General features: G+C 71.8%; 218 protein-coding genes, 4 tRNA genes, 1 other RNA gene, 3 pseudogenes and 3 riboswitches (1 of these 229 only partly in view). Of the genes and pseudogenes, 140 read left to right on the plus strand and 86 right to left on the minus strand.

Translation table 11 applies throughout. From position 1 onward, the window contains the following. Both SA2016_RS01585 and SA2016_RS01590 read left to right on the plus strand, forming a co-directional pair. Positions 1-527: the 3' portion of a substrate-binding domain-containing protein gene (locus SA2016_RS01585; protein WP_066494602.1), read on the plus strand. 541 nt of this gene lie to the left of the window's left edge; 527 of the gene's 1068 nt are visible here — the last part of the coding sequence; the start codon falls outside the window, past its left edge; it ends in the stop codon at positions 525-527. Beyond that, the gene (locus SA2016_RS01590) at positions 464-1099 is read left to right on the plus strand and encodes a VWA domain-containing protein (protein WP_066494605.1); all 636 of its coding nucleotides are present in this window, start codon (positions 464-466) and stop codon (positions 1097-1099) included. Before SA2016_RS01585 ends, SA2016_RS01590 begins: the two co-directional genes overlap by 64 nt. A 6-nt stretch (positions 1100-1105) precedes the next feature. On the opposite strand, the gene SA2016_RS01595 is transcribed toward SA2016_RS01590, so the two are convergent. Next, entirely contained in the window at positions 1106-1315 is a 210-nt protein-coding gene (locus SA2016_RS01595) for a dodecin (protein ID WP_066494607.1), read from the minus strand. Positions 1316-1361: 46 nt separating this feature from the next. Between SA2016_RS01595 and SA2016_RS01600 the strand changes: the two genes are divergently transcribed. Further along, positions 1362-2195 carry a putative protein N(5)-glutamine methyltransferase gene (locus SA2016_RS01600; protein ID WP_066494609.1) on the plus strand — a complete coding sequence of 278 codons (834 nt, stop codon included), beginning with the start codon at positions 1362-1364 and terminating at the stop codon, positions 2193-2195. On the opposite strand, the gene SA2016_RS01605 is transcribed toward SA2016_RS01600, so the two are convergent. Then, positions 2185-2886: a FadR/GntR family transcriptional regulator gene (locus SA2016_RS01605; RefSeq protein WP_066494611.1), complete on the minus strand. Its 702-nt coding sequence runs from the start codon at positions 2884-2886 to the stop codon at positions 2185-2187. The genes SA2016_RS01600 and SA2016_RS01605 overlap by 11 nt on opposite strands. Before the next feature lie 135 nt (positions 2887-3021). Here SA2016_RS01605 and SA2016_RS01610 point away from each other — a divergent pair, with 135 nt between their 5' ends. The 3 genes from SA2016_RS01610 to SA2016_RS01620 are packed head-to-tail and all read left to right on the plus strand — an operon-like array spanning position 3022 to position 6213. Continuing rightward, positions 3022-4485 carry a four-carbon acid sugar kinase family protein gene (locus tag SA2016_RS01610; RefSeq protein WP_066494613.1) on the plus strand — a complete coding sequence of 488 codons (1464 nt, stop codon included), beginning with the start codon at positions 3022-3024 and terminating at the stop codon, positions 4483-4485. Between the two features lie 26 nt (positions 4486-4511). Further along, entirely contained in the window at positions 4512-5420 is a 909-nt protein-coding gene (locus SA2016_RS01615) for an NAD(P)-dependent oxidoreductase (RefSeq protein ID WP_066494614.1), read from the plus strand. Between the two features lie 34 nt (positions 5421-5454). Beyond that, a complete protein-coding gene (locus tag SA2016_RS01620; RefSeq protein ID WP_066494615.1) occupies positions 5455-6213 on the plus strand; it encodes an SDR family NAD(P)-dependent oxidoreductase in 759 nt (252 codons plus the stop codon). A 28-nt stretch (positions 6214-6241) separates the two neighbouring features. Here SA2016_RS01620 and SA2016_RS01625 read toward each other — a convergent pair whose 3' ends face one another. Both SA2016_RS01625 and SA2016_RS01630 read right to left on the minus strand, forming a co-directional pair. Then, complete coding sequence (locus SA2016_RS01625; protein WP_157089099.1) at positions 6242-7714, minus strand: HNH endonuclease signature motif containing protein; 1473 nt, start codon at positions 7712-7714, stop codon at positions 6242-6244. Between the two features lie 117 nt (positions 7715-7831). Further along, positions 7832-8839 (minus strand): D-2-hydroxyacid dehydrogenase family protein, encoded by a 1008-nt coding sequence (locus tag SA2016_RS01630; RefSeq protein ID WP_229710691.1) that lies wholly within the window; start codon positions 8837-8839, stop codon positions 7832-7834. 86 nt (positions 8840-8925) lie between these two features. Here SA2016_RS01630 and SA2016_RS01635 point away from each other — a divergent pair, with 86 nt between their 5' ends. Then, a complete protein-coding gene (locus SA2016_RS01635; protein WP_066494619.1) occupies positions 8926-9561 on the plus strand; it encodes a pentapeptide repeat-containing protein in 636 nt (211 codons plus the stop codon). A 74-nt stretch (positions 9562-9635) separates the two neighbouring features. Here the strand turns inward: SA2016_RS01635 and SA2016_RS01640 are convergent, their stop codons facing one another. Further along, on the minus strand, positions 9636-11315 hold the full coding sequence (locus tag SA2016_RS01640) for an MFS transporter (protein ID WP_229710690.1): 1680 nt from the start codon (positions 11313-11315) through the stop codon (positions 9636-9638). A gap of 335 nt (positions 11316-11650) precedes the next feature. On the opposite strand from SA2016_RS01640, the gene SA2016_RS01645 reads away from it, so the two are divergent. The 4 genes from SA2016_RS01645 to SA2016_RS01660 are packed head-to-tail and all read left to right on the plus strand — an operon-like array spanning position 11651 to position 14491. Next, entirely contained in the window at positions 11651-12004 is a 354-nt protein-coding gene (locus SA2016_RS01645) for an ArsR/SmtB family transcription factor (protein WP_066494620.1), read from the plus strand. Beyond that, positions 12001-12702 (plus strand): aquaporin, encoded by a 702-nt coding sequence (locus tag SA2016_RS01650; protein ID WP_066494621.1) that lies wholly within the window; start codon positions 12001-12003, stop codon positions 12700-12702. The genes SA2016_RS01645 and SA2016_RS01650 overlap by 4 nt, the downstream gene beginning before the upstream one ends. A gap of 53 nt (positions 12703-12755) precedes the next feature. Then, positions 12756-13118 carry an arsenate reductase ArsC gene (locus tag SA2016_RS01655; RefSeq protein ID WP_084249697.1) on the plus strand — a complete coding sequence of 121 codons (363 nt, stop codon included), beginning with the start codon at positions 12756-12758 and terminating at the stop codon, positions 13116-13118. Beyond that, the gene (locus SA2016_RS01660; RefSeq protein ID WP_066494624.1) at positions 13115-14491 is read left to right on the plus strand and encodes an FAD-dependent oxidoreductase; all 1377 of its coding nucleotides are present in this window, start codon (positions 13115-13117) and stop codon (positions 14489-14491) included. The genes SA2016_RS01655 and SA2016_RS01660 overlap by 4 nt, the downstream gene beginning before the upstream one ends. Positions 14492-14571: 80 nt before the next feature. On the opposite strand, the gene SA2016_RS01665 is transcribed toward SA2016_RS01660, so the two are convergent. The 6 genes from SA2016_RS01665 to SA2016_RS01690 form a co-directional block, all read right to left on the minus strand. Then, on the minus strand, positions 14572-14850 hold the full coding sequence (locus tag SA2016_RS01665) for an HPr family phosphocarrier protein (protein ID WP_066494625.1): 279 nt from the start codon (positions 14848-14850) through the stop codon (positions 14572-14574). A gap of 80 nt (positions 14851-14930) precedes the next feature. Then, entirely contained in the window at positions 14931-16643 is a 1713-nt protein-coding gene (gene ptsP, locus SA2016_RS01670) for a phosphoenolpyruvate--protein phosphotransferase (protein ID WP_066494627.1), read from the minus strand. A 25-nt stretch (positions 16644-16668) separates the two neighbouring features. Next, positions 16669-18699, minus strand: coding sequence for a PTS fructose transporter subunit IIABC (locus tag SA2016_RS01675; protein WP_066494631.1), 2031 nt, complete (start codon positions 18697-18699; stop codon positions 16669-16671). Positions 18700-18711: 12 nt separating this feature from the next. Further along, the gene (locus SA2016_RS01680; protein ID WP_066494632.1) at positions 18712-19674 is read right to left on the minus strand and encodes a 1-phosphofructokinase family hexose kinase; all 963 of its coding nucleotides are present in this window, start codon (positions 19672-19674) and stop codon (positions 18712-18714) included. Next, positions 19671-20462, minus strand: a complete 792-nt coding sequence (locus SA2016_RS01685) for a DeoR/GlpR family DNA-binding transcription regulator (protein ID WP_066501817.1) — start codon at positions 20460-20462, stop codon at positions 19671-19673. Before SA2016_RS01685 ends, SA2016_RS01680 begins: the two co-directional genes overlap by 4 nt. A 180-nt stretch (positions 20463-20642) precedes the next feature. After that, entirely contained in the window at positions 20643-20897 is a 255-nt protein-coding gene (locus SA2016_RS01690) for a DUF6458 family protein (RefSeq protein ID WP_066501820.1), read from the minus strand. 179 nt (positions 20898-21076) lie between these two features. Here SA2016_RS01690 and SA2016_RS01695 point away from each other — a divergent pair, with 179 nt between their 5' ends. Then, on the plus strand, positions 21077-21907 hold the full coding sequence (locus tag SA2016_RS01695) for a hypothetical protein (RefSeq protein WP_066501823.1): 831 nt from the start codon (positions 21077-21079) through the stop codon (positions 21905-21907). Between the two features lie 82 nt (positions 21908-21989). Here the strand turns inward: SA2016_RS01695 and SA2016_RS01700 are convergent, their stop codons facing one another. Both SA2016_RS01700 and SA2016_RS01705 read right to left on the minus strand, forming a co-directional pair. Beyond that, positions 21990-23291 carry a DUF445 domain-containing protein gene (locus tag SA2016_RS01700; RefSeq protein ID WP_141305569.1) on the minus strand — a complete coding sequence of 434 codons (1302 nt, stop codon included), beginning with the start codon at positions 23289-23291 and terminating at the stop codon, positions 21990-21992. A gap of 93 nt (positions 23292-23384) precedes the next feature. Next, entirely contained in the window at positions 23385-24794 is a 1410-nt protein-coding gene (locus tag SA2016_RS01705; RefSeq protein WP_066494633.1) for an MBL fold metallo-hydrolase, read from the minus strand. A 109-nt stretch (positions 24795-24903) separates the two neighbouring features. Between SA2016_RS01705 and SA2016_RS01710 the strand changes: the two genes are divergently transcribed. The 3 genes from SA2016_RS01710 to SA2016_RS01720 are packed head-to-tail and all read left to right on the plus strand — an operon-like array spanning position 24904 to position 26919. Beyond that, positions 24904-25776, plus strand: a complete 873-nt coding sequence (locus SA2016_RS01710) for a glycerophosphodiester phosphodiesterase (RefSeq protein WP_066494634.1) — start codon at positions 24904-24906, stop codon at positions 25774-25776. A 55-nt stretch (positions 25777-25831) separates the two neighbouring features. Continuing rightward, complete coding sequence (locus tag SA2016_RS01715) at positions 25832-26611, plus strand: AzlC family ABC transporter permease (RefSeq protein WP_066494636.1); 780 nt, start codon at positions 25832-25834, stop codon at positions 26609-26611. Then, positions 26608-26919 carry an AzlD domain-containing protein gene (locus SA2016_RS01720; protein ID WP_066494638.1) on the plus strand — a complete coding sequence of 104 codons (312 nt, stop codon included), beginning with the start codon at positions 26608-26610 and terminating at the stop codon, positions 26917-26919. The genes SA2016_RS01715 and SA2016_RS01720 overlap by 4 nt, the downstream gene beginning before the upstream one ends. A 160-nt stretch (positions 26920-27079) precedes the next feature. On the opposite strand, the gene SA2016_RS01725 is transcribed toward SA2016_RS01720, so the two are convergent. Together SA2016_RS01725 and SA2016_RS01730 are read right to left on the minus strand one after the other, a co-directional pair. Next, entirely contained in the window at positions 27080-27688 is a 609-nt protein-coding gene (locus SA2016_RS01725) for a DUF5684 domain-containing protein (RefSeq protein WP_066494639.1), read from the minus strand. 55 nt (positions 27689-27743) lie between these two features. After that, positions 27744-28370 (minus strand): TetR/AcrR family transcriptional regulator, encoded by a 627-nt coding sequence (locus SA2016_RS01730; protein ID WP_066494640.1) that lies wholly within the window; start codon positions 28368-28370, stop codon positions 27744-27746. A gap of 93 nt (positions 28371-28463) precedes the next feature. Here SA2016_RS01730 and SA2016_RS01735 point away from each other — a divergent pair, with 93 nt between their 5' ends. From SA2016_RS01735 to SA2016_RS01750, 4 genes are read left to right on the plus strand one after another with little or no spacing between them, the layout of a single operon-like run. After that, entirely contained in the window at positions 28464-28835 is a 372-nt protein-coding gene (locus tag SA2016_RS01735) for a thiamine-binding protein (RefSeq protein ID WP_066501827.1), read from the plus strand. A 57-nt stretch (positions 28836-28892) separates the two neighbouring features. After that, a complete protein-coding gene (locus SA2016_RS01740) occupies positions 28893-29555 on the plus strand; it encodes an O-methyltransferase (RefSeq protein WP_066494641.1) in 663 nt (220 codons plus the stop codon). Positions 29556-29559: 4 nt separating this feature from the next. Next, on the plus strand, positions 29560-30099 hold the full coding sequence (locus SA2016_RS01745) for a GNAT family N-acetyltransferase (protein WP_066494642.1): 540 nt from the start codon (positions 29560-29562) through the stop codon (positions 30097-30099). After that, positions 30099-30953, plus strand: a complete 855-nt coding sequence (locus SA2016_RS01750) for a spermidine synthase (protein ID WP_066494645.1) — start codon at positions 30099-30101, stop codon at positions 30951-30953. Before SA2016_RS01745 ends, SA2016_RS01750 begins: the two co-directional genes overlap by 1 nt. Positions 30954-31011: 58 nt before the next feature. Here the strand turns inward: SA2016_RS01750 and SA2016_RS01755 are convergent, their stop codons facing one another. Further along, positions 31012-31977, minus strand: a complete 966-nt coding sequence (locus SA2016_RS01755; RefSeq protein ID WP_084249232.1) for a LysR family transcriptional regulator — start codon at positions 31975-31977, stop codon at positions 31012-31014. Positions 31978-32157: 180 nt separating this feature from the next. Between SA2016_RS01755 and SA2016_RS01760 the strand changes: the two genes are divergently transcribed. Continuing rightward, the gene (locus tag SA2016_RS01760; protein ID WP_066494647.1) at positions 32158-33534 is read left to right on the plus strand and encodes an MFS transporter; all 1377 of its coding nucleotides are present in this window, start codon (positions 32158-32160) and stop codon (positions 33532-33534) included. Beyond that, positions 33531-34274, plus strand: a complete 744-nt coding sequence (locus SA2016_RS01765; RefSeq protein ID WP_066494649.1) for a 3-hydroxybutyrate dehydrogenase — start codon at positions 33531-33533, stop codon at positions 34272-34274. Before SA2016_RS01760 ends, SA2016_RS01765 begins: the two co-directional genes overlap by 4 nt. A gap of 114 nt (positions 34275-34388) precedes the next feature. Here the strand turns inward: SA2016_RS01765 and SA2016_RS01770 are convergent, their stop codons facing one another. Further along, positions 34389-35825: an amino acid permease gene (locus SA2016_RS01770; protein ID WP_066494650.1), complete on the minus strand. Its 1437-nt coding sequence runs from the start codon at positions 35823-35825 to the stop codon at positions 34389-34391. Between the two features lie 251 nt (positions 35826-36076). Here SA2016_RS01770 and SA2016_RS01775 point away from each other — a divergent pair, with 251 nt between their 5' ends. Beyond that, positions 36077-36868: an IclR family transcriptional regulator gene (locus SA2016_RS01775; protein ID WP_066494654.1), complete on the plus strand. Its 792-nt coding sequence runs from the start codon at positions 36077-36079 to the stop codon at positions 36866-36868. 42 nt (positions 36869-36910) lie between these two features. On the opposite strand, the gene SA2016_RS01780 is transcribed toward SA2016_RS01775, so the two are convergent. Continuing rightward, the gene (locus SA2016_RS01780; protein WP_066494656.1) at positions 36911-37921 is read right to left on the minus strand and encodes an NADP-dependent oxidoreductase; all 1011 of its coding nucleotides are present in this window, start codon (positions 37919-37921) and stop codon (positions 36911-36913) included. Between the two features lie 95 nt (positions 37922-38016). Here SA2016_RS01780 and SA2016_RS01785 point away from each other — a divergent pair, with 95 nt between their 5' ends. Together SA2016_RS01785 and SA2016_RS01790 are read left to right on the plus strand one after the other, a co-directional pair. Beyond that, the gene (locus SA2016_RS01785) at positions 38017-38604 is read left to right on the plus strand and encodes a TetR/AcrR family transcriptional regulator (protein WP_066494658.1); all 588 of its coding nucleotides are present in this window, start codon (positions 38017-38019) and stop codon (positions 38602-38604) included. A 111-nt stretch (positions 38605-38715) separates the two neighbouring features. Continuing rightward, positions 38716-40068: an LCP family protein gene (locus SA2016_RS01790; protein WP_066494660.1), complete on the plus strand. Its 1353-nt coding sequence runs from the start codon at positions 38716-38718 to the stop codon at positions 40066-40068. A 31-nt stretch (positions 40069-40099) separates the two neighbouring features. Here the strand turns inward: SA2016_RS01790 and SA2016_RS01795 are convergent, their stop codons facing one another. Beyond that, entirely contained in the window at positions 40100-40513 is a 414-nt protein-coding gene (locus tag SA2016_RS01795; protein WP_066494662.1) for a hypothetical protein, read from the minus strand. A 59-nt stretch (positions 40514-40572) separates the two neighbouring features. Between SA2016_RS01795 and SA2016_RS01800 the strand changes: the two genes are divergently transcribed. The 4 genes from SA2016_RS01800 to SA2016_RS01815 all read left to right on the plus strand — a co-directional run bounded on the left by SA2016_RS01800 (position 40573) and on the right by SA2016_RS01815 (position 44964). Next, entirely contained in the window at positions 40573-40986 is a 414-nt protein-coding gene (locus SA2016_RS01800; RefSeq protein ID WP_066494667.1) for a GNAT family acetyltransferase, read from the plus strand. A gap of 144 nt (positions 40987-41130) precedes the next feature. Beyond that, positions 41131-42906: a urocanate hydratase gene (hutU, locus tag SA2016_RS01805; RefSeq protein ID WP_066494669.1), complete on the plus strand. Its 1776-nt coding sequence runs from the start codon at positions 41131-41133 to the stop codon at positions 42904-42906. A gap of 14 nt (positions 42907-42920) precedes the next feature. Then, positions 42921-44522 (plus strand): histidine ammonia-lyase, encoded by a 1602-nt coding sequence (gene hutH / locus SA2016_RS01810; protein WP_066494671.1) that lies wholly within the window; start codon positions 42921-42923, stop codon positions 44520-44522. A 205-nt stretch (positions 44523-44727) separates the two neighbouring features. Next, positions 44728-44964, plus strand: a complete 237-nt coding sequence (locus SA2016_RS01815) for a hypothetical protein (RefSeq protein ID WP_066494673.1) — start codon at positions 44728-44730, stop codon at positions 44962-44964. Positions 44965-45060: 96 nt separating this feature from the next. Here SA2016_RS01815 and SA2016_RS01820 read toward each other — a convergent pair whose 3' ends face one another. Beyond that, positions 45061-45459: a MarR family transcriptional regulator gene (locus SA2016_RS01820; RefSeq protein WP_084249233.1), complete on the minus strand. Its 399-nt coding sequence runs from the start codon at positions 45457-45459 to the stop codon at positions 45061-45063. Positions 45460-45647: 188 nt separating this feature from the next. Between SA2016_RS01820 and SA2016_RS01825 the strand changes: the two genes are divergently transcribed. Next, complete coding sequence (locus SA2016_RS01825) at positions 45648-47414, plus strand: chloride channel protein (protein ID WP_084249234.1); 1767 nt, start codon at positions 45648-45650, stop codon at positions 47412-47414. A 33-nt stretch (positions 47415-47447) separates the two neighbouring features. Beyond that, positions 47448-48140 carry a DUF4396 domain-containing protein gene (locus SA2016_RS01830; protein WP_066494677.1) on the plus strand — a complete coding sequence of 231 codons (693 nt, stop codon included), beginning with the start codon at positions 47448-47450 and terminating at the stop codon, positions 48138-48140. Positions 48141-48156: 16 nt separating this feature from the next. On the opposite strand, the gene SA2016_RS01835 is transcribed toward SA2016_RS01830, so the two are convergent. The 3 genes from SA2016_RS01835 to hutG are packed head-to-tail and all read right to left on the minus strand — an operon-like array spanning position 48157 to position 51344. Then, positions 48157-49839, minus strand: coding sequence for an MFS transporter (locus tag SA2016_RS01835; RefSeq protein ID WP_066494681.1), 1683 nt, complete (start codon positions 49837-49839; stop codon positions 48157-48159). Beyond that, complete coding sequence (locus SA2016_RS01840; RefSeq protein WP_066494682.1) at positions 49836-50333, minus strand: MarR family winged helix-turn-helix transcriptional regulator; 498 nt, start codon at positions 50331-50333, stop codon at positions 49836-49838. Before SA2016_RS01840 ends, SA2016_RS01835 begins: the two co-directional genes overlap by 4 nt. A gap of 30 nt (positions 50334-50363) precedes the next feature. After that, positions 50364-51344: a formimidoylglutamase gene (hutG, locus tag SA2016_RS01845; RefSeq protein ID WP_066494684.1), complete on the minus strand. Its 981-nt coding sequence runs from the start codon at positions 51342-51344 to the stop codon at positions 50364-50366. 162 nt (positions 51345-51506) lie between these two features. Here hutG and SA2016_RS01850 point away from each other — a divergent pair. From SA2016_RS01850 to SA2016_RS01860, 3 genes and pseudogenes are all read left to right on the plus strand, one after another. Continuing rightward, a pseudogene (locus SA2016_RS01850) lies at positions 51507-53619 on the plus strand (elongation factor G-like protein EF-G2). Between the two features lie 40 nt (positions 53620-53659). After that, positions 53660-53983 carry a PadR family transcriptional regulator gene (locus SA2016_RS01855; protein WP_066494686.1) on the plus strand — a complete coding sequence of 108 codons (324 nt, stop codon included), beginning with the start codon at positions 53660-53662 and terminating at the stop codon, positions 53981-53983. Continuing rightward, on the plus strand, positions 53980-54768 hold the full coding sequence (locus tag SA2016_RS01860) for a permease prefix domain 1-containing protein (RefSeq protein ID WP_066494688.1): 789 nt from the start codon (positions 53980-53982) through the stop codon (positions 54766-54768). The genes SA2016_RS01855 and SA2016_RS01860 overlap by 4 nt, the downstream gene beginning before the upstream one ends. Here the strand turns inward: SA2016_RS01860 and SA2016_RS01865 are convergent. After that, entirely contained in the window at positions 54746-55312 is a 567-nt protein-coding gene (locus SA2016_RS01865; RefSeq protein WP_066494692.1) for an NADPH-dependent FMN reductase, read from the minus strand. The genes SA2016_RS01860 and SA2016_RS01865 overlap by 23 nt on opposite strands. Positions 55313-55422: 110 nt before the next feature. Continuing rightward, positions 55423-56856 (minus strand): NCS2 family permease, encoded by a 1434-nt coding sequence (locus SA2016_RS01870; RefSeq protein ID WP_066494694.1) that lies wholly within the window; start codon positions 56854-56856, stop codon positions 55423-55425. A 124-nt stretch (positions 56857-56980) separates the two neighbouring features. On the opposite strand from SA2016_RS01870, the gene SA2016_RS01875 reads away from it, so the two are divergent. Then, positions 56981-57628 carry a copper resistance CopC family protein gene (locus SA2016_RS01875; RefSeq protein WP_066494695.1) on the plus strand — a complete coding sequence of 216 codons (648 nt, stop codon included), beginning with the start codon at positions 56981-56983 and terminating at the stop codon, positions 57626-57628. A 10-nt stretch (positions 57629-57638) separates the two neighbouring features. On the opposite strand, the gene SA2016_RS01880 is transcribed toward SA2016_RS01875, so the two are convergent. Further along, complete coding sequence (locus tag SA2016_RS01880) at positions 57639-58268, minus strand: FAD-dependent monooxygenase family protein (RefSeq protein ID WP_229710701.1); 630 nt, start codon at positions 58266-58268, stop codon at positions 57639-57641. Between the two features lie 286 nt (positions 58269-58554). Between SA2016_RS01880 and SA2016_RS01885 the strand changes: the two genes are divergently transcribed. Further along, positions 58555-59595: a universal stress protein gene (locus SA2016_RS01885; RefSeq protein ID WP_066494697.1), complete on the plus strand. Its 1041-nt coding sequence runs from the start codon at positions 58555-58557 to the stop codon at positions 59593-59595. A 238-nt stretch (positions 59596-59833) separates the two neighbouring features. Here the strand turns inward: SA2016_RS01885 and SA2016_RS01890 are convergent, their stop codons facing one another. Further along, positions 59834-60208 (minus strand): metallopeptidase family protein, encoded by a 375-nt coding sequence (locus SA2016_RS01890; protein ID WP_066494698.1) that lies wholly within the window; start codon positions 60206-60208, stop codon positions 59834-59836. A gap of 63 nt (positions 60209-60271) precedes the next feature. Between SA2016_RS01890 and SA2016_RS01895 the strand changes: the two genes are divergently transcribed. The 5 genes from SA2016_RS01895 to SA2016_RS22705 all read left to right on the plus strand — a co-directional run bounded on the left by SA2016_RS01895 (position 60272) and on the right by SA2016_RS22705 (position 61205). Beyond that, positions 60272-60344: transfer RNA gene (locus tag SA2016_RS01895), tRNA-Glu, on the plus strand. An 82-nt stretch (positions 60345-60426) separates the two neighbouring features. Further along, positions 60427-60500, plus strand: a tRNA-Asp gene (locus SA2016_RS01900). Between the two features lie 50 nt (positions 60501-60550). Then, a tRNA-Phe gene (locus SA2016_RS01905) sits at positions 60551-60623 on the plus strand. A 133-nt stretch (positions 60624-60756) separates the two neighbouring features. Continuing rightward, the gene (locus SA2016_RS01910; protein ID WP_066494699.1) at positions 60757-61071 is read left to right on the plus strand and encodes an SRPBCC family protein; all 315 of its coding nucleotides are present in this window, start codon (positions 60757-60759) and stop codon (positions 61069-61071) included. Then, entirely contained in the window at positions 61032-61205 is a 174-nt protein-coding gene (locus SA2016_RS22705) for an SRPBCC family protein (protein WP_157089100.1), read from the plus strand. Before SA2016_RS01910 ends, SA2016_RS22705 begins: the two co-directional genes overlap by 40 nt. 18 nt (positions 61206-61223) lie before the next feature. Here SA2016_RS22705 and SA2016_RS01915 read toward each other — a convergent pair whose 3' ends face one another. Next, a complete protein-coding gene (locus SA2016_RS01915; protein ID WP_066494700.1) occupies positions 61224-62642 on the minus strand; it encodes an MFS transporter in 1419 nt (472 codons plus the stop codon). A 121-nt stretch (positions 62643-62763) separates the two neighbouring features. Between SA2016_RS01915 and SA2016_RS01920 the strand changes: the two genes are divergently transcribed. From SA2016_RS01920 to SA2016_RS01990, 15 genes are all read left to right on the plus strand, one after another. Continuing rightward, positions 62764-63312 (plus strand): TetR/AcrR family transcriptional regulator, encoded by a 549-nt coding sequence (locus SA2016_RS01920; RefSeq protein ID WP_066494701.1) that lies wholly within the window; start codon positions 62764-62766, stop codon positions 63310-63312. A gap of 80 nt (positions 63313-63392) precedes the next feature. Then, positions 63393-63827 carry an Asp23/Gls24 family envelope stress response protein gene (locus SA2016_RS01925; RefSeq protein WP_066494702.1) on the plus strand — a complete coding sequence of 145 codons (435 nt, stop codon included), beginning with the start codon at positions 63393-63395 and terminating at the stop codon, positions 63825-63827. Continuing rightward, on the plus strand, positions 63824-64015 hold the full coding sequence (locus SA2016_RS01930) for a hypothetical protein (RefSeq protein ID WP_066494703.1): 192 nt from the start codon (positions 63824-63826) through the stop codon (positions 64013-64015). The genes SA2016_RS01925 and SA2016_RS01930 overlap by 4 nt, the downstream gene beginning before the upstream one ends. Positions 64016-64101: 86 nt before the next feature. Then, the gene (locus SA2016_RS01935; protein WP_371326642.1) at positions 64102-64452 is read left to right on the plus strand and encodes a hypothetical protein; all 351 of its coding nucleotides are present in this window, start codon (positions 64102-64104) and stop codon (positions 64450-64452) included. After that, positions 64445-65074 (plus strand): DUF6286 domain-containing protein, encoded by a 630-nt coding sequence (locus tag SA2016_RS01940; protein ID WP_066494705.1) that lies wholly within the window; start codon positions 64445-64447, stop codon positions 65072-65074. Before SA2016_RS01935 ends, SA2016_RS01940 begins: the two co-directional genes overlap by 8 nt. Further along, a complete protein-coding gene (locus SA2016_RS01945) occupies positions 65071-65715 on the plus strand; it encodes a hypothetical protein (RefSeq protein ID WP_066494707.1) in 645 nt (214 codons plus the stop codon). Before SA2016_RS01940 ends, SA2016_RS01945 begins: the two co-directional genes overlap by 4 nt. Positions 65716-65837: 122 nt before the next feature. Then, positions 65838-66218 (plus strand): hypothetical protein, encoded by a 381-nt coding sequence (locus SA2016_RS01950; RefSeq protein ID WP_066494708.1) that lies wholly within the window; start codon positions 65838-65840, stop codon positions 66216-66218. A gap of 233 nt (positions 66219-66451) precedes the next feature. After that, positions 66452-67744, plus strand: a complete 1293-nt coding sequence (locus SA2016_RS01955) for an ABC transporter substrate-binding protein (protein WP_371326643.1) — start codon at positions 66452-66454, stop codon at positions 67742-67744. Between the two features lie 91 nt (positions 67745-67835). After that, positions 67836-68840, plus strand: coding sequence for a carbohydrate ABC transporter permease (locus SA2016_RS01960; RefSeq protein ID WP_066494709.1), 1005 nt, complete (start codon positions 67836-67838; stop codon positions 68838-68840). A gap of 1 nt (position 68841) precedes the next feature. Continuing rightward, a complete protein-coding gene (locus tag SA2016_RS01965; RefSeq protein ID WP_066494711.1) occupies positions 68842-69723 on the plus strand; it encodes a carbohydrate ABC transporter permease in 882 nt (293 codons plus the stop codon). Positions 69724-69740: 17 nt separating this feature from the next. Then, positions 69741-69995, plus strand: coding sequence for a hypothetical protein (locus SA2016_RS01970; protein ID WP_066494713.1), 255 nt, complete (start codon positions 69741-69743; stop codon positions 69993-69995). Between the two features lie 38 nt (positions 69996-70033). Beyond that, positions 70034-71056: a LacI family DNA-binding transcriptional regulator gene (locus tag SA2016_RS01975; RefSeq protein ID WP_066494714.1), complete on the plus strand. Its 1023-nt coding sequence runs from the start codon at positions 70034-70036 to the stop codon at positions 71054-71056. Positions 71057-71127: 71 nt separating this feature from the next. After that, positions 71128-72048 carry a hypothetical protein gene (locus SA2016_RS01980; RefSeq protein ID WP_141305736.1) on the plus strand — a complete coding sequence of 307 codons (921 nt, stop codon included), beginning with the start codon at positions 71128-71130 and terminating at the stop codon, positions 72046-72048. Between the two features lie 29 nt (positions 72049-72077). Further along, positions 72078-72524: a phage holin family protein gene (locus SA2016_RS01985; protein WP_066501839.1), complete on the plus strand. Its 447-nt coding sequence runs from the start codon at positions 72078-72080 to the stop codon at positions 72522-72524. Further along, positions 72521-73105: a DUF3618 domain-containing protein gene (locus SA2016_RS01990; protein ID WP_066494719.1), complete on the plus strand. Its 585-nt coding sequence runs from the start codon at positions 72521-72523 to the stop codon at positions 73103-73105. The genes SA2016_RS01985 and SA2016_RS01990 overlap by 4 nt, the downstream gene beginning before the upstream one ends. 28 nt (positions 73106-73133) lie before the next feature. Here the strand turns inward: SA2016_RS01990 and SA2016_RS01995 are convergent, their stop codons facing one another. The 3 genes from SA2016_RS01995 to nadE all read right to left on the minus strand — a co-directional run bounded on the left by SA2016_RS01995 (position 73134) and on the right by nadE (position 75744). Then, on the minus strand, positions 73134-73967 hold the full coding sequence (locus tag SA2016_RS01995) for a DUF8083 family protein (protein ID WP_066494723.1): 834 nt from the start codon (positions 73965-73967) through the stop codon (positions 73134-73136). A gap of 40 nt (positions 73968-74007) precedes the next feature. Then, complete coding sequence (locus tag SA2016_RS02000) at positions 74008-74820, minus strand: exodeoxyribonuclease III (RefSeq protein WP_066501840.1); 813 nt, start codon at positions 74818-74820, stop codon at positions 74008-74010. A gap of 78 nt (positions 74821-74898) precedes the next feature. Beyond that, positions 74899-75744: an NAD(+) synthase gene (gene nadE / locus SA2016_RS02005; RefSeq protein ID WP_066494726.1), complete on the minus strand. Its 846-nt coding sequence runs from the start codon at positions 75742-75744 to the stop codon at positions 74899-74901. An 18-nt stretch (positions 75745-75762) separates the two neighbouring features. Between nadE and dgoD the strand changes: the two genes are divergently transcribed. The 6 genes from dgoD (at position 75763) to SA2016_RS02035 (ending at position 81816) form a co-directional block, all read left to right on the plus strand. After that, entirely contained in the window at positions 75763-76908 is a 1146-nt protein-coding gene (gene dgoD / locus SA2016_RS02010; protein WP_066494728.1) for a galactonate dehydratase, read from the plus strand. A 26-nt stretch (positions 76909-76934) separates the two neighbouring features. Beyond that, positions 76935-77588, plus strand: coding sequence for a bifunctional 4-hydroxy-2-oxoglutarate aldolase/2-dehydro-3-deoxy-phosphogluconate aldolase (locus tag SA2016_RS02015; protein WP_066494730.1), 654 nt, complete (start codon positions 76935-76937; stop codon positions 77586-77588). Further along, positions 77585-78541 carry a sugar kinase gene (locus SA2016_RS02020; protein ID WP_066494731.1) on the plus strand — a complete coding sequence of 319 codons (957 nt, stop codon included), beginning with the start codon at positions 77585-77587 and terminating at the stop codon, positions 78539-78541. The genes SA2016_RS02015 and SA2016_RS02020 overlap by 4 nt, the downstream gene beginning before the upstream one ends. A gap of 76 nt (positions 78542-78617) precedes the next feature. Further along, positions 78618-79661, plus strand: coding sequence for a Gfo/Idh/MocA family protein (locus SA2016_RS02025; protein ID WP_066494733.1), 1044 nt, complete (start codon positions 78618-78620; stop codon positions 79659-79661). A 114-nt stretch (positions 79662-79775) separates the two neighbouring features. After that, positions 79776-80636 carry a sugar phosphate isomerase/epimerase family protein gene (locus SA2016_RS02030; protein ID WP_229710687.1) on the plus strand — a complete coding sequence of 287 codons (861 nt, stop codon included), beginning with the start codon at positions 79776-79778 and terminating at the stop codon, positions 80634-80636. 13 nt (positions 80637-80649) lie between these two features. Further along, positions 80650-81816, plus strand: coding sequence for a Gfo/Idh/MocA family protein (locus SA2016_RS02035; protein WP_066494735.1), 1167 nt, complete (start codon positions 80650-80652; stop codon positions 81814-81816). A 63-nt stretch (positions 81817-81879) separates the two neighbouring features. Here the strand turns inward: SA2016_RS02035 and SA2016_RS02040 are convergent, their stop codons facing one another. After that, positions 81880-82896 (minus strand): LacI family DNA-binding transcriptional regulator, encoded by a 1017-nt coding sequence (locus tag SA2016_RS02040; RefSeq protein WP_066494737.1) that lies wholly within the window; start codon positions 82894-82896, stop codon positions 81880-81882. A gap of 138 nt (positions 82897-83034) precedes the next feature. Here SA2016_RS02040 and SA2016_RS02045 point away from each other — a divergent pair, with 138 nt between their 5' ends. From SA2016_RS02045 to SA2016_RS22595, 13 genes and pseudogenes are all read left to right on the plus strand, one after another. After that, positions 83035-84384, plus strand: coding sequence for an ABC transporter substrate-binding protein (locus SA2016_RS02045; RefSeq protein ID WP_066494739.1), 1350 nt, complete (start codon positions 83035-83037; stop codon positions 84382-84384). 28 nt (positions 84385-84412) lie between these two features. After that, positions 84413-85432, plus strand: coding sequence for a carbohydrate ABC transporter permease (locus SA2016_RS02050; protein ID WP_066494741.1), 1020 nt, complete (start codon positions 84413-84415; stop codon positions 85430-85432). Further along, positions 85429-86352 carry a carbohydrate ABC transporter permease gene (locus SA2016_RS02055; RefSeq protein WP_066494742.1) on the plus strand — a complete coding sequence of 308 codons (924 nt, stop codon included), beginning with the start codon at positions 85429-85431 and terminating at the stop codon, positions 86350-86352. Before SA2016_RS02050 ends, SA2016_RS02055 begins: the two co-directional genes overlap by 4 nt. 2 nt (positions 86353-86354) lie before the next feature. Next, positions 86355-87194: a sugar phosphate isomerase/epimerase family protein gene (locus SA2016_RS02060; RefSeq protein WP_066494743.1), complete on the plus strand. Its 840-nt coding sequence runs from the start codon at positions 86355-86357 to the stop codon at positions 87192-87194. A gap of 36 nt (positions 87195-87230) precedes the next feature. Then, entirely contained in the window at positions 87231-88652 is a 1422-nt protein-coding gene (gene uxaC / locus SA2016_RS02065; protein WP_066494744.1) for a glucuronate isomerase, read from the plus strand. 26 nt (positions 88653-88678) lie between these two features. Continuing rightward, positions 88679-89998 (plus strand): mannitol dehydrogenase family protein, encoded by a 1320-nt coding sequence (locus SA2016_RS02070; protein WP_066494746.1) that lies wholly within the window; start codon positions 88679-88681, stop codon positions 89996-89998. A gap of 101 nt (positions 89999-90099) precedes the next feature. Further along, complete coding sequence (gene manD, locus SA2016_RS02075) at positions 90100-91329, plus strand: D-mannonate dehydratase ManD (protein ID WP_066494752.1); 1230 nt, start codon at positions 90100-90102, stop codon at positions 91327-91329. Further along, positions 91326-91838 (plus strand): gluconokinase, encoded by a 513-nt coding sequence (locus tag SA2016_RS02080; protein ID WP_229710686.1) that lies wholly within the window; start codon positions 91326-91328, stop codon positions 91836-91838. Before manD ends, SA2016_RS02080 begins: the two co-directional genes overlap by 4 nt. 106 nt (positions 91839-91944) lie before the next feature. Further along, positions 91945-92346, plus strand: a complete 402-nt coding sequence (locus SA2016_RS22710) for a sugar-binding domain-containing protein (RefSeq protein WP_503413210.1) — start codon at positions 91945-91947, stop codon at positions 92344-92346. Then, positions 92238-93788, plus strand: coding sequence for a beta-glucuronidase (gene uidA, locus SA2016_RS02085; RefSeq protein ID WP_503413211.1), 1551 nt, complete (start codon positions 92238-92240; stop codon positions 93786-93788). The genes SA2016_RS22710 and uidA overlap by 109 nt, the downstream gene beginning before the upstream one ends. A gap of 38 nt (positions 93789-93826) precedes the next feature. Beyond that, the gene (gene uidB, locus SA2016_RS02090) at positions 93827-95254 is read left to right on the plus strand and encodes a glucuronide transporter (protein WP_066494753.1); all 1428 of its coding nucleotides are present in this window, start codon (positions 93827-93829) and stop codon (positions 95252-95254) included. A gap of 186 nt (positions 95255-95440) precedes the next feature. Beyond that, positions 95441-96004 (plus strand): annotated as a pseudogene (locus tag SA2016_RS22590) (metallophosphoesterase); the annotation flags it as partial. Positions 96005-96093: 89 nt separating this feature from the next. Further along, the gene (locus SA2016_RS22595) at positions 96094-96414 is read left to right on the plus strand and encodes a hypothetical protein (RefSeq protein WP_371326644.1); all 321 of its coding nucleotides are present in this window, start codon (positions 96094-96096) and stop codon (positions 96412-96414) included. A gap of 10 nt (positions 96415-96424) precedes the next feature. On the opposite strand, the gene SA2016_RS02100 is transcribed toward SA2016_RS22595, so the two are convergent. After that, positions 96425-98029 (minus strand): stealth family protein, encoded by a 1605-nt coding sequence (locus tag SA2016_RS02100; RefSeq protein WP_174835443.1) that lies wholly within the window; start codon positions 98027-98029, stop codon positions 96425-96427. A 131-nt stretch (positions 98030-98160) separates the two neighbouring features. On the opposite strand from SA2016_RS02100, the gene lhgD reads away from it, so the two are divergent. From lhgD to SA2016_RS02115, 3 genes are all read left to right on the plus strand, one after another. Beyond that, positions 98161-99363, plus strand: coding sequence for an L-2-hydroxyglutarate dehydrogenase (lhgD, locus tag SA2016_RS02105; protein WP_066494759.1), 1203 nt, complete (start codon positions 98161-98163; stop codon positions 99361-99363). A 171-nt stretch (positions 99364-99534) separates the two neighbouring features. Then, entirely contained in the window at positions 99535-100113 is a 579-nt protein-coding gene (pyrE, locus tag SA2016_RS02110) for an orotate phosphoribosyltransferase (protein WP_066494760.1), read from the plus strand. 37 nt (positions 100114-100150) lie between these two features. Then, positions 100151-101152, plus strand: coding sequence for a thioesterase domain-containing protein (locus SA2016_RS02115; protein WP_229710684.1), 1002 nt, complete (start codon positions 100151-100153; stop codon positions 101150-101152). A 62-nt stretch (positions 101153-101214) separates the two neighbouring features. Here the strand turns inward: SA2016_RS02115 and SA2016_RS02120 are convergent, their stop codons facing one another. Then, positions 101215-101973: an SDR family NAD(P)-dependent oxidoreductase gene (locus SA2016_RS02120; RefSeq protein ID WP_066494763.1), complete on the minus strand. Its 759-nt coding sequence runs from the start codon at positions 101971-101973 to the stop codon at positions 101215-101217. Positions 101974-102089: 116 nt separating this feature from the next. Continuing rightward, positions 102090-102920, minus strand: a complete 831-nt coding sequence (locus tag SA2016_RS02125; RefSeq protein ID WP_066494768.1) for an HAD-IIA family hydrolase — start codon at positions 102918-102920, stop codon at positions 102090-102092. Between the two features lie 156 nt (positions 102921-103076). Here SA2016_RS02125 and SA2016_RS02130 point away from each other — a divergent pair, with 156 nt between their 5' ends. Genes SA2016_RS02130 through SA2016_RS02145 form a run of 4 tightly spaced genes read left to right on the plus strand, consistent with a single transcriptional unit; the run spans position 103077 to position 106243 of the window. Continuing rightward, on the plus strand, positions 103077-103484 hold the full coding sequence (locus SA2016_RS02130) for a TOBE domain-containing protein (protein WP_066494769.1): 408 nt from the start codon (positions 103077-103079) through the stop codon (positions 103482-103484). Beyond that, complete coding sequence (modA, locus tag SA2016_RS02135) at positions 103481-104266, plus strand: molybdate ABC transporter substrate-binding protein (protein ID WP_066494770.1); 786 nt, start codon at positions 103481-103483, stop codon at positions 104264-104266. Before SA2016_RS02130 ends, modA begins: the two co-directional genes overlap by 4 nt. Beyond that, the gene (locus SA2016_RS02140) at positions 104244-105122 is read left to right on the plus strand and encodes an ABC transporter permease (protein ID WP_084249235.1); all 879 of its coding nucleotides are present in this window, start codon (positions 104244-104246) and stop codon (positions 105120-105122) included. The genes modA and SA2016_RS02140 overlap by 23 nt, the downstream gene beginning before the upstream one ends. Continuing rightward, positions 105119-106243, plus strand: a complete 1125-nt coding sequence (locus tag SA2016_RS02145; protein ID WP_371326645.1) for a sulfate/molybdate ABC transporter ATP-binding protein — start codon at positions 105119-105121, stop codon at positions 106241-106243. Before SA2016_RS02140 ends, SA2016_RS02145 begins: the two co-directional genes overlap by 4 nt. A gap of 18 nt (positions 106244-106261) precedes the next feature. Here SA2016_RS02145 and SA2016_RS02150 read toward each other — a convergent pair whose 3' ends face one another. Beyond that, on the minus strand, positions 106262-106807 hold the full coding sequence (locus SA2016_RS02150; protein ID WP_084249701.1) for a COG4315 family predicted lipoprotein: 546 nt from the start codon (positions 106805-106807) through the stop codon (positions 106262-106264). Positions 106808-107144: 337 nt separating this feature from the next. On the opposite strand from SA2016_RS02150, the gene SA2016_RS02155 reads away from it, so the two are divergent. The 5 genes from SA2016_RS02155 (at position 107145) to mltG (ending at position 111017) form a co-directional block, all read left to right on the plus strand. Next, entirely contained in the window at positions 107145-107552 is a 408-nt protein-coding gene (locus tag SA2016_RS02155; protein WP_066494773.1) for a hypothetical protein, read from the plus strand. A gap of 133 nt (positions 107553-107685) precedes the next feature. Next, a complete protein-coding gene (locus SA2016_RS02160) occupies positions 107686-108444 on the plus strand; it encodes a hypothetical protein (protein ID WP_066494775.1) in 759 nt (252 codons plus the stop codon). Positions 108445-108475: 31 nt separating this feature from the next. Next, positions 108476-109213 carry a class F sortase gene (locus SA2016_RS02165; RefSeq protein ID WP_084249236.1) on the plus strand — a complete coding sequence of 246 codons (738 nt, stop codon included), beginning with the start codon at positions 108476-108478 and terminating at the stop codon, positions 109211-109213. Between the two features lie 31 nt (positions 109214-109244). Beyond that, complete coding sequence (locus SA2016_RS02170; protein WP_218030623.1) at positions 109245-109700, plus strand: cupredoxin domain-containing protein; 456 nt, start codon at positions 109245-109247, stop codon at positions 109698-109700. Between the two features lie 129 nt (positions 109701-109829). After that, positions 109830-111017 (plus strand): endolytic transglycosylase MltG, encoded by a 1188-nt coding sequence (mltG, locus tag SA2016_RS02175; protein ID WP_306505415.1) that lies wholly within the window; start codon positions 109830-109832, stop codon positions 111015-111017. A gap of 160 nt (positions 111018-111177) precedes the next feature. Here mltG and SA2016_RS02180 read toward each other — a convergent pair whose 3' ends face one another. Genes SA2016_RS02180 through SA2016_RS02195 form a run of 4 tightly spaced genes read right to left on the minus strand, consistent with a single transcriptional unit; the run spans position 111178 to position 115296 of the window. Continuing rightward, positions 111178-112536, minus strand: coding sequence for an MFS transporter (locus SA2016_RS02180; RefSeq protein WP_066494778.1), 1359 nt, complete (start codon positions 112534-112536; stop codon positions 111178-111180). 28 nt (positions 112537-112564) lie between these two features. Further along, the gene (locus SA2016_RS02185) at positions 112565-113500 is read right to left on the minus strand and encodes an amidohydrolase family protein (protein WP_066494779.1); all 936 of its coding nucleotides are present in this window, start codon (positions 113498-113500) and stop codon (positions 112565-112567) included. A gap of 36 nt (positions 113501-113536) precedes the next feature. Next, positions 113537-114220, minus strand: coding sequence for a 4-carboxy-4-hydroxy-2-oxoadipate aldolase/oxaloacetate decarboxylase (gene ligK, locus SA2016_RS02190; protein ID WP_066494780.1), 684 nt, complete (start codon positions 114218-114220; stop codon positions 113537-113539). A 50-nt stretch (positions 114221-114270) separates the two neighbouring features. After that, positions 114271-115296: an amidohydrolase family protein gene (locus tag SA2016_RS02195; RefSeq protein WP_066501864.1), complete on the minus strand. Its 1026-nt coding sequence runs from the start codon at positions 115294-115296 to the stop codon at positions 114271-114273. 69 nt (positions 115297-115365) lie between these two features. Between SA2016_RS02195 and SA2016_RS02200 the strand changes: the two genes are divergently transcribed. Further along, complete coding sequence (locus SA2016_RS02200; RefSeq protein WP_229710978.1) at positions 115366-116031, plus strand: TrmH family RNA methyltransferase; 666 nt, start codon at positions 115366-115368, stop codon at positions 116029-116031. A 9-nt stretch (positions 116032-116040) separates the two neighbouring features. Then, entirely contained in the window at positions 116041-116709 is a 669-nt protein-coding gene (locus SA2016_RS02205; protein WP_066494782.1) for a haloacid dehalogenase type II, read from the plus strand. A gap of 1 nt (position 116710) precedes the next feature. Here SA2016_RS02205 and SA2016_RS20625 read toward each other — a convergent pair whose 3' ends face one another. Together SA2016_RS20625 and SA2016_RS02210 are read right to left on the minus strand one after the other, a co-directional pair. Further along, positions 116711-116848: a DUF1905 domain-containing protein gene (locus SA2016_RS20625; protein ID WP_084249238.1), complete on the minus strand. Its 138-nt coding sequence runs from the start codon at positions 116846-116848 to the stop codon at positions 116711-116713. A gap of 101 nt (positions 116849-116949) precedes the next feature. Further along, positions 116950-118137, minus strand: a complete 1188-nt coding sequence (locus SA2016_RS02210; RefSeq protein ID WP_066494788.1) for a TerC family protein — start codon at positions 118135-118137, stop codon at positions 116950-116952. Positions 118138-118417: 280 nt separating this feature from the next. On the opposite strand from SA2016_RS02210, the gene SA2016_RS02215 reads away from it, so the two are divergent. Continuing rightward, complete coding sequence (locus SA2016_RS02215; RefSeq protein ID WP_084249239.1) at positions 118418-120415, plus strand: S53 family peptidase; 1998 nt, start codon at positions 118418-118420, stop codon at positions 120413-120415. A gap of 116 nt (positions 120416-120531) precedes the next feature. Beyond that, the gene (locus SA2016_RS02220) at positions 120532-121482 is read left to right on the plus strand and encodes a ribokinase (RefSeq protein ID WP_218918323.1); all 951 of its coding nucleotides are present in this window, start codon (positions 120532-120534) and stop codon (positions 121480-121482) included. Between the two features lie 20 nt (positions 121483-121502). Here the strand turns inward: SA2016_RS02220 and SA2016_RS02225 are convergent, their stop codons facing one another. After that, a complete protein-coding gene (locus SA2016_RS02225; protein ID WP_066494792.1) occupies positions 121503-123017 on the minus strand; it encodes an HNH endonuclease signature motif containing protein in 1515 nt (504 codons plus the stop codon). Between the two features lie 226 nt (positions 123018-123243). Here SA2016_RS02225 and fbaA point away from each other — a divergent pair, with 226 nt between their 5' ends. The 5 genes from fbaA (at position 123244) to glmS (ending at position 127643) form a co-directional block, all read left to right on the plus strand. Next, positions 123244-124266: a class II fructose-bisphosphate aldolase gene (gene fbaA / locus SA2016_RS02230; RefSeq protein WP_066494793.1), complete on the plus strand. Its 1023-nt coding sequence runs from the start codon at positions 123244-123246 to the stop codon at positions 124264-124266. Continuing rightward, positions 124266-124700: a DUF3151 domain-containing protein gene (locus tag SA2016_RS02235; RefSeq protein WP_066494796.1), complete on the plus strand. Its 435-nt coding sequence runs from the start codon at positions 124266-124268 to the stop codon at positions 124698-124700. The genes fbaA and SA2016_RS02235 overlap by 1 nt, the downstream gene beginning before the upstream one ends. 124 nt (positions 124701-124824) lie before the next feature. After that, complete coding sequence (locus tag SA2016_RS02240; protein WP_066494798.1) at positions 124825-125412, plus strand: CG0192-related protein; 588 nt, start codon at positions 124825-124827, stop codon at positions 125410-125412. 66 nt (positions 125413-125478) lie between these two features. Then, positions 125479-125739 (plus strand): hypothetical protein, encoded by a 261-nt coding sequence (locus SA2016_RS02245; protein WP_066494801.1) that lies wholly within the window; start codon positions 125479-125481, stop codon positions 125737-125739. Positions 125740-125822: 83 nt separating this feature from the next. Then, the gene (glmS, locus tag SA2016_RS02250) at positions 125823-127643 is read left to right on the plus strand and encodes a glutamine--fructose-6-phosphate transaminase (isomerizing) (RefSeq protein WP_066494802.1); all 1821 of its coding nucleotides are present in this window, start codon (positions 125823-125825) and stop codon (positions 127641-127643) included. Between the two features lie 21 nt (positions 127644-127664). On the opposite strand, the gene SA2016_RS02255 is transcribed toward glmS, so the two are convergent. The 3 genes from SA2016_RS02255 to SA2016_RS02265 form a co-directional block, all read right to left on the minus strand. Beyond that, entirely contained in the window at positions 127665-128924 is a 1260-nt protein-coding gene (locus SA2016_RS02255) for an NAD(P)/FAD-dependent oxidoreductase (protein WP_066494804.1), read from the minus strand. Between the two features lie 4 nt (positions 128925-128928). Next, positions 128929-131067, minus strand: a complete 2139-nt coding sequence (locus tag SA2016_RS02260; RefSeq protein ID WP_084249240.1) for an alpha-amylase family glycosyl hydrolase — start codon at positions 131065-131067, stop codon at positions 128929-128931. A 123-nt stretch (positions 131068-131190) separates the two neighbouring features. Continuing rightward, positions 131191-132222, minus strand: coding sequence for a LacI family DNA-binding transcriptional regulator (locus SA2016_RS02265; RefSeq protein ID WP_066494806.1), 1032 nt, complete (start codon positions 132220-132222; stop codon positions 131191-131193). Positions 132223-132535: 313 nt separating this feature from the next. On the opposite strand from SA2016_RS02265, the gene SA2016_RS02270 reads away from it, so the two are divergent. The 8 genes from SA2016_RS02270 to SA2016_RS02305 are packed head-to-tail and all read left to right on the plus strand — an operon-like array spanning position 132536 to position 140606. After that, the gene (locus tag SA2016_RS02270) at positions 132536-133852 is read left to right on the plus strand and encodes an extracellular solute-binding protein (protein WP_066494807.1); all 1317 of its coding nucleotides are present in this window, start codon (positions 132536-132538) and stop codon (positions 133850-133852) included. Positions 133853-133854: 2 nt separating this feature from the next. Next, entirely contained in the window at positions 133855-134757 is a 903-nt protein-coding gene (locus SA2016_RS02275; RefSeq protein ID WP_066494808.1) for a carbohydrate ABC transporter permease, read from the plus strand. Between the two features lies 1 nt (position 134758). Next, on the plus strand, positions 134759-135658 hold the full coding sequence (locus SA2016_RS02280; protein WP_084249241.1) for a carbohydrate ABC transporter permease: 900 nt from the start codon (positions 134759-134761) through the stop codon (positions 135656-135658). A gap of 11 nt (positions 135659-135669) precedes the next feature. Beyond that, the gene (locus SA2016_RS02285; protein ID WP_066494811.1) at positions 135670-136863 is read left to right on the plus strand and encodes a Gfo/Idh/MocA family protein; all 1194 of its coding nucleotides are present in this window, start codon (positions 135670-135672) and stop codon (positions 136861-136863) included. Positions 136864-136865: 2 nt separating this feature from the next. Beyond that, positions 136866-137882, plus strand: a complete 1017-nt coding sequence (locus tag SA2016_RS02290) for a sugar phosphate isomerase/epimerase family protein (RefSeq protein ID WP_066494814.1) — start codon at positions 136866-136868, stop codon at positions 137880-137882. Then, a complete protein-coding gene (locus SA2016_RS02295; protein WP_066494817.1) occupies positions 137879-138574 on the plus strand; it encodes a ThuA domain-containing protein in 696 nt (231 codons plus the stop codon). Before SA2016_RS02290 ends, SA2016_RS02295 begins: the two co-directional genes overlap by 4 nt. Then, a complete protein-coding gene (locus SA2016_RS02300; RefSeq protein WP_066494820.1) occupies positions 138559-139701 on the plus strand; it encodes a Gfo/Idh/MocA family protein in 1143 nt (380 codons plus the stop codon). The genes SA2016_RS02295 and SA2016_RS02300 overlap by 16 nt, the downstream gene beginning before the upstream one ends. Further along, positions 139698-140606: an aldose 1-epimerase family protein gene (locus tag SA2016_RS02305; RefSeq protein WP_066494832.1), complete on the plus strand. Its 909-nt coding sequence runs from the start codon at positions 139698-139700 to the stop codon at positions 140604-140606. The genes SA2016_RS02300 and SA2016_RS02305 overlap by 4 nt, the downstream gene beginning before the upstream one ends. Before the next feature lie 17 nt (positions 140607-140623). Here the strand turns inward: SA2016_RS02305 and SA2016_RS02310 are convergent, their stop codons facing one another. Next, positions 140624-141826 carry an ROK family protein gene (locus SA2016_RS02310; protein ID WP_066494838.1) on the minus strand — a complete coding sequence of 401 codons (1203 nt, stop codon included), beginning with the start codon at positions 141824-141826 and terminating at the stop codon, positions 140624-140626. Positions 141827-141933: 107 nt separating this feature from the next. On the opposite strand from SA2016_RS02310, the gene xylA reads away from it, so the two are divergent. The 4 genes from xylA to SA2016_RS02330 are packed head-to-tail and all read left to right on the plus strand — an operon-like array spanning position 141934 to position 146875. After that, positions 141934-143121, plus strand: a complete 1188-nt coding sequence (gene xylA / locus SA2016_RS02315) for a xylose isomerase (protein WP_066494841.1) — start codon at positions 141934-141936, stop codon at positions 143119-143121. A gap of 4 nt (positions 143122-143125) precedes the next feature. Continuing rightward, positions 143126-144583: a xylulokinase gene (locus SA2016_RS02320; protein WP_066494844.1), complete on the plus strand. Its 1458-nt coding sequence runs from the start codon at positions 143126-143128 to the stop codon at positions 144581-144583. After that, positions 144580-145581, plus strand: coding sequence for an SDR family oxidoreductase (locus SA2016_RS02325; protein WP_066494846.1), 1002 nt, complete (start codon positions 144580-144582; stop codon positions 145579-145581). Before SA2016_RS02320 ends, SA2016_RS02325 begins: the two co-directional genes overlap by 4 nt. Positions 145582-145606: 25 nt before the next feature. Continuing rightward, positions 145607-146875: an FAD-binding protein gene (locus SA2016_RS02330; RefSeq protein ID WP_066494848.1), complete on the plus strand. Its 1269-nt coding sequence runs from the start codon at positions 145607-145609 to the stop codon at positions 146873-146875. Between the two features lie 25 nt (positions 146876-146900). On the opposite strand, the gene SA2016_RS02335 is transcribed toward SA2016_RS02330, so the two are convergent. Beyond that, the gene (locus SA2016_RS02335) at positions 146901-147362 is read right to left on the minus strand and encodes a MarR family winged helix-turn-helix transcriptional regulator (RefSeq protein WP_371326646.1); all 462 of its coding nucleotides are present in this window, start codon (positions 147360-147362) and stop codon (positions 146901-146903) included. Positions 147363-147482: 120 nt separating this feature from the next. Between SA2016_RS02335 and SA2016_RS02340 the strand changes: the two genes are divergently transcribed. From SA2016_RS02340 to menE, 6 genes are all read left to right on the plus strand, one after another. Beyond that, positions 147483-148412: an SDR family NAD(P)-dependent oxidoreductase gene (locus SA2016_RS02340; RefSeq protein WP_066501870.1), complete on the plus strand. Its 930-nt coding sequence runs from the start codon at positions 147483-147485 to the stop codon at positions 148410-148412. Positions 148413-148414: 2 nt separating this feature from the next. Further along, positions 148415-149317: an amidohydrolase family protein gene (locus SA2016_RS02345; protein WP_066494854.1), complete on the plus strand. Its 903-nt coding sequence runs from the start codon at positions 148415-148417 to the stop codon at positions 149315-149317. A gap of 1 nt (position 149318) precedes the next feature. Further along, positions 149319-150500: an acyl-CoA dehydrogenase family protein gene (locus tag SA2016_RS02350; RefSeq protein WP_066494859.1), complete on the plus strand. Its 1182-nt coding sequence runs from the start codon at positions 149319-149321 to the stop codon at positions 150498-150500. Positions 150501-150511: 11 nt separating this feature from the next. Next, positions 150512-150997 carry a MaoC family dehydratase gene (locus SA2016_RS02355; protein ID WP_066494862.1) on the plus strand — a complete coding sequence of 162 codons (486 nt, stop codon included), beginning with the start codon at positions 150512-150514 and terminating at the stop codon, positions 150995-150997. A gap of 82 nt (positions 150998-151079) precedes the next feature. After that, positions 151080-152417, plus strand: a complete 1338-nt coding sequence (locus tag SA2016_RS02360; RefSeq protein ID WP_066494864.1) for an MFS transporter — start codon at positions 151080-151082, stop codon at positions 152415-152417. 31 nt (positions 152418-152448) lie between these two features. Then, positions 152449-154005, plus strand: a complete 1557-nt coding sequence (gene menE / locus SA2016_RS02365) for an o-succinylbenzoate--CoA ligase (RefSeq protein ID WP_066494867.1) — start codon at positions 152449-152451, stop codon at positions 154003-154005. Between the two features lie 28 nt (positions 154006-154033). Here the strand turns inward: menE and SA2016_RS02370 are convergent, their stop codons facing one another. Continuing rightward, positions 154034-154879 carry a DUF1206 domain-containing protein gene (locus SA2016_RS02370; RefSeq protein ID WP_229710920.1) on the minus strand — a complete coding sequence of 282 codons (846 nt, stop codon included), beginning with the start codon at positions 154877-154879 and terminating at the stop codon, positions 154034-154036. Positions 154880-155050: 171 nt separating this feature from the next. Between SA2016_RS02370 and SA2016_RS02375 the strand changes: the two genes are divergently transcribed. From SA2016_RS02375 to SA2016_RS02405, 7 genes are all read left to right on the plus strand, one after another. Beyond that, positions 155051-156337: an adenylosuccinate synthase gene (locus SA2016_RS02375; RefSeq protein WP_066494870.1), complete on the plus strand. Its 1287-nt coding sequence runs from the start codon at positions 155051-155053 to the stop codon at positions 156335-156337. Between the two features lie 215 nt (positions 156338-156552). Next, positions 156553-157110 carry an RNA polymerase sigma factor gene (locus SA2016_RS02380; RefSeq protein ID WP_066494872.1) on the plus strand — a complete coding sequence of 186 codons (558 nt, stop codon included), beginning with the start codon at positions 156553-156555 and terminating at the stop codon, positions 157108-157110. After that, positions 157107-157907 carry a hypothetical protein gene (locus tag SA2016_RS02385; protein ID WP_157089101.1) on the plus strand — a complete coding sequence of 267 codons (801 nt, stop codon included), beginning with the start codon at positions 157107-157109 and terminating at the stop codon, positions 157905-157907. Before SA2016_RS02380 ends, SA2016_RS02385 begins: the two co-directional genes overlap by 4 nt. Before the next feature lie 22 nt (positions 157908-157929). Further along, the gene (locus tag SA2016_RS02390) at positions 157930-158364 is read left to right on the plus strand and encodes a CoA-binding protein (protein WP_066494874.1); all 435 of its coding nucleotides are present in this window, start codon (positions 157930-157932) and stop codon (positions 158362-158364) included. Further along, positions 158364-158759 carry an MmcQ/YjbR family DNA-binding protein gene (locus SA2016_RS02395; protein ID WP_066501876.1) on the plus strand — a complete coding sequence of 132 codons (396 nt, stop codon included), beginning with the start codon at positions 158364-158366 and terminating at the stop codon, positions 158757-158759. The genes SA2016_RS02390 and SA2016_RS02395 overlap by 1 nt, the downstream gene beginning before the upstream one ends. Before the next feature lie 19 nt (positions 158760-158778). Further along, positions 158779-159399, plus strand: coding sequence for a tetratricopeptide repeat protein (locus SA2016_RS02400; protein ID WP_066501874.1), 621 nt, complete (start codon positions 158779-158781; stop codon positions 159397-159399). 21 nt (positions 159400-159420) lie between these two features. Then, positions 159421-159741 (plus strand): putative quinol monooxygenase, encoded by a 321-nt coding sequence (locus SA2016_RS02405; RefSeq protein WP_066494875.1) that lies wholly within the window; start codon positions 159421-159423, stop codon positions 159739-159741. Between the two features lie 124 nt (positions 159742-159865). Here the strand turns inward: SA2016_RS02405 and SA2016_RS02410 are convergent, their stop codons facing one another. The 4 genes from SA2016_RS02410 to sfnG form a co-directional block, all read right to left on the minus strand. Next, on the minus strand, positions 159866-161254 hold the full coding sequence (locus tag SA2016_RS02410; RefSeq protein WP_066494878.1) for an NAD-dependent succinate-semialdehyde dehydrogenase: 1389 nt from the start codon (positions 161252-161254) through the stop codon (positions 159866-159868). A gap of 261 nt (positions 161255-161515) precedes the next feature. Further along, positions 161516-162025, minus strand: coding sequence for a CoA-binding protein (locus SA2016_RS02415; protein WP_066494880.1), 510 nt, complete (start codon positions 162023-162025; stop codon positions 161516-161518). Continuing rightward, complete coding sequence (locus SA2016_RS02420) at positions 162022-163401, minus strand: O-acetylhomoserine aminocarboxypropyltransferase/cysteine synthase family protein (RefSeq protein ID WP_066494882.1); 1380 nt, start codon at positions 163399-163401, stop codon at positions 162022-162024. The genes SA2016_RS02415 and SA2016_RS02420 overlap by 4 nt, the downstream gene beginning before the upstream one ends. Further along, the gene (gene sfnG / locus SA2016_RS02425; RefSeq protein ID WP_066494883.1) at positions 163401-164624 is read right to left on the minus strand and encodes a dimethylsulfone monooxygenase SfnG; all 1224 of its coding nucleotides are present in this window, start codon (positions 164622-164624) and stop codon (positions 163401-163403) included. The genes SA2016_RS02420 and sfnG overlap by 1 nt, the downstream gene beginning before the upstream one ends. A gap of 56 nt (positions 164625-164680) precedes the next feature. Continuing rightward, a riboswitch (SAM riboswitch) is annotated at positions 164681-164789 on the minus strand. Between the two features lie 128 nt (positions 164790-164917). Between sfnG and SA2016_RS02430 the strand changes: the two genes are divergently transcribed. After that, positions 164918-166144, plus strand: coding sequence for an acyl-CoA dehydrogenase family protein (locus SA2016_RS02430; protein ID WP_066494885.1), 1227 nt, complete (start codon positions 164918-164920; stop codon positions 166142-166144). Between the two features lie 152 nt (positions 166145-166296). Here the strand turns inward: SA2016_RS02430 and SA2016_RS02435 are convergent, their stop codons facing one another. Beyond that, positions 166297-167286 (minus strand): ArsR/SmtB family transcription factor, encoded by a 990-nt coding sequence (locus SA2016_RS02435; RefSeq protein WP_066494888.1) that lies wholly within the window; start codon positions 167284-167286, stop codon positions 166297-166299. Between the two features lie 93 nt (positions 167287-167379). On the opposite strand from SA2016_RS02435, the gene SA2016_RS02440 reads away from it, so the two are divergent. Further along, the gene (locus tag SA2016_RS02440) at positions 167380-167877 is read left to right on the plus strand and encodes a hypothetical protein (protein ID WP_066494890.1); all 498 of its coding nucleotides are present in this window, start codon (positions 167380-167382) and stop codon (positions 167875-167877) included. Positions 167878-167949: 72 nt separating this feature from the next. Continuing rightward, positions 167950-168666: an NADPH-dependent FMN reductase gene (locus tag SA2016_RS02445; RefSeq protein WP_084249242.1), complete on the plus strand. Its 717-nt coding sequence runs from the start codon at positions 167950-167952 to the stop codon at positions 168664-168666. A 117-nt stretch (positions 168667-168783) separates the two neighbouring features. On the opposite strand, the gene acs is transcribed toward SA2016_RS02445, so the two are convergent. Further along, positions 168784-170739, minus strand: coding sequence for an acetate--CoA ligase (acs, locus tag SA2016_RS02450; RefSeq protein ID WP_066494892.1), 1956 nt, complete (start codon positions 170737-170739; stop codon positions 168784-168786). 7 nt (positions 170740-170746) lie between these two features. Next, positions 170747-170862, minus strand: a riboswitch (SAM riboswitch). 141 nt (positions 170863-171003) lie between these two features. Next, positions 171004-171115: riboswitch (SAM riboswitch) on the plus strand. A 39-nt stretch (positions 171116-171154) separates the two neighbouring features. Between acs and SA2016_RS02455 the strand changes: the two genes are divergently transcribed. The 3 genes from SA2016_RS02455 to SA2016_RS02465 all read left to right on the plus strand — a co-directional run bounded on the left by SA2016_RS02455 (position 171155) and on the right by SA2016_RS02465 (position 173098). Further along, entirely contained in the window at positions 171155-171637 is a 483-nt protein-coding gene (locus tag SA2016_RS02455; protein WP_066494895.1) for a flavin reductase family protein, read from the plus strand. Positions 171638-171759: 122 nt separating this feature from the next. Continuing rightward, positions 171760-172659 (plus strand): oxygenase MpaB family protein, encoded by a 900-nt coding sequence (locus SA2016_RS02460; RefSeq protein ID WP_066494896.1) that lies wholly within the window; start codon positions 171760-171762, stop codon positions 172657-172659. A 145-nt stretch (positions 172660-172804) separates the two neighbouring features. Continuing rightward, a complete protein-coding gene (locus SA2016_RS02465; RefSeq protein WP_066494899.1) occupies positions 172805-173098 on the plus strand; it encodes a DUF503 domain-containing protein in 294 nt (97 codons plus the stop codon). A 17-nt stretch (positions 173099-173115) separates the two neighbouring features. Here the strand turns inward: SA2016_RS02465 and SA2016_RS02470 are convergent, their stop codons facing one another. The 4 genes from SA2016_RS02470 to SA2016_RS02485 all read right to left on the minus strand — a co-directional run bounded on the left by SA2016_RS02470 (position 173116) and on the right by SA2016_RS02485 (position 174898). Beyond that, a complete protein-coding gene (locus SA2016_RS02470; RefSeq protein ID WP_066494901.1) occupies positions 173116-173577 on the minus strand; it encodes a hypothetical protein in 462 nt (153 codons plus the stop codon). 196 nt (positions 173578-173773) lie between these two features. Further along, positions 173774-174034 (minus strand): hypothetical protein, encoded by a 261-nt coding sequence (locus SA2016_RS02475; protein WP_066494905.1) that lies wholly within the window; start codon positions 174032-174034, stop codon positions 173774-173776. Then, complete coding sequence (locus tag SA2016_RS02480; protein WP_066494907.1) at positions 174034-174444, minus strand: VOC family protein; 411 nt, start codon at positions 174442-174444, stop codon at positions 174034-174036. The genes SA2016_RS02475 and SA2016_RS02480 overlap by 1 nt, the downstream gene beginning before the upstream one ends. A gap of 4 nt (positions 174445-174448) precedes the next feature. Further along, a complete protein-coding gene (locus SA2016_RS02485) occupies positions 174449-174898 on the minus strand; it encodes a helix-turn-helix transcriptional regulator (RefSeq protein ID WP_066494909.1) in 450 nt (149 codons plus the stop codon). Positions 174899-175013: 115 nt separating this feature from the next. Here SA2016_RS02485 and SA2016_RS02490 point away from each other — a divergent pair, with 115 nt between their 5' ends. Next, the gene (locus SA2016_RS02490; protein ID WP_066494911.1) at positions 175014-178163 is read left to right on the plus strand and encodes a pullulanase X25 domain-containing protein; all 3150 of its coding nucleotides are present in this window, start codon (positions 175014-175016) and stop codon (positions 178161-178163) included. A gap of 77 nt (positions 178164-178240) precedes the next feature. Continuing rightward, the gene (locus SA2016_RS02495) at positions 178241-179263 is read left to right on the plus strand and encodes a zinc-dependent alcohol dehydrogenase family protein (protein ID WP_066494913.1); all 1023 of its coding nucleotides are present in this window, start codon (positions 178241-178243) and stop codon (positions 179261-179263) included. Here the strand turns inward: SA2016_RS02495 and SA2016_RS02500 are convergent. Genes SA2016_RS02500 through purS form a run of 4 tightly spaced genes read right to left on the minus strand, consistent with a single transcriptional unit; the run spans position 179241 to position 185108 of the window. After that, on the minus strand, positions 179241-181676 hold the full coding sequence (locus SA2016_RS02500) for an HAD-IC family P-type ATPase (RefSeq protein ID WP_084249243.1): 2436 nt from the start codon (positions 181674-181676) through the stop codon (positions 179241-179243). The two genes, SA2016_RS02495 and SA2016_RS02500, sit on opposite strands and share 23 nt — an antisense overlap. A 24-nt stretch (positions 181677-181700) precedes the next feature. Then, entirely contained in the window at positions 181701-184031 is a 2331-nt protein-coding gene (gene purL / locus SA2016_RS02505; RefSeq protein WP_229710874.1) for a phosphoribosylformylglycinamidine synthase subunit PurL, read from the minus strand. Then, entirely contained in the window at positions 184028-184807 is a 780-nt protein-coding gene (gene purQ, locus SA2016_RS02510) for a phosphoribosylformylglycinamidine synthase subunit PurQ (protein WP_066494916.1), read from the minus strand. Before purQ ends, purL begins: the two co-directional genes overlap by 4 nt. A gap of 4 nt (positions 184808-184811) precedes the next feature. Further along, positions 184812-185108: a phosphoribosylformylglycinamidine synthase subunit PurS gene (gene purS, locus SA2016_RS02515; protein ID WP_066494918.1), complete on the minus strand. Its 297-nt coding sequence runs from the start codon at positions 185106-185108 to the stop codon at positions 184812-184814. 229 nt (positions 185109-185337) lie between these two features. Here purS and SA2016_RS02520 point away from each other — a divergent pair, with 229 nt between their 5' ends. After that, positions 185338-185754: a YchJ family protein gene (locus SA2016_RS02520; RefSeq protein WP_066494920.1), complete on the plus strand. Its 417-nt coding sequence runs from the start codon at positions 185338-185340 to the stop codon at positions 185752-185754. 484 nt (positions 185755-186238) lie between these two features. Next, the gene (locus SA2016_RS02525; protein ID WP_229710875.1) at positions 186239-189379 is read left to right on the plus strand and encodes a S8 family serine peptidase; all 3141 of its coding nucleotides are present in this window, start codon (positions 186239-186241) and stop codon (positions 189377-189379) included. 144 nt (positions 189380-189523) lie between these two features. Here SA2016_RS02525 and SA2016_RS02530 read toward each other — a convergent pair. From SA2016_RS02530 to SA2016_RS02540, 3 genes and pseudogenes are all read right to left on the minus strand, one after another. Continuing rightward, positions 189524-190548: pseudogene (locus tag SA2016_RS02530) on the minus strand (3-methyladenine DNA glycosylase). Between the two features lie 158 nt (positions 190549-190706). Beyond that, positions 190707-191237 carry a hypothetical protein gene (locus SA2016_RS02535; RefSeq protein ID WP_066494924.1) on the minus strand — a complete coding sequence of 177 codons (531 nt, stop codon included), beginning with the start codon at positions 191235-191237 and terminating at the stop codon, positions 190707-190709. A gap of 136 nt (positions 191238-191373) precedes the next feature. Further along, positions 191374-191835, minus strand: coding sequence for a MarR family winged helix-turn-helix transcriptional regulator (locus SA2016_RS02540; protein ID WP_066494926.1), 462 nt, complete (start codon positions 191833-191835; stop codon positions 191374-191376). Positions 191836-191913: 78 nt separating this feature from the next. On the opposite strand from SA2016_RS02540, the gene SA2016_RS02545 reads away from it, so the two are divergent. Both SA2016_RS02545 and SA2016_RS02550 read left to right on the plus strand, forming a co-directional pair. Then, the gene (locus tag SA2016_RS02545) at positions 191914-192138 is read left to right on the plus strand and encodes a hypothetical protein (protein ID WP_066494928.1); all 225 of its coding nucleotides are present in this window, start codon (positions 191914-191916) and stop codon (positions 192136-192138) included. A gap of 59 nt (positions 192139-192197) precedes the next feature. Further along, complete coding sequence (locus SA2016_RS02550) at positions 192198-192428, plus strand: hypothetical protein (protein WP_066494931.1); 231 nt, start codon at positions 192198-192200, stop codon at positions 192426-192428. 102 nt (positions 192429-192530) lie between these two features. Here the strand turns inward: SA2016_RS02550 and SA2016_RS02555 are convergent, their stop codons facing one another. The 6 genes from SA2016_RS02555 to ffs form a co-directional block, all read right to left on the minus strand. Next, positions 192531-193844, minus strand: a complete 1314-nt coding sequence (locus tag SA2016_RS02555) for an aspartate kinase (RefSeq protein WP_066494934.1) — start codon at positions 193842-193844, stop codon at positions 192531-192533. 142 nt (positions 193845-193986) lie between these two features. Then, positions 193987-194244 (minus strand): hypothetical protein, encoded by a 258-nt coding sequence (locus tag SA2016_RS02560; protein ID WP_066494937.1) that lies wholly within the window; start codon positions 194242-194244, stop codon positions 193987-193989. A 53-nt stretch (positions 194245-194297) separates the two neighbouring features. Then, positions 194298-195323, minus strand: coding sequence for an isopenicillin N synthase family dioxygenase (locus SA2016_RS02565; RefSeq protein WP_066494940.1), 1026 nt, complete (start codon positions 195321-195323; stop codon positions 194298-194300). Between the two features lie 76 nt (positions 195324-195399). Then, positions 195400-195999 carry a recombination mediator RecR gene (recR, locus tag SA2016_RS02570; protein WP_066494943.1) on the minus strand — a complete coding sequence of 200 codons (600 nt, stop codon included), beginning with the start codon at positions 195997-195999 and terminating at the stop codon, positions 195400-195402. 9 nt (positions 196000-196008) lie between these two features. Continuing rightward, positions 196009-198987: a DNA polymerase III subunit gamma and tau gene (locus SA2016_RS02575; RefSeq protein ID WP_084249244.1), complete on the minus strand. Its 2979-nt coding sequence runs from the start codon at positions 198985-198987 to the stop codon at positions 196009-196011. A gap of 53 nt (positions 198988-199040) precedes the next feature. After that, positions 199041-199137, minus strand: an RNA gene (ffs, locus tag SA2016_RS02580) — signal recognition particle sRNA small type. A 148-nt stretch (positions 199138-199285) separates the two neighbouring features. Here ffs and SA2016_RS02585 point away from each other — a divergent pair. The 4 genes from SA2016_RS02585 (at position 199286) to SA2016_RS02600 (ending at position 202193) form a co-directional block, all read left to right on the plus strand. Next, complete coding sequence (locus SA2016_RS02585; protein WP_141305493.1) at positions 199286-200071, plus strand: hypothetical protein; 786 nt, start codon at positions 199286-199288, stop codon at positions 200069-200071. 133 nt (positions 200072-200204) lie between these two features. Continuing rightward, positions 200205-200289, plus strand: a tRNA-Ser gene (locus tag SA2016_RS02590). A 208-nt stretch (positions 200290-200497) separates the two neighbouring features. After that, the gene (locus SA2016_RS02595; protein WP_157089102.1) at positions 200498-201667 is read left to right on the plus strand and encodes a M23 family metallopeptidase; all 1170 of its coding nucleotides are present in this window, start codon (positions 200498-200500) and stop codon (positions 201665-201667) included. 22 nt (positions 201668-201689) lie between these two features. Then, positions 201690-202193 (plus strand): glutathione peroxidase, encoded by a 504-nt coding sequence (locus tag SA2016_RS02600; RefSeq protein ID WP_066494949.1) that lies wholly within the window; start codon positions 201690-201692, stop codon positions 202191-202193. 42 nt (positions 202194-202235) lie between these two features. Here the strand turns inward: SA2016_RS02600 and SA2016_RS02605 are convergent, their stop codons facing one another. Next, positions 202236-203135 carry a Cof-type HAD-IIB family hydrolase gene (locus SA2016_RS02605; RefSeq protein ID WP_066494950.1) on the minus strand — a complete coding sequence of 300 codons (900 nt, stop codon included), beginning with the start codon at positions 203133-203135 and terminating at the stop codon, positions 202236-202238. 107 nt (positions 203136-203242) lie between these two features. On the opposite strand from SA2016_RS02605, the gene SA2016_RS02610 reads away from it, so the two are divergent. After that, entirely contained in the window at positions 203243-203542 is a 300-nt protein-coding gene (locus SA2016_RS02610) for a type II toxin-antitoxin system VapB family antitoxin (protein WP_066494952.1), read from the plus strand. 7 nt (positions 203543-203549) lie between these two features. Continuing rightward, positions 203550-204185 carry a LytR C-terminal domain-containing protein gene (locus SA2016_RS02615; protein WP_066494955.1) on the plus strand — a complete coding sequence of 212 codons (636 nt, stop codon included), beginning with the start codon at positions 203550-203552 and terminating at the stop codon, positions 204183-204185. Between the two features lie 59 nt (positions 204186-204244). On the opposite strand, the gene SA2016_RS02620 is transcribed toward SA2016_RS02615, so the two are convergent. From SA2016_RS02620 to SA2016_RS02665, 10 genes are all read right to left on the minus strand, one after another. Then, complete coding sequence (locus SA2016_RS02620) at positions 204245-204883, minus strand: TetR/AcrR family transcriptional regulator (RefSeq protein WP_066494959.1); 639 nt, start codon at positions 204881-204883, stop codon at positions 204245-204247. A gap of 79 nt (positions 204884-204962) precedes the next feature. Continuing rightward, complete coding sequence (locus tag SA2016_RS02625) at positions 204963-205967, minus strand: sugar phosphate isomerase/epimerase family protein (RefSeq protein WP_066494962.1); 1005 nt, start codon at positions 205965-205967, stop codon at positions 204963-204965. Positions 205968-205986: 19 nt separating this feature from the next. Beyond that, complete coding sequence (locus SA2016_RS02630; RefSeq protein WP_066494964.1) at positions 205987-207147, minus strand: Gfo/Idh/MocA family protein; 1161 nt, start codon at positions 207145-207147, stop codon at positions 205987-205989. Further along, complete coding sequence (locus SA2016_RS02635; protein ID WP_066494967.1) at positions 207144-208262, minus strand: Gfo/Idh/MocA family protein; 1119 nt, start codon at positions 208260-208262, stop codon at positions 207144-207146. Before SA2016_RS02635 ends, SA2016_RS02630 begins: the two co-directional genes overlap by 4 nt. Next, positions 208259-209026: a sugar phosphate isomerase/epimerase family protein gene (locus SA2016_RS02640; protein ID WP_066494970.1), complete on the minus strand. Its 768-nt coding sequence runs from the start codon at positions 209024-209026 to the stop codon at positions 208259-208261. The genes SA2016_RS02635 and SA2016_RS02640 overlap by 4 nt, the downstream gene beginning before the upstream one ends. Positions 209027-209079: 53 nt before the next feature. Next, positions 209080-209988, minus strand: a complete 909-nt coding sequence (locus tag SA2016_RS02645) for a carbohydrate ABC transporter permease (RefSeq protein WP_066494972.1) — start codon at positions 209986-209988, stop codon at positions 209080-209082. After that, positions 209985-210941, minus strand: coding sequence for a carbohydrate ABC transporter permease (locus SA2016_RS02650; RefSeq protein ID WP_141305701.1), 957 nt, complete (start codon positions 210939-210941; stop codon positions 209985-209987). Before SA2016_RS02650 ends, SA2016_RS02645 begins: the two co-directional genes overlap by 4 nt. 15 nt (positions 210942-210956) lie before the next feature. Continuing rightward, positions 210957-212264, minus strand: a complete 1308-nt coding sequence (locus tag SA2016_RS02655) for an ABC transporter substrate-binding protein (RefSeq protein ID WP_066494975.1) — start codon at positions 212262-212264, stop codon at positions 210957-210959. Between the two features lie 52 nt (positions 212265-212316). Further along, positions 212317-213117, minus strand: a complete 801-nt coding sequence (locus tag SA2016_RS02660) for a hypothetical protein (protein WP_066494977.1) — start codon at positions 213115-213117, stop codon at positions 212317-212319. Next, positions 213114-214190, minus strand: a complete 1077-nt coding sequence (locus SA2016_RS02665) for a Gfo/Idh/MocA family protein (protein WP_066494979.1) — start codon at positions 214188-214190, stop codon at positions 213114-213116. The genes SA2016_RS02660 and SA2016_RS02665 overlap by 4 nt, the downstream gene beginning before the upstream one ends. 149 nt (positions 214191-214339) lie before the next feature. Here SA2016_RS02665 and SA2016_RS02670 point away from each other — a divergent pair, with 149 nt between their 5' ends. Further along, positions 214340-215557: an ROK family transcriptional regulator gene (locus SA2016_RS02670; RefSeq protein WP_066494985.1), complete on the plus strand. Its 1218-nt coding sequence runs from the start codon at positions 214340-214342 to the stop codon at positions 215555-215557. Positions 215558-215641: 84 nt separating this feature from the next. After that, positions 215642-216778 carry an acyl-CoA dehydrogenase family protein gene (locus SA2016_RS02675; RefSeq protein WP_066494986.1) on the plus strand — a complete coding sequence of 379 codons (1137 nt, stop codon included), beginning with the start codon at positions 215642-215644 and terminating at the stop codon, positions 216776-216778. Between the two features lie 60 nt (positions 216779-216838). Here the strand turns inward: SA2016_RS02675 and SA2016_RS02680 are convergent, their stop codons facing one another. The 3 genes from SA2016_RS02680 to SA2016_RS02690 form a co-directional block, all read right to left on the minus strand. Then, the gene (locus SA2016_RS02680; protein ID WP_066494992.1) at positions 216839-217579 is read right to left on the minus strand and encodes a hypothetical protein; all 741 of its coding nucleotides are present in this window, start codon (positions 217577-217579) and stop codon (positions 216839-216841) included. Then, on the minus strand, positions 217576-218121 hold the full coding sequence (locus tag SA2016_RS02685) for an RNA polymerase sigma factor (protein WP_174835458.1): 546 nt from the start codon (positions 218119-218121) through the stop codon (positions 217576-217578). The genes SA2016_RS02680 and SA2016_RS02685 overlap by 4 nt, the downstream gene beginning before the upstream one ends. A 167-nt stretch (positions 218122-218288) precedes the next feature. Continuing rightward, positions 218289-218987, minus strand: a complete 699-nt coding sequence (locus tag SA2016_RS02690; RefSeq protein ID WP_066494995.1) for a hypothetical protein — start codon at positions 218985-218987, stop codon at positions 218289-218291. Positions 218988-219019 lie beyond the last annotated feature (32 nt).

Below are 219019 nucleotides of genomic sequence, written 5' to 3' on the forward strand. Positions count from 1 at the left end.
TCGCCGGCGCCGTCGCCGAGGGCGAGACCGGGGCGTCCGATCCCAAGGCGCTCGCGGGCTCGCTGGGCGCACTCGCGCAGAGCGCAGCGCAGAAGCCGTCGGCGACGCAGGCGGACTCGGCGCTCCTGGACAGCGCCGAGCGCTCGGACTCGATGGCCGTGGTGACCGAGAGCTCGTGGATCGACTACGCCTCGTCCCGGCCGGGCACGAAGCTCGCCGCGTCCACGCCGGCCAGCGGGTCGGCCCTCGCGGACTATCCGATCGCCGTCACGACGCCGGACCCGGCGCGCAGGGCCGGAGCCGCGGACGCCGCCAAGGCCCTCGCGGCGGCCCTGACGGACAGCGCCGGCCGCACGGCCCTCGCCGCCCGCGGGCTGCGGGGCCCGGGCAGCGCCATCCCGGACCAGGCCGCCGGGTTCGTCGGCGCCGTCAAGACTCTGGCCCCCTCACCCGGGCCACGAAGATGTGGGCCCTCCAGGCGGTGCCCTTCCGCTCGCTCGTGGTCATGGACGTCTCCGGCTCGATGAACATGGACGCGGGTGGGAAGACCCGCATGCAGCTCACCCAGGAGGCCGCGCTGAAGGGCGCTGCGATGTTCCCCGACACGGCGCAGCTGGGCATGTGGGCGTTCTCGGTGGGCCTCGGCGGCCCCGGGCAGGACTACCAGGAGCTCGACCCGATCCGCAGGATGGACGCCGTGACCGACGGCAAGACCCAGCGGGAGCGGATCCAGGGCGACATCGCCTCGCTGGGCGGCCTCGTGGGCGGCGGCACGGGCCTCTACGACACCGCGCTCGCGGCCTTCCGCACCGTGAAGGCGAACTATGATCCCCGCGCCGTGAACTCGGTGATCCTCTTCACCGACGGGGCCAACGAGAAGCCGAACTCGATGACCCTCGACCAGCTCCTCGCCGCCTTCGCCAGGGAGAGGGACCCGGCCAAGCCGGTCATCTTCGTGACGATCGGCATCACCGCCGACGCCGACGAGCCCGTGCTCAAGCAGATCGCCGCCGCCACCGGCGGATCCAGCTACGTGGCGAAGGACCCCGCTGACATCTCGAAGGTGTTCAGCGAGGCCCTCCTGGCCCGGACGCAGTAGGGCCGGTTAGCGCTCGAGGCGGAAGCCGATCTTGAGCGTGACCTGCCAGTCCTTGATCTCGCCCTCCTCGAGGTGGCCGCGCACCGACTGGACTTCGAACCAGTCCAGGTTCCGCACGGTCTGCGATGCCGCGGCGACGCCGTTGCGGATGGCCGCATCGATCCCGTCCGGGCTCGTGCCGACGATCTCCGAGATGCTGTAGGTGTTGCCTGCCATGGCTCCTCCTCGGCTGGGGTGGGATCAGTGCTGGCAGACTAACCCTGTGACCAGTGCTTGGCCAGAGTCGGCGGGGCCGCTCCTTGCGGACGTCGTGGAGCGGCTGCGCGCGGCCGGCTGCGTCTTCGCCGAGGAAGAAGCCGCCCTCCTCCTCGAGGCCGCCGAGGACCCGGGGCGGCTCGAGGAGCTCGTCGCCCTGCGCGCTGCGGGGGAGCCGCTCGAGCACCTCGTGGGCTGGGCCGAGTTCGGCGGGCTCCGGATCGCCGTCGGCCCCGGCGTCTTCGTCCCGCGGCGCCGCTCCGAGCTGCTCGTCCGGCTCGCCGTGGCGGCCCTGGCGCACGACGGCGGCGGCCCGCCCGCCGTCGTCGTCGACCTCTGCTGCGGGTCGGCGGCGCTCGGGGCAGCGGTCGCCGCGGCGTGCGGGGGGCGCGGCTGGGCGTCCGGGCGGCTCGAGCTGCACGCCGCGGACCTCGACCCGGCCGCGACGGCCTACGCGCGCCGCAATCTCGCCCCGTGGGGCGGGCGCGTGCACACGGGCGACCTCTTCGCGGCGCTCCCCGGCACGCTGCGCGGCCGCGTCGACGTCATCGTCGCGAACGCCCCGTACGTCCCGACGGACGCGATCGCCCTCATGCCCCCGGAGGCCCGGGACCATGAGCCGCGTGCCTCCCTCGACGGCGGGGCCGACGGCCTCGCCCTGCACCGCCGGATCGCCGCCGAGGCCGGCGAGTGGCTCGCGCCCGGGGGCTCCCTCGTGATCGAGGTGGGCCGGCGGCAGGTGGCGCCTGCGCTCGGCCTGCTGGCGAAGGCCCGCCTCGCCGCGCACGCGGAGGAGGACGGGGACCTGGACGCCACGGCGATCGTCGCCGTCAGCGGTTGAGGATGTAGGTCCTCAGGTCATCGAGGGTCTGCTGCATGTGCGCGTCCATGGCCGCGCGGGCGGCCTCGGGGTCGCGGCGGCGCAGCGCCTCGCCCACGGCCACGTGCATCGCGATGGCGTGCTCCTGGATCTCGGGCACGGCCGAGGTCTCGGAGCGCCGCTCGGCGAGGACCCGGCTGAGCGGCTCGAACAGGACCGCGACGAACGGGTTCCCGGAGGCGTGCAGGATCACGTCGTGGAACGCGAGGTCCGCCTCGACGAACCGCTCGAGGTCCTGGGCCCGGCGCGCCTCGCGCATCTGGTCCACGAGGGCGTCCAGCGCTGCGAGGTCCTGATCCGAGATCCGCTCGGCGGCGAGCCCGCACGCGCCCGCCTCGAGCATCCGGCGCAGCTCGATGAGCTGCACGGCGGCATCGGAGGCGTCCGTGCCCTCGCTCGTCGCGCGGAGGACGGCGTGCAGTGAGCTCCACCTCTCGAGCGGGTTGACGAACGTGCCACGCCCGCGCTCGATCCGCAGGATGTTCTGTGCCGTGAGCGTCCGGATGGCCTCGCGCACGGTCATCCGGCTCACGTCGTACCGCGAGCTCAGCTCGAGCTCGCCGGGCACCACGGAGCCGGGGGGCAGCTCGCCGGCCACGATCCGGTCCAGCAGCCCGTCGGCCACCTCGCCCGCGAGGGATTTGCGCGCCACGGGGTCCCTTTCTCGCGTCTGCGGATTCACGGGGCGCCTTGCGCCGCCGCGGAGTGTGTGCCACTCTAACACCCGACGTTAGATGTCAGACATCTGACAGACGGTCCCAGGCCCCCGCACAAGGAAGTGTTCGCCATGCTCCTCGAAGCCGATGCCCTCGCCGCCTACCCCGCCGAGCGGGAGATCGCCGCCAGCGAGGTCGCCGACGCCGTGGCCCGTTCGGGCCGCGTCCTCGTGGTCCTCGACGATGACCCGACGGGCACGCAGTCGGTGGCGGACCTGCCCGTGCTGACCCGCTGGGACGTCGAGGACTTCCGCTGGGCCTTCGCGGTGCGCGTCCGAGGCGCCCGCCCCGCGGCTGTCTACGTCCTCACCAACACGCGCAGCCTCGGTCCCGCCGAGGCTGCCGAGCGCAACCGCCAGGTCGTCGCGGCCGCGAGCGAGGCGGCCGGCGAGGCGGGCATCCCGCTCGCCTTCGTCAGCCGCAGCGACTCGACCCTCCGGGGGCACTTCCCGCTCGAGACGGACGTGCTCGCCGAGACCATCGCCGCCCAGGGCGGGGCTGCAGTGGACGGCGTCGTGATGGTCCCCGCGTTCCCCGACGCCGGGCGCGTCACGATCGGCGGCGAGCACTACGTCCGCAGCGGCGAGGGCGCGCTCACCCCCGTCAGCGACACCGAGTTCGCGCGGGACGCCACGTTCGGCTTCTCCACCTCCTACCTCCCCGCCTACGTCGAGGAGAAGACCGGCGGCCGCGTGGCCGCAGACGAGGTGATCGTGCTCGACCTGGGGACCATCCGCGCGGAGGCAGGGGCCATCGCCGACGCGATCGCCCGCGCCCAGCACGGGACCCCCATCGTCGCCGACATCACCGGCGAGAACGACCTGCGCGCCCTCGCCCTGGGCCTCGACGAGGCCGAGCGCCGGGGCGCCTCGCTCCTGTACCGCGTGGGCCCCCCGTTCGTGCGCGGACGGATCGGCCAGGAGGTCCGCGCGCCCCTGACCGCGCAGGACGTGTACGGGGACCTGGCATCGGGCGGCCGGCGAGAGGACCTCGCTGCGGGCGGCCTCATCGTGGTCGGCTCCCACGTGGGCCTCACGACCCGCCAGCTCGACCGGCTCACGGCGCAGCACTCCTCCGCGCGGACCGTCGAGCTCGACGTCAACGAGCTGCTCGCGCCCGGCAGGGCCGAAGGCCACCTCGAGGCGACCGTCGACGCCGTCGTCCGTGCCCTCGCCGACGGCGACGTCATCCTCCACACCTCCCGCGCGCTCGTGAAGGCCGACGACCCCGCGCGGAGCCTCGAGATCGCCCGCACGGTGAGTGCCGCCGTCGTCAGCGTGGTCAACCGCGTGCTCAGGGCGGCGCCCCCGCGGTTCGTCATCGCCAAGGGCGGCATCACCTCCTCCGACGTGGCCGCGCACGGTCTCGAGATCCGCCGCGCCATGGTGCGCGGACCCATGCTCCCGGGCATCGTCTCCCTGTGGGAGCCGGTCGACGGCCCGGCCCGCGGCATCCCGTACATCGTCTTCGCCGGCAACGTGGGCGACGACGAGTCCCTCGCCCAGGTCACCAAGACCCTCAGCGCCACCTTCTGACAGCTTCCGTCCACAGGAGAACACCCATGACTGACACGTCTGCGGCCACGACCGTCGCCGTCCTCGGCCTCGGCGCCATGGGCCTGCCCATGGCCACCCGTCTGGCCGCTGGCCTCACGGTCCACGGCTTCGACATCGCCCAGCCCCGCCTCGACCTCGCCGCCGCGGCCGGCATCCGCACCTTCGGCTCCGCCCGGGAAGCGGTCCAGGGCGCCGACGCGCTCCTGCTCGCCGTCCGCAACGGCGAGCAGCTCGACGCGGTCCTCTTCGGCGAGGACGGCGTCGCCGCCGCGCTGGCCCCGGGCGCCGTCGTGATCCTCACGAGCACGGTCGGGACCGACGCGATCCCCGGTACGGCCGCGCGCCTCGCCGAGCTCGGCGTCGGCCTCGTCGACGCCCCGCTCTCCGGCGGCCCGGTCCGCGCCGGCGAGGGCGACCTCCTCATCGTGGTGGGAGCCGCGCCGTCCGACCTCGAGAAGGCCCGGCCCGTCCTCGGGCTCCTCGCCTCCACCCTGACCGTGGTGGGCGACCGGCCCGGCGACGGCCAGGCTCTCAAGACCGTGAACCAGCTCCTGTGCGGCGTGCACATCGCCGCCGCGGCCGAGGCGCTCGCCCTCGCCGATGCACTCGGCCTCGACCCGGCGAAGACGCTCGAGGCCCTCGGCGCCGGCGCCGCGGGATCGTTCATGCTCTCCAACCGCGGCCCCCGCATGCTCGAGGCCTACACCGAGGAGGGCGCCGAGGTCCTCTCGCGCCTGGACATCTTCGTCAAGGACATGGGGATCGTCGGCAAGGCCGCCCGCTCCGTGGGCCTCCCGGCTCCCGTCGCCGCTGCCGCCGAGCAGCTCTACCTGCTCGGCGCGGCCCACGGCCTCGCGGCGGCGGACGACTCGGCCGTCATCAAGGTCGTCGCCCCCGCCCCGCGGACCGCCTGAGCAGCAGACTGAGCCGGGTCGGTAGGCTGGGCGCATGACGACGGCGCTCATCACCGGCGCGAGCAGCGGCCTCGGGGCCGAGTTCGCGCGACAGCTCGCAGCCCAGGGGCACGATCTCGTCCTCGTGGCGCGTGGCCAGGACCGCCTGGACGCCCTGGCGAAGGAGCTCGGCAGCCGTCACGGAGTCGCGACCGAGGTTCTGGCCGCTGACCTCACCGACCCCGTGGACCTCGGCACGGTGACCACGCGGCTCGCCGACCCGTCGAGGCCTATCGGGATCCTCGTCAACAACGCCGGCCTGGGGCTCCTCCACGACTTCCACCACACCCCGGTCGAGGAGGAGGTCCACCACCTCCGGCTCCACGTCGAGGCCGCGCTGAAGACCACCCGGGCCGTGCTCCCGGGCATGCTCGCGCGGGGGGAGGGCCGCATCGTCAACGTGGCGAGCGTCGCGGCCTTCCTGCCGAGGGGGACCTATTCGGCGGCCAAGGCGTGGCTGCTCGCCTTCAGCCGGTGGGCCAACGTGCACTATCGGCGCTCCGGGGTGCTCGTCACCGCGCTGTGCCCGGGGTTTGTGCGCACGGAGTTCCATGCCCGCATGGGCATGGAGACGCGGTGGATCCCCGGCTGGGCATGGCTCCGCGCCGAGCGGGTGGTCCGAGACGGGCTCCGCGACAACCTGGCCGGCCGCTCCGTGTCCGTCCCGTCGCTGCGGTACAAGGCCGTCCGCGCGGCCGCGGCCGTGCTGCCCGACCGCGTCCTCGGCGGCCCGGCGCGGCGCCCCAAGCGCTAGGCCGCGCCGGTCTGCCGGCGGCCGCGCGTCAGAAGGGGGGCGGTTCTTCCGGACGCTGTTCCGGCGGCGGTCTATGCCCAGGTTCGGGCGGTAGGGGTGGTCCGGACGGCTGGGACAGTTCGCCGGGCCGAACCGGAAGATCCGCGCTCCGTGGACCCAGGATGTGATCGCGGTCCGAGGGTTCCGAGGGATGGCCGAAGCCGAGGAGCGTCGTCCACACGAGGTCGCCGGATGCCCGGCGTCCGAGCGTGAACAGCGCGAGCGACTTGAGCGCGTGGTGCTTGGGGCACAGAAGAGCAAGGTTGTCGGCATCGGTGCTGCCCCCGTCCTGCCACTCGACCGTGTGGTCGATCTCCGCGCGGCGCGCGGCGCGCATGCATCCTGGGACGCGGCATGCTCCGTCCCTATAGCGGATGAAGCGTCTGAGGGAATCCGGCGGCCGGTACGCTGTCCTGCCGAGCTTCACGGGCACCCCTTCGCTGTCGGTCCAAAGGCGCTGCCACGTCGGCGCCGCGGCCGCCAGCCCTCGGGCGGTGTGCGCGTCGACGACGCCGTAGCCTTCGAGCTCGGCCGCATCATCCGAAGCGCCGAGGAGCACTGCGGCGGGGATATGGACCACGATCTCTGGCCGCAGGAGGTCCGCGAGGCCCTCCGGTGAGGGCACCGCCACGGGTGACGGGCCGGCGCCGTGCGTCGCAAGGGCTGGCCTTTCGGTCGTGCCACCCGCTTCGAGCAGGGCCCGGGCGAACGCGTCGGCGCGAAGCTGCGGCGTGGTGCGGTACTCGCCCTCGGCCTTGTGGGCGCTGTTCGCGATGACGTCGATCCGGTGGAAGGCGGCCATGCCGATCTCGGCCGGCAGGAGGGCGGTCAGCGTGCACATGCCGTCGTCCTCCGAGCGCAGCCAGACTCCGCGATCGGTCTCCGCATGGGTGCGGCGTCGAGTGATGGACTCGGGGTGCAGTCGCTCCCGCAGGGCCAGCACGTTGCGGCGAAGCTCGCTCGGCGTGCGCCGATGGCCCTTGCGGGTGCGAAGGCGCCCTAGCGCCTCGATGCCGAACAGCTCGGCCGCAGTCTGGGGCAGAGTCGACGCCTGCTCGACGATGATCCGGGCGTGCGCCTCCGTGAGGTCCCCGGAGAGGAGCGCCTCGTGCACCGCGGGATGACGGCCCACGAGGGCCTGGGAGAAGTTCACTGTACGCGCAGCAGCCGCCTCGGAGGTTCCTTGGAGGAGGGCAACCTCGGACACCGCAACAGCGTGGGCGATGTCCCCGTTGAGCCTGGCGGGCTGGCCGTCCCGGCCTTCGAGCGGCTCCTCGGAGATGAGCTGCGCACACCGGTCCACGAGGAACGCCCGCATCGCGGCGCTGTACGCGTCGAAGTCCGCGAACGCCTCGAGCGCTTCCGCCACTCCTCGAGCCGTGTCCAGTGCGGTGGGGTCCAGGGCCAGCAGGCCCCCGAGCACCGCCGGGCGACGCGAGGTGAACGAGAGTTCGTCCGGCACCGCCACTGAATATGCTGTGATCCCCACGCACGCCACCCCCTCCCGCTCTATTCTATCCGAAAATGTATTCGATAGATAGACTGCAGGAGAGAAGATGTATACGTCGAACGGATCTGCCTACTTGGGCGGAAGCTCCATGACCCGCACCGGCGACCCCGCGGCCCACGCCTCGATGTCCTCCACAGCATCACGGTAGAAGACCTCGTACTGCTCGCGCGTGACATAGCCGATGTGCGGGGTGAGGAAGGTCCGCGGCGCCGTCCGCAGCGGGTGATCGGCCGGCAGGGGCTCGACGTCGTACACGTCGAGGGCCGCGCCGCCGATCCGGCCCGCCTCGAGGGCCTCCACGAGCGCAGCCTCGTCCACGATCGGCCCGCGCGAGCTGTTCACGAGCAGGGCATCCGGCTTCATGAGTGCGAGCTCCGCGGCACCCACGAGACCCCGCGTCCGCTTCGACAGGACCAGATGGATCGAGAGGATGTCCGCCTCGGCGAAGAGCTCGTCCTTCCCGACCCGGCGCACGCCGACCTCCGCCGCGTGCTCGTCGGTGAGGTTCTGGCTCCACGCGATGACGTCCATCCCGAATGCGAGGCCCACGCGCGCCACCCGGCTGCCGAGGTTGCCCAGGCCCAGCAGGCCCAGCCGCGCACCTTCGAGGCCCCGGCCCACGGTGGTCTGCCAGCCGCCGTCGCCCGTCCAGCCCGATCCGCCCGAGCCGAGTTCGGCGTCGAGCCGGCGCACGGCCGCGTGGATGAGCGCCCACGTGTGCTCGGCGGCGGGGGAGGGGAGATAGCCGGTGCCGCAGACTGGGATGCCGCGGGCGGCCGTCGCCTTGAGGTCGATCGACGCGTTGCGCCGGCCCGTCGAGACGATGAACTTCACGTTCGGCAGCCGCTCGAGCCGCGCCGCCGTCAGGGGCGTGCGCTCGCGCATGGCCACGAGCACGTCGAAGGGGGCGAGCGCGGCGGCCACGGCGCCGTCGTCGTGCCCCAGGTGCTCGCGGAACACGGTGACCTCGGCGCCCGCGTCCTCGAGCCGGGCGAACCCGCCCATCTCCCGGGCCACGCCTTGGTAGTCGTCGAGGACCGCGATCTTCAGTCCCTGGATGCCTGTGAGGGAAGCCATGCGCCCAGCCTAGTTCCGTCCAGCCGGATTCAGGCGCGTGCGGAATGGCCCTGCCGGGTTCGCGGCGGCGCGGCTACCCTCGACGCATGGCAGACTCGATCCGCTCCCCCCGCCCCGCCCGGAATGCCGGCCCGCGCGCCCGGGACCAGGGCGCCCCACGCCTCGAACCGCTGCTCCTCGAGGGACTCGAGCCCGGTCTCGCGGGCGACCCGGAGGCCGGGCACCGCACGGAGGGGCTCGCCTTCGACGGCGCGGACTTCACGGGCCGCGAGCTCGGCGCCGCCACCTTCTCGGAGTGCGCCTTCCGTGACGTCACGGCGCACGACGCCGACCTCCGCTCGGTCTCCTTCCTCGACTGCCGCTTCGAGCGGCTCAACGCCCCCAGCCTGCCGGCACCGCGGAGCCGCTGGCGGGGCGTCGAGATCGAGGCCTCCAGGATCGGCTCCGCGGAGCTGTACGACGCCGAGCTGAACGGCGTCCTCGTGCGCGGCTGCAAGCTCGGCTACGTCAACCTGCGCGGCGCCCGGCTGCGCGACGTGAAGTTCGAGGACTGCGCGATCGAGGAGCTCGATCTCGGCCACGCGTCGGCGATGCGCGTGGCCTTCGAGGGCACCCAGATCGATGCGCTCGACGCCAGGGGGCATCCTTCGAGCATGTGGACATGCGAGGAGCCCGCCTCTCCCGGGTGTCCGGGATCGACGGGCTCCGCGGGGCGACCGTGAGCGGCCTCCAGGCCGCCGAGCTCGCGGAGCTCATGGCAGCGCGGCTCGGGATCGCCGTCGAGGGCTGAGGGCCCTCAGTTCTTGACGGAGGCGGGAGCCATCGGGACCTCGGGCACCGGGCCGGAGATCGGGCCCGACGCGACCGGCGCCTCGCCGGACACCTGGGCCTCGAGCGCGGTGGCCTCCAGGTCCACACCGGCCTCCTGCGCGGCCTCGACGGCAGCCGGGTGGTCGAGCGGGAGCTGCAGCGCCACGCCGTCGTCCGCCAGCGCGACGGGGACCTCGGGGAGCGGCATGTGCTCGAGGTCGATGTGCGGGTTCTCCTCCTGGTGCGCGACCACCTCGCGCGCCTCGGCCTCGGTGTCAACGCTCGGCAGCGAGCCGGGCAGCGGGCGCTGCGAGGACTCGCGCAGGAACCAGATGGCCACCGCGCCGACCACCGAGGTGGCCATGAGGTAGTACGCCGGCATCATGTCGTTGCCGGTGGACTGGATGAGGGCGTCGATGATGAACGGCGTGGTCCCGCCGAAGATGGCCACGGCGAAGTTGTACGCGATGCCCATGGCGCCGTAGCGGCTCGCCGTGGGGAACTGCGCGGGCAGGGCCGAGGCGAGGTTGGCCACGTAGAACGTCACGGGGAACGCGATCAGTGCGAGGCCGGCGAGGGTCGCCGGGATGGAGCCCACGCCGATGAGCAGGAACGCGGGGATCGAGAGCACGATCGTGCTCACGGCGCCGATCCAGAGCACCGGGCGGCGGCCGATCTTGTCGGAGAGCTTGCCGGTGAGCGGGATGCACAGGCTCATGACCACGAGCACGGGGATCGTCAGGATCGTGCCGTGGAGCTCGTCGTAGCCCTTGGACTCTGTCAGGTAGGTCGGCATGTACGAGGTGAGCGCGTAGCCCACCGTGTTCGCCGCGGCGACGAGGACCATGGCCACGATGATCTGGCGCCAGTAGCTGCGCACGATCTGCAGGGGGCCCTTGGTTGCGATCTCGTCATGCGTGGCGAGCTCGCGGGTCATGTTCTCCTGGGCGTCGAGGGCCGCCTGGAAGGCGGGGCTCTCCTCGATGCGGAGGCGGAACCAGATCGCGATGGCGCCGAGCGGGCCGGCGATGAGGAACGGGATGCGCCAGCCGTACGCGACCATGGCGTCCTGGCCCAGGCTGAGCTGGAGGACGGAGACGATCGCGGCGCCGAGGGCGAATCCGATGTAGGAGCCCATGTCGAGGAAGCTCGCGAGGAAGCCGCGGCGCTTGTCCGCCGCGTACTCGCTCACGAACGTGGTGGCGCCGGCGTACTCGCCGCCGGTCGAGAAGCCCTGGATGAGCTTGATGGCGACGAGGAGGATCGCCGCCCAGATGCCGATCTGCGCGTAGCCGGGCAGGAGGCCGAGGGCGAACGTCGCGGACGCCATGGTGATCAGGGTCATCGCGAGCACGCGCTGGCGCCCGATCTTGTCGCCGAGCCAGCCGAAGAACACGCCGCCGGCCGGACGGGCGATGAACGTCGCTGCGAACGTCCCGAGGAGGAAGAGGGTCTGGACCGTGCGGTCGGCCTCGGGCAGGAACACAGGTCCCATGGTGGTGATGAGGTATCCGAAGACGCCCACGTCGAACCATTCCATCGTGTTGCCCACGATGGTCCCGCCGATGGCCCTCTTGAGCATCGGCTGGTCGACGACGTTGACGTCGTCGACCCTGAGCTTTCGTTTGCGGAACACCACGCGCCGGGGGCGCTGTGGCTCGGTCATCTGACGCTGGTCTCGTGACATGGCATTCAAGTTTAGTCCAGGGCCTTTCGATCTGAGAGTGAAAGGTTGATTTCGGGAGTGTCCTGGCTCACGCGCGCGCGTGGGGCCGCCCACGGGAGCCGTCTCCGCGCCAGGGTGCCCCGGGCCTTCAGCAGCCGCATGATTCCGGGGTTCTCCGCGCGGACGACGCCGTCCTGCCGCCGCACGCCTCCACCGCGCCGCAGTGTGGTGAACGTCACTGGCAGATGGTTATTGAGTTGTGACCTTTGATGAGGTAGGGGCATGTGTGAACGGTGTCCTTGCGCTCGGATATGTAAACATGCAAATATCTCAATATGTCGATCGTGGATGCTGTGCCCACGCCTGCCGCCGCCTGCTGTTCGCCCGTCTCCGGCAAGCCGCTCTCCCGCGCCGAGGCCGAGAGGATTGCGCCGGTGCTCAAGGCCCTGGGCGATTCGGTGCGCCTCCGGCTCATGTCCCTCATCGCCGCGCACGAGGGAGGGGAGGCCTGCGTGTGCGACCTCAATGAGAGTTTCGACCTCTCCCAGCCCACCATCAGCCGGCATCTGAAGATCCTCTACGATGCGGGGCTGCTCGAGCGCGAGAAGCGCGGAGTCTGGGTGTACTACCGGGCTCGGAATGAGGCGCTGGGAAGCCTCGCCGCCCTGCTGGCGGGCACCGGGAAGTGAGCCTGCCCCTGCGCCGCGCCGTTGCGGAGTTCGTGGGCACGGCCTTCCTGGTCGTGGCCGTGGTGGGTTCCGGGATCATGGCCTCGCGCCTCTCTCCGGCAGACCCGGGCCTGGCCCTGCTGGAGAACAGCCTCGCCACCGGCGCGGCCCTGGTCGCGCTGATCGTCGCGCTCCAGCCCATCTCGGCCTCCTTCAACCCTGTGGTGACGCTCGTCGAACGGGCCCTGGGCGTCATCGGGACGATGACGGCAGTCTCCTTGGTCGCGGCTCAGATCCTCGGAGGGCTCCTCGGGACAGTGCTCGCGAACCTGATGTTCGGCCTGGATGCCGTCTCGGCCTCTGGCCATGAACGCAACGGCCCCGGACTGTGGCTGGGCGAGGTCATCGCAACCCTCGGGCTCCTGCTGGTCGTCTTCGGCACGGTCCGCTCCGGCCGCGCCGACCGGGTCGCCTTCGCGGTCGGCGGCTACATTGCGGGGGCCTACTGGTTCACGAGCTCGACCAGCTTCGCCAACCCCGCCGTCACGATTGCCCGGACCCTCACCGACACGTTCGCCGGGATCGCCCCCGCCTCCGCACCCGGATTCATCCTCGCCCAGCTCGCCGGTGGCGCCCTCGGGTTCCTGCTGGTCCGTCTCCTCTACCCGTCCATCGCCACCCGTGCCGCCGCGGCGGCCGATCGAGAGGTCCTCCTGTGAACGACAAGCCCTCTGTCCTGTTCGTCTGCGTCCACAACGCCGGCCGGTCCCAGATGGCCGCGGCCTACCTCAACCACCTCTCCGCGGGCCGGATCGAGGTCCGCTCCGCCGGCTCCGCGCCCGCCGACACGGTCAACCCCGCCGCCGTCGAGGCGATGCTCGAGGAGGGCATCGACATCCGGGCGGAAAAGCCGAAGGTCCTCACGACCGAGGCAGTGAAGGACTCCGACGTGGTCATCACCATGGGCTGCGGGGACACCTGCCCGATCTTCCCCGGCAAGCGCTACGAGGACTGGGAGCTCGAGGATCCCGCCGGCAAGGGCGTCGGCTCCGTCCGCCCCATCCGCGACGAGATCAGGTCCCGAGTCGAGGCCCTCATTGCCGAGCTGCTCCCGGCCGGAGGGGCGCAGCGATGACCGCGATCCCCACCGACCACCCCGTCGCCGTCATCGGGGCCGGGCCCGTCGGCCTGGCCGCCGCGGCACACCTTCTCGAACGCGGCCTCGAGCCGCTCGTCCTCGAGGCCGGCCCCGCCGTCGGATCGGCCATGCGCGAGTGGGGCCACGTGCGGGTCTTCTCCACCTGGCGCTACAACCTCGACCCCGCCTCGGTGCGCCTGCTCGAGCGGCACGGCTGGGAGGCGCCCCGGCCCACGGCGCTCCCCTACGGTGCCCAGATCGTCGAGGACTACCTCGAGCCCCTCGCCGCCACGCCTGAGCTCGCCGGCCGCATCCGCACCGGCCACCGCGTCCTCGCGGTCGCGCGGCAGGACCGGGACAAGGGGAGCAGCCTCGGCCGTGACCAGGCGCCCTTCCTCCTGCGCGTCCAGCGTCCGGACGGGACGGTGGCCGAGGTCCTTGCCCGGGCCGTCGTCGACGCCTCCGGCACGTGGGAGCACCGCGCGCCGCTCGGATCCTCCGGCCTCCCGGCGCTCGGCGAGGAGGAGGCGACCGCGGCGGGGCTCGTCACGGCGCCGTTGGCCGACGTCGCCGCGGGGGGCTTCGCCGGGCGCCGGACCCTCGTGGTGGGCGGCGGCCATTCGGCCGCCAACAGCGTCCTCGCGCTCGCCCAGCTCGCGCGGACGCACCCCGGGACGCAAGTCGTGTGGGCCATCCGCGCTGCGACCCCCGCCCATGCGTACGGCGGCGGGAACGCCGACGAGCTGCCCGCACGCGGCCAGCTCGGCACGCGACTGCAGAGCATGGTCGGCTCCGGGGCCGTCGAGCTCCTCACCGGCTTCCGCACAGCACGGCTCGAGGTCATCGACGGGCGCCTGCGGGTCCACGCCGCCGATGGGCGCGCCCTCGAGGTCGACCGGCTCATCCCCGCCACCGGGTTCCGCCCCGACCTCACGATCCTGTCCGAGATCCGCCTCGACCTCGACACGGCGGTCGACGCACCGCGGCGCCTGGGCCCGCTGATCGACCCGGACTTCCACTCGTGTGGCACGGTCGAGCCCCATGGCGCAGAGGTGCTCGCCCACCCTGAGAACGACTTCTACATCGTCGGCATGAAGTCCTATGGCAGGGCCCCCACGTTCCTCATGGCCACAGGCTACGAGCAGGTCCGCTCGATCGCCGCCGCGCTCGCGGGCGACGACGCGGCCGCCGCCGCGGTCGAGCTCGAGCTGCCGGCAACAGGGGTGTGCTCGGGCGTCGGATCTGACGGCACCGCCGACGAGGCCGCTCTCGCCGGATCATGCTGCGGCGCGCCGGCCCCTGCTCCGGTCTCGATCGGCTTCCCGACGGGCCTGCGGCACGGCCGGTCCGCTGAGGGCGCCAGGCTCTGAACAGACAGGAGCGCGGCCGGTCCCCGAAGGGATCCGGCCGCGCTCCTGCGCCCGTTCAGGCGGGCAGGGGCCTGGGGGGCCTACTCGGCGTCGTGGTCCGTCTCGAGGACCGTCACGAGCTTGGCGAGGGCCTCGTCCGCCCCCGGGCCCTCCGCACGCAGCACAACCTGCTGGCCGTACTCGGCGCCCAGGCTCATCAGGGAGAGGATGCTCGAGGCGTCCATGGCCTCGTCAGCAGGCTCCCCGACCTTCGCGATCGTGACGTCGAGGCCGGCCTCGCCTGCGGCCTCGGCGAAGATGGCCGCCGGGCGGGCGTGCAGGCCCACGCGCGAGCCGATCGTTGCGGTGCGTTCTGCCATGTGGTGCTCCTTGTTCTTGGGGGGAGTCGGGCTGGTGGAGGAAGCGTACAGTGTCGGCGCGGCGGCCCGGTACCGGGGGCCTACAGGCCCAGCTCGTCCAGGATCGGCAGGCTGCCGCGCACGGCGTCGCGGGCGGCCTCGGCGGTCGGGGCGGCGAGGGCCTGGGCGGCGAGCCGCTGGGCCTCCTCGACGGTGATGGTGGCCAGGACCCGGTTGACGGCGGTCAGGGCGCGCGGCGACATCGACAGGGTCGTGACGCCCAGGCCCACGAGCACCGCGGCGAGGGCGGGGTCGGCCGCGGCCTCGCCGCAGACGCCCACGGGCTTGGCGGTGCCGGTGGCCGCGGAAGCCGCCGCGGCGCCGTCGCACGTTGCCTTGATGAGGTGCAGCACGGCCGGCTGCCACGGGTCGTTGAGGTGGGCGAGCGGGCCGAGCATGCGGTCCGCGGCCATCGCGTACTGCGTGAGGTCGTTCGTGCCGAGCGAGGCGAAGTCGGCGTTCTGGAGGATGTGCGAGGACGTGAGGGCCGCGGAGGGGACCTCGACCATGACGCCGGCCGTCTTGAGCCCGGCTTCCTTCGCCAGCTGGGTGAAGTGGGCGGCCTCGTCCGTCGTGGCGATCATCGGGGCCATGACCCAGATCTCGGCCTCGTTCTCCTGCGCCGCCTGCGCGATCGCGGCGAGCTGGCGGGCGAGGACGCCCGGGCTGGTCCAGTCGGTGCGGTACCCGCGCACGCCGAGGGCCGGGTTGGGCTCGTCCGCGTTGGTCAGGAACGGCAGGGGCTTGTCGGCGCCGGCGTCGAGGGTGCGGATCACGACCTTCTTGCCGGCGAACTCCCTGAACACCGCCGTGTAGGCGGCCACCTGCTCCTCGTGGGTGGGCTCGGTGTCCCGGTCGAGGAAGCAGAATTCGGTGCGCAGCAGGCCCACGCCCTCGGCGCCGGCAGCGGCGGCCTTGGCCGCGTCCTTGCCGGTGGCCACGTTGGCGAGCAGCGGAACGGCGTGCCCGTCGGCGAGCCGATTGTTTCCGGCGAACCCGGCGGCCAGGGCGGCCGCCTGGGTGGTCCAAGCGGCCGCCGCGTCCCGCTCGTGCTCCCCGGGCTCGGTCTGGACCGTGCCCGCGGCGCCGTCGACGTAGACCTCGGAGCCGTCCGCGATCGCCTCGACCCCGGGCGCCGCCACGACGGCCGGCAGGCCGAGGGCCCTGGCCAGGATCGCGGTGTGGGACTGCGGGCCGCCGCCGCTCGTGATGAGGGCGGTGACCTTGGCGGGGTCGAGGGTCGCGGTGTCCGCGGGGGCGAGGTCCTCGGCGGCGAGGACGAAAGGCTCATCCGACTCCGGGATGCCCGGGGCCGGGAGCCCCCGCAGCTCGGCGACGATCCGGGCGCGCACGTCGAGGACGTCGGTGGCCCGCTCGGCCATGTAGCCGCCGAGGGACTTGAGCTTGTCCGCGACCGCGGCGCCGGACTCCCACACCGCCCGCTCGGCCGAGCGGGACCCGCCGTCCGCGGACGGGTCGAGCAGTTTCACGGCGCCCTTGACCAGCATCGGGTCCGCCGCCATGAGGGCGGTCGCCTCGAGGACGCCCTTCGCGTCCCCCGAGGCAGACGCTGCGCGGGCCTTCAGCGCCGCCTGGACCGCCTTGGACGCCGAGCGGATCCGCTCGCCCTCCGCGGCAGCGTCCAGCCCGCCGGAGACGGGCCCCGCCGCGGGCTCTGCGACCGGTGCGGGCATCTGCCGCACCCGCCCGATCACACGCCCCGGGGTGACGCCGACACCGTGAAACTGCTCCATCATCAAGACCTCGAACTCTCTCTCGCTAGGCGGCGACGGGCACGGGCTCCGCGGCCTCGGGCGCCTTCTTGCCAACGTATCGCTTGAGGGCGATGGTTGCCAGAGCGGTTACGACGACGCCCGCCGCGATCGAGACGACCCAGAGGAAGAAGTTGTCGATCGCGAAGAAGACGAAGATGCCGCCGTGCGGGGCCTTGGAGGAGACGTTGAAGGCCATCGACAGCGCTCCGGTGAGCGCGCCGCCGAGCATCGACGCCGGGATGACCCGCAGCGGGTCCGCCGCCGCGAACGGGATCGCGCCCTCGGAGATGAACGAGGCCCCCAGGAGCCACGCCGCCTTGCCGTTCTCGTGCTCGGTGGCGTTGAAGTTCTTGTGGTCGAGCACCGTGGCGAGGGCCATGGCGAGCGGCGGGACCATGCCCGCGGCCATGACGGCAGCCATGATGTGGTACGGCGCAGCGTTGGTCGCGCTCGCCGCGCTCAGGCCGGCGACGGCGAACGAGTACGCGACCTTGTTAACCGGGCCGCCGAGGTCGAAGCACATCATGAGGCCGAGGATGACGCCGAGGATCACGGCGGCGGCACCGCTCATGCCTGTGAGCCAGTCATTGAGGGCCTTCGTGACCACCGCGATGGGACCGCCGAGCACCACGAACATGAGGCCGGAGGCCACGATGGACGCGACGAGCGGGATGATCGCGACCGGCATGAGGCCGCGCAGCCAGCGGGGTGCTGGGAGGGACGCGAGCCAGTGCGCGGTGTAGCCGGCGAGGAGGCCGCCCACGATGCCGCCGAGGAACCCGGCGCCCATGAAGCCCGCCACGGCGCCCGCGGTGAAGCCCGGGGCGATGCCCGGCCGGTCCGCGAGGGCGTAGCCGATGTACCCGGCGAGGGCCGGGACGAGGAAGCCGATCGACAGGCCGCCGATCTTGAACAGCACAGCACCGAGGTAGGCGCCGAGGGGGCCCCAGGCCTGCGGTCCGAACTCGGTCGGGAGGCTGAACACGTTGTTCTTGAGGACGATCGTGTCCGCGTACTTCGTGATGTCGTAGCCGCCGAGGAGGAAGCCGAGCGCGATCAGGAGGCCGCCCGCGGCGACGAACGGGATCATGTAGCTCACACCCGTGAGCAGCGCTCGCTTGAGCTTCTTTCCGACGGACTCGCTCGTCTCGGAACCGGAGGCGGACGACGCCGCGCCGGCCGCTCCGCGGGCGATCCGCCGGCCGTTCGGGTCGGCGGCAACCGCCAGGGCCTCGTCGAGCATGACGCCCGGCTCATCGATGCCGCGCTTGACCGGCGACTGCACGTACGCCTTGCCCGCGAAGCGCTCCTTGCCACGCACATCGACGTCCACGGCGAAGACCACGGCGTCGGCGGCGTCGATGACGGACTGCGGGAGCGGTGTCGAGCCCGCCGAGCCCTGGGTCTCGACCTGGACGTCGATTCCCTTGTCCTTCCCAGCGGCGACGAGGGAGTCCGCGGCCATATAGGTATGCGCGATGCCGGTGGGGCAGGCGGTGACGGCGACAATGCGCCTCGTGGACGACGAGGGCGTCTGGCTCTCTCCGGGTGCGGCGCCCGCCGCTGTCGGCTCGCCTGCTGCGGTGAGTCCGAGGGCCTCGTTGACGAGCGCGACCACCTCTTCGCGCGAAGCCGCTGCCCGCAGGGACGCGGTGAAGTCCTTCTTGATGAGGCTCCGGGCGAGCTTCGCGAGGAGCTTGAGGTGCTCCTGGTCCGCGCCTTCCGGGGCGGCGATGAAGAACACGAGGTCGGCGTCGCCGTCCTTCGCGCCGAATCCGACCTTCTGCGACAGGCGGGCCATCGCCAGCGACGGCTCGGTCACAGCCGTGGAGCGGCAGTGGGGGATGGCGATGCCTCCGGGGACGCCGGTGGCGGTCTTCTGCTCGCGCGCCCAGGCGTCCGCGAACAGCCCGTCCACCTCTGTGGCGCGGCCGGCATCCGCAACGAGTCCGGCCAGGTGCCTGATCACGTCGGCGGGGGAAGAGCCCAGCGACGCATCGAGCACCACGAGCTCGGGGGCGATGAGTTCGGTCATGATGAGTCCTTCTCAGAGGGCCGTGACGGTCACGGCAGAGGGGGTGGTCTGGTTCGCTGCCGGGACGGTGGATCCCGGCAGGGACGCGGCGGCGGCCCCGTGGGCCACTGCCTGGCGCAGGCGGCCCTCGGCGTCCGCCCCAGTCGAGTCGGCCAGGAGGTACCCGGCCAGTGAGGAGTCGCCGGCACCGACGGTGCTGACGGCCCTGATGGGCAGGTGCGTGGCGTGCCACGCGCCGTCCCGTGTGACGAGCACGGCGCCCTTCGACCCGAGGGTCGCGAGCACCGCTCCGACCCCGGCGTCCACGAGCGCCCGTGCCGCCTTCGCGGCGAGCGCCGGGGAGGCCTCGAGTTCGGCCGGTGTGCCGGTGTCCTTCAGGCCCACGAGTCCGGCGAGCTCCGCGAGCTCGTCCGCGTTGGGCTTGAGCAGCTCTGGCCTGCCCGAGAGGGAGGCCGCGAGCGGCGCGCCGGAAGAATCGACAGCGATCTTCGGCGCGTTTCCGTCGGCGGCCGAGCGCAGGCGCTCGGCCGCCGTGGCATAGAAGTCCTCGGGAACCCCCGGGGGGAGCGATCCTGCGAGGACCACCCAGGAGGCCCCACGGGCGCGGTCGACGAGGAGGGCGAGCAGGGCCTCCTGGAGGGCCTGGGAGAGTTCGGGGCCGGGCTCGTTGACCTTGGTGGTGACGCCGTCGGGCTCCGTGAGGGCCACGTTCGAGCGCAGCGGCGCCCCGATGGGCAGCGCCGCGTACGGCACGCCCGTGGCGGCGAGGCCGGCGACGACGGGATCGGAGGCATCCCCCGGGAGGACGGCGAGCGTGTCGAGCCCGGAGGCGCGCAGCGCGCGGGCCACGTTCACGCCCTTGCCGCCGGATTCCTGCCGCACCGAGACGGCGCGCTGCACCTCGCCCCGCAGCAGGGGTGCGCCCAGCTCGACCGTGCGGTCCAGGCTCGGGTTCGCGGTGAGGGTCACGATCATTGCTTCCCTGCTTCCAGTACGTCGACTCCGGCGTCCGCGAGGGCGTCGGCGACGTCCCCCTCGGGTGCCCGATCGGTCACGATGGCGTCCAGCTGGTCGAGGCGCGCGAACTGCACGAGCGCCTCGACGCCGAACTTGGTGTGGTCCACGAGGGCCACGACGCGGCGCGCGCAGCGCACGAAGGCGGCCTTGACGGCGGCCTCCTCGACGTCCGGCGTGCTGAGCCCGAACTGGGCGTGCAGGCCGTTCGCCCCGACGAAGGCGAGGTCCGGGCGGAGGCGCTCGACGGCGTCGACCGTCGCCGGCCCCACCGCCGCCCGGGTGAGCGGGCGGATCCGGCCGCCGAGCAGCTGGACGTTGAGGTTCGCATCCGCCGCGAGCTTGTCCGCGATGGGCAGGGCGTTGGTCACGACGACGAGGGGAGCGCCGTCCAGGGGAGCGCCCATGAGGCGCTCCGCGAGCGCCTCCGTGGAGCTGCCCGCGTCCAGGAGGACGCTGCCGGCGCGGGAGGACTCGATGAGGTCCGCCGCGGCGTCCGCGATGGCCCGCTTCTCGAGGAGGTTCTGGATCTGCCGCTCAAGGAGGCTGGCCTCCGCGGTGGCGCTGCGCTCGGCCGGGACGGCGCCGCCGTGGACGCGACGGAGCACGCCGGCGGACTCCAGCGCCGCGAGGTCGCGGCGCACGGTCTCGGTGGTGACGGAGAAGCGCTCGGCGAGCTCGGTGACGCTCACCCGGCCGACCTCGGCGACACGGTCGGCGACGAGCCGCTGACGCTCTTCTGCGAACATCGACATGCCCGGCACCTCTCCTCTCTGAGCCCCTCGTCCAGCCTGTGGTCTCCATCACACGAATGTGGGATTGATTGACTGTATCTGCGTTTATGTTGGAAAGTCAAGGGGTTCCACATAAACGCAGACGGGCCCGGCGGAGCGCGCGCTCCGCCGGGCCCGTCCGGGTCCCTGGGCCGCCTAGATCTCGCGGCTGTCGCGCCGGGTGACGGCTTCGCCGGTCTCCGGGTCCACCAGCTGACGCGACTCGGTGACCCGCCGCCGCGGGCGCGAGCTGCCCATCATGACGAGCGAGACGACCAGCCCCAGGACGCCCACGCCGATGAGGATGTAGCCCACGAGTGTCTGGTCGATGAACGGGATGAGGCCCGGCGTCACCGCGAATGCGAGGATCGCGCCGATGGCGATGAGGAAGATTGACGCACCGATGCCCATGATGAGCTCCTTCCGCCGCTGCCGGTGCACTGGCAGCGCTCCAAGCCCGCGGGGCGCGGGTCGCCCCTGACTTTCCCCGCCGGCGTCCGTCTGAAACAGTGCGGGCCAGCCCGATCCGCTCGCTACGCCAAGCGCGAAGGGCGCGGGACATGTCCGGCGCCCGGGGCTAGCCTGTGCAGATGGCGAAGAAGAACATTGCCCTGCGGATCGCGCAGGACACGGCGCACCAGACGATGTTCGACGCCCGTGGCCAGGCGACCCCCCGCGTCCACCGGGCCCTCCTGGCGGCGGTGGACGTGCAGCGCCCGCTCGTGCTGGCCAACCTGCGCCGGCTGCACCGACAGTACCCCAACGATTCCCCCGCCCAGCTCGCCCGGCGCCTCGAGCGCCGTTATCTGGCGGCGGTGGGCGGGACCGGCGTCGCCGTGGGCGGCACCGCGGCGATTCCCGGTCTGGGGACCATGACGTCGCTGGGCCTCTCCGCCGCCGCCACGGTGGGCTTCCTCGAGGCGACCGCCCTCTACGCGGCCTCGATCGCGGAGCTCCACGGGGTGCACCTCGAGGACCCGGACCGAGCCCGGACCACCATCATGGCGCTCATGCTGGGGGAGGAGGGCACGGCCCTGCTCTCCGCGCTGGGCGGGCAGGCCCTGGGCCGTGGCGGACACCCGGCCAGCGCGTGGGGCGTGGCGCTGAACCGGTCCATGCCGTCGCAGGCCGTCAAGGTACTCCAGGGCACCGTGCAGCGGCGCTTCCTCACCTGGCTGCTCAAGCGGCAGGGCGGCGCGCTCGTGGGCCGGGCCCTTCCCTTCGGGGTCGGCGCGGTGGTCGGCGGGGCCGGCAACCTCCTCATGGGGCGCGCCGTGGTGCGTGCCGCCCAGGCGGCGTTCGGCCCGGTGCCGGACGTGCTGCCCGCCGAGACGCCCCAGGAGGCCGTCGAGCGTGAGATCGAGCAGCGCCGGGCGCGGCTGCTCGAAGGCCGCGCCGGGATCGAGCCGCTCGCAGACTGAACTGCGGGCCGGTCCGCCTCCCGGACGGCACCGGCCGCCCGACGGCGCAGCCCGCCCGAGGCGGCCACGCGCCGTCGTCCGTCTAGCCGCCGAACACGGCATGCGCCGCGGCGAAGATCAGCAGGCCTGCCAGGGCGCCCACCACGGTGCCGTTGATGCGGATGAACTGGAGGTCCTTGCCGACCTGGAGCTCGATCTTCTCCGAGGTCTCCTGCGCGTCCCAGCGGGCCACCGTGTCCTCGATGACGCCCGCGATGTCGTCGCGGTAGGTCGCCACCACGTAGGACGCCGCGTCCGCCACCCACGCGTTGACCTTCCCGGCCAGCTCCTCGTCCTCGACGAGCCGGGCGCCGAAGTCCCGCACCGCGGTGGTGAACCGCTGGTGCAGCTCGCTGCGCGGGTCCGAGACCGCCTCGAGCAGCACCCGCTTGAGCGTGGCCCAGGTGCGGCCGGCGAGGCTGCGGACCTGCGGGTCGCCGAGCACCTGCGCCTTGATGCCCTCCACCCGGGCGATCATGGCAGGCTCGTGCTGGAGGTCCTGGGCGAGGTCCCTCAGGTACGCGTCGATGGACCGGCGCACCTGATGGTCCGGGTCCGACTGCACGGCCGCCACGAACTTGGACAGCTCGATGTAGATCTTGTCGCCGACGAGGTCGTTGGCGAAGCTCGGCACCCAGGAGGGGGAGCGGTCCGAGACGACGCGGGTGACCGCCTCGTAGTTCGCCGCGACCCAGTCCGCCGCGCGGTCCACCAGCAGGTCCACGAGCTGGTGGTGGTGGCCCGCGGCGAGGACCTGGTCTGCCACCCGGCCGAGCGGCGGCCCCCACGGCGGGGCGAGCAGGTGGCGCCGCACCATGCCCTCGATCACGGCCTGCACGTCGTCGTCGTTGAGCACGGTGAACGCCCCACGCACGACGGCGGCGCCCTCCTTCGCGACCCGCTCGGCGCCCGCGGGGCTCGCCAGCCAGGTGCCTGCCTTCCGCGCGACGTCGACGCTGTCCAGCTTGGCGCGCACCACGGCGGAGGAGAGGAAGTTGTCCCGCACGAACCCGCTGAGGGACGCCCCGATCGCGTCCTTGCGCGTGGGGATGATGGCGGTATGGGGGATGGGCACCCCGAGCGGGTGCTTGAACAGCGCGGTGACGGCGAACCAGTCCGCGAGCGCCCCCACCATGCCGCCCTCGGCGGCCGCCCGCACGTACTGGAGCCACGCGTACCTGTCCTGGAGCGCGAACGAGACCGCGAAGATGACGGCCATCCCGATCAGGAGGGAGAGGGCGAGGGCCTTCATCCGGCCCAGGGCGGCGGCCCGCTCGAGGTCGGTCGGACCGGAGCCGGACTCCGCTCCCGGGCGGGGGCCTGGGGTGCGGTTCAGCGTCACCATGCCTCAACCCTACCGGCGGGGGCGGACAGCCGGATGCCCCGCCTGCGGGGGGACAGGCGGGGCATCCGGGTCTGGGGTGGGCCGGGGCGCGGCTCAGCGGGCGGCGGCGGCCTCCTGGGAGTCTGCGAAGGACTTCCAGCCGAGGTAGCTGCCCTCGAGCTCGACGACCTCGTACCCGGCGCGGCGCAGGGCGCTCGCGGCGACGGAGTTGCGGACGCCGCTCTGGCAGTAGCTCACGATCACGCCCTCCGAGGGGAGCTGGTCCGTGTGCCACAGGACGCGGCCGGCGCTGAGCTGCTCCGAGCCGGGGATGTGGCCCGCGGCGTGCTCGGTCTTGTTGCGCACATCGAGCACGAGTGCGGCGTCGAAGCCCTCGAGGTCCGCAGGCTCCAGCGTGCGGGGGGCCGTCATGGGAAGGCCCTCGAGGGTGGGCGTGAAGCCGGCCACGTTGTCGATCCCGACGCGCACGAGCGAGTCCCACATGCGGCCCGCGGCCTCCTCGTTCTGGGCGAGGAGCACGAGCGGGCGGGAATCGGTCTCGGGGTCGTAGGCCCATCCGCCGTAGGTGGCCATCTTGCCGCCGGCGGGGATGTTGAGGGCCCGGGCCACGGTGCCGCGGTGGACGTCGGCGTGGTGGCGGGTGTCCACGAACGTGATCCGGTCCGCGGCCAGGTCCTCGGCGATCGCCTCGGTGGAGAGCTCGGGGAGCGCGCCGCGTCCGCCCATGACGGCCGGGCCGAGGCGGTTCTGGCGCTTCATGCGCCCGAAGTAGGCGTGCGCGTCGGGCTGGCCGTCGAGGAGCTCGCGGACGAAGCCCTCCTCATCGTTGGCCGCGAGGTAGGGGGCCCACCAGGCGAACAGGCGCTCGTAGCCGACCGTGGTCGACGGGATCGCGCCCAGGGCCTTGCCGCAGGCGCTGCCGGATCCGTGGCCGGGGTGGACCTGGACGTGGTCCGGGAGGGTCAGGAACTTCTCCTTGAGGCTCGTGAAGAGCTGGCGCGCGCCCTCGAAGCGGGTGTTCACCCCGCCGGCGGCCTCGTCGAGCAGGTCGGGGCGGCCGAGGTCGCCCGAGAAGACGAAGTCGCCCGAGAGGAGGTAGCCGGGCTCGTCGCTGAAGGCGCCGTCCTTGATGAGGAACGAGAGGTGCTCGGGGGTGTGGCCCGGGGTGTGCACGGCAGTGACCGTGATGTTGCCCAGCTGGATGGTGCTGCCGTCGACCAGCCGCTCGGCCTCGAAGCCGTACTGCCAGTCCTCGCCGCCCTCACCGGAGACGTAGAGGTCCGCGCCGGTGGCAGCGGCGAGCTCCCGGGAGCCGGAGAGGTAGTCGGCGTGGATGTGGGTCTCGGTGACCGCGACGATCTTCATGCCGTTCGCGGCGGCGAGCTCGAGGTAGGGGGCGATGTCGCGCCGGGCGTCGACGACAATGGCCTCGCCCTTGGCCTGGCAGCCGATCATGTAGCTGGCCTGCGCCAGGTCCTGGTCGTAGATGCGCTCGAGCAGCATGGCTCTCCTTCCGTTGGGATACCCCTAGGGGTATTGCTTCTCCTCCAGAATAGTACCCCAGGGGGTATGACGCAATCTGGGCGTCGGATCGGTCCGATACCCTTGCGCCATGACCAGCCGCCCCCTTGTGTATGCCCATCGTGGTGCGAGCGCGCGCTTCGCCGAGCACACGCGCGCCGCCTACCTCCAGGCGCTCGCCGACGGCGCGGACGGCGTCGAATGCGATGTCCACCTGACCCGGGACCAGCACCTGGTCCTCCTGCACGATGCGAACCTGGACCGCACCTCCAGCGGCACGGGGCCCGTGGCGGAGCGGACCCTCGCCCAGCTCCGCGAGCTCGACTTCTCCTCCTGGAAGGGCGTCCGGGTCCCGGACGAGTTCGGGGCCCAGAGCCAGCAGCTCCTGACGCTGCCCGAGCTGCTGGACCTGCTGGTCGCCTCCGGGCGCGAGGTGGGCCTCGCGATCGAGCTCAAGCACCCCAGCCCCTACCGCCGTGCTCTCGAGGACCGCGTGCTCGAGCTGCTGCGCTCGCGCGGGTGGGAGCCGGAGGCCTCTCGGGTGGGGGGCGTCCAGGTCAGCTTCATGAGCTTCGACGCCGAGGCCATCGAGCACCTCCTCTCCTCGGTCCCCGCCCGCCACGTCTGCATGCTCGTCGATGACGTCTCGGTCGAGGAGCTGCGGCAGTCGGCCGCGCTGGGGGCCCTCACGGGCGGCGCGGTCGCCAACGTCCTCAAGGCGGCCCAGCTCGACGCCGAGGCGATCCTCGACGAGGGCCGCGTGGGCATCGCCGGCCCCGGCATCCGCTACATCCGGGACCACCCCAACCGCGTGCGGGCGTGGCTCGAGGCCGGCCTGACCTTCCGCGTCTGGACCGTGGACGCGCCCGAGGACGTGGAGCACTGCCTCGCCGTCGGCGTCCAGCAGATCACCACCAACCGCCCCGCCGAGGTGCTGGCCCAGCTGGGGGCGGCCCTTGGCTGAGGCGGATCCCCGCCCGGATCCTGAACCCGAACCCGAGCACGACGGCGCGGGGCCGGTGCCGCTGCGCCGCTCGCCGGCGGCGCGGATCGGCCTCTCGATCGCCGTCGCGACCGGCCTCTACGGCGTTTCCTTCGGCGCGCTCGGGGTCGCCTCGGGGCTCGACGTCCTCCAGACCGTGGCCCTGAGCCTGCTCATGTTCACCGGCGGCTCGCAGTTCGCCTTCATCGGGGTGCTGGCCGGAGGCGGCTCGGGCGCCGCCGCGACCGCTGCGGCGACCCTGCTCGGCGTGCGCAACGCGGTCTACGGCATGCAGCTCAACGCGATGTTCGCCCCTGCCGGCTGGCGCCGCTTCGTCGCTCCGCAGTTCACGATCGACGAGTCCACGGCCACGGCCGTGGGCCAGGAGTCGCCGACCGAGCAGCGTCGAGGATTCTGGGTGGCCGGCGTCGGGGTGTTCGTGCTCTGGAACATCTTCACGGCCGTGGGCGCCCTGGCGGGGAACGCCCTCGGCGACCCCAAGCAGTGGGGGCTCGACGGCGCCGCCGTGGCCGCGTTCCTGGGGCTCCTCTGGCCGCGGCTCAAGGGCCGCGAGCCCTGGGCGATCGCCGTGGTCTGCGCCCTCGCGACCGTGCTCGCGGTGCCGTTCGTGCCGCCCGGCGTCCCGATCCTCATCGCGGCGCTCGTCGCCGCCGTCCTCGGATGGGTCAGCCATGCGAGGGCCGCCTCGGGCCGGCCGTCCGCGGGTGCCGGGGTGGAGGGGCTGGGGCCGGACCTCGACCCCTATTCCCGCCGGGACCCCCGCGGGGACGGCGGCCAGGGCGGGGGCCGGGCATGAGCCTGTGGGCCTGGATCGTCCTCGCCTGCGCAGCCGCGTATGCGCTCAAGCTGCTCGGCTACCTGCTGCCGCGCCGATGGATGGACAACGAGCGGATGCTCCGCGTCGCGGGCACCGTCACCATCGGGCTGCTGGCGTCCCTGACCGCCGTCAACACGTTTGCGGGCGGCCAGTCCCTCGTGCTCGACGCCCGGCTCGGCTCCCTCGCGGCGGCCGCCGTCGCGCTCGTGCTGCGGGCCCCGTTCCTCGTGGTGGTGATCGCCGGCGCCGCCGCGGCCGCGCTCCTGCGCCTCCTCGGCTGGGGCTGACCGCCCAGCCCCTTCTGAAGGTCAGCTTCTGAAGGTCACGTTCTGAAGGTCACGTTCTGAAGGTCACGTTCTGAAGGTCACGTTCTAAAGGTCACGTTCTGAAGGTCACCTGAGGTGACTCCCAGAACATGACCTTCAGATGGAGAGGGGCCGTTTCGGTTCAGCGACGCGGCTCGTCCGAGCCGGGCTGCTGGCCATAGGGGCTCGGGCGCTCCTGGCCGTACTGCTGAGGCTGGCCGTAGGGCTGGGGCTGGCCGTAGGGCTGGGCCTGCTGGCCGTACTGCTGGGGCTGGCCGTAGGACTGGGGCTGGCCGTAGCCGCCCGGCGCCACGAGAGCGCCCTTGCCGAGGTACTGCGCCTGGCCGTAGCCGAGCATGGGCACGAAGACGATCGGCAGCAGCACCAGGCCCACCGTGTAGGCGGAGTCCTTGCCGAACGACTTGGACAGGTCGTTCATGACGAGGATGCCGAACACGGCCGCCGCGATCCACGTGATGAAGTTCAGGACCGGGATCACGCTCGAGGCGATGATGACCCAGAACCACCAGGCCGGACGACCCACGATCTGGGTGATCAGCACGTAGAAGTTGTAGAAGGGGACGTAGGCCTCCCACGCCGGACGGCCGGCCTTGGTGAAGATCCCCATATACAGGAGTCCAACGACGGCGAGGCCGATGACGGCACCGAAGAGCCCGCCGATGAGGCCTGCGGCGGCGTCTCCGGAGGAGGTCCCGTATGTCGTGGATGCGGCGACAGAGAGCATGGTCATGCCCCAGACGCTAGCGGGCACGCCCCGGGTCCGCCATGGGGAGAGCTCCCCGCCGTCAGAGGGGCAGCTCGACGCCGGGGATCGGGCCGAGCGGAGGCAGCGGCCGGTTCTCCCGGTGGGTGCGGATGGCGTCCTCGACGAGCGCCACGTACCGCTGCCACGCGAAGGACCCGGGCTCCAGCGTGTCGCCCGCACCGATGAGCATGGCGACGAGGCGCACCATGTCGATCAGCTGGAGCTCCTCGCGCAGGGTGCCCTCCCGCTGGCCACGCTGGAGGAGGACCCCGAGGGACTCGATGAGCTTGCCGGCGAGCCCCACGAGCAGGCTCCGCCGACCCGCGACGGCCGAGAGCAGGTTGTGCTCATCATTGGCCACCTGCATCACCGCGCTGAGGACCTCGACGAGGCCGGAGGCGGCGTCGGGGTTGTCCAGCGCCATCTCGGCCACCGGCTCGACCTTGACCTTGATCTGCCGCTCGACCGCGGCGAGGACCAGCTCGTCCTTGTCGGCGAAGTTCCTGAAGAGTGTGGCTGGGCCGACCCCGGCCCGGTCCGCGACGGTCTTGAGGGACACGTTCGGGCCCTCTTCGCGGAAGCAGTCGAGGGCCGCCGTGATGATCTTCTCGATGTTGCGTGCCGCGTCGGCGCGCATCGGCTTGCGCCACGCCCGTTCCTGCTGCATACCTCAACAGTACCCATCCGAGAGTCCGGGTGTCGCCTACATGACGGTGCGCTCCCAGCTCGCCGGCCGAGCCGCGGTGGCACACTGGTGCGCATGATCGTCGCGTTCTCTGTATCCCCCTCCGGCCCCGCGCCCGACGCCGGCCGCCCGGCTGAGGCGGCCGACTCGCCGTCGTCCGCTCCCTCCGACTCCGTCCACGAGGCGGTCGCGGCAGCGGTCAGGATCGTGCGGGAATCCGGCCTGCCGAACCGCACGAGCTCGATGTTCACCGAGATCGAGGGCGAGTGGGACGAGGTCATGGACGTCGTGAAGCGCGCCACCGAGGCCGTGGGCCGCTATGGGTCGCGGGTCTCGCTCGTCCTCAAGGCCGACATCCGCCCGGGCCACACCGGTGAGCTCACCGGCAAGGTAGAACGCCTCGAGCGGGCGATCGCGGGCCAGGGCGCAGAGCCCGCGGGCGGCTGACGCGCCGGTCCGCCACGGCGCTGTCGCGGCCTCGGCACGAGGTGCCAGACTGGCGGCATGGTCGAACACGTCGCGCAGCCCGAATGGACCGAGGTCGAACGGTGGCTCACGCGGACCGTCGTGAAGCCCGGCCCGGAACACGAGCGGGCCCTCGAGACGGCCGAGGCTCGTGGCATGCCGCCGATCGAGGTGCAGCCCACGTCCGGCAAGCTGCTGAACCTCCTCGTCCGGATCTCCGGAGCGGCGCGGGTGCTCGAGATCGGCACCCTGGCGGGGTTCAGCAGCATCTGGATGGCGCAGGCCCTGCCCGCAGGCGGCCACCTCGACACCCTTGAGTACCTGCCGGAGCACGCCGACGTGGCGCGGCAGAATCTCGCCGCCGCGGGCCTTGCCGAGAAGGTCACCGTGCACGTGGGCCGTGCGCTCGAGACGCTCGCGCGGCTGTCCGGACCCTATGACCTCGTCTTCATCGACGCCGACAAGCAGAACAACTCCCGCTACCTCGAGTGGGCGGTCAGGCTGGGGCGGCCGGGCACCGTGGTGGTGCTCGACAACGCCGTGTGGGAGGGCACGCTCCTGCACCCTGACGGCGGGGACCAGGACGCGCCGTTCATCGTGGAGTCCCTCGAGCTCCTCGGCGGCCCGCTCTTCGACGCGACCGTCGTGCAGACCGCCGGGTCCAAGGGCTGGGACGGCTTCGCCCTGGCCGTGGTGAGGTAGCGCGATGGTCCAGCACAGCGGCACCCCGCCCGAGCGCGCCTTCGAGATCACCGGCGCGACGCCCGATGGCGCCGAGGCGGTGCTTGCGGTCAAGGACGCCTCGTGGCGCGAGGCCTACGCCCACCTGCTCCCGGCGGCGTTCCTCGCCGGCGGCCTCGGCGACTCGCCCGCACGCACCGAGCGCTGGCGCCGCTTCCTCGCCCCGGAGTCGCCCGGGCGGTTCGCGCTGGTCCGTTTCCGCGGGCGCGTGGTCGGGTTCGCGGGGGCCGGCCCCGCCCGCGACGACGATGCCCCCGCGGAGGAGGAGCTCTACACCGTCTACGTGCTGGCCGAGATGCACGGCACGGGCGCGGGACGGGCGGTGGTCGAGCGCGTCCTCGCGGACCGGCCGGCATCCCTGTGGGTCTTCGAGGACAACCCACGGGCCCGGGCGTTCTACGGCAAGCTCGGCTTTGTGCCGGACGGCGCCCGCCACCTCGACGAGATCGGCGGGGCAACGCTGCCCGAGATCCGCATGGTCCGCGGCGCCCGGGGGGACGCCTGATGGCCGCCCAGCAGGGTCAGGGCCCGGTGGCGGGCCTCTACCCGATCAGCACCGGCAGCGCCGAGCTGGTGCCCGACGGGGATTCCCGGGACGGCTGGCTGCTGAAGATCAACGGGGTCCAGAGCTCGCACATCGTCCTGTCCGACCCGCTCCGGCTCGATTTCGAGTACATGCGCTGGATCGTGGCCCTCATCGAGGACCGCTTCGACCCCGAGCGCACCGAGCGGCTCCGTGCCCTCCACCAGGGCGGGGGCGGCTGCTCCATCCCCCGATACCTCGCCGCGCGCTACCCGGACGCGCGGCAGGTCGTCGTCGAACTCGATGCGAAGCTCGCCGACTACGTGCGCGGATGGTTCGACCTGCCGCGCGCGCCGCTGCTGCGCATCCGCGTCGGCGAGGCCAGGCAGGTCACCGAGTCCCTCACCCCGGCCACCCGGGACGTCGTGGTCCGCGACGTCTTCGCCGGGTCCACCACGCCGGATCCCCTGACCACTGTCGAGTTCATCGAGGCCTCGGCCCGCCTGCTCGACGCCGGCGGCCTGTTCGTGGCCAACATCGGCAGCTCCCCGGACCACGTCTCTGCGAGGACCGAGGCGGCCGCGATCGCCGCAGTCTTCCCGCACACGGCGATCGTCGCAGATCCGGCCATGCTCAAGGGGCGCAGGTACGGCAACTTCGTGATCGCCGCGAGCACGACGCCGATCCCCGCCTCGCCCGCGCTGCGTCGCCGCCTGCTCGGCGGGGCGCTGCCGGCCCAGGTCTGGGACGACGGACGGGTCCGAGCGTGGGTCGGGGCCGCGGAGCCGCGACGCGACGGGGCGTCCCCGGGCGGCGCTGGCCCGCGGGGTGCGTGAAGGCCCAGCTGCAGGGTGGCGCAGACGGTGTGCGGCCGGAGGCCGCTCCGCACCCGCCTCAGACGGGGCTGGGCTCCGGGTCTGCACCCTCGCCAGAAGGGACGGGCCGCCCCTCGGACGCGTGCTTCAGGCCGAGGAGCATGGGACGCGAGCGCTCCATCTGGTCGCGCAGCGCCTCGGCCACCGCGGCCACGGCCGGCTGCCGGTACGAGTCGGGCCGCAGCACCATCCAGTAGGGGAGCTGCTCGCGGAAGTAGTCGGGGAGCAGCCGCACCAGGTCCTCGTGCCGGTCCGCCATGAAGCACGGCAGGAAGCCGATCCCTGCCCCGGCCCGGGTCGCCTCGACGTGCACGAACACGTTGGTCGACGTCAGGCCGTCCCGCATCTCGGGTGCGAGGCGGCGCGGCGTGTCGAGGTCGTCGATCTGGAGCATCGAGTCGACGAAGTACACGAGGCCGTGGCGGGCCAGCTCCTCGGGCGTCCGCGGAGCTCCGTGCCGGGCGAGGTACTCGCGGGAGGCGTACATCCCCAGCGTGTACTCGCCGAGCCGGACCGCGTGGGCGCGGTGGACCTGCGGCTCGCCCTCCACGACGACCTCGAGGTCCACTCCGGAACGCTGCTGGAGGGCACGCCGGGTCACAGTCACGAGCTCGACGGTGAGCCCTGGGTGCTCGGCCCGCAGCCGGGCCACCGCGGGAGAGGCGATGTAGGCGCTGAAGCCGTCCGTCGCCGTCATGCGCACCACCCCGGTGATGGGGTCCTCCCTGCCGGGACCCAGGCGCCCTACAGCGTCGGCGACCTGGGCCGCCACGCCCACGGCCCGCTCGCCGAGCGGGGTGAGCTCCCAGCCGCCTGCGGCGCGGGCCAGCACGCGGCCGCCGAGGGACTTCTCGAGGGCCGCGATCTTGCGCGCCACCGTGGTGTGGTTCAGACCTAGGCTCTCGCCCGCCGTCGTGAACTTCCCGGAGCGGGACACCTCCAGGAGCACGAGGAGGAGATCGGGGGAGGGCTGCGCCGACGTCATGGGGACACCCTACGGGTCCATCTGCAAATCTGCACAGGATCAGTGCTGAATTGATCATTGAAGGCGCAGTCCTGCGCAGGGAATACTCGTCGGGACATGTGATGGGCGTCATACCGTGAAGACGCCCGCGAGGCCCCGAATGTGAGCCGTGTCAGTGACGACACCCAGGAGGCACCCCCTATGAGCGTTGATCAGCGCTCCGCCGGCAGCACCGAGCAACCACTGCTGAAGAAGATCGTCTCCGCCTCGATGGCGGGCACGGTGGTCGAGTGGTACGACTTCTTCCTCTACGCGACCGCGTCCACGATCGTGTTCAACAAGATCCTCCTGCCCAAGATGGGCAACGAGTACGACGCGATCATCGCCGCGTTCCTCACCTACGCGGTGGGGTTCATCGCACGCCCGCTCGGCGGCATCGTGTTCGGCCAGATCGGCGACAGGATCGGCCGCAAGCAGACCCTGCAGATCACCATCATGCTCATCGGCGCTGCCACGGTGCTCATGGGCTGCCTGCCGACCTACGCACAGATCGGCATCTGGGCTCCGATCCTCCTCGTCCTCCTCCGCTTCATCCAGGGCCTCGCGCTCGGCGGCGAATGGGGCGGTGCCGTCCTGCTGGTGGCCGAGCATGCGCCGGATGCGAAGCGCGCGTTCTGGTCGTCGTGGCCGCAGGCGGCGGTGCCGCTGGGCAACGTCCTCGCGACCGTGGTCCTGTGGGTCATGACCTCGGCACTCTCCTCCGACGCGTTCCTCGTCTGGGGCTGGCGCGTGGCCTTCTGGCTCTCCGCCATCGTGGTGATCGTGGGCTACGTGATCCGCACCAAGATCGACGAGGCGCCGATCTTCCAGGCCGCCAAGGCCGAGCTCGAGACCGAGAAGGCCGCCGGCTACGGCGTCTTCGAGGTGCTCAAGCGCTACCCGCGCGGCGTCCTCGTGGGCATGGGCCTGCGGTTCGCGGAGAACATCCTGTACTACCTCGTGGTCACGTTCTCGATCGTCTACCTCGGCACCGGCCTGAAGATGAACACCGCCTCGATCCTCGGCGTCATCGCGATTGCGCACATCTGCCACTTCTCGATCATCCCGGTGATCGGCCGCTTCGCCGACCGCATCGGCCGCAAGCCGGTCTACCTCGCCGGCGCGATCCTCGGCGGCACCTGGGGCTTCTGGGCCTTCCCGGCGTTCGGCACCAAGAACGTGTTCGTCATCCTGTTGACCATCATCGTGGGCCTGGTCTTCCATGGCCTCATGTACTCCGGCCAGCCGGCCATCATGGCCGAGATGTTCCCGACCCGCATGCGCTACTCCGGCGTCTCGATCGCCTACCAGGTCACCTCGATCGTGGCCGGCTCGCTCGCCCCGGTCTTCGCCACCGAGTGGCTCAAGGCGACCGGCTCGTGGTGGCCCACGGCGGTCTACCTCGCCGCCGCTGGCGTCATCACCCTCATCGCCGTGCTCGCCATGCGGGAGACCAAGGGCGCCTCGCTCCACGCGCTCGACGCCGCGGACGCCGCCCGCGTCCGGGGCACGGTGTCCGAGGCAGGAGCCCGCGCATGAGCCTCAACGGCCGCAGGGCACTCGTCACCGGCGGCGCGGCAGGCATCGGCGCCGCGGTGGCCCGAGGGCTCGCGGACCGGGGCGCGCACGTGGTGGTCGCCGACCTCGACGGAAGCGCCGCCGAGAAGCTCGCCGCGGACCTCGGCGGCACGGCGTGGGCCGTGGACCTGCTCGACACCGCCGCGCTCGAGGACCTGCGGCTCGACTGCGACATCCTCGTGAACAACGCGGGGATCCAGAAGGTCGCCCCCATCCACGAGTACGACCCGGAGGCGTTCCGGCGGATCCAGCGGCTCATGGTCGAGGCGCCGTTCCTCCTGGTCCGGGCCGCCCTGCCGCACATGTACGAGCGCGGCTGGGGCCGGGTCATCAACCTCAGCTCGGTCCACGGCCTCCGCGCCTCCGCCTTCAAGAGCGCATATGTCACCGCGAAGCACGCCCTCGAGGGCCTCTCGAAGGTCACCGCGCTCGAGGGCGCGGAGCACGGCGTGACGTCCAACTGCATCAACCCGGGCTACGTCCGCACGGCACTCGTGGAGAAGCAGATCAAGGACCAGGCGCTGACGCACGGCATCCCCGAGTCCGAGGTCCTCGAGAAGGTCATGCTGACCGAGATGGCCATCAAGCGGCTCGTCGAGCCGTCCGAGGTGGCCTCACTGGCGTGCTGGCTCGCCTCGGAGGACGCCGGGATGGTCACCGGCGCGTCCTACACGATGGACGGCGGCTGGTCGGCCCGCTAGGTCCGGCCGCCGTCCCGCCAACCCGAGCACAACGACACAACTCAGCGCCGTTTCCGCCCCGAAAGGGGCAGGAACGGCGCTGAGTTGTGTCGAAATGCCCGCGGGCGCCGAGGGTTACGCGCGCACCCGGTCGTCCGGGGAGACCACGGGCAGCGGGGCGGTCTCGTCGAGGAGCGCCGGCCGGCGCCGCCCGTCGCCGCGGACCCACAGGGCATACGCCCCGGCGAGCAGGCCGATCCAGGCGCCGCCCACCACGAGGGCCACGCGCGTGTCCTCGAACCAGCCCAGGAGCACGGTCACGAACGCCATGAACGCGATCGCGAGCACCGAGGCCACGGGCCACAGGGGCGAGGGGAACTCGCTGGGCGCGAGCGCGTACCGCCGGATCTCGCGCTTCATGGCCACATGGCTGGCGAGGATCATGGCCCAGACGAACACGGTGGCGAACGTCGCAATGGAGGCGATGACCGTGAACACGTCCTCCGGGATCAGCGCGTTGAGCACCACCCCGACCGCGAGCACGCCGGTCATGACCACCACGGTCATCCACGGCACTCCGCGCGACGACACCCTCCCGAACGAGGCCGGCGCGTGGCCCTGCTGCGCGAGGCCGAACAGGACGCGCCCCGCGCCGAAGATGTCCGAGTTGATCGCGGAGAGCGCGGCGGTGATGACGATCGCGTTGAGCACATTGGCCGCACCGGGGATCCCGAGCCCGCTGAAGATCTGCACGAAGGGGCTGCCCTGGGCGCCCACCTGGTTCCACGGGAACAGGCTCATGAGCACCGCGAGCGTGAGCACGTAGAAGAGCAGGATCCGCACGGGCACCGTGTTCACGGCCTGCGGAATGGCCTTCTTGGGGTCCGCGGCCTCGCCCGCCGTGACCCCGACCGTCTCGACGCCCCCGAAGGCGAACACGACCACCGAGAAGCACGCGAGCAGCCCGCCGAAGCCGTTGGGGAAGAGCCCGCCGTTCGCGACGAGCTGGTGCACGCCGGCCTGGCCGCCGGAGGGGGAGGAGAAGCCGAAGGCGATGAGGGCGGCGCCGCCGGCGATCATGGCGATGATGGCGGCCACCTTCACGAGCGAGAACCAGAACTCGAGCTCGCCGAAGACCTTGACGCTGAGCAGGTTGATGGCCGTGAGCACGAGGATCACGGCGGCGATCCACACCCACCGGTCCACCTGGGGGAACCAGAAGCCCATGTAGATGCCGAACGCGGTGATGTCCGCGAGTGCCACGATCGCCATCTCGAAGACATAGGTCCAGCCCGTCGCGAAGCCCCAGAACGGGCCGAGGTACCGGCCGGCGTACTGGCTGAACGAGCCGGCCACGGGGTGCCGCACGGCCATCTCGCCGAGCGAGCGCATCACCATGAACACGGCGGCACCGGCGATCATGTAGGCGATCAGGACGGCCGGCCCCGCCGCCTGGATGGCCTCGGCGGAGCCGTAGAACAGCCCGGTGCCGATGGCCGACCCCAGGGCCATGAACCGGATGTGCCGGACGTTGAGGCCGCGGCTGAGCGCGGCGGGATGAGTGGTCTGCATGGAGTCCTCACGTCGTTGGGAAGGGGCCTTCGGGCCAGGCTCCTCCCACTGTGCCGGGCCCGGCGGGGGCTGTGAGTGGCGTCACGACCAGAGTGTGTCTCGCATGCCAGATGCGCCCAAGAGGACTAGTGTCCGGTATTCCGGACGGTGAGCGCACGACGGCGGGTGCGCGGCCGCCGTCGTCCGCTCCACACTGGAGGTGGTCCGGGATTGCAGACAGCAGGCAGCCCGGCGGAGCGGAAGGAGTCGCCATGCCCCCCACCCAGGCACGGGAGAAGTCGAAGGTGCCCGCGGCGGAGAGCACGCTGCGGATCCTGCGCCTGCTCGCCTCGCGGCGCGGACCGCAGCCGGCCTCGGCGATCGCGGCGCAGCTCGGCCTGCCGCGTTCCACCGTCTACCACCTGCTCGCGGTCATGGAGGAGAACGGGTTCGTCCTCCATCTTCCGGAAGAGCAGCGGTACGGGCTCGGCATCGGCGCGTTCGAGCTCTCGAGTGCCTACTCCCGGCAGGAGCCGCTCTCGCGCCTGGGCCGGCCGCTGCTCGCGGCGCTCGTGGACGCGATCGGGGAGAGCACGCACCTTGCGGTGCTGCACGGCCGGGACGTGCTCTACATCGTCGAGGAGCGGGCCAAGAACCGGCCCTCGCTCGTGACCGACGTGGGGGTGCGCCTGCCGAGCCACCTCACCGCGAGCGGGCGTGCGATCCTCGCGGCGCTGCCCAAGTCCCAGGTCCGCGCGCTGTACCCGAACGCGGCGGCCTTCACGTCCCGGACCGAGGAGGGCGAGCAGATCCGCTCGTACTCGGCCCTCCAGTCGGAGCTGGACCAGGTCCGCCAGCGCGGCTACGCGACCGAGGGCGGTGAGGTCACACCTGGCTTGGCCTCGGTCGCGGCCGTGGTCCGGGACCACGCGGGCTGGCCCACGGCGGCCGTCGCGATCACGTTCGAGGCCGAGCGCGTGCCCGAGCGGCGGCGCGAGGAGCTCGCCGCCCGGGCCCAGAAGGCGGCCGGCGACCTCGCCGCGAGGATCTACGGCCGCGGCTGAACCCGGGCAGGCCGCGGCCCGGGCTGGCCCGCCGGCGGCGCCTCAGATCCGGACGAGCATCTTGCCGGTGTTCGCCCCGCGCATCATGTCCAGGAACGCATCCACCGTGTGCTCGATCCCGTCCACGATCGTCTCGTCGTAGGCGATGCTGCCCGCGGCGAACCACCCGGTCATCCGCTCGGTGAACTCGGGGGCGAGGTGCAGGTAGTGGCCGAGGGTGAAGCCGCGCAGCGTGAGCCCGCGGGTGATGAGGTTGGGCATGTTGTCCGGGCCGGCCGGGCGCTCGGTGGCGTTGTAGGCCGAGATCGCCCCGCACAGGGCCGCACGGCCGCCGTCGTTGAAGGCCTCGAGCGCGGCCTCGAGGTGCTCGCCGCCCACGTTGTCGAAGAACACGTCGATGCCCTCGGGGGCGGCTGCCGCGAGCTGGCCGCGGACGTCCCCGTCCTTGTAGTTGAAGGCGGCGTCGTAGCCGTACTTCTCCGTCAGGAGGGCGACCTTCTCCGCCGAGCCCGCGGAGCCGATCACGCGCTTGGCCCCGAGGAGCTTCGCGATCTGGCCCGCAGCAGTTCCCACGGCGCCGGCCGCGCCCGAGACGAACACCGTGTCCCCGGCCTTGAGGCCCGCGATCTCCGTGAGGCCCACGTAGGCCGTCATGCCGGTCATGCCCAGGATGTGCAGGCGGACCGAGAGCGGCACCCCAGGGACGTCGGCGAGCACCCGGAACGTCCCCGCGTCCGCCTGGATGACGTCCGTCCAGCCGTGCTGGTGGAGCACGACGGCGCCGACCGGCACCTCGTCGGCGGCGGACTCGACGACGCGGCCCACGGCGCCGCCGGTGATGGTCTCACCCAGCGCGTAGGGCGCCACGTAGCTGCGGGAGTCGTTCATCCGGCCCCGCATGTACGGATCGACCGAGACGAACTCGTTGCGCACGCGCACCTGGCCCGGCTCGAGGTCGCCGTAGGGCACGGTCACGGTGCGGAAGTCCTCGTGGGTCGGCCATCCCGAGGGGCGGCGGACAAGCTGGATCTGGGTGCTGGAGGTCTGCGACATGCTGGGTCCCTTTCGCCGGAACTGGGTCCACTCGTATTCTGTAACGACCGGTCCACTATATGCTGGACTGGTCATTACAGAAAGTGGGGTGGCCGGTGGGCAGGACCCAGTCCTTCGACCGGGAGACGGCGGTGCGCGGCGCCCGGGCCGTATTCTGGCAGTCAGGCTACGAGGATGCCTCGGTCCCGGACCTCGAGCGGGCCACCGGGCTGAGCCGCTCGAGCATCTACAACGCCTTCGGGTCCAAGCGCGGGCTCTTCGACGCGGCCGTGCAGAACTACCTCGACGAGGTGGTCCGCCCGCGGCTGGGCCCGCTCCAGGAGGCCGAGGTCGAGCCGGGCGCCATCACCGACTACCTCGACGGGCTGCGGGAGGCGCTCCGCGGTGCCGGGTCCGCGCCTGCCGCCAACGGCTGCCTGCTCATCAACGCCGCCGGGGCCCCGATCGCCCATGACGCCGAGGTGGCCCGCGTGATCGCCGCCTACCGGGACGAGCTGCGCGCCGCCGTCGGCCACGGGATCGCTGCGCGCCTGCCGGAGGCCGCGGCGGCCGACCGGGAGCGGCTCGCCGACGCCGTGACGGGGCTCGTCGTCGCCGCGTTCGCCCTTGTGCGCATCGCGCCGGAGGAGGCTTCGCGCAGCCTGCTCACCGCGCGGGGGCTCATCGACGGGTTCCAGCAGTAGGCCCGCAGGTGCGCTGATGCGCGCCGAAGGGCGGCGGGAGTATGGTGTGCATCACATGGATGCCCGCCGGCCGCAGGCGCAGCCGGGCGCGTCCTGCCGAGGGGGCTGCGCATGGCGGAGCAGGGAAGCGGGGCGGGCGCAGGGCCCGCGCGCCGGCGAAGATGGCTGCGCGCGGTGCTCATCGTCGCGACTGTCCTGGCCCTCGCAGGAGCGGGGGCTGTCGTCTACGTCGTGCAGCTGGCCGGGAGGTTCAACGCGAACGTGCACCGCTCCGATGCCCTCTCCGAGGCCTTCGCCGAGACGGCGAGCCCCTCGGCCACCGCCTCGACGCCCTCGGTCCCGAAGCTGTCCAAGGACACGAACATCCTCATCATGGGCCTCGACTCCCGGTTGGACGAGAACGGCAGGCCGCTTCCCCAGGACATCCAGAACGCGCTGCACGCGGGGGACGACAGCGGCGGCTTCTACAACGCCAACGTGCTCATGCTCGTGCACATCCCGGCCGACGGCTCCCGGTCGACGGCGATCTCGGTCCCCCGCGACGACTACGTCCAGACGGCCGGCTTCCCCGGCGCGGGATTCAAGACCAAGGTCAAGGAGGCCTACAGCTACGGCTTCGCGGCGAAGCAGGCCGCGCTCCTCGGAGCAGGCGGCCCGAACGACGACGCGACGTACCAGGCCGCCCGGGACGCCGGCCGCGCCGCCGAGCTCGCCACCGTGTCGGCCTTCCTCGGCGGGGTCCGCATCGACCACTTCGTCGAGATCACCATGGTGGCGTTCTACCAGGTTGCCCGCGCGATCGCCCCGATCACCGTGTGCGTCAACCGGGCCACCCAGGACACCTTCTCCGGGGCCGACTTCCGCGCCGGGACCCAGCAGATCGACGCCCAGCAGGCGATGGCCTTCGTCCGCCAGCGCCGCGACACCTCGGACCCCACCTACGACTTCACCGACCTCGACCGCACGCGCCGCCAGCAGGCCTTCATCGTCTCGGTGCTCCACCAGCTCAAGCAGGCGGGCACCTTCACGAACCTGCCGAAGATGGAGGCCGTGCTCGACGCGGTGAGCAAGAACATGGCGGTGGACCGGAGCCTGGACCTCCTCACGCTCGCCCAGCAGGCCACCTCCCTCACCGGCGGCAACATCTCCTTCAGCACGCTGCCCATCCTCGGCTTCGGCACCTCGCCGGACGGCGCCTCGGTCAACCTCGTGGACGTGGCGCAGATCCAGGCCACCGTCCGCGCCCTCCTCGCCCCGACCCCGCCGCCCGCGCCGAAGGCCACGCGGACCGCTCCGGCGCCCACGGCCGCGCAGAGCTCGCCGGCGGCGGGAGCCGCCTCGCCGTCGTCCGCCGCGGCCCCCGCACCGACCGCCACGCCGACGCCCACGACGGCCCCCACCACGACGACCTACGCGGACTGGCAGGGCCAGCTCCAAGGCGGCAGCGTGCCCTGCGTCAAGTAGCGCCTGCGGGGCCCAGCGGTGCCGCCGCGGCCTACAGGTGGTTGAAGAAGAACAGGCCCCAGGTGTTGAGCGTCGCCGCGAGGGCCGCCGCCGAGAGCGTGAGCCCGACCACCGTCAGGCCGAGGGACCAGCGCGCCGCGAGCGAGGCGATGCCCGAGCCGAGCCCCGCCACGGCCGAGCCGGCGCACAGCCAGACCGCCACGAGGGAGTCCCACTGGAGGAGCAGCCAGGTGCCGACCTCGGGTGCACCGCGGGGGCCGTACCAGCCGAGCTCGGACGTCAGGACCATGGACACGGAGAGGGCACCGGCGAGGGAGAGCACGCCGCACACGGTCGAGGCGATGCCGAGCACATGCCGCCCGCGCGGATTGCCCCGCTGCGCCGCCCTGCCCCAGCCGCCGTTGAGCAGCAGCCCGCGCCACGCGCTCGGATCCCTGTAGTCCACCGTGCCCCCCTTACGGAGGTAGTCAACACGGTCCAGGGCCCGCGCGGTAGCGTGGCGGGATGATCCTGCGCACCTACGCCGAGCCGGACCGCGAGGCCGTGATCGCCCTCTGGCACGCCGCGGGCCTCACCCGGCCCTGGAACGATCCCGGGCGGGACATCGACCGCGCCACGTCCACCTGGCCCGAGCTCTTCGTCGTGGCCGCGGCGGAGGAGGTCGTCGGGACGGCGATGGCGGGGTACGACGGCCACCGGGGCTGGGTCTACTACCTCGCGGTGGAGCCCGGGCGGCAGGGCGAGGGGATCGGCCGCGCGCTCTTGGCCGAGGCCGAATCGCGGCTCACGGCGCTGGGCTGTCCCAAGGTCATGCTCATGGTCCGGCGCGGCAACGAGGGCGCACACGGCTTTTACGGCGGTCTCGGGTACAGCGAGGACGAGGTCGCGACGTTCGGCAAGCGGCTCATCCCGGACTGAGGGGCCGGAGGGGGCTGGGCCGGTCTGGAATGCCGGACGGCACCCCGGCGGAGCCCCTGTTCGCGTCCGCCGCGGCGCGGTGTGATGGATGCAGAGGATCGAACGGTCCAGCAGACACCCATCCATCACGACGCAGGAGTCACGATGACGGAGACCACCAGCCCCGCCCCCAAGGCCGACTTCACCACCGGCGCCCGCCCGGTCCGTGCTCCCCGCGGCACCGAGATCACGGCCAAGTCGTGGCAGACCGAGGCGCCCATGCGCATGCTCATGAACAACCTCGATCCCGAGGTGGCCGAGCGCCCCGACGAGCTCGTCGTCTACGGCGGCACAGGGCGCGCCGCCCGCTCGTGGAAGGCCTTCGACGCGATCGTCGAGACCCTCAAGGGCATGGACGACGACGAGACCCTGCTCGTGCAGTCCGGCAAGCCGGTGGGCGTCTTCCGCACCAACGTCTGGGCCCCCCGCGTGCTCATCGCGAACTCGAATCTCGTGGGCGACTGGGCCACCTGGCCCGAGTTCCGCCGCCTCGAGGCCGAGGGCCTGACGATGTACGGCCAGATGACCGCCGGCTCATGGATCTACATCGGCACGCAGGGCATCCTCCAGGGCACGTACGAGACGTTCGCCGCCGTGGGCCGGAAGCTCCTCGCCGCCAGGCAGGGCACAGCCGACCACCCCGCGCCCCCCGCTCAGGACGCCGCCGAGGGCCCCCTCGCCGGCACCCTCACGCTCACCGGCGGCTGCGGCGGCATGGGCGGCGCCCAGCCCCTCGCCGTCACCCTGAACGACGGCGCGTGCCTCATCGTCGACGTCGACGAGTCCCGCCTCCGCCGCCGGGTCGGCAAGCGCTACCTCGACGAGGTCGAGACGGACCTCGACGCCGCGATCGCCAAGGTGTGCAAGGCCAAGGAGGAGCGCCGCGGCTGGTCCGTGGGCTACGTGGGCAACGCCGCCGAGGTGTTCCCCGAGATCCTCCGGCGCCACAGGGCCGGCGAGCTCACCGTGGACGTCGTGACCGACCAGACCTCCGCCCACGATCCCCTCAGCTACCTGCCCACCGAGTACACCGTGGAGCAGTGGAAGCCCGAGGCCGAGGCCGATCCGGAGGGCTTCACCAAGAAGGCCGAGAACGCGATGGCCCGCCACGTCCAGGCCATGGTCGAGTTCCAGGACGAGGGCGCCGAGGTCTTCGACTACGGCAACTCGATCCGCGATGAGGCCCGCAAGGGCGGCTACGGGCGCGCGTTCGCCTTCCCCGGCTTCGTCCCGGCCTACATCCGCCCGCTGTTCTGCGAGGGCCTCGGCCCGTTCCGCTGGGTGGCCCTCTCCGGCGACCCCGAGGACATCAAGGTCACCGATCAGGCCATCAAGGAGCTCTTCCCCGAGAACAAGCACCTGCACACGTGGCTCGACGCCGCCGAGGAGCGCGTGGAGTTCGAGGGCCTCCCGGCCCGCATCTGCTGGCTCGGCTACGGCGAGCGCCACCAGGCCGGGCTGCTCTTCAACCGCCTCGTCGCCGAGGGCAAGGTGAAGGCTCCGATCGTGATCGGCCGCGACCACCTGGACTCCGGCTCGGTGGCCTCCCCGTACCGCGAGACCGAGGCCATGAAGGACGGCTCGGACGCGATCGCCGACTGGCCGCTGCTCAACGCGCTCACCGCGGCGTCCTCGGGCGCCACGTGGGTCTCGATCCACCACGGCGGCGGCGTGGGGATCGGCCGCTCGATCCACGCGGGCCAGGTCTCCGTCGCCGACGGCACCGAGCTCGCCGCCGCCAAGCTCACCGCCCTCCTGACCAATGACCCGGGCATGGGCGTGATCCGCCACGTCGACGCCGGATACGAGCGCGCCGCCGAGGTCGCCGCCGAGCGCGGCGTCAAGATCCCCATGACCCCGGCCCCCGGCACGGCCAAGTAAAGGACTCCACGGACATGACCCTCACCGCCCCCGAAACCCACCTTCCCACCCAGGTGACCCTCTCCACCGCCGGCCTCACGGCCGAGGACGTCGTCGCCGTCGCCCGCCACCATGCCACGGTGGCCGTCGCGCCCGAGGCGCTCGACGCCGTCGCCCGCGTCCGCGCCCACGTCGAGGAGCTAGCCGCGTCCGAGATCCCCGCGTACGGGATCTCGACCGGGTTCGGCGCCCTCGCGAACCTGCACATCCCGCAGGAGAAGCGCACCCAGCTGCAGAAGTCGCTCATCCGCTCGCACGCCGCAGGCATGGGCCCGGCCGTCGAGCGCGAGGTGGCGCGCGCCCTCATGTTCCTGCGCGCCAAGACCCTCGCCTCGGGCCGCACCGGCGTGCGCCCGGTGGTCCTCGAGACCTTCGTGGCGCTGCTCAACGCGGGCATCACCCCCGTGATCCGCGAGTTCGGCTCGCTGGGCTGCTCGGGCGACCTCGCCCCGCTGTCCCACGTGGCCCTCGTGCTCATGGGCGAGGGGGAGGCATTCGGGCCCGACGGCGAGCGGTGCGGCGGGGTGGGTGAGCGCAGCGTCGCGGAGCTGCTCGCCGAGCACGGCATCCGGCCCATCGTGCTGGCCGAGAAGGAGGGCCTGGCCCTCGTCAACGGCACCGAGGGCATGCTCGGCATGCTGCTCATGGCGCTCGCCGACCTGCGCCAGCTGGTCACGACGGCGGACGTCACCGCGGCCCTGTCCGTCGACGGGCTCATGGGCACCGACCAGGTGTTCCTGCCCGAGCTGCACGCCCCGCTGCGCCCGCACCCGGGCCAGGCCGACTCGGCCGCCAACATGCTCGCCGTGCTGCGGGACTCCGCGATCGTCGCCTCCCACCGCGAGGGCGACTCCCGCGTCCAGGACGCGTACTCGCTCCGGTGCGCGCCGCAGGTGGCCGGCGCCGTGCGGGACACGATCGCCCACGCGCAGACCGTGGCCGAGCGCGAGCTCGCCGCCGCGATCGACAACCCGGTGGTGCTGCCGGACGGCCGCGTGTCCAGCAACGGCAACTTCCACGGAGCCCCGGTCGCGTACGTGCTGGACTTCCTCGCGATCGCCGTCGCGGACCTTGCGTCGATGGCAGAGCGGCGCACCGACCGGATGCTCGACCCTGCGCGCTCCCACGGGCTCCCGGCGTTCCTCGCCCATGACCCGGGCGTCGACTCCGGCCTCATGATCGCCCAGTACACCCAGGCCGGGCTCGTCTCGGACTGCAAGCGCCTTGCCGTCCCCGCCTCCGTGGACTCGATCCCGAGCTCGGCCATGCAGGAGGACCACGTGTCCATGGGGTGGCACGCCGCGCGCAAGCTCCGCAAGGCCGTGGAGAACCTGCGAAGGGTCCTGGCGATCGAGCTCGTCACCGCCGCCCGCGCGATCGACCTCCGCACCGAGGCCTCCGGCGGCGCGCTCGTCCCGGGCCCCGGCGGCGCCGCTGCGCTCGAGGTCCTCCGCCGCACGGTGCCCGGCCCGGGGGCGGACCGCTTCATGTCCCCCGAGCTCGAGGAGGCGGACCGGATGCTCGCCGGGGGCGAGCTGCTCGCCGCGGTGAGCGCCGCCGTCGGCGGTCTCCGCTGACGGCGGCGACGCCGGCCTGACGCGCTCTGGAAGGTTGCACAACGATTCGCGCGAATCGTGGTCAGACCCTACATGGCGACGCGCCGGGCAACCCGATAGAAAGAGGTATCCGCGATGACGCGGACCACACTGGGGCCATGGAGGCGTGGCCTGCATCACAGCACATCAACGGGCGCAGGTTTCTGCACAAGGGAGTGAAGAGGCAATGAAGGCACGTGGAGCAGTACTTTCCCGGCGCGGCGCATACCAGGCACCGGTGGAGAACTGGGCCGAACTCGCCGTGGGGGAGGTCGTGGAAGTGGTCCGGCACGCGCAGGTCGTGGCCCGCGGAACGGTCGAGGAGGTGTCCCTCAGCGGGAACGTGCTGTGGATCCTTCCGCAGGGTCCGCAGGACCGCCAGCTGTGCCTCAAGTCGGATGGAGTGATCGTCCGCCGCGGCTGAGCCACCGCTCGCCGCTGCGGCCTGCCTCGCAGAGGCTCGCAACGAGAGGGGCCCGCACCTACCGGTGCGGGCCCCTCTGCGTGCGCTGGGCGCCCTTCAGAGCCCCATCGTGAGCATCGTCTCGGGCGAGGGCTCGCCGGCCGCGGCCGAGAAGGTGTCCAGTGCTGCGACGATCGCGGCGCGCTCCGACGGCCCGAGCCGGCCGAGGATCTCCGCCATCGACTCCCGGCGGCGCTGCGTGGCCTCGTGGACGATCCGGGCGCCCTTCTCTGCCAGCTGCACGAGGATCTCGCGGCGGCTGCCAGGGCTGGGGCTCCGCGCGACGAGCCCCGCGTCCTCCATCCGGTCCAGGAAGCGGCTGAACGTGGACGGCACGGCGTTCAGGCGGGCCGCGACGGCGCCGATGGGCAGCGGGCCCGAGCTCGCGAGCACCACGAGCACCCGGAACTGGGGGAGGGTGACGGTCTCGAGCGCCTCGGTGACCGAGGTGGCGATGACCCCAGCAGGGCCCTGGAGGCCCTGATGACCGCCTCGACGTCGGCGTCCGCGCCGTCTGGAGTTCCCCCGCCGGCCTGCCGGCTGGCCGCATGCCTCTCGTCCATCACGGCTCCCATGCTAACCTCTTCGGCAAGAAGGATGCACAAATACAACTATTGTCGTTCTGCATAGGAGGAAGGGTGTCCATGCCGTCTGCATCGGTCCGCGGAGCCCGCTGGAGGTCGGCCGCGCGGGCGGTGGGGGACCGGATCGGGGTCGGCTCGCTGTACCTCGTGGGCCTCGCCGTGGTGGTCGGGCTCGGCGCCGGGCTCGCGGCGGTGGGCTTCCGCTGGCTGATCGTCGGCGCCACGCAGCTCTTCTCCGGCACGGCCGACTACGCGGCCACGACCGGGCACCCCGCGAACCACTGGGTCCCGTGGCTCGGCCCGGCGTTCATCGTCCTCGCCCCCGCGGTCGGCGGGCTCATCTACGGCCCGCTCGTGCACCGGTTCGCCCGCGAGGCCCGCGGCCACGGTGTCCCCGAGGTCATGTACGCAGTGGCCCGCAAGGGTGGGCGCATCAAGGGACGCGTCGCCGTGGTCAAGGCACTGGCCTCCGCACTCACCATCGGCTCGGGAGGCTCCGTGGGGCGCGAGGGGCCGATCGTCCAGATCGGATCCGCCCTCGGCTCGCGCCTGGGGACCCTCGCGGGCTCCTCGGAGTCCCAGCTGCGCACCCTCGTCGCGTGCGGGGCCGCCGGCGGCATCGCCGCGACGTTCAACGCGCCCCTCGCCGGCGTGTTCTTCGCCCTCGAGCTGATCCTGCGCGACTTCGCAGCCCGGTCCTTCGCCGCCGTCATGCTCTCCTCGATTGCGGCCTCGGTGGTCGGGCGCTCCCTGCTCGGCAACTACCCCTTCCTGCCCCTGCCCGCCTTCACCGTCTCGGACCCGGGCCAAATGCTCGTCTTCGCCCTCCTGGGGCTCGTGGCGGGCGGGGTCGGCGTCCTCTTCTCCAAGGTCCTCTACGCGATCGAGGACGCCTGCGACTGGCTCTGGCGCGGACCGGAGTGGCTGCGCCCCGCCGTCGGCGGACTCCTGCTCGGCTGCCTGCTCCTCGCGCTCCCGCAGATGTACGGTGTGGGCTACCCCGTGCTGCAGAACAGCATCCTCGGGCACTACGCCCTGCCGTTCCTGCTGCTGCTGACCGTGGCGAAGATGGCCGCCACGAGCCTCACCATCGGGATCGGCGGCTCGGGCGGCGTCTTCGCGCCCTCGCTCTTCATCGGGGCCACGACGGGGGCCGCGTTCGGCCAGATCGCGGCCGCGGCCATGCCGTCCCTCGCCGGGCAGACCGGCGCGTTCGCCCTCGTCGGCATGGGCGCGGTCTTCGCCGGCTCCACCCGGGCCGCCATCACGGCCGGCCTCATCATCTTCGAGCTCACCGGGGAGTACACGCTCATCCTGCCGCTCCTGCTCGCCGTCCTCGTCGCCACCGCGGTGTCTGCCCTCGCCAGCCGCGACACGATCTACACGCGCAAGCTCCTCCGGCGGGGCATCGACCTCTCGGCGCCGCAGCAGAGGGGTGCGCTCCATGGGCTCACGGTCGCCCAGGCGATGACGGCGCCGCCGCGGCCGCTCGCCGCGACCCTGTCGGCCCGCGAGGCTGCCGCGCTGCTCGCGGAGTCGGCCGCGCGGGCGGCGCCCGTGGTCGACGGCGCGCAGCGGCTCACCGGCGTCATCACCCCGGCGGTGCTTGCCGAGGGCCTCGAGGACGACGACGTCGCGGGGCTCACCGCGGGCGACCTCGCCCAGTCCTCGGGCGCGCTGCGGGAGTCCGAGGGACTCTCGGCCGGCATCGACCTCGTGCTCGCCGCCGCGGACACCGATGGCCTTCCGGTGGTCGACGACGAGGGGGTCCTCACGGGCTGGCTCGACACCAAGCACGTGCTGCGCTGGCTCATGGCCTCGTCCTGAGCAGCATCGTCGTCCCACGGGTCAAGGAGCATCATGGTACCGATCTGGCTGACTGCCCTCGCCTGGGCGTGCCTCGCCGCCGCAGCGGCCAGCGCCGCCGTCATCCTCGTCGACATCTACGGGCGCGGACACCGCCTCCGGATGCGCGTGATGGAGGCGGTCTGGCCCGTCACGGCCCTCTACCTCGGGCCCGTCGCGGTGTGGGGGTACTGGCGCTACGGGCGCACTACGAGTTCGCGGTGGCTCAAGGACCGCGGACTCGACGAGCCCCCGGAGAAGCCCTTCTGGGCCCAGGTCGCGGTCGGCGTCAGCCACTGCGGCGCGGGCTGCACGCTGGGTGACATCATCGCCGAGACCGGGATCTTCCTCCTGGGCCTCCAGATCGCGGGCACCGCGCTGTGGGCCGAATACGCCGGCGACTACCTCCTGGCCGTCCTCCTCGGGCTCGCGTTCCAGTACTTCGCGATCGCCCCGATGCGCGGGCTCGGCTTCAAGAAGGGGATCGTGGCTGCCGCCAAGGCCGACGTGCTCTCCCTGACCGCCTTCGAGGTGGGGCTCTTCGGATGGATGGCGCTCATGGCGTTCGCCTTCTTCCCCGGCCCGCACCTCCACCCCGACTCGCCCGTGTACTGGTTCCTCATGCAGGTCGGGATGGTGATCGGCTTCGCCACGGCGTGGCCGGCGAACGTCTGGCTCATCCGCAAGGGGGTCAAGGAGGCGATGTAGCCGCGGCGCCGGCGCCCTACGCCGTGGAGGCCTCCGGCTCGAGGTCGATCACCACGAGCTCCGGGGCGGCCGCGCCGTCGGCGGCGGCCGCCAGGCTCGCACCGAGGTGCCTGCTCACCGGGCCGTGGGGGACCTTGCGCACCACGAGCGCCCGGGCGCCGACCTGCGCCGCATGCCGGGCAAGGGCCTCCGCCGAGGCCGCGTGGTCGCCCACGCTGTGCAGGACGAGGCCCCGCACGGCCAGGCCGGTGCCGGCCAGTCGGTCGACGTGCGCGGAGACGGCGGCCCGCGCCTCCTCCTCCGTCTCGGGGCTCACCGCGAGCTCCTCGATGATCTCGGTCTCGCGGACGTGGACCACCTCGAGCGGTGCCCCCTCGTGGGAGGCGAGCTCGGCGGCGCGGTCCGCGATCTCGGCGGCGGCCGGGGTGGCCCGGACGGCGACGACGATCGGCCGGCTCCCGGTGGGCGCCGCCCCGAGCGGCTCGAGCGCCGGCAGCACCGCCTCGGGCGCCTCCGTCCCGCGCTCCGCCCTCGTGACGAGCCGTGCGCCCGAGGCGAGGACGGGAACCGCGAGCAGGAAGGCGATCGCGCCGACCCCGAACGCCACGCTCTGGTTGGTGGCCTCGGCGATCTTTCCCGCCACGAACGGCGCGAGGCCGCCGCCGATGAACCGGATGAACCCGTAGGACGAGGACGCCACGGACCGCTCCACCGGGGCCACGAGCATGACCGCCTGGGTGGTGAGCGTGTTGTTGATGCCGATGAACGCCCCGCTGACGATCACGGCCACGATCACGACGGCGGGCCGGCTCACCCCGAGCGCGATGACCGCCATCACGATTGCAAGGCCCACCAGGTTCGCGTACAGCACGGCCACCGTCCCGAACCTGCGCTGGAGCCTCGGGGCGAGGAACACGGCGAAGACCGCCACGAGGGCGCCCCAGCCGAAGAAGACGAGGCCGAGCTCGTGCGGGCCGAGCTTCATGGGGTACGGCGCATAGCCGAGCATCGTGAAGAAGCCCCAGTTGTAGAGCAGGGCCATGAGGCCCATGGTCAGCAGGCCGCGGTGCCTCAGCGCCGTCAGCGGGGCGCTGAGCTTCGTCTTCTGGGCCGGCTTGGGCTGCCGGGGCACGAACAGGAGGGTCGCGACGAGGGCGATGGCCATGAGCACCGCGACGCCGTAGAAAGGCCCGCGCCAGGAGATGCTGCCGAGCTCGCCCCCGAGCAGGGGACCTACCGCAATGCCGATCCCCAGGGCCGTCTCGTAGAGGATGATGGCGCCGGAGAAGCCGCCCTTCGCGGAGGCGACGATCACGGCCAGGCTGGTGGCGATGAAGAGCGCGTTGCCGAGGCCCCATCCGGCCCGGAAGCCGATGATCCCGCCGATCGTGCCGGAGCTCCCGGCGAGGGCGGCGAAGGCGACGATGAGGGCCAGCCCCACCACGAGGGTCCACTTCGACCCGATCCGGCTCGAGACCCAGCCGACGCCGAGCATCGCCACGGCCGTCACCACGAGGTAGCTCGTGAACAGGAGCGAGACGTCGCTCGGCGAGGCGTGCAGCCCGGCGGCGAGGGCGGGGAGGATGGGGTCGACGAGCCCGATGCCCATGAAGGAGATCACGCACGCGAACGCCACCGCCCACACGGCGCCGGGCTGCTTGAAGGGACTGGCCGGGGCGCTTCCGTGGTGCGCGCTCATGGGTGCTCCTCTTCCTGGCTCGGATTCTCGCGCTGCTTCGGGGATCGGAACGGGGGAGGGCCGGAGTCCACGAGGCGCTCGAGCGCCGGGAGCGCCGCGGCGATGGCCGCGCGGTCGGCCGGGTCGAGGCCGCCCAGCAGCTCGTCGAGGAACCCGACGTGGCGGGCACGCCGCCGCTCGAGGACGTCCCGGCCGTGCGCGGTGACGACCACGAGGACGCCGCGCCGGTCGCCCTCGGGGGCGGTCCGCGCCACGAGGCCGTCGGCGCTCATCCGGGCCACGAGCTGGGTCATGGCCGGCTGGGAGACGCCCTCGGCCTGGGCCAGCTCGGTGATCCTCAGGGGGCCCTCCGCCCCCAGCCGCCCGAGCGCACTCGCGGCGGAGGCGCTGATCCCGCCCACCGACGAGATGGTGCGCAGGCGCCGCACGAGCTGCTCGAGCAGGAGCGAGAACCGCCCCACGAGCTGCTGGTCGGAAAGGCGCACGGTCGGCATGCGGAGATTATTGCATAAGGTACTTATGCATCATCCGAGGAGGGTGTCCACGAGCCGCGCCGCGACCCGCGCGGTGCGCCCGTCGACGTCGAAGGCGGGGTTCAGCTCGGCGATGTCGGCGTGGAGCAGCTTCCCGCTCGCGGCGATCCGGCGCACGACGGCGATGATCACCTCGAGCGGCACGCCCACCGCTGCGGGGGCGGACACCCCCGGGGCCACCGGGGCAGGCAGCACGTCGAGGTCGATCGTGAGGTAGAGCGCGTCCAGGTCGGCGAGGAAGTCCTCGACGAACGACTCCGCGGTCTCCCACGTCGTGTACTCGTCCAGCAGGTAGCGCACGCGCAGCTCGTCGGCCCGCTCGAACAGCGCGCGGGTGTTGTTCGGCGTGGAGATCCCCAGCACCGCGTACTGCAGCTCGCGGCCCTCGGCGGCCTCGGCCCGGGCCATCTGGAGGAACGGCGTCCCCGAGGTCGCCCGGTCCTCGCTGCGCAGGTCGAAGTGCGCGTCGAGGTTGAGGACCCCGACCCGGGCCCCGCCGGTGCGCTCCGACTCGGTCAGGCCGAGATAGCTCGCATAGGCCGTCTCGTGGCCCCCGCCGAGCCCCACCGTGAGCGCGCCGGCGTCCAGCGCCGCGGCGAGCGCGGACCCGAAGCGCTCCTGGCCGCCCTCGAGGTCGCCGGGGACCTCGTCCCTGCCGGTGGCCACCGCCACGTCCCCCGCGTCGAACACCTCGCGGTCCAGATGGAAGGCGAGCGGGCCGAGGGCCGCGCGGATCGCCCCCGGCCCCTCGGCGGCACCGAGCCGGCCCTTGTTGCGGCGCACGCCTTCCTCCGAGCGGAAGCCGAGCAGCACGGCGGGGCGGGACCGCTCGCCGTCGTGCGCTGCGACCGCCGCGGAGAGCGCCTCGGGCGAGTAGGGCCGCACGGCCTGCCACCAGCGGCGGTGCTCCGCGGAGTCGCCGTCGTTGCGGCCGGACCAGGGCACGCGCGGGATGTCCAGGGGTTCGCTCATCCTCCCAGCACACCGCATCGGACCGGACCCGCGCCAGTGCCCGCCGCCCTTCATGTCCGGGCCTCCGGATTCGGTGCCGACGGCCACTCGCCTCAGGGCCGCACCGGGGGCAGGATAGGGGACACCATACGGCCGGCTGGGGAGCAGGAGCAGGAGGAACTCATGTCGGGCAGAGGGACCAACGGGGCCGCGAAGGCTCCCGTCTCCGCGGACCGTCCGGAGCTGATCCGGAATGTGGTGCTCGTGGGCCACTCGGGCGCGGGGAAGACCACGCTCCTCGAGGCGATCCTCGCCTCGGCCGGGGCGATCGCGCGCCGGGGCACCATCGCGGACGGCACCACAGTGGGGGACTCGGACCCTGCCGCCGTGCACCAGCAGCGGTCCGTGGCGCTGTCGCTCGCTCCGGTCATGGCGGACGAGACCAAGGTCAACCTCCTGGACACCCCCGGATACGCCGACTTCGTGGGCGAGCTCCGCGCGGGGCTGAGGGCCGCCGATGCCGCCCTGTTCGTCGTCTCGGCCGCCGAGGAGGTCGACGCCGCGACCGTCGCCCTGTGGGACGAGTGCGAGCGCGTCGGGATGCCGCGCGCGGTGGTAATCAGCAAGCTCGACCACCCCCGCGCGGACTACGCCGCCGCCCTCGCCCGGTGCCAGGGAGCCTTCGGCGAGTCGGTGCTCCCGCTCTACGTCCCCATGGGGCCCGGCGGCGCGCCGAGCGGCCTGCTCGGCCTGCTCACGCGAACCGTCTCGGACTACCCGGACGAGGCGGCGCCTCCGGGCACGCAGCCCGAGCTGCGCCCCGGCACCGCCGAGGAGATCGCCGGCTGGGACGGGGAGCGCGGGGCCCTCATCGAGGGCATCATCGCCGAGAGCGAGGACGAGACCCTCATGGACCGTTACCTCGGCGGGGAGGACATCGGCCTGGACACGATCATCGGCGACCTCGAGAAGGCCGTGGCCCGCGGCTCGTTCTTCCCTGTGGTGCCCGCCTCGGCCCCCACTGGCCTCGGGACGGCGGAGATCCTGGAGCTGGTCCGGCGCGGCTTCCCGTCCCCTGCCGAGCACGCCGTTCCCCCGTCACGGACCTCGACGGCACGCCGGTCAAGGGTCTGCGCTGCGATCCGGACGGGCCGGTCGTGGGCGAGGTCGTGCGGACCACCGTGGATCCGTTCCTGGGCCGTGTCTGCCTCGTGCGGCTCTTCTCCGGCACACTGCGCGAGGACACGCCCGTCCACGTCGCCGGGCACGGCCTGGCCGAGCGCGGGCACCCGGACCACGACGCCGACGAGCGGCTCGGGCACCTCTACACCCCGTTCGGCGCGACGCTGCAGTCCGCCCCTACGCGGTGGCGGGCGACCTCTGCGCGGTCGCGCGGCTGGGGGCCGAGACGGGGGACACCGTCTCGGCGCGCGAGCGGCCCCTCCTGGTCGCGCCGTGGGAGATGCCGGAGCCGCTCATGCCCGTGGCCGTCGAGGCCGCCTCACACGGCGACGAGGACGCGCTCGCCAAGAGCCTCGCGAAGGTCGCCGCCGGGGACCCCACCCTGCGGGTGGAGCGCAACCCGGAGACCCATCAGCTCGTGCTGTGGTGCATGGGGGAGGCGCACGCGGAGGTGGTGCTGGACCGGCTGCGCGACCAGGGGGTCAAGCTGCAGACGGTCGACGTCGTCACGCCCCTGCGCGAGACGTTCGCCGCCGCCGCGGCCGGCCACGGCCGCCACGTCAAGCAGTCAGGGGGCCATGGCCAGTACGCGATCTGCGACATCGAGGTCGAGCCCCTCGGGCGCGGCTCCGGCTTCGAGTTCGTGGACCGGATCGTGGGCGGCGCCATCCCGAGGCCGTTCGTCGAGTCCGTGGAGAAGGGTGTGCGGGCGCAGATGGCCAAGGGCGTGGCGGAGGGCTTCCCCGTGGTGGACATCCGGGTGACGCTCGTGGGCGGCAAGACGCACAGCGTGGACTCGTCCGACGCCGCGTTCCAGGCCGCCGGGGCGCTCGCGCTGCGCGAGGCCGCCGCCTCCGCACGGATCCAGCTGCTCGAGCCGGTCTCGGCCGTGACCATCAGCGTCCCGGCCGACTACGTCGGCGCGGTCATGAGCGACCTCTCCTCACGGCGGGGCCGGCTCACCGGGACCACCTCCGCCGGGGAGACGACCGAGATCAGCGCCGAGGTGCCTGACGCGGAGCTGCTGCGCTACGCCGTCGAGCTGCGCGGGCTCACCGCCGGCACGGGGACGTTCCGGCGCGAGTACCTCCGCCACGACCCCGTGCCGCACTGACCCTTGCAGGGCGGTCCCCGTGACCCTAGATTGTCTAGGTATGGGACGCAGCGGCGTGAACGGACAGCTTGACCTCCTCCTCCTCGCTTCGCTCGGCGCGGGCGAAGCGCACGGATATGCGCTGATTGCGCGCATCCACCAGCGCAGCGGCGCGCAGTTCGAGCTCCAGGAGGGTTCGGTCTACCCGGCGCTCCACAAGCTCGAGGCGGCCGGATGGGCGGCGAGCCGCTGGGCCGACGCCGCTCCGGCGCGCCGCCGGGTCTACTCCCTCACCGCGGCGGGCCGCGCGGAACTCGAGCGCAGGACCCGGGAATGGGACGGATTCGCCTCGGGCGTGCGCGGCGTCCTCGGAGCAGCGCAGTGAATCCGCGGCCGGAGGATGCGGGCGCCATCGACGCCTACCTCGATGAACTCTTCGCCGCGGCACGGGACTCCGAGCCCGCCGCCGCCCGCCGGCTGCTCGCCGAGGCGGAGTCGCACCTGCGCGAGTCGGCCGGCCGCCTCATGGCCCAGGGCCTGAGTCCCGAGGACGCCGAGGCGGAGGCCGTGCGCCGCTTCGGGCCGGTGGGGGCCGCGACCTCGGCGCTCCGGACGCCGCTGCGCTCCCTCGGCCGACTGCCGCTGCGCGCCCTCATGCGGCCCGCTGTGGGGCTGGCGGCCATCGGAGCGATCGCCGTGGGCCTCAGCGGCATTCTCTCCGAGGTCTTCGGACGGCTGTGGGGCGCGGGATTCGTCTCCGGCGATCTGCCCGGAGTCGCCTACACCGCCGCGCGCTGCGCCGTCCTGCAGGCGCCGTATCCCGGTCTCGACTGCGCCCAGGCGGCCGCCGAACACCACTGGGGCGAGGTCGTCGAGGGCCGGGTGTTCCTCGGTGCTGTCGGCCTCGTGCTCCTGGCCCTGTGGAGGATCCTGCCCCAGGATGTGCCCCTCCCGGCGGGGGTCGTCCCTGCGCTCGGCGCCGCGGCCTTCCTGCTGGCATCCGCGGCGACAGGCCTGGCCGCTGGAACGGCCGCCGTCCAGGGCGGCCAGGGGGTCGGCGCGTGGCTCAGCGCCACGAGCGTTGCACTTCCGCTCGGGATCGCCTTGGGGATCCTGGCCCTGGCCGGCCTGCGCCGCCAGGGTGGCCTCAGGCCCGGGGCAGCACGGTGAGGACCCGCTCGACGAACAGCGCGAACTCTTCCATGTAGTGGCGCAGGAACTCCTCCGTGCCCGCGTCGCCCACCTCGCCGTCGTCGCTGAACACGCCGGGCAGGAACTGGATGTACGCCTCCGGGGCGCTCATCTGCGGCGAGTTGCAGAACGAGAGGACGGCCCGCAGGCTCTGCTGGGCGAGGGCCGTCCCGATCTTGCCCGGCGACGCGCCGATGACGGCTGAGGGCTTGTGGTTGAACGAATTGGTGCCCCAGGGGCGGGAGGCCCAGTCGATGGCGTTCTTCAGCGAGCCCGGCATGTCCCGGTTGTACTCGGGCGTGACGAACAGGACGGCGTCCACGCGCTCGATCGCCTCCTTGAGGGCGCGGGCCTCGGGCGGGTAGTTGGCGTCGAGGTCCCGGTTGTAGAGCGGGAGGTCCCTGATGGGGATCTCCTCGAAGGCGAGAGAGTCGGGGGCCAGGCGGATGAGCGCCTTGGACAGCGTGCGGTTGATCGACTTCTGGGACAGGCTGCCGATGAAGTAGCCGACGGTGTAGGCCATCGCGCCAGCGTACGACTGCGCGAGTGCGGACCGGAAGGTCCCGGAGGAGGAAACACCAACGGCGGGCCGGCCCTGAGGAGCCGGCCCGCCGCCGTCGTGCGCGATGTCCGCTAGAAGCCGAGGACCTTCTCCACCGGCCCGATCCCGAAGAAGATGAGGAATGCCGCGGCGACGGCCCACATCAGCGGGTGGATCTCCCTGGCGCGGCCCTGGAAGAGGCGCACGAGCACGTAGGAGATGAAGCCCGCGCCCAGGCCGTTGGCGATCGAGTAGGTGAAGGGCATGAGGCCGATCGTGAGGAACGCCGGGATCGCGATCCCCAGATCGTGCCAGTCGATCCTCGCCACCTGCTGGAACATGAGGAAGCCCACGATCACGAGCGCCGGGGCCACCGCCTCGAACGGGACGAGGTTGATCAGCGGGGTCAGGAACATCGCCAGGATGAGCAGCGCCCCGGTGACCACGGAGGCGAGGCCGGTCCGGGCGCCCTCGCCGATGCCCGCGCCCGACTCGACGAAGATCTGGTTGGAGGAGATCGAGGTGCCGCCGCCGGCGATCGCGCCGAACGCGTCCACGAGGAGCACGCGGTCCACGTTCGGGATCTGGCCGTTCTCGTCCATCGTCCCGGCCTCGCGGGCCAGGCCAACCATGGTGCCCATGGCGTCGAAGAAGATGCTCAGCAGGATCACGAACGCCATGAGGAGGGCGCCGAGCGTGCCCAGGTGCGCGAACGCCCCGAGCGGGTTGGCCTGGCCGAAGAGACTGAGGTCCACGGGGGCGACGCTGCCGAGGCCGGGGACCACGAGGGACCAGCCTGCGGGGTTGGGCGCCTGGCCCGGGGCGACGGACGGGCCGACGTGGAAGACGAGCTCGACGATGTTCGCGAGGATCGTCGCGGCGATGATGCCGATCAGGAGCGCGCCGCGCACCTTGCGGACCATGAGGGCGATCGTGAGGACCAGGCCCACCACGAACACGAGCGTGGGCCAGCCGATGAGCCGGCCCGCATCGCCGAGGCCCAGCGGCACGGTGGTGCCCGCGGCGTCCGGGATGCGGCGCACGAAGCCCGCGTTGACGAGACCGATGAGGGCGATGAAGACGCCGATGCCCACCACGATCGCCGTCTTGAGCCCCTCCGGCACCGCCTTGAACACGGCCGTGCGGAAGCCCGTGAGCACGAGCACGAACATGACCACGCCGGCCACGAGCACGAGGCCCATCATGTCCGGCCACGTGACGTTCGGGTGGGTGGCCACGGTCACGGCCACGAACGCGTTGACGCCCAGCCCCGTGGCGAGCGCGAACGGGTGCTTGGCCCACACGCCCATGAGGATGGTCAGCACCCCGGCCACGAGGGCGGTCATCGCCGCCACGCGGGGGATCCCCAGGTGGTTCCCCGCCGCGTCGGCCCCCGAGAGGATGAGCGGGTTGAGGACCACGATGTAGCTGAGCGCGAAGAACGTCGCGAGGCCGCCTCGGATCTCGCGGGACACCGTCGAGCCGCGCTCGCTGATCTTGAAGTACCGGTCCACTGCCGATGCCATGGGCGCTCCTGATGAAGGGTCAAAGGGTGTGTGGGGTGGGGGCTTGACATCCCGGGCAGCCGGAAGGCCGGGTCAATACTACTCGCCAGTTGTGAGGCCCCCGGCCGAAAAATAGGCTGGTGTGATGCAGATCCTCCGAAGCCTCGGCGTGTCTTCGGCCCGTGCCGCCGCGGCGGCGTCGGCGGCCCTGGCCGCCCTCGCGCTCGTCCTCCTGGCCCCGGCCCCGGCGGTCGCCCACGATGCGCTGGAAGGCTCCGCGCCGGCGTCGGGCGCCACGGTGGCCACGGCTCCCGCGGAGGTGCGGCTGGATTTCGGCGAGGCACCCCTCGGCGTCGGCGCGCAGGTCATGGTGAAGGACCCCGCCGGGACGGACGTCTCGGACGGCGCTCCCGAGGTGGTCGACCGCAGCGTCCACCAGAGGCTCCGCGCCGGCGTCCCGGCCGGCGCCTACACCGTGGTGTGGCGCGTGGTGAGCTCGGACTCGCACCCGATCGAGGGCACCCTCACCTTCACGGTCGCCCGGGGAAGCACGACGCCGGCCTCCGGCGCCGCCGCGTCCGCTGCGCCGGCCACCCCGCCCGGGATCCAGGCCTCCCAGCCGGGTACGCCCCAGACGGCTCCGCCCGCCCCGGCGGCGCAGGCAGAACCGTTCCCGTGGATGATCGCGGTGTTCGCCGTGGTCGCCGTGGGCCTTCTCGCCGCGCTCGGCGTGGGCGCCCGGCGCCGGCTCTCCCGAGGGGACGAGGGGCCGGAGGGCCGCGCCGAGGACTGAGGGCCTGGACTCAGGCGGGCTGGAGGCCGGCGCCGACGCGCGCCGACACCTCGGCGCCCACGTGCTTGGCCTGCAGCAGCACCTCGCGCGTGCTGGGTGCGGCGAGCCCTGTCACCCCCACGAGGTAGAGGCCGATCTGCCCGAGGGCCTCGAGCAGGTGCTCCCCGAGGGAGTAGCCGAGGTCCGCGAGGAAGCGCCGCAGCTGATTGTGGGCGCAGCGGGTGAGGACCACGGCGTCCGCGTACAGGACGCCCGCGTCCGTGCGCACGGCCCACCGCGCCGGGGCATCCGGCTCCGGGGACTCGACGAGGGCGAGGTGACGGGCGGTGAGCTGATGGCGCACGTCGAGGCCGTGGCTCACGGCGTGCTTGCGGAGGTGCCGCAGCACCTCGAGGTACTCCATGGACTCGGCGCTCGAGAGGTCTGCGACCCTCAGGGCGCACGTGGCGGTGGTGGGGGCCGAGCTCTCGAGGCCGTCCACCGTGACGGCGGCCACGGCGTGGCGGGCGAGTTCGGCGGCCACCGCGAGCCCCGACAGGCCCGTCCCGATCACGACGGCACTGGTCGACTCGGCGACGGGGTCCTCGCCCTGGAGTGCCCGGGCCTGCGGGTCCGGCACATCCTCATGGCTCGACGGCATAGGCACGGGGCTGGTCCTCCTGCGGAATGGCACGGTCGGTTGCTGCTCGCGCGGTTCCCCCGACTTGCTTGCAGAACACCACCCCGCATCCGAAAGGATCGTTCCAGAACGGGGTGACGCACTCGACCCTACAGAAACTCGACCCTACAGAAAATCGGGGCGCTTCGGTAGACCGTTCCGTGACCTTGCGGAGGGTTCTCAGGATGGCCTTGACCGCCCCTGTGCGACGGGGGACATTGGCCGTGTGGGGCCCGTGTTAGGCTCCCAGCGAGTCGAGGAGGATGCCATGGACGCCCAGCTCCACCCCCAGGACGATGCGGCCGGAGGCGAGCCGGCCGAGGCCGATCTCCCCACCGGGATCGTGGTCGGCGTCGACGGCTCCGAGCATGGCCGGTGCGCCCTCGCGTGGGCTGCCCAGGAGGCCCGGCGGCGTCGGCGGCCCCTCCACGTGGTGACGGCCTACAGCGTTCCCCTCTTCGCGGCCTCGGGCCTGGACGGCGGCTACGCGACCTTCGACGACACCGTGATCCGCGACGGCGCCGAGGCCGTCCTCAAGGAGGCAATCGAGCAGCTCGGCGACGTCGAGGGCCTCGAGGTCACCTCCTCCGTCGAGTCCGGCGACGCGGCCGGAGTGCTCCTCGAGTTCTCCAAGGCGGCGGAGCTCCTCGTGTTCGGCTCCCGCGGGCGCGGCGGCTTCGTCGGCCGGCTCCTCGGTTCCGTCTCGAGCGCCCTCCCGGCCCATGCGCACTGCGCCACCGTGACCGTCCCGCTGCGCTTCGCGGAGCGGATCGGCGGCGTCATCGAGGACCGGCACATCCGCGAGGAGCAGTCCAAAGAGGGGCCGGTGCACGTCGAGGACGTGGTGGCGGTCGGCGTCGACGGGTCCGACCAGGCCCGAGTTGCGGTGCTCATCGCGGCCGAGGAGGCCATGATGCGGGGTGTGCCGCTGCGGGTCGTCTGTGCCGTGCCGCAGTTCAGCGGGAGCCTGGCGTGGGTGCCCGCCCCGGTGGACCGGGAGCAGCTGTTCCAGGACATCCGCGCCCAGCTCAAGGCCGGGACGGCGTGGCTCCAGAGCCACTTCCCCGACCTCGAGGTGCAGACGAGCCTGCTCGACGGCGCCCCCGTGGACGTGCTCGTGGACGTCTCGCACACGGTGGACCTCCTCGTGCTCGGCACGCGGGGCCGCGGCGGCTTCACGGGCATGCTGCTCGGCTCGACGACCGACGGCGTCCTCCACCACGCGAAAGGCCCCGTCATGGTGGTCCCGGACCGTGCCGACGAGCGGCTCGCCGACCGGTCGTCCTTCGGGCCGATGCTCGCCCCCTAACCCCCACCTCCGTTTCGGGTACGCATCTCGACGGCTTTTTCCCGTTTCGGGTACGAGGCGGCGGAGCTTCCGGCCGCCGTCCGCGCGCACGACGCCGGCCGCTCGCCCAGGCGCGACTCCGAGCGGCAGCCGGGTGGCCGGCGTCGTACCCGGAATGCCCGAGGGGCGACGAGATGCGTACCCGAAACGGAGGGGAAGGCGGCCGGGTACCGGGGCAGAGAAGGGTGGCCCTGGTAGGTCAGCCCCAGCCCAGCTCGTGGAGACGGGCGTCGTCGATGCCGAAGTGGTGCGCGAACTCGTGCACCACGGTCACGAGCACCTCGTGGACGACCTCCTCGCGGGTGGAGCACACCTCGAGGATCGGCTCGCGGAAGATCGTGATCCGGTCCGGGAGCGAGCCGGCCGCGTACCACTCGCCCCGCTCGGTGAGCGGTGTCCCCTCATAGAGGCCCAGCAGGACTGTGTCCGGGTCCTCGTGCTCGCCCGGAACGTAGGTGTCCTCGATGAAGACGACCATGTTGTCCATGTGCTTGGCGACCCTCCGGGGGATCCGGGCGAGGGCGGCGTCCACGGCGGCCTCGAACTCGTCTTCGCCCATCCACGCCGCGCCCATACGGGCCACTCTACTGATTTGTCTGGCCAGAGAGCCGGGCCCTATAGTTTGATGGTCTGGCTGGCCCCCATCGTCTAGTGGCCTAGGACACCGCCCTTTCACGGCGGCGACACGGGTTCGAATCCCGTTGGGGGTACGCAGGATGAGGATTTGGGGTGGCCCCGAAGGGTCTGCTAGGATCTAAGTCTTGTGAGCGGGGAACAAACCCGCGAAAACGAGGCCCTGTAGCGCAGTTGGTTAGCGCGCCGCCCTGTCACGGCGGAGGTCGCGGGTTCAAGTCCCGTCAGGGTCGCTTCGGCGACATGGCCCACGGTCTGTTGCCTTTCGGTGAGAGATCATCGAGGCTCTGTAGCTCAGTTGGTAGAGCGTTCGACTGAAAATCGAAAGGTCACCGGATCGACGCCGGTCGGAGCCACTTCACAACAGAGGCCCCCGCAACTGCGGGGGCCTCTGTTGCTGTCTCCTGCCTGCCCGGCCCCGCGGGTGCAGGGCAGCTGCCGGGCCTTTGGGCAGTGGCCGGGTGCTGGCCGCCGCTCTAGCGTCATTCCATGGGACACATCAAGGTGGGCACCTCCATTGACGCGCCGGTCGAGCGGGTGGTCGAGGTGGCGGCGGATCCGAAGCACTGGGCCTCGTGGTGGGTGAACCTGGGCGAAGCCGAGAAGATCGAGGGGGACGGCGGCGCGGGCACCGTCGTGGAGCACAAGTACCTCATGGCCGGGGTCCCCTTCCACGTCACGACGCGGGTCGCCGAGAGCGGCCCGACCCCGTCTGGCGGCCACCGCATCCGCATCGAGTTCGAGGGCCCCTCCGCGGATGGCAGGTGTGGGACTACGAGCCGAACGGGGCCGGAACCGAGGTGACGGCGGAGTTCGACTACAACGTGCCCGGAAGCGCCATCGGGAAGTTCGCGGACGAGCTCATCATCGAGCGGATGCAGGAGCGGGCGCGCGAGCAGACGCTCGAGAACCTCAAGCTCCTGGTCGAGGCGGGCTGAGCGTGTCCGCGGCCGCACTCACGGCCGCCGAGGCCTGAGCGACAGCCCCACTGCAGCCACGAGCGCGAGGCCCGAGAGGACGGTGGCGGAGACGAACCCCGCCCGGCCGCCGACGAGGACATCGCCGGGGACCGCGAAGGCCGCGTAGGTCGACGCGACGATGGCAAGGCCCACCGCGCCGCCGAGCTGCTGCATGGTCTGGAACAGCCCCGACGCCGCCCCGGCGTGCTCTGGCTCGACGTTCCGGAGCGCGAGGGTGGTGAGCGGCATGAAGGTCATGCCCGCGGAGATCCCGGTGGCGATCAGTGCGCCCACGACGACGGGGAACGGGGTGTGCGCCCCGATCTGGGTGAGCGGGACGAACCCGACGACGCGGAGCAGGGCGCCGAAGGCCACAAGCCGCTCGGCGCCGAAGCGCTCGAGCAGTCGGGGGATGACCCGCGACATGGCGAAGACGCTCAGCGGCATCGGCAGGAAAGCCAGCCCGGTCACGAGCGGGGACAGGCCCAGGACGTCCTCGAGGTACTGGACCATGAGGAAGAACATCGCGAGCATGCCGCCGTACGTCGCCGCCATCGCGGCGAGGGCGCCGACCCGGCTCGGGCTGCGCAGCAGTTCGGGGCGCAGCAGCGGGTGCGCTACGCGGCGCTCGGTGATGGCGAGTCCGACCAGCAGCGCAGCACCCGCGGCCAGCCCGCCGAGCGTCCGGACGTCCGTCCAGCCGTGGTCGGCCGCCTGGAGGAGCGCCCACACGATGGCGACGGCGCCGCCCGTCGCCGTGACGGCGCCGAGCACATCGAAGCGGCCGGACCGGCGCGGGGTCTCAGGGACGAGCCGCGGGACGGCCACGAGGATCAGGGCGCCGATGGGCACATTGATGAAGAGCGTCCACCTCCAGCTGGCTGCGTCGGTGAGGACGCCGCCGAGGATCAGTCCCAGCGCGCCGCCCATGGAGGCGATGGCGGAGAAGAGGGCGAGCGCGCGGTGGCGCGCGCCGTCGTCCTTCGCGGAGGTCGTGACGAGCGCGAGCACGCTCGGTGCGGCGAAGGCGGCGCCGAGGCCCTGGAGGGCTCGGGCCAGAACGAGGAGGAGCGGTGACGTCGCCAGGCCCCCGAGCAGGGAGAAGGCGGTGAAGGCCGCGACACCGATGAGGAAGGTGCGGCGGCGCCCGAACACATCCCCGACCCGTCCTCCCAGCAGGAGGACGCCGCCGAAGGCGAGCGCGTAGGCGTTGAGCACCCAGCTGAGCTGGGCGGGGGAGAAACGGAGGTCGGTGGCGATGTGCGGAAGGGCGACATTCACCACGGTTGCGTCGAGGACGAGCATGAGCTGGGCGAGCATGACGAGCCAGAGGCCGATGCTGGCGGCGCGGCGGGGATGTGCTGCACCCGCGGACTGGGTCGCTGCGGGCGCGCGGACGGCGATGGGTTGCGGCATGGGGAAGTGTCCTGTTCTGGCCGAGGGGCTGACGTACACTAAAGGGGAGAGATCCTCCGGTTAGAACTATACGGAGACACTCTCCGTTTGGCAACCGTGCCCGAGGAAAGGTGTGTAGCCCGTGCGTGCTGACGCCCGCCGCAACCGCGATCGCATCGTCGAGATCGCTCGCGCCCTGTTCAAGGACAAGGGCTTCAGCGGGGTGTCGATGGACGAGGTGGCCAAGGCCGCAGGGGTCGGGGCCGGCACCCTGTACCGGCACTTCCCCACCAAGGAGGCCCTGTACGACGCCGTGCTCGAGGCCTGGACGGACAAGGTGAAGGCCGCCGTGGACCGCGCCCTCGGACTCGACGGCTCCGCGAGGGACAAGCTCGTGAGCTGGTTCGGCGACTACGTCGACCTGCTCAATGGCCACAAGGGCGCGGCCGCGCGCATCACCCTCGCGCTCGGCGACCCCGATTCTCCGTTCGTGGCGAAGTGCACGCGGTACCTCGGTGCCAACCAGCGCGTGATCGACGAGCTGGGGCCCGCCCTGCGCCCCGGGGTGAGCGCCATGGAGATCTCGCGCCTCGTCGGCGCCGTGGCCGCCGTAGCGGACGCGAGCGCGCTCGATCCGGACGAGGTCGGCTCGATGCTCGGCGTCGTCGCGGACGGCCTCGTCGCGGCCTGAAAGCTGTCCCGCGCGGGCCTCGGGCCCAGTGTCGGCGGCGCGTACTAAGGTAGTGCGCAGAGGCGACGAGGGGAGGCCGCATGACCCAGGAACCAGGCGCGGTCGGTGCTGAGTACGGCGCTGCTGTCGGCGCCACCGGACGGACCGTGGTCCATGAGAACGCTGTGGCCAAGGTCGCCGCGGCAGCCGCCCGGTCGGTCCCCGGCATCCATTCCCTCGGGTCCTCGCCCTCCCGCGCCCTCGGAGCGATCCGCGAGGCCGTCGGCCCGGCGCTGAGCGACCATGCCGCCGGCGTCCGCGCCGAGGTCGGCCAGGCGCAGGCGGCCGTGGACGTCACGCTCGTGGCCGAGTACGGGGTCCCGCTGCAGCAGCTCGCCGATCAGGTTCGCGCGGCCGTCTACCGCGCGGTGGAGGGGCTCACCGGGCTGCAGGTGATCGAGGTCAACGTCGAGATCGCCGACGTCTTCATCGGCGAGCCGCGCCAGGGCGCCAAGCCCGGAATCGAGGTGCAGTGAGTCTGGTCGTCGTGGGCATCGGCGCAGGAGCGTTCCTGGCCTTCATGTCCTTCCAGTTCGGTGTGTGGGGCTTCCTCGTCTCACTCCTCTTCATGGCGATCGGCGCGGCGCTGGGGAGGGCCGCCGAGGGGCGGCTCGACCTGCGGCGCGTCTGGGAGGCGCTGCTGGGGCGGCGATCCTCCTCGTGATCCAGATGCCTCTCCCGGGCGGCGGGGCGTTCGTGCCGGCGCCGCCCGCGCGTCCCCCCGGCAGCGCTCACGCCGGCCTCAACCGGGTGAGCACACAGGCCCTGACGAGTCTCGCGCAGGCGGCCGCCGCGGCCGAGCTCGGCATCCGCCCCGGTGACGTCCGGGCGGACTGGTCGGACGACGCCGGCCTGCTGGCTCTGCGGATCGTCGCACCGGTGGCGATTCCGGACCTCTCGGAAGCGGGTGCGCCGGTGGACCTCTCGGCCTGGGGCGGAAGCGTCTGGGAGCGCTGTGCCGCGGCCAAGGGCCGCATCCTCGATTCCGTCGCGCGGCTCAGCGGCACGACCCTCTCGCGCGTGGACATCCGCGTCTCGGGCATGCGGGCGGAGCGGCGGCCCGCGGTCCTCGGCCGCTCCGTGGGGGTCCCGCATGGCTGAGCGCCGCGCCGCCAGGGCTGAGGGCACCGCAGCGCCGTCGCCAGGCGGCGGCCATGGGCTCGAGTCCGCGGTCCGGCGCGAGACGAGCTCATCGCGGGCGTACGTGTCCGGCCTCGTTGCCCTCGTCGTGGCGGCCGTCTGCGCGTACGGCCTCCTCGAGTCCACGCTGCAGGCCGTGGGCCAGCCCGCGTGGCTCATCGATCCCGAGTCGGCGGCCCGCGCTGTTGCCGGGCTCCCTGCTGGGGCCAACCGCGGTCTCCTCGGGCTCGCCGGAGCGGTGCTCGCGATGGTCGGCCTCATCCTCATCGTCGTCGCGGTGCGGCCGGGGCGCCGGGGGCGCCGCTCGCTGCCCGGCGGTCGGATCGCCATCGTCGTCGACGACGAGGTGCTGGCCTCCGCGCTGGCGCGGCGCGCCCGGGCGGCCGCCGTGGTCCGGCCCGAACAGGTGAACGTGGTCATGACCGAGCGCGAGGCGATCGTCAACGTCCGCCCCACCTCGGGGATCCCCGTGCGGGCCGAGGACGTGCTCGCTGCGACCGAGGACGAGCTCGCCCGGCTGCGCCCGGAGCCATACCTCCAGCTGCGGGTACGGGTCGAGGGGGCAGGGGTGGTCGGCGCATGAACGGCACACCGAGGGCCCTCAACCGCGTCCTCATCTTCCTCTTCGGCCTCGTCCTGCTCGCCCTCGGGGCCCTGCTCGTGCTGCTGGCCGCCGTGCCCCCGGTGGCGTCCTGGTGGCACAGCTGGGCGCCGCCTGCCGCGGAGTCTGCGGGGACCGTCTTCACGGGGTCACGCGTGCCGGGGACCACGGTCTCCTGGCTCTGGCTCCTGCTCACCGTGGCCGCCGTCGTCGTCATCCTCCTCATGGTGTGGTGGGTCGCCCAGCAGGGGAAAGGGCGCAGCGACCTGGTCGCCGCGACCGGCCCCGACGGCGGCGCCGGGCCCGAGGGGGAGTTCGCCCCCGGCGAGGCTCGGGGCCGCGTGAGCATCGCCGCCGCCGCAGTGGAGCAGGCGGTGCGGGGAGCGCTCGCGCCGCGCAAGGACGTCCTGGGCAGCAGCGTGGTGGCCGTGGACTTCGAGGGCCGCACGGCCCTGCGCATCCGGCTCGTCGCGCGCCAGAGCGCGGACCCCGCCGCGATCGCCGAGGACGTCGAGGGCCTCGTGGACCGCCTCCGGCAGGTGGTCGGTGTCTCCGTCCCCGTGCTCCTGCACATCACCTCGGGCGCGCGCACCCGATTCAGCCGAGCCGAACGCGTCCGCTAGCGCCGCCCGAGCCGACTGAGGGGCTGCTTGAATCCCCGCAGCGCCACCGCCTAGCGTGAGGCGCGGGGGCGCATCCTCGCCCACGCCGAACTGGCCGGCACGGCCTCGACAGGAGGAAGCAGATGAGCGGGAACGGAACCGAGGGAGCGAAGGACGGCATCGAGGCCGCGGTCGAGAAGGGCAAGGAGTTCGCGACGGACGCGGTCGAGAAGGGCAAGGAGTTCGCGACGGACGCGGTCGAGAAGGGCAAGGAGTTCGCGACGGACGCGGTCGAGAAGGGCAAGGAGTTCGCGACGGACGCGGTCGAGAAGGGCAAGGAGTTCGCGACGGACGCGGTCGAGAAGGGCAAGGAGTTCGCGACGGACGCGACGGAGAACGTGAAGGAGTTCTTCTCCGGCGATGTCGGCCAGCACGCCAAGGACCTGGCCGAGGGCGTCAGCGGGAGCGTCAAGGATTTCGGCTCGAAGATCGCCGGCATCTTCACGGGAGACAAGGCCGAGTAGGCCAGCCGGCCCCCGGGCCGTGCGGGGGCGCTCTCTGGTTCAGCCAGGGGGCGCCCCCGCTGCGTGTCTGTCCCACCAGCCCCTTGCGTCCCGCTGGTGCGGCAGGTCACGGGGAGGAAACGATCTGCGTAAGCGCTTGCACAAATCCTTGCATCGCCCCTAGTGTGAGGTCCACCACAAATCACTGGGGCGGCGGAGCGTGAGCGCTGCCTCGACCGACACAGGAGTCGAGCATGAGAATCCGAACCTTCTCCAGATATGCCTCTCCTCTGGCCGCGGCAAGCGTACTGGTGCTGGCCCTCTCGGCCTGCAGCGGCGGATCCAGCGGGGGCGGGGGAAGCACCGGCGGCGGGGATGCAGCCAACAACCTCGACGGGCGCGGCCCGATCACCTACGTCCAGGGCAAGGACAACTCGAACGTCGTCCGTCCGCTCATCGACAAGTGGAACGCGGCCCACCCGGACCAGAAGGTCACCTTCAAGGAGCAGTCCGACCAGGCCGACCAGCAGCACGACGACCTCGTGCAGCACTTCCAGGCCAAGGACCAGAACTACGACGTCGTCGATGTCGACGTGGTCTGGACGGCCGAGTTCGCTGCGAAGGGCTGGCTCCAGCCCCTCAAGGACAAGATGGCCATCGACACCACGGGAATGCTCCCGGCGACGGTGAAGACCGCCACCTACAACGGCACCCTCTACGCGACGCCGCAGTCGTCCGACGGTGGCCTGCTGTACTACCGCAAGGACCTCGTGCCGAACCCGCCGAAGACGTGGGACGAGATGATGAGCATGTGCTCCATCGCGAAGCAGAACAACATCGGCTGCTACGCCGGCCAGTTCGCCCAGTATGAGGGCCTCACGGTCAACACGGCCGAGGCGATCAACTCGTTCGGCGGCAAGATCGTGGACGACTCCGGGAAGGCCGTGGTCAACTCGCCCGAGGCCAAGACGGGGCTCAGCAAGCTCGTCGACGCCTACAAGAACGGCAACATCCCCCAGGACGCCATCACGTACCAGGAGGAGCAGGGCCGCACGGCGTTCGAGAACGGCAAGCTGATGTTCCTGCGCAACTGGCCGTACGTCTACAACCTGGCCAAGACCGACGGCTCCTCGATGGTCAAGGACAAGTTCGGCATCGCCCCGCTGCCTGGCCAGAACGGCCCCGGCGCGTCCTCGCTGGGCGGCCACAACGCGGCGATCAGCGTCTACTCGCAGCACAAGGCGACGGCGCTGGACTTCCTGAAGTTCATCGCGAGCTCGGACACGCAGAAGTTCTACGCGACCCAGGGATCCCTGGCGCCGGTGCTCTCGTCCCTCTACACGGACCCGCAGCTGACGGCGAAGCTGCCGTACCTGCCGACCCTCCTGACCTCGATCCAGAACGCCGTGCCGCGCCCCGTCACGCCGTACTACCCGGGCGTCACGAAGGCCATCCAGGACAACGCCTACGCGGCACTGAAGGGGTCCAAGTCGGTTGACCAGGCCCTGACCGACATGCAGTCCGCCATCACCGCGGCGAGCCAGTAGCCGCTGCGGGGCGGGTGGTCCGGCGCCCTGCGGCGCCGGACCGCCCGCCCCCTTCCCAGAGCCGGCACAGTCCTCACAGAGGAGTCACACCATGTCCACTCAGGTCCCGCCCCGGGCCGCCAGCGAGGCGGCAACGCGCGAGCCGCACCACACCCCGGGCAAGGAGAGCGCCGACCGCAGGCAGATCACCCAGGGCCGCTCGGCCTCGATCCTGCTCCTGCCGACGATCATCCTGCTCGCGGTCGTCATCGTCTACCCGGTGGTCAACGCGATCATCATGTCCTTCCAGAAGGACGCCGGGCTGGTTAACGGCTTCTTCGTCCAAGGCGGGGCGGCCGGGTTCGACAACTACACCCACTGGCTCGCACAGCAGTGCAACGGCCAGTCGTGCCCCCCGGGCACCCTCGGGTCCCAGTTCTGGAACGCGTTCGGGACCACCTTCTTCTTCGCAATCGTCACCGTGGCGCTCGAGACCGTCCTCGGCTTCTGGATGGCGATCATCATGGCGCGGACGTTCCGCGGGCGCAGCGCGGTCCGCGCGGCCGTCCTCGTCCCGTGGGCCATCCCCACGGCCGTGACCGCCAAGCTCTGGTTCTTCATCTTCGCGGTCGACGGCATCGCCAACAGCCTCTTCGGCACCCACATCCTCTGGACGGGGTCCGAGTGGCCCGCGAAGTGGGCGATCATCATCTCCGACGTCTGGAAGACCACGCCGTTCATGGCACTGCTGATCCTCGCCGGCCTGCAGCTCATCCCGGACGAGGTGTACGAGGCGGCAAAGGTCGACGGCGCGTCGACGTGGCAGCGCTTCACCCAGATCACGCTTCCGCTCGTCAAGCCGGCCCTCATGGTCGCCATCCTCTTCCGCATGCTCGATGCGCTCCGGATGTTCGACCTGCCCTACATCATGACCCAGGGCGGCAACAACACCACCACCCTCTCGATCCTCGTCGTCGACCAGATCAGACAGGGGTTCAACAGCGCCGCCGCGCTCTCGACCATCACGTTCCTCGTGATCTTCATCGTGGCCTTCATCTTTGTCCGCTTCCTCGGCGCGAACGCCGTGGGCGCGGCCACCTCCGCGGGAAAGAAGTGACATGGCAGCCACCGCAACCCTTCCCCGGACCGCAGCAGCCCCAGCGCCGCGCAAGCGTTTCGTCTGGCGTTCGGTCCGGACCTACATTTCGGCCGCGATCATCCTCCTCTGGTGCCTCGCCCCGTTCTACTGGATGGTCGTCACGGCGTTCCGCGACGTGGGGTACACGTTCGATCCGACGTTCTTCTTCACCCACGTCACCTTCGACAACTTCAAGACCGTGTTCGACACGAGCCTGGGGAACCACTTCGCCCAGAACCTGCTCAACAGCTTCATCGTCGCGGGCGTCACGACGGTCGTGGCCCTTGTGGTCGGCGTCTTCGCCGCCTATGCGCTCGCCCGGCTCAACTTCCGGTTCAAGTTCGCCGTGATGGGCTTCATCCTGGGGGCGTCGATGTTCCCAGGCGTCGCGCTCGTGACGCCGCTGTTCCAGCTCTTCACCAACATCGGCTGGATGGGCACCTACCAGGCTCTCATCATCCCGGACATCTCGTTCACACTCCCGCTCACGGTGTACACACTGACCTCGTTCTTCCGCGAGATGCCGTGGGAACTCGAGGAGGCCGCGCGCATCGACGGGTGCACCCAGGGCGAGGCGTTCCGGAAGGTGATCCTGCCGCTCGCCGCGCCCGCGACGTTCACGACGGCGATCCTCGCCTTCATCGGGGCATGGAACGAGTTCCTCATCGCCAGCCAGCTGTCCTCCGACGCGACCAAGACGGTGACAGTGGCGATCGCCTCGTTCGCCGGCTCGCAGCCGCACGTGGAACCGTACACCGCCGTCATGGCGGCCGGCACCATCGTCACGATCCCGCTGGTGATCCTGGTGCTCGTGTTCCAGCGCAAGATTGTGGCGGGGCTCACCGCCGGTGCGGTCAAGTGATCGATCACCATGATCCGATGTCCATGGGTGGGGCGGCGTACCGCCGCTCCACCCCGCACAGGAAGGCCGTGATCGAGCAGTTTGAGATCTTCATCGGCTTCCTGGCCTTCTGGGGCCTGATCCTCCTCGTCGTGACCGTGTGGCTCGAGGTCACCGGCCAGCCCGCGCTCGGCTGGGCGCTCGGCCTGCTCGCCGTCCTGCTCGCGATCGCGGGCCTGTGGAAGCTGCGGCGCAGGGTGCTCCGCGGCGAGAAGGACGAGTTCAAGGGCTGATACTGGGCCGCCGCGGCGGCCTTCCCCGGGGAGGGAACATGGTAGGGATCGACGACGTCGCTGCCGCCGCGGGGGTGTCGACGGCGACGGTCTCGCGCGCCATCCGAGGTCTGCCGCGGGTCTCGCCGGACACCCGTGCCAGGATCCTCGCGACGGCCAAGGAACTGGGCTACGTGCCGTCCTCGGCCGCGTCACGGCTCGCGAGCGGCAAGACGCGCACCATCGGGGTGCTGGCCCCCTACGTGGACCGGTGGTTCTTCGGGAAGGCGATCGCGGGCGTCGACCAGGAACTGCACGGACGCGGGTACAACCTCTCCCTGTTCAATCTCGGGGGACGTTCCTCCCCGCGCGAGCGGCTCTTCAGCAAGGCCATGGTGCACAAGCAGATCGACGCGCTCCTGCTCCTGTGCATGTTCCTCCGCCCCGAGGAGATCGAGGACCTGCATGCGATCGACATGCCCCTCGTGGTGGTCGGCGGCCCGGTGCCCGGGTGCTCGAACGTGGGGATCGACGACTACCGCGCGGCGCGTTCCATCACTGAGCACCTCATCAACCTCGGCCACCGGCACATCGCACTCCTGCACGGGCAGGACGACTCGGACCTGAACTTCTCCGTGCCGCAGATCCGCGTCGAAGGGTTCAACGACGCCGTCCACGCGGCGGGGCTCGAGCTCCACCCCGACGCCTCGTTCTACGGCAACTTCACGGTCGCGAGCGGCGTCGAGGCCCTGCACCGTTTCGTGGCGCTGCCCGAGCCCCGGCCCACGGCAATCGTCTGTGCGTCCGACGAGATGGCCCTTGGCGTGCTCTTCGAAGCGCGGCGCCTGGGCCTGCGCGTGCCCGAGGACCTCTCGGTGGTGGGGATCGACGGCCACGAGATGGGGGCTTCGGCCGGCCTCACCACGGTGTGGCAGGATCCTCGGGCCCAGGCCCGCCGCGGGACCCAGATGCTGCTCGCCGAGCTCGGCGGCGAGACGGGGGCGGTCCACAGCGAAGTGGCCGAGCAGCGGCTCATCGTCCGGGAGTCGACCGCGCCGCCGTCGTCCGCGCCTTTCGTGTGAATTTCCGGGGATCGGGTATTCGACCATGCGTCAGGTACTCGACCTAGTGAAGATCGCGAAAGGAAAAGACCATGAGCGAATCTCTGTCTGGATATCCCGGAGGACCGGAGCAGTCACCATCCACCACGGACGCGGTGAAGGGCGAGGCCCAAGGGGTTGCGGGCGACGCGGCCTCCTCCGCTGGAGCCGTGGGAGGCGTGGCCAAGCAGGAGGCCACGAACGTTGCCCACGAAGCGAAGTACCAGGCGAAGGACCTCTACCACCAGGGGCGCCAGGAACTCATGGAGCAGGCGGCCAGCCAGCAGTCGAGGGCTGCCGAGGGGCTGCGCTCCATCCACCGCGAGCTGCACTCCATGGCCTCCAACAGCGAAGGATCCGGGGTCGGGACCGACCTCGTGCGCCAGGCGGCAACCCGCGCAGGATCCTTCGCGGACTGGCTCGACGCGAGGGACCCGGGCTCCCTCCTGGAGGAGGTCAAGGGCTACGCACGGCGCAAGCCCGGTGCCTTCCTCGCCATCGCGGCGGGGGCAGGCCTGCTGGCGGGGCGCCTTTCGCGCTCGCTCGCGGCGAACGCGTCCGACGGCGGGGCCCAGGCACCGTCGCGGTCCGCCCAGGTTCCGGCCCAGCCCACGCAGGCGCCGTCCCAGCCGGCTGCGCCCACTGCGGCGTACCCGACAGGTGAAGGCTTCCCGACCGACGGCAGCTACGCCGCCGGAGCGGGCGCCGGTGCCGGTGCCGGTGCCGGATCGGTGTACCCGCCTGTTGGCGCGTACCCCGAGGAGACGGGCTATGGAGCAGGAGCAGGCTACGGACAGGGCCTTGCGGGCGCCGGCGAGGGATACCCCGAGGAGACCGGCTACGCCGAGCAGGCAGCGGGTGCGGTGGGCAACCCCGACTATGCCGCCGGGCCCGAAGAGGTCGACGAGTACACGGGTCGGCACGCCTCCGGCCTCATGGAGCCGCGCGACCCGCAGCGGGGTGAGCTGCCGTGAGCCACAGTCCCGGGTACGAAACCTCCCCGGTGGCCGGGGGACCGGGCTACGCCCCGGGAGCCGGCGCCACACCGCCCGCCGAGGAGAAGGCCGCGACGAATTCGCTGGGCGATCTCGTCAAGGACGTCGCGGGTGACCTCTCGACCCTCGTGCGCCAGGAGCTCGAGCTGGCCAAGGCCGAGGCGCGGGAGACCGCGACCCGCGCGGGCAAGGGTGCAGGGATGTACGGCGGTGCCGGAATCGCCGGCCACTTCGTGCTGCTCTTCCTCTCCCTCGCCCTGTGGTGGGCCCTGGGATACTACCTCGTCGGTCTCGGCTGGTCGGCCGTGATCGTCGCCGTGCTCTGGGGCATCGTGGCCGCCATCCTGGCGGTCCGGGCCAAGAAGGAGCTGCAGGCTGCCAAGGGCCTGCCGCGCACCGCGGAAACCGTCAAGAAGATTCCTGAGTCGCTCAAGCCGAGTGAGGAGCCACGATGAGCCAGAACCCCGAAGAAGTCAGGCAGAACATCGAGCAGACGCGCGCGCGGCTGGGCTATGACGTGGACGCCGTGGCCGACAAGGTCACCCCGTCCCACATAGCGCACCGCCAGACCGAGAAGATCAAAGGGGCGATGACGGACATGAAGGACAGGGTCATGGGAACCGCCGAGGACGCAAGGGCCTCGACCAGGGACACGGTCCACGGGGCGGGCGACACCGTGGGGCACGCGCAGGAGGGCGTGGTCCGCAAGACGCGGGGGAACCCCCTCGCCGCAGGGCTCATCGCCTTCGGCGCCGGCCTGCTCGTCTCCTCGCTCGTCCCGGCCAGCGAGAAGGAGCAGGAGCTCGCCGACACCCTCAAGGACAAGGCACAGCCGCTCACTGAGCAGGTCACGGGCGCCGCGCGCGAGGTGGCCGACCACCTCAAGGCGCCGGCCCAAGAAGCCGTGGCCTCGGTGAAGGGCACCGCTGCCGACGGCGCGCAGAACGTGAAGGAGGAGGCGCAGACCCAGGGCGACTCCATGCAGGGCCGCGTCCAGGAGGCCCGCCAGAACGTGAGCGACGCCAGCAGCAGCTGACGGGCGCCCACCGGTCTTCCAGTTGGCCTCAGGAAGCGCGGGCCAGCTGGCGGATCGGGATCCACCGGGAGGCGAGGCGCCGGTAGGCGGCAGCGGCGCCCGTCATGTCCCCTTCGGCCAGGCACTCGATGCCGAGGAGGACATCCGTCGGAGAATCATCGGGGAAGACCCTGTCTGCCACGCTCCCGTAGTCGAGCTCGACCATCGAATCGGGGCTGAACTCCTCGAGCCACTCGGTGAGGGTCGTGAGTTCGTCCAGCAGATTCATCTCGGGCGCGGCGAGGGCGAGATTGGCGACCGCGAAGCGCGCCCGGCTGATCGCCTTGGCCCACGTGGCGGTGATCCGCACGGTCGCCACATGGTCGTCCTCCTCGACGACGTCGGTCGGGTCCCCTTCATGGAACAGCACGAACCAGCTGAACGGGATGCCCCAGAGCGACTCTCGCGTATTGATCCGGGGTGTCCCGGGCTCTTCGGCAAGCCGGTCCACCCGCTCCTGGTGCCGGGCGCGCGCCGTCTCGGGAAGCAGGACGGACGCGAGGGGAGCGGGCGCCGTCGTCAGCACCGACTCGGCGGCGAGCCCGGAGCGCAGGACGAGCTGGGACGGGCAGTAGACCGTCTTCCCATCCGCCGTGATGCTCCGGGTGAACTCTGCGCGGCCGTCCGGGAAAGGGTCGCCCGACTGGCGGGCGATGCGGCGCAGCGCGTCCTCGGCCTCGGCCCGGTCGAGCTCGTTCCGCCCCTGCTCCGAGAGCCCGCGTCTGATCCTCTCCTGCTCCTCGGCAGTGAAGGCGGAGAGGGGTTCGTACACGCGCAGCTGGGAGGCGAGAGGGCGCCCCGCGCGGACGCGCCGCGCGCTCATCCCGTTCCGCTCTTGGCGCGTGCGGGCGCGGATGCCGCGGTCACGAGGGGTCCGCCAGGTCCACGACGACGGGCGCGTGGTCGGAAGCGCCCTTCCCCTTGCGCTCCTCGCGGTCGATCATGGCGCCCGTGACGCGTGAGGCGAGGGCCGGCGAGCCGAGGACGAAGTCGATCCGCATGCCCTCCTTCCGGGGGAAGCGCAGCTGGGTGTAGTCCCAGTACGTGTACACGCCGGGCCCAGGGGTGAACGGCCGCACCACGTCGGTGTACCCCGAGGCCTCGAACGCCCGGAAGGCGTCCCGCTCGGGCTCGCTGACATGCGTGAGCCCCTGCGTGCGGAACAGGTCGATGTCCCACACGTCCTCGTCCTTCGGAGCGATGTTCCAGTCCCCGACGAGGGCGATCTGCGCCTCGGGATCCTGCGCGAGCCACTCGGCGGCGTGGCCCTGGAGCACCTTCAGCCACTGGAGCTTGTAGGGCATGTGCTCATCGTCGAGGGCGCGGCCGTTGGGGATGTAGAGGCTCCAGACCCGCACCCCGGCGCACGTGGCCGCGATGGCCCGCGCCTCCTGGGCCGCGTTCTCGCCGTTCTTCCCGAACGAGGGCTGGTCAGGGAAGGTCCGCTCGACGTCGGTCAGCCCCACGCGGGAGGCGATCGCGACGCCGTTCCACTGGCTCACCCCGAAGTGCGCGACCTCGTAGCCGTTGCGCTCGAAGAGCTCCCACGGGAAGTTCTCGTCCTTGCACTTGGTCTCCTGGATCGCGAGCACGTCGACGTCGCTGCGCAGGAGCCAGTTCTCGACGCGGTCGGCGCGGGCACGGAGGGAGTTGACGTTCCAGGTAGCAAGCTTCACGCCGCCCACGCTATCAACCGCACAGCGAGTCGGCACCGTGGGGTGCCGACTCGCTGCCGGCTCGCAGGGCGGAGGGCGCTACTTGGACCAGCTCGCGGCCCCTTCGCGCCACCAGGAGTCGAACAGTGTCACGGGGGTGGCGCGCTTGTGGCGGGTGATGAGGTACCGGCGCTCGATGGATTCGGCGACCTCGTCCGAGACGTCCCGACCCTCGAGGTAGTCATCGATGTCGTTGTAGGTGATGCCGAGCTCGTGCTCGTCCGTGCGCCCCGGCTGGAGATCGAGGAGGTCGGCCGTGGGAATCTTCTGCCACACCTGCTCCGGCGCGCCGAGGTGCTGAAGGAGCGCACGGTTCTGGCGCTTGTCGAGCCCGAACAGCGGAAGGATGTCCGCCCCGCCGTCTCCGTACTTGGTGAAGAAGCCGGTCACCGACTCGGCGCCGTGGTCCGTGCCGATTACGAGGAGGTTCCGCTCGCCGGCGATCATGTACTGGGCCGTCATGCGGGCACGGGCCTTGGTGTTGCCGCGGACGAAGTCGCTCAGCTCGCCGCCGGAGGACCGCTCGTACTCCGCCTCGAAGCCGTCGACAGCCTCCTTGATGTTGAATGTCAGGGTCGACTTCGGCCGGATGAAGCCGAGGGCGGCCTGGGCGTCGTCCTCGTCATGTTGGACGCCGTGGGGCAGGCGGACGGCGACGAAGTCCGCCTCGACCCCCTCCTCCGCGAGCGACTCGACCGCGAGCTGGGCCAGCCGTCCCGCGAGCGACGAGTCCAGGCCGCCGCTGATCCCGAGGACGAAGCCCCGGGAGCCGGTGGCCCGCAGGTAGTCCTTGAGGAAGGCGACGCGCGCCTCGACCTCCTCCGCGGGGTCGACCTCGGGCTTGACGCCCATCTCCTCGATGATCTTCGCCTGGAGTTCGCGCATGGGGATAGCGTACTGGCCATGGAGATTGCCCGCATTGAGACCTTCCTCGTGTCGCCGCGCTGGCTCTTCGTCCGCCTCGAGACCGACACCGGGATCGTGGGCTGGGGCGAGGCGACCTGCGAGGGCCGGTCGGAAACGGTCCGCACGGCCGTGGACCAGCTGTCCGAACTCCTCATCGGGCGGGACCCGCTGCGGATCGAGGACCACTGGCAGGTCCTCACCAAGGGCTCCTTCTACCGTGGAGGCCCGATCCTCGCGAGCGCCGTGGCGGGCCTCGACCAGGCCCTGTGGGACGTGGCTGGCAAGCACTTCGAGGCGCCGGTCCACCAGCTGCTCGGCGGCCCGGTCAGGGACCGGATCCGCGTCTACGGATGGGTCGGCGGGGACGAGCCGAACGAGGTGGCCGAGGCGATCGCCGCCCAGGTCGAGGCGGGACTCACGGCCGTGAAGATGAACGCGTCGGGGCGCATGTCGGCGAACGGCAGCGTCGCCGAGCTCGACGGCGTCGTGCGTCGCGTCGCCGCCGCCCGCGAGGTCCTCGGCCCCGACCGCGATGTGGCGGTCGACTTCCACGGCCGGTTCACACTCGCCACGGCGCGCCGGACCGCCGCGCTCCTGGCGGACCTGCACCCATTCTTCCTCGAGGAACCCGTGGTGCCGGAGAACTCCCACCTGATCGGGCGCATGGTGGAGTCCACCGCGATCCCGATCGCCACCGGCGAGCGGCTCTACTCGCGCCAGGAGTTCCTCCCGGTGCTCCAGGCCGGCATCGCGGTCGCCCAGCCGGACCTGAGCCATGCCGGCGGCATCACCGAGGTGCGCAAGATCGCCGCACTCGCCGAGACGTTCGACGTCCAGCTCGCCCCGCACTGCCCGCTGGGCCCGATCGCGCTCGCGGCCTGCCTGCAGGTCGGGTTCTCGACCCCCAACTACCTGATCCAGGAGCAGAGCATCGGCATCCACTACAACCAGGGCGCCGAGGTGCTGGACTATGTGGTGGACACCCGGCCGCTCGCGTTCGTGGACGGCTGCATCGAGCGGCTCACCGCCCCCGGCCTCGGCATCGAGGTCGACGAGGCGGCGGTCCGCGATGCCGATCTCCGGGGCCACGCCTGGCGCGGGCCGGTGTGGCGGCACTCCGACGGATCGTTCGCGGAGTGGTGATAAAGGGCAGCGACGGAAAGGCAGCCATGAGCACTCTCGACAACCCCACCCTCCTCGAGGTGGTCCGCGCGAGCCGCGTGGTCGCCGTCATCCGCGGGGACTCGCCCGAGCATGCCGCCGACGCCGCGCGCGTGCTCTTCCGCGAGGGCATCCGCCTCGTGGAGATCGCCCTCACCACGCCGGGCACGCCGGACGCGATCGCGTCCGTGGCCGCGGAGGTCCCCGAGGGCGCCTACCTCGGCGCGGGGACCGTCATGACCCTCGAGGACGTCGACGCGGTCATCGCGGCGGGCGCGACGTTCGTCGTGACCCCGTCCGTGAGCGAATCGGTCCCGTACGCCGCCGGCCGGGGCGTCCCCGTCCTCGCCGGCGCGTTCACCCCGACGGAGGCCTATGAGGCCTGGCGGCAGGGCGCCGCCGCCGTCAAGCTTTTCCCCGCCTCGGCGGTCGGCCCGGCCTATCTCAAGGCCCTCACCGAGCCGTTCCCGCAGATCCCCTTCCTCGCCGTCGGCGGCATGGGACTCGAGCAGCTCCCGCAGTACGTCGCAGCGGGCGCCCTGGGAATCGGCGCCGGCGGCCCGCTCGTGGGGGACGGCGCGCGGGGCGGCAGCGCCGAGGCGCTGGCCGAGCGCGCCCGGGCGTTCGTCTCGGCCGCACGGGAACTCGAGGGCGCGGCGTGAGGGGACAGCGCGGCGGTGCCGCCGTCACGCTGGGGGAGGCCCTCGTCTCGCTGCGGTCGGGCGGACCGCTCGCGATCGGCGGCCAGCTGACGATGCACGCCGCAGGGGCGGAGCTGAACGTCGCCGTGGCCCTCGCCCGGCTGGGCCACGAGTCCTCGTGGGGCGGCGTGCTGGGCGACGACGAGCTGGGCGAGTTCATCCTGCGCAGCCTCGCCGCCGAGCGCGTCGACGCCTCCCGCGTGCGCCGCGACTCCAGGCCGACGGGCATCATGTTCCTCGAGGCGCGCACCCCGGAGGTCTCGCGGGTCTTCTACAACCGGCGGGGCTCCGCAGGTGCCCGGCTCTCGCCGCATGACGTGGACCGCATCCTCGACCGGGATCTCGGGTGGCTGCACCTCACCGGCATCACCCCCGCTCTCTCCGACGTGGCCCGCGCCGCCGTGCTCCACGCGGCGGAGCTCTGCCGACGGCGCGCGGTCCCGTTCTCCGTGGACATCAACTTCCGCTCCAAGCTGTGGAGTCCCGAGGAGGCGGCAGAGGTCCTGCCCTGGCTCATCGAGGGCGCCGAGGTGGTCATCGGCTCCCCGGCCGAGCTCGCGCTCGCCGCCCCGGAGGGTGCCACGCTCGAGGCCGCCGCCGAGGAGCTCCTCGGCACGGGCGTGGGCGAGGTCGTGGCCAAGCTCGGCGCGGACGGCGCCCAGGCCTTCACGCCCCACGGCCTGCTCCACGCCCCCGCCTTCCCGGTCAGGGCCGTGGACACGGTCGGCGCCGGGGACGCATTCACTGCCGGGTACCTCTCGGCGAGGCTCGACGGCGACGACGTGGCAGGACGGCTGCGTCGGGGCTGCCTCCTGGGAGCCTTCGCCGTGGGGCACCTGGGGGACTGGGAAGGGCTGCCGCGCCGCGACGAGCTCGCCCTCCTCGATCTGGGCGACGGCGAGACGCACCGCTAGGCCGCCCGGCGCCGCCGGTGACGGCACAGGATGGCAACCGATTGCGACGCTGAGGGCGGCTCACTAGCGTGGAGGGATGCAGCCTCAGGAAACGCCCGTGCTCCGCGCCGCTGTGGTCGGCTGCGGCGACATCTCGGCCCAGCACTTCGCCGCGATCGGGGCGCTCGCGGCGCAGGGCGCGGCGCGGCTCGTCGGCGTCGTCGACCCTGACCCCGCGCGGCGCGGCGCCGCGGCCGCTGCCCACGGCGTCCCCGGCTACGCCAGCGTCGGCGAGCTGCTCGCCGAAGGAGGCACCGACGTCGTCCACGTCTGCACCCCGCACAGCGAGCACGCCCCGGCAGCGCTCGAGGCGCTCGCCGCGGGCGTGCACGTCCTGACGGAGAAGCCGCTCGCGCACACGTCCGCGGACGCGGAGCGCCTCGTCGGGGCGGCCGACGCCGCGTGGCTCGCCGGGCGGACCCAGCTCGGCGTGTGCTTCCAGAACCGCTACAACGCGCCCGTCGCCGCGATGCGCGACCTCCTGGCGGGCGGGGCGCTCGGCGCCGTGCTGGGGGCCCAGGCCACGGTGATGTGGCATCGGCCGGCCGAGTACTACGCGGCCCGGCCGTGGCGCGGCACGTGGGCGGGCAGCGGCGGCGGCCTGCTCATGAACCAGGCGATCCACACGCTCGACCTCCTCCAGTGGCTCGTCGGGCCCGCGAAGGTCGTGGACGGGCGCGCCGCGGCCCGGGTCCTGGGGGACGTGATCGAGGTCGAGGACACCGCGGACCTGGTCCTGGAGCATGCCGGGGGTGCGCGCAGCGTCTTCTTCGCGACCAACGCCAACGGCCTCAACGCCCCCGTGACCCTGGACATCCAGACGGAGTCCGCGGAGCTGAGCCTGCGCGGCGCCCTCACCGTCCGGCATGGCGACGGGTGCGTCGAGACGGTCGAGGAGGCCGGTGTGCTCCCGGGGGAGCGGAGCTACTGGGGTGCTTCCCATCAGCTGCTCATCGCAGATTTCTACCGCTGCGCGGCGGCGGGGGAGCGGTTCTGGATCGGCGCGCGGGAGGCCTCCGAATCCCTGCGGCTCATCAAGGACGTCTATGCGCGCTCGTATGCGCCGAGCGCCTGGGTCTAAATTCGGCAACTTCTGGCAAACGTTTACCATCCCGCGTGGGCCCTGCCTAGAGTGAAAGCACTCTGTGACGGCCGCCACGCAGATGCCGGCCGCGAAGAACGATTGAGGAGACCCATGGCCACGATCGGCGTGCAGGCAATGATGCTCAAGGAGAGCTTCGCGGATATTGGCCCGTTCGAGACGCTCCGCAAGGTCGCGGAGATCGGCTACCGCGCCGTCGAGGTCTCCCAGATCCCCATGGACGAGGCGAATGTCCGCGAGCTCGAGCGTTCCCGGGGCGAGCTGGGCATCGAGTTCGCCGCCCTGTCCGCACAGCTCGACGGCGAGCCGGGCGCCACGCCCTACGCGCTCGCCGTGGACGTCGAGCGCGCAGCCTCCCACTGTGCGCGGCTCGGAACCGACATGCTCCGCATCGGCATGCTTCCCATGTCCGAGCTGCGCAGCGAGGACCGCGTGGTCGACTACGCCCGCCGCGTCGAGAAGGCCGCGCTGGCCCTCGCCGACCACGGGATCACCCTCTACTACCACAACCACCACGTCGACTTCGCGAAGATGGGCGGCCGCTACGTGATGGACATCCTCGCCGAAGAGGCGCCCAGCATGGGCCTCGAAGTGGACGTCCACTGGGTCCAGCGCGGCGGCCTCGACCCCGTCCGGACCCTCGCGAAGTACGCCGGCCGCACCGCCATGGTCCACCTCAAGGACTACCGCATCGGCGCGCTGCCCGAGGAGGGCATCGCCGCCTACGAGTCCGGCGACTCCGCCTCCTTCCAGGGCTATTTCAAGGACGTGGTCCAGTTCGCCGAGGTCGGCGAGGGAAACCTCGACTTCGCCGCGATCGTGCCCGCCGCGATCGACGCCGGCGCGCGCTACCTCCTCGTCGAGCAGGACCTGCTCTACGGCCGGACCGTCTTCGAGGCCCTCACCACCTCCCACGACAACCTCGTCGCCCTCGGCTTCGGCGACCTCTTCTAGGAAAGGCTCCAGCATGAGCAGGAAAGTGCGCCTCGGCATCGTCGGGTTCGGCAACCAGGGCAGCCAGTACGCGGCGCTGGTCGCAGACGGGCGCGTGCCGAACATCGACGTCGTCGCCATCGCCGACACGGACCCGGGCCGCCGCGACCTCGCGGCCGAGCGCCACCCCGGGGTCGCGGTGTTCGATGACTACGCGACGATGCTCGAATCGGGTGCCGTCGAGGCCGTCGTGACCACAGTGCCCCACTACCTCCACCCGCAGATGGGCATCCAGGCGCTCGAGCGCGGCATCCACGTGCTCGTCGAGAAGCCGGCGGGCGTCTACACCAAGCAGGTCCGCGAGCTCAACGAGTTCGCCGCGAGCAAGCCGGAGCTGACGTTCGCGATCATGTTCAACCAGCGCACCAACCCGCTCTACCGCCGGCTGAAGCAGATCGTCGAGTCGGGGGAGATCGGGGCGATCCGCCGCACCAACTGGATCATCACCACGTGGTACCGCCCCCAGGCGTACTACGACCAGAGCGACTGGCGCGCCACGTGGGGCGGCGAGGGCGGGGGTGTCCTCGTGAACCAGGCGCCGCACAACCTTGACCTGTGGCAGTGGATCTGCGGCGTGCCGGAGAAGGTGTTCGCGAAGGCCGGCTTCGGCTTCCGGCGGAACATCAACGTCGAGGACGAGGTGGTCGCCGTCGTGGACTACGGCGGCGGGGCGACCGGGACGTTCACCACCGCGACCCACGAGCTGGTGGGCACCGACCGCTTCGAGATCACCGGGGACGCGGGCAAGATCGTCGTCACGGACTCGAAGACCGCGGTCGTGACCCGCTACCGCCGCTCGGAGCAGGAGATCAACGCCAGCATCCCGACCGAGGACATCTGGAAGATGACGAGCGACCAGTTCGACCCGAACGAGTACTACACGCACGAGACCCTCGAGTTCGACACGGCGTGGGGCGGCCAGCATGCGACCGTCCTCGAGAACTTCGCCGCGAACATCCTCGACGGCACCCCGCTCATCGCCCCCGGCAGCGACGGGATCCTCGGGGTCCGCCTCGCCAACGCGATCCACCTCTCCGCCTGGACCGGCAAGGAGGTTCCGATGGACTTCGACGAGGGCGAGTTCCTGGCCGAGCTCAACAAGCGGATCGCCGAGGAGGGCATCTTCCCGCAGCGTTCCTGAGGGGCTCGCTGGGAGGGCGGCTCCTGCGCACGATTCGGCGCCGGGGCCGCCCTCCGCTGCGCGTCAGGCCCTGGCAGGCCCCGTCGAGGCGCGGATCTTGAGGTGGGTGGGCATGACCGCGAGCTTGCGGGCCGTGCCGCCGTGGATCGGGTCGAGCTGCGCCATGAGCATCGAGACTGCGACCCGTCCTGCCTGCTCGACAGGCGAGGCAATCGTGGTGAGGGGCGGGTTGCAGAAGTCAGAACCGAACATGTCGTCGCACCCCACGATGCTCACGTCCAGGGGCACGCGCACGCCGCGCTCGTTGAACCGCTGCAGCATCCCGATCGCGAGCAGGTCGTTGAAGGCGACGATCGCCGTTGCCCCGGTGCTGAGGGCGGCATCGGCCGCGGCCGCGCCCGAGAACGCCGTCGGGGCGTAGGGGCCGATCCGCGTGGCCGTCATCCCGCGCTGCGCCACAGCCTCCTCGATCGCCTTCCAGCGCCGGTGATTGGACCACGAGCTCGTCGGGCCAGCTGCGTAGACCACGGACCTGTGCCCGAATGAGGCGAGGTGCTCAAGGGCTTGGACCACGGCGCTGGGCGTGTCGATCAGAACAGTGGGAGCGTCGGCGGTCGCGCGGTTGATGGTGACGAGCGGCTGCCGCAGCGCTGTATCCGCGAGCTGCTGGTCGGTGAGGCGCGACGCAGCGAGGATCACACCGTCGGTCGAGCGGCGCATCTTGCGCAGCGTGTCGAGCTCAACGTCCGTCGCTTCCTCGGTATCGACGAGCAGCTGCGTGTAGCCCGAGGCTTTCAGCTGGTGCTGCGTGCCCCGGATGATGTCGAAGAAGAAGGGGTTCGTGATGTCGGGAACGAGAATCGCGACGACCCCAGTGCGGCCCGAACTGAGCCCCCGCGCCTGGCTGCTCGGCACATAGTGCAGCTCCGACGCGATCCGCTCGATCTTCTCCCGCGTCCTGGCGTTGACGCGCTGTGGATTGGACAGCGCACGCGACACGGTTGAGGTCGCAACGCCGGCAAGCTCCGCAATGTCCCGTATGGTCGGCAGCCGCTCGGAGGAGGTGGGGTCCTGGGTCATGCATGCCATTGGAGCATCTTTGGCAACTTATGGCAATCGCTTGCCGCTAGTTTCGCCTTCTTCCTAAGCTCGACGGTATCGATGCATGGGGTGAGCTGAATCACATCAGCTGCCCGAGCAACCTCAAGGAGGAGTTTCATGCGTTTTGGCAAGAAGGCCGCTCTGGCCTCCGTGGCGACGGTCGCAGCCCTCGCTCTTTCTGCCTGTGGGGGTGGTGCGTCCAGCGGGAACTCCTCCGGCGGAGCCGTCAACGGCGCCGGTAAGACGCTCGACGTCTTCATCGCCAAGAGCACGACCTTCCCGCAGCAGCAGCAGCAGTGGATGACCGACACGGCCGCGACGTTCAAGAAGAACACCGGCGCAGATCTGAAGTTCGAGACGTTCTCCTCGGGCAACGACGAGCTCACGAAGATCCAGACCTCCGCCGTCTCCGGCCAGGGCCCTGACGTCTACGACCTCGGCACCACGTTCACCCCGACCGCCGTCGCAACCGGCGCGTTCGCCCAGCTCAGCGACTCCGACTGGAACGCCGTGGGCGGGAAGGCGAAGTTCAACCAGGCTGCGCTCGGAATCTCCGGCCCGGACAAGGATCACCTCTACGCGGTCCCCTTCTCCAGCAGGCCGTTCGTGATGGCGTACAACAAGAGCCTCCTCAAGGCCGCTGGGATCGACAAGCCCGCCACCACGTGGGACGAGCTCGAGCAGCAGGCCAAGAAGGTCAACGATCCCTCCAAGGGCGTCTACGGCATGTCTGTCGGCTACAAGGACGGCTACTCCCCGTGGAAGTACATCTGGGCGTTCTCGGAGCAGCAGGGCAACAAACTCGTTGACGGCAAGAACGCCAACATCAACAACGACACCGTCAAGAGCGCCTACCAGACCTACTTCGGCTGGCTCACGAAGGACAAGGTCGTCGACCCCGCGTCGGTAGGCTGGACCGACAGCCAGGCCCTCGCAAACTTTGCGTCCGGCAAGTCGGCCTTCTTCCCGATGACCTCGATCAGTTCTGAGGTGACCCTCGGCAAGTCGGCGATCAAGGACCAGTTCGAGTACGCGCTCATGCCGACCTCGGTCAACGGCTCGAACCCCAACGGCGGGACCCCCGTCGCGTCGATCCTGTCCGGCGACAACATGGGCGTCGCCTCGTACACGAAGAACAAGGACCTCGCCCTGGCCTTCCTCAAGCAGGTGACGGACAAGGACGCCCAGGTCAACTACCAGAAGCTCTTCGGCGACCTGCCGACCAACGCGGAGGCACTCGCGACGTTCAGCTCCGCGCCGCACATGGCGGGAATCACCGATGCTGCGGCCAAGTCCTACGCGACGCCCTTCACGGGTGCGTGGGCGGACATCCAGCTCGCCCTCGTGAACGTCGCGGTGCAGAGCATCCCCGACCTCGCCTCGGGGGAGGTCTCCGACTCGAACCTGAGCCAGCGCCTCCAGACTGCGCAGAACACCGCTCAGCAGTCGCTGAGCCGAGCCAAGTAGTCCGCCTCGCGGATCCACTGAGGTAATCATGACCACAGCAAGCAACCCCGCCCCGGAGACCCGGCTCGCCGCAGCAGCGGCGGGCCGGGGCCTCGGGCCCGCCCCTGCCCCGATCGATGACGGCCCCACCCCTGAACCGGACACGGGCAGGCGCCGCGGGCTCTCCGAGCGCAATCGCCCCCTGTGGATGCTCATCCCCGGCGGCGTCCTCATGCTGGTCGTCATCGTCGTACCCCTCCTGCTCGGCGTCTACATCTCCTTCCTCGACCTCGACCAGTACTCGCTGCGCCAGTGGCTCTCGGCGCCGTTCATCGGCTTCGCCAACTACGTCGAGGCGATCACCCAGTCCGGGATCCTGCGTTCGGTCTGGCTCAGCGTCTCCTACTCGGCGATCGCGACGATCGTCACCCTGCCCCTCGGAATCGCGGCGGCGGTAGCGACGCAGAACAAGTTCCGCGGCCGGGCGCTGGTCCGCTCCGTCTTCCTCATTCCGTATGTGCTGCCTGGCTTCGTCGTCGCCACGGTGTGGCGGACCATGTTCCAGCCCAGCGGCGTCATCACGATCGCGCTGCACCACCTGGGCATCGACCCGGGGCTCTTCCTCAACGGCCCCAATACGTACTGGGTCCTCGTCTTCGTGCAGATCTGGTCCTCGTGGCCGTTCATCTACCTGCTGGCGCTCTCCGGCCTCCAGGCCGTGGACCACGAGGTCCACGAGGCCGCAGCCCTGGACGGCGCCCTGTGGTGGACGAAGCTCCGGTACGTGATCTTCCCGTACCTCAAGGGCCCGATCTCGCTCGCGGTTCTGATCGGCATGCTCAACCACATCAACAACTTCACGCTCCCGTACGTGCTCTTCGGGCTCCCTGCCCCGAACGACATCGAGGTGCTCCCGTACCTGACGTACGCGACGAGCTTCGAGAGCTTCCGCTTCGGCCTGAGCGCCGGGATGGCGGTCGTCTCGCTCATCCTCGTCGCGATCCCGCTCTTCATCTATCTGCGCGCCGTCAAGCTGGACGACGCCGAGACCCCCGGAGGTCGAAAGTGACCACCACCGCAGCAATTCGCCCCTCGGACGGCAGCACCGCCGTCGACCGTCCCGGATCGCAGCAGCAGCGTGAGGTGACCCGCCTCCTGCCAGGGTGGCTGCTCGTCCTCATCGCCGTGCTGCTGTGTGCCGCGGTCCTGCTTCCGATCGTCTATATCGGCCTGGCGAGCTTCAACTCGGACATCGGCGTCGCGTCCGGAGAGTTCTGGCCGAGCTCCTGGACCATCAGCAACTACTTCACCATCTGGACGAGCGTCGGGCTCGCCAACGGGCTCATGAACTCGCTCATCGTGGCCGGCTCGACCGCTGTTGTCTCCGCCGCGTTCTCCATTGGGACGGCGTATGTCCTCGTCCGCTACCAGTTCCGGGGGCGGCGCACGATCCTGCGGGCCCTCCTGGGCCTCCAGAGCATTCCCGGTACGCTGCTCGTGCTGCCGCTCTTCGTGCTGTTCTCCTCCTCGGCCACGTACCTCGGCCTTCAGGTCATCGGCACTCGGTGGGGCCTCTTCGTCACCTATCTGACCTTCTCGCTCCCGTTCTCGACATGGGTGATGGTCACCTACCTGCGCGGCCTGCCGAAAGAGCTTGAGGAGGCGGCCCGCATCGACGGCGCGACCAACCTCGGCGTGCTGACCAGGATCATCCTGCCGCTGAGCTGGCCCGGTCTGGTCGTCTCCGCGATCTTCGCGTTCCTTCCTGGGTGGAATGATGTGCTCTTCGCCTCGGTGATGACCCGGCCTGACACCCAGACGGCGGCGGTGGCCCTGGAGATCTTCTCGAGTGCAACCGAGGGGGGAGCGATCCCGCAGTACGGCCAGATGATGGCGGCCTCGCTCGTGAGCGCAGCGCCGGTGGTCCTGATCTACATGTTCTTCCAGAAGTACCTAGTGGGCGGTCTGACGTCCGGAGGAGTCAAGTGACAATGTCTGAAGCAGTCCAGTGGGAGCTGTCCGGTTTCGGTGACGAGATCGACGCGGACCCGCGGGTCCAGGCGGCCGTGATGCGCGCGCTGGGTGCGGGCCACATCGAGGTCCGCAGCGCGTGGGGCACGAACATCGTGGATCTGTCCGAGGAGCAGCTCGGTGAGCTCAAGTCGGTCCTCGACGAGGCTGGTCTCAAGGCTTCCGCGATCGCCTCGCCGATCGGCAAGGTGGACGTCGCCCTCCCCGTCGAGCACGAGCTTGAGCGCCTGGGGCGGGCCCTCCGCGCCGCCGAAGTCCTGGGCGCCCCGTACATCCGCATCTTCTCCTTCTACTACGAGGGCAAGGCCCCGGAGGAAGTCCGGGACGCGGTGATCGAGCGTATGACGGCGCTGGCCCGACGGGCGGAGGGCACGGGCGTGGTGCTCGTGCACGAGAACGAGAAGGACATCTTCGGCGACGTGCCCGAGCGCGTCCTGGACATCGTCGAGTCTGTGGACTCTCCTGCCCTCAAACTCGCATGGGACCCCGCCAACTTCGTCCAGTGCGGGGTCAAGCCGTTCACGGAGGGCTACGAGGAGCTCCGCCCGCATGTGGTGTACCTGCAGGTCAAGGACGCTCTGGCCTCGTCGGGAAAGGTGGTCCCGGCCGGCGAGGGGGACGGCGAGGTGCTCCGCACTGTCGAGGCCCTGCGCGACAGCGGCTATTCCGGCTTCGCCTCGCTTGAACCCCATCTCGCGTATGCGTACGAGACGGGCGGCTTCAGCGGCCCGTTCGCGTTCGGCGTCGCTGCGCGCGCGTTCGCGAAGGTTCTCGAGGCCGCTGGCGTCGAGGCCCGCTGACCCGGCATCCGCCGCCCAGAGAGAGAAGAAGCACCCATGAGCCAGTCCATCGCGGCCAACCCCGACCGCCTCCTGCCGGTCGACCCGGGAACCCGGGCGATCGCGCGCGAGCTGCTCGCCGAGGTCGAGCACCTTCCGCTCATCTCCCCGCACGGGCACGTGCCGGCCGAGATGCTCGCGGAGGACACCACGTTCCCCGACCCCACGGCCCTCTTGGTCAGCCCGGACCACTACGTCACGCGGCTCATCCATGCCGGCGGCGTGGGGTTGGATCAGCTCCGCGTCGGCCCCGGACCGCACAGCGTGGACTCCCGCACCGCGTGGCGGCACTTCGCCGCGGCGTGGCCGCTCTTCGACGGGACCGCCTCGGGCTACTGGATCCGCAGCGAGTTCGAGCACGTCTTCGGCCTTCCGGCCGAGACCGTGGACTCTTTCGGCGCCGAGACAGCCGACGCCGTCTACGACGCGATCGCGGCGAAGCTCGCCGAGCCCTCCTTCCGGCCGCGGCAGCTGTTCGAGGACTTCGGCCTCGAGGTGCTCGCCACGACTGACGACCCGCTCGACAGCCTCGAGGCGCACCGGCTCCTGGCCAAGGACGAGTCGTTCACCGGACGGGTCCTGCCGACCTTCCGCCCCGACCCCTACATCAACGTGGCGCACCCCGAGTGGGCCGCGCGGGTGGACCGGCTCACCGCAGAGGCGGGCGACGGCGTCGGCGGCTACGCGGGCTACCTCCGGGCGCTGGAGAACCGGCGCCGCTACTTCGTTGAGAACGGCGCCGTCTCCGCCGACCACGGGGTGCGCACCCCGCTCACGCTCAAGCTGAGCGGCCCCGAGGCGGAGGCGCTGTTCGCCAAGGCATGCCGCGGCCAGGCGACCGCGGCGGACCGCGACGCCTTCGAGGGCCACATGATGTACGAGATGGCCCGGATGAGCGTCGAGGACGGCCTCGTGATGACGGTGCACCCCGGCTCGTTCCGCAACCACCACACGGCCACCTTCACGCAGTTCGGGGCGGACACCGGCCACGACATCCCGTTCGCGGTGCACTACACGGAGGGGCTCCGCCCGCTCCTGCAGGACTTCGGCACGGCCAAGGACTTCCACCTCGTCCTGTTCACCCTCGACGAGACGGTCTTCAGCCGGGAGCTCGCGCCCCTGGCCGGGTTCTACCCGTCCGTGTACGTGGGCGCCCCGTGGTGGTTCCTCGACGCACCGGACTCCATCCTCCGGTTCCGCTCGGCCGTCACGGAGACGACCGGCTTCACCCGGACCTCGGGCTTCATCGACGACACGCGGGCGTTCTGCTCCATCCCGGCACGGCACAACATGAGCCGTCGCATGGACGCGGGCTTCCTCGCGAGGCTCGTCGCGGAGCACCGCCTCACCGAGGCGAGGGCCCACGAGATCATCGTGGACCTGGTCGACGGCTCGCCGCGGCGCGTCTTCAAGCTCTAGTTCCCAGTCCCGAAAGGGGAGTCACCATGCATGCCACCGTCTCGACCGAGGTGCTTCCCCTCCTGGGCAGGTCCGGCGCCCCCGCACCCCCGGTGCGGATCGTCCACCTCGGCCTCGGCGCCTTCCACCGTTCGCACCAGGCCTGGTTCACCGCCCACGCCCCGGACGCCGCCGAATGGGGGATCGCCTCCTTCACCGGGCGCCGCCCCGACGCCGCCCGCGTCCTCGCGGCCCAGGACGGGCTCTTCACCCTGATCGAGCGCGGCGGCGACGGCGACCGCTTCGAGGTGGTCGGCTCGATTGCCGAGGCGATCGACGGCGCGGACACCGCCCGCCTCGACGCCCTGCTCGCGGCGCCGTCCACCGCGATCGTGACCCTTACGGTCACCGAGGCGGTCTACGAGAAGCACGACGCCGACTCGCCCCTCGCGCGGCTGTGCCACGGGCTCTCGGCGAGAAGGCAGGCGGGCGCCGGCCCGATCGCCGTCGTCAGCTGCGACAACGTGGCCGGCAACGCCGAGGTGGCGCAGAAGGCGCTGCTCGCCATCGCCGAGGGCCTTGACTCCGGGCTGGCCTCGTGGATGCGGGAGAATGTCAGCTTCGTGGGCACCTCGGTGGACCGCATCACGCCCCGCACGACGCCGGACGACGTGGCCCTCGTCGCGTCCGAATGCGGTTACCGCGACGAGGCCCCCGTGGTGGCCGAGCCGTTCGCGAACTGGATCCTCGCAGGCGACTTCCCGGCGGGACGCCCGCGCTGGGAGGACGCGGGGGCGCAGTTCGTGGCGGACATCGAGCCGTTCGAGAACCGCAAGCTCTGGCTCCTCAACGGCGCCCACTCGATCCTGGCCTATGCCGGGCAGCTGCGCGGCCACACCACGGTGGCCGAGGCGATCGCCGACCCCGTGTGCCGGGACGCCGTGGAGGCCTTCTGGGACGCGGCCGCCCGGCACCTGACGCTGCCCGAGCTCGCCGTCCCGCAGTACCGGGCGGCCCTGATCGAGAGGTTCTCGAACCCGAGGATCGCCCACCACCTCGCCCAGATCGCCGCCGACGGCACCACGAAGCTGCGCATGCGCGCCGTGCCGGTGCTCTCCGCCGAGATCGCCGGCGGCCGCACGGGCGTGGCGGCCGCCCGGATGATCGCGGTGTGGATGGACTTCGTCTCCGCCGCTGCCTCGGGAGACTTCCAGGATCCGCTGAAGGACCAGGTGCTCGAGGCCGCGTCCCTCGAGGGCAGGGAGCGGACCCAGGCGCTCGCCGAGCTCGTGTCCCCAGCCGTCGCCGGGGACCCGGTCCTCGTGGACCGCATCCACTCCCTGCGGGGCACCCTCGACCGGCAATGACCCCGATTGCCATGGCAAAGTATGGCAAGCGGTTGCCGCCGCCCAGGCCACCCTCAGTATGCTGAACTCCGAGCCCCCGGCCCCAGTGAAAGGACGCGACGATGAAGATCGTCTCCGCTGAAGTCTTCGTGACGAGCCCCACGCGCAACTTCGTGACCCTGAAGGTCACCACGGACGAGGGGATCACCGGGATCGGCGATGCGACGCTCAACGGGCGTGAGCTCGCCGTGGCCGCGTACCTGAAGGAGCACGTGGCCCAGCTGCTCGTGGGGCGGGACCCACACATGATCGAGGACACCTGGCAGTTCCTCTACCGCTCCTCCTACTGGCGGCGGGGGCCGGTGACCATGGCCGCGATCGCGGCCGTGGACGTGGCGCTGTGGGACATCAAGGGCAAGGTCGCCGGGCTGCCGGTGTACCAGCTCCTCGGCGGCGCCTCCCGCCGGGGCCTGCGCGCCTACGGGCACGCCTCGGGCACCGACCTTCCCTCGCTGTTCGACTCGATCCGCGAGCACCTCGAGCTCGGCTACAAGTCCATCCGCGTCCAGACCGCCATCCCGGGCATCAAGGCCGTCTACGGGGTGGCCGCCCAGTCCCAGGCTTCGGGCGAGCGCTACGACTACGAGCCCGCCGGCCGCGGCGCCTACCCGCAGGAGGAGGACTGGGACACCCGCGCCTACCTGCGCCACCTCCCGACCGTCTTCGAGGCCGTGCGCAACGAATTCGGCCCCGAGATCCCGCTCCTGCACGATGGCCACCACCGCATGACGCCGATGCAGGCCGCCAAGCTCGGAAAGGCCCTCGAGCCGTACGACCTGTTCTGGCTCGAGGACTGCACCCCGGCCGAGAACCAGGAGGGCCTGCGCCTGGTCCGCCAGCACACCACCACGCCCCTGGCCATCGGCGAGATCTTCAACACCGTCTGGGACTTCCAGCTGCTCATCCGCGAGCAGCTCATCGACTACGTCCGCGCGGCCTCGACCCACTTCGGCGGCATCTCGCCGCTGAAGAAGGTCATGGACTACGCGGCCCAGTACCAGATCAAGTCCGGCTTCCACGGCCCCACCGACATCTCCCCGGTCGGCTTCGCCGCCCAGCTGCACGTGGGCCTCGCGATCCACAACTACGGGATCCAGGAGTACATGCAGCACTCCGAAAAGACGAACACCGTCTTCGAGCAGTCGATGACGTTCACGGACGGCTACCTCCACCCGGGCGACAAGCCCGGCCTCGGCGTCGAGTTCAACGAGGAGGCCGCGAACTCCTTCCCGTACCAGCAGGCGTACCTGCCGTACAACCGCCTCATCGACGGCACGGTGCACGACTGGTGACCGACGCAGCGGACCCCGGGATGCTCCACGTCATCGTGATGGGCGTCTCCGGGTGCGGCAAGAGCACCGTGGGGCGGCTCCTCGCCCAGGAGCTGGGCGGGGAGTTCCTCGACGGCGACGACCTGCATCCGGAGGCCAACGTCGCCAAGATGGCGGCGGGCATCCCGCTCGACGACGCGGACCGGGAGCCCTGGCTGCGCCTGATCGGGGAGAAGATGGCCGGCGCCTCCGGCACCATGGTGATCGGCTGCAGCGCGCTCAAGCGCGCCTACCGGGACATCATCCGTCACGCGGCCCCGGACACGGAGTTCGTGCACCTGCACGGCACGCGCGAGCTCCTCGCCGCCCGCATGGCCGCGCGGCCGGGGCACTTCATGCCGGTGTCCCTGCTCGATTCGCAGCTCGCTACACTCGAACCCCTCCAGGAGGACGAGCGCGGGCGGGTCTTCGACATCGCGGAGCCGCCCGAGAAGATCGCCGACGAGGCCGCGGAGTGGCTCCGCTCCTGAGCGGATACTTGAAGCGGCAACTTTTGGCAAACGGTTGCCGCAAGTTTCACTGAGTTCCTAGGCTGGAGGCGGACCTGATTCCTCCAGCCCAAGGATGTGCAGCACGATGCTCAAGCCGCAAGACGGCCCCACCCGTGAACTCGTGAGCCTCGACGGGCTCTATGCCTTCGCGGTCGACTCGAGCGGCGTGGGCGTCCGCGAGCGCTGGCAGGACGCCCCGCTGGCCACTCCGCTCGAGATGGCGGTCCCCGCCAGCTACAACGACGTCTTCGCCGACCCGGCCATCCGCAGCCATGTGGGCCGGGTCTGGTACCAGCGCGAGGTCCGCGTCCCGCGCGGCTGGGCCGGCGAGCGGATCGTCCTCCGCTTCGCCTCCGTCACCCACGGGCCAAGGTCTTCGTGGACAGCGCGCTCGTGGCCGAGCACCAGGGCGGCTACACGCCCTTCGAGGCGGACATCACCTCCCACGTCACGGCCGGGGAGACCTTCCGCCTCACGGTCGCCGTGAGCAACGAGCTCACCCAGTCCACGATTCCGCCCGGCAGCATCGCCGAGGACGCCGCGGGCCGGCGCACGCAGACCTACATGCACGACTTCTACAACTACGCCGGCATCCACCGCAGCGTGGTCCTCTACTCGACCCCCGCCGTGCACGTCGAGGACGTCACGGTCGTCACCGGCTTCGACGGCGACGGCACCACCGCCACGGTCGACTACGCCGTCGTCGTCGCGGGCGAGGGCGCCGACATCCACCCCGTCCGGGTGCGCGTCCTGGACGCCGAGGGCACCCAGGTGGGCGCCGCGGAGGGGATCTCCGGCACCGTGGCGATCCCCGACGTCGTCCGCTGGCAGCCCGGGAGGGGCTACCTCTACCGCCTCGTCGTCGAGGTCCTGGCGCACGACGGCGGGTCCGGCGCGGGTGCCGCAGCCGGCGGCCCCGCCGTTCACGACTCCTACACCCAGACGTTCGGCGTCCGCACGGTCGAGGTCCGCGGCACCGACTTCCTCATCAACGGCGAGCCCTTCTACTTCACCGGGTTCGGCATGCACGAGGACCACGGGACCATCGGCAAGGGCCACTCCGGCGCGCACATGGTCAACGACTTCTCCCTCCTGGAGTGGATCGGGGCGAACTCCTTCCGGACCTCGCACTACCCCTACGCCGAGGAGGTCATGGACTACGCCGACCGGCACGGGATCGTGGTGATCGACGAGACGCCCGCCGTGGGCCTCAACGCCGACTTCGCGGGGTTCTTCGGCACCGGCGCGAAGAAGACCTACGGGCCCGAGTTCGTCAACGGCGAGACCGCCGCCGCGCACCGGCAGGTCATCGAGGAGCTCATTGCGCGGGACAAGAACCACCCGTCCGTGGTGGTCTGGTCGATCGCCAACGAGCCGCAGTCCTCCGAGGAGGGGGCCCGCGCCTACTTCGAGCCGCTCGCCGCGCTCGCCCGGGAACTGGATCCCACGCGACCCGTCGGCTTCGTCAACGTCATGTTCGACGGCCCGGACAAGGACACGATCACGGACCTGTTCGACGTGATCATGCTCAACCGCTACTACGGCTGGTACGTCAACACCGGCGACCTCGCGGCCGCGGAGGCCGCGCTCGAGGCCGAGCTGCGGGCGTGGGAGGCCAAGCTCGGCAAGCCGATCATCATGACGGAGTACGGGGCGGACACCCTCGCCGGCTTCCACTCCCTCTACGAGGCGCCGTGGAGCGAGGAGTACCAGGCCGACCTGCTTCAGATGTACCACCGGGTGTTCGACCGGGTCGACGCCATGGCCGGCGAGCACGTGTGGAACTTCGCCGACTTCGCGACCTCGAACGGGATCATGCGCGTGGACGGCAACAAGAAGGGCGCCTTCACCCGGGACCGGCGTCCCAAGGCCGCCGCCTTCGCGCTGCGCAGGCGCTGGACCCAGAACAAGACCGCATCCCAGGCCTGAGCCCCCGCCGCCGGCCGCACCACAGCACGACCATGACAATGACGTCTTCACCCACCCCCGCCCCGTCGAAGGCCGGCACGCTCGGCCTGAGGAGCATCATCGGCTACGGCGCGGGCGACGCCGCGAACAACCTCGCCTTCACCACCACCACGATGTTCCTGCTCGTCTACTACACCGACGTGGCCGGAATCTCCGCGGCCGCCGCGGGGACCCTGTTCCTCGTGGTGCGCGTCTTCGACGCCTTCTCCGATCTGTTCGCGGGCCGCATGGTGGACCGCACCTACACCAAGCGGTGGGGCAAGTTCCGCCCCTTCATCCTCTTCGGCGCCGTGCCGCTCATGGTGCTCACGGTCCTGAACTTCCACATCCCGCAGATCGGGGCCGGCGGGAAGCTCGCCTACGCCTACGTCGTGTACGCGGCCTTGGGTCTGGCCTACTCGCTCGTGAACATCCCCTACGGCTCGATGGCCGGCGCCATGACGCCACAGCCCAAGGAGCGCGCCAAGCTCGCATCCTCGCGGACCATCGGGGCGCTGCTCGTCGGCTCCGCCCTCGGCATCTTCGTGGCCCCGCTGCTCAAGGCCGGCGCCGACCTCCAGCCGATCTTCACGACCGTGACGGTCGTCTTCATGGTCCTCGGCGTCGCCCTGTACCTGGTCACGTTCTTCACCACCCGCGAGAAGGTGGTCCGCGACGTGCCGAAGGTCTCCTTCAAGCAGAGCATGCGCACCCTCAAGGGCAACCGGCCCCTGCTGATGCTGTGCCTGTCCTCGGTGCTCTTCCTCTCCGGCTACCTTTCCCTGACCACCGTGCAGGTCTACTACTTCCGCGACGTGCTCCACAGCCTCGGCCTCGTCCCCGTGCTCTCCATCGCCCAGCTCGTCGTCACGCTCGCCCTCGGCGCCGTGATGCCCGCCGTCGTGGCCAGGGCCGGCAAGCGCGCGGCCTACATCGCCTTCGTCGGCGTCCTCGTGGTGGGCGGCGTGATCGTGCTCCTCGCGCCCGCCGCCCTCGCGTGGCTCGGCTTCCTCGGCTTCCTCATCGCGATGGCCGGGATCGTCGGCGTCAACATCGTCGTGTGGGCGCTCGAGGCGGACACCGTCGAGTACGGCGAGTGGAAGACCGGGGTCCGTTCGGAGGGCATCATCTACTCCCTCTTCTCGTTCACCCGCAAGACGGGCCAGGCGATCGGCGGTGCCCTCGCCGGCTACGCGATCGCCTGGGGCGGCTACAACGGTCACGCGGCCCAGCAGTCCCCGCAGGCGGTGCTCGGGATCCAGATCGCCGCGGGCCTCATCCCGGCCGTCCTCGCCCTCGCCGCCGGCGCGATCATGGTCTTCTACAACCTCACCGACGAGCGGCACGCCACGATCGTCGCCGAGATCCGCGAGCGGCACGCCCAGGCAGGGGCCGGCCTCGGCGCGGATTCGGAGACGGTCGCGCTGCACTCGCAGCCGGAGGCCTGAGCCGGGGACGGCAGCGGGGCGGGACGGCGACGGGAGGCGGGCTCCCCGCCGTCGCCCGCCTCGGCGTTCCCTCCAAAATCCCCCGGGCATTGGCCAGTTTGTGGCGCGTTAACTGGACATTCACCCGCGCGATGTCTTGGATGTGTGCACTGGGGAAACTGACTCCGAGACGATAGAAGGGTCCCGATGGGCACCATCCAGGCCGAGCATCCGCGGCCGCGCCACTTCCTCCTCCACGTCAGCGACACGCACCTCCTCGGCGACGGCCTCCTCGCGGGCTCCCTCGACTCCGAGGCCCGGCTGCGCCGCCTGTTCGCCCAGATGCACGACGCCGGGGGCTCGCCCGAGGCGATCGTCGTCACCGGCGATCTCGCGGACCGGGGCGAGCCGGAGGCGTACGCGCGGCTGCGCGAGATCGCGGAGCCGGCCGCCGAGGCCCTCGGAGCGCGCCTGATCTGGGCCATGGGCAACCACGACTCGCGGCCCGCGCTCCGGGAGCACCTCCTCGGCGAGGAGCCGTCGGCGGAGCCGTTCGACCGGGTGCACTGGGTCAACGGGCTGCGCGTCGTGGTGATCGACACGAGCGTTCCGGGCGCCCACCACGGCGAGCTCTCGCCCGGGCAGCTCGACTGGCTCGCCGAGGAGCTGAGCTTCCCGGCGCCGGACGGGACCATCCTGGCCATGCACCACCCGCCCGTGCCGAGCGTGCAGGAGCTCGCGGTGCTCGTGGAGCTGCGCGGGCAGGCCGCGCTCGCGGACGTGCTGCGCGGCTCGGATGTGCGGGCGATCCTCGCCGGCCACCTGCACTACTCGACCTCAGGCACCTTCGCGGGGTCCCCGTGTCCGTCGCCTCCGCCACGTGCTACACGCAGGATCTGGCCGCCGCCGTCCACCCGGCCACGGGCCTGCGGGCCACGCGCGGCCGGGACGACGCCCAGGCGTACAACCTGGTCCACGTCTACGCGGACTCCGTGCTGCACTCGGTGGTGCCGGCCGCGGGCGGCGACACGGTGGGACGGTTCGTGCCCGCCGAGGATGTGGAGCGCATCCTCGCCGAGCACGGGGTCACCTTCCCCGCCGACGACGGCGCGGGCCGGCGCTCACGCCGGAGCACGTCCGAGAGGATCGGGCCCGCCACCGGCATGCTGCCCACCGTCTGAGACGGCGGGGTTACCGCTCCCAGGGCGCGGGGATGGGGAAGTACTTCTCGAGGAAGTCCGTCACCCGTTCCTGGCGCTCCTCGCCGGAGACCTCGGGGAACGAGCCGTCGTTGAGGCAGAAGAAGTCCTGATTTCGCTTCTTGAGCAGCTTGGGCAGCGCATCGAGCCCCGCGCGCACCGTCGTGTCGATGTACTGGACCTTCGCGCCGACCTTCGTCACCGCGCGGCCCGTGAGCAGCGCGTAGTAGTGGTAGAAGGAATTGGTGACCGAGATGCTGTCCCACGAGCGGAAGCGCGCGGCCGCCGTCCGGGCGAACTCCTCGGGGAACTCCTGCTCCATCTCGAGCAGCACGGACTTCCGCAGGGGCGCCGCCGTGTGCTCGAGGTGCCGCGTGGTGATCCGGCCGAACCGCTCGTAGAGGAGCCGCCGGTTCACCCGGGCGGCGTTCTCGTGGCCGGAGCGGTCGAGGTGGTTGTCGCCGAGCCCGATCCGGGTCGAGGCCTCGATGAACTTGGTGATGCCGCCGGGGGAGAAGAACATGTCCGGGCCGAGGGGCCGGCCGAAGAACATGTCGTCGTTCGAGTACAGGAAGTACTCCGAGAGGCCCTCGATGTGCTGCAGCTGGGACTCGATGGCCTGGGAGTTGAAGACCGGCAGCACCGACGGGTCCTTGAAGTGCTCCGCAGCCGGGACGACCGTGACCCTCTCGTGGGCTGTGTCGAGCCACGCCGGCGGCTTCGAGTCGGTGCAGATGAAGATCCGCCCGATCCAGGGCGCGAACATGTGCACGCTGCGCAGGGCGTACTTGAGCTCATTGATCTGCCGGACGCGGGCATCGGCGTCGTCGCCCTCGCCGTGCACCACGCCGGGCAGGAAGGACTCGCGGTAGCGCCGCAGCTCCGGGTCCGCCCCGTCCACCCACGAGAACACGATGTCGATCGTGAAGTCGATGTCCGTCGCATGGTCCGCGAACATGTTCTCGATCGTGGGCCAGGTCCGGCCGAAGCGCTCGACAGTGCCGCGGACGGCCTCGTTGCGGGGGAGCGTGCGCCGGGTGAGGGAGTTCTCGATGGGCAGCTGGAGGGTCTCGCCCTCCCACTTCCACAGCTCCACCTGCACGCCCGTCTCGTGGCCGTACCGCAGTCCGCCGGCCGGCTCGATCCGCGGCCGGTAGAGCCGGAACATGCGCGCCTGCCCTGATTCGGCGAGGCGGCCGTCGGCCACGAGCAGCGCCCGGTCCTTCCGCGCGTCGACCGTCAGGGAGTAGAAGGGCTCGTCGCGGCACGCCTCGACCAGGGCGCGGCGCAGGTCCTTGCGCCGGGTCCAGTCCACCGCGATCACCGGGCGCGCGTCGTTGCCGCGCACCAGGAGGTAGGGGATGTCGGCGCGGTCCAGCACGTCCCGGACGAACAGGAGGTCCTCCACCATGGCCTCGTGGGGCGTCTGGGTCCTGTTGACGAGCGCGTAGCCGCGCTTCCTGTGCCGCAGGACGTCGTCCCTGTCCGCGAGCCGCCGCCCAGCTTCGGCGGAGGTGACCTCGAGCGCAGCGGGCGCCGGTTCCGCGGTGTCTGGGGTCGCATGGTAGACCTCGGCGGGCGTCGGGGACGTGTTCACTGGCCTCCTCTGGGAAACATTGGGGTTCTCGGCACATGATAGGCCCCGCAGGCCCTCGCCGCGGGCCGCCTCCTCGCTAGGCTGGGCCCAGCAGTGGCCGGCCGGGCGACAGGCCCGGGGAGAGGAGCACCGTGGGCGCAGGGGAGTCGTTCGCCGTCGTGGGTGCGGGGATCATCGGCGCGGCTGTGGCACGGGAGCTCACACGCCGTTTCCCGGGCGCCGCGGTCACGGTGTTCGAGAAGGAGCCGCGCCCCGCCGCGCACCAGACCGGACACAACTCGGGGGTCGTGCACGCGGGCCTCTACTACGAGCCCGGCGGCCTCAAGGCCCGGCTGTGCCGCCGTGGCGTGGGGCTCCTGAAGGACCTGTGTGCCGAGCGGGCGCTGCCGTACGAGGCGTGCGGGAAGGTCGTCGTCGCCCTCGACGCCGAGGAGGAGGCCAGGCTCGAGCAGATCTACGAGCGGGCTGTCGGCAACGGCGTGCCCGGCGTGCGCCTGGTGGACGCCGGCGAGCTGCGCGAGATCGAGCCCCACGCCGTGGGCCGGCGCGCGCTCTACTCGCCCGAGACCGCGATCGTGGACTACGCCCGCGTCACCGAGGCCCTCCTCGACGACGCCCGCGCCGCGGGCGGCTCCGTCCGGTTCGGCACCGAGGTGCGGGCCGTGACGGAGGCCGGCGCCGCCGCGACGGTGGAGACGGCCCACGGGCGCGAGCGCTTCGATGCGGTCATCGCCTGCGCGGGGCTGCAGTCCGACCGTCTGGCCGCCCGGTCCGGCGATGAAGCGGGGCCGGCCATCGTGCCCTTCCTCGGCCAGTACTTCGTCCTCGAGCCGGCCTACCGCGACGTGGTCCGGGGCCTCGTCTACCCCGTCCCGGACCCGCGCTACCCGTTCCTCGGCGTGCACCTGACGAAGCGGGTCGACGGCGAGATGACCGTGGGGCCCAATGCCTTCCTCTCCCTCTCCCGGGAGGGCTACGCGGGGCTGGGCCTGGACCTGCGGGATGTGGCGTCCACGCTGGGCTTCGGCGGCTTCTGGCGGTTCTCGGGCCGCAACCTCGCCACGGCCGCGCGGGAGATCAGGACGCTCGCCTCGCCCGGGCGCTTCATCGCCGAGGCCGGCCGCTACGTCCCCGCGCTCGAGGGCGCGCGGGCTGTCGGCGCCTCCCGGGGCATCCGGGCCCAGGCCATGAACCGCGACGGCAGCCTCGTGGACGACTTCGCGATCCAGCGCCGTGGCCGCATCACCCACATCCGCAACGCCCCCTCGCCCGGCGCGACCTCGTCCATGGCGATCGCGGAGCACATCGTCGAGAACCTCTCCCACCCCGCCTGACCGCCGAGGTCACCCCCTGCAGTCGGCGGAATCCTGCCGCTGCGGCCAAGTGCAGAGCTTCAAAGCTGGGAGCGCGGGCGGGGAAGTTGGGGAAGAAGGCCCTGGGGTGACCTCGCGCCTCGACGGGGTGACGTCGGCGGCTCGCCCGGCACCGCCACTAGAATCGGTGCCATGACTGACGCCGCACCCGCCGACACCGCTGCCGCCCGCGCCCGCCTGCTGGAGCTCATCAAGGAGCTCGCCGTGGTGCGGGGCAAGGTGACCCTCTCGAGCGGCAAGGAAGCGGACTACTACGTGGACCTGCGCCGCATCACCCTGCACCACGAGGCGAGCCAGCTCGTGGGCCAGGTCATGCTGGACCTGATCGACCGCGCGGGGGTCCAGATGGACGCCGCGGGCGGGCTCACGATGGGCGCCGATCCGGTGGGCACCGCCCTCATGCACGCGGCCCGCGAGGCCGGCCGCGCTGTGGACGCCTTCGTGGTGCGCAAGGCGCAGAAGTCCTACGGCATGGGCCGGCAGGTCGAGGGACCTGGCGTGGAGGGCCGCAAGGTCGTGGTGCTCGAGGACACCTCGACCACCGGCGGCTCGGCGCTCGCGGCCGTCGAGGGCGTGCGCAACGCGGGCGGGGAGGTGACCGCGGTGGCCGTCATCGTGGACCGCGCCACGGGCGCGAAGGAGCGCATCGAGGCCGAGGCCGGTGTGCCCTACCTCTACGCCTTCGGAAAGGACGAGCTCGGTCTCGACTGAGGGACCAGGCCCGGGCAGCGACGTGGGGGGACCATCCGTGGACCCGGCTCTGCTCCGGGCCGCTCTGCGGGTCAAGGCCTTCTCCCGCCGTGCCTTCTTCGGCGGCGCGACCGCCTCCGCGCTGCTCGCCGCGGACATGTTCGTCACCCGCGAGGTGCAGAGCCGGCGCCGCCAGACGGTCCTGCTCGACCTCGCGGACGACGCCGCGCGGGAGCGTTTCTCCGGCACCTCCTGGATCCTGTTCCCCGGCTACAAGACGAGCTGGGAGGAGGCGAGGATCATCCTCGCCTCCCTGCGGTCCTCCCTCTCGGAGCGGGGGCAGCTCGCCGCGATCGGCTACTCCAACCTGGGCCTCGATCTGGACGAGATCCTGGACACCCTGCGGGTCTACATCCGCCAGCGGCGCCTGCGCACCCTGTACTTCTACGGGCACTCGTTCGGCGGGATGGTCGCGGTCGAGGCCGCCTCGAGGCTGCTCGCCGAGGACGGCCTCCAGGTCGAGGTGATCCTCCTCGACTCGACGCCGGCCTCGAAGTTCGACGTCCTCGACCAGGGCTGGTTCGACTCGGTCGTGTACCTGTACGACCTCGGGGTCCGGATACCGTCCGTGGTGCGCGGCGGTTACGAGTTCGGCGAGCGGGTGGTTAACAAGAACGAGCGGACGTGGGGCCAGATCGTGAACCAGACGCTCGAGCAGCTCTCGCCGCTCGCGCCCTCGAGCGTGCTCATCCAGAGCGAGTCGGAGTACATCTACCAGTGGGACGCCACCCGGTTCACCGACTCGCTCGGCACGGCGCAGATGGCGTTCATCGGCAACCCGGGAGACCAGACCGTGGACTACTCCTCGGCCCGGTCGCGGTGGGAGCGGCTGTTCGCGAAGAACCTGGTCAGCTCGGACCTGCAGACCATCGGGGCCTTCCCGGCCCACGCGAGCCCGCAGTGGAGCGGCATCGTCTACAACCGCGTCCTCAACCGTCTGCTGCCCCAGCTCCTGCCGCTGCCCCTGAGGGTGGGAGCGCCCGGGGGCGGGGCGGGGTAGGGGGCACAGGCGAAGCGGCCGGCCACCCGCATGGGGTGACCGGCCGCCGTCGTGGGCGCGGCTCAGACGGCCGTGTAGCCGCCGTCGATGAGGTAGTAGCCGCCCGTGACGAACGAGGCATCCTCGGACAGGAGGAACGTCACGACGTGGGCGACCTCCTCGGGGCGCCCGAGCCGGCCGAGGACATGCTTGGCCTTGAGGGCCTCCATGACCTCTGCGGACAGGTTGTTCTCGAGCAGCGGGGTCTGGATGTAGCCGGGGCCCACGGCGTTGATCCGCAGCCCCTGGGGGCCGTACTCCGCGGCGGCGTTCTTGGTCACGCCCACCACGGCGTGCTTGGCGGCGGTGTAAGCGCTGTTGCCGAGCGCCGCGACCATCCCGTGGATCGAAGCCATGTTGACGATCGCGCTCTCCGCGGCGCCGGCCTTGAGCATCTCGGGGATCTGGTAGCGCATCCCGTACAGCACGCCGTTGAGGTTGATGTCGATGACCTTGTCCCAGTCATCGAGGTCGAGCTCGCCGGTAGGCGCGTTCTTCCCGCCGATCCCGGCGTTGTTGACGGCGTAGTTCAGCTTGCCGTACGTCTCCACGGCGAACTGGACCGACTTCTCGGCGTCTTCCTTCTTCGCCGTGTCGGCCCGGAAGGCGGACGCCGTCCCGCCGGCATCGGTGATCTCCTGGGCCACTCGCTGGGCTGCTTCGAGGTTGATGTCGGTCAGGACCACGCTCGCGCCCTTGGCCGCGAGCTCCTTCCCGATCGCCTCGCCGAGACCCGAGCCGCCGCCCGTGACGAGGGCTACCCTGTCGGTGAACTGTGCCATGTCGATCTCCTCTGTCTTCGCTGGATTGTCAACCGTTCAGTGCAGCGCGCCGCGGTGTATGCGCATTCCGTCTGGGGCTGTCTCGTTGCGGACACCCAGGAGTGACCGGCCAGACACTAGAGCTGCTGCAGGAGGTCCTTGACGGAGCTGAGGATCTGGTTGGGACGGAACGGGTAGGCGGCGATGTCCTCGCGCCGTGTGATGCCGGAGAGGACGAGCACGGTGTGCAGCCCGGCCTCCATGCCCGCGATGATGTCGGTGTCCATCCGGTCCCCGATCATGGCCGTGGTCTCCGAATGGGCGTCGATCTGGTTCATGGCCGAGCGGAACATCATGGGGTTCGGCTTGCCGATGGTGTAGGGCGTGCGGCCCGTGGCCTTGCTGATGAGCGCGGCGATCGCTCCCGTGGCCGGGAGCACGCCGTCGCGCGAAGGACCCGTGGCGTCGGGGTTGGTGGCGATGAAGCGGGCGCCGTCGAGGATGAGGCGGATGGCGGTGGTGATCGCGTTGAACGAGTACGTGCGCGTCTCGCCGAGCACCACGTAGTCCGGGTCCTGGTCGGTGAGGATCATGCCTGCCTCGTGCAGCGCCGTGGTGAGCCCGGCCTCGCCGATCACGTAGATCCGCGCCCCGGGCATCTGGTCCTTGAGGAACACCGCCGTGGCCAGCGCCGAGGTCCAGATGTTCTCCTCGGGGATGCTCAGGCCCGAGGAGGCGAGGCGGGCGGCGAGGTCGCGCGGGGTGTAGATCGAGTTGTTCGTCAGGACCAGGAAGCGGCGGGAGGTGTCCACCCACCGCTGGATGAGCTCGGCGGCGCCGGGGACCGGATGGTTCTCGTGGACGAGCACGCCGTCCATGTCCGTCAGCCAGCATTCGATCTCCTGGCCGCTGCGGTAGACCACCGGGCCGGCGGGCTGCGTCGGCTCGACGTCGGGGGACTCGCTCATGAAACGCTCCTCGGGTCGGGGGGAGGGTGCGCGCACGACGGCGGACGCACCCTCAGTCTTCCATCTCGCCGGTCGATTCAACCCCATTTCCGCAGCTGCGCCCTTCTGATGGGCTCTTTCTCCGCAGTTGCGGAACTTGGCCCGTAGACTGCCCCCATGGGACTGCTACGCATTGCCGACGCCGCCCGGCTCACCGGCGTCTCTGACGACACCGTGCGCCGCTGGGTCGACTCCGGCACACTGACGGCCCACAAGGACGAGTCCGGCCGGGCGGCGGTGGACGGCGCCGAGCTCGCCGCGCACGCCCGGGCCATCGCGGCCGCCCCATCGGACCCCTCGGGGGTGGGGCGCTCGGCCCGGAACCAGTTCGTCGGCCTCGTGACCGCCGTGACGGTGGACACGGTCATGGCCCAGGTGGAGCTGCAGTGCGGACCCCACCGCGTCGTCTCGCTCATGAGCTCGGAGGCCGTGCGGGAGCTCGGGCTCGAGCCCGGGTCCGTGGCCACCGCGGTGGTGAAGGCCACGACCGTGATCGTCGAGACCCCGGGCGGGAGGGCCCTGTGAGGCGCGCGGCCGCGGCGCTGGCCGGACTCCTCGTGGTGGCGCTGCTGACGGCGTGCGGGGGGACGACGGCGGCGGGCGGCCCGGCGTCGTCGTCCGGCAAGGGCGGGGGCCGCACCCTCACGGTGTTCGCCGCCGCGTCCCTGAAGAAGAGCTTCAGCGCGATCGGGCAGCAGTTCGAGGCCGCGCACCCCGGGACTCGGGTGACGTTCAGCTTCGCGGGGTCCTCGGACCTCGCGGCGCAGATCGCCAACGGGGCCCCCGCGGACCTCTTCGCCTCCGCGGACACCGCGACCATGGACAAGGTCACCGGGGCCGGGCTGGCTGACGGCGCCCCCGCGGACTTCGCCACCAACGTGCTCACCATCGCCGTGCGGCCCGGGAACCCCGCGGGGATCAGGGGACTGGCGGACCTCGCCCGGCCCGGGCTCAAGCTCGTCGACTGCGCGCCGCAGGTGCCGTGCGGGGCCGCGGCGCAGGCGGCGGCGACCTCCGCCCACGTGGCCCTCGCCCCGGTGTCGCAGGAGTCCAACGTGACCGACGTCCTCGGGAAGGTGATCTCCGGGGAGGCCGACGCCGGGCTCGTGTACGTCACGGATGCGCGCGGCGCCGGCGGGAAGGTCGCCGCGGTGCCGTTCCCCGAGGCCGGCTCCGCGGTGAACCGCTACCCGATCGCCGTGCTGCGCGACGGGAAGGACAAGGAGCTCGCCCGCGAGTTCGCCGACTACGTCGCGGGCCCCGAGGGACGGAAGGTGCTCGCGGATGCCGGCTTCGGCGCGCCCTGACCCCTCAACGCAGGAACATGACCCCTCAGCGCAGGGACCGTCTGGAGGGCACCTCCTGAAGGTCAGCTCCCGCGGGTTCACCGGGCTCCCGGGCTGGCTCTGGGTGCCCGCGGCGGTCGGGGCGCTGTTCGTGGTCGTTCCCCTCGCCGGGATCCTCGCCCGCGTGGACTGGCCGCACTTCATCCCGCTGGTCACCTCGGACGCGTCCCTCGCGGCGCTGCGGCTGAGCCTGGTGACGGCCGCGGCGAGCACCGCCCTCGTGCTCGTGCTCGGGGTGCCGATGGCCATGGCCCTGGCCCGGGGCGGCGTCCCCGGGCTGCGGTGGCTCCGGGCCCTCGTGCTCCTGCCGCTCGTGCTGCCCCCCGTGGTGGGCGGCCTCGCCCTCCTGTACACGTTCGGCCGGCTGGGGCTCGTGGGGCGCTGGCTCGACGTGCTCGGCGTGCAGGTCGCCTTCACCACCACGGCCGTGGTCATGGCGCAGGCCTTCGTGTCGCTGCCCTTCCTCGTGGTCTCCCTCGAGGGGGCGCTGCGCACCGCGGGCGGCCGCTACGAGGCCGTGGCCGCGACCCTCGGCGCGTCTCCCACCCACGCGTTCCGCCGCGTCACGCTCCCGCTCGTGCTGCCCGGCCTGGCCTCCGGGCTCGTGCTCGCCTTCGCCCGCTCGCTCGGCGAATTCGGTGCCACCCTCACGTTCGCCGGCAGCCTCCAGGGGGTCACCCGGACCCTGCCGCTCGAGGTCTACCTGCAGCGCGAGACGGATCCCGACGCCGCCGTGGCCCTCGCGCTCGTGCTCGTCGCCGTCGCCGCCGCCGTGGTGGGCCTCGCCTACGGCCGCCGGGCCGGGGGCACGCGGTGACCGCGCTCCCGGGCGGCCACCTGGTGGTCGACGCCGGCCTGGCCGCCCGCGGCGTCCGGCTCGCCCTCGCGGTCGGGGAGGGCGAGACGGTCGCGGTCATGGGCCCGAACGGGGCCGGGAAGTCGACGCTGTTCGGACTGTGCGCGGGGCTGCTCCGGCCGGACACCGGCAGCGTCACGCTCGCCGGCCGGGTCCTCGCCGACGCCCGCGGCGCCTGGATCCCCCCGCACCGGCGCGGGGTCGCCCTGCTGGCCCAGGAGCCGCTGCTCTTCCCGCACCTGAGCGTGCTCGAGAACGTCGCGTTCGCGCCGCGGGCCGCCGGCGCCCCGCGGGCCGAGGCCCGCGCCGCTGCCGGCCGATGGCTGCGCGAGGTCGACGCGGAGGAGCTGGCCGGGCGCCGGCCCGCCGAGCTCTCCGGAGGCCAGGCGCAGCGCGTCGCGATCGCCCGGGCGCTCGCGGCCGAGCCCCGGGTCCTCCTGCTCGACGAGCCGTTCGCCGCGCTCGACGTCGCCGCCGCCCCCGCGCTGCGCCGGCTCCTGCGCCGCGTCCTCGCCGACCGCACCGCGCTCGTGGTCACGCACGAGCCCCTCGACGCGCACCTGCTCGCCGACCGGGTCGTGGTCCTCGAGTCCGGCCGCGTCGCCGAGTCCGGGCCCACGGCCGAGCTGCTCGACCGGCCGCGCAGCCGCTTCGCCGCCGGCCTCGCCGGGCTCAATTTCGTCGAGGGGCGCGCCGCGTCCGGGCGCACGACGCCGCCCGGCCGGCTCAGCGTCGACGGGCTCGGCGAGGTCTCGGGCACGGTCCCGGACGGGGTGGAGCCGCCGCGCCCGGGCGAGGCGGGCGTCGCCGTGTTCCGGCCCGCCGACGTGGCCCTGTACCCGGTCCCCACGGCCCCGGGCGGGGAGCCCGGCGTGCCGCACGGGTCCCCGCGGAACGCGTGGCGCGGCGTCGTCCGCGAGCTCGAGCCGCGCGGCGCCCAGGTGCGGGTGCACTGCGGCGCCGGGGGCCACGCCCTCGTCGCGGACCTGACCCCGGCGGCGGCCGCCGAGCTCGACCTGGCCCCGGGCGCCGCCGTCGTGCTCGTCGCGAAGGCCGCGGCGGTGACGGTCTACGGCGCCTGAGCGGGCGCCTTCACCGGCCTAGTACCCGCCCGTGCTCGCGGCCGTCGAGGCCAGCGGCGTCTGGATCATGGTCCCGTCGGCGCCGATCACGTACCACACGTTGGCGACGCCCTGGCCGTTGAACTGTCCGGGCGCCGTGTCCTTGGCGTAGTAGTAGATGGGCATCCCGTTGACCGTGATCTGCTGCCTGCCGTTCACGCCGGTGATGCTGCCGATCTTCCCGGTCACGCCCTGGAGCGTCGGCGCGCCGGCGCTGGTCACGGCGGGCCAGAGGGAGGCGCACCCGCCGGTGCAGGCACTCGCGGTCGCGCCCGCGTTGTCCCGGGTGTACACGTAGACGGCCTTGCCCTCGCCGTCGACGACGACGGTGTGGCCCGCCACGGTCGCGGTCTTGAGCGTCTCGACCTCTGCCGACGCCGACGATGCGGGCGCCGACGACGACGAAGCGGGCGCCGCTGCAGGGGCGCTCGACGAGCCCGTGCCGCCCCCACCGCCGCAGCCGGCGAGGGCGAGGGCGGAGGCCGCCGATGCAGCGGCCAAGAAGAGTGCTGCTCGCTTGTTCATGGTGTCGCCTTCCCTGATCCGGCGGCTGTCTGCCGCTGCCCATGAGACGCCGTGCGCGGCGATCCGGTTCATCGGCAGTCCGCGCGGGGGCCGGCTCCGAATGATGGAGCAGCAGCAACCATGGTGCCGAGGTCGCGGGGCGACGCCGGCGGAGGGAAGGGACACGACGATGGGCGCACGCCTTGTTCGCCGCCTGGCCGCGCTCAGTTGCGCGGCGCTGATGATGAGCGGCTGCGCGTCCGCCCAGGGCGCACCTGCGCCGCGGGAGGCAGCGCAGCAGTCCGCTGCGGCACCTTCCTCTTCCGCCTCGCCGGCCGGGCCGTCATCGGCGGCGGCAATGGTGTGCGGGCAGGAGATCAGGGCGAAGATCGCCCAGATCCTGGCGCTGCCCGCCGACCCGTCACCGTCCTCGACGTGGGCCGGCGGCCGCTACACCTGCACCTACCGGCTCCCCTCCGGCGCGCTGGTGCTCGCCGTCCAGGAGTCCCCGGATCCGGCGGCGGCCCGCGCCACTGCCCACAGCGCGGTCGCCGCACTGCCCAGCGCTGCCCCGATCGAGGGGCTGGCGAACCTCGGCCTGCCCGGCTACCAGAGTCCCGCGGGCACCGTGGCCTTCGCGAAGGACAGCTTCGCCCTCACCGTGGACGCCACGGGCCTGAAGGAGCCAGTGGGCCCCCACGGCGTCTCCCGGAGCTCCCTCGCCTACCAGATCGCCACCGACGTGCTGGCGTGCTGGAGCGAATGAGCAGGCGGCCCCGCACCGGTCCAATCCGTGATCCGGACCACTCCGAACAGTTGCTGTCGGACAGTTCCAGAGCCCGGCGACCGGCGCCACCCGGGGCCGGCGACGCGACAACGAGCATGGAGGAATCACCATCATGAAGAAATCTGCCTTCCTGATCGCCCCGGCCCTCGCCCTCGGGGCCATGGCCCTCTCCACGAGCCCGGCCCTGGCGGCGGACAGCACCACGTACCAGGCGAACCTGGGGGCCATCAACGGCTCCAATGCCTCGGGCACGGCCATGATCACGCTGAACGGAAACCAGGCCACCGTGACCGAGAAGGTCTCGGGCCTCGCCGCGACCTTCAACGGCAAGCCCTACCCGCACGTCCAGCACATCCACATCGGCGCCAAGGGCACCTGTCCCGGACCCTCGGCCGACACCAGCGGCGACGGGGTGATCAGCACCACCGAGGGCGCCCCGTTCTACGGGGGCATCGGCGCCACCCTCTCCACGAGCGGTGACACCAGCCCCGCGGCGGGCACCGACCTCGCTGTCGCAGGGATGGGCTCCTCCTTCACCTACCAGCGGACCATCACGCTGGACGCGAAGACGCTGGCATCGCTGCAGTCCGGCACGGCTGTCGTCGTCGTGCACGGCCTGGACCCCGCGACCCTGCCGGCCGGAGCCCAGAAGGAGCCCAGCGACCTGGTGCCCTCGCTGCCGCTGGCGGCAACCTCGCCCGCCCTCTGCGGCACCCTCACCGCGATGCCCGCCGGCGCCCCCGGGACGGGCATCGCTGCCCCGGCACAGCAGCAGGGAGTGGACCTGGGTCTCATCGCGACCGGTGCAGGCCTGATTGCCGCTGCAGGCGGGGTCTACGGCATCCGCCGCCGTCTGGCCGCCAAGGCCTGATTCCGCCGTGCGAGCAGGAGGGTCAGACCCGATGAGAGAAGGTGCCGCCAACGGTGGCCGTGGGCGCCGTCTCGCCTCCGCCGGTGCCACCCTCCTGCTCGCCGGAGGCCTCGCGGGGATCGGCCTCGGTCTGGCCCACGGGAACGCCCCCGTGGGCCAGACCGGAGCCCCCACGGGGGTCCCCGCGACGGCCCCTGCCTCCCCGCCCGCGCCGTCCCCCGCGGGCGGGGAGAGCACGCCATCAGCTGATGCAGGGAGGTCCGCACAGGCGGTCCCGCCCCCCGCCCACTCCGGCCCGGTGCTGCCCGCCTCCGCGCCCACCCGCCTCCAAGCGCCCTCGATCGGAGTGGACACGCCCCTGATCCAGCTGGGCAAGCAGCCCGACGGCGAGGTCGCCGTTCCGCCGGGCGCACCCGGGTCTCCGGCCGGCTGGTACACCGGGTCGGTCGCGCCCGGCGCCTCCGGGTCCGCCGTCATCCTCGGGCACGTCAACGCCATCGGCACACCCATCGGCGTGTTCTACCGCCTCCACGAGCTCGCGCCCGGTGCCCAGGTGACTGTGGTGCGGGCCGACCACACCGCAGCCGTGTTCGTCGTGGACCGCACCGACGTCTACCACAAGTCCCAGTTCCCCACCGTCGAGGTCTACCGCAACGCGGACCGGGCCGAACTGCGTCTGATCACCTGTGGCGGCTACGACCCGGCGTCGGGCCAGTACCTGGACAACACCGTCGTCTACGCCCACCTCGTCTCGAGCCACCCGGCCTGAACCGGGCCGATCTTCCCGAAGGACCCTGACCATGGAACTGTCCCCACGCTCCCGCCGGCGCCTGGCTGGCCTGGCCCTCCTCCTCAGCGCAGTATCGTTGGGCGCCACTGCCTGCTCCGGCGCTGCCATGGGAAGCCCCGGCAGCGCCAGCGCCGGCAGTGGCGCGGCCCAGTCCGCGCCTGCCGCGACTGCATCGATGGACCCGGGCATGGCCATGGGCCCCTCGGGGTCCACCTCCGCAGCGGCGGTCACCATCCACATCAGCGCCTCGGCCTACTCCGATCCCGGCACTGTCGGCCCCGGCGCCACGGTCACGGTCATGAACATGGACGCGCAGGCTCACACCGTCACGGCGGACGGCGGCGCCTTCAAGGTCACGGCGCCGGCCGGCCGCAGCGTCACCTTCACCGCCCCGGCCGCGCGCGGCACCTACCCCTTCCACTGTGAGTACCACGCGGACATGCACGGCACCCTCACCGTGGGATGACGCGGACGCGCCGCCGGCAGCTTCCGCGTTTGATTGTGGCGGGCGCGGGGTAAAGTTCCGGGTGGCCCATGTGGCTGGCCCTACCCCCGGGGCGGACTGAGGCCCACGAGCGCTAGGAGCATTGATACGGTGACCATCCCGAGGCGACCGGGCAGGCCCCCTGCCGCAGACCCGGTCGCGGCCGTGGGAGTCGAGGCGATCACAGCCACCCCGGGCGCGCCCGAGAAGCCCCTGAACGATCCGGCAGCACAGCGCCGCCGGGCCCGGCATCCGCTCCGCACCGCAGCCATCGCCATGGGTGTCGTCATCGCCTTCACTGTGGCCGGCTCCATCCTGCTCGGGCTCGGCCTCCGCGCGGCCCTGAAGATGGACAAGGTCACGGACTATCCCGGCCCGGGCACCGGACAGGTCCAGGTGACCGTCCCCGCGGGCGCGGGCCCCCTGTCCGTGGCGCAGGAACTCCAGCAGGACGGAGTCATTGCCGACGCCGAGACCTTCGTGCGGGCCCTCGCCGGGACCGGCGGGAAGATCAGCCCCGGTGACTACACGTTCAAGAAGGAGATGAAGGCCTCGGACGCGGCGGCGATCCTGGCCGGCTCGGACAGTGCGAAGGTGATCTACTTCGCCCTGAGCGCGGGGATGCGGGTGGGTGACTCGCTCGATGCGATCGCGAAGGCTGCCTCGGTGGACCGCAAGGACCTCGATGCGCTCAACTCCAAGCCGGGGGACTTCGGGCTGCCGGCGAAGGCGAAGAGCCTGGAGGGCTACCTGGCGCCGGGGGAGTACCGGTTCCCGGTGGGGACCTCGGCCAAGGACATCCTGGCCAAGCTGGTCTCGACCACGGTGGACGAGCTCAAGCAGGACGGCATCACCGACCCGGACCAGCAGTACCAGGTCCTGACGGTGGCGAGCATTGTGCAGGCCGAGGGCGGGCAGGCGGACTACGGGAACGTGGCCGGGGCGATCGAGAACCGGCTCAAGCCCAACGACCAGACCAACGGGCTGATCCAGTCGGATGCGACGGTGACATACGGGCTCGGCACGAAGACCGTGCAGCTGACCGATACGCAGAAGCAGGACGCGTCTAACCCGTACAACACGTACGTCCGTCCGGGCCTCCCGCCCGGGCCGATCGGCTCGCCGGGGTCCAAGGCCGTGGCCGCGGCGGCGCACCCGACCCCGAATGACTACCTGTACTGGGTCACCGTAAACCTCGACACGGGTGAGACGAAGTTCGCCAAGACCTACGCCGAGCACCAGGGCTACGTGGCCCAGTACGAGCAGTGGTGCACCGCCAACCCGGGCAAGTGCCAGTGACGTGAAAGCCCGCAGCCGGGTCGGAGCATCTGGGGAAGGCTCCGGCCCGGCTGCATTGGACAGGGTCAGCCGGGCCGCAACCAGATGGGGGGACAGGTGCCGCCCGGCTTCCATCGCTGTAATCGTCCGGCGCCCCCGAAAGGTTACGCGGTCCCAACATTCAATGCCTGAGCACGCTCTCCGGGCCGTCCGCAGCCTCGGCCGCCCTCACCCCGGTCCTCGGCCCGAAGAGCGCCAGCGCGAGCGCCCCGACGAGCCAGGTCCCGGCAATGAAGATGAAGACACTCTGATACCCGCTCCCCGTGTACAGGGCAGCGATGATGAGCGGGCCCACGGCGTTGGAGAGCCGGCCCAGCCCGTAGGAGACGGCGGTGCCCAGGGACCGCGCCCGGGTGTCGAACAGCTCGGGTGAGTAGGCGTACGCCACGGCCGTGTAGCCGCGCTCGAACATGTTCACGAGGAACCCGAACGCCACGATCATGACCGGGTTGAACGTCAGGCCGTAGAGCAGGCCGCTGATCGCGATGGCGGTGCCGAACACGACAAGCGACCACTTGCGCTCCCACCGGTCCGAGACGAGGGCCGCGATGAAGGAGCCGAGCGGGGCGCCGACCGTGGTGAGGGCGACGTAGAAGATGGAGCTCTCGACGCTGAAGCCCTGCTTCGACAGGAGCGTGGGCGCCCAGCTCGAGTAGCCGAAGAAGCCGATGGTCTGGGTGACCCACAGCAGCGAGAGCAGCAGGGTGGGCCCGAGGTACTTCCTCTGCAGGAGCATCCGCAGATGGGCCCTGGCCTGGGGTGCCACCTCGACGGGCGCGGCCGGCGCCGGGAGGGGGCCCTTCTCGGCCGCGACGATCGCCTCGATCTCGGTCAGGACGGCGTCCGCGCGCTCGGGCTGGCCCTTGCTCTCGTACCAGCGGGGCGACTCCTTGAGGTGCCGGATGAAGAGGACGAACAGCAGCCCCAGCGCGCCCCACAGGTACACGAGACGCCAGGACCAGTCGGAGAGGGGCACCACGGCGCTCGCGATGAGGTTGGTGGCAGGGGTGCCGCAGATGCCGATCACGATCGCATAGGCCTGGTACTTGCCGCGCTTGGCCGCCGGGAAGAGCTCGTTGACGTAGATGACTGCGACCACGGTCATCGCGGACAGGCCCGCGGACGTCAGGACGCGGAACGCGCCGAGCGAGACGACGTCCCAGGAGAAGACCGAGGCGAGCGAGAAGACCCCGAACCAGAGGGTCGTGACCGTGAGGGCCTTCTTCCGACCCCAGCGGTCGGCGAGCCAGCCGGCGGCGAGCGAGCCGAGGAACATGCCCACGAAGGAGAGCGAGGTGACGTAGGCGATCTGGCCCACCGTCACGCCCCACAGCTTGATGAGCTTCGGTGCGGTGGTGGCGAACGTGTTGGTGTCGGCGAACTCGAAGAAGTAGGCGAACGAGACGGCGAGCAGGGTGATCTTGTGGAAGCGGGAGATGGGCAGCCGGTTGACGCGGCTGACGACGTTGGGATTCGGCACTGAAGCCCTTCCTGGGATTCTCGGGGGTCTAGAGGGCCTCGTCGGGGAGGGCCTCTTCTGGCCAGTAGAGGCGCATGGGGTTGGCGACGAGCAGCAGGTGCTGCTGCTCGGCCGTCACGGCGATGTGCGGGATGAAGTCCACGAGGAGCCCGTCGTCGGGCATGTGGTCGGTGAGGTTGGGGTGCGGCCAGTCGGTGCCCCAGAGGACGGCATCGGGGAACTCCTCCACGACCCGCCGCCCGAAGGGGACGACGTCGCGGTAGGCGTCCCGCTCGCCGTCGAGCGCGGGCGGCCCGGCGAGGCTGAGACGCTCGGGGCAGGAGACCTTGACCCAGACCTCGTTGCGCTCCACGAAGCGGAGGAAGCGGCTGAATTCGGGTCCGCCCACCGGCTGGGAGACATCTGGGCGGCCCATGTGGTCCACGACGAGGGGGGCCGGCAGCGAGGCGAAGAAGCCCTCGAGCTCGGGAAGGTCCGCTGCCTCGAAGTAGATGACGATGTGCCAGCCCAGCGGGGCGACCTTGCGCGCGATCTCGGCGAGCTCGTCCCGGGGCGCCGCGCTGACGAGGCGCTTGAGGAAGTTGAATCGCACCCCGCGCACGCCGGCCTCATGCAGCCGGGCGAGCTCGGCTGCGGACACGTCCGGCCGGACGGTCGCGACGCCGCGCGCCCGGCCGCCGGCGGAGCGGACGGCGTCCACCATCGCGCGGTTGTCGGCGCCGTGGCACGTGGCCTGGACGATCACGTTGCGGCTGACGCCGAGGCGGTCGCGGAGCGCGAAGAGCTGGTCCTTGCCGGCGTCGCACGGGGTGTACTTGCGCTCGGGAGCGAAGGGGAACTCGCTGCCGGGCCCGAAGACGTGGCAGTGCGCGTCCACCGCGCCGGCGGGGAGGGCGAAGGCGGGCGTGGACGGGGAGGCATACCAGTCCAGCCAGCCGGGAGTCTTCTCGAAGACGGGAGTCATAGGGCCTTTCAGGATGGGTTCGGTCCGGCCGGGGCGTCAGTCGAGGTAGCGGAGGCCGGCGGCGTCGAGCTTCTCGCGCATGCCGTAGATGTCGAGGCCGAGCTCCCCGGCCGCGAAGCGGGCGCGCTTGCCCTCCTCGTTCTCCTCGCGCCGCGCTGCCGCCTCGGCCACCTCGGCGGCTCGGCCCGCGGGGACCACCACGACGCCGTCCGCATCCGCGACCACAACATCGCCGGGGTGGACGAGGGCGTTGGCGCAGACCACGGGGACGTTGACGGAGCCGAGGGTGGCCTTGACGGTGCCCTTGGCATTGACGGCGCGGCTGAAGACGGGGAAGTCCATGCCGCGCAGGGCGTCGATGTCGCGGCAGCCACCGTCGATCACGAGCCCGGCGCAGCCGTGGGCCCGGGCCGAGGTGGCCAGGAGCTCGCCGAAGAATCCGTCCTCGCACTCCGTGGTGCACGCGGCGACGAGCACGTCCCCGAGGGTGAGCTGCTCGACGGCCACGTGGAACATCCAGTTGTCCCCGGGCTGGAGCAGGACGGTGACGGCGGTCCCGCAGAGGGCTGCGCCCTCGTAGACGGGCCGGATGTAGGGACGCATCAGTCCGGTGCGGCCCATCGCCTCGTGGACGGTGGCGACGCCGAACGGCGCGAGCGCCTTCACCGCGGCGGGCTCGGCGCGGGTGATCGTGCGGTGCACGACTCCGATCTCGTACATGCTTCTGAAGTCCTCCTCGGGAGTGCGGTGGGGCAGTGGTGCCGAGCGGGTCAGCGGCCCTGGGCGGCGAGGCGGGCGTCGAGGCGGGGGTAGACGCGGCGCGCGTTGCCCTCCTCGACGGCGGCGAGGTCCGCGGGAGAGAGGCCGGCCGCCTCGACGTAGCGGCGCGTGTCGTCGAAGTGGTGCCCCGTGCGGGGGTCGATGCCGCGGACGGCGCCGATCATCTCGGAGGCGAAGAGGACGTTCCGGTGGGGGATGACCTCGAGCAGGAGGTCGATGCCGGGCTGGTGGTAGACGCAGGTGTCGAAGAAGACGTTCCCGAGGAGGTGCTCCTCCGGCTCCGGCTTGCCGAGCGCCTGCGCGAGGCCGCGGAAGCGCCCCCAGTGGTAGGGCACGGCGCCGCCGCCGTGCGGGATGACGAGCCTGAGGTCGGGGAAGTCGCTGAAGAGGTCGCCCTGGAGCAGCTGCATGAACGCGGTCGTGTCCGCGTTGAGGTAGTGCGCGCCCGTGGTGTGGAAGCACGGATTCACGCTCGTGCTCACGTGGACCATGGCCGGCAGCCCGTGCTCCACGAGCGCCTCGTAGACGGGGTACCAGGAGCGGTCGGTGAGCGGCGGTGCGGTCCAGTTCCCGCCCGAGGGGTCCGGGTTGAGGTTCACGGCGACGGCGCCGAGCTCCGTCGCCGCGCGCTTGATCTCGTCCACGCAGGTGGCCGGCTCCACGCCGGGGGACTGGGGAAGCATGACGGCGGGGGCGAACCGTTCGGGGAACAGTTCGCTGACGCGGTGGCACAGGTCGTTGCAGATCCGCGCCCACGCCGCCGAGGTCCCGAACCCGCCGATATGGTGCGCCATGAACGAGGCGCGCGGCGAGAACACCGTGACGTCGATCCCGCGCTCGTCCATGACCTTGAGCTGGTTGGCCTCGATGCTCTCGCGCAGCTCATCGTCGCTGATGCGCAGCTCGGCCGGGTCGGGCTCCGCGGCGCCCCGCGCGACCGCGTCGACCTGACGGTCGCGCCACTGCCCGAGAGCGAGTGGCGCGGTCGTGTAGTGGCCGTGGATGTCGATGATCATGAGGATGAGCATAGATGCACACAAAATTGTTGACAATATCTCGTCTGCATTTCGTCCTACCCTTGTCCGGTGGCAGATCAGGTGGCCGAAGGGCGCGAGGCGGGGCACGAGGTGGGAGTCGGCCCCTGGGAGGGCCCGTGGCCCGAGGGCGAGCAGTGGGACCCAGAGCTGCTCGAGCACGGCGACCGCCGCAACGTCCTGGACCGGTACCGGTACTGGCGGCACGAGGCGATCGTGGCCGAGCTGGACACCCGCCGGCACGAGTTCCACGTGGCCATCGAGAACTGGCAGCACGATCTCAACATCGGCACCGTGGTGCGCAGCGCGAACGCGTTCCTCGCCCAGGAGGTGCACATCATCGGCCGACGGCGGTGGAACCGGCGCGGGGCGATGGTCACCGACCGCTACCAGCACATCCGCCACCATCCGAGTGTCGAGGACTTCGTCGAATGGGCGCGCGCCGAGGACCTGCCGATCCTCGCTGTGGACATCTTCCCGGACTCTGTGCCGCTGGAGACCTACGAGCTGCCGCGCCGGTGCGTGCTCGTGTTCGGGCAGGAGGGCCCCGGCCTCACCGCAGAGGTCCACGCTGCGGCGGAGGCAACCCTGTCCATCGAGCAGTTCGGCTCGACCCGGTCCATCAACGCCGCCTCGGCGGCCGCCATCGCGATGCACGCGTGGGTGCGCCGCTGGGTCTTCGGGCAGGTCGCCGCGCCGGCGGGGCGCCAGCCTTAGGCTAGACCCATGGCATCAGCCGCGAGCGTCGTCGTCTTCGACGTCAACGAGACCCTGTCCGACCTGGCGCCGATGGGGCAGCGCTTCGCCGATGCCGGTGCGCCCGCCCACCTCGCGAAGCAGTGGTTCGCCGCGCTCCTCCGCGACGGCTTCGCCCTCGCCGCCACCGGGGACTCCGCGGGCTTCGCGGAGGTCGGCGCGGGAATCCTCGCGCCGCTGCTTGACGCCGCTGGCGTCGCCCAGCCGGGGGAGACGGCGCGGCGCCTCGCGGGATCGCTCGGCGACCTACCGCTGCACCCGGAGGTGGCCGACGCCGTCCGCTCGCTGAGTGCAGCGGGGCACCGCCTTGTGACCCTCACCAACGGCTCGGCCAAGGTAGCGGAGAAGCTCCTCGACGCGGCCGGCATCCTCGGCGAGTTCGAGAAGCTCCTCTCGGTCGAGGACGCGCCGAACTGGAAGCCGCACCCGTCCTCCTACGCCTACGCGGCCCAGGCGTGTGGAACCCGGCCGGATCAGATGGTGCTCGTCGCCGTGCACCCCTGGGACATCCACGGGGCCGCCCGCGCGGGACTGCGCACCGCCTGGGTGAACCGCGACGGCGGGGCGTACCCGGGCTACTTCGCCTCACCGGACCTCGTGGTCTCCTCGCTCGCCGAGCTCAGGGCAGCGCTCCGCTAGGTCATCCGAGGACGGGGGCGACCGGGCCGACGTCGTCGGCCTCGATCCCCTCGGCCTCGCGGAAGGCCTTCCGCAGCGGCACGAGGTGTGCGGCGTCCTTCGGCATGAGCGCGGTGGTCCACGGGGGCAGGACTCCCACGGCAGAGTCTAGGCAGTGAGCGGGCAGCACACGACGGCGGCCCGGTCACCAGGGGCGACCGGCCCGCCGTCGTGCGTCGCGTCCCGTTAGGAGGCGCCGGGTCAGCGCGCCGTGAACTCGGCGTGCCGCTCGTGGGCCTGGGCGACCTTGGCCCGGATCGCCTCGATGTCCTTGACCTTGTCGCGGTACTTCTTGTCCATCCGGAGGATGTCCTGCTCCTCCTCCAGGAGGGCGCGGTACACGCGCTCGCGCTCGGCCAGGTCCGCAGTGTAGCCGAGGTCGAGGTAGCTCTCCGCGTGGCGCCGGGCGTTGTTGACGGCCGCGTGCGCCTTGCCGGCCCGGCTGTAGAGCGAGGCGAGGACCGTGACCAGGAGGACGCCGATGATCACGCTGAGCGAGAGGGCCGTGGTGATCTCGAAGACCGCCACGTGCTCGCCGCCGTTGATGAAGGGCAGCGTGTTCTCGTGCAGAGCGTGCAGGATGAGCTTCACCCCGATGAACGCGAGGATGGCCGCGAGCCCGTACGAGAGGTAGATGAGCCGGTCCAGCAGGCCGTCGAGCAGGAAGAACAGCTGGCGCAGGCCCATGAGGGAGAACGCGGTGGCCGTGAAGACGACGTACGGGTTCTGCGTGAGGCCGAAGATCGCGGGGATCGAGTCGAGGGCGAACAGCAGGTCCGTGCCGCCGATCGCGACCATGACCAGGAGCATCGGGGTCAGGACACGCTTGCCGTTCTCGACGGTGAAGAGCTTGTCCCCGTCGTAGTGCTCGGAGGTCCGCAGGAGCCTGCGGGCGAGGCGGATCACGACGTTGTCCGCCTCCTCCTCGCCGGAGTCCTCGCTCTTGAGGAGGTTTCCGGCGGTGACGAGCAGGATGATGCCGAAGAGGTAGAACACCCACGCGAACGCGTTGATGAGTGCGACGCCGGCGAAGATGAACGCCGAGCGGGCCACCAGCGCGAAGACGATCCCGAACAGGACCACCTTCTGCTGGTCCTCGCGGGGCACCCGGAAGCTGGCCATGATCACGAGGAACACGAACAGGTTGTCGACCGAGAGAGCCTTCTCGGTGATGAAGCCGGCGAAGTACTCGCCGCCCATCGTGGGGCCGCCGAACATGAGCACGAGCAGGCCGAACACGATCGCGGCCCCCACGTAGAGGGAGGACCACACGGCCGCTTCCCTGAGGGTGGGAACGTGCGCCTTGCGGATGTGGAAGAAGTAGTCGAAGGCCAGCAGGGCCAGGATCACCACGATGGTGATGCCCCAGACAAGGGGAGAGACGGACATCGAAGTCCCTTTCGCAGGTAGGCGTAACCGCCACAAGTCTCTCCACCACCCGATTCCGCGGATGGCCGCTGCACCCGGCCGGGCTCCGGCGCCCGACGTGCTGACGTGTGCAGCGCTTGGGATACTCCCCTGCGCAGGATCAAGCCTACCGGGCCGCCGGGCGCGCTGCCAACTCATGGCGAACTCCCAGCTTCTGGACACTCCCTGTAAGGCATTCGGTGCAACTAGTGTCGCTCGAAGCCGGATGCACTGGGGTGTCCGGCCGAAGGGGAGATGAAGCATGGCACCAGATCACGGTTCCCACCGGCTGTCCCTGCGCGTCCTGGCCGTCACCGCGGCCGTGGCCAGCGCAGTCGGGCTCGCCGCCACGAGTGCGGCGGCCGCGCCGCCCAACCCCCCTCCCAAGAGTTCGAAGTCGTTCCCCGGCTCGGTCCCCTCGTGGGCAGGATCGCGGACCAAGACCGGCATTCCGCTCAGCAACACGACCGTCGAGGGCGAGATCTACTTCAACCTCCCGGACCTGGCCGGGGCGAAGGCTGCGGCGGACGCAGTGTCGACCCCAGACAGCGCCGCCTACGGCCAGTACCTCAAGCCCGGGGACTGGATCTCGAAGTACGCCCCGACGCAGGACACGGTGGATGCGACCGTCAACTGGCTCAAGGCGCAGGGCCTCGTGATCATGGGCGTCCCGCAGAGCCGCCTGTACGTGGTCTTCCGGGGCACCGTCGCCCAGATCAACCAGGTGTTCAGCACCACCGAGCAGAACTACTCGTTCGGGGGCCAGACCCTCATCGGGCCGGCCACGGCGCCTTCGGTGCCCGCGGACATCGCGGCCTCGATCCAGTCGGTCTCGGTGGACCAGGGCCGGCTGCTGACCCGCCCGGCCCTCGCGTCGCCCACCTCCGGTGAGGCGTCCCCGTCGTCGCCGGACGGCAACAAGCCGATCCAGCCGCCGGTGACGGCGCCGTGCTCCACCTCCTGGGGCGAGAAGAGCGTCACCCTGCCGGAGGCCTACGGCACCACGAGCTTCCCGACGTTCATCTGCGGGTACACCCCGAAGCAGCTCCAGGGCGCTTACGGCGTCTCCACGCCGGGGACGGTGAGCAGCACCGCGGGCTCCGGCCAGACGGTCGCGATCATCGACGCGTACGCCTCGCCGACCATCGAGTCGGACACCAACACGTGGGCCGCTGCCAGCGGCGTCCCCGCCCTCGCGCCCGGACAGTACAGCCAGATCGTGCCGGACTCGCAGATGTTCCTCGACCAGGCGCTCTGCGCGCAGCCGAGCGGATGGCAGGGCGAGCAGACCCTCGACGTCCAGGCCGTGCACGGCCTCGCGCCCGGGGCCAACATCCTCTATGTGGGCGGGTTCAACTGCGGCGGCGGCCTCGACATCGCGATGTCGACGATCCTCGACGGGCACCTCGCGAACATCGTCTCCAACAGCTACGGCAATGTGGGCGAGGCGCTCTCCCCGGACGCCCTCCAGGGTGAGCAGAACATCCACCTGCAGGCGGCAGGGGAGGGCATCGGCCTGTACTTCTCCAGCGGCGACTCGGGCGACGAGAAGGCCAACCTCGGCTACGCGTCGCCGGACTTCCCCGCAAGCTCCCCGTACGTGACCGCGGTGGGCGGCACGAGCCTCGCGGTGGGCGCCGATGACACCTACAAGTTCGAGACCGGCTGGGGCACCGCGCGCCAGCGCGTGGTGCAGGACGCCTCGGGCAACCTCACCTACGCCGGCTCCCTGCCCGGGCCGTTCAGGTTCGGTGCCGGCGGCGGCACGAGCGCCGTCTTCGCCCAGCCCGCCTACCAGAGCGGGCTCGTGCCAGCAGCCCTGGCCGGCGGCCACCGCGTCTCGCCGGACGTCGCGTCCCTGGCGGACCCGTACACCGGCTACCGCATCGGCCTGAGCCCCATCACGAACGACCACGTCCTCAAGACGGGCGGCTTCGCGTTCGAGACCTACGGCGGCACCTCGCTCGCCAGCCCCCTGACGGCCGCGCAGATGGCGGTTGCCCAGGCCACGGCCAACAAGGTCATCGGGTTCGCGAACCCGGCGATCTACGACACCGCAGCGGCGGGAGGGGCGGAGCATGACGTCGCGCCGCCGGCCAACCCGGTCTCGGTCGCCTTCTCGAGCACGGTCAGCGGCAACACCTACCTGGTGGGCATGGACCACGATTCGTCCCTCGCGACGGCGCCGGGCTACGACGACGTCACCGGCGTCGGCAGCATGACCGAGGCGTTCGCGCAGCAGGTGGCGGCGGCGCACTGATCCGCTCCTGAAGGAGCGCGCACGGCGGGGCGCACGACGGCGGGTGGGGACCGGCGTCGTGCGCCCCGCCGCTGTCCTAGGGTCGCCCCGGGAAGGGCGACCCTAGGATGAGTCGCATGGACTCCACCGTGGTCGTGGTCGGATCACTCAACGCGGACCTCGTCTTCTCCGCGGAGCGGATGCCCGCACCGGGCGAGACCGTCGCCGGGACGGGCTTCGCCGTCCATCCCGGCGGCAAGAGCGCGAACCAGGCGGTCGCCGCGGCGCGGCTCGGGGCCGCCGTGCGGCTCGTGGGGAGCGTCGGCGACGACGCGCACGGGCGCCTGCTCCTGGCCTCCGCCACCGCCGCGGGCGTGGACGTCTCCGCGGTCCGAGCGGCCGGCGGCGTGCCGACCGGGGTCGCGGGGATCACCGTCGACGCGGAGGGCGAGAACAGCATCGTGATCGTGCCGGGGGCGAACGCCCTGCTCGGCCCCGCCGAGGTCGCAGAAGCGGCGCGGCCGCCCCTCGCCGCCTTCGAGGGCTCCGCCGTGGTGTGCCTGTGCCTCGAGGTGCCCCAGGCCGCGGTGCTCGCCGCGGCCCGGGCCGGCCGCGCCGCGGGCGCCCTCGTGCTCCTCAACCTCTCTCCCTACGCCAGCGTCCCGGCGGAGCTCGCGGCGTGCGTGGACGTGCTGCTGGTCAACGCCCAGGAGGCCGGGCAGCTGCTCGGGCGGGACGGCCTCGGGTCCGGCGCCCTCGACTGGGACCTCGTGCGGACGGGCCTGGCGGACCTCGGGTTCGAGCGGGCGATCGTGACCCTCGGCCCGCGCGGCGGAATGGTGCTCGGCCCGGACGGGACGGCGCAGATCGAGACGATCGGCGTGGAGACGGTGGACACGACCGGCGCAGGAGACGGGTTCGCCGGCGCCCTCGCGGCCCGGCTCGCCGCAGGCGACGGCCTCGAGGACGCGGCCCGCTACGCCGCGGTCGCCGCCGCGCTCGCGACCACGCGCCACGGCGCGCAGCCCTCGTACCCGGACGCCGACGAGGTCCGGGCTGCGCTCTCGCGGGAGGCTGCGGGCTCGTAGGCGTACCGGAGTTTCTGCGGTCAGAACGGCGGGGGTGATTCCTCCCGCACCGCGACATCCGCGCCATGGGCCGGAGTGCCCGGTGGTTCCCCGCGCGTTGCCGGCTTGCCCGATGGTCCCCGTGGTGGGTGGTCGGTGGCCCTGGGGGCGAGGACGTGGTCGCGGTCGAGGGGCTCGGCGGGGAGGGCCTGGCCGAGGAGGGTGGTCCAGATCAGGGCGGGGGCGGGTGTGCCTGTGCCGTCTGTGCCATCGGTGTCCTCGGTGGTGCGGTCGTGGGTGAGGTGGTGGAGGGCGAGGGACTTGAGGGCGTGGTGCTGGGGGCACAGGAGGGCGAGGTTGGCGGCGTCGGTGGTGCCGCCGTCCTGCCATTCGGTGGTGTGGTCTGCCTCGGTGTTCTGGGCGGGGCGGGTGCAGCCGGGGACGCGGCAGGCGCCGTCGCGGTACTGGAGGAAGCGACGCAGCCCGGCCGGGGGCCGGTAGGCGGTGCGGCCGAGGGCGAGGGGTGTGCCCTCGGCGTCGGTGAAGAGGCGCTGCCATGTGGGCGCGGCGGCGGCGAGGGCGCGGGCGGTGGCCGGGTCGATGGCTCCATGGCCGTCCAGGATGGCGGGGGCGTCGGAGGCCCCGAGGGCGACGGCGAGGGGGATGTGGACGACGATCTCGGCCTTGACCTCGGCGAGCAGTTCCTCGGGGAAGGGGACGGCCGCCGAGGGCGCCGCCGCCGTGCGTTCCCGGGCGCCGAGGACCGCGTGGGCCAGGGCATCCGCCCGGAGCTGGGCGAGGGTGCGTGCCTCGCCGTCGGCGCGGCGGGCCGCGCGGGCGAGGGCGTCGGTGCGCTCGTACATCCCGGTGGCCGTCTCGGCGGGAAGGAGTGCGGAGAGGGTGCACATGCCGTCGCCTTCGGGCTGCAGCCAGACCCTGCGGTCCTCGCGGGCCGCGGCGCGGCGGTGGGCCATGGAGCCGGGGTGGAGGCGCTCGCGCAGGTCGCGGGCGAGGGCGCGGAACTCGCCCGGGGTGCGGAGGCGTCCCTGGCGGGTGCGGACCCGGGCGAGGGCCTCGAGGGCGTAGGGCTCGGCGGCGTGCTGGGGCAGGGTGGCGGCCTGGTCGACGAGGGCGCGGGCGTGGGCCTCGGTGATGTCTCCGGAGGCGAGGGCCTCGTGCACGGCCGGGTGGGTGTTGACCAGCGCGGTGGAGAAGTTCAGCGCCCGGGCGGCGGTGTGCTCGGAGGTGCCCTGCAGGGCGGCGAGCTCGGAGACGGCGACGGCGTGGGCGATGTTCCCGCTGAGGCGGGTGGGCTGGCCGTGGCGGCCCTCGAGGGGCTCCTCGGCGATCTCGGCGGCGAGCCGGTCGACCAGGACGGCGCGGAGGGCGGCGCTGTAGGCGTCGAAGTCGGCCAGGGCATGCAGCGCCCGCGCAGTCCCTCCTGGGCCGGCCAGGGCCTCGGCGGAGACCTCGAGACCACCCGCGAGGACATCGGGGAACCGCGACGCGAACTCGAGCTCCACCACCGCACCCACCACGGTCTCACCCCCCAGCACCGAATCGTAAATGTATTCCCATCCTATCGTCGATCACAAGCGGAAACCATAGACATATTCGATCGCTTGTTCGATGGCAATGCCGGATCTGGGCTCTCCCTGTGAGCCAGCCACACGCCGTCGTCATCTGCCGCGACCGAGAGGGACCACCCCGGGGGCCCGTCGCTAGGATGGGCAGTGGCCCATAACACGCGGTTCGCGTGGACCCACCGTCGAGGAGCACTCAATGCCTATCGCCACCCCTGAGAAGTACGCAGAGATGATCGACTCCGCCAAGGCCGGCGGCTACGCATTCCCTGCGGTGAACGTCACCTCGTCGCAGACCCTCAACGCCGCCATCCGCGGCTTCGCCGAGGCCGGCTCCGACGGCATCATCCAGGTCTCCACGGGCGGTGCGGCCTACTGGTCCGGCGCCTCGGTCAAGGACATGGTGATCGGCTCCCTCGGGTTCGCCGCGTTCGCCCGCGAGGTCGCCAAGAGCTACGACGTCAACATTGCGCTCCACACGGACCACTGCCCCAAGGACAAGCTGGACGGCTTCGTCCTGCCGCTGCTCGCCGCGTCCGAGGCCGAGGTCAAGGCCGGCCGCGACCCGCTGTTCAACTCGCACATGTGGGACGGCTCCGCCGAGACCCTCGAGGAGAACCTGCGCATCGCCAAGGAGCTCCTGCCCCGCACCGCCGCCGCCAAGATGATCCTCGAGGTCGAGATCGGCGCTGTGGGCGGCGAGGAGGACGGCGTCGAGAACGCCATCAACGAGAAGCTCTACAGCACCGTGGCGGACGGCCTCGCGACGGTCGAGGCCCTCGGCGCCGGCGAGAACGGCCGCTACATCACCGCCCTGACCTTCGGCAACGTCCACGGCGTCTACAAGCCCGGCAACGTCAAGCTCCGCCCGGAGATCCTCAAGGACATCCAGGCCCAGGTCGGCGCCAAGATCGGCAAGGACAACCCGTTCGACCTCGTCTTCCACGGCGGCTCCGGCTCGAGCGAGCAGGAGATCGCGGACGCCGTCTCCTACGGCGTGATCAAGATGAACATCGACACCGACACGCAGTACGCGTTCACCCGCCCGGTGGCCGGCCACATGTTCGCGAACTACGACGGCGTGCTCAAGGTCGACGGCGAGGTCGGCAACAAGAAGACCTACGACCCGCGCGTGTGGGGCGCCGCCGCGGAGGCCGGCATGGCCGCCCGCGTGGTCGAGGCCGCGCAGCAGCTCGGCTCCGCCGGCAAGTCCATCAAGTAATGGCGGGGGAGCACCGCACCAACCTCCTCGGCCCGGAGCCCACCCGGCTGCCGGCCGAGACGGAGGTCTACCGCGGCCTCGCCCTCGGGGAGTCCGCCGAGGAGCTCGTGGCCGACTACCCGGCCTCCTCGCTCCTCTGGGCCATCCTCGCCGATGAGGCGTGGGCGAAGGGCCGCACCGTCGAGTCCTACGCCTACGCCCGTGTGGGGTACCACCGCGGCCTTGACGCCCTCCGCAAGAGCGGGTGGCGCGGCGCCGGGCCGGTGCCCTGGGAGCACGAGCCCAACCGGGGCTTCCTCCGCTCGCTGCACGCCCTCGGCCGCGCCGCCTCCGCCATAGGCGAGCCGGGAGAGCCCGAGCGCATCGACGAGTTCCTCGCCGGTGCCGACCCGACCGCCAAGGCCGCGATCGAGGCGCTCGGCGCCGAGGCGTAGCGCCCGGCCTTCCCGGCGCACGACGGCGCGTGGCCGGCTTCCGTACGGAGGCCGGCCACGCGCCGTCGTGCGTCTGCCGCGTCGCGCCGGGGGCGGCGACGGCTCCGCGGCCTAGGATGGCGGCGTGGCGATCATCCATCACGCGACCCTCGTGCCCGGCAAGCTCGACCTCATCGCCTCCTGGCTCGAGCGGCAGCCGTGGAGCCCCGGCCCGCCGGCGGTCGGCCGCCTCGAGCGCGTGGGCACCTACCGCTTCGATGACCCGCAGGGCGAGGTCGGCATCGAGGGCTTCCTCGTGCGCAGCGGGGAGGCCGTCCTCCACCTGGTCCTCACGTACCGCGGGGCGCCGCTCGACGGTGCGGAGGACGCCCTGATCGGCACGATGGAGCACTCCGTGCTCGGCACCCGCTGGGTCTACGACGCAGCGGGCGACCCGGTGGGCCGGGCGGCACTGATCCGCGGCGCCCGCGGGGAACAGCCCCAGGCCGTGCTCGAAGTGCACGGCCCGGAGGGCACCACGGTCCGCGCATCGGACCTGCGCGTCCGCTCCGTGGCGGCGGCCGCGGGCGAGCCGGAGGGGCAGGACGCGGCACCGCTCAGGATCGCCCGAGTGCTCGGGACTCCCGGCGTCCCGGCGGACACCGTCACGGGCCGGTGGCTGCTCGTCACGTCCCTGGACGGAGAGGACGTCACCCTCGCGGCCGCCCATTGAGAACTTTCTGCCCGATTTCGGGCAGATCTTTGGCGATGGCCCGGCTGGCGGTGCAGACTCGGTGGCGTGCCTGATGAGGAAATCGTTCGACGCATCGCCGGAACCACCGGCCTGACCGCAGGGGAAGCGGCGCGCGTCATCGAGGACGTCATCGCGTGGTACGGCGAGTCGGCGGAGGAGTACGTCCGCCGGCGGCACGGGCAGCTCCAGACCTACGGCACGCGCAACGCCGAGGCATTCCGCATCATCGCCGAGGAGCTGGCCGGCAGGCCCGTCAAGGCCCCGCCGCTCACCGAACGCCAGCTGCGGCGCATCATCTACGGCTGACGCCGCGGCAGAGCATGCCCGGCCGGTCATCGACCATCCGCCCGCCCCTGACGGGTGCGCGGTCAGAACGAGGGAGCAAGACCATGTGTGGAATCGTCGGCTACATCGGCACCGAGGCCGCCGCGCCCTTCCTCATCGAGGGGCTGGCCCGGCTCGAGTACCGGGGCTACGACTCGGCGGGGATCGCGGTGCTCGGAACCAACGGTGCGACCGTGGTGCGCACCGTCGGGCGCGTCCGCGCCCTCGAGTCGGCGCTCCCCAAGCGGCTCTCCGGCAAGGTCGGGATCGGCCACACCCGCTGGGCCACGCACGGGCCCGTCGCCGAGCGGAACGCCCACCCGCACAGCAGCGCCGACGGGCGGATCAGCGTGGTGCACAACGGGATCATCGACAACGCCGCCAACCTCCGCACCTCCCTGCGGGCCGCCGGCGTGGACCTCGCCAGCGACACCGACACCGAGGTGATCGCCCACCTCGTCGCACGCTCGGAGGCCGAGACGCTCGAGGCCGCAGTCCTCGAGACCCTGGGCCGGATCAGCGGGACCTACGCCCTCGCCGTCGTCGACACCCGGCACCCGGACCGGATCGTCGTTGCCCGCAGCGGGTCCCCGCTCATCCTGGGTGTGGGGGAGAAGGAGATGTTCGTCGCCAGCGACGTCGCAGCGCTCGTCCGCCACACGAACCGGGTGGTGCACCTCGAGGACGGCGAGCTGGCCACGGTCACCGCCTCGGGCTTCCGCACCTTCGACCGTGCCGCGAACGCGACGGACCGCGTGCCGGTCGAGATCGCCGTGGCCGCCGAGGACCTCGAACTGTCCGGGCACGAGCACTACATGCTCAAGGAGATGCAGGAGCAGCCCGCCGCCGCCGAGACGTGCCTGCGCGGGCGGCTCGACGAGCGCTTCGCCACCGCCCGCCTCGACGGGCTCGGCCTCGAGCCCCGCGAGCTCCGCAGCTTCCGCCGCGTCAAGATCCTCGGCTGCGGCTCGGCCTACTACGTCGGGCAGCTCGGCGCGCAGCTCATCGAGGAGCTCGCCCGGATCCCCGCCGACGCCGAACCGGCCTCCGAGTTCCGCTACCGCCAGCCGATCATCGAGCACGATACCCTCTACGTCGCCGTGAGCCAGAGCGGCGAGACGGCGGACACCGCCTTCGCCGTGAACGAGATCCGGCGCAAGGGCGGCCGGGTGATCGGCCTCGTCAACGTCGTCGGGTCCACGATCGCCCGGGAGGTCGACGGCGGGATCTACCTCCACGCCGGCCCCGAGGTCGCGGTGGCGTCCACCAAGGCGCTGACGAACATGGGCCTGGCGTTCGCCCTCCTCGCGCTGCACCTGGGCCGCCTGCACGATCTCTCCCACGCCGACGGCCAGCGCATCCTGCGCGGGCTCAAGGCCATCCCGGAGCAGATCCGGCGGATCCTCGACGCCGAGGACCAGGTCGCCGCCGCGGCCCGCCGCATCGCCTCGGCCAGCAGCGCGTTCTACATCGGGCGCGTGCGCGGCTTCCCCGTGGCCCGCGAGGGCGCGCAGAAGCTCAAGGAGATCAGCTACGTGCACGCCGAGGCGTACCAGACGAGCGAGCTCAAGCACGGCCCGCTGGCCCTGATCGACGAGGCGATGCCCACCATCGCGATCATCCCGGACGACGAGCTGACCGAGCGCAACATCGCCGCCGCCGAGCAGGTCCTCGCGCGCAGGGGGCCGGTCCTCGCCATCACCCACGAGGGGGTGGAGCTGGACCTGCCGGGGGTCGAGAGCATCCAGGTTCCCAAGAACGAGCCGGAGCTGGACCCCATCCTGCTCACGATCCCGACCCAGATGCTCGCGTACCACGCGGCCCTGGCCCTCGGCCACGACATCGACAAGCCGCGCAACCTCGCCAAGTCCGTCACCGTCGAATGAGGCCCCAGAAGGGGCGCGCGCCTAGCGGGCGAGCCGCCGCGGATCCACCGAAGGGTCGGCGAGCCGGTCGGGGTCGGGGACGAGCCCGCGGTCGATGATCCGCCGGGCCGCCCGCACCACGAGCGGCTGGTCGATCGCGGCGGCGCCGAGCAGGTGCCCGTCCGCGGCGACGAGGAACGCCGCGACAGGCACCCCGTCCGCCTCCCGCAGCACGGTCCGGGCTCCAGGGGCCTGCCGGGCGTCCATCGTCCCCACGGCCTCGACGTGCACGCCGTGCCGGTCCGACCAGAACCACGGCGCACCGACCTCGGCCGGGGCCTCGCCGAGCATCCCGGCGGCCGCCGCCTGGCCCGAGCGGACGGCCGCCTCCCAGTGCTCCGCGCGCCGCTGCAGCACAGCTGGGGGGCCGCCGCGCACGACGGCGACCTGCCGCCGCACCCGGGTCGCGTCGCCGGCCGCGAAGACCGCGTGATGGGACGTGGAGCCGTCCGGACCCACCACGATCCCGTCGTCGGCCTCGAGGCCTGCCGCCTCGGCGAGCGCGGTGTCCGGGGTGACGCCCACGCCGACCACCACGGCGTCGGCGGCCACCGCGCGGCCGCCGGCCAGGCGCACGAGGTGCGGGGCGGCGTCGTGCGTCCCGTCCTCGATCGCGGCAGGCGCCGCCACGAGCGTGGCGACTCCGCGCTCGCCGTGCATCGCGTGGAGCCTGAGGGCCAGATCCTCGCCGACGGCCGGCACGAGCGGGGTCGCGACAGGGTCGATGAGCGTGGCGTCCGCGCCGAGGGCCGCGGCCGCGGAGGCGACCTCGGCGCCGATGAGGCCGGCGCCGACCACGGCGATGCGGGCCCCGGGGACGAGGACGCGGCGGAGCGCGTCGGCGTCGCCGCGGGAGCGCAGGGCGAGGGCCCGCTCGCCGCCGGGGATGCCCAGGCGCCGCGGGAGGGCGCCGGTGGCCACCAGGAGGCGGTCGGCGCCCAGTCGCGTCCCGCGCTCCAGCACCGCCACGGGACGGTAGCCGGAGAGGTCCAGCGCCGTGGCGCGCGCGGCGACGACCTCCACGCCGTGCTCGGCGTACCAGGACTCGGGCGCGAGCAGGATCCGGCCGGCGTCCTCGGTGCCGAGGAGGTAGCCCTTGCTCAGCGGCGGCCGGTCGTAGGGCAGGCCCTCGGGGGAGACCAGGGTGAGGGCGCCGGCGTAGCCGCGGGACCGCAGCTCCTGCGCCGCGCTGAAGCCGGCGACCCCGCCACCCACGATGACGATGCGCTCGGGCGTGCCCACGGTCCTACTGGGCGCAGGCGTCGGGATCGGCGCCCGTGCCAGGGAACAGGACCACCTGGCCGTCGCGGACCTCCACCCGGTGGGTGCGGGTGTCCTCCGTGGCGGGCAGGCACAGGACCTTCCCGGTGCGCAGGCTGAAGCTCGAGGAATGGAGGGGGCACTCGACGGTCTCGCCCTCGATCCAGCCCTCGGCGAGGGAGGCGTCCTCGTGGGTGCACGTGTCGTTGAGGGCGAAGAAGCAGCCGGTCTCCGTGTGGAAGACCGCGATCGGTTCGTCGAAGCCGGACTCCTCGGGCTCCACGACCTTCGCGGTGCCCTCCTCGATCTCGTCCGTGCCGCCGACCACGATTCCTTCGCTCATGGGCTCCACTCTAGCGAGCGCTCGGATGCTGTCCGGCCGGAGCTCACAGCAGGCGCCGCTGGCCGGGGGCTGCACCCGTAACCAAGCGTGGCCGTAGCTGCCGAGGGAGATCTCGACGTCGCCGTCATCGGACACCCCGAGCCCCTCTTGAGGGAAGGTGCCGGACTTCAGCAGGTCAAGCAGCAGGAAGCCGCTCCAGCCGGATTCTCCGTCGGGTCGGTCGGGTCGGTCGGGTCGGCCGGGAGGTTGCCCGAGGTTGAGCGGCACGGTCACGGCCTCGGGCGAGAGGTTGTGCAGCGCGAGCATGCAGGCGTCCTCCCAGGTGTTCAGGTGGGCCAGGACAGCGTGGTGCGGGGGGTCCAGGACCCGGCACGTGCCCCAGCCGAGCTCGGGACACTCCCGATAGCGCTGGGTGAGCAGGATGATGAAGTTCAGCAGGGAGTCCGGGTCCCGCCGCGCGGAGGCGACGTTGACGTGCTGCGGCCCGTAGCCTCCTTCGGGCAGCGGGCTCACTAGATCCGCCGGCGGCGCGGTTGAAAAGCCGGCGCTCGGCTCCGCGGTCCACTGCATCGGCGTCCGCACAGCCATCCGGCCCTCGGCCGCGAGGTCCTCTCCCATCCCGATCTCCTCGCCGTAGTACAGCACCGGTGTGCCAGGAAGCGCGAACAGCAGTGAGTAGACCAGACGGATCCGGCGGGGGTCGCCGTCGAGCATGGGCGGGACCCTGCGCTTGAGGCCACGGCCGTAGACCTGCATCTGCGGTTCGGGGCCGAAAGCGGCGAAGACCTCTTGGCGTTCCTCGTCCGTCAGCTTGTCCAAGGTCAGTTCGTCGTGGTTCCGCACGAACGTAGCCCACTGGTTGTCCGGGGGGAGCGGCGGCCGGTCGCGGAGGGCGTCCGCCAGGGGGCGAGCATCCTGTCGGGCCAACGACAGGTACATCTTCTGCATGACGACGAAATCGAACAGCATCGTCAGCTCGTCGCCGTCCGGGCCTCCGAAGTAGTCCATCTGCTCGTGGTACGGGAGGTTCACCTCGCCCAGGAGGATGGAATCACCGGCGCGGCGTCCCATGAACTTCCGGAGCGCGCGCAGATAGTCATGGGGATTGTGGACCTTGTGGAGCTCTTCCTTCCTGACCCCCTCCATCGAGAGGAAGTACGGCACCGCATCGACGCGGAACCCGCTGATGCCCAGATGCAGCCAGAAGCCGATCACCTTGGCGATCTCGTCGCGGACTTTGGGGTTCGCCACGTTCAGGTCGGGCTGCTCCTTGTAGAAGTGGTGCAGGTACCACTCCCCGGTCGCCTCGTCCAAGGTCCAGATCGACGTCTCCTGATCGGGGAAGACGACGTCGCCCGAGGTGTCCGGGGGAGGATCGGAGCGCCAGATGTAGAAATCGCGGTACGGGCTGTCCTTGGAGGATCGGGCGGCCTTGAACCAGGGATGCTGGTCCGAGGTGTGGTTGACCACGAGGTCGACGATCACCCGTAGCCCGCGGTCCTGGGCCATCCGGATGAACTCCACGAGGTCACCGTGGTGGCCGAGGCGCCGGTCGACGCCGAACAGGTCCGTCACGTCGTAGCCGTCGTCGCGGCGGGGTGTGGGGTAGAACGGCATGAGCCAAAGGCAGGTAATACCCAGCTCGGCGAGGTAGTCCACGCGCTCGGCCAGTCCTGCCAGGTCGCCGCAGCCGTCACCGTTGGAGTCGTAGAACGTCTCCACGTCGAGGCAGTAGATGATGCCGGTCTTCCACCACAGGTCGGAGGTGTCCGTGATGCGCATGAGGGGACATTCCCCCCAGCGGGCCACGGGAAACGGGCGGCGGACTCCCACGTAGGCTGCCGCCCGCCGTCGTGCGCGTCGTCCTACTCCTTCGCTCTACCACGCAGCTGCTGTCCACGCGGATCAGGACAGCGGTGCCGTGGACTCCCGGACCACCAGCTGCGTGGCCAGCTCGACCCGATGTGAGTCCAGCTGTTCTCCCCGGGACTGCCGCAGGAGGGTGCGCAGCGCGATGCGCCCCATGTCCTGGAGCGGCTGGGCGACGGAGGTGAGGGCGGGGACCGAGTCCTCGGCCAGCGCGGTGCCGTCGAAGCCCACGAGGCTCAGGTCCTCGGGCACCCGGATCCCGCGGTGCCGGGCCTCCCGGAGCACGCCGACAGCGATCGCGTCGCTGCCGGCGAAGATCGCGGTCGGAGCCTTCTCGAGCGCGAGCAGCGCGGTGAGGCCGCTGATGCCGCTCTCGGCGCGGAACCTGCCGTGGATCACGTAGCCCGCCTCGACCGAGATGCCCCGCGACATGAGGGCGGAGAGGTAGCCGTGCAGGCGTGCCTGGTTGCACTCGGCTGACTCCGGGCCGCCCAGATAGGCGATCCGCTCGTGCCCCAAGTCGAGGAGGTGCTCAGCGGCGGCCCGGCCGCCGGACCAGTTTGTGGCACCGACGCTGACCACGCCGGCGGGGGGCGGGTTGAGCGGGTCGACGACGACCACCGGGAGACGGCGGCGGCGGAAGGCCGCGAGGTGCGACGGCGTGAAGGCGGAGGTCACCACGATCAGGCCGGCTCGGCCCTCGTCGACCATGCGCCGGGCCTTGCGGTCCAGGTCGGCGCCGGGCCCGCGGCTGCTGCCGCTGATCCCCACGACGATCTCGGCCCCCGCCTCGGCGGCTCCCTCCAGGATGCCGTCGAGCAGTGCCGAGGAGTAGTTGGAGGTGACCGAGTCGAAGGCCACCTCCACGGTCTGGGGGCCATCGCTGTTCCGGCGGTGGGCCGGAGACTCGTACCCGGCCTCTTCCAGCGCCGCGAGGACCTTGGCCCGGGTGCCCTCGGCCACGTCGCCGCGCCCGTTGACCACCTTGGACACGGTCGGAGCGGAGACGCCCGTGAGGCGCGCGATGGCGGCCAGCGTCGGCTTGCGGGTGGGAGGGGCGAGGCTCACAGCGGTCCTAGCGTCGAAACATTTCGTGGAGATCAGCTTGGCGTGAGCGATGGGGCCGCGTCAAGAACTGGTTGCCCTGCTGCGGGTCTTGCGCATTTGTGAAGGTTCTGAACTTTTTCCTGCGATTGCTTGACCGTGACATGGATCACCTTCTACGGTTGCCGTGCAGGCCGAATATTTCCGAAATGTTTCGAGATACGGCGACTGCTGGAAGCTATCACCCCGACCCGCTGGGAAGGCCATGCTCCCGCTGTTGAGAGCGCAGGCCTCCACCCGGACAGGCAGCCCGACCTTGGAGGATGAACTCACCACGATGAAGATGCACACTCTGCGCAAGGGCTCGGCGGCGCTCGCCGCGGGCGCGCTGGCCGTGACCCTCGCAGCCTGCGGCTCCGGCGGCCCCGGCAACTCCGTGAGCGCCGACTCCGCGACGATGTGGGGCCTCACCGGAGGAAACCAGCCGGTGCTCCAGAAGTCGGTCGACTCCTGGAACTCCGCGCACTCGAGCGAGACCATCAAGCTCGACTTCTTTGCGAACGACGCCTACAAGACCAAGGTGCGCACCGCCGTCGGCGCCGGCCAGGGCCCCACCTTCATCTATGGCTGGGGAGGCGGCGTGCTCAAGTCCTACGTCGATGCCGGCCAGGTGGAGGACCTCACCTCGTTCCTCGACAAGAACCCTGACGTCAAGGACCGCTACCTGCCGTCGGTCCTGAAGAACGGGCAGGTGAACGGGAAGCAGTTCGCGGTCCCGAACAACAACGCCCAGCCGGTGGTGCTGTATTACAACAAGGAGCTCTTCGACAAGGTCGGAGCGCAGGCGCCCAAGACCTGGGACGACCTGATGGCGCTCGTGCCGAAGTTCAAGGCCGCCGGCATCGCCCCGTTCTCCCTGGGCGGCCAGTCGAAGTGGCCCGACCTCATGTGGCTCGAGTACCTCACCGAGCGCATCGGCGGCCCCCAGGTCTTCGCCGACATCGCCGCGAACAAGCCGAACGCCTGGTCCAACCCCGCGGTGACCGATGCCCTGACCAAGATCCAGCAGCTCGTCGACGCGGGCGGCTTCGTCAATGGCTTCTCCTCCATCGCCGCGGACAGCAACGCCGACCAGGCCCTCCTGTACACCGGCAAGGCGGCGATGATCCTCCAGGGCGGCTGGATCTACCAGACAATGAAGAAGAACGCCGCAGACTCGATCAAGAACGGCAAGATCGGCTGGGTCACCTTCCCGACGGTCGACGGCGGCAAGGGCGACCCCGCGGACATCGTCGGCAACCCCTCCAACTTCTGGTCCGTCTCCTCGAAGGCGACCGATGCGCAGAAGAAGTCGGCCGAGGACTACATCAAGAGCGGCATGTTCACGGACGCGGACACCCAGGCCCTCATCGACTCGGGCGCGGTGCCCGTGGTCAAGGGCATCGAGGGCAAGCTGCAGGCCTCGCCCGACAAGGACTTCCTGACCTTCGTCTACGGCATGGTCAAGGACGCGCCGAGCTTCACGCTCTCCTGGGACCAGGCCCTCAGCCCGGCCCAGGGGGACGCGATGCTGTCCAACCTCGACCAGATCTTCCTCAAGAAGATCACCCCGGAGCAGTTCGTCAGCACGATGAACGCGACGATCGGCAAGTAGCCATGGCGCTGACCCGCACTGCTACCCGACGGGCCCGTGAGGCGGGCCCGTCGGGGTGGCTCGCCGTCCCTGCCCTCGTGTTCTTCCTCGTCTTCGCGATCATCCCGCTCGGCGGCGTCGTTGCCCTGAGCTTCACGTCCTGGGACGGCCTCGGAGAGATCCGCTTCGACGGACTCTCCAGCTGGGTGCGCGCCCTCGGCGACCCGGTGACGGCCAACGCGATCTGGGTGACGGTGAAGGTCATGGTCTTCAGCTACGTGGTCCAGACACCCATCAGCCTCCTGCTCGGCGTCTTCACCGCCGGCCGCCAGCGCTACCGGGCCGTCCTGGCCGTGCTGTACTTCCTGCCGCTCCTGCTTTCCTCGGCGGCCATCGCCATCGCGTTCAAGGCCCTCCTCGACCCGAACTTCGGAATGGGTCCCGGCCTGGGGCTCCCGTTCCTCGCCCAGGACTGGCTCGGCAACTCGGACCTCGTCCTGTTCGTCGTCGTCTTCGTCATCGCCTGGCAGTTCGTTCCGTTCCACACGCTCATCTACCAGGGCGGCGTGCGCCAGATCCCCACATCGTTCTACGAGGCCGCCCAAATCGACGGGGCCGGCCGTGTCCAGCAGTTCTTCAGCATCACGCTGCCGCAGCTCAAGTACACGGTCATCACGTCCTCGACCCTCATGGCGGTCGGTTCGCTCGCGTACTTCGACCTCATCTTCGTCCTCACAGGCGGCGGTCCGGGCTACTCGACCCGCCTCCTGCCCCTGCACATGTACCTGACCGGGTTCAAGGCCAACGACATGGGCGCGGCGAGCGCGCTCGGCGTCGTCCTCGTCGTCGTCGGCCTCGCCCTCGCCCTGCTCCTGCAGCGCCTCGGCGGCAAGAACCGCGGCGCGAGCCAACTGGAAGGCGCCTGAGATGGCCTCCACTGCACAAGCCCCCATGACCCAGGCACCACCTGCCCGCCGGCCCGCGGAAGAGCATCGGCGCCACCGGCTCGGGCGGGACAGGCCCAACATCCTCGGCGGCCTCGGGGGCTGGGTCTGGCTCGCCGTCATCATCCTGCCCATCTACTACGTGGTGATCACGAGCCTCAAGGGGCAGGAGGGGTTCTTCTCCTCCAACCCGCTGCTCCCGCCCGCCACCCCGACCTTCGAGAACTACAGCCTCGTCCTCGAGAGCGACTTCGCCCAGTACTTCGGCAACAGCCTTCTCGTCACGGTGGGCAGCGTCATCCCGACCCTCCTCGTCTCGTTCATGGCCGCCTACGCGATCATCCGGGGGAGGGGCCGGTTCCTCAGCTGGACGAACCGGCTGTTCCTCCTCGGCCTCGCGATCCCGCTGCACGCCACGATCATCCCGATCTACTGGATGATCACCCGCGCGCACCTGTACGACACCCTGCTCGCGCTCATCCTGCCCTCGATCGCGTTCGCGATCCCGATCTCCGTGCTCATCCTGGGCAACTTCCTCCGGGACGTTCCGAACGAGCTGTTCGAGTCGATGCGCCTGGACGGGGCCTCCGACTGGGCGATGATGTGGCAGCTGGCGCTGCCCCTGGTGCGGCCCGCGGTGGTCACGGTGGGGATCTACGACGCGCTCACGGTGTGGAACGGGTTCCTCTTCCCGCTCATCCTCACGCAGAGTCCCGCCACCCGGGTCCTGCCGCTCTCCCTGTGGACCTTCCAGGGCGAGTTCAGCGTGAACATCCCGGCGGTCCTGGCCTCCGTGGTCCTGGCGACGCTGCCGCTGCTCGTGGTGTACGTCGTGGCCCGCCGCCAGCTCGTCAGCGGCCTGACCGCCGGCTTCAGCAAGTAGAGAGGTTCTCCATGGAAGAGACCAAGCCCCTGAGGGTCGGCATGGTGGGCTACGCCTTCATGGGCGCCACCCACTCGCAGGCCTGGCGCACCGCCCCCCGGTTCTTCGACCTCCCGCTGTCCCCGCGCCTCGCCGCCGTGGCGGGCCGCGACCCCGGGCGCGTCGCGGCGGCCGCCGCGAAACTCGGCTGGGAATCGACCGAGACCGACTGGCGCCGGCTGATCGAGCGGGACGACATCGACCTCATCGACATCTGCACCCCCGGGAACACCCATGCCGAGATCGCCATCGCGGCCCTCGAGGCCGGCAAGCACGTGCTGTGCGAGAAGCCGCTCGCCAACTCGGTCGCCGAGGCCGAACGGATGACGGCGGCCGCGGACTCCGCGGCGGCCCGCGGCGTGTACTCGATGTGCGGGTTCTCCTACCGCCGCACGCCCGCCCTGTCCCTCGCGAAGCGGCTGGTCGACGAGGGGGCGCTCGGACAGCTGCGGCACGTGCGGGCCCAATACCTGCAGGACTGGCTCAGCGACGAGGACGCGCCGCTGACCTGGCGGCTCGACAGGACGAAGTCCGGCTCGGGCTCGCTCGGGGACATCGGAGCGCACGTCATCGACGCCGCCCAGTGGATCACCGGGCAGGACATCGCCGGAGTCTCGGCGCTGCTGGAGACGTTCGTGAAGCAGCGGCCGGTCGGCGGCGACTTGGTCGGGCTCGGCGGGCACGGCTCCGGGGGCGAGCGGGGAGAGGTGACGGTCGACGACGCCGCAATCTTCTCGGCACGGTTCGACGGCGGCTCCGGTACCGCGGGCGCGATCGGAGTGTTCGAGGCAACCAGGTTCGCCCTCGGCCGGAAGAACGCGATGCGGCTCGAGCTCAACGGCTCCAAGGCCTCGCTCGCGTTCGACTTCGAGGACATGAACTCGCTGTGGTTCTACGACGCGGCGGACGAGCCGAACGCCGGCTTCCGGAAGATTCAGGTCACCGAGCCGGAGCACCCCTATACCGGGCACTGGTGGCCCGTGGGGCACGGGCTCGGGTACGAGCACGCCTTCACCCATCAGGTGGTGGACCTCGTCGAGGCGATCGCGGCAGGGAAGCAGCCCACGCCGTCGTTCGCCGACGCGCTGCAGGTGCAGCGCGTCCTCGACGCCGTCGAGACGAGCGCCGCGGACGAATCACGCTGGACGAAAGTGGAGGGAGCCTGAGCATGGCCCGACGACCTATTACCCTCTTTACCGGCCAGTGGGCCGACCTGCCCTTCGAGGAGGTGGCGCGCCTGGCCGGGGAGTGGGGCTTCGACGGGCTCGAGATCGCCTGCTGGGGCGACCACCTCGACCCCGTCAGGGCCGCGGAGGACGACGCCTACGTCCGGGACCGGCTCGACATCCTCGAGCGCAACGGCCTGGAGGTCTACGCCATCGCGAACCACCTGACCGGTCAGGCGGTGTGCGACGACCCGATCGATGCCCGGCACCAGGGCATCCTCTCCGAGGAGGTCTGGGGCGACGGCGAGCCCGAGGGCGTCCGCCGCCGCGCCGCCGAGGTCATGAAGGCCACCGCCCGGGCCGCCGCCCGGCTCGGGGTCACGACCGTCACCGGCTTCACGGGGTCCTCGATCTGGAAGACGGTGGCGATGTTCCCGCCGGTGCCGGAGGGCATGGTCGAGGCCGGGTACCAGGACTTCGCCGACCGGTGGAACCCGATCCTGGACGTCTTCGACGAGGTCGGGGTGCGCTTCGCCCTCGAAGTCCACCCGTCCGAGATCGCCTACGACTACTGGACCGCCAAGCGCACCCTCGAGGCGATCGGCCACCGGGAGTCCTTCGGGCTCAACTTCGATCCCTCGCACTTCATCTGGCAGGACCTCGACCCGGTCATGTTCCTGCAGGACTTCGCTCAGAAGGTCTTCCACGTCCACGTCAAGGAGTCCATCCGCCAGCTCAATGGCCGCAACGGCCGCCTCGGCTCGCACCTCGCGTGGGCAGACCCGCGCCGCGGCTGGGACTTCGTGACCGCCGGGCACGGCCACGTGCAGTGGGAGCCCATCTTCCGGACCCTCAACGCGATCGGGTACGAGGGGCCCACGAGCATCGAGTGGGAGGACGCCGGCATGGACCGCCTCATCGGGGCGCCCCAGGCCCTCGCCCTCGTGCGCGGCCTCGCCGAGATCGCGCCCCCCGCCGCGGCGTTCGACGCCGCCTTCAGCAGCAGAGGAGCCTCATGACCACCAAGAACGCGCTCGTGGTGCGCGGAGGCTGGGACGGGCACCAGCCCATCCAGGCCACCGAGCTCTTCATCCCCCACCTCGAGGCCCACGGCTACGAGGTCCGGATCGAGGAATCGCCCAAGGTCTACGCCGATGCCGAGTACATGGCCACCGTGGACCTCGTGATGCAGTGCATGACCATGTCCACCATCGAGAAGGACGAGTTCGAGGGGCTCCGCACCGCGGTCGAGAACGGCACCGGCCTCGCTGGCTGGCACGGCGGGATCGCCGACTCGTACCGGAACACCTCCGACTACCTGCACCTGATCGGCGGCCAGTTCGCCTGCCACCCGGGCAGGCATCCCGACGAGCGCACCGGGGAGCAGTCGGACAACTACGTCCCGTACACGGTGACCATGCTCCCCGCCGCCGCGAACCACCCGATCACCGAGGGCATCGGGGACTTCGACCTCGTGACCGAGCAGTACTGGGTCCTCGCCGACGACTACATCGACGTCCTCGCCACCACCACCCAGAAGGTCCGGGCCTGGGACCCGTGGCACCGGGAGGTCACCTCCCCGGCCATCTGGACCCGCGAGTGGGGAGCCGGGCGCATCTTCGTCTGCACGCCGGGCCACCGCGTGGAGGTCCTCGAGGACCCGAACGTCCGCACCATCATCGAAAGGGGCCTGCTGTGGGCAAGCCGGTAGGAACTGAAGGGCCGCTCAAGGTCGGCATCATCGGCTGCGGGAAGATCGTGGGCCAGTACCTGGACAGCTTCCGCCGGCTCGCGGGCGTGCGCCTCGTCGCGGTCGCGGACCTCGACCCGGCGCGCGCCCGGGAGGTCGCCGACGAGTACGGCGGGGGCGTGCGCGCCGTGGGCGTGGACGAGCTCCTCGCGGCCGGCGACGTGGACCTCATCCTGAACCTGACTGTCCCGGCCGCGCACGCCGAGGTCGCCCTCGCGGCCATCGCCGCCGGCAAGCACGTCTACGGGGAGAAGCCCCTCGCCGCGACGACCCGCGAGGCCCGCGAGGTGCTCGACGCGGCGCGGGCGGCCGGCGTCGTGGTCGGCTGCGCGCCGGACACCGTGCTCGGCACGGGCCTCCAGACCGCGCGCAAGGCGATCGACGACGGCCTCATCGGCGCGCCCGTCGCGGCCACGGCCACCATGGTGACCCCCGGGCACGAGCGCTGGCACCCCAACCCGGACTTCTACTACGTCCCCGGGGGAGGGCCGCTGCTGGACATGGGGCCCTACTACGTCACCGCCCTCGTGACCCTCCTGGGGCCGGTGGCCTCGGTGGTCGGGGCGGCGAGCCACACGCGCCCGGAGCGGGTCATCGGATCCGGGCCGCGCGCCGGCGAGGCCATCCCCGTCACGACCGACACCCACGTCACCGGCGTCCTGACGCACGCCTCCGGCGCCCTCTCCACCCTCGTGATGAGCTTCGACGCCGTCGCGACCCACGCGGCGAACATCGAGGTGCACGGCCCGCTCGGCACGCTCGCCGTCCCGGACCCCAACCACTTCGACGGCGACACGCGCCTGCACCGCCTCGGCGGCGACACGTGGGAGACGCTCCCGGTCTCCGCGGGCTACGTGGACTCGGGGCGCGGCTACGGCATCGCGGACCTCGCCCGCACCCTGGGCTCCTCGGACGGGCCCCGGGCCGGGGGAACCCTCGGGTACCACGTGCTGGACGTCATGGAATCCCTGCTCGAGTCCGCCCACACGGGGCGGGCCGTCGAGGTGACGAGCCGCGCGGAGCGGCCGCCCGCCGTCGGGCTCGAAGACCTCGCGGACCGCGCGCGCGAGGGCTCGCTCTCCGCATGAGCAGCGTGAGCGCCGCGATCCGTGCCGGTGGCTACGCCGCGACCGTCACCGGCACGGCCGGCGCCCTCGCCTCGCTGACCTACCAGGGCCGGGACCTCGTGGTGCCCTTCGAGCCCGGCGCGCCGATCCCGGCCTTCCGCGGGATCGTCGCCGCCCCATGGCCCAACCGCCTGGCCGACGGGCGCTACACGGCCGGAGGCCGCGACCTCGCCGTCCCGGTCACCGAACCCGAGCGCGGCTGCGCGCTGCACGGCCTCGCGCTCGCGCGGGAGTGGCGGCTCGTGGCGCACGACGGCGCCTCGGTGGCCTTCGCGCTCGACCTCGCCCCGAGCGAGGGCTATCCCTTCCGGCTGCGTCTCGAGGCCCGGTACGCGCTCACCGCGGACGGCCTCGACTGGTCGGTGCGCGCCGCCAACGCCGGCGAGGACCTCGCCCCCTACGGCGTGTGCCCGCACCCCTACCTCGTCGCCGGACCGTCACCACTGGACGCGTGGGAGCTCGAGGTCCCGGCCGCGGAGTTCCTGGAGGTCACCCCGGACCGGCTCCTGCCCCTCGGGACGCGCGCGGTGGAGGGGCACGGGTTCGACTTCCGCGAGCCCCGTGCGATCGGGCGGACGCAGATCGACCATGCCTTCACGGACCTCCGCTTCGATCCGGGCGGCACCGCGCGGGTCACGGTACGCGACCCCTCGGGGTCCGGGGTGGCCATGGCCTGGGACGCCGGCTGCCCGTGGGTGCAGGTGTGCACCGCGGACGCGGCGCCGTCCGGGCCGAGCCGCCTCGGCCTCGCCGTCGAGCCCATGACGTGCCCGCCCAACGCGTTCGCGAGCGGGACCGACCTCGTGTGGCTCGCGCCCGGCGAAAAGCACACCGCCCGGTGGCGGATCCATGCCCTCGAGGGGTGACGGCTGCTCGGAGACCGTCAGCCGAGGAGCGCGTGCGGCGCCGCGAGCGCGCGCCGCACCGCCGCTCCGGCCGCGCCCCTGAGCGCAGCGGACGCGCCGAGGTCGGAGAAGGTGACGGCGGTGATCCGGCCGGGTGCGAGGTCCTCCAGCGCCGCGTCGAGGGCGGGCCCGAGGACGTCGCGGAGGATCCCGAAGTGGCCCCCGAGGACCACGGCCGAGAGGTCCAGGAGCCGTGCGGCGGCGACGACGGCCACGGCGAGGGCCTCGCCCGCCCGCTCGACCGCGCCGATCGCCCGGGCGTCCCCGGCGGCCAGGGATGCCGTCAGCGCGGCGAGGCGGCCCGTCGTCGTGCTTCCGCCGCCGGTGATGCCCGCGGCGGCAAGGATCGCCTCCTGCCCGGCCACGGTCTCGACGCAGCCGCGGCCGCCGCAGGAGCAGCGCCGTCCGCCGGGGTCGACGACGACGTGGCCCACCTCGCCGGCATGGCCGCCGGCGCCCGTGAACAGCTGGGAGCCGATGACGAGGCCGCCGCCCACGCCCACCTCGCCCGAGAGGTACAGGTACGAGCCGAGGGCCCGTCCGCGCCCGTACCAGAGCTCGGCGAGGGCCGCGCTGTCCGCCTCGTTGGAGAGCTCGGCCGCGAAGGGCGCTCCCGGCGCGAGGTCCTCGAGCGCGCCGGCGAGCGGCACGCCGGCCCACGCAAGGTTGGGGGCGGTGGCGACGGTGCCCGAGGCCGCGTCCACGATTCCGGGGACGGCCAGCCCGCCGCCCAGGAGCTCGATCCCGTCCGCCGCGGCGGCGTCGCGGACGCCGGCGGCCAGACGGTGGAGCTCAGCGAGGACGTCCGCGGGGGCCCGGCCGTGGTTGGAGGCCTCGACCGTCTCGTGCACCCGCAGCTCGCCCCGCAGGTCGAGGACGCCCACGGCGAGGTAGTCCACGTTGACCTCGGCGCCGAGTGCCCCGCGGCGGGGGTTCAACGCGAGGCCCACGCCGGGCCGGCCGCGCTCGCCGCCGCGGGTGACGCCGAGCTCCTCGAGGAGGCCGGTCTCGAGCAGGTCCGCCACGAGGCTGGAGACCGAGGCCTTGGTCAGGCCGGTGGCGGCCGCGATCTCGGCACGGCTCGCCACAGTCTCCGGGCCGAGACGGCTCAGGACGAGCGCCAGGTTGCGCCGCCGGACATCGCCCACCCGTCCGGGTGCGGGCGTGGCCTGAGACGTCATGGATCCTCCCGAGGAAAAGTGTTGACCACATCACATCATGGTCCATATAGTTCAGAACAAATACTAATTCCTCCAGTCCTAACCCACCCCCCATCGAGGAGCTCCCCATGGCACTGGCGCCTACCCCCGAGAACAAGTTCACCTTCGGCCTGTGGACCGTCGGCTGGACCGGGAACGACCCCTTCGGCGTGCCGACGCGGTCCGCGCTCGATCCCGTCGAGGCCGTGCACCGGCTCGCCGAGCTCGGCGCGTATGGGATCACGTTCCACGACAACGACCTGGTCCCGTTCGGGGCGCCGGCCGCCGAGCGGGAGCTGATCCTCAAGCGGTTCCGCGCCGCGCTCGAGGAGACCGGGCTGAAGGTCCCGATGGTGACGACGAACCTGTTCAGCCACCCGGTCTTCAAGGACGGCGGCTTCACCTCGAACGACCGCTCGGTGCGCCGCTTCGGCCTCGCGAAGGTCCTGCGCAACATCGACCTCGCGGCCGAGCTGGGCGCGGAGACGTTCGTCATGTGGGGCGGCCGCGAGGGCTCGGAGTATGACGGGTCGAAGGACCTCGCGGCGGCACTGGACCGCTACCGCGAAGGCGTGGACACGGCCGCGGCGTACATCAAGGAGAAGGGCTACGGGCTGCGGATCGCGCTCGAGCCCAAGCCGAACGAGCCGCGCGGGGACATCCTCCTGCCCACCGTGGGCCACGGGCTGGCGTTCATCGCCCAGCTCGAGCACGGCGACATCGTGGGCCTGAACCCCGAGACGGGGCACGAGCAGATGGCCGGGCTGAACTTCACCCACGGCATCGCGCAGGCGCTGTGGGCGGGCAAGCTGTTCCACATCGACCTCAACGGCCAGCGGGGCATCAAGTACGACCAGGACCTCGTGTTCGGCCACGGCGACCTCACGAGCGCGTTCTTCACGGTGGACCTGCTCGAGAACGGCTTCCCGAGCGGCGGCCCGCGCTACGAGGGCCCGCGCCACTTCGACTACAAGCCCTCCCGCACCGACGGGTACGACGGCGTGTGGGAGTCCGCGAAGGCGAACATGCGCATGTACCTGCTCCTGGCCGAGCGGGCCGCGGCGTTCCGCGCCGACGCCGAGGTCCAGGACGCACTGACGGCCTCGGGCGTGTACGAGCTCGCCGAGCCGACCCTCGCCGCGGGGGAGAGCACCGCGGACCTCCTCGCCGACGCCTCCGCGTTCGAGGAGTTCGACGCCGACGCGGCCGCCGCGCGCTCGTACGCGTTCATCCGGCTCAACCAGCTGGCCCTCGAGCACCTCCTCGGCGCCCGCTGAGTCCATGGCCCAGAACGCATCCGGCGGCCGGCTCGTCGCCGGAGCCGACAGCTCCACCCAGTCCTGCAAGGTCGTCATCCGCGACGCCGCAACCGGGACGCTCGTGCGCTCCGGCTCGGCGCCCCACCCCGCCGGCACCGAGGTCCACCCGGACGCGTGGTGGGACGCCCTGCAGGCCGCGATCCGCGACGCCGGCGGCCTCGACGACGTCGCCGCGGTCTCGGTGGCCGGGCAGCAGCACGGCATGGTCTGCCTCGACGCGGACGGCGCCCTGGTCCGCCCGGCCCTGCTGTGGAACGACACCCGCTCCGCCGCGGCGGCCGAGCAGCTGATCAAGGAGGCGGGCGCCGCGTCGGATGCGGCTGACGCCGACGCCGGCGCCCGCTGGTGGGCCGAGGCGACCGGGACGGTGCCGGTCGCCTCGATCACTGCGGCCAAGCTGCGCTGGCTCGCCGAGAACGAGCCCGAGAACGCCGCCCGGACCGCGGCGGTGTGCCTGCCGCACGACTGGCTCAGCTGGCGCCTTGCGGGGCACGGGCCGGGCACGGGCGGGTTGGAGGCGCTCACGACCGACCGCTCCGATGCCTCCGGCACCGGCTACTGGTCCCCGGCCACCGGGGACTACCTGCCGGGCGTCCTCGAGCAGGCCCTCGGGCATGTCCCCGCCCTGCCGCGGGTGCTGGGGCCGCTGGAGGCGGGCGGCCGCACCCCCGCGGGCGCCCTGATCGGGCCGGGCGCGGGGGACAACGCCGGGGCGGCCCTCGGAGTCGGCGCCGGGGTGGGCGACGTCGTCGTCTCGATCGGCACCTCCGGCACCGTCTTCGCGGTGGCCGACCGGCCGACGTCGGACGCCTCCGGTCTCGTCGCCGGCTTCGCCGATGCGAGCGGCCATTACCTCCCGCTCGCCTGCACCCTCAACGCCTCCCGCATCCTCGACGCCACCGCAGCCCTCCTGGGCGCCACCCTGCCCGAGCTCACCGACCTCGCGCTGGCCGCCCCGGCGGGCGCCGAGGGCCTGACCCTCGTGCCGTACTTCGAGGGCGAGCGGACGCCCAACCTGCCGGACGCGACCGGCTCCCTGCACGGGATCACCCTGCGCAACTACACGCGCGCCAACCTCGCGCGCGCCGCGGTCGAGGGGATCGTGTGCTCCCTCGCCGACGGCCTCGCCGCGCTCACTGCGCAAGGGGTGGCGGCCGAGCGGATCATCCTCGTGGGCGGCGCCGCGCGCTCCGCCGCCGTCCAGCAGGCCGCCGCCGGGATCCTCGGGCTGCCCGTCGTGGTCCCCGAGCCGGGGGAGTACGTGGCCGACGGCGCGGCGCGCCAGGCCGCCGGCGTCCTCCTCGGTGCCCTCCCGCAGTGGGAGACTGCGGGCACCGCCACGGTCACCGCCCACGCCACCCCGGACGTGCTCGAGCGCTACCGGACCGCGGCACAGGCGAAAGGCAGGTCCGCGACGTGAGCGCACTCAGGGCCCTCTTCATCGGCGGCAGCGGCACCATCAGCTCGGCCTGTGCGCGGCTCGCCGTGGAGCGCGGGATCGAGCTGACGGTCCTCAACCGCGGCACCGGCCGGCGCGAGGTCCCGGCAGAGGCCGAACAGCTCGTGGCGGACATCCGCGACCCCCGGTCCGTGCGGGACGTGCTGGGCGGGCGCGAGTTCGACGCGGTCGTGGACTGGGTCGCGTTCACCCCCGACCACGTGCAGACCGACCTCGGACTGTTCGAGGGCCGCACCGGGCAGTACGTCTTCATCAGCTCCGCCTCGGCGTACCAGACCCCGCCGGCGCGGCTGCCCATCCGCGAGTCCACGCCGCTGCGGAACCCGTACTGGCAGTACAGCCGCAGCAAGATCGCATGCGAGGACGTCCTCACCGAGGCCTACCGGGAGCGCGGCTTCCCCGCGACCGTCATCCGGCCCTCGCACACCTATGACAGGACGCGGCCCCCGTTCGAGGGCGGCTGGACCGTGGTCGAGCGGATGCGGCAGGGCAAGGAGATCGTGGTCCACGGCGACGGCTCCTCCCTGTGGACCCTGACCCACCACGAGGACTTCGCCCGCGGCTTCGTCCCGCTGCTGGGGCACTCGAGGACCCTCGGGGAGGCGTTCACCATCACGTCCGACGACGTCCTGACGTGGGACCAGATCGCGCACGTCCTGGCCCGTGCGGCGGGGGCGGAAGCCCGGATCGTCCACGTGCCCTCCGATGCCATCGCCGCCGTGGACCCGGAGTGGGGCGCCTCGCTCCTGGGGGACAAGGCCCACTCGGCGGTCTTCGACACCTCCAAGCTGCGCAGCCTCGTGCCGGACTTCGCCCCGCGCATCCCCTACGAGCAGGGCGCGCGGGAGATGGTGGCGTGGCATGACGAGGACCCGGCGCGCAAGGTCGTGGACCCCCACGCCGACCGGCTGATGGACGAGCTCGCGGAACGCTTCCGCGTCGCCCCGGCCACCCACTGACGGCACAGGAGCTGGAAGCGAGACGATGAGGAACTGGGCAGGAAATCTCGAGTACGCGGCGGCCTCGGTCGTGCGGCCTGGATCGGTGGAGGAGCTCGCGGAGTTCGTCGCCTCAGCAGCGCAACGAGGGGAGCGGGTCAAGGCGCTCGGCTCGCGCCACTGCTTCAACGACGTCGCGGACACCGGCGGGGCCCACATCGTCCTCGACCGGATCCCCGGGGGCATTGAGGTGGACGCGGCGCGCCGGGTGGTCCGCGTGCCGGCCGGCACCACGTACGGAGCCCTCGGCGCAGCCCTCGAGCGGGAGGGCTGGGCGCTGCACAACATGGCCTCGCTGCCGCACATCTCGGTGGGCGGTGCCGTCCAGACCGGCACCCACGGATCCGGCATCACGAGCCCGGCCCTGGCCTCCGCCGTGCGGGCGATCGAGCTCGTGCGGGCCTCCGGCGAGCTCAGCCGGCTCGAGGCGGGCGCCGGCGACGAGTTCCTCGGCTCCGTGGTGGGCCTGGGGGCCCTCGGGATCGTGACGGCGCTCGAGCTCGCGATCGAGCCGAGCTACCTCGTGCGGCAGCAGGTGTTCGAGGGCCTGCCCTGGGAGGCCGTGCTCGCGGACTTCGACGCGGTGGCCGGGGACGGCTACAGCGTCTCGCTCTTCACCGACTACGCCGGCGACACGGTGGCCCAGGCCTGGCGCAAGGTGCGCGTCGGCGCCGGCGAGGAGGGGAGCGGGGGCGCCGCGCCGTCGTCCTTCTTCGGTGCCACGCCGGCCCAGCGGCCGCGGCACCCCCTGCCCGAGATGGATGCGGGCAACTGCACGCAGCAGCTCGACGTCCCCGGCCCCTGGCTCGAGCGGCTCCCGCACTTCCGGCACGAGTTCACCCCGAGCGCCGGCGACGAGCTGCAGACGGAATACCTCCTCCCTCGGGCCCGGGCGGCGGAGGCCCTCAGTGCGGTGCGGGCGCTCGCTGCGCGGCTGGCACCGCTCCTCTACGTCTCCGAGGTCCGCACGGTCGCGGCGGACGAGTTCTGGCTCAGCCCCTCCTACCGCCAGGACAGCGTGGCGCTGCACTTCACCTGGAGGCCCCTGCAGCGCGAGGTGGAGGCGTTCCTGCCGGAGCTCGAGGGCGCCGTCGCCCCGTTCGGCGCCCGCCCGCACTGGGGCAAGCTGTTCGCCGCGCCCGCGTCCTCGATCGCGCCGCTCTACCCCCGGTTCGAGGACTTCCGCGGGCTCGCCGCGCAGCGGGACCCGGACGGCGTATTCCGCAACGCGTACCTGGACCGCCTCCTCGGCTGAGCGGTGCAGCGCCCCGGCGTCGGGGCTACCCCCAGAGCGCCCGCTGGAGCAGAGCCCGCAGCGAGCCGACCTCGTCCGTGGTGAGGGCCGCGAACTGCTCGGATTCGCACGCCGTGAGCGCTGCCTCCGCCTGCGCGTGCAGGCGCTCGCCGGCCGGCGTGGCCAGGACGATCTTCTGCCGCCGGTCGGTGCGGCCCTGCTCGCGCGCCACAAGGCCCCGCTGCTCGAGCTCGTCGATGAGGGCCACGATCTGGCTCGGGTCCAGGCTCAGGAAGTCGGCGAGCTCGCGCTGGGTGGGCTCGAGGCCGCTGCACGCGAGCCGCAGCACCGAGTAGGAGCGCTCGCGCAGGCCGAACTCGCCCAGCGCCCGGTTGTTGAGGACCGAGCCCACCGCGTGGACCTTCGCGAGCAGGAGCCCGATGTCCTCCGCGATCGCCGACTCCGCGAGCCGCGGGACGCCAGCCTCCACACCGTGGCCAATGCTCACCGTGGCCTCCAAACCTCGTGAAATTCAATCGTTGACATTCTCAATGATCCAGTATCTCATGGACTGTGACAAGGGTCTCACGGACGAGGCCACCCCACAGACCGCAAAGGGAGCATGGGCATGAGCCTGGCAGGCAAGGTAGCGATCGTCACCGGCAGCGGGCAGGGCCTCGGCCTGGCGTACGCCCGCGAACTCGCGCGGCAGGGTGCGGCCGTCGTCGTCAACGACGTCAACGAGGCCGCCGCGGCGGCCGCCGTGGAGCAGATCGAGGCCGCCGGCGGCACGGCGACCGCCGTCGTCGTCCCCGTCGGCTCGACGGAGGCCGCCAAGGCGCTGGTCGCGGGGGCGGTCGAGGCCTTCGGCCGGCTCGACATCCTCGTCACCAACGCCGGGATCCTGCGGGACAAGAGCCTTCTGAAGATGACCGACGAGGACTTCGACCTCGTCATCAACGTCCACCTCAGGGGCACGTTCACCTGTGTCCGCGAGGCGTACGCCTACTTCAAGGAGCACGGGATCGCCGGCCGCATCGTCACGATCGGTTCGCCCACGGGCCAGCGCGGCAACTTCGGCCAGACCAACTACGCCGCGGCGAAGGCCGGGATCGTCGGCATGGTGCGCACCTGGGCGCTGGAGATGAAGAAGGCCGGCGTCACGGTCAACGCCGTCATCCCCGTCGCCGCGACCGCGATGACCAAGACCGTCCCGTACTTCGCCAAGGCCGTCGAGGCGGACGAGCGCGGCGAGGCCATGCCCGCCTTCTTCCGCCACGACCTCGGCTTCGGCACGGCCGACGACGTCGCCGGCCTGATTGCCTACCTCGCCTCCGACGAGGCGGCCGGCATCACCGGCCAGGCCATCGGCGCCGGCGGCGACCGCCTCCAAGTCTGGACCCACCCCGAGCCCGCCACCACGGACTACCGCGAGGGCGGCTGGACCTACGAGGCCCTGCAGGAGAAGGGGGCCGAGCTGATCGGCGGCCACCTGCAGAGCGTGGGCGAGGAGTTCCTCCCCCTCCCGGCCGAGCTGCAGCCCTCAGAGGCCCGCTGACGATGGCACGCTACGAACTCGGCCTCGACGTCGACAAGCTCGACGCGATCGACATGCACGTGCACGTCGAGATCGACGGCCACGGCCACTGCTCCCTCCCCGACGTGCTCAACGACGCCTCCTCGAAGTACTTCAAGGCCGAGGACCGGCACCCGAGCCTGGAGAAGATCGCGGACACGTACCGCGGGCTGAACATGGCCGCCGTCGTCTTCACCGTCGACGCCCGCACCCAGCTCCACCACGAGCCCAACTCGATCGAGGACCTCATCGCGGGCGCCGCCGAGCACAGCGACGTCCTCATCCCGTTCGGCTCCGTCGACCCGCGCACGGGGGAGGAGGCGATCGCCCGCGCGAAGCACCAGGCCCTCGAGCTCGGCGCCCGCGGGTTCAAGTTCCACCCGTCCCTGCAGGGCTTCGACCCGAGCAGCGAGGCGTTCTACCCGCTCTGGGAGGCCCTGGCCGAGCTCGGCCTGCCGGCCATCTTCCACACCGGCCAGAACGGCATGGGCGCCGGGCTCCCCGGCGGCCACGGCATCAAGCTGCGCTACTCGAACCCGCTCCTGCTCGACGACGTCGCCGCCGACTTTCCCGGCCTGACCCTGATCATGGCCCACCCCTCGGTGCCCTGGCAGGAGGAGGCGATCTCGATCGCCACCCACAAGTCCAACGTCTACATCGACCTCTCGGGCTGGTCCCCGAAGTACTTCCCGGAGTCCCTCGTGCGGGCCGCCAACTCGATGCTGGCGGACAAGGTCCTCTTCGGCACGGACTTCCCGCTCATCACCCCGGAGAAGTGGCTCGGCGCATTCGCCGGCCTGCCGCTCAAGGACGAGGTCCGGCCCCGGATCCTCAAGGACAACGCCGTGAAGCTCCTCGGCCTCGGCCCCGCAGAGGGAGGGCGCTGAGATGGACCTCTACTCCGTCTGCGACTGGTACGACGCCGCCGCCCTCCTCACCGAGGACGAGCGCCTCGTCCTCGGCCGGCTGCGCGACTTCCTCGAGACCACCGCCAAGCCGCTCGTGGGGGAGTACTGGGAGCGCGGTGAGTTCCCCGACGAGATCGCCCGGCCGCTCATCGGCCTCGACCTCATGGAGCCGGCGGAGGCCACGGCGAACCGGACGCGCCCCGCCCGAGGGATCTACCACGGCTTCCGCATCTTCGAGCTGGCCCGCACCGACGCCTCGATCGCCACGTTCTACACCGCCCAGGCCGGGCTGTTCCGCACGGCCATCCGCGTCGGCGCCTCCGAAGAGCAGAAGAAGGAGTGGATGCCCAAGGTCATCGACTTCACGCTCAAGGGGGTCTTCTCCCTCACGGAGCCCGAGCACGGCTCCGACATCGCCGGCGGCCTCGCCACCACGGCCCGGCGCGACGGCGACGCCTGGGTGATCGACGGCGCCAAGCGCTGGATCGGGGGCGCCTCCACGGCCGACGTGCTCGCGGTGTTCGCCCGCGACGTCGCGGACGGCCAGGTCAAGGCGTTCCTCGTCCCCCGCGGGGCTCCCGGGGTCACCCTGACGAAGATCCACCGCAAGACCGCGCTGCGCATGATGCAGAACGCCCACATCACGCTCGACGGCGTGCGGGTCACCGAGGCGGACCGGCTCCACAACGTGAACTCGTTCCGCGACGTCGCCGCGATGCTGCGCGCCATGCGCTCCGACGTCGCCTGGATCGCCACCGGCATCCAGGCCGGCGCCTTCGAGGCGGCCCTGCGCTACGTGACGGAGCGCGAGCAGTTCGGCCGCCAGCTCGGCGGCTTCCAGCTCGTCCAGGAGAAGCTCGCCCGCATGCTCGGGAACCTCACTTCGAGCCTCGCGCTCGTCGTCCGGCTCACCGAGCAGCAGGAGAAGGGCGTCTACCGCGACCAGGACTCCGCCCTCGCCAAGATGCAGACGTCGCTGCTCATGCGCGAGACGGTGGCCCTCGCCCGCGAGGTCGTGGGCGGCAACGGCATCACCCTCGACGCCGACGTGGCCCGCTTCCACGCGGACGCCGAGGCCGTCTACTCCTACGAGGGCACCCACGAGATCAACGCCCTCATCGTCGGCCGGGCCCTCACCGGCCAGAGCGCCTTCACCAAGTAAGGAAACCCACCATGACTGCACGCACCGCCGACCGCCATTCTGACCCGAGGCTCATTGTTGACTTCGACAAGCTCCTCACCATGGCCGGCGCCGACCTCGGCGCGACCGACTGGATGGAGATCACCCAGGACCGCGTCAACCTCTTCGCCGACGCGACCGACGACCACCAGTGGATCCACACCGACCCCGAGCGCGCCAAGGACGGCCCGTTCGGCGCCCCGATCGCCCACGGCTTCCTCACGCTCTCCCTCATCATCCCGTTCTGGGGCGAGCTGTTCGACGTCGAGGGCGTCACCACCAAGGTCAACTACGGCCTCGACAGGGTCCGCTTCACCGCGCCCGTCAAGGTCGGCTCGAAGGTCCGCATGGCCGGCACCATCGCCGAGGTGACCGAGGTCAAGGGCGGCGCCCAGATCAAGGTCAGCGCCACGATCGAGATCGAAGGCCAGGAGCGCCCGGCCGTCGTCGCCGAGTTCCTCGCGCGGTTCTACAAGTAGACCGCGCGCCTTCCAGAGCCCCGCCCTTCCTACCCTTCCCACCCTTTCCGCCCTTCCCACCCTTCTGTCCCGAGGAAACCCCATGTCCGGAACCCCCACGCTCCGCCAGATGAGCACGGCCGCCCAGCGCAAGGAAGCGCGCACGGTCATCCTGTCCAGCTACCTGGGCAGCACCATCGAGTTCTACGACTTCCTCCTGTACGCGACGGCCGCCGCCGTCGCCTTCCCGAAGGTGTTCTTCGCCGGAACCGACCCCTGGGTCGGCGTCGTCGCCGCCTACGCGACCTTCGCCGCCGGCTACGTCGCGCGTCCGCTCGGCGGCGCCATCTTCGGCCACTTCGGCGACCGGATGGGCCGCAAGGGCATGCTCATCGTGTCCATGACGGTCATGGGCCTCGCCTCGGCCGCGATCGGCCTCATCCCCGGCACGGACCTCATCGGCCCGTGGGGCGCCGTCATCCTCGTGCTGCTGCGCGTCCTGCAGGGCATCGCCGTCGGCGGGGAATGGGGCGGCGCAGCGCTCATGGCCCTCGAGCACGCCGACCCGAAGCGGCGGGGGTTCGCGGCGTCGTTCGTCAATGCCGGCGCCCCCACGGGCGCGGTCCTCGGCACGGTCATGATGGGAATCGTCTCCGCGCTTCCCGGCCCGCAGTTCCTCGCCTGGGGCTGGCGCGTGCCGTTCCTGCTCTCCTTCGCGCTCCTCGCCGTGGGCCTGTTCGTGCGGCTGCGGGTGGCCGAGAGCCCGATCTTCGCAGAGGCCGTCGCCGCGGAGAGGAGCGCCGCGGGGTCCCCCGGTGCGCAGCGCAGGGTCCCGCTCCTCGACGTCCTCCGCCGCCCCAAGGCGCTGGTCTTCATCATGCTCGCGGGCGCGGCCGGGTTCGGCCTCCAGGTCGTCCTCCCCACGTTCTCCGTCACCTACGCGGTCTCCAAGGGCGCCCCGCAGGGCGGGGTGCTGTACGCGTTCGCGGCGGCCTCGGCCATCTCCATCGCGTTCGTCCTCTTCGGCGGCCGCCTGTCCGACCGGTTCGGCCGCAGGCCCGTGATGGTCGCAGGGCTCGTCCTCTTCGTCGCCTACCTGGTCCCGATGTTCGGCCTGCTCGGCTCGGGCAACGTGTGGCTCGTGTTCCTGGCCTTCACGCTGGCCCTCGTCTTCCACTCGACGCTCTACGGCCCGCTCGCGGCGTTCGTCTCGGAGCAATTCGGCACCACCTCCCGCTACACGGGCGCCGCCCTCGGCTACCAGCTCGCCACGCTCATCGGGGCCGGCTTCACCCCCGGCATCGTCGCCTCCCTGTACAAGGACGCGGGCCAGAGCATCGTCCCGGTCGTCGGGTTCCTTGCGGCGATGTCCCTCGTCTCCGCGGTGTTCATCCTGCTGACCCGGGAGTCCAAGGACAACGACCTCACGGCCGTCCGCTAGCCCCGCCCACCCCACCGACCAGGAGGTCCCCATGTACAACAACGGTGTTGGCTCGTGGCTCCACCGCCGCCGCCCCAAGTCCGGCACCAAGGTGGCGCTCGTGGCGGGCCAGCGCGAGCTCAGCTACGCCGAGCTGTGCGAGCGCGCCGACCGCCTCGCGAACGCCCTGCGCCGCCGGGGCGTGGCCCGGGGCGACCGCGTGGCCTACCTCGGCGAGAACGATCCCGCGTTCGTCGAGACGTTCTTCGCCGCGGGCCTCCTGGGCGCGATCTTCATCCCGCTCAACACCCGGCTGGCCGCCCCCGAGCTGCAGTTCCAGCTCCAGGACTCCGGCGCCCGCCTCCTGGTCCACGGCGCCGCCCTCGAGGGCCTGGCCGCCGGGTCCGTGGCCGGCACCGGGGTGCAGGTCCGCCTCGTCGTCACGGGGGCGGACGACGCCGGGGGTGCCGCTCCCGCTGGAAGCGGCACCCCCGCCGTCGAACGCTACGAGGACGCCCTCGCGGCGGCGCCCGACGACTGGATCGACGAGACGGTGGGCCTCGACGACGGGGCCATGATCCTCTACACGTCGGGGACCACCGGGCGGCCCAAGGGCGCCCTGCTCACCCACGGGAACATCACGTGGAACTGCATCAACGTCATCACGGACATGGACGTCAACCGCAACGACGTGGCGCTCATGATCTCCCCGCTGTTCCACGTCGCCTCGCTCGACATGGGCCTGCTGCCGATGCTGCTCAAGGGCGCCACCGTGGTGCTCGAGCAGAAGTTCGACCCCGGCCGGGCGCTCGAGCTCATCGAGCGGCACCGCATCACGGCCCTCAGCGGCGTGCCCACCACGTACCAGCTCCTCGCCGAGCACCCCGCCTGGGCGAGCACGGACATCAGCTCGCTCGACAAGCTCACGTGCGGCGGCTCCGCCGTCCCCCTGCGCGTCCTCGAGGCCTACGAGGAGCGCGGCCTCGGGTTCTCGAACGGGTACGGCATGACCGAGACGGCCCCGGGCGCGACCACACTGCCGGCGTGGCGGTCCCGGGAGAAGGCCGGCTCCTCCGGGCTCCCGCAGTTCTTCACGGACATCCGGATCGCGGACCCACTCGGCGAGGTCCTCGCCCCGGGGGAGGTCGGGGAGATCCAGATCGCCGGGCCCAACGTCATCAAGCAGTACTGGAACCGTACCGAGGCGACCCGCGACTCCTACGCGGACGGGATCTGGTTCAAGTCCGGGGACATGGGCTACCGCGACGAGGAGGGCTTCCTGTTCGTCTCCGACCGGCTCAAGGACATGATCATCTCCGGCGGCGAGAACATCTACCCCGCCGAGGTCGAGGCCGCCATCGTGGAACTGCCCCAGGTGGCCTCGGTGGCCGTCATCGGGGTCGCCGACGAGAAGTGGGGCGAGGTGCCGCGCGCCGTCGTGACGCTGCGCGAGGGAACCTCGCTCACCCAGGAGGACATCCGCGCGCACTTGGACGGGCGCCTCGCCCGGTACAAGATCCCCAAGTCTGTCGTGTTCGTGGAGGAGATGCCCCGCACCGCGAGCGGCAAGATCCGCAAGGCCGAGCTGCGGAGGCAGTTCGCGCAGTAGGCCCGTCCCGGACAGCGCGCGGCGCGGGCTACTGGTCGAAGTTGCCGTACTTGGCCCGCGCCGCGCTGTAGACCCCGTAGCAGGCGAGGCCGAGCGCCACCACGCCGAGGATCCAGCCGCCGAACGGCTGGGACGCGAGAGACTTGAGCGCGCCGTCGAGGCCGGACTGCTGCTTCGGGTCGTGGTGCACGGCGGCGACGAGGATCAGGATCCCGAGGACTGCGACCGCGACGCCCTTGGCCGTGTAGCCGATGCTTCCCACGACCTTCACCCAGTCCGGCGCCGACTCGTTCGGCTGGGCGTCCTTGCCCAGGAAGCCGCGGGTCACGCCGCGGAAGCCGAAGTACACGCCGATGCCGAGGACCACGAGCCCGGCGATGAAGAGCACCACGGGGCCGAAGGGGACCGAGAGCACATTGGCTGTGGTCTGCTGGGACTGCTGGCTCGAGTTCTTCTGGTTGCCGAGGGCGAAGCTGATGAACAGCCACGTGAGGCCGAAGTATGCGATCGCGGTGCCGCCGGGGCCGAGGGCCTTGGTCGCCTTGCCCTCGCGCCGCCACTTCGCGACCGCGTCGATGACCATCCAGACGGCGAGGGCGGCGCAGCAGACGACGCCGGCCCACAGCAGCACCGGTCCGCCGGGAGCCGAGGCGATCTGCCCGACCGCGCTCGACTGGTCGGCGTTGTTGCCGCCGCCGAGCGCCACCTGGAGCGCCAGCCACGCGATGAGGATGTGCAGCAGGCCCACGAAGGCGAAGCCTGCGCGAGCCACCGTGCGCGCGGCGGGCGAGCTCGCGGCCCGCTCCGCATGGTGGGCGGCGTCCTTGGCGCCCCGCTCGGCCGAATTGCCGGCCCCGCCTGAATGACCGTCCACTGATGACCTCCTGATACGAGTGCTTCCCATCATCTTCGGTGTCTCTTGCCCTCCTTCGGTAGACTTGGGTGGCAAGAGCCCCGGAAGTCTTGCCACGACGCGCGAGAGACGGGGTCTTTGCATGTAGGCCAGCGGCCAGCCGGGCCGTGGGCGGTGTCCGGGGAGGAATCCATGCCAGCAATCGTGATCGTCGGAGCCCAGTGGGGCGATGAGGGCAAGGGCAAGGCAACGGACCTGCTGGGGGGCCGCGTGGACTACGTGGTCAAGCCCAACGGGGGCAACAACGCCGGCCACACGGTGGTGGTCGGCGGCGAGAAGTACGAGCTCAAGCTCCTGCCCGCCGGCATCCTGAGCCCCAACACGATCCCGGTCATCGGCAACGGCTGCGTGGTGAACCTCGAGGCGCTCTTCCAGGAGATCGACGGCCTCGAGGCCCGCGGCGCGGACACGTCCCGCCTGCGCGTCTCCGCCAACGCCCACCTGGTCGCGCCGTACCACCAGACCCTCGACAAGGTCACCGAGCGGTTCCTCGGCAAGCGCGCGATCGGCACCACGGGCCGCGGGATCGGCCCCGCCTACATGGACAAGGTGGCCCGCCTCGGCATCCGCGTCCAGGACGTCTTCGACGAGTCGATCCTGCGGCAGAAGGTCGAGGGCTCGCTGCACCAGAAGAACGAGCTCCTCGTCAAGGTCTACAACCGCCGCGCCGTGGACATCGACGAGACCGTGGACTACTTCCTCGGCTTCGCGGACCGGCTGCGCCCCCTCGTCATCGATTCGACCTACGAGCTGAACAAGGCGCTCGACGACGGCAAGGTCGTGCTCATGGAGGGCGGCCAGGCCACGTTCCTCGACGTGGACCACGGCACCTACCCGTTCGTCACCTCCTCGAACCCCACCGCCGGCGGCGCCTCCGTGGGCTCCGGCATCGGTCCCACCCGCATCTCGCGGGCCATCGGGATCGTCAAGGCCTACACCACGCGCGTCGGCGCCGGCCCGTTCCCCACCGAGCTGTTCGACGAGATGGGCGAGTACCTGCAGAAGACCGGCGGCGAGTTCGGCGTGAACACCGGCCGCCCGCGCCGCTGCGGCTGGTACGACTCGGTCCTGGCCCGCCACGCCTCCCGCGTCAACGGCTTCACCGACTACTTCCTCACCAAGCTCGATGTGCTCACCGGGATCGAGCGCATCCCCGTGTGCGTGGCGTACGACGTCGACGGCGTGCGCCACGACGAGATGCCGATGACGCAGACCGAGTTCCACCACGCCCAGCCGATCTTCGAGTACTTCGACGGCTGGACCGAGGACATCTCCGGCGCGAAGACCCTCGACGAGCTCCCGGCCAACGCCCGGGACTACGTCCTGGCGCTCGAGAAGCTCTCCGGGACGCGGTTCTCGGCCATCGGCGTCGGCCCCGACCGCGACCAGACCATCGTGGTCCGCGACCTCATCGACTGAGCCGAAAAAAGTTCTCAGAAAAAAATCCGGAACCGCGTAACCCTCGAGGGGCCGCGGGCGATTACCTCAGTGCAAGCCGGGCTGGAATCTGTCCCCCATCATGTTCCAGTCCGGCTTCCTCTCTGCCCAGTCCGAGCCGTTGGCGCAGCTGGCCCACGGCTAGACTGGGCGGGTTCTGCCTTCAGACTCCAGGGTCAAGAATCCAGGGGATAGCCGTGTTCGAATCGATCACTGACGACGATCTCGCGCCGGGTGCGCTGACGGAGCACGAGCGGTTCACCCTCGTCTACCGTTCACTGGCACCCGCGGTGATCGCCTACATGTCCGCCCGCGGGGTGGACGACCCCGAGGCGCTCGCGCAGGACGTGTTCGTCGCGGTCCTGCCGCGTCTCGGGTCGATCACCGGCGGTGCGGCCGGGTTGAAGACGCTCGTCTTCTCCGTGGCCCACGCCCGCGTGGTGGACCACTACCGCCGCACCGAGCGCCGGCCGCGGATCGTCGACTACGATCCGCTGCTGGACACGCGCGAGACCGCCTCCGCGGAGCACGATGCGCTCCTCGCCACGGGCCAGACCGACGCGGAGAACCTGATCGGCAGGCTCAAGGGAGACCAGAAGGAGGTGCTCACCCTCCGCATCGTGGCGGAACTGAGCATCGAAGAAGTCGCCTCCGTGCTCGGCAAGACGCCGGGCGCGGTCAAACAGCTCCAACGCAGGGCACTGCTGGCCCTCAGGGAGCACGTGTCCGAGGAAGAGTGGGTCCGATCAGCGTGAACAGGCAGGTGCAGGCGGTGCTCGCCGAGGAGGGGCTCGAGCACGACGCCGCGCTGACGCGCGCGCTCGAGCGGATCGCGGCGCTCCGGATCGCTGAGCCGCCCGCGCCCTCCGGCGAGCTCGCACGCCTCCTCGCCGCCAGTGCGGCGGCCTCTGCCGGGCAGACGCCCGCGGCGGGGGAGAGCGCGACAGCGCCGCTCGCCGTCGTGCTCCCGCTCACCCGGGCCGCGGCCCGCAAGGCGGAGGCCGCGGCCGTCGCGGCCAGGCCGCGGTGGATCAAGCGCCACCGCGGCGCGATGATCGGCGTGCTCGTCGCGGCCGGCATGGGCCTCGGCGCGAGCGGCGTGGCCGCCATGACGGGCCAGGCCTGGGACTGGCACGCGCCACTGCACCCTGCCGTGGGCCCGTCGCTCACCCACGACGCCGAGCCCTCGGCCCCGGGCGGGGGCCCCGGCACGCCCTCCGGCGCCGCGGCGCCGACGCAGGACACGGGTGCGGGCGCGACCGGCGCGGGCCGCACCCTCGGCCAGTCCGGGGCGCGCAGCGCCGACGGGTCGGCCCAGAAGCAGGGCGCCGCCACCTCCTCCCCGTCGCACGACTCCCGGGAGCAGGGGTCGCAGGACCCGACCCCGCAGGGGAGCGACCGCGGGCACGGTTCCGGTGGTTCCGCGGACTCGGTCCCGTCCTCCCAGAGCACGGCGCGGCCGAGTCCGAGCGCCGGAAGCCAGGACGGGTCCGGCGCGAGCGGCCACGACGGGAACGGCGGCGGCTCCGACGGCCAGCCCACCAGCCGGTAGGCGCCCGCAGTAGCATGGCCCCATGCGGCACGTGAACGATCCTGCTGTCATCGACCGCCTCATGAGCACCCCCGGGACGTGGGCGATCGTCGGGCTGACCCGGAATGAGTGGCGGGCCGCGCACGCCGTCTCCCTCACGGTCCGCGACGTCATGGGCAACCGCATCATCCCGGTGAACCTGCGCGGCGAGGACGTGCACGGCGAGAAGGGCTACGCGCGGCTCGCGGACATCCCCGCCGAGCTGCACCCGATCGACGTCGTGGACTGCTTCGTGAACTCCGGCCGGGTCGGCGACATCGTGGACCAGGCGATCGCCGTCGGTGCGAAGGCCGTGTGGATGCAGCTCGGCGTCGTCGACGAGGGCGCGGCGGAGCGCGCGGAGGCCGCGGGGCTCGACGTGGTCATGGACGCCTGCCCCGAGCGGGAGCTGTGGCGGCGCGGCCGCGGGACGGCGTGATGGACGCTTCCCTGCTCAGGGAGCTCTGCCTCGGCTTCCCCGGCGCGTACGAGGACTTCCCGTTCGGGCCCGAGGCCTCGGTGTTCAAGGTCCGGCCCCCGCGGGGCGGCGACGAGCGGCCGGGAAAGATGTTCGCCCTCTCCAACCTCGACGCGGTCCCCCTGACCGTGGCGCTCAAGTGCGACCCCGCGCTGGCCGTGCAGCTGCGGGCGGCGCACCCCGAGATCACCGGCGCCTGGCACATGAACAAGAGGCACTGGAGCGACGTGCGCCTCGACGGGGCCCTCGCCGAGGAGGATGTCCGCGACCTGATCGAGGACTCGTACGACCTCGTCGTGGCCGGCCTGCCCCGGGCGCAGCGCGAGGCGCTGGGCTGGAGCCGGCTCGCCCGCTGAGCGCGCTAGGGTGGGGAGCGTGCTCGAACAGTCCACGCTCGATGCCCTGTGGGACTTCTCCGACCCGGCCGCCTCGGAGGCAGCGTTCCGCCGCGCCCTCGAGGACCCGCAGTTCGACGCCGCGGAGCGGTGCGAGCTCGCCACCCAGCTGGGCCGGGCGATCGGCCTCCAAGGCCGCTTCGAGGAGGCCGATGCGCTCCTCGACGGCATCGACTGCGAGCCCGACCCCACGATCGGCGTGCGGGTCGTCCTCGAACGCGGCCGCCTGCTCAACTCCTCGGGGCATGCCGCCATGGCCGTGCCGCTGTTCGAGCAGGCCGCCGAGCTCGGCGAGCACCTCGGGGAGGAGTTCCTCGCCGCGGACGCGTTCCACATGCTCGCGATCGCGGACACCGAGCACGCCGAATCCTGGGCACGCGCCGGCATCGAGTACGCCAGCAGCTCCCACAGCAAGCGCACCCAGCGCTGGTGCGCCTCGCTCCACGGCAACCTCGGATGGATGTTCGTGGACGCCGGCGAACCCCACCGCGCGCTCGTCGAGTTCCAGCTCGCCGAGCAGTGGGCCGAACGCGTGGGCACCCCCGCCCAGGTCGAGTGGGCGCGCGAGGGGATCGCCGCCTGCCGCGCCACCGGCGGCTGACCAACCTACCGAAAGGACACCATGTACTTCATCGTCGTGAAGTTCGAGACCAAGCCCGAGTACACGGAGCAGTTCCCCGAGATCGTGCGCGAGTTCACCGAGTCCACGCGCAGGGAGCCCGGGAACCTGTTCTTCGAGTGGTCGCGCTCCCTGGAGAACCCGGCGGAGTACGTCCTCGTCGAGGCCTTCACAGACGACGGCGCCGCCCCGCACGTGCAGAGCGAGCACTTCGCGAACGGCCTCGAGGCCATGCGGCCCTGCCTGGTCAGGACCCCGAGTATCGTCTCCCGGCTCGTCGACGGCGAGGGCTGGGGCGAAATGGGCGAGCTGCAGATCGGCTGAGGGCCACCACAGCGCGGCGCCCCCGAAGCACGACGGCGGCCCGGTCACCTTCCGAGCGGAAGGCGACCGGGCCGCCGTCGTACCCCCGTCTGAAGGTCACCTCCTGAAGGTCAGCTCCTGCGGGTCACTCGGCGACGTAGTAGAGGCGCTTGTTGACGAACTCGTCCATCCCGAGCGGGCCGAGCTCGCGGCCGAAGCCCGAGCGCTTGACCCCGCCGAACGGCATCTCCGCGCCCTCGGCGGCCGGGATGTTGACGTTCGACATGCCGCTCTCGAGGCGCGACGCGACCTTCTCCGCGCGGGCGGTGTCCGTGGAGAAGACGGCGCCGCCGAGGCCGTACGGGGTGTCGTTCGCGAGGCGGAGGGCCTCCTCGTCGCTGCCGACCTTGTAGACCACCGCGACCGGGCCGAACAGCTCCTCGCGGTACGCCCGCATCTCGGGCGTGACGCCCGTGAGGACGGCGGGGGAGTAGTACGCGGCGTCGCCCTCGCCGAGCACGCCGCCCGCGTGGAGCGTGGCACCCTTGTCCACGGCGTCCCGCACCTGCTCGGCCAGGCCCTCGGCGGCCGCGCGGGAGGACAGCGGCGCGTACGTGTTCTCGGCGTCGGCGGCGGGATCGCCCGGGGTGAGGGCCTGCGCGCGGGCGGTCAGCTGGGCCACGAAGTCGTCGAAGATGTCCTCCATGACGATCATCCGCTTGTTCGAGTTGCAGGCCTGGCCGGTGTTCTCCATGCGGGTGTCCCACGCGGTGTCCGCGACTGAGGCGACGTCAGCGGCGTCGAGGACCACGAATGGGTCCGAGCCGCCGAGCTCGAGCACGGCCTTCTTGAGGTTCTTGCCCGCGAGCTCGCCGATGATCGCGCCCGCCCGCTCCGAGCCGGTCAGCGAGACGCCCTGGAGGCGCGGGTCCGCGATGATGTCCGCGATCTGGGCGTGCGAGGCGAAGAGGTTGACGTAGGCGCCGCGCGGCACGCCGGCGTCGTCCATGATCTGCTGGATCGCGAGGGCCGAGCGGGGGCAGTTCTCGGCGTGCTTGAGGATGATCGTGTTGCCGAGCATGAGGTTCGGCGCGGCGAACCGGGCCACCTGGTAGTACGGGTAGTTCCACGGCATGATGCCCAGGAGCGGGCCCACGGGCAGCTTCTGCACCACGGCCCGGCCGCCGGAGAAGGTCTTGATCTCCTGATCGGCGGCGAGGGTCGGGCCCTCGGTGGCGAAGTAGTTGAAGATGTCCGTGCAGAACTCGGCCTCGCCCTTGGACTGGGAGAGTGGCTTGCCCATCTCTTCGGTGATGATCGCGGCGAGCTCGTCGGCGCGCTCGGTGAACAGCTCGGCGATGCGCGAGACCACCTTGGCGCGCGCCTCGATCGGAGTCTCGCGCCAGGACTCGAAGGCGCTCTGGGCGGAGGCGAGGGCGGACTCGACGTCGGCGTCGGTCGCGGTGGGAAACGTCTCGACGACCTCGCCGGTGGCGGGATTCAGGACACGGTATCCGGGCTCACTGCTAGTCATGGCACCATCTTGCCCCGTTTGGTGGCGCAGATCACTGTGCTTAAGGACGACGCCGAGGGGTCGCCGCTGTGCGGATCGTCCCCCGGCGTCGCTTCGGTTCGCTTCCCGCGCGTCGAGGAGTCACCTCCGTCCCGTTGAGGAGTCACCTCCGCGACGTCGAGGAGCCAGACGACGCCGGCCGGGCACCTTCTGCGCGGAAGGCGCCCGGCCGGCGTCGTACCCGAAAGGGGGAAATCGCGACGAGATGCGTACCCGAAACGGTTAGGGGAGGACCTGGCGCTTGCTCGAGATCACGCCCGTGTTGAAGCCCGCGAGGTGCAGGCCGCCGTGGAAGCGCGCGTGCTCGATCTTCACGCAGCGGTCCATTACCACGTTCAGGCCGGCGGCCTCGGCGTCCGCGGCGACCCCCTCGTGCCAGGACCCGAGCTGGAGCCAGATGGTCTTGGCGCCGACCGCCTTGGCCTCCTCGAGCACGCCGGGGAGGTCGTCGTGCTTGCGGAACACCTCGACGAGGTCCGGGGTCTCGGGCAGGTCCGCGAGCGAGGCGTAGACCGGCTGCCCCAAGATGCTCTTCACGACCGGGTTGACGAAGTACACGCGGTACTTCGTGGACGAGAGCAGGTACGTGGCCACGAAGTAGCTCGCGCGGCTGGGCTTGTCCGAGGCTCCGACGATCGCGATGACCTTCGTCTCGTGCAGGATCCTCAGCCGCTCGGGGGCGGAGGGACCCACCCAGGTGCGCTCGGCTTCTGTCGTTCCGACGACGCTCACTTGTTCGCTCCCTTCGCGGGCACGGAGCAGGCCTCGCCGCTGTAGGTCGGCGCGGCGAACTCCTCCTCGAGGCCGGTGATCTCCTGCGGCTCTGTCTGGCTTGCAGCCAATGCCTGGTCGAGGTCCCAGATGATGTCCTCGACGTCCTCGAGCCCCACCGAGAGGCGGATGAGGTCCGCCGGCACGCCGGCCGCGACGAGCTGCTCCGCGGAGAGCTGCTGGTGCGTCGTCGAGCCGGGGTGCAGCACGAGCGTGCGCGCGTCCCCGATGTTCGCCAGGTGCGAGGCGAGCTGGAGCGCCTCGATAAACCGGGCACCGGCCTCGCGGCCACCCCTGACGCCGAAGCTGAACACCGAGCCCACGCCGAGGGGCAGGAGCTCCTTCGCGTACGCGTGCTGCGGGTGCGAGGGCAGGCCCGCGTAGTTCACGTAGGTGACGCGCGGATCGGCCTCGAGCCACTCGGCGACGCGCTGGGCGTTCGCGAGGTGGTTGTCCATGCGCTGCGGGAGCGTCTCGACGCCCTGGAGGAGCTGGAACGCGGACTGCGCGGACAGGGACGGCCCGATGTCGCGCAGCTGCTCGGAGCGCAGCTTGGTGAGGAATCCGTACTCGCCGAAGTTGCCCCACCATGAGACGTTGCCGTAGCTGGGCACCGGCTCCGTCATGGTCGGGAATCTGCCGTTGCCCCAGTCGAAGGTGCCGGACTCCACGACCACGCCGCCGAGCGTGGTCCCGTGGCCGCCGAGGAACTTCGTGGCCGAGTGGATCACGATGTCCGCGCCGTGCTCGATGGGCCGCAAGATGTACGGCGGGGTCAGCGTCGAGTCGACCACGAGCGGGACTCCGTGCTCATGGGCGACGGCGGCGAGGCCGGCCAGGTCGGCGATGTCGCCGGAGGGGTTGGCCACCACCTCGGTGTACACGGCCTTGGTGTTCTCGCGCAGGGCCGCCTTGAACGCGGCCGGATCGGTCGAGTCCACGAACGTGGTCTCGACCCCGAACCGGCGCAGCGTCACGTCGAGCTGGGTGATCGTGCCGCCGTAGAGCTTGGAGGAGGCGACGATGTGGTCCCCGGCCTGGGTGAGCGCGGCGAACGTGATGAACTCCGCGGCCATGCCGGAGGACGTCGCGACCGCTCCGATGCCGCCCTCGAGCGAGGCGATGCGCTCCTCGAAGGCGGCGACGGTCGGGTTGCCGATGCGGGAGTAGATGTTGCCGTACTTCTGCAGCGCGAACAGGTTGGCGGCGTCGTCCGAGTCCTTGAACACGAACGAGGTCGACTGGTAGATCGGGACCGCCCGGGCGCCGTGCTCGGCGTCGGGCGTGCCGCCGGCGTGCAGGGCGCGGGTGCGGAAGCCGAACTGGCGCTCCGCCATCAGGCGTTCGCCCCGGCGAGGTCCGCCCCGGTGAGGTCCGCGCGGTGGCGGGCGGCGCCGTCGTGCCTCGTGACCGGCAGCAGGTCAGTGCGCAGCTCGGTGCCGTTCTTGCGGGCGAGGTCCGCCTCGAGCTCGCGCACGATCGGGAGGACGTCGCGGCCGAACGCCTCGAGCTCCTCCTGGAAGTGCAGGTAGCCGGTGAGGAACAGGTTCACGCCGATCTTCTTGTACTCGACGATCCGCTCGGCGATCTGCTCGGGGGTGCCGATGAGCTTGGTGCGGAAGCCGTCGTTGTACTGGACGAGGTCCTCGAACGTGGAGTCCTCCCACATGCCCTTGCCGTCCTTGGTGGACTGGCCGGCCTCCTTGACGGCGGCGGCGAAGCCCTCGACGGCGGGCCGGTGGGCCTTGGCGATGATCTCGCGGAGCGTGTCCTGGGCCTCCTTCTCCGTGTCGCGGGCGATCACAAAGCCGTTGAGGCCGAAGCGCGGCGCGGCGGGGGCGGTGCGGCCGTCCTGGGCGGCGGCCAGGACCCCGGCGATGTTCTCCTTGAAGCCCTCGATGTCGCGGCCGTTGGAGAAGTACCAGTCCGCGGTGCGGCCTGCAGCGGCCTGCGCGGCCGTCGAGTTGCCGCCGAAGAAGATCTCCGGGTGCGGGCGGCCCGGGACGTCCAGCGGCGCCGGGTTCAGCGTGAAGTCGGAGATCGTGTAGTACTTGCCCGACTGCGAGTACTCCTTCTGCGTCCACAGGCCTCGGAGGGCGTTGATGAACTCCTCGGTGCGGACGTAGCGCTCATCGTGCTCGAGCCACTCCAGGCCGAAGTTCACGAACTCGTCCTTGAGCCAGCCCGAGACCACGTTCACGGCCGCGCGTCCGCCGGAGAGGTGGTCCGCGGTGATGATGAACTTTGCGAGCACCCCCGGGTGCCACATGCCCGGGTGCACGGCCGAGATGACCTTGAGCCGCTCGGTGGCCATGAGCAGCGCGAGACTGAACGAGGTGGCCTCGTGCTGCTTGTCCGCGCCGTAGCTCGCGGCGTAGCGGGTCTGCGTCAGGGCGTACTCGAAGCCCGAGTCCTCCGCGATGCGGGCGAGCTTCCTGTTGTACTCGAACTCCCAGTTGGTCCGCTGCTCGATGGTCGAGACGACGAGGCCACCCGAGACGTTGGGCACCCAGTAGGCGAACTTCAGCGGGGTCTCGAGGTCGATCCCAGACAAGGACATAGTGCGCTCCTTACGTGCGGGCGCGACGTGGGGCTCGGGCCGAGGCTCCATAGCACTCACCATCGCTTCTGGCAGTAGCACCTTTGGCTCCGGACGGCGGTCCCGCCGGGGCCAGGGTTGCTGCGGCGTCACAGATCCAGATCTCTCAGCCGCTCGGGATGGTCAGTCCGATTCTGTCGAAAGACCGCGTAACGATGCAAATTATTTCGTCACACTCGCGGGAGCCGGTGCCGCGCCGAATACTGTTCGGTGGCGTGCCCGCCGGTCGGCCCGCCGGAGAGGGGAATGCACTGATGGGACGCACGACGGCGGGCGGTTCCGCCTCGTACGCGGAGCTCGCCGAGCGCTTCGCCCCGGTCTTCGCGCGGATCGAGGGCGGCGCGCTCGACCGGGAGCTGGCCAGGGCCCTGCCGTTCGAGCAGGTCGGCTGGCTCAAGGACGCCGGGTTCGGCCGCGTGCGGGTGCCAGCCGAGTACGGCGGCTTCGGCGCCTCCATCGAGACGCTCGTCCGGCTGCTCATCGACCTCTCCGCGGCGGACTCCTCGGTGGGACACCTGCTGCGCTCCCACTTCGCGTTCGTGGAGACCATCTCGCTGCAGGACGAGGCCTTCCGGGCCCGGTGGTTCGGCCGGGTCGCGGACGGCGCCCTCTTCGGCAACGCCGCGACCGAGAAGTCCGGCAACGCCCTCGGTACCGTCCAGACGCGCCTCGCCCCCGCGGCCAACGGGTGGCTCCTCACCGGCGAGAAGTACTACACGACCGGCACGATCTTCGCCGACTACGTGGCCGTCATGGCGTCCCCGGAGGAATCGGCCGCGCGGCTGTACGCGATCGCGCCGACCGGGCATCCCGGCGTCGAGATTCGCGACGACTGGGACGGCTTCGGCCAGCAGATGACCGGCACCGGGACGGCCGTGTTCCGCGATGTCCCGATCCCGGATGAGGACGCCGTGCCCCGCACCGAGTCCACCACGCATGAGCCGGCCTTCCTCCAGCTCATGCTCCTGACGGTCCTCGCCGGGATCGGGAAGGCCGTGGTGCGCGACGCCTCGGCGCTCGTGGCGAAGCGGACGCGGACCTTCTCGACCGGGTCCGGGCAGCTGTTCCGCGAGGACCCGCTCATCCTGAACCTGGTGGGGCAGCTCGCGGCCAAGTCGTTCGCCGCGGAGTCCTCCGTGCTCGCCGCGGCCCGCGAGCTCGACGCCGCCCTCGCCCTCGGCCCCGACGCCCCGGCCGAGGACCGCTACGTGCGGGGAGCTGTCGCCGTCGACCTCGCCCAGGTGGCCGTGCCGCCGCTCGTGATCGACGCCGCGCAGCAGCTCTTCGACACGGCCGGCGCCTCCGCCGTGTCCCGGGGCAAGGCGCTCGACCGGCACTGGCGCAATGCCCGGACCGTCGCGACGCACAACCCGGCGGCGTTCAAGGCGCGCGGGCTGGGGGACTGGTTCGTCAACGGGACCTCGCCCGTGGCCCTGCACAGCATCGGCGAGGCAACGGCTCCGGCGGGGTCGGCCCGCTAGGCGCAGCTGACTCCTCAACGGCGCGTAGATGACCCCTCGACGGTGCGGACCTGACTCCTCAACGGCGCGTATCCCTCGTTGAGGAGTCACCTACGCCGTTTCGAGGAGTCACCTACGCCAGCTTGAAGAGTCACCTACGCCGTTTCGAGGGCTCACGCCCGGGCCAGGAGCTCCTCGCCCACCCGCCCGCGCTGGTAGAACACCTCGCGCCCGGCGCGCACCGGCTCGGTGAGCCCCGACTCCGCGAGCACCTTGAGGTGCGCGTTGACCGTCCCGGCGGCGAGGTCGAGCGCGCAGGCGAGCTGCGTCGTCGTCATCGGCACGTCCAGCTGCGCGAGGATCTGCGCGCGCGTCCGCCCGAGCAGGCGTGAGACCGGCGACTCGCGCGTCTCCCGCGTCGCCTCCCACAGCCGCCCGACGCCGCGGGGCGCGTACGTGATGGTGGGCACGAACGGGGCAATGTTGAGCACGAGCGTGTTGGGCCACACGAAGGCGTTCGGCACGAGGATCAGGCCGCTGCCCGGCTTGGGCCGCTCCGTCGCCTCGCACCCGCGCGTGATCTCCAGGCCGGTGTCGGTGGGGCGCACGCTCGGGTGCAGGGTCTTGAACACCTCCTGGATGCCGTACCGCGCCAGGTCGTCCAGGCGCGAGTCGATGTCCGCGAGCAGCACCGAGCGCAGCCTGGGCCAGTAGGGCTCGAGGGCCGTGGTCCAGTACCAGCGCAGCGCCGCCACGATCCGGCCCACCGAGCCCTCCGGGTCGGCGCGCAGCTCGGTGAGGGTGGCCCGCATGTAGCCGACGAGCTGGCACTTCTCGAGGCAGTCGAAGTCGCGCGCCCACAGCTCGGCGGGCACCTCGGCGACGGCGTCGAGGGCCTCCGCGAACGTGTCCGCGCGGGTCGGGGTCGGCGTGAGGGAGTCGGCGATGAAGCCCTTGGGCTGCACGAGGGTCGTCAGGACCCGCAGGTGCTCGCGGGAGAGCGGGTCGCCGCTCGCGGAGATGCGCTGGCGCGCCTCGGTGATCCAGGGCCGGTGCAGCGGCGTCCCGGCCTGCAGCGCGCGCAGGCTGGTCACCGTCTCCCACAGCGGGGAGGCCTCGAAGTGGACCTTGGTGAGGTCCTCGCTCGTGAGCGTGATCTGCATGGGCCCAGCGTAGGTTTCGGCGTGGCCCCGGTCGAGGATTCGGTGAGGGCCGAATCGTTTCGTCCCCCCTCGGCCCCGCGCAGACTTCTGGGCATGGAACCGAAGACCACCACCGCACCCTCCTCCTCCGACCACGGCTCGGCCGCCCGGATCCCGGACGCCCACGCCCTCGACGCCCGCCGGGGCGACGCCGCAGCCTCCGCCGTGGCCCCCGTCCGCGGGCGGCTCCTCCACCCCCTCCAGGCCGCCGAGCGCAGGCCCGCACGCGCTCCGCACTCCGTCCCCGCACCCGCCGCGGCACGCACGACGGCGGAGGCGAACCGGCCGTCGGCTCCTCGCCGGCCGGAGGGCGCACCGCGGGAGCTGGCGCCACGGGACCTGGTTCCGCCGACATCCCTCCCGGACACCTCGGGCGACCTGCTCGGGCTGCCCGATCTCCGCCCGCTCGTGCGGGCCCTGCGCGCGGGGTGGGCGTGGCTCGTGCGGCAGGCGCGGGCTTCCACCGAGGTCGACGCCCGGCTGCGGGCGCGGCGCGACGAGGATTCGGCCACGATGGCCCGGTCGGGAGCGATCCCGGGGCGCCTCATGTGAGCAGAAGGTTGACGTGTCAATCGCTCAGGCCTACAGTTGATTGAAGCATCAACTAAGACCTTGGAGGCATGCATGTCCTGGCTCAAGAAGCTCTTCGGCACGACCGACTCGTCCGCCGCCCACCGCGCCGAGGCTCCGGCCGCGGAGGCGACCCGCGCTCCGGCGCTCCCTTCCGCGGAGGCGCCCACCGCCGTCGTGCGGGAAGGCGCCCCGCGGATCGCGGTGGTGACCGGAAGCACCCGCCCCGGGCGCAACAGCCGCCAGGTGGCGGAGTGGGTCGTTGCGCGCGCGAACCAGCGCGGCGACGCCTCCTTCGAGCTCGTGGACATCGCCGACTTCAATCTGCCGCTGCTGGACGAGGCCTTCCCCGCCGCGTACGGCAACTACCAGGGCGAGCACACGAAGGCGTGGGCGGCGAAGATCGCCGAATTCGACGGCTACGTGTTCGTCACCCCCGAGTACAACCACTCGACGGCGCCGGCCCTCGCCAACGCGCTCTCGTTCCTCAACGCCGAGTGGGCCAACAAGGCCGCGGGCATCGTGGGCTACGGCTCGGCGCTGGGGGCGCGGGCGGTCGAGCACCTGCGGGGAGTGCTGTCCGAGCTGCAGATCGCCCACGTGCAGAAGACCGGCATGTTCTCGCTCTTCAACGACTTCGAGGACTTCTCGGTGTTCAAGCCGACCGACCTGCAGGCCGTGTCCGTGGACCCCATGCTCGATCAGCTCGTGGCCTGGACCGTGGCGTTCGCCCAGGTCCGCGCGGGCGAGCTCGAGGCCGCCGCGGTCTGAGCGGCTCCTGGAGGTGCCGTAGGTGGCTCCTCAACGGCGCGGAGGTGACTCCTCAACGGCGCGGAGGTGACTCCTCAACGCAGGTGGTTCAGGAGTCAGCTACGTCCGGTTGAGGAGTCAGATCCGACGAGCTTCCAGGACTTGCGCGATCTCCGCGATGCACGGCTCGTTCTGCAGGCTCGTCGTGTCCCCCAGCGCCGTGCCCTCGAACAGCTGCGTCAGGAGCCTGCGCATGATCTTGCCCGAGCGGGTCTTGGGCACGTCCGGCACCACGACGATCTCGCGCGGTTTCGCGATCGGCCCGATCTCCCGCGCAACATGCGCGCGGAGCTCCGCCGCGAGGTCCCCGCGCCGCTCCACCGCGGCGACGGCCTCCGGATTCACGACGACGAAGGCCGCCGCCGCGTGCCCCGTCACCGCATCCGCCACCGGGCAGACGCCGGCTTCGACCACGGCCGGGTGCGAGACGAGGGCCGACTCGATCTCGATCGTGGAGAGCCGGTGGCCGGAGATGTTGAGGACGTCGTCGGTGCGGCCCAGGATCCAGGTGTCGCCGTCGGCGTCGTACTTCGCGCCGTCGCCGGCGAGGAACCAGCCCTGCTCGGCGTACTTGCGCCAGTAGGAGTCCAGGTAGCGCTGCGGGTTGCCCCAGACCGTCCGCGCCATCGCGGGGCCGGTCGCGGTGACCACGATGTTCCCCTGCACGCCCGGCGCGACCCGGGCGCCGTCGTCGTCCACGATCGCCGTGGCGAGCCCGGGCAGCGCCCTGGTGGCGCACCCGGGCTTGAACGCAGCGTCGGCCTGCCGCGGCGAGAGCACGGTCGCGCCGGTCTCCGACTGCCACCACGTGTCCACCATCGGCACCTCGCCGCGCCCGATGTTCGAGCGCAGCCACCGCCACGCCTCCGGGTTCACGGCCTCCCCGACGGTGCCGCACACCCGGACCGAGGAGAAGTCGTACTCCGCGGGCACTCCCTCCGGGAACCAGCCCATGAGCGAGCGCACGAGCGTGGGTGCGGTGTAGTAGCTCGTCACCCCGTAGCGCTGGATGATCTCGAAGTGCCGGCCCGGATGCGGCGTGTTCGGGGTGCCCTCGAAGATCACCTGCGTGACGCCGTTGGAGAGCGGCCCGTAGATCTCGTACGTGTGCGCCGTGACCCAGGCGAGGTCCGCGGTGCACCAGTGCACGTCCGCGTCCCGCAGTGCCGGGTCGGGGTGGGAGAACAGGTACTCGTGGCTCCAGGACGCCTGGGTGAGGTAGCCGCCGGTCGTGTGGACCAGGCCCTTGGGCTTCCCCGTGGTGCCGGAGGTGTACATGATGAACAGCGGCGTCTCGGCCTCGAACGCCTCGGCCTCGTGGACCTCGGGCTGAGCGTCGACGAGCTCGTGCCACCACACGTCGCGGCCCGGCGTCCACGCGATCTCCGAGCCCGTCCGGCGGATCACCAGGACGTGGTCGACGGCGTTGTCCCCGCCGGCTGCTCCGCCGCGCACCGCGGCGTCGGCGTTCTCCTTCACCGGCACGGCCTTGCCGCGGCGGTACTGGCCGTCCGTGGTGACGAGCAGCTTGGCACCCGTGTCCTCGACGCGGAAGCGCAGCGCCTCGGCCGAGAAGCCGCCGAACACGAGCGAGTGCACCGCGCCGATCCGGGCGCACGCGAGCGTGATGACCACGGTCTCGACCAGCACGGGCAGGTAGATCACCACGCGGTCGCCCTGGCCGATCCCGAGCGCGAGCAGGGCGTTCGCGGCCTGGGAGACCCGGCGCTGCAGGTCCGCGTACGTGACGGTGACGCGGTCGCCCGGCTCGCCCTCGAAGTGCAGGGCCACCTTGTCCCCGCGCCCGGCGGCGACGTGGCGGTCGGCGCAGTTCACGGCCGCGTTCAGGCGCCCACCTTCGAACCAGCGGATCACGGGCGGTGTGTCGGTGGAGGGGTCCGCGGGGATCCACGTGTGGGCGGCGTCCCACGGCTCGGCCCACGTCAGGCGCCGCGCGGCGTCCTCCCAGAAGGCGATCCGCTCGGGATCGAGCTGGCTGGTGGCGGTCGTGGGGGGTTCGAGGACAGACGTCATGGCTCTCTCTCCATCGGTTCTGGCGGTAGCACCTGTGGTCCTGCGCAGAGGGTGGTCCTGTGCAGAGGGCCATGGTTGCTGCGGCGTCACGGAGCCAGATCTCTCGGCCGCTCGGGATGGTCACCTCACTGTTGCGCGCCGGATGCAAACCGGCCAAAAAAGGCGTGCAGGGTCGCGTAACAAAGTTCAATGTGACCTTCTGTGTCCCAGGCCACGGCTGGACGGTGGACGCCTCGGAGACGCTTTTCGTAGGGTGGAAGGCAGGATCAAGAGTCCCGGTGCGAAGCTCTGGCTGGCCGGGCGGCAACCCTCTCCCGTAGTGGGGTGCCCCAGATGAGGATCCGGCCGCGGTGGCCATCCGCGGCAAGTACGGCGCCCGGAACCGCGGGCGTCCGGCCGTTTCGCTGGAGGACTCATGACTGCCACCCCGCTCGACCTCGTGACCGGTGCCGACCTGCGCCGGGCCATGGGGTGCTGGGCCACGGGGATCGCCGTCATCACCACCTCGGACGGCGGCACCCTCGCGGGCCTCGTGAGCAATTCGTTCACGTCGATCAGCCTGGATCCGCCGCTCGTCTCGTGGGCGGTGGACAAGTCGTCGAGCTCGTTTGCGACATGGATCAACACCGACAACTACGCCGTGCACATCCTCTCCGAGTCACGGCGGGACCTCGTGCAGCGGTTCGCGGCGAAGGGGACGGACAAGTTCGCGGGGCTGGACTGGGAGCCCGGCGTGCTGGGCTCGCCCGTCGTGGCCGCCGACGTCCCGCGTGTTGAGTGTCGCCTCTGGCAGCGGGTGGACGCGGGGGACCACGTCATCCTGATCGGCGAGGTTGTCAGCATCTCGGGCCAGGACGACTTCCGCCCCCTCACCAACCACGTGTACTGGGCAAAGTAGACCTACTGGCGCACAGCCACGCTGCCGGGGCCCCGGCTCCGCCTCAACGGAGGGGGCCCCGGCATGCTCCGTGCGCCCGACCTACTCTGGACCCGACGTACTCTGGAGGGGTGTCCCCTGACATGCTCGGGCCGCTGCGGAAGCGGCTCCGCCTGACGTTCGCCGGCGAGTCCGAGACCATCCCCGCGTGGGAGACGGCCCTCGAGGACGGCGACGACGCGGGCTTCTTCCCGCCCGACTCCGCCGTCTGGGCGGTGCACGGCTCCATGTCCACGATCGCCGCCGGAATCCGCGCGCTCCTCACCCAGGCGCTCCACCCCGGCGTGCTGGCGGGGGTGGTGGACCACTCCAACTACCGCGCGGACCCCCTCGGCCGCCTGGCCGGGACCATCCGCTGGATCTTCACGGTCACCTACGGCGACACCGCGGCCGCCCGCGCGGCCTGCGCGTGGGTGCGCGGCGTGCACGTGCCGGTGACCGGCACCTACGTCTCGCCGGGCGGCGCGCACGAGCAGTACTCCGCGAACGATCCGGCCCTCGCCGAGTGGGTGCACATCGCGTTCACCGACGCGTTCCTGCGCAGCTACGAGGCCTTCCACGGCCCGGTTCCCGGCGGCGCCGACCGCTATGTGGCCGAGTGGGCCACGGCCGGCGAGCTCATGGGCGTCGCGGACCCGCCCCGCACCGAGGCTGACCTCGCGGAGCGCATCCGGGCGTACGACGCCGCGGGGCAGCTCTCCGGCGGCCCCCGCGTCGACGAGGTGGTCGCCTTCATCCGGCGACCGCCGCTGGACCCGCTCCTCAAGCCCGGCTACGCGCTGCTCTTCGGCGCGGTCCTCGACACGCTTCCGCCGCGGCATCTGGAGCTCCTGGGGCTCTCGCGTCCGCGGCTCGGGCCCGTGCCGCTGCCGCTGGCGGGGGCCGCGAAGGCGACGCTCGCCGTCATCGGCCGGGCGCTGGGCCCGATGGCGCCGAGCGAAGCCGCCGCCCGGCGCCGCCTGGTCCGCCTCGGCGTGCTCTGAGTCCCCGCCCGCTCCCTCGCCTTTCCCCGCCCCGACGCGGGGTCACCTCTCAGCCGACGCGGGGTCACCTCTCGACAGACCCGGGGTCACCTCTCAGCCGACGCGGGGCCTAGGTACTGACATCCCTCCGTGAGTGAATGGGCGCATGTGGATTGCCTGGATCGAGTTCGACCTGCTCCTCGGCGATGTGCACTCCCTCAAGGAGAAACGCTCAGTGGTCCGGCCGATCGTCGCGGAGCTGCGCCGACGGTTCGACGTCTCGGCGGCCGAGGTCGGGGACATGGACCTGCACCGCCGCGCGCGCATCGGCGTCGGCATCGTCAGCGCGGACAGGGCTCACGCGGTGGAGGTGCTCGACGCCGTCGAACGCCTCGTCGCCGGCCGCCCGGAGGTCGAGCTGCTCAGCGCCCGCCGGCGCGAGGCCCGCAGCGACGACTGACCCGCCGCGACGGTGGATCAGCGCACGAACAGCAGGATCACGTGCAGCGCACTCAGCGCGACGCCCGCGACCGCCATCGCCGAGACCCGCGCCGCCCGCACCTTCGACCGGGCGAACGAGCCCCACGCGGCGAACGCGGAGCCGAGGAGGGGCCCTGCAGCGAGGAAGGCGCCGATCCAGGGCACGGCGCCCAGGGTCAGGGCCAGGATGCCGAAGCCGAGCGCCACCCCGCCCAGACCGGTCGCGAGCCGCGAGACGGGTTTGGGCGGCCTGCGCTCGCCCCCTCGCGGCTGCCCGGCGCTGGCGGGCGACGCCGGGCCCCCTCCCGCGCGGACGATCTCGCCGCGGCGGGTGCCGTCCGGCAGGAGGCCATCCAGCCCGCGGCCGGACGCGGCCGCACCGGGCTGGACCCCGTCGGGCCAGTAGGCGCTGGGGTCCCGGTAGGGATTCCGCCGAGGGGCATTGCCGGGGGTGGTCACCGTCCCATTATGGGCGGCCGGCCCCGTGCACGTCCTCAGGGTTCACCCTGAGCAGACCCCGGATCCGCGGGCACCCCCATATGCCCTGCGCTTCGGTCACAGCCCTGCGTTGAAGGCCGGGGCAATGACCGAAGCGCAGGGCATTTCCTCGCCGCGGAGGCCGCGGAGGCCAGGGACATCCGGAGGGAGGGGCTCCTCAGAGCCCCCCGGCAGAGGCGTACTCCTCCGGCGACGCTCCGTAGGCGTGTGTGAACTCGCGCGTGAGCTGGGCAGGGGGGATCCCGGCCGCGAGGGCGAGGGCCGCAACGTCGAACGGGAGCCGCCGTGCGCGGTCGTGCGCGGCCCGGAACCTCCTCGCGCCGTCCCGGTCGATCAGATCCCGGAGGCGCCGCACCCCCACGAGCTCGCGCGGGGCCGGCGCCGGGCTGCGCGCCGGCCCCCACGCGGGATGGCACATCAGCGCAGCTCTTGGATGCGGACGAGGTTGCCCGCGGGGTCGCGGAAGGCGCAGTCCCGCAGGCCGTACGGCTGCAGGGTGGGCTCCTGCACCACCTCGGCGTCGGTGGCCTGGACCTTCTCGAACACCTCGTCGAGGTTGGGCGTGGCCAACAGGATCCAGCCGTAGGTGCCCTTGGCCATCATCTCCGAGATGGTGCGCCGCTCGTCCTCCGTGATCCCGGGATCCGTGGCCGGTGGGGCGAGGAGGATCGACGTGCTGGGCTGGCCGGCGGGGCCGACCGTGATCCAGCGCATGGTGCCCCGGCCCACGTCCTGGCGGACCTCGAAGCCGAGGGCGTCCCGGTAGAACGCGAGGGACGCCTCGGGATCGGTGTGGGGGAGGGCGCTTGCATGAATGGTGAGTTCCATGGCTTCACGGTACGGAGGGCGCCGGGAGCCGTGCTTCTTGATTCCTGATCGGTCTGGTGACCTGCTTGGCGATGCACGGCAGCATCCCTGCCGCGATATCGGCGCCCTGGTCGCGGTACACGCTCGGCGGGACGCCGACCAGCTCGGCGAACCGGGTGCTGAACGTGCCCAGGGAAGAGAAGCCGACGGCGAAGCAGACCTCGGTCACGCTGAGCGTCCCGACGCGCAGCAGCGCCATGGCCCGCTCGATGCGCCGGGTCATGAGGTACTGGTAGACCGACTCGCCGTACGCCGCCCGGAACTGGCGGCTCAGGTGGCCGGCCGAGACGTGGATGCCGCGCGCGAGCGCCTCGACGTTGAGCGGCTCGGCATACTCCCTGTCGATGCGGTCCCGCACGCGCCGCAGCAGGGCCAGGTCCCGCAGCCGCGGGTCGGCGGGCGCACTGGAGGTCATGTCCACGATCGTGGCAGGCGGCCTCCATGCTGTCGAGTGAGAAGTGCATGACGTCCTTGTCACGTCGTGTGACATACGCCATAGTGGGCGGATCACTGCTTCCCTGGAGGTCTGCATGCGGTTCCGCCCTGTCTGCCCGCGCGCCGCGCGCCGCGCGCGCTCCCCGAGGGCGAGGGCGGCCAGCACCGCCGTCGTCCTCGCTGCCGCCCTCGCGCTCGGCGGTGCCACGACCGCGACGGCCGCCCCGCCGCCGTCGTCCGACGCCGGTGGCCCGGGGGCGGCGCATTCGTTCCGGACGGCGGCGGGCACCGAGAACTACTACTTCGTGATGACGGACCGCTTCGCGAACGGCACCGCGGCGAACGACCAGGGCGGCCTCGGCCCGGATCCGATGGTCTCCGGCTTCGACCCGACCAACAAGGGCTTCTACCACGGCGGCGACCTCAAGGGCCTCACGAGCAAGCTGGACTACATCCAGGGCCTGGGCACCACCGCCATCTGGCTCACGCCGAGCTTCAAGAACAAGGCCGTCCAGCCCGAGGACCACAGCGCCGGGTACCACGGCTACTGGATCACGGACTTCACCCAGATCGATCCCCACCTGGGCACCAACGCCGAGCTCGGGACCTTGATCACCCAGGCCCACGCGCGGGGCATGAAGGTCTACTTCGACATCATCACCAACCACACCGCGGACGTCATCAAGTACCAAGAGGGCTCCCGCATGCCCTACGTGAGCAAGACGGCCTCCCCGTACAAGGACGCCTCGGGGCAGACGTTCGACGACGCCGCGGTCGCCGACCAGCCGAGCTTCCCCGCGATGGACCCGGCGACGTCCTTCCCGTACCACCCCTACATCCCCGCCGGCGAGCAGGACGTGAAGGTCCCCGCGTGGCTCAACGACGTGACCCTCTACCACAACCGTGGCGACTCGACCTTCGCGGGGGAGAGCGCCAACTACGGCGACTTCTCGGGCCTGGACGACCTGTTCACCGAGAACCCGAAGGTCCTCAACGGCTTCATCGACGTGTACAAGAAGTGGATCGGCGACTTCGGGATCGACGGGTTCCGGATCGACACGATGAAGCACGTCAACGACGCGTTCTGGCAGAAGTTCTCGCCCGCGATCCTCGACTACGCGCACTCGGTGGGCAAGAAGGACTTCTTCATGTTCGGGGAGGTCTACGACACCTCGCGCGACTTCACCTCGAAGTTCACCACCTCCGACCACGTCCAGGCCGTGCTCGACTTCCCGTTCCAGCAGGCGGCGCGCTCCTACGCCTCGGCCTCCTCGCCCGCCACGACCCTGCAGAAGCTCTTCCAGGGCGACGACTGGTACACGACCGCGACCTCGAACGTCTACCAGCTGCCCACGTTCCTCGGGAACCATGACATGGGCAGGATCGGGTCCTTCATCGACCAGGACAACCCGACGGCGTCCGACGCCGAGAAGGTGGCCCGCGACCGGCTCGCCAACGAGCTCATGTACTTCTCCCGCGGCAACCCGATCGTCTACTACGGCGACGAGCAGGGGTTCACCGGCACCGGCGGGGACCAGCTCGCCCGGCAGGACATGTTCGCGTCCAGGACGCCGGAGTACCTCGCCGATCCGCTCCTGGGCACGACGGCGACGCACGCCGCGGACAACTACGTCACCACCCATCCGCTCTACACCTCGATCGCGGACCTCGCGAAGGTGGTCAAGGACAACCCGGCCCTCCGCACGGGCGCGCACCAGGACCGGTACGCCGAGACGACGGCCGGGGTCTACGCGTTCTCACGCATCGACGCGGCCGCCCAGCGCGAGTACGTCGTGGCCCTGAACAACACCGCCGCGGCCCGCACGGCGGCCGTGCCCACGTACATCGCCCAGCGTCCGTTCGCGAAGGTCTTCGGCGCCGGCGCCGCGGACCGGCTCAAGACGGCAGCGGACAGGACGCTCACCGTCACCGTCCCCGCGTTCTCCGCGGTCGTCTACGAGTCCGAGGGCCGCATTCCCGACTCGGCGGCGGCCCCCGTGCCGGCGATCGGGACCCCGGCCGCGGCCGGCGGGGACAACACCCGCGTCAACGTCACCGCCGACCTCCCGCACGACTCGTTCTACGAGGTCACGTTCCAGGCCCGGGTCCCCGGTGCCGAGGGAGCCGCCGGCCAGTGGCACAACATCGGCACCGACGACACCTACCCGTACCAGGTCTTCGACGCCACGAAGGGCATGACGCCGGGCACCCCGCTCGAGTACCGGGCCGTCTCGCTCGACAACGCCGGCCACACCGCCACCTCGGCGACCGTCTCCGCCGTCGTGCCAACCCCCGTGGACCCGGACGCCCCCAAGGGCCCCGCCCCGCAGCCGCTCTCGGTGACCGTGGCCGGCGACATCCAGCACCTCGCCGGCTGTGCCGGCGACTGGGCCCCCGCGTGCCAGGCCACCATGGCCCAGTACGACCCGATCGCCTCCGAGTGGCGCCTCACCCTCGACCTCCCGGCCGGCACCTACCAGTTCAAGGCGGCGCTCAACGGGTCCTGGACCCAGAACTACGGCGACGGAGGGGCGCCCAACGGGGCGAACATCACGCTCACCCATCCAGGCGGCCGGCTCACCTTCACCTACCGGCAGGACACCCACGAGACCACGGTCTCCGAGCACGCGGCCCAGCCCTCCGCCGTGGCGGTGGCAGGGACGCTCAACACGGCGATGGGCTGCCCCGGCGACTGGCAGCCGGCGTGCCCGCAGGCGCAGCTGGCGTTCGATCCCGCGCAGGGAGTCTGGCGCGGGACCTACACCCTCCCGCAGGGCAGCTACTCGTACAAGGCCGCCCTCAACAAGTCCTGGGACCTCAACTACGGTGCCGGCGGGGCGCCGAACGGGCCGAACATCGCGCTCGACCATCCCGGCGGGACCATCGTCTTCAGCTACAACGACTCGACCCATCTGGTCTCGGCGGGCCAGCCCGCCGTCCAGCCCTCCGCGGTGAACTTCCCGGGCACCTACCAGCACCTCGCCGGCTGTGCGGGCGACTGGGACCCGGGGTGCACCGCGACGGCGGCCACGTGGGACCCGCGCTCGCAGGGCTGGATCCTCCGGCTCGCCTCGCTGCCGGCGGGGTCGTATTCGTTCAAGGTCGCGCTCAACGGATCGTGGGACGTGAACTATGGGACCAACGGCGCGCTCAACGGGTCCAACATCGGCTTCGACCACCCGGGCGGCCCGGTCGCCTTCCGCTACGACCCCACGACGCACCTCGTCACGATCGTCTCTGGCTGACCCTCTGCGCGGGGCGCGGGCGGGGACGAGCCGACCGGCCCTGTCCCCGCGCACGGCCGCGGGCGAGAATGGGCGCCATGCGCGCATGGTGGGTGGACAGGCCGGGGCCGGCGGGCGGCAGCCCCGGACCCCTCGCGTTCGGCGAGCGGCCCGGTCCGGTGCCCGGGCCGGGGGAGGTCCTGGTGCGCGTGTCGGTCTGCGGGGTGTGCCGCACTGACCTGCACCTCGCCGAAGGGGACCTGGCTCCCCGGCGCCACGGCGTCATCCCCGGCCACGAGGCCGTGGGCCGCGTGGAGGCGCTCGGCCCCGGCGCCCGGCGGTTCGGGCTCGGCGACCGCGTCGGCATCGCCTGGCTGCGCGGCACCTGCGGGACCTGCCGGTTCTGCCGCTCGGGCCGGGAGAACCTCTGCACAGCACCCCGGTTCACGGGGTGGGACGAGGACGGCGGGTATGCGGAGCTCGCCGTCGTGCGCGAGGACTTCGCCTACCCCATCCCGGAGGCGTTCAGCGACCGCGAGGCAGCGCCGCTGCTGTGCTCGGGCATCATCGGCTACCGGGCGCTGCAGCGGGCGGCGCTCCCCGACGGCGGCCGCCTGGGGATCTACGGCTTCGGCGGCAGCGCCCACATCACCGCCCAGCTCGCCATGCACCGCGGCGCCTCCGTCTACGTCATGACCCGCGCCCCGGAGGCCCGGCAGCTCGCGCTGGACCTGGGCGCGGTATGGGCGGGCGGCGCCGACCAGGCGCCGCCCGAGAAGCTCGACGCCGCGATCCTCTTCGCACCCGTGGGCACGCTCGTCCCGCCGGCCCTGGCCGCACTGGACCGCGGCGGAACCTTGGCCGTCGCTGGCATCCACCTCAGCGACATCCCGCCCCTGGACTACCAGCAGCACCTCTTCCAGGAGCGTCAGCTGCGCAGCGTCACCGCCAACACCCGCGCGGACGGCGAGGAGTTCTTCCGGCTCGCCGCCGAGATCCCCGTCCGCACCACCACCGTGCCCTACGCGTTCGAGGACGCGGACCGGGCGCTCGCCGACCTCGCCGGGGACAGGATCACCGGCGCCGCGGTCCTCGAGGTCACGCCCGCAGGCGGCGCCTGAGCACCTGGTGGGCCGCCTCGATGACCACGCAGGCGCCGGCCGCGAAGGCCAGGGCCGCGAGGGTCAGCTGCGCGTCCGGGTCCGCGAGCTGGTGGTACTCGAGGGAGAGCGGCACGGTCAGCACGGCAACAGTGCCGGCGTACATGCATCCCACGAGGAGCAGCCGCCATCGGGTGAACGGGCGCGCCGCGATCACGAGGACCCAGAGCCCGCTCACGGTGAGGGTGAGGAACGCGGCGGCCTCGATCTGCTCCTGGGACGCGTCCGTGGCCCACCGGCCGTACGCGTACACGCCCAGGATCGCGGCAGCCATCGCGAGCCCGGAGGGCACCGCGGCCGTGACCGCGCGCCGCAGGAAGCCCGGCACGTAGCGGCGGGCATTGGGCAGGAGGGCCAGCACGGACGCCGGGAAGCCGAGCATGAGGAAGTCCGAGGTAGAGAGCTGCCGCGGCAGGAACGGGAACGCCCAGGCCAGCGCGCCGAAGCTGATCCCCAGCACGAACGCGTAGACGGTCTTCGTCAGGAACAGCCGCGAGACCCGTTCGATGTTCGCGATGACCCGGCGTCCCTCCGCGACGACCGCCGGCAGCCGCGAGAACCGGCCGTCGAGGAGCACGAGCCGGGCCACTGCCTTGGTCGCCGGCGCGGCGGTGCCCATGGCGATCCCGAGGTCTGCCGTTTTGAGCGCGAGCGCGTCGTTCACCCCGTCCCCGGTCATCGCCACCACGTGCCCCCGTGCCTGCAGGGCGCGCACCATCGCCTCCTTCTGCTCCGGCCCGACCCGCCCGAAGACGCTGTGCCGCTCGAGCGCGTCCGCCAGCGCGGCGGGATCCTCGGGCAGCGACCGGGCGTCCACCGGGGACGCCGCGTCCATCCCGGCGGCCCGCGCCGCGGCCGCGACGGTGCCCGGGCTGTCGCCCGAGACGACCTTGAGGGCCACGCCCTGCTCGCGGAAATAGGCGAGGGTCTCGGCCGCGTCCGGCCGCAGGCGCTCGCGGAAGGCAAGCACGACGGCGGGCCGCACCTGGGCGGGCAGCGCGCCGTCCGGGGGGAGCCGGTCGGCGTGGCACAGGACCACGGTGCGCAGCCCCCGCGCCGCGCGCTCGGCGGCGGCCTGCCGCGCGGGGGCGGCCTCCGGGTCCTGGCCGAGCAGGGCCTCGGGCGCGCCGAGCAGCCACGCGCCGTCGGCCGTGCCGCCGTCGAACTGGACCGCGCTCCAGCGCCGGGCCGAGGAGAACGGCACCACCCGGGAGGGCGCGCGGTCCGGCGGTGTGGAGAACCGCTCGGCGAGGGCCGCCGCGGTCGGGTTGGCGTCCGGGTCCGCGCCGATCCACGCGAGCGCGCGCTCCCAGCCCGGGGTGGCGACGGCCGGGCCGTGCACCGGGACGGCGTCCTCGAGGTGGATCCCGCCCTCGGTGAGGGTGCCGGTCTTGTCGAAGCACAGCACGTCCACGCGGGCGAGCACCTCGACGGCGGCGAGCTCCTCGACGAGGACCTGCCCGCGGGCGAGGCGCAGGGCGGCGACGGCGAAGGAGACCGTGGTCAGCAGGGCAAGGCCCTGCGGGACCATGATCGTCACGGAGGCGACCGCGGCCACGAGGGCGTCGCGCCAGGCCCCGGAGGCGAACGCCGCGCCCCAGCCGCCCGCGGCCTGCAGCTGGCCGTTGAGCACCACGGCGATCATGGGCACGATCGCCACGCTGATCCACCGCACCACGCGCGCCAGCGCCTCCCGGAGTTCCGAGGTGACCTGGGTGAAGCGCCGGGCCTGCGCCGTGAGCCGTTCGGCGCGGGAGCCGGCCCCGAGGGCGGTCACGCGGATGCTGCCGTGGCCCGCGACCACGGACGAGCCGGAGGAGACCTCCGCGCCGGCGGCCTTGGATACGGGGGCGGACTCGCCGGTCAGCATCGACTCGTCCACGTCGAGCTCCTCTGCGCGCAGCACCGTGCCGTCCACGGGGATCTGGTCGCCGCGGCGGAGGAGCACGACGTCGTCCATCACCACCTGATCGGGGGGCACCTCCGCCGGGGCACCGGCGCGGAGCACCCGGACGGGACTGCGGTCGAGCACCGCGAGGCGGTCCAGGCGGCGCTTCGCCTGGAGCTCCTGGGCGAAGCCGATGGCGATGTTGGCCGCCGCGGCGGCGAGGAACATGAGGTCGAGCCAGCGCCCCAGCACCACGAGGGTGGCCCCGCACAGCCCGAGGATGAGGTTGAAGACGGTGAAGAGGTGGCTCCGGGCGATCTGCCAGACCGGCCGGGAGGTGCGCCGGTCGAGGGTGTTGACGAGCCCTGCGGCCTGCCGTGCGGCGACCGCCGCGGCGTCGAGCCCCGTCAGCTCACCCGCGGGGGACGGCAGTGGCCCCGCCGGGGACGGCGCGTCGGAGCGCGGCCTGTCCTCTGGCGGGGCCACCGTGGTCTGCCTCGTCGGGCGGGATCAGCCGAAGTGCTTCGGAAGGGTTCCCTCGTGGACCTCGCGGAGCTCGTCGATGGGCAGGTCGAACAGGCCCTGCACCTCGAGGCTCGTCGCGAGCACGTCGACGATGCCGAGGCGGATCACGGGGTAGTTCCGCGCGGAGGCCATGTCGTTGAACCGGACCTCCTCGGAGCGCGGCACCGCCACGATCGCGCGGCCCTGCGACTCCGAGAAGAGCGCAGTGAACGCGTCCACGCCGTCCCGCTCGCACAGGTCGCCCAGCGCCACCCGGGCGCCGACGCCGAAGCGCAGCACCATCTCGGACAGCGCGGCGGCGAGGCCGCCCTCGGAGAGGTCGTGCGCCGAGTCGACCATGCCGTCGCGCGAGGCGTTGATGAGGATCGCGCCGAGCGTCTTCTCCGCCTCGAGGTCGAGCTTGGGCGGAAGGCCGCCGAGGTGGCCGCGGAGGTTGGCGAACTCGGAGCCGTCGAGCTCGTCGCGCGTCGTGCCGAGCAGGTAGATCGCCTGCCCGTCCGCGTTCCTCTGCCAGCCCGAGGGCGTGCGCCGCGCCACGTCGTCGAACCTGCCGAGGACGCCGACCACCGGGGTGGGGTGGATCGGGGTGGTCCCCGTCTGGTTGTACAGGGAGACGTTGCCGCCGGTGACCGGGATGCCGAGCACCTGGCAGGCGTCGGCGAGGCCGCGGACGGCCTCGGCGAACTGCCACATGACCTCGGGGTCCTCGGGGGAGCCGAAGTTGAGGCAGTCGGTGACCGCCATCGGCACGGCGCCCGAGGTGGCGACGTTGCGGTAGGACTCGGCGAGGGCGAGCTGGGCGCCCGTGTACGGGTCCAGGTAGGCGTAGCGGCCGTTGGCATCCGTGGAGAGGCCCACGCCCATGCCGGTCTCCTCGTCGACGCGGACCACGCCCGCGTCGTCGGGGGAGGCGAGGGCGGTGTTGCCGCCCACGTAGTGGTCGTACTGCCTGGTCACCCAGGACTTGTCGCACATGTTCGGGCTGGCCATGAGCTCGAGCACGGCGGCCTTGAGCTCCTCGCCGGTGGCGGGCAGGCCCTTGCCGGCCTCGGAGGCGCGGAACGTGTCCGCCTGGACGCCGTCGAGCCACTCGGGGCGGTGGAACGGGCGGTGGTAGACGGGCCCCTCGTGGGCCACGGTGCGGGGGTCGACGTCCACGATCGTCTCGCCGTCCCACGTGATGACGAGGCGGCCGGTGTCCGTGACCTCGCCGAGCCACGAGTACTCGACGTCCCACTTGTCCATGACCTTCTCGAATGCGGCCACGTTCTCGGGCGTCACGACCGCCATCATGCGCTCCTGCGACTCGGACATGAGGATCTCGCCCGGGGTCAGGGTGGGGTCGCGCAGGAGCACGTCGGTCAGCTCGACCTGCATGCCGCCGTCGCCGTTGGACGCCAGCTCGCTCGTGGCGCAGGAGATGCCGGCGGCGCCGAGGTCCTGGATGCCCTCGACGAGGGAATGCTTGAACAGCTCGAGGCAGCACTCGATGAGGACCTTCTCGGCGAACGGGTCGCCGACCTGGACGGCGGGCCGCTTGGAGGGCTTGGAGTCGTCGAAGGACTCCGAGGCCAGCACCGAGGCGCCGCCGATCCCGTCGCCGCCCGTGCGGGCGCCGAAGAGCACCACCTTGTTGCCCACACCGGAGGCGTTGGCGAGGCGCAGGTCCTCGTGGCGGAGCACGCCGACGGCGAGCGCGTTCACGAGCGGGTTGGCCTGGTAGACCGAGTCGAACACGACCTCGCCGCCGATGTTCGGCAGGCCCAGCGAGTTGCCGTAGCCGCCGATCCCCGAGACGATCCCGTGCACGAGGCGGGCCGTGTCGGGGTGGTCGATCGCGCCGAAGCGCAGCGGGTCCATGACCGCCACGGGGCGCGCGCCCATCGAGATGATGTCGCGGACGATCCCGCCGATCCCGGTCGCGGCGCCCTGGTAGGGCTCGACGAAGGAGGGGTGGTTGTGGGACTCGACCTTGAACGTGACGGCCCAGCCGTCGCCGAGGTCGGTCACACCGGCGTTCTCGCCGATGCCCACCATCATGTCCTTCTTCATCTCGTCGGTGAGCTTCTCGCCGAACTGGCGCAGGTGCACCTTGGAGGACTTGTAGGAGCAGTGCTCGCTCCACATCACCGAATACATGGCGAGCTCGGCGGCGGTGGGGCGGCGGCCGAGGAGCTTGACGATCTCCTCGAACTCGTTCTCCTTCAGACCGAGCTCGGCCCAGGGCAGCTCGGTCTCCGGCGTCTGCGCGGCGTGCTCGACCGTGTCGATGTTGAACTTGCGGGCGGTCACGGCGTTGGTGTTCCCTGCGGTCACTTGGTGCCCCCTGCGACGAGCGTGGTCAGGACGGACGTGAAGAACCCGAGCCCGTCGGTGGAGTATTCGCCGGAGTCGGTGCTGAGCGGGCCGAAGCCGGGCTCGACGGCGTGCTCGGGGTGCGGCATGAGGCCCACGACGTTGCCGGCGGCGTTGGTGATGCCGGCGATGTTGCGGCGCGATCCGTTCGGGTTCCAGCCGACGTACCGGAACGCGACCCGGCCCTCGCCCTCGAGCTCGTCGAGCGTCTTCTCGTCCGCGACGTACTGGCCGTCCTGGTTCTTCAGGACGATCGTGATCTCCTGGCCGACCTCGTACTGGTTGGTCCACGCGGTCGAGGCGTTCTCGACGCGCAGCACCTGGTCGCGGCAGATGAACTTGAGGTGGTCGTTCTTGATCATCGAGCCGGGCAGGAGGTGGCTCTCGGTGAGCACCTGGAAGCCGTTGCAGATGCCGAGCACGGGAAGCTTGGCGTCGGAGTTGGCGGCGTCGACGATGCGGCCCATGAGCGGGGCGAACCGGGCGATCGCGCCGGCGCGGAGGTAGTCGCCGTAGGAGAACCCGCCGGGGAGCACGACGGCGTCGACGTCACCGAGTGCGGTGGGCGAGTCGTCGGCGTGCCAGAGCGGGACCGGGGTCGCGCCCGCGAGGCGGACGGCGCGCGCGGCGTCGCGGTCGTCGAGCGTTCCCGGGAAGGTCACGACGCCGATCTTGGCGCCGGAGAGCGGGGCCGGCTCCGGCCCGCGCAGGTCTGCGATGAGGGGAGTCTCGCTCATGTGTTCAGTCCACCTCGGCGGCGTCGGCGTCCGCACGCACCTCGGCGCCGTCCTCGGGCAGGACCTCGACGTTGACGACGTCCTCGATGACGGGGTTGGAGAGCATCGTCGCGGCCGCGTTGCGGGCCTGCTCGAGGATCTCCTCGGTCACGGGGCCCTCCACGGTCAGCTCGAAGCGCTTCCCTTGGCGCACGCCGCTGAAGGCGGTGAAGCCCAGGCGCGGCAGGGCCCCGACGATGGCCTTCCCCTGCGGGTCGAGGATCTCGGGCTTGGGCATGACGTCGACAACGATCCGCGGCATCGGGACAGGCTCCTGTGGATAGGGGAGGGGGCACCCCAATTCTACCGGAGGGGCCACGGGGGGCCGCGACGCGCAGGCGTCATCGAACAGCCGCCGCTCCGCGAAGTGACGCAGGCCACGCGTGGCACGCCGTCCGGCCTCGGATCCGCGGCGGCCGCGGAGCCGAGGGGGCAGGCGGGAGAGGCGTCACGCCCGCGGTGAGGAGGAGCACCTCGCTACGCTGGTCGGCATGCCCCTCGACGCTGACTCCCGCTGCCCGTGCGGCAGCGGCGACACCTACGGCTCCTGCTGCGGCCGGTTCCACCTCGGCCTGGCCCGCGGGACGGCAGCTCCGACGGCGGAGGCGCTCATGCGCTCGCGCTACAGCGCCTTCGCCGTCGGAGGGCCGGAGATGGCCGACTACCTGCTCGCCACGTGGCACCCGTCCACCCGCCCGGCCACGCTGGAACTCGACGGGTCGACGCAGTGGCGACGCCTCGACGTCGTCCGTGTCAGCGCCGGCGGCCCGTTCGACACCGAGGGGACGGTCGACTTCGCGGCGCACTGGCGCGACGGCGCGGCGCGCGGGGCCCAGCGCGAGCACTCCCGGTTCGTGCGCGAGGGCGGCCGGTGGTTCTACCTCGACGGCGACGCCGAGGCGGCCTGACGCCGGGCCCGGGCCACGCCACACGGGGCATGAGCACAGAAGAGGGGCGCGCCGTCACTGGCGCGCCCCTCGTTGGCATCTTGTTTTCTGTTGAGTGATTGACGTGAAATCCGGCCTCTTCGGATCCGGACCGCTCGGGGCTCGAGGCCTTAGCCCAGCTGCGGTGTTCCGGCGTCTGTATCCCTCGCTGCCTGTGCCTCCCATGTCGTCGTCGTACTGATGAGGACCTGAAGAAGTACCCAGAAATATACTCCGCGGCTAGGGCAAAAGCGCCCGATAAATAGGGCGAATATATCTTTCGTTATTGTCGGGTCCGCCCTGGGGCGACCCCGCCGCTGCATTATCATCACGTGGCTGTGACGGTCCTGTGAATAACCCGCGATGAAGCTGAAGAATTACTGGTGTGAAGCAGTCGCTTCGGGTAGCTTGGGTGTCACTCCGCCCGTGGCGGAGGTCACATCGCCCCAGTGAAAGGTCTCATCGCGTGAAGAGACAACCCCTTCGCGGCGCCGTGCCGCGGCGGCAGCGACTGGCTGCGCTCGCCGTCGGCATTCCGCTCGCCCTCAGCGTCGCGGCCGCCCCCGCGCACGCCGCGCCGGACATCATGCCGGCCGCACCGTCGTCATCGCCGTCCGCCGACACCGGCAAGGTCTACGAGGACGGCCGCTACATCGTGGTGCTCGCCGAGCAGGCCGTGGCCTCCTACGACGGCGGCACCCCCGGCTACGCGCCCACCAAGCCGGGCAAGGGCCGCAAGGTCGACGCCGGAGCCCCCAACGTCAAGGCGTACGACGCCCACCTGCGCAAGGCGCAGCGCGACGTCGCCGGCAGGCACGCCGTGCAGGTCGGGCAGCAGTTCACGACGGCGCTCAACGGCTTCACCGCCACGCTCACCGCGGCGCAGGCAGCCTCCCTCGCCAAGGACTCCCGGGTCCTGACTGTGGCCAAGGACGAGCAGGCCGCACCGGACTACACCTCGAACGACTTCATGAAGCTCACGGGCCCTCAGGGGTCCTGGGCCACGCAGTTCGGGGGCAAGGCGAACGCCGGCAAGGCCACGGTGGTCGGCGTCATCGACACCGGCTACACCCCCAGCAACCCGTTCCTCACGGGGGACCCCGTCAAGCCCCTCGCCGCCGGCGCGGCGCCGCAGGTCGGTGTCCCGTACCTCGACACCGACGGCACGATCGCGATGCTCAAGGGCGACGGGCAGACGTTCAAGGGCGAATGCCAGCCCGGCCAGGGGACCGGCGCAGCGTTCGACGGGTCCGCCTGCAACTCGAAGGTCCTCTCGGCGCGGTACTTCGCCGATCCCTTCCTGGCCACCGTCACCCCCGAGCACCGGGCCCCCGAGGAGCTCATCTCCCCGGTGGACGTCGGCTCCCACGGCACGCACACGGCATCGACCGCCGCGGGCAACGCGGACGTGCACATGAGCATCGCGGGGACCGACTTCGGCGTCAGCTCCGGCGTCGCCCCCGCCGCCAAGGTGGCCGTCTACAAGGTCTGCTGGGAGGACGACGACCCGAACACGGGCGGCTGCTACTCCTCCTCCTCGGTCGCGGCCATCGACGCGGCGATCACGGACGGGGTCGACGTCCTCAACTACTCGATCTCCGGCAACACGGACTCGACCACCGACCCGGTGGCGCTCGCGTTCCTCAACGCCGCCTCTGCCGGGATCTTCGTCGCCAACTCGGCCGGCAACTCCGGGCCCACCCCCTCGACCGTCAACCACGCCTCGCCGTGGGTGACCTCCGTGGCCGCCAGCACCTTCCCGGGCGACCTCGTCGGCACCGTCGTGGTGTCCGACGGCTCGAAGTACCGCGGCGCGACCGTGATGAGCGGCGAGGTCAAGGACAAGCAGCCCGTCCTGGCCCAGAACGCCGCCCTGGCCGGCGCGCAGGACGCCAACCTCTGCATGGCGGGCACCCTCGACCCGGCCAAGGTGACCGGGAAGGTCGTGGTCTGCGACCGCGGCGTCAACGCCCGTGTGGACAAGAGCGCCGAGGTCAAGCGGGCCGGCGGCGTGGGCATGGTCCTGGTCAACCTGACCCCGAGCTCAGAGGACTCCGACCTCCACTCGGTGCCGACCATCCACGTCAACGCCCCCGACGGGCCCGCGCTCAAGGCCAAGATCGCCGCCGACCCGGCGCTGACCGTGAGCCTCGTCAAGGGCGACCTCACCGGCAAGCCGGCCAGCCCTGCGCCGCAGATCGCCGGATTCTCCTCGCGCGGGCCCTCGCTCGCCTCCGGTGGCGACCTGCTCAAGCCGGATGTCGCCGCCCCCGGCGTGAACGTCCTCGCCGGCGTCTCCCCGATCGCGAACAACGGCGAGCAGTTCGGCTTCATGTCCGGCACCTCGATGGCCTCCCCGCACATCGCCGGTGTGGGAGCCCTCGTGCTCGGCAAGAACCCGACGTGGACGCCGGCCATGGTCAAGTCCGCGATGATGACCACGGCGTACCCGCTGGTCAACGCGGACGGCAGCGCGAACACCAACCCGTTCGACGGCGGCGCCGGGCACGTGGACACCACCAAGGTCACCGATCCCGGCCTCGTGTACAACGCGGGGACCAAGGACTGGCTCGCGTTCCTCAACGGCCAGGGCTATCCGACCGGTGCCCCGCAGGCAGGCTCTATCGAGGCGAAGGACGTCAACCTGCCGTCGTTCGCCCTCGGCTCCCTCGTGGGCGAGGTCCAGGTCACGCGGCAGATCACCGCGCTCGTGCCGGGCCTGTACCGGCCCAGGGTCAACCTGCCGGGCATCGACTTCCACGTCGAGCCGCAGGCCCTCAATTTCGCCAAGGCGGGCCAGACCCGCGAGGTCACGATCACGATCAAGAACGTCTCCGCGCCCGACGGCAGGTTCACCACCGGCTCGCTCTCGTGGGTCGGCCCGCGCACCGTGACGTCGCCTATCGCGATCCGGCCGGTCGAGGCCAAGGCCGACCCGGCCTACAGCTTCTCCTCGGCCACGGGCGCCGGCTCCGGCACGTTCACCGTGACGTCCGGCTCCGACAGCCCGATCCCGGTGGGCCTCGAGGGCCTCGCCGCGGTCGCGCAGAAGGCCGTCACCAAGGTCCCCGGGCAGGTTGCCGCGGCCAATGATGCGTCCAACGGGCTCGTTTCCGTGACGGTCCCCGCGGGCCAGAAGACCGCGCGGTTCGTGCTCAAGGCCGCCGACGCCAGAACCGACTGGGACATGTACGTCCTCGCCCCCAACGGCTCCGGCGGCCTCAAGCAGTTCACCGCGGCCACCGGGTCCGCGAGCGAGTCGCTCGAGATCCCGAACCCGATCGCCGGCACGTACTACGTCATCGCCAACCTCTTCGCGTCACCGGGCAACGGCGCGACGGACGCGGTGATCCAGGCGGCCGCGTGGGCCGGCGATGCCGGCAACGCCACGGTGACCCCGAACCCGATCGTGGCCGCCAACGGCACCCAGGCCACGGAGACCCTGGCCTGGAACGGGCTCGCCGCCGGCACCTACATGGGCCGGCTCACGTTCGGCGCGAGCGGCGTCACGAGCTGGGTCGACCTCACGGTCGGTTCCGGCGCGGCGGCCTCGGCTCCGGCCGGCGCCCCGACGATGGCGACCGCGGACGGGATCCCAGGCCGGTGACCTGCTGACCACGGGGCTCCGGCCCGCCTCGCCGCACCCTGAGACTGCCCCGCAGCCGCCGTCGTGAGACGGAGGCTGCGGGGCAATCTGCGTTGAGGGGTCACGTCCGTGCCGTTGAGGGGTCACGTCCGCTGGGTTGAGGGGTCACGTCCGCTGGGTTGAGGGGTCACGTCCGCTGCGTTGAGGGGTCACGTCCGTGCCGACGGGCGCTGCGGCGGAGGGCTCAGCCGAGGCGGCCTCGAGCGGAGCGAGCGCTGCTGTGAGCCGCTCCCGCAGCACCGCCGCCTCGGAGGCGAAGCCGCGCTGGGCCTCGACGTACGCGGCCTTCCCCGCGGGCGTCTCGATCGCGATCGGCTCGAAGCCCCAGTCCGAGAGGTCGTACGGCGAGGCCTGCATGTCCATGGTCCGCACGCGCCAGGCGAGCTCGAAGCAGTCCATGAGCAGCTCGCCCGGGATGGCGGGCCCGAGCTTGTAGGCCCACTTGTAGAGGTCCATGTTGGCATGCAGGCACCCCGGCTGCTCGAGGTCGCGCTGGGCGGCGCGGGTGGGCTGGAGCTCGTTGAGCGGTGCGGCGTCCGGGGAGTAGAAGCGGAACGCGTCGAAGTGCGTGCAGCGGATACGGTGCTCCTCGACAACGCGGTCGGTGCCGTCCGCCCCGAGCCGCAGGGGAGGTACTCGTGCCGGATCCCGAACTTCTCGCTCCGGTACGCCATGGCCCACTCGTGCAGCCCGAAGCATCCGAACTGCGCGGGCCTCGCGGCGGTCCCGCGCAGGATGATCCCGCAGAAGCGGATGGTCTCTTCGCGCTCGGCGGCGTAGGCGGGCAGATCGAGCACCACGGCGGCTCCCTCGTCCGTGAGCCCGGCGGCGCGGCGCTCCTCCGGGGCGAGGGGGCGGTAGTGCTTCCAGCCAAGGCGCTCGTGCGCCGCGTCGCCGACGAGCGCGACGCCCGCGCCCGGGTGCCAGCGGCCAAGCTGGCCCGGCTTGTGGGTGTAGTACGTGAACAGGAAGTCCTCGATCGGGTGCTTCCTGCGTGCGTTGCGCCGGGCGACGAACGGCTCGGCGAAGCGGGCCACCCGGGCGGCGTGGGCCTGGGCGCGCGGGAGCCACTCGTCCTGCGCGAGCACGGCGCCCAAGGACGCCGGGGGTCGAGAGGCTGGGGAGGGCATCGGTCAATTATCCCCCTGGGGGACCGCGCCCCGCATTTCGGCCGGGCAGCGTGCGTTCCTGCCCACTGTGGCCGACCGGTTCGGCATCCTCCCGGCGTGTCCGGTCCCGACTCGCCGTGCGCGCCCCTCAAAAGTGGACAGGAAGGCACGGGCTTCCGCTAGACGGCCCCGCCGGGCGCCCCAAGGAGCGGGGTCGCGATCGCCCAGGCAGAGATGCCGCAACCGTCGGTGCGGGTGAAGCGCCGGTCCACCCGGGCCCCGTTGACGGTCCCGGTCACCGTGGCCACCTCTGGCCCGCCGTACTGCTGGGTGCACAGCTGGTCCCTGGGCGGGGGCGCGAGCACCTCCGGGCGGGCCGCGATGAGGGCGCAGGCCGCGGCGGCGGTGGGATGAGTGCTCCCCAGGAGCACGTCCGCGCCGGAACAGCGCAGCGTCCACCGCTGCTCCGGCCCGCCCGGAGAGCGCACGACGACGACCTGCAGCTCCGCCGTCGCCGCGCCCGGCGTCCTGCCGGCCCCGGTGGTCGGCGCTGGGCTCGACGCGCCAGCCGAGGGCCCCGAGGTCGCCGACGGCTCCGAAGGGCCCGTGCCCGGCGACCGCTCCGGCCCCGGGGAGCACGCGGCGAGGAGCACGGTGGCGGTGGCGAGCCCCAGCAGCGCCGGGGCCACGAGATGACCGGTGAACCGCATGGCTTCCCTCCCTCCGGGCTGTCTCCACTGTGCCACGAAGGGCACCCCGCAGACTCCTCAGCGGTGCGGAAGTGACTCCTCGGCGGTGCGGAAGTGACTCCTCAACGGGAGGCGCGGGAGGGAGGGCGGGGGCGGGTCAGGCGGAGGCGTCTGCCGCCCGGCTGGCCTGGGCGGCGGCGATGAGGCGGGTCATCGACCCGTGGAGCTCGGCGGCCTCCTCGCGGCTGATCCCGAGCCGCGCCATCATCGTGGTGGGCACCGAGAGCGCCTGCTCCCGCAGGGCCGTGCCCTTCGGGGTCAGCGCGACATCGAGCGCGCGCTCGTTGCCCTGCTGCCGAGCCCGCGTGAGCAGCCCCGCGTCCTCGAGCCTCTTCAGCAGCGGCGTGACCGTGGCGGGCTCGAGGAGGAGCGCCTCGCTGATCTCCTTCGCGGTGCGCGGGGAACGCTCCCACAGGGCCAGCATCACGAGGTACTGGGGGTGGGTGATGCCGAGCCGGTCGAGGACGGGGCGGTAGGACGCGACGACGCTGCGGCTCGCCACGCTCAGCGCGAAGCAGAGCTGGCGCTCCAGGAGGAGGTCGTCGTCGGTGTCGGGCATCGCAGTCTCCTATTGGTTAGTGCACTAATGATCACGGTACTATGCAGGGGAAGGATCCGTGGAAAGGGAGGACGGCCAATGTCGGGGGAGAACTTCGCGCAGAGGTTCATGCGCACCACCGGGAAGCTGCGGTTCTTCTTCGGGCCGGCCAACCGCAGCTCGGCCACGCACGAGATGACCGAGGCGAACAAGGACCTCCTCGTCCGGCGCCAGGCCGAGGCGCAGCAGTTCGAGACCGTCACGCGGCCCGACGGCAGCACCTACGTGGTCCCCAAGGACCCCGCGGACCAGTCCCTGCGCTGACCCTCTCCCTGCGGCACCCCCGGACGTACAATGCCCGTACCGGAAGGGGGTGATGAGAGATGCCCCACTCGCACAGGGTCCTGAACGCGTTCACGCACGTCGCCGACCGCGCCGCGGCGGTCTGGGGTCCCGCCTCGCACAGCGATCTCGGCGCGCCGGTGGTCCACAAGCACGACGACTTCGAGCGGGCCTCCGAGTCCGAGCTGCTCACGTTCGACGTCGAGACCGACTCCGAAGGACACCACTACGCCGTCCGCAAGGACGAGAAGCCCCCGATGACCCACCACTGAATCCTGCCTGCAGACCGGGGCACGCACGACGACGGCCGGCACCTTCCGCGCGGAAGGTGCCGGCCGTCGTCGTGGGGCTATCGGCGAAGAGCGTCGGGCCGGTCAGCGGCCGGTGCCGCCGTAAACCGTCGCCTCGGACTCGGCGTCCAGGTTGAAGGCCGAGTGGATCGCGCGGACGGCGGCGTCGAGGAGGTCGGCGCGGGTCACCACGGAGATGCGGATCTCCGAGGTCGAGATCATGTTGATGTTGATCCCGGCATCGGAGAGCGCCTGGAAGAACGTGGCGGAGACGCCCGGGTTGGAGCGCATGCCGGCCCCGATGAGGGAGAGCTTGCCGATCTCGGCGTTGTACTCGATGTCCTCGAAGCCGATCTCGCCCTGGGCCGCCTTGAGGGCCTCGAGGGCATCCGCGCCCTCGACGATGGGCAGCGTGAACGAGATGTCCGTCTTGCCGCGCCCGAACGTGGAGATGTTCTGCACGATCATGTCGACATTCGCGTGCGCCTTGGCGATGACCTGGAAGATCGCAGCCGCCTTGCCGGGGATGTCCGGGACGCCCACCACGGTGACCTTGGCCTCGGAGCGGTCGTGCGCGACGCCGGAGATGATGGGCTGTTCCAAGGCGACTCCCTCGCTGATGGTGATCTTGTCGTCGGGGCTGGGCAGCACCCAGGTCCCCTCATGCTGGCTGAACGAGGACCTCACGTGCAGGGGTACCCCGAAGCGGCGCGCGTACTCGACGCAGCGCAGGTGGAGGATCTTGGCGCCCGAGGCGGCGAGCTCGAGCATCTCCTCGCTCGAGATGCGGTCGATCTTCTTCGCGGTGGGGACCACGCGGGGATCCGCGGTGTAGACCCCGTCCACGTCCGTGTAGATCTCGCACACGTCGGCGTCGAGGGCGGCGGCGAGCGCCACGGCGGTGGTGTCCGAGCCGCCCCGGCCGAGGGTGGTGATGTCGTGGCTCTCGCGGCTCACGCCTTGGAATCCGGCGACGATCGCCACCGCGCCCTTGTCGAGGGCAGTGCGCACCCGGTGCGGGTCGACGTCGATGATGCGCGCCTTGCCGTGGATGCCGTCCGTGATCATGCCGGCCTGCGAGCCCGTGAAGGAGCGGGCCTTCGCACCGAGCTTGTTGATGGCCATGGCTAGCAGGGCCATGGAGATGCGCTCCCCGGCGGAGAGGAGCATGTCCATTTCACGTGCGGGTGCCTGGTCCGTGATCTGGCTCGAGAGGTCGAGGAGTTCGTCGGTCGTGTCGCCCATGGCCGAGACCACGACCACGACCTCGTGGCCGGCCCGCTGGGTGTCCACCACGCGCTGGGCCACCCGCTTGATGCCGGCCGCGTCCGCGACGGAGGAGCCGCCGAACTTCTGGACGATCAGCTGCCGGGCAGGCACTTCGAGGGGCAACGACATGCGGGCACACTCACAGGGGTCGAGGGCGGCGGGAAGGGACCCACACATTCTATCGGGCGAGGGTGGGGCCGCTGAATCATGACGGTCGTGCTATGCGTCCCGTTCCGCTGCGGAGCGGCGCGTCCTGCGCGTCGCCGACCAGTCAGGTGTCTTTGCCCTCGACCTCGTCGTCCTCGTTCTCGTCCGGGGCCTCGCGGTCGGTGTAGTGCCCGGGTGTGTGATCGGTGCCCGAGTGCATGGTCCCGTCGGGAAGCTCTTCGTCGGTGTACTGGCCCACGTGCTCATCCGGCGACACGGTGGCGTCGCCGCCCTTGTAGTAGTGGCCGCGTGCCTTGTCGGCGTGGGCATCTCTGCCGCTGTCGTAGTAGTGACCGCGGGGTTCGGGCTGGTCTTGTCCCATGCGTCCACTGTAGGTCCGGCAGTGCCCTGTGGGCACCTGCGCGTGTGTGCCGTTCAGCCGACGAGGTCGGGGTAGTGGAGCCGCGCCGTCTGCGGATGGGCGCGCAGCCACCCCTTGAGGACGTTCTCACCGTAGGAGGAGAGCATCGGGTTGTCGGGATCGTCGGAGACGCCGCGAGCCTGCGCGGCGAGGTCGGCGGGAAGCTCGACCTTGTCGATGACGGCGTCCAGGCGCGGGGACCAGAAGAACGGCACGGAGTAGCGGTCCACGCCCGCGGCCGGGGCAATGACGCGGTGGATCGTGGCCATGAGGTAGCCGTCGGTGGCGACTTCGAGCATCTCGCCCAGGTTCACGACGAGGGCGCCCGGCGTCGGTGGGACGTCGATCCATTCCTCCTGCCCGTAGGGCTGGACCTCGAGGCCCCCGACCCCGTCCTGCAGCAGCAGGGTGACGAAGCCGTAGTCCGCGTGCAGGCCCACGCCCTGCTGGCCGGCCTCGGGCACCACCCCGGTCCCGACGTAGTGCACGAGCTTGCCCATCCACGCCGGCGTCCCGGCGAAGGGCTCGGCGAAGTGGTCCTCGGGCAGGCCGAGCGAGGCGGAGATGGCGGAGAGGAGCTCCGCCCCGACCGCGGACATGAGCTCTGCCCATTCCATCGCGGCCTTCTCGAGCGCGGGGAACCCTGCGGGCCACTGGTTCGGCCCCTGGAGGCGCAGGTAGGGCTGGTCGGCGGGGACCTGCTCGAGCGGCGCACGCTCGGGGCCGTAGTCGATCTGCTCGCGGGCGTCCGCGCGGCCCCGCGTCACTTCGGTGCCCAGGCGCGTGTACCCGCGGAACTGGGCGGAGGTGCGGTTGTCGAGGGCGAGGCGCTCGTCCAGCGGCAGGCGGAAGAACTCGGCAACGGTGTCGAGGAGCTCCTGGTCCTGTCCCGGGCGCCCCCCGTAGCCGACGATCTGGAAGAAGCCGACGCTGTGGGTCGCGTCGCGCAGCGCGTCGAGGAACTCGGGTCTGAAGCCGCCGTCCGCGCCCCTCGCGGTCGAGAGGTCGAGGACCGGGATGGACGTGCGTGCAGTGCTCATGGATCCAGCATGCGCCCGCCCTCGGCCGGCACTTAACAATCTGTCATAAAGTTCCGGCGCGCTACTATGCCCTCGCTCAGCCGATGGCGCTGCGCCGGCCCTCGAACGCCCGGCCCAGCGTGACCTCGTCCGCGTACTCGAGGTCGCCGCCCACGGGGAGCCCGGACGCGAGGCGCGTGACCTTGACCCCGATGGACTTGAGCATGCGCGCCAAGTACGTCGAGGTGGCCTCGCCCTCGAGGTTCGGGTTCGTGGCCAGGATGATCTCGGTGACCTGCTCGTCGTTGAGCCGGGTGAGCAGTTCCCGGATGCGCAGCTGGTCGGGGCCGATTCCCGCGATCGGATTGATGGCGCCGCCGAGCACGTGGTACCGGCCGCGGTAGGCCCGGGTGCGCTCCACCGCGAGCACGTCCTTGGACTCCTCCACCACGCAGATCACGCTCGGGTCCCGGCGGGGGTCGCGGCAGATCGCACACGTGTCCTGCTCCGAGACGTTCCCGCAGATCTGGCAGAACTTCACGCGCTCCTTGACGCCCACGATCGCGGCGGCGAGCCGCTTCATGTCCTCGGCGTCGGCCTCCAGGATGTGGAAGGCGAGCCGCTGGGCCGACTTGGGGCCGATGCCGGGGAGCCTGCCGAGCTCGTCGATCAGGTCTTGGACTGCGCCTTCATACACCCCACTACGCTACCGCGGGGGAATGACAGTGCCGTCCAGGCCCCGCTCCTCGATGAGCTTCCCGCCGAGGATCCGCTCGACCGCGGCCCGGCCGAACAGGGTGGACTGCTCGATCGTCTCGTCATCGGCGCTCGCGACGTCCTCGACGTACTCCCGCGGTGCCTGCTGCGGCTGCGCGTGCACCTGTTCCGCGGCGGCCTTGCGGCTGAGCCGCTCGTACATGCTCAGCTTCCGGCCCGACTCCTGGCCGGACGGGCCGCGCTGCGGCGGCTGGGCTGCGGCGGGCTCGTACGTGCTCCGGGCGGCGACCGCCGTGGCGGCCGGGGCCTGCTGGGGACCGCCCGCCGGCCCCGGTGCCGCGGCCTCACCCGGTACGGACGACGACGCCGGGCCGGCTGCCGCCGCACCGTCACCGGAGCGGGTGTTCGGTTCGGCGCCGATGGTCCACACGCCGGGGGTGCTCTCGCGGGCGTAGGCCCACGGATCCTTGGGGGCCTCGGCAGGAGCCGCGGGCTGCGTCCCCCGCGGTCCCTGGCCGGGCGCCGTCGCACCAGGCGCCGTGCCGCCGGGCGCGGCGGCTGCCTGGAGCCGGGGCGCGGGCGCCGGGGGCTGGGTGGCCCGTCGGGGTGCTGGACGGCCCTCGTCCTCGGGGTACGGCTCGTCCCAGTCCCCGGGCGGCTCCTCATCGGAGAAGGGGATGTCGTCGTAGGGAGTGGGCGTCGCGGCGGCGGCTCGCGGGCCGGGCACTGTCGGGCGGCGCCCTGCAGGCTCTTCCGGTGCGGGCTGTTCCGGCACGGGTTCCTTCGGCGCGGCATCCCTCAACGGGCTCTGCGCCTGCGGCGCCCTCGCTTGCGGGGCGTCCACCTCCGGGGCGGCGGAGTTGCGGGGGGCCCGAGGGGCCGCCGCCGCTGCCGGCGGAGCCGGGGAGGGTGCCGGCTGCACGGGCGCGGCTGGCTGCGGCCCCGGGGCAAGGCCCCAGGCGATGTCGGCGGCGGAGGGTGCGCTGCTGGCCGGTGCGGCCGGCGGCTCGGCGGACGCAGGGGAAGGCGCCGCGGCGGAGGGGCCGCTGGGAGCAGCCGGATCCCTGCGCGGGGCGGTTTCGGGCGCAGGAGTGCCCTGCTGCGGCTCAGCCGGCGCTTTTGGGCGCTGCCCGCCCCCTGCCGTGGCCGGGGTGCCCGGGCCGTTGCCGCCAGTGACCGCATCGATCTGGCAGTCGACGCCCAGCACGGTCTTGATCGCCGTGTGCAGGTTGGCGGAGTGGTCGCCGCGGGTGAAGGCGGACGCCAGGCCCGAGGTCCCGAAGGCGAGCGCGAGCGTGCGGCCGTCGAATCCGGCGACCGACGCGTTCGGCCCCACGAGCGCCCACGTGCTCCGCTTGACCTTGGCGAGGGCGTCGAGGATGTCGGGCCAGGCGCGGCGGAACATCTCGACGCTGCCCGCGCCGCCGTGCTGCGCCTCGGGAGTCTGGCGGGACTCCGGCTCGGCTTCGCTGTGCGTGGCCGCCGGGGGCTCGCTGCGCGGGGCCGCCGGCTCGGGAGCAGCCGCTGGTTCGGCATCGCTCCGCTCGGCCACCGGCTCCGGGGCTGGGACGGGTTTCGGCTCCGCTTCCCTGTGCGGGGCCACCGGCGCCGGGGTGGGCGCGGCGGGCTTCGCCTCCGCTTCCGTGGGCGGGGCGACCGGCTCTGGGGCGGTGACGGGCTTCGGGGCGGTGACGGGCTTCGGCTCCGCGTCGCGGCGCGGGGCCAGCGCACGCTCGACCACCGGGGGTTCGTGGCGCTCTGCCGCCGGGACAGCGGCGGCCGGCCCATCGCCGTCGTGCGCGAAGGAGAGGCGCCGCTCGAGGCGGTCCACGCGCGCGGCCCAGCCCCTCTCGGTGGCATCGGCCGCGGGGAGCATGAGGCGCGCGCACAGGAGCTCGAGGTGAAGGCGGGGTGAGGTCGCCCCGGTCATCTCGTTGAAGGCGCCGTTGGTGACGTCGGCGGCGCGCGAGAACTCCGCCGCGCCGAGGTTCTGCGCCTGGACGCGCATGCGCGCGAGCTGGTCGGCGGGGATGCCGCGCAGGATCGACTCGGCCGCGTCCGGCAGCGCCTGGACGATGATGAGGTCGCGGAACCTCTCGAGCAGGTCTTCGACGAAGCGCCGCGGATCGTGGCCGGTCTGGATCACCCGATCGACGGCGCGGAACACGGTCCCCGAGTCCCCGGCGGCCATGGCGTCGACGACATCGTCGAGCAGGGCCGCGTGCGTGTAGCCGAGCAGCGCGACGGCGAGCTCGTAGTCGATCCCGTCGGTCCCGGCGCCCGCCATGAGCTGGTCCAGCACGGACAGGGAGTCGCGCACCGAGCCGCCGCCGGCGCGGACCACGAGGGAGAGCACCCCCGGCGCCACCGGAACGTGCTCCGCCGTGCACAGCTGCTCGAGGTAGGCCATGAGGGGCTCGGGCGGCACGAGCCGGAACGGGTAGTGGTGAGTGCGCGAGCGGATGGTGCCGATGACCTTGTCCGGCTCCGTCGTGGCGAAGATGAACTTGATGTGCTCCGGCGGCTCCTCGACGATCTTCAGGAGCGCGTTGAAGCCGGCCGAGGTCACCATGTGGGCCTCGTCGATGATGAAGATCTTGTAGCGGTCGCGGACCGGGGCGAACGTGGCGCGCTCGCGGAGGTCGCGGGCATCGTCGACGCCGCCGTGGCTGGCCGCGTCGATCTCGATGACGTCCAGCGAGCCGGCGCCGCCGCGGGCGAGCTCGACGCAGCTGGGGCACACGCCGCAGGGCTCGGGGGTGGGGCCCTGCTCGCAGTTGAGGCAGCGCGCCAGGATGCGCGCCGAGGTGGTCTTGCCGCAGCCGCGCGGCCCGGAGAACAGGTAGGCGTGGTTGACGCGGTTCTTCCGCAGCGCCGTCATGAGCGGCTCGGTGACGTGCTCCTGCCCGATCACGTCCTGGAACGTGTCCGGCCGATACCGGCGGTAGAGGGCGGCTGGAGCATTCACGTCAGAAACCCTACCAATCGGGGCCGGTGCCCGGCCCGGTTATCCACAGGTACGGAAAAGGCCCCTCATGCACCCGCCAGAGCCCACTTACCCTTGCTACCTTCCGGTCCTGGGGGAGTTCAGCAGGATGACGCCACATGAGGGGCTGGAATCCATCGTAGCCCAGTTCCGGGCGAGTCCCGAATCGGGTCCTGCGGGGTGTGCGGGCGCGACACGCAGGGCGCTGCCCACGCGCGTGATATGCAGTGATCGGGCCCCGCACCCGGGGTTCCTCAAGAGCATGGAACAGGGGGAAGCCGTGGGGAATATCGCATCTGTGGGGGCCACGCGGGCGGGGGCCCGCAGGCTCGGTGTCGGGACGATGGGGGCCATCGCGGCGCTCGCGCTGGCCGGGTGCGGGGCCGGCCAGGCTCCGCCGCCTGCCGGGACCAGCTCGGCGGCGTCCGCATCTGCCGGCGGCTCCGCATCGGCCTCGGCTCCGGCGTCGGCCACCGGCCTCGCGACCGCGTCGGCCGCTCCGAGCAGCGCCGCGCCGCCGTCTGCCGCGCCGTCTGCCGCGCCCCCGGCGGCCCCGGCGCTGAAGAAGTTCACGTTCCCCGACGGGCACCTCTCCTTCGAGTACCCGGCCGGCTGGTCGGTGAGCGTGGCCCAGGGGCCCGTGCTCCCCGACGGGGGCCTGGACTCGAAGATCGCGACCGTCCGCGACGCGACAGGCAACGAGCTCGCGACCGTCCACTCGGGCATGTACGCGGGCGGGGCGGCGGGGCCGGTCAGCAGCAGGACGATCATCGAGCAGGCCAGGGTGCCCCTTCCCGACCAGCGGGGACAGGCGGTCTATGCCTTCTACGCGGACGCCACCCCGGATGGCCGCACGTGGTACAGCATGGGCATCGAATCGGGGCCGCTGAGCGCCTCGGACAAGTCCACGACGGGCGGAGCGGTGGAGCTGCCGAACGGGTTCCTGCTGGCCCACGTGGTGTTCGCCGACGCGCCATTCGGCAGCGTCGCGGCGGCGAAGGCGTGGTACGCCTCTGCCGAGGGGGAGCAGCTGCGGGCGCTCTTCCTGAGCCTCGCCTACGCCTGATCGCGGCGCGCACGACGGCGGGCGGCGGCTCCCGCGGGGACGCGGCACCCCCGTCGTGCGCCGGCCTCGGGACCCCGATTCGGCGGAGGGGCCGCCGTCGGGTATTCTGGAGCCTGCTCTTGGGAGCACACTTGGAGGATTCGCCTAGCGGCCTATGGCGCACGCCTGGAACGCGTGTTGGGTTAACGCCCTCGGGGGTTCAAATCCCCCATCCTCCGCGCTGCGATGTCCTGGAACATCGAGAACGCCCCCGGTCCTCGGACCGGGGGCGTTCTGCGTCGGGGGAGCGGGCCTGTACGACACGGGGCTAGCTCACAATTCCCAGCCGATCCACAGGCTCTCGGCCCTAGTCAGCCGCGGGCGGCGGTGCGGAAAATGTGAGGGTGCGTCGGGCTGCGGCGACGCACCGACTGATTGGGGAGTCTGATGGCCCGTGGCCTCTGTGCATCATTGACCCGCCTGCGCGCCCGGATGGGCGCCGGCATCGCGGCTGCAGCAGCCGTCCTCGTCTTCAGCGCCGCTCCGGCGCTGGCGGACGACGTCTTTCCAGGACCGATCACCGCCGACCCGAGCGCCGTCGTGCCGTTCTACAGGACGGCGGTCGGGTCGCTCGCGGCGGGCCACGTCTCGCCGGTGCTCGTCGCCCAGGCGAACCTGCAGCGGCCCGCGGAGGGGAAGCTCTACGCCCCGCTGACCACGCTCACGCCCACCTCCGGGTTCGGGTACCGGGTCAGCCCCCTCAACGGGCAGCCGGGGGAGTTCCACTGGGGCCAGGACTTCGCGGCCCCCTGCGGCACCCCCGTCTACGCGGCCGATTCGGGCGTGGTCCGCGCCGCCGGCTGGCACCCCTGGGGCGGCGGGAACCGGGTCGAGATCGACCACGGCGACGGGCTCGTCACCACCTACAACCACATGCTCGGCGCCGCCGTGAAGACCGGCGAATCGGTCGAGGTGGGCCAGGTGATCGGGCTCGTCGGCGAGACCGGGTCGGCGATTGGATGCCACCTGCACTTCGAGACCATCAAGGACGGCAAGTACGTCGACCCGATGAGCTTCACCCTGATCCCGCTCGCGCAGCATGGCACCCTCGGACCTGTCCAGGTCACCGACTACACGCCGAAGGACGGCAAGTCGACCAACGAGCGGCAGAACTGGGCCATCCCGGTCCTCACCGGGGAGCCGGCACCGGGCGAGAGCATCGCCCCCGCACCGACAGCGCCGACCCCGCCGCCGCTCAAGGACCCGACGCCGGCCGGTCCGCCCGCTGCCCCGCCGAGCACGGCCACGGTGCCGCCCGCTGGCGGTTCGCAGCCCAGCACGGCCAGCCCGGCGCCGTCGCCCGCTCCGAGCAGGACGCCCGCTCCCACGACGGGCCCGACCCCGACGCCCACCACGGCCCCGACCACCCCGCCGCCGACGTCGAGCCCCACCTCGAGCGCGACGCCGACCCCGACGCCCACGGCCAGCACCGCGACGTCGGCGCCGGCGATGACGGCGACGGCGGTCCCCACCTGCACGGCCACGCCCACGCCGACGGCGACCCCGACGGCCACCCTGACGCCGACGCCCACCGCCACCGTGTCGGTGGCCTGCTGACGGGGGAGCCTAGACTGGGCCGGTGAGCCTGCATGAGATTGCCCTGACCCTCAACGACGGCACCGAGACCACGTTCGGCGCGTTCGCGCAGCGCGCCGTCCTCGTGGTGAACGTCGCCTCCAAGTGCGGGTACACCCGCCAGTACGACGGCCTCGAGGCCCTCTACCGCGAGTTCAAGGACCGCGGCCTCGTGGTCCTCGGGGTCCCGTGCAACCAGTTCGCCGGCCAGGAGCCCGGTACGGACGAGGAGATCGAGGAGTTCTGCCGGGTCAACTTCGGCGTCAGCTTCCCGCTCGCCGCCAAGGCCGATGTCCTGGGCAAGAATCAGCACCCGCTCTACGCGGCGCTCACCCAGTACCCGGCCGGCGACGACCTCGGGGAGAAGGTCAAGTGGAACTTCGAGAAGTTCCTCGTGAATCCCGAGGGCGAGGTCGTGGGCCGGTTCCGGTCCTCGGTCGAGCCGGACTCCGCCGAGCTCCGCGACGCGATCGAGGCGGTCCTCCCCGCCGAGGTCCCGGCCCGCTGACGCGGTGACGTCGGCGTCCCACGCGGTGACGTCGCGGGGGCGTCAGTCGGCGAGGGCCAGCGCGTCCCGCCACCGCAGCAGGAAGGCGAGGCCGGCGTCGTCGTGGATCACCTCCGGGCCGAGGCCGAGGGAGGCGGACGTGAGGATCCGGTACGGCTTCTCCGGCACGCCGTCCGCAGGGCGGACGTCGACGTGGGCCACGACGTGGTCGTTGTGGTGCAGCCAGTCCGCCATCGCGTAGTCGGTGCGCGAATCGCCCATCGTGTACCACGCCTCGGGCACGATCCCGTCGCGCCGCAGCCGCTCGCAGGCGCGCGCCGCACCGAGGTCCTTGCCGAGGCGCACGGACTCGATGTCGGTGGAGATGATCGTGGGGTCCACCCGGTAGTCCACCGAGTCGTCGCTGCCGGGGACGTGGTGGTCCAGGCGGGTGGCGCCCAGCCCGTGGCGCGCCATGAGGCCCATGGCATCGGCGTCGAAGCGCTCCTGCTCCGCCCGGTAGTCGGCGTTGGAGACGTCCACGCGCTGCTCCACCGAGACCATGGCGCGCTTCGTCTCGTCGAAGAACATGTGGCCGCTGTAGCTCGCGGCCACCAGCCCGCGGACGTCGTCGGCGAAGGCGGAGGGGACGGCCAGGCCGTGGTCCACGTGCACCGTGCCCGCGCCGCGGGCGGTGAACGAGAACCAGGTGGCGCCCTTCTCGCACACGGCGTGCACCATGAGGTCCTCGGGCATGCCTGCGGCCACCATGGGGTCCATGACCTGCTCCCGGATGAAGGCGTCCGAACGGCCCGTGTTGAAGACGATCGGGATCCCGGCCGCGCCGAGTTCGTTCAGCAGGGCGATGATCTCGGGCTTCACGGTGCGGGTCACCGGGCTCGCGATCGGGCCGTCCACGTCGAGCAGCAGGGCAAAGGGCGGTGCGGTCTCCATGCGCCCCATTCTTCCATTGGGGGCGGCCGCCGGAGCGCGATAACCGTTTGGCCACAATGCCCCCGGGACACTCCGGCGCGCTGCCGTGCCGATGCCCGCGCCCCTAGGCTGGAGCCGTGATTTTCAAAGCGGTGGGCGAGGGGCGCCCGTACCCGGACCATGGCTACAACACGCCCAAGGACTGGGCCGCCCTGCCGCCCCGCCCGGTGCGTCTGGACGAGCTCGTGACCACCAAGCGCACGCTCGACCTGGAGGCGCTGCTCGCCGAGGATTCGACGTTCTTCGGGGACCTGTTCCCGCACGTGGTGCAGTACAGGGGCGTGCTCTACCTCGAGGACGGCCTCCACAGGGCGGTCCGCACGGCGCTCCACCAGCGCACCGCGATCCACGCCCGCATCCTGGACCTCGACGCGTGAGGCCACCGTGTCCCGCCGCCCCCAGGACCTGAGCCAGTACCACGGACACCACGTGGTGAACGGCACTGAGCTGCGCACCCAGTTCGAGGAGGAGCCCGACCCGAGCGAGCGGGCCAGCCGCAAGTGGCGCAGGATCCGCCACGGCATCGCCATCACCCTTCTCGTGGGGATCGTAGTCGCCGGAGCCGGCATGGCCTGGGCGGTCCTCTCCGGGCGCCTCGCCCTCCCGCAGCCGGCGTCCCAGCCCACGGTGGCCACCTGCCCCGCCGGGAAGTACGACTACCTGCCGCCCGCCAAGGTCGCGGTCAACGTGCTCAACGCGGCCGGCAAGGACGGCCTCGCCGCCCAGATCGCCGGGGAGCTCAAGGCGCGGGCCTTCGCGGTGAAGACCGTGGGCAACGATCGCCTCGCCGTCGCCGCCCCCGCGGTGGTGCGCGGCGGCTTCGCGGGGGAGGCCGCCGCGTTCACGCTCCAGCGCAACGTGCCGGGCAGCATCTACGTCCGCGACGGCCGGGCCGACGCCAGCGTGGACCTCGTCCTCGGCCCGTCGTTCAAGGCCCTCACAGCCCCTGGACTCGTCGACCAGACGCCTGGGCCGATCGTGTGCACCCTGCCGACTGGGACTGCGGGCGCCGGCGGCTGAGCGCGGCCGGCGAGCACCGCTGTGGAGCGCTGCCGTCGAACGCTGCCGGGGGCCGCGGCTCAGCGGCGCACGGGCCTGCCCTGGGAGTCGAACCGGGCGCCCACTCCGAGCTGGATGAAGCGGACGGTGGCCTCCGTGCGGCGGTCCGCGTCGTCGTCGTGCGCCTCGTCCTCGCCTCGACCCCTGTCGGCGCTCGCCGTCAGCGAGCCGTGCACCAGCCCCACGAGCTCGTCGACGTCGGCCTCGGGCAGATACCCCTGCGCCATCGCGTCGCGGAGGATCTGGGTCAGGAGCGCGTTGAGCTCGCCGACGTGGTCCCCGAGCTTGGCGAAGGACGACGGCGAGAGCACCGCGCGCATGGCCGGTCCGGGAGGGAGGTGCCGGCGGGACAGGTCCTCGACCTGCGCACGGATGTACACCGCGAGGCGGTCGATGGGATTCTCGAGTCCCGACAGCTTCGCCTTGAGGTCGCCGAGGAACCTGCCGGTCTCGTCGAGGGCATAACCGATCAGCAGCTCCTCCATGTCCGCGTAGTAGTTGTACACGGCGGTGCGCCCGACGCCCGCCTGCCGGGCGACGTCGGTCATCGTCAGGCCGGGCAGCCCGCGGGTGAACAGGAGCTGGCCGAACGCGTCGAGGATCCGGCGCTGCGTGAGCGCTCGCTGGGCTGCGTTCGACTCGGCCTGGATGCGGGGCATGCCATCATTTTAGGTCGATGTGTCAGTAAAACCTCAGAGGCTTACGGCCCGCCGTTCCGTGGCGGCCGCCGCCGCGTGGTCAGGTCTGGTTGCTGAAGGCGGCGTCGAAGGAGGCGGTGGCGGGGGCGAAGTCGAACTTCTTCAGGGCGGCGAGGGCCTCGGGGGCGCCGACGAGGCGGTCCATGCCGGCGTCCTCCCATTCGATGCTGATGGGCCCGTCGTAGCCGATGGCGGTCAGGGCCCGGAAGCAGTCCTCCCAGGGGACGTCGCCGCGGCCGGCGGAGACGAAGTCCCAGCCGCGGCGGGGGTCGCCCCAGGGCAGGTGGGAGGAGAGGATGCCGGCGCGGCCGTTGCCCATGCGCATCCGGGTGTCCTTGCAGTCCACGTGGTAGATCCGCTCGGCGAAGTCGGTGATGAACGCGACGGGGTCCAGGCCCTGCCACATCATGTGGGAGGGGTCCCAGTTCAGGCCGAACGCGGGCCGGTGGCCGATGGCCTCGAGGGCGCGCTGGGTGGAGACGTAGTCGTAGGCGATCTCGGAGGGGTGGACCTCGTGGGCGAACCGGACCCCGCACTCGTCGAAGACGTCGAGGATGGGGTTCCACCGGTCGGCGAAGTCCTGGTAGCCGGCGTCGATGACGGTGGCGGGCACGGGCGGGAACATGGCCACGTACTGCCAGATGCCCGAGCCGGTGAATCCGACCACGGTCTTCACGCCGAGGGCGCGGGCGAGTCGGGCGGTGTCCTTGAGGTCCTCGGCGGCCCGTCGCCGCACGCCCTCGGGGTCGCCGTCGCCCCACACCCGGGACCCGACGATTCCCTGGTGGCGGAAGTCGATCGGGTCGTCGCACACGGCCTGGCCCTTGAGGTGGTTGGAGATCGCGTAGAGCTGCAGGCCGTGGCGTTCGAGGATGCCGAGGCGTTCGTCGATGTAGGCCTGATCGTCCCAGCGGGCGGCGTCGAGGTGTTCGCCGGAGACGGCGATCTCGAGGCCGTCGTAGCCCCAGCCGGCGGCGAGCTCGGCGACCTCCTCGAGCTTGAGGTCGGCCCACTGGCCGGTGAACAGGGTGAAGGGGCGGGGCATGGTCACTCTCCTGGGCGGGTCAGAGGTGCACGGTGGCGGACTTGGCGGCGGCGGATTCCTCGATGGCGGCGAGGACGCGCTGGACCTGCAGGCCGTCCTCGAACGAGGGCGTGGGGGCGGCCCCGTCCCGGATGGCGGCCAGGAAGTCGCGCGCCTGGTGGGTGAAGGCGTGCTCCCAGCCGATCATGTGGCCTTGAGGCCACCAGGCGGCCATGTAGGGGTGGCCGGGCTCGGTGACCACGATCCGCCGGAAGCCGGCCTCCTCGGGCGGGGCGGTGGCGTCGAGGAACTCGAGCTCGCCGGGGCGTTCGAGGTCGAACGCGAGCGCCCCGTCCGAGCCGTACACCTCGATCCGCAGGGAGTTCTTCTTGCCGGTCGCGATCCGGGAGACCTCGATCGAGGCGATGGCCCCGGAGGCGAGGGACAGCGTGGCCCAGGCGGCGTCGTCGACCGTGACGTCCTCGGGGCCGTCCGGGCCGGGGCGGCGCCCCACGAACGTGTGCAGCCGGCCGGAGGCCCCGGTGACGGTGTCGTCCAGGAGGTACTGGACCTGGTCGATCGCGTGGGAGGCGATGTCCCCGAGCGCGCCGGACCCGGCGGTCTCCTTCCGCAGCCGCCACGTCATGGGCGCGTCCTCGTCGGCGAGCCAGTCCTGCAGGTAGGAGGCGCGCACCTGGCGGACGGTGCCGAGGCGCCCGGCCGCGATGAGCTGCTTCGCATACGCCAGGGCGGGGACGCGCCGGTACGTGAAGCCGACCATCGAGGCGATGCCGCGCCGGCGGGCCGCGGCCGCGGCCTCGGCCATCCGCTCGGCCTCGGCCAGCGTGTTGGCCAGCGGCTTCTCCACGAGGACGTGCTTGCCGGCCTCGAGCGCGGCGACGGCGATCTCGGCGTGCAGCCAGCCGGGGGCGCAGATGTCCACGATGTGCACATCGTCCCGGACGATCACCTCCCGCCAGTCCGTCGCGGACTCGGCCCACCCGTACTTCGCGGCCGCCTCGGCGACCTCCTCGGCGTGCCGGCCCACGAGGACCTTCTGCTCGATGCCGGGGACGTCGAAGAACGCCGAGACGTTGCGCCACGCGTGCGAGTGGGCCCGGCCCATGAACGCGTACCCGATCGCCGCGACGCCGAGCGGCTGCACCGCTTCCTGCCCTGCGGGGGCGGCGCCGGGGCTCATGCTCGCACCCCGTCGAGGGTGGCCTCGGTGGGGGCCCAGTCCTCGGGCAGCGGGGCGGACGACGGCGCGCTGCTCGCCACCGGGACGAACGCGCCGGAGTCGATCGATTCCGAGACCGAGACCATGGTGTCGAGCACGTGGTAGGCCAGCTGCCCGGTGGCGCGGTGGGGCTGGCCGGCGCGGATCGAGCGGGCCATGTCCAGCACGCCCATGCCGCGGCCGTTGGCCGGGCCCGTGGTGGGGATCGCGGTCCAGTCCGTCTCGCCGACGCGGCAGATCTGCAGCTCGCCGTCGAAGTAGTTCGGGTCCGGCAGCGACAGCGTCGCCTCGGTCCCGGTGATCTCCACGAAGCCCATCCGGGTCCGGGGGGACTCGAAGCTGAAGATGCTGTGGGAGGACGCGCCCGATTCGAACTGGGCCAGGGCGCTCACGTGCGTGGGGACCTCCACGGTGAACTCCTCGCCCGCCTTCGGGCCCGAGCCGATCACACGGGTCGCGTGGGCCTTCGAGCCCACGGCGGCGACCCGGCGCACGCTGCCGAACGTCTGGACGAGGGCGGTGAGGTAGTACGGGCCCATGTCGAACAGCGGGCCGGCGCCGGGCTGGAACAGGAACGCGGGGTTCGGGTGCCAGGACTCCGGGCCCGGGGTCTGGAAGACGGTCTGGGCGGTGAGCGGGACGCCGATGTCGCCGCGCTCGATCACGCGCCGGGCGGTCTGCAGGCCGGCGCCGAGGAAGGTGTCCGGGGCGCACCCGAGCCGCAGCCCGGCGTCGTCCGCCTCCTTCAGCAGCCCCAGCCCGCTCTCCCGGTCGAGCGAGAACGGCTTCTCCGTCCAGACATGCTTGCCCGCCCGGACGGCGGCGGTGGCGACCTCGACGTGCGCGGCCGGGATCGTGAGGTTGACGATGATCTCCACGTCCGGGTGGTCCAGCGCGAGCTCGGGGGCGCCGTGCTCGGCGATCCCGTACTCCTCGGCCCGGGCCCTGGCCGCCTCCGGGAAGAGGTCGGCGATGACGCGCACCTCCACGTCCGGGAACGCAGTGAGGTTGTCCAGGTACTGCTTGGAGATGACGCCCGCGCCGATGACGGCGACGCCGACCGGTCCGCGGCTCACTTCGCGGCCCCCGACGTGGCCTCGGCGGACGACGGCGCGCCGGCCTCGAGGTAGCGCAGGGACGCCGCGACGCCCTCGAAGATGTCCCCGGCGTAGTCGTCGAACTCGACGACGCCGACCTCGAGGTCCTTCGCGGCGGCGATCACGCCCCAGATGTCGACCTTGCCCTGGCCCGCCGGGAGCTGGGCCTTCTTGTCGTGGTCCACGGGGCCGTCCTTGAGGTGGATCGCGACCACGCGGTCGCCCAGGCGCGCCAGGAGCGCGGCGGGGTCCGCCCCCCCGACGGCGGCCCAGTAGGTGTCGACCTCGAGGACGAGCCCGGGGTCGAGGAGGCCGGCGAAGAACTCCAGCGCCGTGGTGCCCCCGATCGTGGAGGAGATCTCCCAGTCGTGGTTGTGGTAGCCCACGCGGATGCCGTGCTCGGCGCCCTTCTTGGCGGCGGCATTGAGCCTGGCCGCCGTGTCGCGGATGGTCGCCTCGTCCTGCCAGTGCTCGGCGGGGAGGTAGGGGTCGATCACCGTGCCGATGCCCAGCCGCTTGGCCGCGGCGAAGATCTCGTCCTGGTCGGCGGACAGCAGCGGCGCGTGCGCCGTCGGAGCGGTGATGCCGTGCTCGGCGAACGCGGCGGCGAGCTCCTCGGCCCGGGCGGCGAAGTTGTAGGGCTCCACCTGGGTGTAGCCGATCTCGGCCAGCCGGGCGATCGTGCCCGGAAGGTCCGCCTCGATCGCGTCGCGGACGGAATACAGCTGCACGGAATACGTCATGGGGACAGTGTCCTCTCGGAAGTCGTGGGTGGGGAGGGCAGGGAGGGGGCGCGTCAGCGGCCGGCGAGCGAGCCGCCGATGCCGCCCACGCTGAAGTACTTGTTGAGCGCGGCGAAGACGATGATCGGCGGCAGCATCATGACCACGGCGAGGGCCATGACGCCGCCCCAGTCGGTCTGGTTCTGCTGGAAGAACGACTGCACGCCCATGGGGAGCGTGAAGATCTCGTTCGAGCGCAGGAACACGATCGCCACGAGGTAGTCGTTCCAGGCCAGGAGGAAGGCGAAGATCGCGGTCGAGAGCACGCCCGGGAGGCTGTTGCGCAGCACGATCTTCCTGAAGGAGCCGAAGACCGAGCACCCGTCGATCCACGAGGCCTCCTCGAGGCTGGCCGGGATCGAGTCGAAGTAGGCGGCCATCATCCACGTCGCCACCGTCATGGTCGAGGCGACGTAGACGATCGTGAGGCCCAGGAGGTTGTCCACGAGGCCCATCGTCGCGAAGAGGATGAACAGCGGGACCACCGAGGTGATGATCGGCAGCGACTGCATGACGAACAGCAGCAGGGAGTACCCGGCCACGGCTCGGCTGCGTCCCCGGGAGAGCACGTACCCGGCCGGCGCGGCGACCGCGACGGAGACGAGGACGGTGGAGAGGGTCACGACCAGGCTGTTCTTGAGCCAGGTGGAGGCCAGGGTCTCCTCGAACACGTTCGTGAAGTTCTCGAACGTGATCCCGGTGGAGCTGCTCGTCGACGAAGGACTGAACGCGAGGACCAGCACGACGAGGATCGGGATGAGGACCACGGCGGTGATGGCGAGGATGAGCGCGAAGCGCCACCAGCGTCCCCGCAGGTCGGCCTCCGAGACGGTGCGGCGCTTCCGGGCGGGGCGGGCGCCGGTCCCGTCGGAGTCCACCCCGCCTGCGGCGGGGCCCGTGTGCGTGTGCAGGACCGTGCTCATTCGACGCTCGACTTTCGGATCTGGCGGTAGAGGAGGGCTGAGACCACCACGAGGGTCATGGTCATGAGGAAGGCGATGGCCACGCCGGTCCCGGTCTGGAAGTCCTGGAACACCGTGCGGTAGGCGAGCACCACGAGGGAGGTGGTCGCGTCGACCGGTCCGCCGCCTGTGAGGAGGTAGATCGTGGGGAAGTCGTTGACGCAGAAGATCGTCATGAGGATCCACGAGATGTAGGTGGACCGCGCGATGAGGGGCAGCGTGATGCCGGTGAACTGCTGCCAGCGCGTGGCCCCGTCCATGCTGGCCGCCTCGTAGACGGTATTGTCCACGGAGGCCAGCGCGGAGCTCGTCATCATCATCATGAACGGGAAGCTGACCCAGACCTTGAACAGGCACACCATGATGGCGGCGAGCGTCGGGTCGGCCAGGAAGTAGGGCGCGCCGAGCCCGAGCGTCCGGAAGATCGTGGGGACCGGGCTCGTCGGGGTCGCCACGAGCCAGTTCCATGCCGTCGAGGAGACGACGATCGGCACGACCCAGGGCAGCAGCAGCAGGACCTTGAACGTGCCGCCCGCGGGGATGCGGGTGCGCAGGAGCAGGGCGAGCCCCATGCCCACGAGCCACGAGCCGAACACGCCGACCAGGGTGAAGACGACGGTGAACTCGGTGGCCTTCCAGAACTTCGGCGAGTTCAGCACGGCCGCGAAGTTGTCGAGCCCCACGAACTGCCCGGTCTCGATGAGGGAGCCGTTGTGCGTGGCCTGGATCGCGGCGTACACGAGGGGGTAGCCGTGGATGAGGACGAGCAGGATGACCGAGGGCAGCAGGAGCCAGAAGAAGGTCCTCTTCGCCTGGGTGCTGAGCCTGCTCCTGCGCTGGGGTTCGGCCGCGCGACCGGGGCCGCCCGGGCCCAGGCCCCTGCGGGCCCGGGCGATGCCGGCTGTCGTTGTCATGGTGGGCACCCCGGGTCAGGACTTGATGACCGACTGCAGGCTGCTCTGGAACGTCTGCAGCGCCGTCTTGGCGTCCGTCTGGCCGCTGAGCACCGTCTGCGTGAACTGGTTCAGCGCCTGGCCGCCGTCCAGCGCGGCGAGGTTGGCGTTGAGGGCGGAGCCCTGGGCCGCGAACGTCTTGGCGATGGGCTGCCAGTCCTTGACGATCTTGACGTTGTTGGGATCGTTGGCGAACTCCGGGATCTGGGTGATCGACTTGAAGACCGGCAGCGAGTTCATGAGCTTCTGCTGCCAGAGGTTCTTGAGCTGGCCGAGGTAGTTGACGAGGAAGGCCTCCGAGGATGCCTGGGACGGGGTGTTCTTGTACATCATGATGTTGTTCGGGAACACGATCGTCGCCTTGTCGCCATGCGGCCCGGCGATGGGATCGGCCACCATGATGTCGCCCGAAGTGTCGCCCACGCGCTGCGGAACGCCGATCTGGAAGAGCCCGAACCCGGCCTTCTTGTCCTTCCACTGCGCGGACATGTTGTCCGTCGTGTAGCCCAGGCAGGCGGGGTCGATGATGCCATTGGAGCGCAGTTCGAGGAGGAACTCGACGGCCTCGACGTTGCGGTCGTTCATGAGGTCGAGCTGGCCGTCCTTGGACCAGACGCCGCCGCCGTTGTTGACCATCATCATGATCATCGAGTGGTTGCCGTAGTTGTTGCCGGCTCCGGCGCCGGTCATGAACCCGAAGGCCCCGATCTTCTTGAGGGCCTTGCCCGCCTCGAGCAGCGTGGCCCAGTCCTTCGGCAGCCCCACGCCCGCCTGGTCGAAGAGCGACTTGCGGTACCAGAAGACGCGCATGTCCAGCTGCCACGGGACGGCGACATACCCGTTGGCGGACTTGAAGGGGTCGAGGACGCCGGGCAGGAGGTCGTCGTACATCCCGTTCTTCTTCATCGCGTCGACCACGCCGTCGGCGTGGGCGATCTGGCCCTGCTGGTCGAACTGGAAGGCCTGGAAGCCGCCGCCGGTCGAGACGGCGGGGCCGGTCTTGGACGCGATCGCCGAGGAGAAGGTCTGGTAGAAGTTGTTCCACTGGATGATCTGGTAGCTCGCCTTGAGGTTGCCGGACGCTGGCTTGTAGCCCTCGACGAGCTTCTTGGCCGCCTCGTTGTAGGCGGGGGTGCCCCACGGCATGTCCCAGAACTTGATCTCCCCGTTGCCGCCGCCGGAGGCGGACCCGCCGCCGCACGCCGCGAGCGCGGGTACGGCCGCGGCCGCGGCGGCGAGGCCGAGGAAGCCCCTGCGGGAGAACGTGGTGCTGGATGCGGTCATGATGAGCCCTTCGTCGTTGAGGTACTGGAACGGGTTGTTGTCGAAGCGGATTTCAGGTGTGGGTTCCGCCGTCCGCGCGGGGCGGGACGAGCGGGGCCGTGCGATGGAACTCGGCGACGTCCCCGGAGGCTGGGCCCCCGGCGGCAATCGCGATGGCGCGCCGCCAGCTCGCGCGGCGGGACGTCTCCCAGCGGGTCGGCAGGAGCCGCTCGCCGTCCGGGCCGACGATCCTGACCTCTGCGGGCGCGGCCGTGGCGGCGGAGGGCACGTGGGCCGTGAGACCGCCGTCCTCGGTCAGGAGGCGCAGTGTCAGGGCCGCGGGGCCGGCGGCGCTGACCACGAGGGCGAGCGCGAGCGGCGCACCGCTCGCGAGGTGCCCTGCGCAGTGCTGGCCCGCGGGGCCGGAGACGAGCGTCTCGACGGGGCCGAACGCGCCGAAGACCCGTCCGCAGGCCGTGAGCGCGTCGAGGAGCGCCGCGTCCACGAGGCCCGCGTCCGGCACAGTCACCCGGCACTCGGCCAGCACGGCCCGCCCGCGCAGCGCCGCGGCAGCCCCGGCGGCGGCGAGCACCCCCGGATTCGAGGCGAAGCCCCAGGCCACCACGATGCGGCCGGCAGCGTCGTCGGGGAGGTGCCCGCCGTCGTCGTGCGCCGTGGGCGGACCGACGACGGCGGCGAGGGCACCGGCGGCGAGGGCCTCGCCGGCGCGCCGCTCCCACCCCGCGGATCCGTCCACCGCGGCGATCTGCGGCGCCCCGCCCGTGGGGGCGAGGGAGAGCGGCAGGGACGCGGCGAGCTCCGCGAGGCCGTGCCCGGAGGCGGTGGCGACCGTGAAGCGGGGGTGCGTGCTCATGCGGCGGCCTCCAGGACGTGGGCGCGCGCGCCGTCGACGATCGCGAGGGCGAAGCGGAGGTCGTCGATGAGGTCGGAGGCCGCCGGGGCGCGCTCCGTTCCCGCCACGATCCCGGCGATCCGCCGCCATTCGCCCTCGTAGCCGTTGTGGTCGAACGGGCCGGCGACCGCTGTGCGCCCTCCGGCCGTGAGCGCGGCGACCGCGGAGCCGGCCTGGACATAGGAGGGTGTGAACGTGACCTTCAGCGCGGAGTCGGGGCCGATGGCCTCGAAGGTCCAGTCCGGCTTCCAGGCCGCGGGCGCGGCGGACGACATCTGGGCGGTGAGCTCGACCGTGCGGCCCCCGGCGCGCACGAGGACCACGTAGCCGAAGGGCCGCACCGCCTCGGCGCGCAGGACCTCGAGGTCGGAGAAGTCCGGCACGAAGCGGCGCACGAGGGGCAGGTCGTGGATCGCGAGGCCCAGGATGCCGCCCTCGAGCACGGCGGCCACCACCGCGGGGTCCTCGAGGTCCTGCTCGGCAGGCGCCGGGCGGGCGATCACCTCCGTCGCGAAGTCCTCGAACCGCGCGTTCGGCGGCAGCACGATCGAGGACCGCAGGGTGTGCGCGTCCTGGAGCAGGCTGCCCGCGGCCTCCTCGGCCGCCAGCCACCCCGGATCGAACGTGTGCATCGCGCCGACGATGATCGGGACGCCGGTCTGGGCTGAGACGGCGGCGATCTCGGCGGCCTCCTCGGCCGAGACGGCGAACGGCTTCTCGCACAGGACGGCCTTCTTGCCCGCACGGCAGGCCGCGATGACCTGGGGGGCGTGGAACTGGTGCGGGCTGCAGATCGCGACCACGTCCACGGCCGGGTCGTCGAGGAGCGCCTCCATCGACGCCGAGGGGGTGGCCCCCACGCGGGCGGCCACGGCCGAGGCCACGGCGGCGTCCACGTCCATGACATGGGCTACGTGGAAGGTCCCGCCCAGCCGGGCGAGGCTCGGGAGGTGGATGGCCTGGGTGACCGGGCCCGCTCCGAGGAAACCGACGCCGATCGTGCCGGCTTCGGCGTCCGCTGCGGGCTGTGGCATCCGGGGCTCCTGAGGGTCGGGGCGGCCTCTGTGACCTGCCTCACCCGGAGCCTAGGAGCACTTATGACGGACGTCAAGCAAAAGTCTCACTCTTGTCGGCACCCTTTGGTCCGGATGACATCCAGAAGGGGGCGTGCTATCACTGAGGCATGACGTCGCCATCCAGCGCACCGCCCGCGGCCCCCGAGGCCGGCGGAGGCCTCGGCCGCGCCGGCGACCTGTTCCAGCTCCTGCGCGACGGCCGTCCGTGGACCCGGGCCGAGCTCGCCATGACCACGGGCCTCGCCCGGTCGACCGTGGCGGGCAAGGTGGACCTCCTGCTGAACTCCGGCCTCGTCGTGTCCGTCGGCGAGGCGCTCTCGAGCGGCGGCCGGCCGCCGTCGCGCTTCGCGTTCCACCCGCAGGCGCGGACCGTGCTCGCGGTCGACGTCGGCGCGAGCCACGTGCGCGTGGCCCTCACCGACCTCAACGGCGAGGTGCTCGCCGAGCGCTGCGCCCAGAGGACCGTCGCGGAGGGGCCCGAGGCCGTGCTCGGCTACGTGGTCGACTCCGCCCGGAAGCTCCTGGCCGACAGCAAACGGCCGCAGTCGCTGCTCGCCGGCGTGGGGATCGGCCTGCCAGGCCCCGTCGAGCACGCGACCGGGCGCCCCGTGAAACCGCCCATCATGCCCGGCTGGGACGGATTCGACGTGGTCGGGTTCGTCCAGCGCTCGCTGCCCGTGCCGGTCCTCGTCGACAACGACGTGAACATCATGGCCCTCGGCGAGCGGGCCGCGTTCTGGCCCGGCGTGGACGACCTGCTCTTCATCAAGGTCGCCACGGGCATCGGATCCGGGATCATCTCGAGCGGCCAGCTCCAGCGCGGCGCCGACGGCACCGCGGGCGACCTCGGCCACGTGCGCGTTGCGCGCGGCGCGGAGGTGCTCTGCCGGTGCGGCAACGTCGGGTGCCTCGAGGCGCTCGCGTCCGGGGCCGCCGTCGCCCGCTCCCTTGCCGCCCAGGGACTCGAGGCGTCCACCGGCGCGGACGTGGTCGGCCTCGCCTCGCACGGCAACCTCGCCGCGATCCAGGCGCTGCGGCAGGCGGGCCGCGACATCGGCGAGGTGCTCGCCACGTGCGTGAACCTGCTCAACCCGAGCGTGATCGTGATCGGCGGCTCCGTGGCGGCCGCGGGAGAGCACGTCATGGCCGGGGTGCGCGAGGTGGTCTACCACCGCTCGCCGCCGCTCGCGACCACCAACCTGCGGATCGTGCTCTCCCGGGCGGGCGAGCGCGCCGCGGTCATGGGCGCGAGCCAGCTCGTCTCCCAGCACGTCCTCTCCCCGGCGGGGGTGGAGGCCGCCCTCGCCGCGGCCAGCGCCGGGTAGCATCGCGGGTCTCCGGGGCCGGCCGAGGGCCCCGGTCGCGCGCCAACCCGTGCTTTCCCGGGCCCGCGCGGCCATGATGGGCACATGTTCGAACTCACGGAGGACCAGCGGGCCCTCGTCGACACCGTCCGGGACTTCGCGGGGGACAGACTCGCCCCGCACGCGCTCGCGTGGGACGCCGAGAAGCACTTCCCCGTCGACGTGCTGCGCGAGGCCGGGGAGCTGGGCCTAGGCGGGATCTACATCGGCGAGGAGCACGGCGGCTCGGCGCTCCAGCGCTCCGATGCGGTCCTGATCTTCGAGGAGCTCGCCAAGGCCGATCCCACGGTGGCCGCCTACATCTCCATCCACAACATGGTGGTCTGGATGGTCGACACCTTCGGTTCCGAGGAGCAGAAGGACCACTGGCTCCCGCGCCTCGTCACGATGGAGGCGCTCAGCAGCTACTGCCTCACCGAGCCCGGCGCCGGCTCCGACGCGGGCGCGCTCACCACCAAGGCCGTCCGCGACGGCGGGGACTACGTGCTCAACGGGGTCAAGCAGTTCATCTCCGGGGCGGGCTACTCAGCGCTGTATCTCGTCATGGCGCGCACCGCGGACAGCGGGCACGCGGGCATCACGGCGTTCCTCGTCCCCGCCGAGGCCCCCGGCCTCTCCTTCGGTGCGAACGAGAAGAAGATGGGCTGGAACGCCCAGCCCACGGCGCAAGTGGTGCTCCGCAACGTCCGCGTGCCGGACTCCGCGCGCCTCGGGGCCGAGGGGCAGGGGTTCGGCATCGCGATGAAGGGCCTCAACGGCGGCCGCCTCAACATCGCCGCCTGCTCGCTCGGCGGTGGCCAGGCGGCGCTCGAGAAGACCGTCGCGTACCTCAAGGAGCGCCGGGCGTTCGGCGAGCGGCTGGCGGACATGGAGGCGCTCCGCTTCGCGGTGGCGGATATGGCGATGGAGCTCGACGCCGCCCGCGCCCTCCTCCGGGTCGCCGCCGACGCGCTGGACCGCGGCGCCCCGGATGCGCTGCGCCTGTGCGCCACGGCCAAGCGGGTGTGCACCGACGCCGGCTACCGGGTGGCAGACCAGGCCATCCAGCTCCACGGTGGCTACGGCTACCTCCACGAGTACGGCGTCGAGAAGATCGCCCGGGACCTGCGCGTGCACCAGATCCTCGAGGGCTCGAACGAGATCATGCGCCTGATCGTCGGCCGGCAGCTGCTCGAGGGCTGAGCCGAGCGTCCGCCGAAGGGTCGCGGGTGGGAGGCTCGTCGGCGTGGCCTCGTGGGGACATCAGGGCCGTTGCCGGGAAGGCGCGCTCGCCTCTCCTCCCAGTCCCGTGGGCGCGCTCACGCGCTCGGTCGGCCTGGGCGCGACCGTGGGCGCGGGGTGCCGGGCGGCCGGCGCCGAGGGCTGCTCCGGGGGCGCTGTGACGGGCCGAGGCGGGAGGGTGTACTGCGGGCCAGGGCCGCTTCCGTGGGCAGGGACGGCTGGCGGTGCGGGCGTCCCCTCCGTGGGCTCAGGCGACGCGTTGGCGGTGGGGGAGCCGGCCGTCGCGGGGACCGGAGACGGCGGCACGGCGGACGGCGACGGAAGCGAGGCTTCCCGGGAGGGGGCGTGGCCCGGGCCGGGCGTGCCGGGGGCCTCGGGCCGCGTTCCGGTGAGCGTGCCGATGATGGCGGACATCGCCTTGCCGGCCGCCTGGCGGAACCCTTCATCGGCCGCCGCGGCGGCGGCCCCGGCCCCTCCGACGCAGACGGCGGTGAAAGCGGCGACGGCAGCTCTGCGGCGCCGGGACGCGGGACGCCGACGGGCCCGGCGCCGATGGTCCCGATCGGCGTCGCGGAGGAGCGCAGTGAGCTCGGGCGAGGGGGCAAAGGGCTCTTCGCCCCCGAGGGCTGCCAGCTCGGCCAGGGCAGGGACCAGAGGGTCTCCGGGGCGCGCCTCAATGCCGGATTCGGCAAGCAGGGCATCGAACCGGTCCGGCTGTGCGGACATGCTCGGTTCCTTGGGATGGTGGTCCTCGGCGCTCATGGCGTGGCCTCCTCTTCGCGGTCGAGGCGGTTGCGCAGTGCCAGCAGGGCACGGCGCTGGAGCTGTTTGACGGCCCCGGTACTGCGGTGGGTGATGGCGGCCGTCTGCTCCAGGGACAGATCGGCGATGACCCGCAGGGCAATGACCTCGCGCTGGTCTGGGCTGAGCTCCTCGATCAGGCCGAGGATTCTCGTTCCTCGGCCGAGGACGACATCCTCGGCCGAGGGAGCCGACCGCGGCTCGCTGTCGGGGTGGTAGGCAGCCATGGCCGGGGTGCGGGCCCGCTCGCGGTAGTGGTCCACCGTCCGGGCGTGGGCGATCGTGAACACGAGCGTCTTCAGTCCGGCGCGCCCGCCCCTCACGGTGCCGATCCGGGGGTACAGGGCCATGAACACGTCGTTCGCGACTGCTTCTGGATCAGGCACCCCGCGCGAGCGCAGGTACCCCCGTACCGCGGGGGCGAGCTCGCGGTACGCCTCCGAGAACAGCGATTCCCCGTCCTGAGCGTCCCGGTCCTCGGGGGCGTCCCTGACTGAGCGCACCAACCACCCCTGTCTTCACTGCGCGTGCCCGGTCGGGATACCGGCCGTGGCCCGGTCCCGGCGCCGGGCCGGGACCACCGTACCGAGGGTCCGGCGGATCGGCGGCCGCCCCGCCGATCCGCCGCACCCCGGCGCGTCGGACAGCCGGGCAGCGACCGTCGATGTGCCTACGGGCGGCCGCCGGCGGACGGCTTGTGCGCGGTGCCCGCGCTGGCCTGGGACGGCACCGCCGGAGCCGGTGCCATGCCCTGCCCTGCGGTGGTACCGCCCGAGAGGGTCGGTGCGTGCGCCTGGCCCGCGGCGGCCTGGGCCGGAGCGACGGGCACGGAGGCCGGAACGTGTGCTGCGGCCTGGCCCGGCAGCGACGTCGGAACGTGGACCGACGCCTGGCCCGGGGCGCCGACCGCTGCGCAGTAGTCCACGATGCCCGAGGCTCCGCCGGCGGCGGCTGCCAAGGAGGCGTAGGCCTGGGAGGAGGCGTCCAGTCCTCCATGTGCGTAGGCGGTGCACAGCCCGAACGCCGCCGGCCCGGAGGCGTCGGGGCCGGCCGCAGTCGCGCTCGGGCTCGAGGAGGCGGCGTCGGACGGCTCGGCCGTCGCGGTGGCCTCAGCGGTGGCGGTCTCGGACGGGGCCGCCGTCTCGGTCGGGTCGGCAGTCTCCGTGGCGCCGTCCGTGGCTGCTGCGGTGCCGCTCGCCGCAGCATCGGAGGGGGCCGGCGCGCCGATCAGGGCATGGGCGGCCTGCTGCACCGGTGCCGGCAGGGAGCCGGCGTAGGCGGCGGCCGCGGTGCCCCCGGCGGCCAGGGCGCCGGCAGCGACGGCCCCGGCGGTGATCTTGCTGGTGACCAGCGCGGTGAAGAGCGACATGGAACCCTCCGGAGGAGACGGCGTGGAAGGCC

The organism is Sinomonas atrocyanea, assembly GCF_001577305.1.
Taxonomy (GTDB): domain Bacteria; phylum Actinomycetota; class Actinomycetes; order Actinomycetales; family Micrococcaceae; genus Sinomonas; species Sinomonas atrocyanea.

What these genes read in the sequence shown, in the direction of transcription:
- SA2016_RS02595 (WP_157089102.1), top strand. Translation starts at nt 200,498, where the DNA reads ATGGCCCGTGGCCTCTGTGCATCATTGACCCGCCTGCGCGCCCGGATG.
- glmS (WP_066494802.1), top strand. Translation starts at nt 125,823, where the DNA reads ATGTGTGGAATCGTCGGCTACATCGGCACCGAGGCCGCCGCGCCCTTC.
- SA2016_RS02215 (WP_084249239.1), top strand. Translation starts at nt 118,418, where the DNA reads ATGGCACCAGATCACGGTTCCCACCGGCTGTCCCTGCGCGTCCTGGCC.
- SA2016_RS01840 (WP_066494682.1), bottom strand. Translation starts at nt 50,333, where the DNA reads ATGCCGACCGTGCGCCTTTCCGACCAGCAGCTCGTGGGGCGGTTCTCG.
- SA2016_RS02305 (WP_066494832.1), top strand. Translation starts at nt 139,698, where the DNA reads ATGAGCAGCGTGAGCGCCGCGATCCGTGCCGGTGGCTACGCCGCGACC.
- SA2016_RS02455 (WP_066494895.1), top strand. Translation starts at nt 171,155, where the DNA reads ATGACTGCCACCCCGCTCGACCTCGTGACCGGTGCCGACCTGCGCCGG.
- purQ (WP_066494916.1), bottom strand. Translation starts at nt 184,807, where the DNA reads ATGAGCGAGACTCCCCTCATCGCAGACCTGCGCGGGCCGGAGCCGGCC.
- SA2016_RS01960 (WP_066494709.1), top strand. Translation starts at nt 67,836, where the DNA reads ATGTCCACTCAGGTCCCGCCCCGGGCCGCCAGCGAGGCGGCAACGCGC.
- SA2016_RS02050 (WP_066494741.1), top strand. Translation starts at nt 84,413, where the DNA reads ATGACCACAGCAAGCAACCCCGCCCCGGAGACCCGGCTCGCCGCAGCA.
- SA2016_RS01635 (WP_066494619.1), top strand. Translation starts at nt 8,926, where the DNA reads ATGGCAGACTCGATCCGCTCCCCCCGCCCCGCCCGGAATGCCGGCCCG.
- hutG (WP_066494684.1), bottom strand. Translation starts at nt 51,344, where the DNA reads ATGAGCGAACCCCTGGACATCCCGCGCGTGCCCTGGTCCGGCCGCAAC.
- ptsP (WP_066494627.1), bottom strand. Translation starts at nt 16,643, where the DNA reads ATGGAGCAGTTTCACGGTGTCGGCGTCACCCCGGGGCGTGTGATCGGG.
- ligK (WP_066494780.1), bottom strand. Translation starts at nt 114,220, where the DNA reads ATGTACGAGATCGGAGTCGTGCACCGCACGATCACCCGCGCCGAGCCC.
- SA2016_RS02195 (WP_066501864.1), bottom strand. Translation starts at nt 115,296, where the DNA reads ATGATCATCGACATCCACGGCCACTACACGACCGCGCCACTCGCTCTC.
- SA2016_RS01865 (WP_066494692.1), bottom strand. Translation starts at nt 55,312, where the DNA reads ATGGCCTACACCGTCGGCTACTTCATCGGCAGCCTGTCCCAGAAGTCG.
- SA2016_RS01995 (WP_066494723.1), bottom strand. Translation starts at nt 73,967, where the DNA reads ATGAGCGCGCGGCGCGTCCGCGCGGGGCGCCCTCTCGCCTCCCAGCTG.
- SA2016_RS02125 (WP_066494768.1), bottom strand. Translation starts at nt 102,920, where the DNA reads ATGAGCGAGTCCCCCGACGTCGAGCCGACGCAGCCCGCCGGCCCGGTG.
- SA2016_RS02460 (WP_066494896.1), top strand. Translation starts at nt 171,760, where the DNA reads ATGCTCGGGCCGCTGCGGAAGCGGCTCCGCCTGACGTTCGCCGGCGAG.
- SA2016_RS01665 (WP_066494625.1), bottom strand. Translation starts at nt 14,850, where the DNA reads ATGGCAGAACGCACCGCAACGATCGGCTCGCGCGTGGGCCTGCACGCC.
- SA2016_RS01980 (WP_141305736.1), top strand. Translation starts at nt 71,128, where the DNA reads ATGAGCGAATCTCTGTCTGGATATCCCGGAGGACCGGAGCAGTCACCA.
- SA2016_RS01695 (WP_066501823.1), top strand. Translation starts at nt 21,077, where the DNA reads ATGGCGAAGAAGAACATTGCCCTGCGGATCGCGCAGGACACGGCGCAC.
- SA2016_RS01755 (WP_084249232.1), bottom strand. Translation starts at nt 31,977, where the DNA reads ATGACGTCGGCGCAGCCCTCCCCCGATCTCCTCCTCGTGCTCCTGGAG.
- SA2016_RS02545 (WP_066494928.1), top strand. Translation starts at nt 191,914, where the DNA reads ATGTCGGGGGAGAACTTCGCGCAGAGGTTCATGCGCACCACCGGGAAG.
- SA2016_RS01765 (WP_066494649.1), top strand. Translation starts at nt 33,531, where the DNA reads ATGAGCCTCAACGGCCGCAGGGCACTCGTCACCGGCGGCGCGGCAGGC.
- SA2016_RS02665 (WP_066494979.1), bottom strand. Translation starts at nt 214,190, where the DNA reads ATGCCACAGCCCGCAGCGGACGCCGAAGCCGGCACGATCGGCGTCGGT.
- SA2016_RS01775 (WP_066494654.1), top strand. Translation starts at nt 36,077, where the DNA reads ATGCCCCCCACCCAGGCACGGGAGAAGTCGAAGGTGCCCGCGGCGGAG.
- SA2016_RS02605 (WP_066494950.1), bottom strand. Translation starts at nt 203,135, where the DNA reads ATGGGGCGCATGGAGACCGCACCGCCCTTTGCCCTGCTGCTCGACGTG.
- SA2016_RS01725 (WP_066494639.1), bottom strand. Translation starts at nt 27,688, where the DNA reads ATGACCATGCTCTCTGTCGCCGCATCCACGACATACGGGACCTCCTCC.
- nadE (WP_066494726.1), bottom strand. Translation starts at nt 75,744, where the DNA reads ATGCGCGAACTCCAGGCGAAGATCATCGAGGAGATGGGCGTCAAGCCC.
- SA2016_RS02390 (WP_066494874.1), top strand. Translation starts at nt 157,930, where the DNA reads ATGCGGCACGTGAACGATCCTGCTGTCATCGACCGCCTCATGAGCACC.
- SA2016_RS02185 (WP_066494779.1), bottom strand. Translation starts at nt 113,500, where the DNA reads ATGACTCCCGTCTTCGAGAAGACTCCCGGCTGGCTGGACTGGTATGCC.
- SA2016_RS02475 (WP_066494905.1), bottom strand. Translation starts at nt 174,034, where the DNA reads ATGTGCCATCCCGCGTGGGGGCCGGCGCGCAGCCCGGCGCCGGCCCCG.
- SA2016_RS01745 (WP_066494642.1), top strand. Translation starts at nt 29,560, where the DNA reads ATGGTCCAGCACAGCGGCACCCCGCCCGAGCGCGCCTTCGAGATCACC.
- SA2016_RS02205 (WP_066494782.1), top strand. Translation starts at nt 116,041, where the DNA reads ATGGCATCAGCCGCGAGCGTCGTCGTCTTCGACGTCAACGAGACCCTG.
- SA2016_RS01975 (WP_066494714.1), top strand. Translation starts at nt 70,034, where the DNA reads ATGGTAGGGATCGACGACGTCGCTGCCGCCGCGGGGGTGTCGACGGCG.
- SA2016_RS01885 (WP_066494697.1), top strand. Translation starts at nt 58,555, where the DNA reads ATGGACGCCCAGCTCCACCCCCAGGACGATGCGGCCGGAGGCGAGCCG.
- SA2016_RS02130 (WP_066494769.1), top strand. Translation starts at nt 103,077, where the DNA reads ATGGGACTGCTACGCATTGCCGACGCCGCCCGGCTCACCGGCGTCTCT.
- SA2016_RS02560 (WP_066494937.1), bottom strand. Translation starts at nt 194,244, where the DNA reads ATGGGACAAGACCAGCCCGAACCCCGCGGTCACTACTACGACAGCGGC.
- SA2016_RS02565 (WP_066494940.1), bottom strand. Translation starts at nt 195,323, where the DNA reads ATGAGCACTGCACGCACGTCCATCCCGGTCCTCGACCTCTCGACCGCG.
- SA2016_RS02435 (WP_066494888.1), bottom strand. Translation starts at nt 167,286, where the DNA reads ATGCAGATCACGCTCACGAGCGAGGACCTCACCAAGGTCCACTTCGAG.
- SA2016_RS01890 (WP_066494698.1), bottom strand. Translation starts at nt 60,208, where the DNA reads ATGGGCGCGGCGTGGATGGGCGAAGACGAGTTCGAGGCCGCCGTGGAC.
- SA2016_RS22710 (WP_503413210.1), top strand. Translation starts at nt 91,945, where the DNA reads ATGCTCAAGCCGCAAGACGGCCCCACCCGTGAACTCGTGAGCCTCGAC.
- SA2016_RS02035 (WP_066494735.1), top strand. Translation starts at nt 80,650, where the DNA reads ATGAGCAGGAAAGTGCGCCTCGGCATCGTCGGGTTCGGCAACCAGGGC.
- SA2016_RS02345 (WP_066494854.1), top strand. Translation starts at nt 148,415, where the DNA reads ATGGCACGCTACGAACTCGGCCTCGACGTCGACAAGCTCGACGCGATC.
- SA2016_RS02355 (WP_066494862.1), top strand. Translation starts at nt 150,512, where the DNA reads ATGACTGCACGCACCGCCGACCGCCATTCTGACCCGAGGCTCATTGTT.
- SA2016_RS01780 (WP_066494656.1), bottom strand. Translation starts at nt 37,921, where the DNA reads ATGTCGCAGACCTCCAGCACCCAGATCCAGCTTGTCCGCCGCCCCTCG.
- SA2016_RS01750 (WP_066494645.1), top strand. Translation starts at nt 30,099, where the DNA reads ATGGCCGCCCAGCAGGGTCAGGGCCCGGTGGCGGGCCTCTACCCGATC.
- uidB (WP_066494753.1), top strand. Translation starts at nt 93,827, where the DNA reads ATGACGTCTTCACCCACCCCCGCCCCGTCGAAGGCCGGCACGCTCGGC.
- SA2016_RS02465 (WP_066494899.1), top strand. Translation starts at nt 172,805, where the DNA reads ATGTGGATTGCCTGGATCGAGTTCGACCTGCTCCTCGGCGATGTGCAC.
- SA2016_RS02360 (WP_066494864.1), top strand. Translation starts at nt 151,080, where the DNA reads ATGTCCGGAACCCCCACGCTCCGCCAGATGAGCACGGCCGCCCAGCGC.
- pyrE (WP_066494760.1), top strand. Translation starts at nt 99,535, where the DNA reads ATGACTGACGCCGCACCCGCCGACACCGCTGCCGCCCGCGCCCGCCTG.
- SA2016_RS01915 (WP_066494700.1), bottom strand. Translation starts at nt 62,642, where the DNA reads ATGCCGCAACCCATCGCCGTCCGCGCGCCCGCAGCGACCCAGTCCGCG.
- SA2016_RS01910 (WP_066494699.1), top strand. Translation starts at nt 60,757, where the DNA reads ATGGGACACATCAAGGTGGGCACCTCCATTGACGCGCCGGTCGAGCGG.
- SA2016_RS01700 (WP_141305569.1), bottom strand. Translation starts at nt 23,291, where the DNA reads ATGGTGACGCTGAACCGCACCCCAGGCCCCCGCCCGGGAGCGGAGTCC.
- SA2016_RS02555 (WP_066494934.1), bottom strand. Translation starts at nt 193,844, where the DNA reads ATGTCGTTGCCCCTCGAAGTGCCTGCCCGGCAGCTGATCGTCCAGAAG.
- SA2016_RS02445 (WP_084249242.1), top strand. Translation starts at nt 167,950, where the DNA reads ATGTCCTGGCTCAAGAAGCTCTTCGGCACGACCGACTCGTCCGCCGCC.
- sfnG (WP_066494883.1), bottom strand. Translation starts at nt 164,624, where the DNA reads ATGTCCTTGTCTGGGATCGACCTCGAGACCCCGCTGAAGTTCGCCTAC.
- SA2016_RS01870 (WP_066494694.1), bottom strand. Translation starts at nt 56,856, where the DNA reads ATGGCATCGGCAGTGGACCGGTACTTCAAGATCAGCGAGCGCGGCTCG.
- SA2016_RS01955 (WP_371326643.1), top strand. Translation starts at nt 66,452, where the DNA reads ATGAGAATCCGAACCTTCTCCAGATATGCCTCTCCTCTGGCCGCGGCA.
- SA2016_RS01875 (WP_066494695.1), top strand. Translation starts at nt 56,981, where the DNA reads ATGCAGATCCTCCGAAGCCTCGGCGTGTCTTCGGCCCGTGCCGCCGCG.
- SA2016_RS01640 (WP_229710690.1), bottom strand. Translation starts at nt 11,315, where the DNA reads ATGACCGAGCCACAGCGCCCCCGGCGCGTGGTGTTCCGCAAACGAAAG.
- SA2016_RS01675 (WP_066494631.1), bottom strand. Translation starts at nt 18,699, where the DNA reads ATGACCGAACTCATCGCCCCCGAGCTCGTGGTGCTCGATGCGTCGCTG.
- SA2016_RS02165 (WP_084249236.1), top strand. Translation starts at nt 108,476, where the DNA reads ATGAGAGAAGGTGCCGCCAACGGTGGCCGTGGGCGCCGTCTCGCCTCC.
- SA2016_RS02220 (WP_218918323.1), top strand. Translation starts at nt 120,532, where the DNA reads ATGGACTCCACCGTGGTCGTGGTCGGATCACTCAACGCGGACCTCGTC.
- SA2016_RS01680 (WP_066494632.1), bottom strand. Translation starts at nt 19,674, where the DNA reads ATGATCGTGACCCTCACCGCGAACCCGAGCCTGGACCGCACGGTCGAG.
- acs (WP_066494892.1), bottom strand. Translation starts at nt 170,739, where the DNA reads ATGACGTCTGTCCTCGAACCCCCCACGACCGCCACCAGCCAGCTCGAT.
- SA2016_RS01770 (WP_066494650.1), bottom strand. Translation starts at nt 35,825, where the DNA reads ATGCAGACCACTCATCCCGCCGCGCTCAGCCGCGGCCTCAACGTCCGG.
- SA2016_RS01630 (WP_229710691.1), bottom strand. Translation starts at nt 8,839, where the DNA reads ATGGCTTCCCTCACAGGCATCCAGGGACTGAAGATCGCGGTCCTCGAC.
- SA2016_RS02660 (WP_066494977.1), bottom strand. Translation starts at nt 213,117, where the DNA reads ATGAGCACGCACCCCCGCTTCACGGTCGCCACCGCCTCCGGGCACGGC.
- SA2016_RS01825 (WP_084249234.1), top strand. Translation starts at nt 45,648, where the DNA reads ATGCCGTCTGCATCGGTCCGCGGAGCCCGCTGGAGGTCGGCCGCGCGG.
- SA2016_RS01595 (WP_066494607.1), bottom strand. Translation starts at nt 1,315, where the DNA reads ATGGCAGGCAACACCTACAGCATCTCGGAGATCGTCGGCACGAGCCCG.
- SA2016_RS02140 (WP_084249235.1), top strand. Translation starts at nt 104,244, where the DNA reads ATGCCGGCTTCGGCGCGCCCTGACCCCTCAACGCAGGAACATGACCCC.
- SA2016_RS02340 (WP_066501870.1), top strand. Translation starts at nt 147,483, where the DNA reads ATGAGCCTGGCAGGCAAGGTAGCGATCGTCACCGGCAGCGGGCAGGGC.
- hutH (WP_066494671.1), top strand. Translation starts at nt 42,921, where the DNA reads ATGACCCTCACCGCCCCCGAAACCCACCTTCCCACCCAGGTGACCCTC.
- SA2016_RS02310 (WP_066494838.1), bottom strand. Translation starts at nt 141,826, where the DNA reads ATGACGTCTCAGGCCACGCCCGCACCCGGACGGGTGGGCGATGTCCGG.
- SA2016_RS02375 (WP_066494870.1), top strand. Translation starts at nt 155,051, where the DNA reads ATGCCAGCAATCGTGATCGTCGGAGCCCAGTGGGGCGATGAGGGCAAG.
- SA2016_RS01685 (WP_066501817.1), bottom strand. Translation starts at nt 20,462, where the DNA reads ATGTTCGCAGAAGAGCGTCAGCGGCTCGTCGCCGACCGTGTCGCCGAG.
- SA2016_RS01620 (WP_066494615.1), top strand. Translation starts at nt 5,455, where the DNA reads ATGACGACGGCGCTCATCACCGGCGCGAGCAGCGGCCTCGGGGCCGAG.
- SA2016_RS01855 (WP_066494686.1), top strand. Translation starts at nt 53,660, where the DNA reads ATGGGACGCAGCGGCGTGAACGGACAGCTTGACCTCCTCCTCCTCGCT.
- SA2016_RS01760 (WP_066494647.1), top strand. Translation starts at nt 32,158, where the DNA reads ATGAGCGTTGATCAGCGCTCCGCCGGCAGCACCGAGCAACCACTGCTG.
- SA2016_RS02675 (WP_066494986.1), top strand. Translation starts at nt 215,642, where the DNA reads ATGTTCGAACTCACGGAGGACCAGCGGGCCCTCGTCGACACCGTCCGG.
- SA2016_RS02420 (WP_066494882.1), bottom strand. Translation starts at nt 163,401, where the DNA reads ATGGCGGAGCGCCAGTTCGGCTTCCGCACCCGCGCCCTGCACGCCGGC.
- SA2016_RS01940 (WP_066494705.1), top strand. Translation starts at nt 64,445, where the DNA reads ATGGCTGAGCGCCGCGCCGCCAGGGCTGAGGGCACCGCAGCGCCGTCG.
- SA2016_RS02485 (WP_066494909.1), bottom strand. Translation starts at nt 174,898, where the DNA reads ATGACCTCCAGTGCGCCCGCCGACCCGCGGCTGCGGGACCTGGCCCTG.
- SA2016_RS02120 (WP_066494763.1), bottom strand. Translation starts at nt 101,973, where the DNA reads ATGGCACAGTTCACCGACAGGGTAGCCCTCGTCACGGGCGGCGGCTCG.
- fbaA (WP_066494793.1), top strand. Translation starts at nt 123,244, where the DNA reads ATGCCTATCGCCACCCCTGAGAAGTACGCAGAGATGATCGACTCCGCC.
- SA2016_RS01815 (WP_066494673.1), top strand. Translation starts at nt 44,728, where the DNA reads ATGAAGGCACGTGGAGCAGTACTTTCCCGGCGCGGCGCATACCAGGCA.
- SA2016_RS02630 (WP_066494964.1), bottom strand. Translation starts at nt 207,147, where the DNA reads ATGAGCCCCGGCGCCGCCCCCGCAGGGCAGGAAGCGGTGCAGCCGCTC.
- SA2016_RS02550 (WP_066494931.1), top strand. Translation starts at nt 192,198, where the DNA reads ATGCCCCACTCGCACAGGGTCCTGAACGCGTTCACGCACGTCGCCGAC.
- SA2016_RS02655 (WP_066494975.1), bottom strand. Translation starts at nt 212,264, where the DNA reads ATGACCGCATCCAGCACCACGTTCTCCCGCAGGGGCTTCCTCGGCCTC.
- SA2016_RS02210 (WP_066494788.1), bottom strand. Translation starts at nt 118,137, where the DNA reads ATGTCCGTCTCTCCCCTTGTCTGGGGCATCACCATCGTGGTGATCCTG.
- SA2016_RS02260 (WP_084249240.1), bottom strand. Translation starts at nt 131,067, where the DNA reads ATGCGCATCACGGACACCTCCGACCTGTGGTGGAAGACCGGCATCATC.
- SA2016_RS01965 (WP_066494711.1), top strand. Translation starts at nt 68,842, where the DNA reads ATGGCAGCCACCGCAACCCTTCCCCGGACCGCAGCAGCCCCAGCGCCG.
- SA2016_RS01720 (WP_066494638.1), top strand. Translation starts at nt 26,608, where the DNA reads ATGAGCCTGTGGGCCTGGATCGTCCTCGCCTGCGCAGCCGCGTATGCG.
- dgoD (WP_066494728.1), top strand. Translation starts at nt 75,763, where the DNA reads ATGGAGATTGCCCGCATTGAGACCTTCCTCGTGTCGCCGCGCTGGCTC.
- SA2016_RS02640 (WP_066494970.1), bottom strand. Translation starts at nt 209,026, where the DNA reads ATGACGTATTCCGTGCAGCTGTATTCCGTCCGCGACGCGATCGAGGCG.
- SA2016_RS02495 (WP_066494913.1), top strand. Translation starts at nt 178,241, where the DNA reads ATGCGCGCATGGTGGGTGGACAGGCCGGGGCCGGCGGGCGGCAGCCCC.
- SA2016_RS01880 (WP_229710701.1), bottom strand. Translation starts at nt 58,268, where the DNA reads ATGCCGTCGAGCCATGAGGATGTGCCGGACCCGCAGGCCCGGGCACTC.
- SA2016_RS02440 (WP_066494890.1), top strand. Translation starts at nt 167,380, where the DNA reads ATGGAACCGAAGACCACCACCGCACCCTCCTCCTCCGACCACGGCTCG.
- SA2016_RS02060 (WP_066494743.1), top strand. Translation starts at nt 86,355, where the DNA reads ATGTCTGAAGCAGTCCAGTGGGAGCTGTCCGGTTTCGGTGACGAGATC.
- SA2016_RS01705 (WP_066494633.1), bottom strand. Translation starts at nt 24,794, where the DNA reads ATGCTGCTCGAGCGCATCTACGACCAGGACCTGGCGCAGGCCAGCTAC.
- SA2016_RS01660 (WP_066494624.1), top strand. Translation starts at nt 13,115, where the DNA reads ATGACCGCGATCCCCACCGACCACCCCGTCGCCGTCATCGGGGCCGGG.
- SA2016_RS01945 (WP_066494707.1), top strand. Translation starts at nt 65,071, where the DNA reads ATGAACGGCACACCGAGGGCCCTCAACCGCGTCCTCATCTTCCTCTTC.
- SA2016_RS02275 (WP_066494808.1), top strand. Translation starts at nt 133,855, where the DNA reads ATGGCGCTGACCCGCACTGCTACCCGACGGGCCCGTGAGGCGGGCCCG.
- SA2016_RS02490 (WP_066494911.1), top strand. Translation starts at nt 175,014, where the DNA reads ATGCGGTTCCGCCCTGTCTGCCCGCGCGCCGCGCGCCGCGCGCGCTCC.
- SA2016_RS01800 (WP_066494667.1), top strand. Translation starts at nt 40,573, where the DNA reads ATGATCCTGCGCACCTACGCCGAGCCGGACCGCGAGGCCGTGATCGCC.
- SA2016_RS02160 (WP_066494775.1), top strand. Translation starts at nt 107,686, where the DNA reads ATGAAGAAATCTGCCTTCCTGATCGCCCCGGCCCTCGCCCTCGGGGCC.
- SA2016_RS02270 (WP_066494807.1), top strand. Translation starts at nt 132,536, where the DNA reads ATGAAGATGCACACTCTGCGCAAGGGCTCGGCGGCGCTCGCCGCGGGC.
- SA2016_RS02350 (WP_066494859.1), top strand. Translation starts at nt 149,319, where the DNA reads ATGGACCTCTACTCCGTCTGCGACTGGTACGACGCCGCCGCCCTCCTC.
- SA2016_RS02295 (WP_066494817.1), top strand. Translation starts at nt 137,879, where the DNA reads ATGACCACCAAGAACGCGCTCGTGGTGCGCGGAGGCTGGGACGGGCAC.
- SA2016_RS02540 (WP_066494926.1), bottom strand. Translation starts at nt 191,835, where the DNA reads ATGCCCGACACCGACGACGACCTCCTCCTGGAGCGCCAGCTCTGCTTC.
- SA2016_RS02155 (WP_066494773.1), top strand. Translation starts at nt 107,145, where the DNA reads ATGGTGTGCGGGCAGGAGATCAGGGCGAAGATCGCCCAGATCCTGGCG.
- SA2016_RS02150 (WP_084249701.1), bottom strand. Translation starts at nt 106,807, where the DNA reads ATGAACAAGCGAGCAGCACTCTTCTTGGCCGCTGCATCGGCGGCCTCC.
- SA2016_RS02070 (WP_066494746.1), top strand. Translation starts at nt 88,679, where the DNA reads ATGCATGCCACCGTCTCGACCGAGGTGCTTCCCCTCCTGGGCAGGTCC.
- SA2016_RS01710 (WP_066494634.1), top strand. Translation starts at nt 24,904, where the DNA reads ATGACCAGCCGCCCCCTTGTGTATGCCCATCGTGGTGCGAGCGCGCGC.
- SA2016_RS02620 (WP_066494959.1), bottom strand. Translation starts at nt 204,883, where the DNA reads ATGCCCCGCATCCAGGCCGAGTCGAACGCAGCCCAGCGAGCGCTCACG.
- menE (WP_066494867.1), top strand. Translation starts at nt 152,449, where the DNA reads ATGTACAACAACGGTGTTGGCTCGTGGCTCCACCGCCGCCGCCCCAAG.
- SA2016_RS02280 (WP_084249241.1), top strand. Translation starts at nt 134,759, where the DNA reads ATGGCCTCCACTGCACAAGCCCCCATGACCCAGGCACCACCTGCCCGC.
- SA2016_RS01730 (WP_066494640.1), bottom strand. Translation starts at nt 28,370, where the DNA reads ATGCAGCAGGAACGGGCGTGGCGCAAGCCGATGCGCGCCGACGCGGCA.
- SA2016_RS02410 (WP_066494878.1), bottom strand. Translation starts at nt 161,254, where the DNA reads ATGACTAGCAGTGAGCCCGGATACCGTGTCCTGAATCCCGCCACCGGC.
- purS (WP_066494918.1), bottom strand. Translation starts at nt 185,108, where the DNA reads ATGCCGCGGATCGTTGTCGACGTCATGCCCAAGCCCGAGATCCTCGAC.
- SA2016_RS01690 (WP_066501820.1), bottom strand. Translation starts at nt 20,897, where the DNA reads ATGGGCATCGGTGCGTCAATCTTCCTCATCGCCATCGGCGCGATCCTC.
- SA2016_RS02330 (WP_066494848.1), top strand. Translation starts at nt 145,607, where the DNA reads ATGAGGAACTGGGCAGGAAATCTCGAGTACGCGGCGGCCTCGGTCGTG.
- xylA (WP_066494841.1), top strand. Translation starts at nt 141,934, where the DNA reads ATGGCACTGGCGCCTACCCCCGAGAACAAGTTCACCTTCGGCCTGTGG.
- SA2016_RS02480 (WP_066494907.1), bottom strand. Translation starts at nt 174,444, where the DNA reads ATGGAACTCACCATTCATGCAAGCGCCCTCCCCCACACCGATCCCGAG.
- SA2016_RS01790 (WP_066494660.1), top strand. Translation starts at nt 38,716, where the DNA reads ATGGCGGAGCAGGGAAGCGGGGCGGGCGCAGGGCCCGCGCGCCGGCGA.
- SA2016_RS01615 (WP_066494614.1), top strand. Translation starts at nt 4,512, where the DNA reads ATGACTGACACGTCTGCGGCCACGACCGTCGCCGTCCTCGGCCTCGGC.
- SA2016_RS02625 (WP_066494962.1), bottom strand. Translation starts at nt 205,967, where the DNA reads ATGCCCCGCCCCTTCACCCTGTTCACCGGCCAGTGGGCCGACCTCAAG.
- SA2016_RS01610 (WP_066494613.1), top strand. Translation starts at nt 3,022, where the DNA reads ATGCTCCTCGAAGCCGATGCCCTCGCCGCCTACCCCGCCGAGCGGGAG.
- SA2016_RS02285 (WP_066494811.1), top strand. Translation starts at nt 135,670, where the DNA reads ATGGAAGAGACCAAGCCCCTGAGGGTCGGCATGGTGGGCTACGCCTTC.
- SA2016_RS01925 (WP_066494702.1), top strand. Translation starts at nt 63,393, where the DNA reads ATGACCCAGGAACCAGGCGCGGTCGGTGCTGAGTACGGCGCTGCTGTC.
- SA2016_RS01830 (WP_066494677.1), top strand. Translation starts at nt 47,448, where the DNA reads ATGGTACCGATCTGGCTGACTGCCCTCGCCTGGGCGTGCCTCGCCGCC.
- uxaC (WP_066494744.1), top strand. Translation starts at nt 87,231, where the DNA reads ATGAGCCAGTCCATCGCGGCCAACCCCGACCGCCTCCTGCCGGTCGAC.
- SA2016_RS02645 (WP_066494972.1), bottom strand. Translation starts at nt 209,988, where the DNA reads ATGAGCACGGTCCTGCACACGCACACGGGCCCCGCCGCAGGCGGGGTG.
- SA2016_RS01590 (WP_066494605.1), top strand. Translation starts at nt 464, where the DNA reads ATGTGGGCCCTCCAGGCGGTGCCCTTCCGCTCGCTCGTGGTCATGGAC.
- SA2016_RS02535 (WP_066494924.1), bottom strand. Translation starts at nt 191,237, where the DNA reads ATGCGGTTCACCGGTCATCTCGTGGCCCCGGCGCTGCTGGGGCTCGCC.
- SA2016_RS02670 (WP_066494985.1), top strand. Translation starts at nt 214,340, where the DNA reads ATGACGTCGCCATCCAGCGCACCGCCCGCGGCCCCCGAGGCCGGCGGA.
- SA2016_RS02030 (WP_229710687.1), top strand. Translation starts at nt 79,776, where the DNA reads ATGGCCACGATCGGCGTGCAGGCAATGATGCTCAAGGAGAGCTTCGCG.
- manD (WP_066494752.1), top strand. Translation starts at nt 90,100, where the DNA reads ATGAAGATCGTCTCCGCTGAAGTCTTCGTGACGAGCCCCACGCGCAAC.
- SA2016_RS02170 (WP_218030623.1), top strand. Translation starts at nt 109,245, where the DNA reads ATGGAACTGTCCCCACGCTCCCGCCGGCGCCTGGCTGGCCTGGCCCTC.
- SA2016_RS02290 (WP_066494814.1), top strand. Translation starts at nt 136,866, where the DNA reads ATGGCCCGACGACCTATTACCCTCTTTACCGGCCAGTGGGCCGACCTG.
- SA2016_RS01655 (WP_084249697.1), top strand. Translation starts at nt 12,756, where the DNA reads ATGGCCGCGGCCTACCTCAACCACCTCTCCGCGGGCCGGATCGAGGTC.
- SA2016_RS01970 (WP_066494713.1), top strand. Translation starts at nt 69,741, where the DNA reads ATGTCCATGGGTGGGGCGGCGTACCGCCGCTCCACCCCGCACAGGAAG.
- SA2016_RS02680 (WP_066494992.1), bottom strand. Translation starts at nt 217,579, where the DNA reads ATGAGCGCCGAGGACCACCATCCCAAGGAACCGAGCATGTCCGCACAG.
- SA2016_RS01990 (WP_066494719.1), top strand. Translation starts at nt 72,521, where the DNA reads ATGAGCCAGAACCCCGAAGAAGTCAGGCAGAACATCGAGCAGACGCGC.
- SA2016_RS02045 (WP_066494739.1), top strand. Translation starts at nt 83,035, where the DNA reads ATGCGTTTTGGCAAGAAGGCCGCTCTGGCCTCCGTGGCGACGGTCGCA.
- hutU (WP_066494669.1), top strand. Translation starts at nt 41,131, where the DNA reads ATGACGGAGACCACCAGCCCCGCCCCCAAGGCCGACTTCACCACCGGC.
- SA2016_RS02405 (WP_066494875.1), top strand. Translation starts at nt 159,421, where the DNA reads ATGTACTTCATCGTCGTGAAGTTCGAGACCAAGCCCGAGTACACGGAG.
- SA2016_RS02025 (WP_066494733.1), top strand. Translation starts at nt 78,618, where the DNA reads ATGCAGCCTCAGGAAACGCCCGTGCTCCGCGCCGCTGTGGTCGGCTGC.
- SA2016_RS01645 (WP_066494620.1), top strand. Translation starts at nt 11,651, where the DNA reads ATGTCGATCGTGGATGCTGTGCCCACGCCTGCCGCCGCCTGCTGTTCG.
- SA2016_RS01950 (WP_066494708.1), top strand. Translation starts at nt 65,838, where the DNA reads ATGAGCGGGAACGGAACCGAGGGAGCGAAGGACGGCATCGAGGCCGCG.
- SA2016_RS02235 (WP_066494796.1), top strand. Translation starts at nt 124,266, where the DNA reads ATGGCGGGGGAGCACCGCACCAACCTCCTCGGCCCGGAGCCCACCCGG.
- SA2016_RS02040 (WP_066494737.1), bottom strand. Translation starts at nt 82,896, where the DNA reads ATGACCCAGGACCCCACCTCCTCCGAGCGGCTGCCGACCATACGGGAC.
- SA2016_RS02650 (WP_141305701.1), bottom strand. Translation starts at nt 210,941, where the DNA reads ATGACAACGACAGCCGGCATCGCCCGGGCCCGCAGGGGCCTGGGCCCG.
- SA2016_RS02430 (WP_066494885.1), top strand. Translation starts at nt 164,918, where the DNA reads ATGGGACGCACGACGGCGGGCGGTTCCGCCTCGTACGCGGAGCTCGCC.
- SA2016_RS02690 (WP_066494995.1), bottom strand. Translation starts at nt 218,987, where the DNA reads ATGTCGCTCTTCACCGCGCTGGTCACCAGCAAGATCACCGCCGGGGCC.
- SA2016_RS02320 (WP_066494844.1), top strand. Translation starts at nt 143,126, where the DNA reads ATGGCCCAGAACGCATCCGGCGGCCGGCTCGTCGCCGGAGCCGACAGC.
- SA2016_RS01740 (WP_066494641.1), top strand. Translation starts at nt 28,893, where the DNA reads ATGGTCGAACACGTCGCGCAGCCCGAATGGACCGAGGTCGAACGGTGG.
- SA2016_RS01735 (WP_066501827.1), top strand. Translation starts at nt 28,464, where the DNA reads ATGATCGTCGCGTTCTCTGTATCCCCCTCCGGCCCCGCGCCCGACGCC.
- SA2016_RS02395 (WP_066501876.1), top strand. Translation starts at nt 158,364, where the DNA reads ATGGACGCTTCCCTGCTCAGGGAGCTCTGCCTCGGCTTCCCCGGCGCG.
- SA2016_RS02520 (WP_066494920.1), top strand. Translation starts at nt 185,338, where the DNA reads ATGCCCCTCGACGCTGACTCCCGCTGCCCGTGCGGCAGCGGCGACACC.
- SA2016_RS01835 (WP_066494681.1), bottom strand. Translation starts at nt 49,839, where the DNA reads ATGAGCGCGCACCACGGAAGCGCCCCGGCCAGTCCCTTCAAGCAGCCC.
- SA2016_RS02015 (WP_066494730.1), top strand. Translation starts at nt 76,935, where the DNA reads ATGAGCACTCTCGACAACCCCACCCTCCTCGAGGTGGTCCGCGCGAGC.